Below are 227,381 nucleotides of genomic sequence, written 5' to 3'. Positions count from 1 at the left end.
GACTGGGCGGCGGCCGGCACCGGCGCCCACGCCCCGGCCGACCACCCTCTGCTCACCCCCGTGGTGACGGAGGAAGACCGGGCCTGATCCGAGGCCGGGCCGCCCCGACCGGGCGGCCCGGCTCCCCCGGCCGACTTCCACCCCCTCCAGGAGGACCCCGTGACCCACCCGCCCGCCCGCCACCTCATCTCCATCGACGACCTCTCCGACTCCGACCTGCGCCAAATCGTCCACGACGGCGTGACCTTCGCCCAGGCCGGCCCCGGCGCCCGGCGCCCGCTGGCCGGTCAGGTGGTGGGCGTCTACTTCAAGCGGACCTCCACCCGGACCCGTACCGCCTTCTCCAGCGGCGCACTGCGCCTGGGCGGTCACCTGATCACGTACGGAGCCGGGGACCTCCAGCTCAACACCGGTGAGACCAGCGAGGACACCGGCGCGGTGCTCTCCCGGATGCTCGACGTGCTGGTCGCCCGCACCGCCGACGACCCGGCCGAGATGCGGGCCTGGGCGAACCAGCGACGGATGTCCGTCATCAACGCCATGAGCGCCGACGAACACCCCACTCAGGCACTCACCGACCTCACCACCCTCCAGGCGCACTTCGGCCGCCTGGACGGCCTGCGCGTCCTGTACGTCGGTGAGGGCAACAACTCCGCCTCCGCGCTCGCCCTGGCCCTCACCCGTTTCGAGGGTGCCCACCTCGACCTGCGCACCCCGCCCGGCTACGGCCTCGACCCCGCCTTCCTCGACCGCGCCCGGCGCACCGCGGCCCGCTGCGGATCGACCGTCACCGAACGCCATGACATGGCCGGCCTGCCGGAGGACGTCGACGCCGTCTACACCACCCGCTGGCAGACCACCGGCACCACCAAGGCCGACCCCGACTGGCGGCGCGTCTTCGCCCCCTTCCAGGTCACCGCCGATCTCTGGCAGGCCAGCCCCAAGGCCGTCTTCCTGCACGACCTGCCGGCGCACCGCGGTGACGAGGTCACCGGCGAGGTCCTGGACGGGCCGCACAGCCTCGCCTTCCAGCAGGCCGAGAACAAGATGCACAGCGCCATGGCGGTCCTTGCCTGGGCCCGCGGCGGGCGGGCCGGCTCCGAGGCGGCGACCACCGCATGAGCGTCCTCGACGAAGCGCCGGCCGCCGCGCCCCCGCCGCTGCGCCGCAACCGCGACTTCCTGCTGCTGTGGAGCGGGGCCGGGTTCACCCTGCTCGGCTCCCGCGCCTCCATGGTCGCCTACCCGCTGCTGCTGATCTGGTCCACCGGATCGGCGGCGGCGGGGGCGGTGGCCGCGGCTGCGGCGCAACTGCCACATTTGCTGGTGCAGTTGCCCGCGGGTGTCCTGGTCGACCGCTGCGACCGGCGACGGCTGATGGTGCTGTGCAGCGTGGGCTGCGCGCTCAGCACCCTCAGCGTCGTGGCCGCCGTGGCGAGCGGCCGGGTGTGGCTCGCGCACCTGGCGGCGGCCGCGTTCGTCGAGGGCTCCCTGATGGTCTGCTACCGGCTCGCGGAGCGGGCGAGCGTGCGCCATGTCGTTCCGGCCGCGCAGCTCACCGCCGCGCTCTCCGGCAGCGAGGCGCGCGGCCGCGCCGCCGGACTGCTCGGCCAGCCCCTGGGCAGCATGGCGTTCGCGCTCGCCCGCTGGTCGCCGTTCCTGCTGGCCGGCGTCGCCCACCTGCTCTCGCTCGCCGCGGTGCTGCTCATCCGCTCCCCGTTCCAGGACCCCGCCGAGGACCGGCCGCCCCGCGGGCGGCTGGGCCCGCAGATCGCCCAGGGGCTGCGCTGGCTGTGGCGCAACACCTTCCTGCGCCTGGTCATGCTGCTGGTCTCCGGCAGCAACGTGCTCTTCCAGGCCCTCGCCCTGCTCCCCGCCTTCGTCCTGTACGAGGACGGGCTGTCACCCGGCACGGTCGGCGTCATCGCCGCCATCAGCGGGGCCGGCGGCGCGCTCGGCGCACTGGCCGGCGGCCGGGCGATGAAGCTCCTGGGCCTGCCGTCCCTGGTCCGCTGGGCGCTGCTCGCCTGGGCGGTCCTGGTCCCCGCGCTCGCGCTGACCCGCTCGCCCTGGCTGCTCGGCGCGCTGTTCGCCGTGATGAGCATGGTCGGCGGCGCCGTGAACGTCGCGGGCGGCGTCCACCAGGTGCTCACCACTCCCGACCGGCTCCAGGGCCGCGTCAACAGCGCCCTCCAACTGGTGGGTTCGGGCGCGAACGCGCTCGGCGCGCTTCTCGGCGGGCTGCTCCTGGACGCGACCGGCGCGGCCGGTACCGCCGCCGTCCTCGGTGCCGCGATGGCAGCGCTCGCGCTCACCGCACTTGTCATCGACCTTCCACGACACCACCGGAACACTCCCCAAGGAGATCAGGAATGAACACAACGCCCAGCTGGTCCCCGCTCGTCATCACCCCGCAGGACGCGGGTGTCGAGGCGTCGGCGGCCGGACTCCTCCGCGTGGTCGGCGACACCGCCGCCATCAGCGACCAGCTCGTCAAGGAGAAGGCACTCATCTTCCGCGGTTTCGGCGTCGCCGAGCAGACGCTCGACCCCGTCATGGACGAACTGCTGCCCAACCGCCTCGCCTACGTGCACGGCAACTCGCCCCGCACCAAGGTCGGCAAGAACGTCTACACCTCCACGGAGTACCCGCAGGAGTTCACCATCTCGATGCACAACGAGATGTCCTACGCCGCGGCCTGGCCGGCCCGGCTGCTGTTCTTCTGCCAGAAGGCCGCCGCGACCGGCGGCGCGACGCCCGTCACCGACTCCGCGCTGTGGCTGGCCTCGCTCGACGACGAGGTGCGCGAGGCGTTCGGCGGCGGGGTCCGCTACCAGCAGAACCTCCACGACGGGCTCGGCCTCGGCAAGAGCTGGCAGGACACCTTCGAGACGAGTGACCGCGGTGTGGTGGAGGAGTTCCTCACCCGGACCGAGGCCGAGTACGCGTGGCAGCGGGACGGCTCGCTGCGGGTGCGCCAGATCCGGCCCGCGACCGCCGTCCACCCGGTGACCGGTGACGAGGTCTGGTTCAACCAGTCCGACCAGTGGCACCCGGCCGGGCTCGGCGACGACACGGCCGCCGCGCTCGCGCAGATCCTGTCCGCCGACGAGCTGCCGCAGTCCGTGACGTTCGCCGACGGCTCCCCGATCCCCGACGCCTACATCCTGCAGATCCGTGACCGGGGCCTGGAGCACGCCCGCGACTGCGACTGGAACACCGGCGACCTCATGCTCATCGACAACATGCTCGTGTCGCACGGCCGCCGCCCCTTCACGGGCACCCGCCGGGTGCTCGTGGCGATGTCCGACTGAGGCGCCATGAGCGACAGCGACTCCCCGGCGGAGTACCGGGCGCTGGCGGCGGACGGCGGTGTGCACGTCTGGCAGGGCTCGACCCGTGACGCGCCGCCCGCCGCCGCCCTGCGGCTGCTCTCCGCCGCCGAACGCACCGTGATGCGGCGCAGACCGCACACCGAGGGACTGCGGTACGCGGGGGCGCACATCGCCGTGCGGCAGATCCTCTCCCGCTACCTGGGCGTCCCCGCGGCGGGCCTGCGCTTCGGCACCCGGCCCTGCCCGTGGTGCGCCGACCCCGGTCACGGCCGCCCGGTCGTCGCCGGCCCCCCGACCGACCTCGACTTCAACCTCTCGCACGCCGGTCCGCACTGGGCCCTGGCGGTCAGTACCGCGGGGCCGGTCGGCATCGACGTCGAGGACGGACGCTCCGGGAGCTCGGCGGCTGCCGCGGCCCTGGTGCTGTCCGCGTCCGAACTGACCTACGTGAACGGCCTGCCGGAGGGCGACGCGCGTGAAGCTGCCTTCCTCCGGTGCTGGACCAGGAAGGAGGCGGTGGTGAAAACGATCGGCACCGGCATCACGGCGGACCTCAAGGGCCTGGAGGTCCGTCCCGAACACGCGGGTCCGCTGACCGTGCGCAGCACCGGGCAGGGCGGCACCGGCGAATGGCTGGTGCAGGACCTGCCCGGCGCGGGCGGCCTGTTCGTCGCCCTCGCCCGGCCCGCGGGCAGCGCCGGCCCGGTGACTGTGCGGACCCTGACAAGCGCCACCGGCCCCGCCCCCGAGGCCGCCCCCGTCCCCGCACGGGACACCGCCGCCACCTCCCTGCTCGTACCCTTCCGTTCCTGAAGGAGCCCGTCACCATGACCACCACCACACCCCTGCTCGGCCCCACCGTCCGTGCGGGATATCTGCCGCAGGTGTACGAGGCACCGGCCCCTGGCATCGCGGTCGCGGAGTTCATCGAGAGCAACCGCCCCGGGATCCGTGCCGCGCTGCACTCCCGCGGGGCCGTGCTGCTGCGCGGCTTCGACGTGGCCGGCGTCGACGGCTTCAACGGTTCCGTGCACGCCCTGTCGGGCACGCCGCCGCTGACGTACGCCGAGCGCTCCTCGCCCCGTTCCACCATCAAGGGCCAGGTCTACACGTCGACCGACTACCCGGCGGACGAGGAGATCTTCCTGCACAACGAGAACTCCTACCAGGCCGTCTGGCCGAAGGCGCTGTACTTCTACTGCATCGAGCCGGCCCACACCCTGGGGGCGACCCCGCTCGCCGACATCCGCCAGGTGTTCCGCGCCATCGACCCGGACGTGCGGGAGGAGTTCACCCGACGCCGCTGGCGCGTGGTGCGTAACTTCCACGAGGACTTCGGCGTGCCGTGGCAGCAGGCGTTCAACACCGACGACCGGGCCGCCGTCACCGCGTACTGCGAGGGCAAGGGGCTGGGCGTCGAGTGGACCGCCGGCGGACTGCGGACCACCGCGATCCGCGACGCCGTGCACCGCCACCCGGTGACCGGCGAGGACGTGTGGTTCAACCACATCACGTTCTTCCACGTCAGCACGGTTGCTCCGGACGTCCGCGAGGGCCTCCAGGAGATCTTCGCCGACGAGGACCTGCCGACGAACTCCTACTACGGTGACGGCGCCCCCATCCCCGACGACGTGGTGGCCCACCTGCGCCAGTGCTACCGCGACGCCTCCACCCGCTTCGACTGGCAGCGCCACGACATCCTGGTGGTGGACAACATGCTCGCCGCCCACGCCCGTGAGCCGTTCACCGGCCCGCGCAGGATCGCGGTGGCGATGGCCGAGCCGTCGCAGCCGGCGGCCGGCTGAGCCACCGCCCGCCGGACCGCCCGAAGGGGCCGGCCACCCTGCCCGGGAGGTAGGGAGGCCGGCCCCTTCGGGCGTCCGTGTGTTCCGTCGGCCCTACGGGGAGGAGTTCAGCGGGGCCAGCGCGCGCGGGCGCCGGCAGTGCAGGACGAAGGCCGGCGGCAGGGAGTCCCACGACGTGCGGCCGGCCACCACCTCCTCGAAGGACACCCCGAGCATCCGCCGGAAGCGCCGCTCCTCCGCCCGGAACCGGGCGTGCAGCGGGCCGGGCGCGGTGAACGCTCCCGCGGGGCTCAGCACCTCGCGGACCGCGGCGAGGGAGGCCCGCCGCTTCGCGTGCGGCAGGCCCGCCCAGGACCGGCCGGCGATCACCACATCAGCCGCCGCGATCCCCCGCCCGGCGAGCACACCGGGGAGGGACGCGGCGTCGGCGGTGACCACCTCGATGTCCGGGAAGCGCAGGCTCAGGCGGGCCGCCCGCACCGGGTCGGACTCCACGGCCAGGTGCCGCCCCCGGCCGCCCAGCAGCTCCCGGACCAGGGCGGTCACCTCGCCTTCGTACGCGTCCAGTTCCACCACCACGGCGGGTCCCGACTCGGGCACCGGCGCGGTCAGGGCCATGGCGATCCGACGGGGGCCGGACGCCCCGGCGCGGGCCCAGGGCCCCCGGCGCGGGGGCCCACCGGGCAGGGTGGCTCGGTCGCTCGTCACAGCGCTGGCCTCTCGCGTTGTAAGGGAGTGGGCGCGGGGTGCCGGGGCGCGACGGAATGCGCCCGGGACCGGGCGGTCACTCGCGCATGCCCGCCAGTTCGACCGGCCGGACGCGCAGCGCGAACGACGCGGGCAGCACGGAAGCCACCGTCGCGAGCAGGGCGCTCGCGCCGATCACCGCGGCGACCGTGCCCCAGGGCACCACGACGTCGGACCACACGTCGAGCAGGCCGAGGGCGCTCCACACAGCGAGCAGGTTCACCCCGGCGATCACCGCCCCGAGCACCGCGCCGACCGCGACCACCACCAGGGCCTCGACCCCGACGAGCCGCAGCACCTGCCCCTTCGTGGCGCCCGTCAGACGCAGCGAGGCGAGGTCGCGGACCCGGTCCGAGGTCGCCATCATCAGGGTGTTGGCGAGCGCGATGCCCGTGTAGATCAGGGCGATGCCGAGGATCATCCACAGGCCGAGCCGGGTGTTCTCGCTGGAACGCGGGTAGTGGACCTCGACCCACCGGTCGCCCGTCAGGAGCTGGACGCCGGTCGCCTTCGCGGCGGCGCCGAGTGCGGCGGCCGCGGTGTCCGCGCCGTCCTGGGGCAGCGCGAGGTCGACCCGGTCGACGGGGGCACCGGCGGCGTTGCGCTCGGTGAGGTAGACGCCGTTGCTGCCGGTGCCGGTGGAGAGCACCGCCGCGATGCGCAGGTCCGCCTTGCGGCCGTCGCCCAGCCAGACGGAGACCCTGTCGCCCACCTTCGTGGTCAGCCACTCCTCGTTGACGACGATGCTGTCGTCGTCGAGGTCGGCGAGGCGGCCCGCGACGACCGGCAGGTGGGAGACGGCCGCGTGCGCCGCCGGATCGACCGCCTTGGCCTCGGACTTGACGAGGGCGACCCCCTCCTCCAGGACGGTCACCCCGGTGGACCGGATCGCGCTGACGGTCACGCCGGGGACGGCCCCGGCGCGCCGGACGAACTCCTCGGGCAGCGCGCGGCCCTCCCCGCCCGCCGTGGCGACCAGTTCCGCGGTGATCTGCTCCCGCGCCTCGTCGGCCTTGGCCTCGCTGATCGTGGCGGTGGTGCCCATCAGGGAGGCGGCGAGGGCCACCGTGATGATGACCGGGGCGGCGACGGCTGCGGTCCTGCGGACCCCGGCGGACGCGTTCTCCCGGGCCAGCATGCCGGTCGCGCCGGGCAGCCGGGCCGGCAACCAGGTCAGCAACCGGGTCAGCGGCTTGACCAGGACCGGCGCGAACAGGGCGAACCCGACGATCAGCAGCATCGGCTGGGTGATGTAGGTCTTGCGCTTCAGGACGTCGCCCGGGCTGTCCAGCAGGGCCAGGGAGAGCAGCCCGAGGCCGGTGGCGAGGACCGCGCCACCGATCAGCCAGCGGCTCACCGGCATCGCGCGGGAGTCGATCGCGGACTCGCGCAGAGCCTCCGTCGGACCGACCCGGCCGGCCCGCCACGAGGAGACGACCACCCCGCTCAGGGCGACGAACAGGCCCGTCCAGAACGCGGTGTGCAGCGGCCACGTCTGCTCGCCGATCCGGAACCAGGAGGGTGCGATCCCGGCGTCCGCCATCCAGGCGGCGAGCCGTGGCGCGCCCGCCGCGCCGAGCCAGCAGCCGGCCGCCGAGGCGAGCACGCCGATGACGAACGCCTCGGTGAACACCATCCGCCGCACCTGGGCGGGGGTGGCACCGGCGGTGCGCAGCAGTCCGAACTCCCGGCGTCGCTGGGCGACGGCGAAGGAGAACGTCGAGGCGACGACGAACACCGACACGAAGCCGGTGACGCCCGCGGCCGTGCCGAGGAGCGCGTTCACCGAGACCAGTGCCTCCTCGTCCCGGTCGGGGTCCGGGTCGGCGCGCCGGCGTTCGTCGCCGGTCAGTACGTCGAACCCGGCGCCCACGGCCGCCTCGACCCGGCCGGCCGGGGCGTGCACGGCGACGGCGTCCACGTCGGGAGAGATCCGCGCGGCCTCGGCGTCGGTGAAGAACAGCGCGTTCTCGAAACCGGCCGACGCGACCGTCCCGACGACGGTGACCTGCTCGGACCCGCGGGCGGTGGCGGCCTGCACCCGGGTGCCGGGCCGCAGCGCGTCCCCGGTGGCGACGACCTCGCCGGGCGCTGAGGGGGCGCGTCCGGCGGTCAGCGTGTAGGGGGTGAGCGCGGCGACCGACCACGGGTGGCCGACGGTGTCCTCGCCGAGTCCGGGGCCCGACACGGAGAAGGTGCGGTCCTCGACGGTCCTGCCGAGCGCCGCGAGCTTCGCGGTGACGGCGGCCGGGACGGGCGCGGGGTGGGGGATCGTCTGCGTACGTTCCCCGATGGGGGTGTCCGCCCGGACGAGGCCGGAGGTCTTCACGACGACCGGCGCCTTCACGAGCCGCTCGGGCCCGCGGTCCGGAGCGCTGAAGGTCGCCGCGAGGGCGAGCCCCGTGGTGGCGATGAGGCCGACGCCGAGGGCGAGGGCGATGAACGAGCCGATGAACGTGACCCAGCGGGTCCGCATTCCCTGCAGAGCGAGCTTCAGCACGGGAGGGCCGCCAGTCCGGTCATGTGCGCGGCGACCTGCTCGGCCGTCGGGGCGAACAGCTCGTCGTGGACCCGGCCGTCGGTGAGAAACAGCACCCGGTCCGCGAAGGAGGCGGCCACCGGGTCGTGCGTCACCATGATGACGGTCTGCCCCTGGTCGACCATCTGCCGCAGCAGCGTGAGCACTTCACGGCTGGTGGTGGTGTCCAGGGCGCCGGTCGGCTCGTCACCGAAGAGCACCTCCGGGCGGGTGACCAGGGCGCGGGCAAGCGCCACCCGCTGCTGCTGACCGCCGGACATCTCACTGGGCCGGTGCCCGGCCCGCTCGCGCAGGCCCACCTTCTCCAGCACGTCCAGGACATCGTTCCGCTTGGGGCGGCGGCCGGCGAGTCGCAGCGGCAGCGCCACGTTCTGCTCGGCGGTGAGCGCGGGCAGCAGGTTGAACGCCTGGAAGACGAAACCGATGCGGTCCCGCCGCAGCAGCGTGAGCTTCTTCTCGCTCAGCTTGCTCAGGTCGGTCTCCCCGAGAAGCACCTGGCCGCCGGTCGGCCGGTCCAGACCCGCGGTGCACTGAAGGAAGGTCGACTTGCCGGAGCCCGAGGGCCCCATGACGGCGGTGAACGTGCCGCGGGGAATGTCCAGGGAGACATTGTCCAGGGCAGTCACGGCGCTCGCGCCCTTGCCGTAGGAGCGAGTGACCGAACGGAGTCGGACGGCTGCTTGATTCATGGTGTCCACTCAATCGGGCCCGGAGCTGGCGCACATCGCAGCCGGGCGGAGTCTTCGGGGTGGAGATAGCTCCACCCTTCTGTGCACGGTGGCCGCCCCGGGCGGGAAAAGGCAGGGCCCGGAGGCGACAGGAACTTGCGTGGGCAGCCTCCTGCCGCCGCCCCGGTCAGGTCACCGCGGCAACGGCCCGCACCATGGAGGGACGGACACGGCCACCGCGGGGTGGCGGGAGGGCGGCTCGGGATGACGGTCATCAGCAGGGGAACAGCGGGGAATTGGTTCCGGAGGTACCCGGCGCGGAGCGGGGCACCCCGGCTGCGCCTGGTCTGCCTGCCGCACGCCGGCGGCACCTCGACGCTGTACCACCGCTGGGCGGGGCTGCTGCCCGACGCCGTGGAGGTGCTGGCCACCCAGTACCCCGGCCGCCAGGAACGGTTTGGCGAGCCGTGCGCCTCGTCCATGACGGAGCTGGCCGACGCGATCGCCGACGCCCTGGAGCCGGAACTCGACGCGCCGGTGGCCTTCTTCGGCCACAGCCTCGGTTCGGCCGTCGCCTACGAGGTGGCCCGCCGCCTCGACGACCGCCACGGCGTCGTCGCCGAACGGGTCGTCGTCTCGGGTCGGGGAGCCCCGCACACCGAACGGCCCGGCGGCACCCTGCACCTGCTGGACGACGAGCTCCTGGTGGCCGCGGCCCGCCGGCTCGGTGATGTGGGCTCCGCCGTCTACGACGACCCCGACCTGCGTCCGCTGCTGCTGCCCTCGCTGCGCGGCGACTTCCGGCTCATCGAGTCCTACCGGCCCCTCGACGTGACGCCGCTGCGCGCTCCGGTGACGGCCGTCGGCGGCACGGCCGACCCGGGCTGCACCCTCCCCGAGCTGCTGTCCTGGTCGGCGCTGACTACAGCGTCGTACGAGCACCGGCTGTTCCCCGGGGACCACTTCTACCTGGTCCCGCAGGAAGAGGCACTGGTGCGCTTCCTCGCCGAGCGGCTGTGACCCGGACGTCACCGGCCTCGGCGGGCCCGCCCGGGGGGCCCTGGGCGCCCGCCTCTTCGGCACGGGCGGCCCGGGCGTGCTCGCCACGGGCCGTGAGCAGCAGCGGCAGCGACGTGGTCAGCAGCAGCACGACCGACGCGCAGGCCAGCACACCCGAACCGCCCCACTTCTCCCAGGATCCCCCGGCGAGCAGCCCGAGCCCCACACAGCAGGGCGCCCACAACAGCGCGGCCAGCACCGACCACCCCAGGTACGGCCGCCAGGGCACCTGTACGGAGCCGCACAGCGCCGGGACCAGGGTGCGCAGGCCCCCGTTGAACCGGCCGAGCAGCACGGCCCGACCGTGCCGGGCGCCCACCGTGGCCAGCGCAAGCCGGTAGGACCGCGAGCCGGTGAGCCTCCCGGGGAGTGCGCCCTCCAGCCGGTCGCCCCAGCGCCGGCCCACCCCGTACCCGAGCACGTTGCCCGCCAGCGCCCCGGCCACCGCCAGCGCGAACACCCCCACCACCGGCAGCACCCCGTGGTGCGCGAGCACCCCGCTCGCCACCAGGGCGGTCTGCGAAGGGAACAGCATGCCCACCACCGGTACCGCGGGCTCCACCGCGGGCAGCAGGAACACGATCACCAGCGTCAGCCAGACGGGCACGACCGCGAACATGGCCTCCGGCGAGAACATCCCGGACCCCTCCCCCTCGTACAGGAGCGGGCGGCTGCCCACTGCCCCCATCCGACCCCGCGGCACCCCTGGCGCACATTGCACCTGGTGGCCGTCCTTACGGGGAGCCCGCTACCGGTCCGATGGTGGAGCTGGCTGGGTGGTCCGCGCGATACGGGCCTCATATCGTGCCCCCATGCACTCACCCAGCCTCTGGCAGGCCCTGCACCAGCGCCGGTACCTCCACAGCGGCTGGCCGTGGCGCTGCGCCCTGTACTTCCTGACCAGCGTGCCGCTGGGCGCCGCTCTGCTGGTCTGTCTGCTCGTCCTCGCGCTGGCCGGCAGCCTGCTGACCGTGGTCCTCGTCGGGGTGCCTCTCCTGCTGACACTGGTCCTCGTCGGGCTGCCGGTCGCGCATGTGGAGCGGCGCCGGCTGCGCCTGATCGATCCGGCCGTGCCGCTGGCCGACGCCCACCAGGACCCGCCGCGCACCGGGCCCGCCGCCTGGCTGCGCACCCGCCTCCAGGAGCGTGCCACCTGGCGGGAGTTGGGTTACGCCCTCCTGTTCGGCTGCCTCCTGTGGCCCGTGGAGGCAGCGGTCATCGGCACGGTCCTCGGCGTGAGCGGGGGGCTGATCTCCACCCCCCTGGTCATGGCCACAGCAGGCGGCGGCGAGGAGGCGCGCGTCATCAAGCTGTGGCTGGTCCACTCCTACCCGGCGGCGTTCGCCGTCGCCCTGGCCGGGCTGCTCCTGCTCCCCCTGCTGGCCTACCCGCTCGGCCTGCTCGCCGTGGGACGCGCACAGCTCACCCGCCTCCTGCTGGACGTGTCACACCATCAGGACGACGTGCGTGTCAAGGAGTTGAGCCGCTCACGGATGCGCCTGGTGACCGCCTTCGAGGCCGAGCGCCGCCGTATCGAACGCGACCTGCACGACGGCGCCCAGCAGCGGCTGGTCTCCCTGTCGATGCGGCTGGGCCTGGCACGCCTCGACGCCCGCGAGGAGCCCCTCGCCGGGCTCCTGGCCCAGGCCCACGACGAGGCCCAGGCCGCTCTGGTCGAGCTGCGGGAGCTGATCCAGGGCATCCACCCCCGCGTCCTCACCGACCGGGGCCTGGCCGCGGCCATCGAGGACATCGCCGACCGCTCCCCGGTCCCCGTCGACCTCGATCTCGACCTGCCCCACCGTTTCCTCGAAGCGGTCGAGTCCGCCGTCTACTTCGCGGTGTGCGAGGCGCTGGCGAACGTGGCCAAGCACAGCCGGGCCACCCGGGCCACCGTCGAGGCCCGCGTCGATCAGGGCCAACTCGTCGTCCGCGTACGGGACAACGGCGTGGGCGGCGCGGATGAGGCCGAAGGCACCGGGCTGGAGGGGGTCGCGGATCGCATCTCGGTCCTGGGCGGGCATTTGCTAGTGTCCTCACCGTCCGGCGGGCCCACGCTCTTCCGTCTCCTCGTGCCCTGCACCCCGGCTCCGGACCGCCGACTCGACGCCCCGCCGGCCCGATAGCCCCCAGAGGAACCAGATGTTGCGCATCGTGTTGGCCGAGGACAGCGTGCTGCTGCGGGAGGGCCTCGTCGGGCTCATGGAGCGCTTCGGCCACCAGGTTCTCGCCGGTGTCGGTACGGCCGACGAGCTCACGGCAGCCGTCGCGGAGCACGACCCCGACATCGTCGTCACCGATGTACGGATGCCGCCCGGCTTCTCCGACGAGGGGCTGCGGGCCGCGCTGCGGCTGCGCGAGAAGAACCCCCGGCTGCCCATCCTGGTCCTCAGCCAGTACGTCCAGCGCGCCTACGCCGAGGAGCTGCTCGACTCCTCCGACGGCACCCACGTCGGCTACCTCCTCAAGGAACGCGTAGGCAACGTCGAGGAGTTCGTGGAAGCCCTCCAGCGGGTGGCCGCCGGCGCGACCGTCGTCGACCCCGAAGTGGTCCGCCAGCTCCTGCGCCACCGCCGCGACCCGCTGGCCAAACTGACTGCCCGTGAGCAGGAGGTCCTCGCGCTGATGGCCGAGGGCCAGTCCAACGCGTCCGTCGCCGCGTCCCTGCACGTCAGCGAGGGCACCGTCAGCAAGCACTTCGGTTCCATCCTCACCAAGCTGGACCTGAGCCTGTCCGACGCCACCAACCGCCGGGTACTGGCCGTCCTGGCCTACCTGCGCGGCTGACCTTCCGGGACAGCGTGACGGTGGCCCCGCCGTCCGGGTCCGCTCAGCCGACGAGCCAGCCCCGCTCGGCCGCCAGCGCACCCAGCTGGAAGCGGCTACGGGCCCCCAGACGGTTCATCAGCGCCGCCGTCACCCGGCGGCTGGTACGCACCGACACCCCCAGCTTGCGGGCGATCACCTCGTCGGTGAGGCCGGCCGCGAGCAGTCCGAGCACCGCGCTCTCCTGGTCGGCGAGCGCCCCGTCCCGCTCCCGGTCCCGCTCCTCGCCGAACCGCGCTGCCCGCTGCCACACCTGCTCGAACAAGGACTGCAGCGCGGCCACCGGCCCCGGGCTGGACAGCAGGAAGGCTCCCGCGTCCGGTGCGGCCGGGTCGATCGGCACGAGCGCCGTGCGCCGATCCCAGATGATCACCCGGAGCGGCAGATGCGGAACCGTCCTGACCTCGGCCCCCTGCTCGACCAGCCACTGCGCGTACTCGCTGGTGGGCCGGTCGTTGCGGATGCTGTCCTGGTAGACGTAGCTGACCCGGGCCGACCGTTCCAGGAGCAGCAGATCGAGCGGCTGGGACGAGGCGAGGACGTCGCCGGGCTGCGCGCCACCGGGCACGAACACCTGGATCTCCTCCCGGCACTCATGACCCGCCTTTTCCACGCAGGTCTGCACGGCGTCGATCCCGCGCAGTTCCCGCACGGATGACACCGGCCCGCTCTCCGATGCACTGCGGTATTCGTCGACCAGGTTCTCCGCTGCGAGTTTCGTCTGCGTGAGAATCTGCTGCCGCCGGAGCAATTCTCTTTCCTGTACGTCGATCAGAGCTTGCAGTCCGACTTCAGGATCCACCAGCCGCCGGCTGTCCCGGTGCTCGTGCGAGGGCCGCACGAGAGAGAGGCCGAAGAGTTCATCGAGGGCGTTCGACGCCCGGTCGACCGACCAGCCGAGGCGTGCGGCGAGCGCGCCCGTCTCCGCTCGCGGCTCCTTCAGCAGAGCGCGGTACGCGCACGCGGCGTCCGCGCCGAGCCCGATCTCCGTGAGCACTCCGGCCTCCAGTCGTCGATGGTGCGCGCAGCGTATGCCGACCTCCTTTTCACCCATTTTCACGAGGATTTCCGCGCTGCGAAATCGAGGAAAAATAGGCTCGAAAGTCCAGCTCCGTAAGGTTCAGCCCAGAAAACGAAACAGCTCGAACGGCCGATGCGGCGTTCAACTAGGGGGAAAAATTCAGATGCGTAACAAGAGCGCGTTCCTTGCGGCGGCGACCGGTGCGATCCTGCTGAACGTCCTGCTGCTGGCGACTCCGGCCGCCGCCGCCGGCGGCGGGAGCGAGCGCGACCTTCCCTGGACTGCACCGCCGGCGCGCCCGGTGGAGCTGGTGCTCGACACCGTCTTGGACGTCGTCGCCCCCCTGAGCGGCGAGGTCGACGGCGACCTGCCCTGGACCCGCTGATCGGCGACGGCTCAGCCGGCGGCGCAGTCGCTGCGAGAGCAGACGGCACGCGCACCTGTGAGAACTAACGCACATTCAAGATCGCCGAGCCCAGGTCACGGACAACGCACCCGACGCCAAGACTTGGTCGCCCCGCGTGGATCCTCCCGCTTCGTCACGCACAGCTGTCCACCGGTGGCATCACGCACCCGGGGAGTCCCACAGCTCGGCCGACCGGAACAGCAGATCACGGCCTTGCGATCACGTTCGGACGACTACATGTGGACCTGCGACCTACGCATTGCAATGCGTAGGTCGCACATGCCCTATTCGCCCGGAACTCAAGACCATTCAACAGAAGAACCCCAGGTCAGAGGTCTGACCTGGGGTTCACCATGGAGCCGCCTTCGGGATTCGAACCCGAGACCTACGCATTACGAGACCATGAGCGTTCGTGTTGCCCAGTGCCTCGCCATGCCGTCCAGTGACGTTTTTCCTGATCAGAGGATGTGCAACAGGTCGGCCCATGCCATCCCGTGACGCACCGTCCAAAGGCGTCTGTCCACCGGATGTCCACCGGCAGGGCCGCCCAATCAGCTGCCCATCGCCCGCCCCATCACTTCTGGCGAGACCCCGACATGGGCAGAGTCTGCCATGAGGACGACTGCCTGCCTCCACAAGGAGCAACAGCGCGACACTTCGCAACCGGGCGGCAAAGTCCCCATCCACAACGCCAGTCTCAATCAAAACGATATCTATTGCCGTCGGTCGATGCTATCGTTTTCATGACAGAAGCATTCTCGAAGGGACCATCCTCATGGCCAGAACCGTCATCGACCTCGACGAAGACATGGTCACCGAGGCCATGCGCATTTTCGGCACCAAGACCAAGGCCAAAGCTGTCCGCCTCGCCATGGAAGACGCCGTCAAGCGACATCTGCGACAGGAGGGCTTCGACGCCATCGAAGCCGGCGAGCTCGACTTCAGCGAGATCGTGGAGAACACCGGCCCCCGCAACGCCGACGGCTCCCTCAAGCACACCGGCGACCGCGACGGAGGCCGGGCCGCCTGATGCAGGACCGCTACCTGATCGACAAGTCCGCCCTCGCCCGCTGGGCGAAACCGAACGTCAAGGAGGTACTCAAGCCCCTGCACGAGCGCTACCTCCTCGCCGTGTGCCAGCCCACCGAGTACGAGATGATCCACTCCGCACGGGACAGCTCAGAGGCGACCCGGATCAGCACCTGGCTCCATGCCTTCGACTACCTCCGCGCCGACGACCACACCTTCGCCCGCGCCCTGGAAGTCCAACGCCACGCTCTCAACGCAGGCTTCCACCGCGCACTGTCCCTCCCCGACCTACTGATCGCCGCTACGGCAGAACTGCACCGGCGGACAGTCCTCCACTACGACGGCGACTTCGACATGATCGCCTCCCTCACCGGCCAACCCACCGAATGGGTCGTACCGCCCGGCAGCGCCGACCGTTGAGCAGGCCGACCGTCTACCGGGAGAGGTCGGTGGGGGCGAGATCCATCGGGAACGGGACGGCGGTGCGCAACCGGTCGCGGTGGACCCGGTGGTCATGTGTAGCCGGGGTGGTGCCGTCGAACTCATGGGTGTGCACGACCGGCAGACCACGCCACTGATCGCAGCCTTCGGCGTCACGAAATTGCGCGGATCCACTCGTCCTCAGGCGGCGGCACGAAGAAGTAGCCGCCGCCGGTGGCGAGGAGGTACTTTGCCATGGCCTCTCCCTCCAGTCGCTTCTGCACGGCTTCGAAGCCTTTGGCCAGGTCACGCTGGAAGCAGGAGAAGATGAGTCCCTGGTCGTTGTCCTCTCCGCGGTAGTTGTAGCCGCGCCGGACCATGGGCGGTGGGTTGCGCCGGTCCGGAGCCGCTCTGCGGACGTGGGCGTCAAGCGGTGTGATCTTGCCTTGGGGATCGGTCGAGAAGGCGGGCCGCTCGGTGCTGGGGGTTCCGTCCAGCCACCGCCCGTCCCTTCGCCGGCCGATGATGCGCTCCTGCACGTGGACGGTGTCCCGGTCCCAGAAATCGGTCGCGAGCCGGATGATCCGTACAACCTGGTAGCTTCCTCCAACCGCCCAGGACGGCTCGCTCTGGGTGCTGGTGACGATCGCGCGGTCGGCGGTTCCGAGCGGAGTATCGGGGTTTCCGTGTCCTTCGGTGAAGTGAAACGGGTTGCGTGCCAGCCCTCTGCCGTCCTCCTCGCGGTTGTCGGGGCGATCGCCTTTCACGCGCCAGCGCACGTTCCAGTGCGGCAATGCGCCCAGTGTCTCCTCGGCCGCCTCCCGTGCGGCACGCTCCGAGGCTCCGGTGATCTGAAGCAGCAGGTCACCGTGCGACTGGGCGAGGTCCAGCACGTCACCCGCGAACGACGGCATCCGCTTGAGGTGCCGGGGACTCTCCGCGCCAGGTGGAAGCATGCCCTGCCCCAGCGCCAGCCAGGCGGCGACCCCGCCGCCGTCTATCGCCACGACGGCACGGTGTGCGGCCCGTAGCGCGTCGGCCCGCCGTTCGCTGCCTGTGGCCAGGTCGAGGGAGATGACTTGCGCATACGGCAAGGGGGCGGCTCCACGCAGATGAGCCGGCACCTCGTCCCGATGAGAAGGCGACCTGCGCAGAGCGGCCGCACCCACAGCAGTGAGGCCGCCTACTCCGACAGCGGCAGCCGCAGAGGCGCGTAGGATTTGCCGCCGGTTGGTCATACTGATCATTCCGGCCAGTTCAGCTCAACGAGCCGGCCAGGGGTTGCAGGTGAGTAAGACGCGTCGACGACCGTATGCTCAAACACCTTGTACGCCCACAGGTCTGTGCTATCAGGGTGAGCTCCCCTGCCCCTGATGACCCCGTACAGCATCCACCCCGGGCCATCACAGCCGAGCAGTCTCACATCCTTTTTCACCTTTTCGCCGTCCGGCCTTGCACGGACGGTCCAGCCACGCAGTTCCACGCCTGCAGGCCCCATGAATTCGGAGACGCGCCCGCTGCGCGTTCGGATGTCCGCCTGCCACTCGACCCTGTTGGCCTCCCAGGTGGTGTCATGAAAGGCCTGAAGCTGAAGTGATGTCTCCTGCCATGCGACGTCACGGCCTCGAGCCCGTCCCCCGCCCACCCAGGTGCCAGCTCATAGCCTGCCGAAACGGGGATGCGCAGCCCGCCGAAATCAATCTCACCGTCGCGCGCCTCCCTTTCTCCTGCATCCCACGGGCCAGTGAGCACGCCACGCTTCGCTGGATGCAGCGCCGGCACGTCCCCTGCGGAAGACAGTTCGTGACACGCCTTCTCGGACATTTCAAGCAGCTTGTTGAGTTCACCGCCCGAAATTCCATTGCGTTCGACCGCCGTCGCGAGTATTGCTGTCAGATCACTCACGTCCAGCAATTCCCTGCTGTGCAGTTCACGTTGAGCGTCGATATCGCCGAGGGACGAGCGGACGATCAGGTCGACCACCAGCGCGTGGGAGCCAGGCGACCGGAGTTCTGAAACGATGTCTTCGACGACCACGTCGTCCACCTCTCTTCGGAGGTTGACCACGAGTTCGACAGCCGTCACGAGCACCCATCCCGGACTGACACGTTCCGACCGGTCAAGTCTCGCAGCGGCACGGGAACTAGGTGAGATGTGGCCGGTGTCTCGAAATTCTTCCAGCACAGTCCTTGCCGCCCGAATTACCTGAGCCACGAGATCACCTGTTCTTCCACCACTGCTTCATCTTCTGCCAGAGTCTCACCCCGGTGATACCGGCCCCACCGATGCCGTCCGCGGCTCCGTCGGCCTGAGGCCAGGCATGGGCCATGTCCTTGGCCCGGTTCGGCGCACCGGCTACCGCGGATCGCCGGCGCTCAGTCTCCTCACCCATCGCCCGACGGTTCGCCAGGTGAGCCCCTCCGTCCTCAGCACCGACATCCGGGCCCCTCTTGCGAAGCTTGTACCGCGGCGTCGCCACACCGTGGGAGTCGACCTCGAAGACGCGGCAGACCTTGAAACTCTCATTGTGGACAAGTACTGATGTATCGCCCACCTGCACGTAATAGGTGTGCAGGTCATTGATGGTGAGGTTGTAGACGTCCTTGTGCTGCGACCAGCTGCGGACAGCGGTGATCTGTACGAAGGTGCCCGCACTTCACGGTGACCGGCACCGAGTCGCCGTCCACGTCGACATCGACGGCCAGATCGGCCGAGAGGGTCAGCTTGGCACTGCCCTGGGCACCGTCGCGCGGATCCATGATCACCGTATAGGTGCCGGTTTCCGGCAGGTCGGGCAGCCCCTGTGTCCGTGCCCTGGCGGCACTCACCGTCGCAGAGCCGACGACCTCGGCACCGGACGGCGCGACGACGGTGAGACTGAAGGAGCTGGTGAACGCGTTTTCCGTGATGCCGAGCGACAGGTCGTCCCCCGTCGTCGCATTGAACGTCACCTCGGCGTCCTGCCCGGGACGGCTGACCGTCGCGACGGCCGCGTCCCCGGTGCTGCTCAACCGTCCCACGTCCACGGGCCGGGACAGCGTGAGGGCCAGTGTTCCGGTACCGATCCGGGCGGGCTCTGCCGCCAGCCGGTAGGTGCCCGTCTGCGTGAGCGCGTCGCTGTCCCAGTCCGTGGTGTCCTCGGAGGAGACGATGAAGCTGTCCACCCTGCTGCCGTCCGGCGCGTACAGCCGCAAGGAGACGTACGAGGCGAAGCCCGTGGACGTGACGCCGAGCGACACCTTCTGCCCGGCCTCGGCGGTGAAGGAGGCGGTACCGTCCTGCCCGGGCCGGGTGATCGCCATCTGCACGGCCGCGCCCTGTGTGTCGAGTGCCCCCGCCTCCGCGTAGTGCGAGACCGCACAGACCACAAGTGCCCGACTTGCATCGATTTCAAGGTCAACGGACGCAAGAAACCCCAGGTCAAAGCCTTGACCTGGGGTTCGTTATGGAGCCGCCTTCGGGATTCGAACCCGAGACCTACGCATTACGAGTGCGTTGCTCTGGCCATCTGAGCTAAGGCGGCGCGCTGTGCACCCATGGTGCGATCAGCAACGTCGGTAAGTCTACACAGTTTCCGGGGGTGCTTCGCACCCGCCCCGGAGGACCGGCCTCCGGGGCGGGCGGGGCGGGCGTCCGGCGTGGCTACGAGCAGCGCTTGCCGTCCTTTGGCGCGGTGCCGCGCAGGAGGTAGGTGTTGATCGCGGAGTCGATGCAGGCGCTGCCGCGGCCGTAGGCGGTGTGGCCGTCGCCCTCGTAGGTGAGGAGGCGGCCGGAGGAGAGCTGGGAGGCCAGGGCCTCGGCCCAGCGGTAGGGGGTGGCCGGGTCGCGGGTGGTGCCGACCACGACGATCGGGGTGGCGCCGGCGGCCTCGATGCGGTGCGGCTCACCCGTGGGCTCGACCGGCCAGTAGGCGCAGTTCAGGGAGGACCAGGCGAGGCCCTCGCCGAAGACCGGGGAGGCCTTCTCGAAGTCGGGGAGCGCGTCGCGCACCTGGTCCGGGGAGGTGAAGGCGGCGGGGAGGTCGAGGCAGTTCACGGAGGCGTTGGCGAACATCAGGTTGCTGTAGCTGCCGTCGGCCTCGCGCTCGTAGTAGCTGTCGGAGAGGACCAGCAGGCCGGCACCGTCGTTCTCCCTCATCGCCGAGGACAGGGACTCGCGCAGCTGCTGCCAGGCGCCCTCGTCGTACATCGCGGCGATCACGCCGGTGGTGGCGAGTGATTCGGTGAGCTTGCGGCCGTCGGCGTCGCCCGTGGGGATCGGCTTGGCGTCGAGGTCGTCGAAGAAGGCCTTGAGGTTCTTGCCGACCTGGTCGGGGGTGGTGTTCTTGTCGCCGAGGGGGCAGTCGGGCTGGGTCACGCAGTCCTTCGCGAAGGACTGGAACGCCGTCTCGAAGCCGGCCGTCTGCTCCAGGTTCAGGCGGCGCGCGGGCAGGGACGGGTCCATCGCGCCGTCCAGGACCAGACGGCCCGCCCGGTGCGGGAACAGGCCGGCGTACGTCGCCCCGAGGAACGTGCCGTACGAGGCGCCGACGTAGGTCAGCTTCTCGTCGCCGAGCACCGCCCGCAGGATGTCCATGTCGCGGGCCGCCTCGACGGTCGACATGTGCCGCAGCAGCTTCGGCGCGTCCGCCCCGCAGCCCTCGGCGAACTCCTTGTACGCGTCGACAAGCTCGTCCGTCTCCCCCTCGTCGTCCGGGGTGACGTCCGTCTGCGTGTACGCGTCCATCTCACGGCCGTCGAGGCACTCGACGGGCTCGCTGCGGGCCACGCCCCGGGGGTCCACCGCCACCATGTCGTACTGGGCGCGGACCTCCTCCGGGTAGCCGATGCCCGCGTACTGCTGGAGGTAGCCGATCGCCGAGCCGCCCGGGCCGCCCGGGTTCACCAGCAGCGAGCCGAGGCGCTCGCCCGGGCCGGTGGCCTTCTTGCGGGCCACGGCGAGCCGGACGTCGCCCTCGGCCGGCTTCGCGTAGTCGAGCGGGGCCTTCATGGTGGCGCACTGGAAGCCGGGGACGCCGCAGTCGCGCCAGCCGAGCTTCTGCTCGTAGTACGGCGCCAGCTCGGAGGGGGTGGCCTGCGGCAGCGCGGCCAGCGAGGTCTCGGCCGCCTCCGTCGATCCCGCCGCCTCGGCCGCCGCCGGGCCGGCGGACGTCGACGCGCCCTGGGCGGAGCAGGCGCCGGCGAGCAGCGCGGTGGCGAGCAGCGTGGCGGCGGTACGGGTCCTGCCGATGCGGGTCCTGCGGTGGGTGCGCCATGTGTGCATTCAGCGAGATTAACTCTCCGCGACCGACCTGACGCTCAGCGTGCTCGACGTGCCTCGTACGAGTTACCCGGTCAACCGGGCCGGTCCGGTACCGGCCGGGGCGGCCCGGTCAGCCCGCTCTCAGGGCCATCGTCATCGCCTCCACCGCGAGCAGCGGCGGCACATTGCGGTCGAGGGCCTCCCCGCAGGCGGCGACGGCCTCGATGCGGCGGAGCGTGGCCTCCGGGGAGCTGCCGCGGGCGATGCGCTCCAGGGCGTCCTCGGCGTCGGCGTTGGCGATCGCCACGCGGGAGCCGAGCTGGAGGGCGAGCACGTCGCGGTAGAAGGCGGTGAGGTCGGTCAGGGCGAGGTCGAGACTGTCGCGCTGGGTGCGGGTGCGGCGGCGCTTCTGGTTGTCCTCCAGCTCCTTGACCACGCCCGCCGTGCCGCGCGGCAACCGGCCGCCCTGGGCCGCGCCGAGGGCCGCCTTCAGTTCCTCGGTCTCCTTGGTGTCCATCTCCTCGGCGAGCTGCTTGGCGTCCGCGGCCGCGGCGTCCACCAGCTCCTGGGCCGCCTTGAGCGCGCCGCCGACGTCCTCGACCCGCAGCGGCAGCTTCAGCACCGCGGCCCGGCGATCGCGGGCGGTGGGGTCGGTGGCCAGGCGCCGGGCGCGGTCGACGTGGCCCTGGGTGGCGCGGGCCGCGGCCGCGGCGACGTCCGGCTCGATGCCCTCGCGGCGGACGAGCATGTCGGCCACGGCCTCCACCGAGGGGGTGCGCAGATTCAGGTGGCGGCAGCGGGAGCGGATGGTGGGCAGGACGTCCTCGATGGACGGGGCGCACAGCAGCCACACCGTCCGTGGGGCGGGCTCCTCGACGGCCTTGAGGACGGCGTTGGCGGACTTCTCGTTCAGCCGCTCGGCGTCCTCGACGAGGATGATCTGCCACCGGCCGTTCGCCGGTGAGGTGAAGGACTTGCGGACGGTGTCCCGCATGTCGGCGACGCGGATCTCCGCGCCGACGGCGGTGACCGTGCTGACGTCCGCGTGGGTGCCGACGAGGGCGGTGTGGCAGCCGTCGCAGAAGCCGCAGCCGGGGACTCCGCCGAGCGCCCGGTCGGGGCTCACGCACTGGAGCGCGGCGGCGAAGGAGCGTGCCGTCTGCGTCACCCCAGAGCCGGGCGGCCCGGTGAACAGCCAGGCATGGGTCATGCTCGACGCCTCGGGCAGCGGGCCGTCGGCCGCGGCGGCGGTGACGAAGGCGTCGGCGTCCCGGGCGGCGGCGGCGAGCTGCTCGCTCACCCTCTCCTGCCCGACGAGGTCGTCCCACACGCTCATGGGTCACGCCGTCCTTCCGTCACACTCCGTCGTCGTACCGCGCCGCGCCCCGCACTCCGCGTCGCGCCCTCCATTGTGCGGGGCGGCACTGACAACGGGCGCCGGGGCCCGGAAGGGCGGGGCGCCGGGGGCTCAGCGCCGTCCCCGGCCGCCCTTGCCGCGACGGCCTCCGTCGCCACCCTGACCACCGTGACCGTCGCGGCCTCCGTCGCCGCTGCCGTCCGCCTCGGGGGCGCCCCCGTCGCGCGGGCCGAGCAGTTCGTCCGCCAGCGTCGGCAGGTCGTCCAGCGGGGTCTCCTCGGCCCAGTCGGAGCGCCGCCTGCGGGGCGGTGCCTGGCCGGGGTCGACGCGGGGCAGCTCGCGGGTGCGGTCCTGGGGTTCCGCGGAACGGCCGGAACCGGTGGCCGGGTCCTCCTTGCGGAAGTAGTCCGACGGCACCCGGTCGGCGGGGTCCTCCGCGCGCACGGGCGGCAGCACGGCCGTCTCGTCGGCGGCCGACGGCGTGACGGGCGGCAGGACCGCCGTCTCGTCCCCGGCCCGCGGCTCCACCGCCGGCAGGACCGCCGTCTCGTCCGCCGCGCCCGCCGGTGCGGGCGGCTTGGGCAGCTCGGTCGTCACCTCGGACTCGGACTCCCCGGACGCCCCACCGTCACCCGGGCCGGCGTCACCGGCCTCACCGGCGTCGCCGTGCGGATCCTCGGGGTCCCGCACCGGCCGCAGTACCGCCGTGTCCTCCACCGGACCGCCGGACGCGTTCGTCGGGGTCACGATCGGGGTCGGCACGGTCACCGCGTCCGAGTGGTGCGGTGCGGACGGTGCCGGGCGGGGCGCGTCGGCCGCGGGCGGAGCCGTCGGCTTCGGGCCGGTCGCGGCGGCCGCAGCCGCCTGCTCCGCCGCCCGGCGTGCCTCCTCGGCCCGCATCAGGGCCTCCTCGGCCTTGCGCTGCTTCTCCAGGCGCCGGGCCTCGGCCTCGGCCCGCAGCCGCTCCTCCTCCTCGGCCTGCTTGCGCCGCCGCTCCTCCTCTGCCCGGCGACGCGCCTCCTCCTCGGCCCGCGCTTTCTCCTCGGCGAGGAGCCGGGCCCGCTCCTCCTCGGCCTTGCGGCGCGCCTCCTCGGCCCGCTGCCGGGCCTCCTCCGCCTGGCGCTCGGCCTCGCGCCGCTGCGCCTCCTCCAGCTCGCGGCGCTTGCGCTCCTCCTCCTCGGCGCGCAGCCGCTCCAGCTGTTCGAGGCGCTCGCGCTCCAGGCGCTCCTCCTCGGCCTTGCGCGCGGCCTCTTCCTCGGCCTTGCGGCGCGCCTCCTCCTCGGCCTTGCGCCGTGCCTCCTCCCGGGCCTTGATCTCGGCCTCGGACAGCGGAAGCACCTGGTCGAGCCGGTGGCGTACGACGGTGGTGACGGCCTCGGGCTCCTGGCCGGCGTCCACGACGAGGTAGCGGCCGGGGTCGGCGGCGGCCAGGGCGAGGAAGCCGGAGCGCACCCGCGTGTGGAACTCGGCGGGCTCCGACTCCAGCCGGTCCGGCGCCTCGGTGAACCGCTCGCGCGCGGCTTCCGGCGAGACGTCCAGCAGGACGGTCAGGTGCGGTACGAGCCCGTTGGTCGCCCAGCGGTTGATGCGGGCGATCTCGGTCGGCGACAGGTCGCGCCCGGCGCCCTGGTAGGCCACCGAGGAGTCGATGTAGCGGTCGGAGATGACCACGGCGCCGCGCTCCAGAGCGGGCCGGACCACGGTGTCGACGTGCTCCGCGCGGTCGGCGGCGTACAGCAGCGCCTCCGCGCGGTGCGACAGACCGGCGCTCGACACGTCGAGCAGGATGGAGCGCAGGCGCTTGCCTACGGGGGTCGCCCCGGGCTCCCGGGTCAGCACGACCTCGTGGCCCTTGCCCCTGATCCACTCGGCGAGGGCCTCGGCCTGGGTGGACTTGCCGGCGCCGTCGCCGCCCTCCAGGGCGATGAAGAATCCGTTCGCCTCGGGCGTGGGCACCGGGTCGTCGCCGCCGAGCAGCGCGTCGCGCAGGTCGTGCCGCAGCGGCACCCCGGAGCGATCGTCGACCTTGGCCAGCACCAGCGCGGCCACCGGCAGCAGCAGCGCGCCGGCCAGCATCAGGACGAACGCGGCGCCGCCGTGCGCGAAGACGAACTTGCCGCTCTCCAGGCGGTGCGGCCCGATCGACGCCGCCACCACCGGGGCGGCGACCGCACCGAGCGTCACGGACACCCGGACCACCGCGTGCAGGTGCTCGGTGGTCCGCGCCCGCCGGTGGTCCTCGGTCTCCTGGTCGAGCAGGGTGTGCCCGGTGTTCGCGGCCACGCCCGCGGCGACGCCGGTCAGCGCCAGGAGCAGCAGGACGGTGGTGTCGTCCGGGACCAGCCCGGCGGCCAGCAGGGCGACGCCGGCGAAGGCGATCGCCAGCGCCAGCAGCCGCCGGCGCGACAGAGAGGGCAGCAGGGCGGGCGCCGTGCGGATGCCGACGACGACGCCGCCGGTCAGCGCGCCGATCATGAGCCCGTACAGCACCGGGCCGCCGCCGAGGTCCTTGGCGTGCAGCACCGCCACGGCGACCGCGGCGGCCACCACCGCGGCGACCGCGGCGCAGGCGAGGACCAGCAGGGGCAGGGCTCCCGTGCGGCCCTTGTCGACGCCCGAGCCGCTCTTCGGGCGGCGTGCGCCCTCCAGCGGCGACCGCGCGCGGGGGGTGCGCACCGAGGGCAGCTCCAGGAAGGTCACCACGGACAGGGACGCGGCGAACAGCCCGGCCGCCACGTACGAGGCGAGGGCCGCCTGGTGCTCGGCGAACCAGTCGACGCCGGCGCCCAGCAGGTTGTTCAGCAGGCCCGCGACGACCAGGGCGGCGCCGGCGAGCGGGACCGCGACGAAGCCCGTGCGCAGCGACAGGCGGCGCAGCGCGTCCATGTGGTCCGGCAGCGGGCGTACCGTCGCGCCCTCCGGGGGCGGCGCGGGCAGCAGCGCGGGCGCGGCGCTGTCCCGGCACACCGTCCAGAAGCGCTCGGCGACCCCGGTGACGAAGGCGGTCACCAGGAGGTAGGCCAGCGCGTCGTCCGGCGTCCAGTCGATCCACAGCGGCGCCACGATCAGCAGCGCGGCGCGCAGCCCGTCGGCGCCGACCATGGTCCAGCGGCGGTCGAGCGGACCCTCGGGAGAGGTGAGCGAGGTGAGCGGGCCGAGCAGTACGGCGCCGAAGAGGAGCGTCGCGAGGATGCGTACGCCGAAAACGGTCGCCACTGCGAACGCCACGCCCCGGTACCCACCCCCGAGGGAGCCCGCGCCGATCGCGGCCTGCACGGCGAGGAGGACCAGCACCAGGAGGGCGAGGATGTCGCCGACACCCCCCACCAGCTGTGCGCTCCACAACCGCCTCAGCTGCGGTCGGCGCAGCAGGGCGCGGACGGCACGCTCGCGGGAGTCCGCGACGAGGGCGTCGTCCGGGGCGGGGTGAGGGGCCGTTGGCTGCTCGGCTCGCGTCATGCGTTCAGCCTATAGGTCGGCGCGGACAGTCCGGCGTTCCCGGCCGAACGCGCGCACGCCCCGGCACCGCGAGGGTGCCGGGGCGTTCGCTCAGCGAACGACGGAGACCGCCGACGCGTACTGCTGAGGCGGGCTCAGTCCTGCGAACCCTTGTCGGCGGTCGCCTTCTCGGCGGCCGTCTTGGTGGCGGTCTTCTTCGCCGCCGTCTTGGCCGTGGTCTTCTTCGCGGCCGTCGTCTTGGCCGCCGCCGTCTTCTTGGCGGCGGTCTTCTTGGCGGGCGCCTTCTTGGCGGCCGTCTTCTTCGTGGTCTTATTCGCCGTCTTCTTGGCGGGGCCCTTGGCGCGCTTCTCGGCGAGCAGCTCGTAGCCGCGCTCCGGCGTGATGTCCTCGACGCTGTCACCGGAGCGCAGGGTCGCGTTGGTCTCGCCGTCGGTGACGTACGGGCCGAAGCGGCCGTCCTTGACCACGACCGGCTTCTCGCTGACCGGGTCGGTGCCCAGCTCCTTCAGCGGCGGCTTGGCCGCGGCCCGGCCACGCTGCTTGGGCTGGGCGTAGATCGCCAGCGCCTCCTCCAGCGTGATCGTGAAGAGCTGCTCCTCGGAGGTGAGGGAGCGGGAGTCCGTGCCCTTCTTCAGGTACGGGCCGTAGCGGCCGTTCTGCGCGGTGATCTCGACGCCCTCCGCGTCGGTGCCGACGACGCGCGGCAGCGACATGAGCTTCAGGGCGTCGTCGAGGGTCACCGTGTCCAGGGACATCGACTTGAACAGCGAGGCCGTACGCGGCTTCACGGCGTTCTTGCCGGTCTTCGGGGTGCCCTCGGGCAGCACCTCGGTGACGTACGGGCCGTAGCGGCCGTCCTTGGCGACGATGGCGTGGCCGGTGGCCGGGTCGGTGCCCAGCTCGAAGTCGCCACTCGGCTTGGCGAGCAGTTCCTCGGCCAGCTCCACGGAGAGCTCGTCGGGCGCCAGGTCCTCGGGGACGTCGGCGCGCTGGTGGTTCTCGGAGTCCTTCTCGCCGCGCTCGACGTACGGGCCGTAGCGGCCGACGCGCAGCTTGATGTCGTTGCCGACGGGGAAGGAGGACACCTCGCGCGCGTCGATCGCGCCGAGGTCGGTCACCAGCTCCTTGAGGCCGCCGAGGTGGTCCCCGTCGCCGTTGCCCGCGTCGGCGGCGCCGCCGTCGCCCGCGCCGTCGCCCTCGCCGAAGTAGAAGCGCCGCAGCCACGGCACCGCCTGGGCCTCGCCGCGGGCGATGGCGTCGAGGTCGTCCTCCATCTTGGCGGTGAAGTCGTAGTCGACGAGCCGCCCGAAGTGCTTCTCCAGGAGGTTGACCACGGCGAAGGAGAGGAAGGACGGGACGAGCGCCGTGCCCTTCTTGAAGACGTAGCCGCGGTCCAGGATGGTGCCGATGATCGACGCGTACGTCGAGGGGCGGCCGATCTCGCGCTCTTCCAGCTCCTTGACCAGCGACGCCTCGGTGTAGCGGGCCGGGGGCTTGGTGGCGTGGCCGTCGACCGTGATCTCCTCGGCCGTCAGCGCGTCGCCCTCGGCTACCTGCGGCAGCCGGCGCTCGCGGTCGTCCAGCTCGGCGTTCGGGTCGTCGGCGCCCTCGACGTAGGCCTTGAGGAAGCCGTGGAAGGTGATCGTCTTGCCGGACGCGCTGAACTCGACGTCCCGGCCGTCGGAGGCGGCGCCGCCGATCTTCACGGTGACGCTGTTGCCGGTCGCGTCCTTCATCTGGGAGGCGACGGTCCGCTTCCAGATCAGCTCGTACAGCTTGAACTGGTCGCCGGTCAGCCCGGTCTCGGCGGGCGTGCGGAAGCGGTCCCCGGAGGGGCGGATCGCCTCGTGCGCCTCCTGCGCGTTCTTGACCTTGCCGGCGTACGTCCGCGGCTGGGCGGGCAGGTAGTCGGCGCCGTACAGCTGCGTGACCTGGGCGCGGGCGGCGGCGACCGCCGTGTCGCTCAGCGTCGTCGAGTCCGTACGCATGTAGGTGATGTAGCCGTTCTCGTACAGCTTCTGCGCGATCTGCATCGTCGCCTTGGCGCCGAAGCCGAGCTTGCGCGAGGCCTCCTGCTGGAGCGTCGTCGTACGGAACGGGGCGTACGGCGAGCGGCGGTACGGCTTGGACTCGACGGAGCGGACCGCGAAGCGCGTGTCCTCCAGGGCGGCGGCGAGCGCGCGGGCGTTCGCCTCGTCGAGGTGGAGGGTGTTGGCGCTCTTGAGCTGCCCCAGGGAGTCGAAGTCGCGGCCCTGCGCGACACGCCGGCCGTCGACCGTCTGGAGGCGGGCGACCAGCGAGGACGGGTCGGAAGCGTCGCCCGCGCGGCCGGTGGCGAAGGTGCCGGTCAGGTCCCAGTACTCGGCGGAGCGGAACGCCATGCGCTCGCGCTCCCGCTCGACGACGAGCCGGGTCGCGACGGACTGGACGCGGCCTGCCGACAGGCGCGGCATGACCTTCTTCCACAGGACCGGCGAGACCTCGTAGCCGTAGAGGCGGTCGAGGATGCGGCGGGTCTCCTGGGCGTCGACGAGCTTCTGGTTGAGCTGGCGCGGGTTGGCGACGGCGGCCCGGATCGCGTCCTTGGTGATCTCGTGGAACACCATGCGCTTGACCGGGATCTTCGGCTTGAGGACTTCCTGGAGGTGCCAGGCGATGGCTTCGCCCTCGCGGTCCTCATCGGTGGCGAGGAAGAGCTCGTCGGACTCCTTCAGCAGGTCCTTGAGCTTCTTGACCTGGGCCTTCTTGTCGGCGTTGACCACATAGATGGGCTGGAAGTCGTGTTCTACGTCCACACCGAGGCGGCGGACCTCGCCGGTGTACTTCTCCGGCACCTCCGCCGCGCCGCTGGGAAGGTCGCGGATGTGCCCGACGCTCGCCTCGACGACGTAGCCAGGGCCGAGATAGCCCTTGATCGTCTTCGCCTTGGCAGGCGACTCGACGATGACGAGTCGGCGGCCGCCGTTCGCGGTCTCGCTGGTCGGGGACAACTTCGCTCTTCTCTCCGGTCGACGCTGGGGCCTCCCCAGGCAGTGCTCCCGGGGTCGGGTCGTGCTGCGTTTCGGTCGTGACGCTGCGGAGTGTGACGGTACCTCCCGCCCCCGTGTCAAACGGGAAAAGCCCGCAACGGCCACTCGAACGGTAACCCGACGAACCCTGTTCCTGCCGCCCGGAGTGCTGACCGGCCCGGACGCGCGCATCCGGAGCGCGACCCGCCGGTTACCCGGGCGGGGGTGCGGCCGGGGTCCGGAACCGGCCCCTCAGACGCGGGTCAGGCACCAGGCCCCGACGGCCAGCGCGACGACTCCGGCGAGGCTCGCGACGGCCGCCGATGCGACGGGGCTCACACCGAGCGCGACGGGGCGGCCGTGCCGCACGCGTGTCGCGGTCCACACCAGCAGACCGGCCCCGAACAGGGCGAACACCAAGCCCGCGAAGATCGCCGGTCCGCTCTCCATGGCCCCGTGCCCCTTTTCTCCAGCCCGCGCGTGTCCAGCCCCGGGGAGGCTGTCACGCGCGGGCGGCGGGGAAACGAACCCGAGGTGAACGGGGAGCCGACGGGCCCGACGGCTCGGGACCCGTGGCTCGTTTCCCCGCCCTCGTGGAACCGGGAGCCGGGGGCCGGCAGCCAGGAGCCGAGAGCCACCGGGGCCGGTCGGCCGTCCCGCTACGCCGGTTCGATGAAGCCCTGCTCCACCAGCAGCCGGATCTGGGCGGGCGTGCGGTCGCGCAGCGCCACCGGGTCCTCACCGACCAGCTGGGCGATGGCGTCCAGGATGCGGCCGGCACTCATGGTGCCGTCGCAGACGCCCGCGAAGCCGGCGCCGACCGTGTCGACGCGGGTGGCGCGGCGCATGCCGCGGTTCTGGCGCAGCACGACGTGCTCGGGGTCCTCGGCGCCGGGCAGGCCGACCTGTTCCTGGACGACCTCGCCGGCCAGCGTGAAACGGGCCTCCAGGAGGGCCGCGTCGTCGTGGGCGCGCAGGTAGTCGACGCGGTCGAAGTGCTCGCGCACCGTCTCGCCGAGGGGCTGCTCGACGGGGTGCGGCCACTCCTCGACGGTGACCGAGGGCTCGGCGGCCCCGGTGCGGCGCAGGGTGATCCAGCCGAAGCCGACGGCCTTGACCTTGCGCGCCTCGAACTCGTCCAGCCACGCGTCGTACCGCGCCTGGTACTCGGCCGGGTCGGCGCGGTGGTCGCCGGCGTCCCGGAGCCACAGCTCGGCGTACTGCGTGACGTCCTGCACCTCGCGCTGCACGATCCAGGCGTCGCAGCCGCGCGGCACCCAGGAGCGCAGCCGGTCCGTCCAGTCCTCCCCCTCCACGTGCTGCCAGTTGGCGAGGAAGTGCGCGAACCCGCCCTCGGTCAGCTTCTCCCCCGTCTCCTGAACGAGCGACCGGCACAGATCGTCCCCGCCCATCCCACCGTCCCGGTAGGTGAGGCGGGCGCCGGGTGAGATCACGAACGGCGGGTTGGAGACGATCAGGTCGTACGTCTCGTCGTCGCGGACGGGCGCGTACAGGGAGCCCTCGCGCAGGTCGGCGGCCGGAGCTCCGGAGAGGGCGAGGGTGAGCGCGGTGATGTGCAGCGCGCGCGGGTTCACGTCGGTCGCGGTCACGCGCGTGGCGTGGCGGGAGGCGTGCAGGGCCTGGATGCCGGAGCCGGTGCCGAGGTCGAGGGCGGCGGAGACGGGCGTACGGACGGTGAGGGCGGCCAGTGTCATGGAGGCCCCGCCGACGCCGAGGACGACGCCCTCCGCGCGGTGGCCGATCCCGCCCGCGCCGCCGACGGCGCAGCCCAGGTCGGAGACGATGAACCAGTCCTCACCGTCGGGCCCGCCGTACGGCCGTACGTCCACGGTGGCGGCCACCTCGTCGTCGCCCGCGCGGACGAGCCAGCCGCTCTCCAGGCAGGCGTCGACGGGCAGGACGTCCGCCACGCGCGCGTGGGGCACGGGTTGCTGGAGCAGGAACAGCCTGACGAGCCGTTCGAGCGGCGTGTCGCCGCGGGTGGCCCGCAGGGCGGGCACGGTCTCGCTGCGGGACAGCGCCGCGTAGGCGGGTGCGCCGAGCAGCTCCAGCAGCCCGTCGGCGGTGAAGGACGCCCCGAGCAGGGCGTCCCGCAGCCGGGCGGAGACGTCGGGCCGGTCGGCGGAGGGCAGGGGGGACAGGCTGGCGTTACTCACACCCCCATTGTGGCCCGCCTCGCGCCCCCTGCCTCCGGAGCGGACGTCAGCCGTTGGTGGCCGACGGCGTCACCGAGGCCGACTTGCAGCTGGCCTGCTTGGCCATCGCCTGGCCGACGTCGCCCTCCTCCAGCGTCTTCAGCGCGTCGCTGCCGCTCTTGCTGAGCTTGTTGAGCTCGGTGGCGATGTCCTTGAGGCCGTCGGCGAACTTCGCCTGGTCCTTGGTGTCGAGCTTCTCCACCTGCTTCTTCAGGGAGGCGTACGACGAGGAGAGGCTGTTGAGCTCGGTGACGGCGTCCTTCTGCTTCTTCTCACCGTCCTCGACGTCCGGGGCCCCGGCCTTCTGGACGGCGTTGCCCATCGCCTTGTAGGCGTCGGACATGTCCTGGAACGCCTGCGCGTCGGTCTTCTGGACATCGGCGGGCGTGCTGTTGTCCGAGGTCTCCTTCTGGATCGCGGCGTTGGCGGCCTCGATCTTCTTGGCCTGCGGCTGCACCGCGTCGCAGACCTCCTTCGCCCAGGCGTCCAGCTTCTCGTTGTCGTCGCTGCTGCCGCATCCCGTCAGCGCCAGTACCAGTACCGCACCGCCGGACAGTGCGGCCGCGAGCTTCTTGTTCACCGGATTGGTCCCTTCCATGGCTCTCGGCCCCGGAACATACACGCCGGATGGAGGACATCCGCAGGACGAACATCCGTTAAGACCGTATTGAAGCCATTTGCACCAAGAGAGAGAAGGCTCACGGTGAACGGTGCGCGCACGCACGGACCGGGTGGACGACGCGTCAACGCGCGCCGTCCACCCGGTCCTTGACCAGCGCCTGTGACGAGGCTCGGGGCGAGGGTCTACGAAACCACCGCCGGATCAGCCGACTTGGGGTCCCGTTCGCCGTCGTCCTCGTCGCCCATCGCGATGCCACGCCGTTTGGAGACGTAGACCGCCACGGCGATGACGAGGAACGCGACGACGGCGATCAGCACCCGTACGGCGATGCTCTCGTCGGCGCCGTAGGAGAACTTGATGACCGCCGGCGCGATGAGCAGCGCCACCAGGTTCATCACCTTCAGCAGCGGGTTGATCGCCGGGCCCGCGGTGTCCTTGAACGGGTCGCCGACCGTGTCGCCGATGACGGTGGCGGCGTGGGCCTCGCTGCCCTTGCCGCCGTGGTGGCCGTCCTCGACGAGCTTCTTGGCGTTGTCCCAGGCACCGCCGGAGTTGGCGAGGAACACCGCCATCAGGGTGCCCGCGCCGATCGCGCCCGCCAGGAACGCGCCGAGCGCGCCGACGCCGAGGGTGAAGCCGATGAAGATGGGCGCCATCACGGCGAGCAGTCCGGGCGTGGCGAGCTCCCGCAGGGCGTCCCTGGTGCAAATGTCGACGACCTTGCCGTACTCGGGTTTCTCGCTGTGGTCCATGATTCCGGGCCGTTCCCGGAACTGCCGCCGCACCTCGTGGACCACCGCGCCCGCCGACCGCGACACCGCGTTGATCGCCAGCCCCGAGAAGAGGAAGACGACCGCGGCGCCCGCGATGAGGCCGACGAGGTTGTTGGGCTGCGAGATGTCCATCATCAGGCTCATCGGCGCGCCCTCGCCGCTGAGTCTCTCGCCGACGTCCGCCGCGCCGGTGGTGATGGCGTCGCGGTACGACCCGAAGAGGGCCGCCGCCGCGAGGACGGCGGTGGCGATGGCGATGCCCTTGGTGATGGCCTTGGTGGTGTTGCCGACCGCGTCCAGGTCGGTGAGGACCTGGGCACCGGCGCCCTCGACGTCGCCGGACATCTCGGCGATGCCCTGCGCGTTGTCGGAGACCGGGCCGAAGGTGTCCATGGCGACGATGACGCCGACCGTGGTGAGCAGGCCGGTGCCGGCCAGCGCCACGGCGAACAGCGCCAGCATGATGGACGTGCCGCCGAGCAGGAACGCCCCGTAAACGCCGAGGCCGATCAACAGGGCGGTGTAGACGGCGGATTCGAGGCCGAGGGAGATCCCGGCCAGGACGACGGTGGCGGGCCCCGTGAGGGAGCTCTTGCCGACGTCCTTGACGGGGCGTCGGGCGGTCTCGGTGAAGTAGCCGGTGAGCTGCTGGATGAGGGCGGCGAGCACGATGCCGATCGCCACCGCGACGAGTGCGAGGACCCGCGGGTCGCCGTCCTTGGCGGCGATCGCCGCGTCGGTGACACCGTCCAGCTCGGAGTACTTCCCGGGCAGGTAGACGAAGACGGCCACCGCCACCAGCACCAGCGAGATCACGGCGGAGATGAAGAACCCCCGGTTGATCGCGCTCATGCCGCTGCGGTCGGACCGCCTCGGCGCCACGGCGAAGATGCCGATCATGGCGGTGAGCACGCCGATCGCCGGCACCAGCAGCGGGAAGGCCAGCCCCGAGTCGCCGAAGGCCACCTTGCCGAGGATCAGGGCGGCCACCAGGGTCACCGCGTACGACTCGAAGAGGTCGGCCGCCATGCCCGCGCAGTCGCCGACGTTGTCGCCCACGTTGTCGGCGATGGTCGCGGCGTTGCGCGGGTCGTCCTCCGGGATGCCCTGCTCGACCTTGCCGACCAGGTCGGCGCCGACGTCGGCGGCCTTGGTGAAGATACCGCCGCCGACGCGCATGAACATCGCGATCAGCGCGGCGCCGAGGCCGAAGCCCTCCAGGACCTTCGGCGCGTCGGCCGCGTAGACCAGCACCACGCAGCAGGCGCCCAGCAGGCCGAGCCCCACCGTGAACATGCCGACGACGCCGCCCGTACGGAAAGCGATCTTGGTCGCTCTGTGCGAGACGACGGTGAGATCCTTTTCCGGCTCGCCGGGGGCCGGTGTCGCTTCCCGCGCGGCCGCGGCGACGCGCACATTACTGCGTACGGCGAGCCACATGCCGATATAACCGGTGGCCGCCGAGAACGCCGCGCCGATCAGGAAGAAGATCGATCGCCCGGCACGTTGATTCCAGTCGTCCGCGGGCAGCAGCATGAGGAGGAAGAACACGACGACGGCGAATACGCCGAGCGTGCGCAACTGCCTGGCCAGATAGGCGTTCGCGCCTTCCTGGACGGCCGCCGCGATCTTCTTCATGCTGTCGGTTCCCTCGCCCGCCGCGAGCACCTGGCGCACCAGGACGCCCGCGAGCACCAGCGCGGCCAGTGCGACGACCGCGATGACCGCGACCAGGACGCGGTTCCCGTCGGTCAGCACGGCGGCCGCGAGGGTGGAGGGATCGCCCAACTGATGAGGGGTGGAAAGCTCCGCCATTCGTCCTCCTTGACGCTTGGGCTGAGCTCAAGATGTGGACGGGATTGTAGGTACCGGAACCTGATCAAAACAGTGCACGACAAATGGAATTGACCTGTCAACCGGAAGGACGAGGCAAGTAGCAATGCATAGTAATGCCCTTCCGGCATTAATTCCGTGATCCTTTTGGTGATCGATTTCACGCGATTGATCGTGAATGAATTCACTTAAGGGCCGCACGAACCCAATGTAAGTGCGCACACGGCGAAGGGCCCCACCAGGTGGGGCCCTTCGGGTGACGCGAGGGTGGGTCAGGCCGGCGGCAGTACCGCCGGCGCGGTCGGCCAGGTCATGCGGATCAGTCCGCCGTCCTCGCCCGCCGTGACCTCCACGTCGTCGACGAGTCCGCTGATGACCGCGAGGCCCATCTCGTCCTCCTCGGTCTCCGTCTCGTCGACGGCGGAGCCGGGGGCCGCCGCCCCGGTCACGGCGTGCGGCGCCTCGTCACCGACCTCGATGGAGAACTGCTTCTCCTCCTCGATCAGCGACACCTTGACCGGCGCCGTGATGCCGACGTGCTGATGCAGGCCCACAGCCCGGGTGCAGGCCTCGCCGACGGCGAGCCTGACCTCGTCGAGGACGGCCTCGTCCACTCCGGCCCGGCGTGCCACCGCGGCCGCCACCAGACGGGCGGTCCGGACATGCTCGGGCAGCGCGCTGAAGCGGAGTTCGACGGTGGCCATGCATCCCCCTCGGAACTACGGGCGTGCTGTCGGGGGTCCGGGCCGCCGACAGCCCGGACCTCCGTCGTTCTACTGCGGCCCCGGGCGGCCCGAGGGCCGGCCGGGGCCGGTCGTCAGTCGGTGGCCGCCACCGCTTCCTCGACCGAGGTGTGAATCGGAAACACCTTGGTCAGGCCGGTGATACGGAAGATCTTGAGAATACGCTCCTGGTTGCAGACCAGGCGCAGCGAGCCCTCATGGGCACGCACCCGCTTCAGTCCGCCGACCAGTACGCCGAGCCCGGTGGAGTCGAGGAAGTCCACGCCCTCCATGTCGACGACGAGGTGGAAACTCCCGTCGTTCACGAGCTCGACCAGCTGCTCACGCAGCTTGGGCGCGGTATATACGTCAATTTCGCCACCGACCTCGACGACCGTACGATCGCCGACGGTACGGGTCGACAGGGACAGGTCCACGGATCCTCCAGCACCTTGCTATCGAGCGGTCGTCCCTCGGGACACCTCGGCTTGAAGCCCCCAGGACGGTTCGCCAGCCGCGATGGCATTCAATCACTTACCGGCAGGCGTGCACGACGCCTTGGTCCCATTGTCCGTCACGCCAGTGACAGACTCGGTGCCGATGGCCAAGAATCACCGACCCGATCGACCCCTGGCGGAGCCCGGCTCCCGGCCGGAACCAGGCATGGTCCTGGACCGGCTCGCCGCGGGACCGAGCCGGGCTGCGCGCATCACTCATACGGAGCACTTGCCCCCGCGTGCGGGCCGTCATGCCGTCTGGCCGGACCGGATTCGCCCGGAGGTCGTCGCGGCCGTGCGCGCCGCCGGAATCGAACAGCCCTGGGCCCACCAGGCACGCGCCGCCGAGCACGCCCTCGACGGCGACTCGGTGGTCGTCGCCACGGGCACCGCGTCCGGCAAGTCCCTGGCGTACCTGGTGCCGGTGCTGTCCACGCTGCTGGACGGCTCCGAGGCGCCGAACGGGCGGGGCGCCACCGCCCTGTACCTGGCGCCGACGAAGGCGCTGGCCGCCGACCAGTGCCGGTCGGTGAAGGAACTCGTCCGACCGCTGGGCACGTCCGTTCGAGCCGCGGTGTACGACGGCGACACGCCGTTCGAGGAACGCGAGTGGATCCGGCAGTACGGCACCTACGTGCTGACCAACCCGGACATGCTGCACCGCGGCATCCTGCCGTCCCACCCGCGCTGGTCCTCCTTCCTCAAGGCGCTGAAGTACGTCGTCATCGACGAGTGCCACACCTACCGGGGCGTCTTCGGCTCCCATGTCGCCCAGGTGCTGCGGAGACTGCGCCGACTGTGTGCCCGCTACGGCGCGTCGCCGGTCTTCCTGCTCGCCTCCGCCACCGCCGCCGAACCCTCCGTGGCGGCCCGCCGGCTCACCGGACTGCCGGTCGTCGAGGTCGCCGACGATGCCTCACCGCGCGGTGAACTGGTGTTCGCCCTCTGGGAGCCGCCACTGACCGAGCTGGAGGGCGAGAAGGGCGCGCCGGTCCGCCGCACGGCCACCGCCGAGGCCGCCGACCTGCTCACCGATCTCACCGTGCAGGGCATGCGCTCGATCACCTTCGTGCGGTCCCGGCGCGGCGCCGAGCTGATCTCGGTGATCGCCCAGGAGCGCCTTGCCGAGGTCGACCGCTCGCTGGCCGGGCGCGTGGCCGCCTACCGCGGCGGCTACCTCCCCGAGGAGCGCCGCGCGCTGGAACGCGCCCTGCACTCCGGCGACCTCCTCGGCCTCGCCGCGACCAACGCCCTCGAACTCGGCCTCGACATCTCCGGCCTGGACGCCGTGGTGATCGCCGGCTATCCGGGGACCCGCGCGTCGCTGTGGCAGCAGGCGGGCCGGGCGGGGCGGGCCGGGCAGGGGGCGCTGGCGGTGCTGGTCGCCCGGGACGACCCGCTGGACACCTTCCTCGTCCACCATCCCGAAGCGCTGTTCGACCAGCCCGTGGAGTCCACGGTCCTCGACCCGGACAACCCGTACGTCCTCGCCCCGCACCTGTGCGCGGCGGCTGCCGAGCTGCCCCTGACCGACGAGGACCTGCCACTGTTCGGCCCCGCCTGCGAGGAGCTGCTTCCCCAGCTGGAGGCGGCGAAGCTGCTGCGCCGCCGGACCAGGGCCTGGCACTGGACGCGCCGGGAGCGGGCCGCCGACCTGACCGACATCCGCGGCGAGGGCGGACGGCCGGTCCAGGTCGTCGAGGCCGGCACGGGCCGGCTCCTTGGCACGGTGGACGCCGGGGCCGCCCACACGACCGTCCACGAGGGCGCCGTCCACCTCCACCAGGGGCGCACCTATCTCGTCCGGTCCCTGGACCTGGAGGACTCCGTCGCGCTGGTCGAGCAGGCCACGCCCGCGTACTCGACGGTCGCCCGTGACACGACGGCGATCTCGGTCCTGGAGACCGACACCGAGGTCCCGTGGGGCGACGGACGCCTGTGCTACGGCTCCGTCGAGGTCACCAACCAGGTGGTCTCCTTCCTGCGCCGGCGTCTCATCACCGGCGAGGTCCTGGGTGAGACGAAGCTCGACCTGCCTCCCCGGACGCTGCGTACGCGGGCGGTGTGGTGGACGGTCACCGAGGACCAGCTGGACGCCGCCCGGATCAACCCGGAGATCCTCGGCGGCGCCCTGCACGCCGCCGAGCACGCCTCGATCGGCATGCTGCCCCTCTTCGCGACCTGCGACCGCTGGGACATCGGCGGCGTGTCCGTCCCCCTGCACCCGGACACGCTGCTGCCGACGGTCTTCGTGTACGACGGCCACCCGGGCGGGGCGGGCTTCGCCGAGCGGGCCTTCCACACGGCCCGCGACTGGCTCGCCGCCACCCGGGAGGCCATCGCCTCCTGCGAGTGCGACGCCGGCTGCCCGTCCTGCATCCAGTCCCCCAAGTGCGGCAACGGCAACGAGCCACTGCACAAGCGGGGGGCCGTACGGCTCCTGACGGTGCTCCTGCGGGGAGCGGCGGACGGGGCGGCGGACGGGGTGGGGGATGAGGCCGGGGACCGTGCGGCGGGAGGGAGACCCGGCGCGTGATGCCGACCAGGGGCCTCACGTGGGCGACTTCCGTGGGGGCGGCTCTTGCGACGGGACCTCCAGCGCCGTAACCCCCGCCGACCGGTCCGCCGGCACCCCGTGCCCCGCCGGGCGAGCCTCCACCGCCGGGCCCGCCCTTGCCCGGGTCTCCGCCGAGAACGGACGCCGGCCCGCTGCCACCGTCACGTCCGAGACCTGCCCCGTGAGCACGCAGCTGACCAACCGGGTCCCCTGGGCCGCCGCGATCCGTTCCGCCCGGGCACACGCCGCCGTACCGCCCCGGTCCCAGTGGGCCGCCGCCGCCAGCGCCGCCAGGTCGGCGCCGCCGGCCGCACGGTGCCGGGCCACCACCGCCTGGCCCAGGGCCAGCACGACACCGAACACCAGGCACAGCACGGTGACGGCACCGACGCTCCAGACAGTGGCGGAACCCCGGTCGGCGTTCCCGGCCCGGATCCTCACGGCACACCCCCCGCCGTCCGCTCCACCGACGCCACGGCCTCCTCCCGTACCTCGAAGGGCAGCCCGCGCAGCGCCGGTGGCTCGGCCACCACGACCACGCGGACCCGGTCCCCCTCCCGGCTGACCGTGACCCGCGCCCCGCGGGGTGCCGCCTCCCGGGTGACCTCGGCGACCGCGTCGGCCGGGTCCTGGCGGGCCGCCGCGCGGGCACCCGTCCGGGCCGCGTCCACACACTGGATCTGCGCGGCCACCACGAGCAGCCCCCACACCAGCGCCATCGCGAACACGACCAGCACGGGCAGCACCACGGCGGTCTCCGCCGTCACGAAGCCCCGGTCCGAGTCGCGGGACCCCGCCCTCGCACGCCGCTCACATCCGCGCATCGAGTGCCTGCTTCACGATGCCCTGCAGCTCCGCGCTGACCGCCCCGCTCGTCACCACCTTGTAGAGGACCACGGCGAAGGCCACCGCCGCGACGATCCCCATCGCGTACTCGGACGTGACCATTCCCTCGTCCCGCGACGCAGCGGCCCGCCCGCGCCGTGCCGACCGCATCGCACAGATCAGGGCACTCGTCCGCGCCCGTACCACCTGATACATCACAACCCCCTGAGGTTCTTTCACGTTGATCGCTACTGGTTGTTCGCCCACCGGTCCATCGGTCCACCCCTCCCGTCAGCCACCACCTCCCCCGTCCCCCAGCACCCCGCCCGCGAGCCCGATCACCACCGGCAGCACACCCACCGCGATGAACGCGGGCAGGAAGCACAGCCCCACCGGCGCGGTGACCATGACGGCCGCCCGGCGGGCCCGTGCCGTCGTGGTGCGGGCCCAGTCGGTACGGGCCTGGGTGGCCAGCCGGGCGACGGGGCCGGCCGCGGGGAGCCCGGACACATCGGCCCGTTCCAACAGCCGCGCCAGGGGAGCGGCACCCGGGAGAGCGGCGAGTGCCCGCCAGGCACCGCCCGGCTCACCGCCGAGCCGCACCTCCGCCGCGCCACGGCCCAGCGCGTCCCCCACGGGCCCGCCGAGGGCCTCGCCCACCGCGTGGGCCGCGGTCACCGGCCCGGCACCGGCCGCGACGCACGCTGCCAGCAGGTCGGCCGCCAGGGGCAGTTGGCGGGCGGCCTCGGCGGCACGGCTCTGCTCCGCGGCGGTACCGGCGGCCGCCCGCCGAGCGCGCAGGCGCCACAGCACCACCGCGCCCGCCAAACCCGCCACCACACCGGTGACGCCCCCGACCAGGGCCCAGCCCACCCCCACCGCGGCCACCAACGGCAGCCGGTCACGCACCGCGCCCAGCACCTCGGCGCGTCCTGGGCCGGAACGCACCGCCGGCGGGGCCAGCAGCACGGCGAGCCGTCTGCGCGCGGTCCGCGCCCTCCGCGAGGCCGCGCATCCGTGGGCCAGCCAGCCGGCGATCAGCACCGCTCCCGTCACCGCCCCCAGCCTGTGGACAACGTCCGCGGTCACGACGCCGCCTCCGCCATGCGCACGATCCGCGTCACCCACCACACGCCCAGGCCCTCCAGGGCCCCGCCCGCCAGCAGACAGCCCAGCCCGGCTCCGGTGTGCAGCAGCACGTGCAGCGGGTCGGACCCGAGGGCGGCGCCGAGCAGGAGGCCGAAGACCGGCAGACCGGCGAGCATCACGGCCGTGGCTCGCGCGCCCGCCAACTGGGCCCGCAGGTCGGCGCGCTGGTCCCGTTCGGCACGCAGGGCGCCCTCTAGCCGGTCGAGACCGGCCGCCAGTCCGGCGCCCTGGTCGGCGGCGACCCGCCAGCACGCCGCGAGGCCCCGTAACCCCTCCGCCCCCGGTCGCCGCGCCGCCACCGTGAGGGCCCCCGGCACGTCCCCGCCGAAGCGCGCCGCCGCCAGCACGGCGGCCTGCCCGTCGCCGAGCCCTCCGGAATCGTGCGCGGCGCACAGCAGCGCCTCACCCGGCTGCCGTCCCGCCCGCACCTCACCGGCGAGGGACCCGCACAGGGCGATCACCGCGTCCCGCCGGCGCTCCCGGGCCCGGCTCTCCCGGCCGGCGAGGCGTGTGCGCCGCAGCAACGGCACCCCGGCCGCCCCCGCGACGACCGGCAGCACCGAGTCGCCCAGCACGGCCAGCACCAGCCCGGCCACCGGCGCCCACCACTCGGGCCTCAGCCGGCCACGGACGCGCAGCACCACGTCCGCCGGCCGACGCCCCGGTGACGGCGGCCCGGTGCCGGCCGCCACGCCACCGGCGAACACCAGCCGCGCGCGCCGCACTCCGGCGTGCCACCCGCTCCCCGCCAGCCATGCCGCCGCCCCGAGGCACCCGAGGGCGACGCCCGTCGACAGCTCACCCGTCACCGTCACCCGCACTCCTCCGATCCACGTGCTCGCGCCCGAGCCCGTCTCCGCGCAGCAACTCCCGCAACCGCTCCCACCCGCGCTCGGCCGCAAAGGCCTCCGGCTCCCACCGCAACGCCGGCACCGTCCGCACCAGCCCCGACGGGTCGCGCTCCAGGACGTGCACCTCGGCGATCCGGCGCCGTCCCGCCCGGTCCCGGACCAGGTGCAGGACCACCGAGAGAGCCGCCGACAACTGGCTGTGCAGGGCCGCGCGGTCCAGCCCTGCGGCCGTACCCAGGGCTTCGAGCCGGGCCGGTACGTCGGCGGCGGCGTTGGCGTGCACCGTCCCGCAGCCGCTGTGGCCGGTGTTCAGCGCCGCCAGGAGATGGGCCACCTCGGGCCCGCGCACCTCGCCGACGACCAGCCGGTCCGGCCGCATGCGCAGCGCCTGCCGCACCAGGTCCTCCAGGGTGACCCGGCCCGCGGCCTCCTGGTTGGCGGGTCTGGTCTCCAGGTGGACGACGTGCGGATGGTCGGGCCGCAGCTCCGCCGAGTCCTCGGCCAGCACAATGCGCTCGTCCGGCCGGACCAGGCCCAGCAGCGCGCTCAGCAGCGTCGTCTTGCCGCTGCCGGTGCCGCCGCTGACGAGGAAGGACAGCCGTGCCCGCAGCAGCGCGCGCAGTACGCGGTCACCGCCGGGCGGCACGGTGCCGGCGGCCGCCAGTTCGTCGAGCGTGAACGCACGCGGCCGTACCACCCGGAGCGACAGGCAGGTGCAGCCGACGGCGACCGGGGGCAGCACCGCGTGCAGCCGGGTGCCGTCGGGCAGCCGTGCGTCCACCCAGGGCCGGGCGTCGTCCAGCCTGCGCCCGGCGACCGTGGCGAGGCGCTGCGCGAGCCGCCGTACCGCACCGGCGTCCGGGAAGGAGACCGATGTCAGCTCCAGGCCGCCGCCCCGGTCCACCCAGACCCGGTCCGGGGCGGACACCAGTACGTCGGTCACCGACGGGTCGGCGAGCAGCGGTTCCAGTGGCCCACTGCCGACGAGCTCCGAACGCAGTTGTCCGGCGGCCGCGAGGATCTCGGCGTCACCGAGCACCCGCCCCTGCTCCCGCAGGGCCTGCGCCACACGCGCGGGCGTCGGCTCCGCCCCGCTCTCGGCGAGCCACCGCCGCACCCCGTCGAGCATCCCGGAAGCCAGGCCGGGAACGGGGGCCACGGCTGCCGGGGCGCCGGCTGCCGGCGTTCCGTCGGCAGCCCTCGAGGACCGCCCTGCGCCCAAGCCGAAAGCAAGTCCCGAAGCCAGCCCCGGCACCACTTCCGCTCCAGCGTCCGCACCCGCACCCGCACCCGGAGCGAGTCCTGAGACCGTCCCCCGAAACCGCTCCCTGACGAACCCCGGAGTCACCCCTTGAGACCGTCCTCCGACGAACCCCGGAGTCACCCCTTGAGACCGTCCTCCGACGAACCCCGGGGCCGCTCCCTGAGACCGTCCCCCGACGAACCCTGGGGCCGCCCCCTGAGACCGCCTCCCGACAACCCCCGGAGCCACTCCCCGGTGCCGCCCCGGAGCCACTCCCCGGTGCCGCCCCGGGCCGAGCCCGTCGGTCCGACCCGCGGCCGTCTCCGGCCCAGCCCCTCCCCCGGCCGTCGTCCCCGCAGCCGCCCGGGAAACCGGCTCCGCCCCAGGGGCCGCCCGGACGGCCCAGCCCGGTACACAACCCCGCCCGTTCGGCCGCCGCACGGCCTCCTCACGCCCCACTGACGCCTTCACGCCGCTCCACCCCCCGTCTCCACCAACGCCCGCTCCCAGAACGCCCGGCAGAAGCGCGCCAGCGGGCCACGGGCGGACGCGCCGGGAGGGCGCTTGCCGTCGGTGGCGCGCGCGAGGCCGGACTCGACGGGCACCTCGCCGGCCAGCGGCAGTCCGAGCAGCCGGGCCACCTCGCGGTCGTCGAGGCCCGAGTCGTACGGCCCCCGTGTCACGACGCGCAGATCGCGCAGCACCATGCCGACCGCGGCGGCCACCCGGCCTGCCGCCGCGACGGCCCGCAGCTCGGCCGGGACGACGAGGAGCCCGATGTCCAGCTGGGCGAGGACCTCGGCGACTCCGTCGTCGATCCGGCGCGGCAGGTCCACGACGACCGTGCCGCCCCTGCGCCGGGCAGCGGCGAGCACGGCGCGTACGGCCTGGGGCGGCACCGCGACGCAGTCGCCGCGGTCCCAGCTGAGCACCCGAAGTGAATGCAGTTCGGGCAGCGACTCCTCCAGGGCGCCGCCGCCGACCCGTCCGCGCGAGGCCGCGAACGCGGGCCACCTCAGCCCCTCGGCCGTCTCGCCGCCGAGGAGGACGTCGAGGCCGCCGCCCAGCGGATCCGCGTCCACCAGGAGGCTGCGCAGTCCCTCTCGCGCGGAGGTGACGGCGAGCGCGCAGGCCAGCGTGGACGCCCCGGCACCTCCCCGGCCCCCGATGACGCCTACGGTGAGGGCGGGCCGGCCGACCCCCTCGGCGACGTCGGCGATGCGGTCGACGAGCCACTGTTCGCCGTCGGGGAGCACCAGGACGTGGTCGGCGCCGATCTCGACGGCCCGCTGCCACACTCCGGGATCGTCCTGATCGCGGCTCACCAGGACCACACCCCGTCGCCTCACGGCCCCCCGCACGCGCCGCGCGGCGTCGTCGCCGACGAGGACGAGCGGCGCGGCCTCCCAGCCGCCCGGCCACCTGGCAGCCCCCGAAAGCCTCGAAGTCCCCGAAGTCCCCGTGGCCCCCGTGACTCCCGTGGACGACACGGCGGGTGTCGCGGGCGGCGCGGGCACCGAGTGGTGCACCTCCGGTGTCGCGCCGGCCGCCGCGCACAGGCGCAGCAGATCGTCGAGGAGATCGGTGTCCTCGGTGACGATCAGCGGTCCGCCCTGCCTACCTCCGGCGGGGTGCGGCGGGTCATGGGTGATGGTCCCGGTCATGGTCTGCGTCCCCCTTCGCCGCGGCTTCGGGCCGCGGCCGGTGTCCCGTAACTCGCGCGGCCCCTGCGACCCCGCGTTTCCGGCCGACCGGAGATCCGGTGGAGAACCGGTGGAGAACCGGCCGGCCATACGCGTCCGGCAAAGGGAACCGGCCATGGAACTCGGCGCGGCCCGGACGCGTGGGAATCACGGTGCGGTGATCCGGGAAATCGTGTGGATCTTGGTCAAAAACTGTGGACAACTCGATGGATGTGAATATCGCCGTCACTCAAACCGGTGAGCCCCGCCGCTCGTCGATCCACCCCGTGTACGACACCCGCAGAGCAGTCCGACGACTACGCACCGTAGCCAATCATGCCCATGACAACACCTCTCGCCGACCGCACCGCACCACGGGCTCCGGGTCGGCCGGAGGGAGAAAAACCCATCCGGACATGCGACGACCCCCGCCGGGGGGGAGAGCGGGGGTCGTCTCCACGGCCGACTCGGGGGGGGGGAGGAGTCGGACCGGGTTAGCACGGTCGCGAACGATCCGTGACTTCCATGGTGTACCCGAGAGGCCTCTCAGGCAAACCCACGCGCCCCACCTTACGCCGAATGGGCTGCGCCTATGCTCGGAGTCGTGGAAAACCACTCCTCGCCCCACTCCATGGCGCACTCCTCGCCCCGCACGGCGGCCTTCTTCGACCTGGACAAGACGGTCATTGCGAAGTCCAGCACACTCACGTTCAGCAAGTCGTTCTACCAAGGCGGGCTGATCAACCGCAGGGCCGTACTGCGTACCGCGTATGCCCAGTTCGTCTTCCTCGCGGGCGGAGCCGACCACGACCAGATGGAGCGGATGCGCAAGTACCTCTCCGCCCTCTGCCGGGGCTGGGACGTCCGGCTGGTCAAGGAGCTCGTCGCCGAGACCCTGCACGACCTGATCGACCCGATCATCTACGACGAGGCCGCCTCACTGATCGAGGAGCACCACACCGCCGGCCGCGACGTCGTGATCGTCTCCACGTCGGGCGCCGAGGTCGTCGAACCCATCGGTGAGCTCCTCGGCGCGGACCGGGTGGTGGCGACCCGCATGGTCGTCGGCGACGACGGCCGCTTCACCGGGGAGGTGGAGTACTACGCGTACGGCCCCACCAAGGCGGAGGCGGTCCGCGAGCTGGCCGAGTCCGAGGGATACGACCTGAGCCGCTGTTACGCCTACAGCGACTCGGCGACCGATCTGCCGATGCTCGAGTCCGTCGGCCGCCCCCACGCGGTGAACCCGGACCGGGCGCTGCGCCGGGAGGCTCTCGCGCGCGAGTGGCCGATCCTCGATTTCCACCGCCCGGTACGGCTGAAGCAGCGCATCCGGGGGCTCTCCGTACCGCCGCGCCCCGCTCTGGTCGCCGCCGCCGCGATAGGCGCCGCGGCGGCCACCGCGGGCCTCGTCTGGTACGCGAGCCGGCGCCGGTCCGCGACGGCGGCCTGAGCCCTCCCCCGGCCCGCCCTTTCACCCGCGTATGAGTGCAAATGTAAAGAAGTGCGGTCGGCACTTCCGCTTGCTCCGGCGCAGGAGTACAAAGGACTCAACGGCCCGCGAGACCAAGGACATCCGAAAGGATCACCTTAAGAAACGCAATTGGCCCCACGGACCGAGCATGGACATCGAGCACCCACGCGACGTCGACCCGTCGATTACGGGCCAGCCGCACCAGGTGACGGGCAAAGCTCCCGACCTGATGGGCAACATTTCGAGGACGCTTGGTAACCCGGTGGTCATGCCAGCGGCGGTACGAATTCTCGTACCGCCGCATCTTCACGCCGCCCCGCGCTGCAGCGCCTCGCACACCGCCGTCGACTCGCGTGCGCCCAGCTCGACCGCCCGGCCGCAGTGCGCGATCCAGGCGGCCATGCCCTCCGGCGTCCCGGAGACGTAACCGTCGAGCGCCGCCAGGTAGGCGGCGCGGCCCAGCTCGGCGTGGCCGACCTCGGCAGCGCAGACCGACTTCGGGTCGAGACCGCTGCCGACCAGGACGATGCGCTCGGCCGTACGTGCGACCAGGCCGTTGCGCGAGGTGAAGGGCCGCAGCGCCAGCAACTCGCCGTGCACGACGGCCGCCGTCACCAGCGCCGGCGCGGCACCGCCCGCCATGACCAGCCCGGCCAGGCCCTCCAGCCTGCCGTGCGCCTCCCGGGCGCCCGGCAGGGGCAGCTCGACGAGGGGTTCGTCCACCGGCTCGCCCTCCTGGCGGGGCCGCCCCGCCCGGTCGGCCTCGTCCGCCGCCGCCACGAGGTGCAGCCGGGCCAGCACCCGCAGCGGCGACTGGCGCCAGATGGACAGCAGCTGCCCCGCCTCGGCGGTCAGCCGCAGCGCCGCGCCCACCGTGCGTGCCTCGTCGTCGACGCTGAAGTCGCTGCGTCGCCGCACCTCCTCCAGGGCCCAGTCCGCTCCGGACAGCGCCGCCGAGCCCCGGGCGCCGCGCAGTGCCGCCTCCGAGGTGATCGCGTTGCTGCGGCGTCGCATGATCCGGTGGCCGTAGACCCGGTCCACGGCCTTGCGGACTGACTCCACGGACTCGGCCACGCCGGGCAGTTCGCCCAGGGCCGCGAGCGGGTCGGCGGTCGCGCCTGTCGTACTCATGAGTACGACATTACGCACCCCTCGGCCCCGCCCCACGAATGAGTGGTCTTCTTCACGTGTGCCCGAACCGCGGCGTCACGCACAGCCAGAGCGGCACTACTCTTGGTGAACATGAAAATTGCTTTCGTCGGGAAGGGCGGCAGCGGCAAGACCACCCTGTCCTCCCTGTTCATCCGCCATCTCGCCGCCACCGGTGCGCCCGTCGTCGCCGTCGACGCCGACATCAACCAGCACCTGGGGGCCGCGCTGGGCCTCGACGAGACGGAGGCCGCGGGACTGCCCGCGATGGGCGAGCACCTGCCGCTGATCAAGGAGTACCTGCGCGGCACCAACCCGCGGATCACCTCCACGGGGACGATGATCAAGACCACCCCGCCCGGCGAGGGCTCGCGCCTGCTGCGGGTGTGCGAGGACAACCCGGTCTACGACGTCTGCGCCCGGCCGGTGGAACTCGACGCCGGGGCCCTCCGTTTGATGGTCACCGGACCTTTCACGGAGTCCGACCTCGGAGTCGCCTGCTACCACTCCAAGACGGGCGCGGTGGAGCTGTGCCTGAACCACCTGGTCGACGGCCGTGACGAGTACGTCGTGGTCGACATGACCGCGGGCTCGGACTCGTTCGCCTCCGGCATGTTCACCCGCTTCGACATCACGTTCCTCGTCGCCGAGCCGACCCGGAAGGGAGTCTCCGTCTACCGCCAGTACAAGGAGTACGCCCGCGACTTCGGCGTCACCCTGAAGGTCGTCGGAAACAAGGTGCAGGGGCCGGACGACCTCGACTTCCTGCGCGAAGAGGCCGGGGACGACCTGTTGACGACCGTCGGCCACTCGGACTGGGTGCGCGCCATGGAGAAGGCCCGGCCGCCCCGGTTCGGACTCCTGGAGGACGCCAACCACCGCGCGCTGCGCACGCTGCGCACGGCCGCCGACGCGACGTACGAGTCTCGGGACTGGGAGCGCTACACGCGCCAGATGGTCCACTTCCACCTGAAGAACGCCCGCAGCTGGGGCAACGAGCGCACCGGGGCCGACCTGGCCGCGCAGGTCGACCCCGGCTTCGTACTCCGCGAGACGGTCGCCGCCCCGGCGTGACGCCGGCACCCGGCGGTGCCGGCGCCTGAGCCGCGCGTACGTCCGCGCCCGCCCGACGGCTACCGCTTGGCGGCCGGGGCTCCGGGCACGCCCTTCGGAGCCGGCGCGGGCTGGGCCGACAGGAAGGACGCCCAGCCCTTCTCCGGCGCCTCGCCGACGCCGAGGGTGCGCAGCTTCTTCAGCACCTTCGGGTCCTGGGCGTCCAGCCAGTCCACGAGCTGCCGGAAGGAGACGCAGCGCACCTCGTCCTTGGTGCACACCGTCTCGATGACCTCCTCGACGGCGCGCATGTAGGTGCCGCCGTTCCAGGACTCGAAGTGGTTGCCGATGATCAGGGGCGCGCGGTTGCCGTCGTAGGCCCGCCGGAAGCCCTGGAGCAGGCCGTCACGCATCTGGTCGCCCCAGAGCTCGTGCTTGGCCGGATCGCCCTGGGTGGTGGTGCCCGACTGGTTGACCATGAAGTTGTAGTCCATGGTGAGCTGCTCGAAGGTGTGCCCGGGGAAGGGGACGAGCTGCATCGACAGGTCCCACAGGCCGCCCTCCTTCTTCTCCGGCCAGACCTGGTTGTTCACGCCGCTGCTGTCGTAGCGGAAGCCCATGTCACCGGCGGCCTTCACGAAGTTCTCCTGGCCCTCCAGGCAGGGAGTGCGGGCGCCGATCAGCTCCTTGTCGTAGTCGAAGGGCAGCGGCGCCGCGTTCTTCATCCCGGTGTTGGTCTTCCAGGTCTTCACGAACTGCTTGGCCTGCCTGATCTCCTCCTTCCACTCCTCGACGGACCACTCGCCGACCCCGCCGCCGGGGCCGCAGAAGTGCCCGTTGAAGTGGGTGCCGATCTCGTTGCCCTCCAGCCACGCCAGCCGCAGTTGCTTGACGGTGTCGGCGATGCCCTGCTCGTCGTTGAAGCCGATGTCCGAGCGGCCCGGGGAATGCTGCGGCGGCCGGTAGAGGTCCCGCTTCTCCTTGGGCAGCATGTAGACGCCGCTCAGGAAGTACGTCATCGTGGCGTCGTTCTCCTTGGCCACTTCACGGAAGTAGGAGAACAGCTTCTGGCTGTCCTCGCCCGCGCCGTCCCAGGAGAACACCACGAACTGCGGCGGCTTCTGGCCGGGCTTGAGCCGTTCGGGCCGGGGCAGGTGCGGCTGGGCCCCGGTGTACGCGGTGGAACCGTCGCCGATCAGCCGGACCGCGTTTTTGGGCGCAGGCGCCGCTTTCCCCTTCTCCTTCTCCGGACCCTGCGTCCCTTCACCGGAACCGGTACCGCTGCCGATCGCGCAACCGGCGAGCGACGCGGCGCAGACCGCGGCGGCGACCACGGTGCGCGCGGCGATCCTGTGGGTGGCGGCCATGTTCCGCCCACCTTCTTCCTTCTCTCGGGCCAACGCCGACGACGGCGATGTCGGGTGAATCGCGTGCTGCGCCGGGGACGTGGCGTCAGCGCCGTCAAGGTGGCACGAATGCGAGAGGGAATTAGTACGACAAGCCGATGAAATGTATAGATTCACTCACTTGAGCGGCACATTACTCCATTTGCGCGAAAAGTCTATGCCTCGTCTTTACTCTGAATTACGATCTATTTACTGAGCGCAATCGCCAGCGCGTTCCCCAGCGCTCATCACGTACGCACCGAGCGTCCGCCGGGCGCTCGGTATCCCGCCGCTGTAGGAGACGGGAAACATGTCGTCCTGCGTCCCCGCCCGCGCCGATTCGGCCCGGACCGAGCACATCCACCCACCCCACAGTCCGCCGCCCGGCGGCCCCCGGCGCTTCCGCGTCGCGGGCGCCGACGTGTCGGCGTCGATCGCGGTCTTCCTGATCGCCCTGCCCCTCTCCCTGGGCATCGCCCTCGCCACCGGCGCCCCCCTCCAGGCCGGCCTCGTCGCCGCCGCGGTGGGCGGGATCGTCGTCGGACGGCTCGGCGGCTGCCCCCTCCAGGTCAGCGGACCCGCAGCCGGGCTCACCGTGGTCACCGCCGACCTCATCCAGCAGTACGGATGGCGCACGACCTGCGCCATCACCGTGCTCGCCGGCATCGCCCAACTCGGCCTCGGCTGCCTGCGCGTGGCACGCTCCGCGCTCGCGGTGAGCCCCGCCATCGTGCACGGCATGCTCGCCGGCATCGGCGTCACCATCGCCGTCGCCCAGTTGCACATCGTCCTCGGCGGCACCCCGCAGAGCTCCGTGCCGGACAACCTGCTCGCGCTGCCCGCCCAGTTGGCCGACCTGCGCCCCGCCGACGTGGCGGCGAGCGTCCTGACGCTGACCCTGCTGCTGCTCTGGCCGCGCATCCCCGGCCGGGCCGGCCGACTGCTGGGCAAGCTCCCCGCCGCCCTCGTCGCCGTCGCCGGCGCCACCGCGGTCGCCGTGCTGGCCGGGCTCCGCCTGCCCAAGGTGGACCTGCCCTCCTGGAGCAGCCATGCCCTGGCGGCGCTGCCCGACGGACCGGTGCTCGGCCTTCTCGCCGCCGTGCTCACGACCACGCTGGTGTGCAGTGTGCAGTCACTGCTCGGCGCGGTCGCCGTGGACAAGCTGGTCGCCGCCCGGCCGAGTCTGACCGGCCGGGTCAAGCGCTCCAACCTCGACCGCGAGCTGCTCGGCCAGGGCGCCGGCAACATCGTCTCCGGCTCGCTCGGCGGACTGCCCATCGCCGGTGTGGCCGTACGCAGCACCGCCAACGTGTCGGCCGGCGCCGTCAGCCGGAACTCCACGATGCTGCACGGCCTTCTCGTACTGATCGCCACGCTGCTGCTGGTCCCGGCCCTGGAGCTGATCCCGCTCGCCTCGCTCGCCGCCCTGGTCATGGCCGTCGGCCTGAAGATGGTGTCGCTGAACCACATCCGGACGGTGACCCGCCACCGCGAGGTGCTGGTCTACGCCGTCACCACCGGCGGCGTGGTGTTCTTCGGCGTCCTGGAGGGCGTCGCGCTGGGCATCGCCGTGGCCGTCGGCGTCGCCCTGCACCGTCTGACCCGCACCCGGATCAGGCACGTCGAGACGGCAGGGGTCCACCACGTGCACGTGCGGGGCCAGTTGACGTTCCTCGCGGTGCCGCGGCTCAGCCGGGTCCTGCACCAAGTGCCCCAGGGGTCGGACACCGTCGTGGAGCTGGACGGGTCGTTCATGGACCACGCGGCGTACGAGACCTTGCAGGACTGGCAGAAGACGCACACCGCGCAGGGCGGCCGCGTCGACGTGACCGGCCGCCGCCCGGGCACCCGCATCTCCGAGCCGGCCGACACCGACGGCTGCCGCTGCCGCCCCTGGACCCCCTGGCGCAACCACCAGTGCGAGCCCCCGCAGCCGACGCCCCAGCCCGGCACCGACCGGCGGGACGGGACCGGCACGGACGCCGACACCGCGCCCGCTCCCGGCGGATCGCGCGGACAGGGCGGGAACGGCCCGCAGAGCAGGGGGAGCGCGCGGAGCGGGGAAGGCGCACGGAGCACGGCGGACGGGCACGGAACTGACGGGACCGTCGCACCGGACGGACACACCGGCCCCACCGGCCCGGTCGTCGCGGGCACCTCCGGCGGGCTCAGCGGACGGGAGCTGGCGCGTGGCATCAGCGCGTTCCAGCGCAACACCGCACCCCTGGTGCGCGGCGAGCTGGCCCGGCTGGCCCGCGAGGGACAGCAGCCCTCCCAGCTCTTCCTGACCTGCGCCGACTCGCGGGTGGTCACCTCCATGATCACCTCCAGCGGTCCCGGTGATCTCTTCGTCGTGCGCAATGTGGGCAATCTCGTCCCGCTGCCCGGCGAGGAGAGCGGTGACGACTCGGTGGCCGCCGCGATCGAGTACGCGGTGGACGTACTGAAGGTGCGGTCCATCACGGTGTGCGGGCACTCCGGGTGCGGGGCCATGCAGGCGCTGCTCAGCACCGATACGGGCGGTGCGCAGACGCCGCTCAAGCGGTGGCTGCGGCACGGGCTGCCGAGTCTGGACCGGCTCCCCGGAGCGCCGGGAGGCCCGCCCGAGGACGCCGGGGGCCGGCCCCTGCTGGCCGGACGCCCGCCCGCCGACGCGGCCGAGCGGCTCTGCCTGGCCAACGTGGTCCAGCAGCTGGAACACCTGCGGGCCCACGACGCGGTGGCCCGGGCCCTGAGAACCGGGGACCTGGAGCTGCACGGCATGTACTTCCACGTGGGCGAGGCGCAGGCGTACCTGCTCTCCCCGGACGCGGGCGACGCCGGGGACGGCGTGTTCGAACTGGTCCTGGAGACCGATCTGACCGCCTGAACGGCACGGGGGCCGAGGCGCGGGGAGTGTGAGCGTCGTTACAGACGCTGAACCCCGCGCCTTCGGCGTCCGTGGGTACTGATGACCACTGGCCACGAGGACGGCGGCCCGCCGCACAGGTCTAAACCAGTTGCCCGTCGACCCTTGTCATCGGCCCCCCGGGTCTGATGAGCTGTGGCCTGGGACACAACGGACAACCCTGAGAACGGGAGATGTCGTGAGCAACGAATCCTTGGCCAACCTGCTCAAGGAAGAGCGCAGGTTCGCGCCCCCCGCCGACCTGGCCGCGAACGCCAACGTCACGGCGGAGGCGTACGAACAGGCCAAGGCCGACCGACTCGGGTTCTGGGCCGAGCAGGCTCGCCGGCTGACCTGGGCCGAGGAGCCGACCGAGACCCTCGACTGGTCGAACCCGCCGTTCGCCAAGTGGTTCAAGGACGGCAAGCTCAACGTCGCGTACAACTGCGTCGACCGCCATGTCGAGGCCGGCAACGGCGACCGCGTCGCCATCCACTTCGAGGGCGAGCCCGGCGACAGCCGCGCCATCACCTACGCCCAGCTCAAGGACGAGGTCTCCAAGGCCGCCAACGCCCTGCTGGAACTCGGCGTGCAGAAGGGCGACCGGGTCGCCGTCTACATGCCGATGATCCCGGAGACGGCGATCGCGATGCTGGCCTGCGCCCGAATCGGCGCCGCCCACTCGGTGGTCTTCGGCGGCTTCTCCTCGGACGCGCTCGCGACCCGTATCCAGGACGCCGACGCCAAGGTCGTCATCACCTCCGACGGCGGCTACCGGCGCGGCAAGCCGTCCGCCCTCAAGCCCGCCGTCGACGAGGCGGTCGAGCGCGCCGGCACCGTGGAACACGTCCTCGTCGTGCGCCGCACCGGCCAGGACGTGGCGTGGGACGACTCCCGCGACAAGTGGTGGCACGAGACGGTCGACCGGCAGTCCGCCGAGCACACGCCGGAGGCGTTCGACGCCGAGCACCCGCTGTTCATCCTGTACACGTCCGGTACGACGGGCAAGCCGAAGGGCATCCTGCACACCTCCGGCGGCTACCTCACGCAGACCGCGTACACCCACTGGGCCGTCTTCGACCTGAAGCCGGAGACCGACGTCTACTGGTGCACCGCCGACGTCGGCTGGGTCACCGGCCACTCGTACATCGTCTACGGCCCGCTCGCCAACGGCGCGACGCAGGTCATGTACGAGGGCACCCCGGACACCCCGCACCAGGGCCGGTTCTGGGAGATCGTGCAGAAGTACAAGGTCTCCGTCCTCTACACCGCGCCCACCGCGATCCGGACGTTCATGAAGTGGGGCGACGACATCCCCGCGAAGTTCGACCTGTCCTCGCTGCGGGTCCTCGGCTCGGTCGGTGAACCGATCAACCCCGAGGCCTGGATCTGGTACCGCAAGAACATCGGTGCGGACGCCACCCCGGTCGTCGACACCTGGTGGCAGACCGAGACCGGCGCCATGATGATCACGCCGCTGCCGGGCGTCACCCACGCCAAGCCGGGCTCCGCCCAGCGCCCGCTGCCCGGCATCGCGGCCACCGTCGTGGACGACGAGGCGGGCGAGGTGCCGAACGGCGGGGGCGGGTACCTGGTCCTCACCGAGCCCTGGCCGTCGATGCTGCGCACCATCTGGGGCGACGACCAGCGCTTCATCGACACGTACTGGTCGCGCTTCGAGGGCAAGTACTTCGCCGGCGACGGTGCCAAGAAGGACGAGGACGGCGACATCTGGCTGCTGGGCCGCGTCGACGACGTGATGCTGGTCTCCGGCCACAACATCTCCACCACCGAGGTCGAGTCGGCCCTCGTCTCCCACCCGTCCGTCGCCGAGGCGGCCGTGGTCGGCGCGGCCGACGAGACCACCGGGCAGGCCATCGTGGCCTTCGTGATCCTGCGCGGTGCGGCGGCGGAGTCCGAGGACCTCGTCACCGAGCTGCGCAACCACGTCGGTGCCACGCTCGGCCCGATCGCCAAGCCCAAGCGGATCCTGCCGGTGGGCGAGCTGCCCAAGACCCGCTCCGGCAAGATCATGCGCCGCCTGCTGCGCGACGTCGCGGAGAACCGTCAGGTCGGCGACGTCACGACGCTGGCGGACTCCACCGTGATGGACCTCATCCAGTCGAAGCTCCCCGCGGCACCCAGCGAGGACTGAGCCGCCCACACGAAGGGCACCCGGCGCACGACCGCCCGGGTGCCCTTTTCGCACGCTTCGTCCGGTTGCGTACCGTCACGAAGGTCACCCGGCAGCGCCACGGCAGTTTAGGTAGGCTAAGGAACGCGTAAGAAGCTCAACAAGATCCTCATGGTGTGCCGGGAAGTCTGGTCGGCAAGCGAGTCCGTGCTGCCCAACGACCGGAGGTCTTCCCCGTGACCGCCCCCCGCACCCCCCGCAAAGTCTTCGGACGGCTGTCCCTCCCCGAGCGGAACTACGTCGCCGAAGCACTGCGCACCGAGACCGTCGGCGGCGTACTGCTGCTCGTCGCCGCGATCACCGCACTGGTGTGGGCGAACATACCGGCGCTCAGTGACAGCTACGAGAGCGTCAGCGACTTCCACTTCGGGATCGGGGCCGTCGGCCTCGACCTGTCGGTCGCGCACTGGGCCGCCGACGGACTGCTCGCGATCTTCTTCTTCGTCGCCGGCATCGAGCTCAAGCGCGAGCTGGTCGCGGGAGACCTGAAGGACCCGAAGGCCGCCGCGCTCCCGGTGGTCGCGGCGCTGTGCGGCATGGCCGTACCGGCGCTCGTGTACACCGTCACCGCCACCGCCGGCGGCGGCTCGCTGGCCGGCTGGGCCGTGCCCACCGCCACCGACATCGCCTTCGCGCTCGCCGTGCTCGCCGTCATCGGCACCTCCCTGCCGAGCTCCCTGCGCGCCTTCCTGCTGACCCTCGCCGTCGTCGACGACCTCTTCGCGATCCTGATCATCGCGGTCTTCTTCACCGACAGCCTGAACTTCGCCGCGCTCGGCGGCGCCGTCGCCGGCCTCGTCGTCTTCTGGCTGCTGCTGCGCAAGGGAGTGCGCGGCTGGTACGTGTACGTGCCGCTCGGCCTCGTCATCTGGGGGCTGATGTACAACAGCGGCATCCACGCCACCATCGCCGGCGTCGCGATGGGCCTGATGCTGCGCTGCCACACCCGGGAGGGCGAGCACCACTCCCCCGGCGAGCACATCGAACACCTGGTCCGCCCCCTGTCGGCGGGTCTGGCCGTGCCGCTGTTCGCACTGTTCAGCGCGGGTGTGTCGGTCTCGGGCGGGGCGCTGGCCGACGTGTTCACCAAGCCGGAGACCCTGGGCGTGGTCCTCGGGCTCGTCGTCGGCAAGACGTTCGGCATCTTCGGCGGCACCTGGCTGACGGCGCGCTTCACCCGGGCCTCGCTCAGCGACGACCTCCAGTGGGCCGACGTGTTCGCGGTGGCCACGCTGGCCGGCATCGGCTTCACCGTGTCGCTGCTGATCGGCGAGCTGGCCTTCGAGGGCGACGCGGCGATGACCGACGAGGTCAAGGCCGCCGTCCTGACCGGCTCGGTCGTCGCGGCGCTGCTGGCCACCGTGCTGCTGAAGGTACGGAACGCCAAGTACCGCAGGCTGACCGAGGCCGAGGAGCGCGACGAGGACCTCAGCGGCGTGCCGGACATCTACGAGGAGGACGACCCGGCGTACCACCTGCGGGTGGCCGCGATCTACGAGAAGAAGGCCGCCGAGCACCGCCGGATCGCCGAGGAGATGGAGGCGGCGCGGCTTGCCGAAGTGCCGGGCGGGGCAGGCGATCAGGGCGACGGTCCGGCATGATCTGACGAGACGGTACAAAAGACGGACCGTACGCGGTCGGGCCGCGGCAGTCAGGCGGCGTCCGACAGCCACGGAACCGTACGCAGATCAGCCAGCGGAAGAGGGAGAGACGCGATGAGCGCACCCGACGGCAGCCCGGTCGGCACCGAACGCAGCATCGGCCAGCTGTTCGCCTCGGCGACCACCGAATTGTCGGCGCTCGTGCACGACGAGATCGCACTGGCCAAGGCGCAGCTGCGGCAGGACGTCAAGCGCGGGGCGACGAGCGGCGGCGCCTTCTCGCTGGCGGGCCTCCTCCTGGTCTTCTCGCTGCCGATGCTGAGCTTCGCGCTGGCCTACGGCATCCGGACCTGGAGCGGCTGGAACATGGCGGTCTGCTTCCTGCTGTCCTTCGCGGCGAACGTCCTCGTCGCGGGCGTACTCGCGCTGATCGGCGTCGTCTTCGCCAAGAAGGCGAAGAAGGGCAAGGGCCCGCAGAAGGTCGCCGCGTCGGTGAAGCAGTCGGCGGGCGTGCTGCAGAACGCCAAGCCGCACCCGCGTCCCGAGCTGCCCGCGGACCGGTCCCCCGAAGCCATCGAGGCTGTGGCACGCTCGTCCTCATGACGGACCCCGCCACCCCGATGGAGCCATCCCCGTCGGCGCAGAACCCCGCCTCGGTCGTACGCCTCGACATCCCCGGCGGACGCGAGGTCACCCACCGGGACGTCGCCGCCAACGGCGCCCGCTTCCACATCGCGGAGGTGGGCGACGGACCGCTGGTACTGCTGCTGCACGGCTTCCCGCAGTTCTGGTGGGCCTGGCGGCACCAGCTGACGGCGCTCGCGGACGCCGGTTTCCGCGCCGTCGCCATGGACCTGCGCGGCGTCGGCGGCAGCGACCGCACCCCGCGCGGCTACGACCCGGCCGGCCTCGCCCTCGACATCACCGGCGTGGTCCGCTCGCTCGGCGAGCCGGACGCCGCGCTGGTCGGCCACGACCTGGGCGGCTACCTCGCCTGGACGGCCGCCGCGATGCGGCCCAAGCTCGTACGGCGGCTCGCGGTCTCCTCGATGCCGCACCCGCGGCGCTGGCGCTCGGCCATGCTCGGGGACGTCCGGCAGACCCGCGCGGGCTCCTACATCTGGGGGTTCCAGCGCCCCTGGATCCCCGAGCGCCAACTGACGGCGGAGGACGGCGCGCTGGTCGGGCGGCTGATCGACGACTGGTCGGGCCCCCGGCCGCTGGACGGGGAGGCGGTGGCGGCCTACCGCCGCGCGATGTGCATCCCCTCCACGGCGCACTGCTCCGTCGAGCCGTACCGCTGGCTGGTGCGCTCGCTCGCCCGTCCGGACGGCATCCAGTTCTACCGCCGTATGAAGCGGCCGGTGCGGGTGCCGACGCTGCACCTGCACGGCTCGCTGGACCCGGTGATGCGGACCCGGAGCGCGGCCGGTTCCGGGCAGTACGTCGAAGCGCCCTACCGGTGGCGGCTGTTCGACGGGCTCGGGCACTTCCCGCACGAAGAGGATCCGGTCGCCTTTTCCACCGAACTGATCAATTGGCTGAAGGATCCCGAACCCGATCGGTGACCGTACGGACGCGTCCGGTACCCGAACGGGAACTCTTGTCCTATGAACGGCCACTTGCCCGGCGCATAGGCCAATTGGGCGCCCCCGGAACGGTTATCGACCTTCGGGTGGGGGCACACGTCGGGGTATGGGCTGGACGCACGACTACAGTGACGTAGCACGCGACGGCCGCTCCACGAGCGGCGTGAGCAGCACCCACCGACGAGGCGGCACCCCGCAACTGGCGGCGGAGGACCCCCGGGTGGGCATTCCGCGCATCCTGCGCCGCCGGGCCCGCTGGGTCTCCGTACGCCTGCGCCATCCACGCGGCGTCGGCTGACACCCGCACGCCGGTCGCGGCCTGTCCGCGCTCCCGGGTTCCGAACCGGATGCCGGTCTGGCCGGTCCGGCACCTGACGCCGGGCAGGCCCTACAGCGCGCAGCTGTCGCTGTCCACCTGCTGGTTGGCGGTGCGGCCCTCGGCGATGTCCTCGCGGATCTCGTCCACGGTGAGCGCGTAGCCGGTGTCGGGGTCGTCCAGGGACTTGGCGAAGACCACGCCGTAGACCTCGCCCTCGGGCGTCAGCAGCGGGCCGCCGGAGTTGCCCTGACGGACGGTCGCGTACAGCGAGTAGACGTCGCGGCCGACGGTGTCGCGGTGGTAGATGTCCGGGCCGTTGGCCGTGATGCGCCCGCGCACGCGCGCGGCGCGGACGTCGTACGCCCCGTTCTCCGGGAAGCCGGCCACGATCGCGCCGTCGTCGCGGACCGCGTCCTGCTCGCTGAACCGCAGCACGGGCGCGTCCAGTTCCGGCACGTCCAGTACGGCGATGTCGCGCCGCCAGTCGTAGAGGACGACCGTCGCGTCGTACTTCCGGCCCTCGCCGCCTATCTGCACCGTGGGCTCGTCGACGCCGCCGACCACGTGGGCGTTGGTCATGACGCGGCGCTCGTCGAAGACGAAGCCGGTGCCCTCCAGGACCTTGCCGCAGTCGGGGGCGGTGCCCATGACCTTGACGATGGAGCGCTTGGCCCGGACGGCGACCGGGCTGTTCGCCAGCGCGGGGTCGGGCGGCTGGACCTCGGTGATCGGCTCGTTGGCGAACGGGCTGAAGACCTGTGGGAAGCCGTTGCGGGCGAGGACGGAGCTGAAGCTGTTGAACCAGGTGTCGGCCTGGTCCGGCAGCACCTCCTGCACGCCCGACAGCACGTGGGACTGACGGACCTCCTTGCCTATCGTCGGCATGGTCGTCTGGGCGAGGGCGGCACCGATCAGCCAGGCGACCAGCAGCATCGCCACCACGTTGACCAGCGCGCCACCGGTGGCGTCCAGGGCGCGGGCCGGTGACCAGGTGATGTAGCGCCGCAGCTTGTTGCCCAGGTGCGTGGTCAGGGCCTGGCCGACGGAGGCGCAGACGATGACGACGACCACCGCGACGACGGCGGCGGTCGTGCTCACCTCCGCGTTGTCCGTCAGCGCGTCCCAGACCACCGGCAGCAGATAGACGGCGACGAGACCGCCGCCGAGGAAGCCGACCACGGACAGGATGCCGACGACGAAGCCCTGGCGGAAGCCGACGACCGCGAACCAGACGGCGGCCAGCAGCAAGAGGATGTCCAGCACGTTCACCGATTCAGGCCCCGCCTCGTCGTCCTACGCTCACACCGGTCACCCTGTCATGACCGCCAGTCCAGCGGGACCTGCTTCCCCCTGTCCCAGGGCCGCTCCCAGCCCGCGAAGTGCAGCAACCGGTCGATGATGCCGGCCGTGAAGCCCCAGACGAGCGCCGATTCGACCAGGAACGCGGGGCCCTTGTGACCACTGGGGTGGAAAGTGGTGACCCGGTTGGCGGGGTCCGTGAGATCGGCCACGGGGACGGTGAAGACCCGTGCCGTCTCGTTCGGATCGACCACGCCGACGGGGGTGGGCTCGCGCCACCAGGCGAGGACCGGGGTGACGACGAACTCGCTGACCGGGATGTAGAGCTTGGGCAGGACGCCGAAGAGCTGCACGCCGGACGGATCGAGGCCGGTCTCCTCCTCCGCCTCGCGCAGCGCGGCCCGCAGCGGCCCCTCGCCCTGCGGGTCGCCGTCCTCGGGGTCGAGGGCCCCGCCCGGGAAGGCGGGCTGCCCGGCGTGCGAGCGCAGGGTGCCTGCCCGCTCCATCAGCAGCAGCTCCGGGCCCCGGCCTCCTTCCGACTCACCGAACAGGATCAGCACGGCGGACTGCCGTCCGGCGCCGTCCTCGGGGGGCAGGAAGCGGCTCAGCTGGGTGGGCCGCACCGTCGCGACGGCCCGCACCACCGGGTCCAGCCAGCCCGGCAGGTCCTCCGTGCTGAGCATGGCGCCGCGTGTGTCGCCCTGCGTGTCACTCGCCCGTGTCATCTCCACCCCCGTCCTGCCGATTCCAACGCCCGACGCCCCCGAGATCGTTCCGTCACCCGGCCCCCAGCGGCGGCGCCGGCTTCCCGCCCGCGTCCAGGTACGCCTGCGGCGGGTTCAGCCGCTGGCCGGGCAGGCCGCCCTTCTCGTACTTCAGGAGCTTCTTCGCCTTCTCGGGGTCCGTCTCGCCCTCGCCGTACGCCGGGCAGAGCGGGGCGATGGGGCAGGCGCCGCAGGCGGGCTTGCGGGCGTGGCAGATCCGGCGGCCGTGCCAGATGACGTGGTGGGAGAGGTCGGTCCAGTCGCTCTTCGGGAAGAGCGCGCCGACGGCGGCCTCGATCTTGTCCGGGTCGGTCTCGGCGGTCCACTGCCAGCGGCGCACCAGGCGCTGGAAGTGGGTGTCCACGGTGATGCCGGGGCGGCCGAAGGCGTTGCCCAGCACGACGAAGGCGGTCTTGCGGCCCACTCCGGGCAGCTTGACGAGGTCTTCGAGGCGGCCGGGGACCTCGCCGCCGAAGTCCTCCGCCAACGCCTTGGACAGCCCTATGACCGACTTGGTCTTGGCCCGGAAGAAGCCGGTGGGGCGGAGGATCTCCTCGACCTCCTCGGGGTTGGCGGCGGCCAGGTCCTCGGGGGCCGGGTACTTCGCGAAGAGCGCGGGCGTCGTCTGGTTGACGCGCAGGTCGGTGGTCTGGGCGGACAGCACGGTGGCCACGACCAGCTGGAAGGGGTTCTCGAAGTCCAGCTCCGGGTGGGCGTACGGATAGACCTCGGCCAGCTCGCGGTTGATGCGGCGGGCGCGGCGGACCAGCGCGGTCCGGGACTCCTCGCGCGCCGGCTGCGCGGCGACGGTCTTCGCCGGTGCGACGCCCTTGACGGCGGCGGCGGCCTTCTTGGGGGCGACGGGGGGCTTCTTGGCGGGCGCCTGCTTGCTGACGGCCGCCCGCTTCTCGACGCTCTTCCCGGCGGACTTCTTCACGGCACCCTTCTCCGCGGTCACCCTCTTGGCAGGTGCCGCCTTTTTTGTCGCTTTCGCCGTTTCCCTACCGCCATCGGGGCCCTGTTCGCCCACGGCGGAATCGCGACGTACACCCACCCGTGCAGCCCCCTCTGCCTGTGCTCTCACCGGCGATTTGGACACCCGGCCAGCCTACGGCCCGCCACCGACATCCGCCCCGGACCTCGAAGATCGGCGCCCAATTGGACCCCTGCCGCGTACCCCGGGACACCAGTGCGGCATCCTTGTGACAGATCACACTGTTTGGACTGTCCGGCAAAATGGGCACCACGGACCCCTGGTACACCGGGGGAACAAGATCCTCTGAGCCGGTCGACAAGGAGAGAACTCGTGGACGACGTTCTGCGGCGCAACCCGCTCTTCGCGGCGCTCGACGACGAGCAATCCGCGGAGCTCCGCGCCTCCATGAGTGAGGTGACCCTCGCCCGGGGCGACTCGCTGTTCCACGAGGGCGACCCCGGAGACCGCCTCTACGTGGTCACGGAAGGCAAGGTGAAGCTCCACCGCACCTCCCCCGACGGCCGCGAGAACATGCTGGCCGTGGTCGGACCCAGCGAGCTGATCGGTGAGCTGTCGCTCTTCGACCCGGGCCCACGCACGGCGACCGCCACCGCGCTGACCGAGGTGAAGCTGCTCGCCCTCGGCCACCCCGACCTCCAGCCCTGGCTGAGCGTGCGTCCGGAGGTGGCCACCGCCCTGCTGCGCGCCGTCGCGCGCCGCCTGCGCAAGACCAACGACGCCATGTCGGACCTGGTCTTCTCGGACGTCCCCGGTCGTGTCGCCCGCGCCCTGCTGGACCTGTCCCGCCGCTTCGGCGTGCAGTCCGAGGAGGGCATCCACGTCGTGCACGACCTGACGCAGGAGGAGCTGGCCCAGCTGGTCGGCGCGTCCCGCGAGACGGTCAACAAGGCGCTGGCGGACTTCGCGCAGCGCGGCTGGCTCCGCCTGGAGGCCCGCGCGGTGATCCTGCTGGACGTGGAGCGGCTGGCCAAGCGCTCCCGCTGACGCGCCCCCGGGGGCCCGCTGGGCAGCTGCCCGGGGTCCTACTCGGGCAGCTGGACGATCCCGTGCTCGCCCAGGTACTCCAGCTGCGCCCGCACCGACAGTTCCGCCGCCGGCCACAGTGAACGGTCGACGTCCGCGTAGACGCGGGCGACGACCTCCTCCGGCGTCCGGCAACCGTCCTCCACCGCCGTCTCGACCTGCGCCAGTCGGTGGGCTCGATGGGCGAGGTAGTACTCGACGGCGCCCTGGGCGTCGTCCAGGACCGGCCCGTGCCCCGGGAGCACCGTGTGCACCCCGTCGTCGGCCGTGAGCGACCTGAGGCGGCGCAGGGAGTCCAGGTAGTCGCCGAGCCGCCCGTCGGGGTGGGCCACCACGGTCGTACCGCGCCCCAGGACGGTGTCGCCCGTCAGGACCGCCTGGTCGGCCGGGAGATGGAAGCACAGGGAGTCCGCCGTGTGCCCGGGGGTCGGTACGACCCTCAGCTCCAGGCCGCCGACCCCGATCACGTCCCCGGCGGCCAGCCCCTCGTCGCCCAGCCGCAGCGCCGGGTCCAGCGCCCGTACGTTCGTCCCGGTCAGCTCGGCGAAGCGCGCGGCGCCCTCCGCGTGGTCGGGGTGACCGTGCGTCAGCAGGGTGAGGGCGACGCGCCTGCCCGCCCGCTCGGCCGTGTCGACGACGTGCCGCAGGTGGGTGTCGTCCAGCGGCCCCGGGTCGACGACTACGGCCAGGTCGGAGCCGGGCTCGGCGAGGATCCAGGTGTTCGTGCCGTCCAGGGTCATCGCGGAGGCGTTGGGCGCGAGGACGTTCACCGCGCGCGCGGTGGCGGGCCCCGAGAGGACGCCGCCCCTCGGCTGGCCGGGCAGTGCTGCCGCGTTCGTCATGCGGGGGCTCCCGGGGTCGGGTCGGAAGATGTCGCCGGTGCCTGGTCCGGTGCGGTGCCCGGCACGTGCTTGGTGAACTCGTCGTGCCCCGGCCAGGAGAGCACGATCTCCCCGCCCTCCAGCCGGGCCCGCGCCAGTACCGGCGTCATGTCACGACCCGGGGCCGACGCGAGCGCACCGGCCGCCGTAGCGCACTCCGCCAGACCGCGCAGGGTCGCGACGGTCGGCGGCATCATCAGCAGTTCGCCCTTGTCGTACCCGGCCGCGGCGTCGGCCGGGGTGATCCACACCGTGCGGTCGGCCTCCGTGGAGGCGTTGCGGGTGCGCTGGCCCTCGGGCAGCGCGGCGACGAAGAACCACGTGTCGTAGCGGCGCGACTCGAACTCCGGGGTGATCCAGCGCGCCCACGCGCCCAGCAGGTCGGAGCGCAGGACGAGGCCCCGGCGGTCCAGGAACTCCGCGAAGGACAGCTCACGGCCGACCAGGGCGGTCCGGTCGGCCTCCCAGTCGGCGCCCGTCGTGTCGCCGACCACCGTGTCGCCGGTCGGGCCGGCCAGCAGCACACCGGCCTCCTCGAAGGTCTCCCGCACGGCCGCGCAGACGATCGCCTGGGCGCCCGCCTCGTCGACGCCGAGCCGGTCCGCCCACCACGCGCGCGTGGGGCCCGCCCAGCCGATGTCACGGTCGTCGTCGCGCGGGTCGACGCCGCCACCCGGATAGGCGTACGCGCCTCCCGCGAACGCCATGGAGGTGCGGCGGCGCAGCATGTGGACGGCCGGGCCGGTGGCGGTGTCCTTCAGGAGCATGACGGTGGCCGCGCGCTTGGGGGTGACCGGCGTGAGGGTGCCGGCCGCCAGCGCGCGGATGCGGTCCGGCCACTCCGGGGGGTACCACTGGCCGTTCGCCTGCTCGTTCGCGTGACCGTTCGCCATGGCCGGAGGCTATCCGGTGACGGGCGGATGTTCGAGGGGCCCCCGGGACGGAGTGTGCGCCGGCCGGGGGCGGGCGCGGGTCAGCCGGGGAGGGCGGCCAGCCACTCGGTGAGCAGCCGGTTCGTCTCCTCGGGGCGCTCCTGCTGGAGCCAGTGCCCGCAGCCGTCGATCAGGTGCGAGGCGGTCAGGCCGGGCAGCGTGTCGGGGTACGCCGCGATCGCGTCGGACAGCCAGGTGGTGGAGGCGTCGAGGCCGCCGCCCAGGAAGAGGGACGGCTGGGTGATCGGGGCGCCCCGGTGAGCGGCCAGGTCGGCCCAGTCGCGGTCCATGTTGCGGTAGCGGTTGAGGGCCCCGGTCAGGCCGGTGCGCTCGAACTCCCCCGCGTAGACGTCCAGCTCCTCCTCGCTCAGCCAGGAGGGCAGCCGCCCGTGGGCCGGGAAACGGTCGCGGAGCCGGCCGCCGGGGGCGACGAAGTGCGGGTCGGGGGCGTCGGGCGCCGGCATGGTGTCGGCGGACAGGGCGGCGTAGAAGCCGGCCAGCCAGCCGCGTACGTCGGGCTCGATCTCGGCCTCGGCGCGGCCGGGCTCCTGGAAGTACGAGACGTAGAACTCCTGCCCGGCGAACGGCCCGGCGGGATCGCTCATGGCGGCGAAGGCCTCGCTCGGCCGTGGGCCGCCCGGCGGGGTGTACGGCACGCTCAGCAGGCCCACCGCGCGGAACACGTCCGGCCGCAGCAGCGCGCAGTGCGCGGCGACGGTCGCGCCCCAGTCGTGGCCGACGATCACCGCGGACCGCTCCCCCAGGGCCTCCACCACGGCGACCTGGTCCGCCACCAGGTCGAGCATCCGGTACGCCTCGACCGCCTCCGGCCGCGAGGAGCGCCCGTACCCGCGTACGTCGACGGCGACCGCGCGGTGGCCGGCGGTGGCGAGCGCGGGCAGCTGGCGGCGCCAGGAGTACCAGGACTCCGGGAAGCCGTGCACGAGCAGGACCAGCGGCCCGCTGCCCTGCTCCACCAGGTGGGTCCGCCCGGCCGGGGAGGGCACCAGACGGTGGACGGGACGGTGACGGTCGGTCGCGGGCGGCTGCGGCATGGCTCCTCCTGGCACGTACGGTCGGTCCGGTGCCGGCACCGCTCCGGGCGGGGGCACCGGAAGCGATCCTGCGGCGGCGCGACCGGGGAGGCGAGCTTTGTTGCCGGGCCGGCAACGCCCACCCGCGCTTCCGGTACCGCCCGACGCGGAGGGGGCCGCCGCAGGAACCGCCCGGCACGGGGCGCACCGCAGGAACCGCAGACCCCACCCGACAGGCCCGAAACCGCACACCGCGCAGAGGCCGTAATGACCGCCATACCCGCGCGGTGGCCGTTACGACCACGCCTCACGCGGACGACGCGTCACGTCCGCGGCGGCGCTCCGGGAGGCGAGCCCTGTCGCCGGACCGGCAACGCCCACCCGCGCTTCCGGTACCGCACATACCGAAAGGCGCACCCCCACGCCCGCAGGTACCGCACGCCCGCGCGGCGGCCGTAACGGCCGCCGTACCCGCGCGGTGGCCGTTACGGCCGCGCCACGCGCGGGCGACGCGTCACGGTCACGCCTGTGCCAGCTCCACCTGCACCTCGACCTCGACCGGCGCGTCCAGCGGCAGGACCGCCACGCCGACCGCGCTGCGGGCGTGGACGCCCTTGTCGCCCAGCACCTCGCCGAGGAGTTCGCTGGCGCCGTTGATCACGCCCGGCTGGCCGGTGAAGTCGGACGCGGACGCGACGAAGCCGACGACCTTCACGACGCGCGCGACGCGGTCGAGGTCACCGGCGACGGACTTCACCGCGGCCAGGGCGTTCAGCGCGCAGGTGCGCGCCAGTTCCTTGGCCTCGTCCGGCGTGACCTCGGCGCCCACCTTGCCGGTGACCGGAAGCTTGCCGTCCAGCATGGGCAGCTGGCCGGAGGTGTACACGTAGGGGCCGGACTGCACGGCCGGCTGGTAGGCGGCCAGCGGCGGGACGACCTCGGGCAGCGTCAGACCGAGCTCGGCCAGCTTGGCCTCGACGGCGCTCACGCCTGCTTCTCCCGCTTCAGGTAGGCCACGAGCTGCTCGGGGTTGTTCGGTCCGGGCACCACCTGGACGAGCTCCCAGCCGTCCTCGCCCCAGGTGTCCAGAATCTGCTTCGTGGCATGGACGAGCAGCGGCACGGTTGCGTATTCCCACTTGGTCATGTGGCCGACTCTAGCCGTTGCCCGCCGCCCCTTAAGCGGTCGGCCGGGACGACGTTGTCCACAGCCTCCGGCGTACTCGGCGGGCGGACTGGTTACGCTCGAATACGTGAGCAGGCTCCAGGTCGTCAGCGGCAAGGGCGGAACCGGCAAGACCACGGTGGCCGCGGCCCTCGCGCTGGCCCTGGCCACCGAGGGGAAGCGCGCGCTTCTCGTCGAGGTCGAGGGTCGCCAGGGCATCGCGCAGCTCTTCGAAACGGAGGCGCTGCCTTATGAGGAGCGGAAGATCGCCGTCGCTCCCGGGGGCGGGGAGGTGTACGCCCTGGCCATCGACCCCGAACTGGCGCTTCTGGACTACCTCCAGATGTTCTACAAGCTGGGCAGCGCCGGACGGGCGCTGAAGAAGCTCGGGGCGATCGACTTCGCGACCACCATCGCGCCCGGGGTCAGAGACGTCCTGCTGACCGGCAAGGCCTGCGAGGCGGTGCGGCGCAAGGACAAGCACGGGCGGTTCGCGTACGACTACGTCGTCATGGACGCCCCGCCGACCGGCCGCATCACCCGCTTCCTCAACGTCAACGACGAGGTGGCCGGGCTCGCGAAGGTCGGCCCGATACACAATCAGGCGCAGGCGGTGATGCGGGTGCTCAAGTCGCGGGAGACCGCCGTGCACCTGGTGACGCTGCTGGAGGAGATGCCGGTCCAGGAGACCGCGGACGGCATCGCCGAGCTGCGGGCGGCACGGCTCCCGGTGGGGCGGGTCGTCGTCAACATGGTCCGGCCCTCGGTGCTGGACGCCGCCGGGCTGGACCTCGTACGGAGCACACCTCGTACGGCGCTCGCCCGCTCCCTGTCCGCCGCCGGGCTCGGCGGGGCGCGGCGCGGCGGGCACGCCGAGCGGCTGGTGGACCCGCTGCTGGCGCAGGCCGAGGAGTACGCCGAGCGGTACGCCCTGGAGGAGGAGCAGCGGGCCGTCCTGACCGGACTGGGCCTCCCGCTGCACGAACTGCCGCTGCTCGCCGAGGGCATGGACCTGGCGGGCCTGTACGAACTGGCCACCGAGCTGCGGAAGCAGGGGATCGCATGAGTCCGGACCCGGCCGGCCGCCACCAGGAGAGCGCCCGCCACCAGGAGAGCGCCCGCCACCAGGAGAGCGCCCGGCACCTGTCCCCCGCGCGGGTGCTCGACATCGACCCGCTGCTGGAGGACCCGCAGACCCGCATCGTGGTGTGCTGCGGCTCGGGCGGAGTCGGCAAGACGACCACCGCGGCGGCCCTGGGCCTGCGCGCGGCCGAACGCGGCCGCAAGGTGGTCGTCCTCACCATCGACCCGGCCCGGCGGCTCGCCCAGTCGATGGGCATCGACTCGCTGGACAACACCCCGCGCCGGGTGAAGGGCGTCGACGACGCGGCGGGCGGCGAGCTGCACGCCATGATGCTCGACATGAAGCGGACCTTCGACGAGATCGTCGAGGCGCACGCGGACCCCGGCCGGGCGGCGGCGATCCTCGGCAATCCCTTCTACCAGTCGCTCTCGGCGGGCTTCGCGGGCACGCAGGAGTACATGGCGATGGAGAAGCTGGGGCAGCTGCGGGCCCGGGACGACTGGGACCTCATCGTGGTGGACACCCCGCCGTCCCGCTCGGCACTGGACTTCCTCGACGCCCCCAAGCGCCTCGGTTCCTTCCTGGACGGCAAGCTGATCCGCGTCCTGCTGGCCCCGGCGAAGGTCGGCGGCCGGGCCGGCATGAAGTTCCTGAACGTCGGGATGTCGATGATGACCGGCGTCCTGGGGAAGGTGCTGGGCGGCCAGTTCCTGAAGGACGTGCAGACCTTCGTGGCCGCGATGGACTCGATGTTCGGCGGCTTCCGCACCCGCGCGGACGCGACGTACAAGCTGCTCCAGGCGCCCGGGACGGCGTTCCTCGTGGTCGCCGCCCCGGAGCGGGACGCACTGCGCGAGGCCGCGTACTTCGTGGAGCGGCTGGCCGCGGAGGACATGCCGCTCGCGGGTCTGGTGCTCAACCGCGTCCACGGCAGCGGCGCCGAACGGCTGTCGGCCGAGCGGGCGCTCGCCGCCGCGGAAAATCTTGAGGATCCCCGCATTGTGGATCAGGAGGACGGGAAAGCTGGAGTTCGTAACTCCCCCGATCCGCAAGACAGTTCAGACACTCCCGAGCCCGCCGCGAAGGCGCCCGAGGCTCCCCGAGCCGCCGACCCTGTGGAGGACACACCGGAGCGGTCCGTCGACCGGCTCACCGCGGACCTGCTGCGGCTGCACGCGGAGCGCATGCACCTGCTCGCCCGCGAGCAGCGCACACGCGACCGCTTCACCGCGCGTCACCCCGAGGTGGCGGTCACCGAAGTGGCCGCACTCCCCGGCGACGTGCACGACCTCGCCGGGCTGCGGGACATCGGGGCCCGTCTCGCGACGGGCCGGCCGGAGCTGCCCGAGCCGGGCGCCTGATCCGGCCTGGACGGACGCCTGGGGACGGACACCTGGACCGTGGGTTCGTGGCCCTGGCGGACGCTCCGGGCCCGCTCAGCCCACGGCCGCGTAGTTCTCGTAGACCTCTTCGTCGTCGAGGGGCACGATGCCTGCCCCTCGTTCGTACTCCGTCCGCGCCGTCTCCAGGAGTCGGCGCCAGGAGGTCACGGTGGGCCGCCGGCGCAGCAGTGCGCGGCGTTCCCGTTCCGTCATGCCTCCCCACACGCCGAACTCGACGCGGTTGTCCAGCGCGTCGGCCAGGCACTCGGTCCGCACCGGACATCCGGTGCACACCGCCTTGGCCCTGTTCTGCGCTGCTCCTTGAACGAACAGTTCGTCCGGATCGGTAGTGCGGCAGGCGGCCTGCGCACTCCAGTCGGTTACCCAGCCCATACCGGCGCCGTCCTCTCCCGAATCGAGGCTCCCCCACGGCGGCAGCGGCATATTCACCGCCGCCAGTTGAGGACGTTACGGAAGGTGGGCACAGCGCAACACCCCCTTCGGGCCCAATCTTGAATGGCCCGAACGGACTATGGGTAAGCGGCAGATCACCCGGGGGAGTGAGCTGGCGACATGCGTGATTATCCCGGCATAAGGGTCATTCTTGTTGCGCCACAACGGACACCGATTGACACACAAGGCGGATTCGGACACGCATCCCCCACGCCGTGACGCACGCCGGTACACACCAATGCGCCCCCAGCGGTGCCCCTCGGAAAAAAGTCGAGCGGATCCGGAACGATTCGGGATCGCCGGACGTATTGATACGTGGCCTCACTGCTGTGACAGTTGAGTGCAGCTTAGGCCAAGGCATATACGCGTGTCCGGCGAATGAGAACGTAGGCTGCCTCCATGCCAAAGAAGCGCTCGGGCGGCGGTCTGTCACCAACGCAGCAGGCCGCCAAGTTCCTCGGTGTCAGTGTGCTCGCGGGAGCAGTGCTGGCCGGCATCGCGTTGCCCGCCGTGGGCGCGCTGGGGCTGGCCGCCAAGGGGTCGGTGGAGAGCTTCGACGCTCTCCCGGGCAACCTGAAGACTCCCCCGCTCAGCCAACGCACCTCGATCCTCGACGCCGAGGGCGGCACCATCGCCACGGTCTACTCGCGCGACCGCACGGTGGTCCCCCTCAAGGAGATCTCGCCGTACATGCAGAAGGCGATCGTCGCGATCGAGGACTCGCGCTTCTACGAGCACGGCGCGGTCGACCTGAAGGGCGTCCTGCGCGCCCTCAACAAGAACGCGCGCAGCGGCGAGGTCTCCGAGGGCGCGTCCACGCTCACCCAGCAGTACGTCAAGAACGTCTTCGTGGAGGAGGCCGGCGACGACCCGACGAAGGTCGCCCAGGCCACCCAGCAGACCATCGGCCGCAAGATTCGCGAGCTGAAGCTCGCCATCCAGGTCGAGGAGGAGCTGGGCAAGAAGAAGATCCTCGAGAACTACCTGAACATCACGTTCTTCGGCCAGCAGGCCTACGGCGTCGAGGCCGCCTCCCAGCGCTACTTCTCCAAATCCGCCAAGGACCTCAACCTGCAAGAGGCCGCCCTCCTCGCCGGCATCGTCCAGTCGCCCAGCCGGTACGACCCGGTCAACGACGAGGCGGAGGCCACCAAGCGCCGCAATGTCGTCCTGGAGCGCATGGCCCAGGTCGGCGACATCTCCCAGGCGGAGGCCGACAAGGCACAGGAGACGCCCCTCGGACTGAAGGTCAGCCGGCCGAAGAACGGCTGCATCACGGCCGTCAAGGGCGCGAGCTTCTTCTGTGACTACGTGCACGAGGTGTTCTTGAACGACCCGGTCTTCGGCAAGACCCGCAAGGACCGCGCCAAGATCTGGAACCAGGGCGGCCTGACCATTCGCACGACGCTCGACCCGCAGGCCCAGAAGTCGGTGCAGCAGTCCCTCAAGGACCACCTCGACCAGTCGGACAGCGTCGCGGCGGCGAGCACCCTGGTCGAGCCAGGTACCGGCAAGATCATCGCGATGGGCCAGTCGAAGCCGTACGGCTACGGCAAGAACGAGACCGAGATCAACTACTCGGTCGACCACGACTGGGGCGGCTCCAACTACGGCTTCCCGACCGGCTCGACCTTCAAGCCCTTCGTCGCGGCGGCCGCGCTCGAGCAGGGGGTGCCGGCCACTCAGGTGTACTCCTCGCCGTACGAGATGCCCTACCCCGAGCCCGTGCAGACGTGCAGCGGCAAGCCCTGGCTGAACCAGGCCGACGAGACCGTCCCCAACGAGAACAAATCCGAGGTCGGCCCGTACCCGTTGGAGGAGGCGATGGCCCTCTCGGTCAACACCTACTTCGTGCAGATGGTCGCCGACATCGGTCTGTGCCCGGTGATGAAGATGACGGACTCCCTGCACGTCGTGCAGGGCAACGGTGAGAAGCTCCCCGAGGTGCCCGCCGTCGCCCTCGGCTCCAAGGGCATCTCCCCGCTGAGGATGGCGAGCGCGTACGCCGCCTTCGCCTCCCGGGGCATGTACTGCACGCCGGTCGCGATCGAGTCGATCACGCAGAAGATCGGCAACAAGGAGAAGTCGCTCGAGGTTCCGAAGTCGACGTGCTCCCGCGCGATGAGCGAGAAGACCGCGGACACGATGAACACCCTGCTGCAGGGCGTGATCGACTCCGGTACGGGCAAGGAGGCCGGTCTCAGCGACCGCGCCAACGCGGGCAAGACGGGTACGACGGACGAGCGGAAGAACGCGTGGTTCGTCGGCTACACGCCAAACCTGTCGGGCGCCGTCTGGGTCGGCAGTGCCACGCAGAAGGTCCAGATGAGGGACATCACCATCGGCGGCCGACACCACGATCTCGTGTTCGGCGGCGGCGTGCCGGGTCCCATCTGGAGGGACGCCATGACCGGCGCCTTGGAGGGCAAGGACTCCCCGTCCTTCAACCTGGTCGACGTGCCCGACGTGCCCGACGTGGACACGGGCGAGGACAAGGAGAAGGACGAAGACGAGGACAGGGGCCGGGGTGACGACGGCGACCTCATCGGCGGCCTGCTCGGCGGCGGGGACAACGGAGGCGGCAACGGCGGCACCGAGCCGAACCCCGGCTTCACCTTCCCGGAGGGCTTCGTCCAGGGACGGGGCAACGGCCCCGGCGGCCGCTGACGCGCGGCCCGCGCCCTGGAGCGCTCCTCGGCACCGCGGAGCGCTCCAGGGCTCGGATCACGTCCAGGTCGTGACCCACTCCATCATCTTGTCGTAGCTGTCCCAGATGATTCCGCCGGTGGGCGTGCCCTGCCAGTCGCCCACCAGGCAGCGGAGCGTCACGTGGTGGTCCTCGGCGAAGTCGAGGTCGACGTCGCGCGTGGTACCGCTGCCGCTGCTGTTCCAGTAGTAGTAGGTCCCGTATCCGTCGACGCGGAGCTCCGCGATGATGGAGTGCCCGTCGGCGTCACGGTCCTTGATGATGAGGTGTTCGCCGTAGGGCCGGAACTCGCAGTATCCGACCTGGTTCCACCCCGTGTAGATGCCCGCGTTCGCGTCGTCGGCCTGGGCCGAGGAGGAGCCGAACCCGATCATCGTGCAGGCGGCCGCCACGGTGGCGGCCCATTTCGCTGTACGGCGCACAGCCGATTTCCTTCCGTTGTTTCGTGCAGGTGTCAGGCTTCCGTCTCGCGCGGGCGTCAGGCTTCACCAAAGTCCCAGGGGCCGCAGGAGCTCCAGATCACCGTCTTGCTCCCGTACTCGCCGGTGCAGGCCTGGATGGCGACCGGCGTGCCTTCGGGCAGCTCGAAGTCGTAGAGCATGCCGGTGCCCTTGCCCTTGTAATTCCACAGGGTGTAGGTCTTCGGCGTTCCGGTGTTGACGTCGAAGATCGCGACCGCCGAGTGGCCGTCCGCCTCCTCGTCGATGATGTTCACCTTTTCCCCGTAGTGGGTGAACGTCACTATGGACGCGTAGTAATTCTTCGCCTGGATGTAACAGTCCGTTCCCGCCGTCGCACTGCCACTCAGCCCGATCGTGAGAGCCGCCGCGGCGCCCACCGTGAACGTGATTTGCTGATACCGACGCATTACTGTCCTCCGTTCGACTTTCAGAATGGCGCAGCAATCATCCGGGGCGAGATTGCGACTCGCGACCCAATAACTGCGGCACGGTACACACCTTCACAGGCGAAATCAGTCAGACCGTTCAGAACTCCCGGTCTTCGCGACCCATGTCCGGCCCGGTCACGGCCGATTCGTGGAAGCCGGCGCCCGACGGCAGCAGGCCCAGCTCGTGCGCACGCGCGCCCAGCGCCACACGGCCCTTGACGCGCCATCGGAGCATGAGGCCCCGCATCTTCCGCTGGACCGTCCGGTGCCCCAGCCCCAGGCGCCGGCCTATGGCCGCCTCGCCCAGCCCTTCGAACAGCAGGCGAAGAATGCGCAGCTCGACCTCATTGATGACCACTGGATGATCCATACGCGATTCCCCCATGAGCACGTAACACTTGTTCACCCACAGGTGATCCTAAGTGACTCACAGGTTCCGTCGACAGCCACACAAAGTCGACCATGCATACCAACCGACGCATTTAGGATGACGTAATTACGCCACATCCCGGGAATACACGAAGCCGATTTGACAGCTTTGTGACAGAACGGCCGCCTTGACAATGGAATGACGCGATACGGCTGAATGAACAACAGATAACGGGAGATCAGGGAATCAGGAAGGCGATAAACAGGCCAAGCGGCAGAAAGATACCGGCTGCGGCCATTGCCCAGCCCGTCCTCCGCGAGATCTTTTCGCCAACCTTGACGCACAGCCATGTCATGAGGAGCGCATAGAGGAACAGTGGAACCGAGACGAAGAAGCTGCGCGGGGCGTGGACGACCACGGCGCGCTTGCCGGAACCGGTGACGCACACCTTGCCGATCCACTGGTCCGCGTCGAAGCCGGGCTCGGCCGGCGAGGCCGGCGTCTGCCACGCGTATCCGCTCTTCTCCGTGGCGGTCAGCAAGTGGAAGCCCTGGGCGCCCCCGGAGCTGGTCCAGGCGATATCGGCCGACTTCCGGTAGTCGTCGCCGAGCACCTCGCACGGTCACCACTGGGCACCGGGTCCGGTGCGGGCGCCGCGGCCGGTGCGGGCGCCGCGGCCGGTGCGGATTCGCCGGGCGCGGGCTCCTCGGCCCACGCGACGCTCTACAGCAGACCCGCGAGCAGTACGCCGGCCGTCAGCAGCGCCAGCGGTGCCCGCACGCCTCTGCGTCCGCCGGATCCTGGAGCAGGCCCGTACGGAAGCTGCCATGATCGCGTACAGTCAACTATTCATCCTTTCCGCGCTGGGCGTGACTCAAAGGAAATGGATATACGTCGACGCGAAAAGCGGCTGTCACACCGCCTTCCGCGTCGTCGAATTCAGAAGGACGTATTCAGGGCACTCTCTCCGGGAATTTCAGCCACAGTGGACGTTCTGCCACTGGTCGCCGACGATTGTGTTGTATGCCGGGTCGGCGACCCAGCCGGAGAGGGTGACGCACTTGCCGTTCGAATTGGTGACCGTGGCGGGACCGGCGTACTGGGTGAAGTAGCCCTCGTCCTTGTCGCTGTCGCCGCTGTGCCGCAGCTTGACGTCCATGTAGTGCCGCTGACCGGCGTACTTCTTGGTCATGTTGATGACACAGTTGGTCCCGCCGTTGGCGCTGGAGTAGTAGAGGTAGATCGACCCCCACGTACTCCCGTTGGCGTCCTTGATGTGGTACGTGTCGATCTGCGAGCCCGGGCATCCGTAGGCCTCGGCGGCGGCCGACGCCGACGGGGCGGCCATGAGATTGAGGCCGGCCGCTACGAGCAGACCGGACAGGAGCGCGGCGGTTCTCCGCATGGTGGTATCCCCATTTGAGTAGATCGGGCTCAACTGGTCACACACGTTCCTGCACGATTCGACCAGGCTCGACAATGCGACTCAACCGTCGACGGGAAATCGGCGTCATTACGCCAGGGGAAACGGCGGGAGCAATCGGCAATCACGGGAAACAGCTGGGAATGCGACACGGAGGGGGCAGAGCACGCAAAGCACTGCGCCTGCCCCGGGCTCCGGAAGACCGGAGCCGGAACAGGCGCAGGGAGCGCACGCGCGGCTTTCTCAGCCGGCCAGCAGCTTCTTGACCGCGGCGGCGACCCGGCCGCCCTCGGCCTGCCCGGCCACCTTCGGGTTCACGATCTTCATGACGGCACCCATGGCCCGCGGCCCCTCGGCGCCCGCCGCCTTCGCCTCCTCGACGGCCTGCGCGACGATCGCGTCCAACTCGTCGTCGGACAGCTGCTTGGGCAGGTAGGCGGCGAGCACCTCGCCCTCCGCCTTCTCCCGCTCGGCGCTCTCGGCGCGACCGCCCTGGGCGAAGGCCTCGGCGGCCTCGCGGCGCTTCTTCGCCTCGCGGGTGATCACCTTCTGTACCTCGTCGTCGGAGAGCTCCCGCTTCTCCTTCCCCGCGACCTCTTCCTTGGTGATCGCGGCGAGCGTCAGCCGGAGCGTCGAGGAGCGGAGCTCGTCGCGCTCCTTGATCGCGGCGTTGAGGTCGTCCTGCAGCTTCGACTTGAGCGTGGTCATGATGATGATTGTCGCAGGTACCGGGGAAAGGACGCCTGCCGTTTAAAGGGTGCCCCGGCGGACGGGCGCGCGGTCGGCTCCCGCACCCGACTCCCGCACCCGCTTCTGACACGATGGACACATGCGCGCGCGATACGGAGTACCCCTGGGAATCACGGCGGTTGGCGCCGCCGGTCTGGTCTACGCGGCGGGCTTCGAGGCCCGGTCCTTCCGCCTGCGACGGGTGACGGTCCCCGTCCTGCCCTCCGGGATGCGTCCGCTGCGCGTGCTCCAGGTCTCCGACATCCACATGGTCGGCGGCCAGCGCAAGAAGCAGCGCTGGCTGCGCTCCCTGGCCGGCCTGCGCCCCGACTTCGTGATCAACACCGGCGACAACCTGTCCGACCCGGACGGCGTCCCGGAGGTCCTGGACGCGCTGGGCCCCCTGATGGAGTTCCCGGGCGCCTACGTCTTCGGCTCCAACGACTACTACGGCCCCAAGCTGCGCAATCCCGCCCGATACCTGATCGAGAAGGTCCAGGGCCGCCACGGGCTGAACGGCAACGCGCCCGCCGTGGGCGCCGTCCACAATCCGTGGGAGGACCTGCGCGACGGTTTCGACGCCGCCGGCTGGCAGAACCTCACGAACACGCGCGGCACGCTCAAGGTCGAGGGCGTCTCCGTCGAGCTGACGGGACTGGACGACCCGCACATCAAGCGCGACCGGTACGCGGAGGTGGCCGGCGGCCCGTCCGGCACCGCCGACTTCTCGATGGGCGTCGTCCACGCCCCGTACCTGCGCGTCCTGGACTCCTACACGGCGGACGGCTACCCCCTGGTCCTGGCCGGCCACACCCACGGCGGCCAGCTCTGCATCCCCTTCTACGGCGCCCTGGTCACCAACTGCGACCTGGACACGGACCGCGTCAAGGGCCTGTCCACCCACACGGCCGAGGGCCGTACCTCCTACCTCCACGTCTCGGCGGGCTGCGGCACCAACCGCTACACCCCGGTCCGCTTCGCCTGCCCCCCGGAGGCGACGCTGCTGACGCTGGTGGGACGGGACTGACGCCGGGCGGGCCGGTGGGGACGGGTGGGTAACCCACACGGCCCACCCACGTAGCCGCATATATCCGGTCTGTCTAGCTTGAGCCCATGACAGCCCCGATACCCAGGGACATCCCGGACCTCCCCGCGGTCCCGGGCCGCCCGCCCACCTTGCTCCCCTCCCCCGTCCCGGCGACCGCCGTGATCACCCCGGTACGCCGCCCCCTGGTCGCCGCCTACCGGCTCCTGACGGCGCTGCTGGCCCTGACGGGCGTGACGCTCGCACTGGTGACGGGCGGCCCGGCCACGCGGACGGTCAGCCACTTCACGCTCCAGAGCGGCGTCCTGCTGACCCTGGTCATGCTCGCCTCCGCCCGCCGCGCCTGGTCCGCCCGCCGCCCTCTGCCGGGCGCCCTGACCGGCGCGGCCCTGCTCTACGTCGTCGCCGCCGGCCTGGTGCACCACCTGCTCCTGACCGACGCGGCGGCCGCCGGGGCCGGCTGGCAAGCGACCGCGACCCACATCCTCAACACGGCCGTCCCCGCCGCCGCGGCCCTGGACTGGCTCCTCCTCACCGCCCCCGGCCGCCTCCACCTGCGCCAGGCCGCCGCGTGGCTCCTCTACCCCCTGGCCTACCTGGCCTTCTCCCTGGCCCGCGGCGAGCTCCTCCTCCCCGGCACCGAGGACCGCTACCTCTACCCCTTCCTCGACGTCGACCAGCACGGCTACCGGGGCGTCCTCGGCAACGCCCTCCTCCTGGGCCTCTCCCTCTACGCCCTGGGCGTCCTCCTCGTGGCCCTGGACCACATCCGCCCGAACCCACTGCGCCGCCGCTGGTAAACCGGATTTCGTCTCCGGCTCCGGGTGGGCTAAAGTAAACGACGTCGCCGCGAGAGCGGCGACGATCGGGGTGTGGCGCAGCTTGGTAGCGCGCTTCGTTCGGGACGAAGAGGTCGTGGGTTCAAATCCCGCCACCCCGACAGAGAAACACCAGGTCTCTAGCCTATTCACATGAGTAGGCTAGAGACCTGTTTCGCGTGCGGGTCTATTTGCGTGACCACCGCTCGACGGTGACCAACGACGATCATCAGACGCACGGGTCCCTGCCCAGCGAACATCCAGCTGACCAAGCTCCCCGACGAGGCCCAGGCAAGCAGTTTGCCGTGGACCCCCGAACTCTCACCGCGTTTCGGCCTCCCACCGCAACTGTCGACGCGTTCGGAGTGTCTTACCGCCGTGACTGAAGCACGCGCACAGCACACCGTGAGGTTGCCACCCGCAGTCGCCTCGGCAGTGGGTATCGGGAGTCTGGCACTCGCCGCCGCGGCAAGCTGGTGCAGCCTCCTGCTGGTCGTACAAGGGAGGGTGGTCCCTGGCTGGGGCGTGAGTGCGGCTCTGCTCGTCATGTCGCTCGTTCTCCGGCGGGCCCTCACTCGGGCGGGCCGCCCCGCGGGCGCTTCCGGGCTTCCGCGGACGCCGGCCAGGTGGGCACGGCTGGGGGACAGTCTGCTGATCGGCTCGGCGGTCCTTGGCATCGCATGGGGAGCGGTGGACGACCTGCTCTCGGACGCGGAGTACCACATACTGCGCCCTGCGGGGCCGGAAGGCTGCACGGTCGTGGTGCGGGAGACGTCCTTTCTCGCGATCGCCAATGGCGAGGCGTACGCGGTGGGGCACACGGGCCTGGCCCTGGGCCAGTCGGGATCCTGGACGGTCGACGATGGTTACCGGCCCTTCGACGCTGGCACGTACGCGTTGCGCTGGGGGGAGGACGGCGGTTCTCTGCGGATCAGCGGCACAAGCACCGATCCGGTCGTCAACGGAGGATCGGCCGACATCGACTGCGGGTGGTGAGGCCCCGCCACGTCCACCGACCCGCCCGGCACGATGTCCTCGTTAGCGCTGCGTGACAACGGCGGCTAGAGCAGAGTCGGCACCTCAAGGGTCAACTCGACCCATACCGCGCGGCAGCGCGGTCACGGTCGGCGTGGCCGTGTACATCCTGTCGTTGCCCACCGGCGCCCCCGTCACCATCGCCGCCCTGTGCGAGCACTTCAGCGAGGGCGAGATCCTGATCTCGCGCGCCCTGCGGGAGCTGGAGGCCGCCGGGTACCTGGAACGGCGACGCGAGCGAACGCCCTCCGGGCGGATCCGCACCCGGACGTACTTCTACGACGTGCCCGGGGGCGACGGCCCGGGCCGGCCGCCCGCGCCACCGACGCGGCCCCTGCCCCGGGAACGGGAACGGGAACGGGAACGGGACAGTGAGGTGGCGCCCGGCCCCGATCCCGAGGTGACCGGGAGGCCGACGCCCGCGCTCGCCGACGCCGATCCGAAGGCGGTCGCCGTGCTGACCGCCCTGCGTCGGGTCGACCCCCGTCTCGTCCTGTCCGCGCGGGAGGCCGCCCGCCTGGCACCGGCCGTGGCCGCATGGCTGGCGGCCGGAGTGGGAGCGCACGAGATCACCGAGCTGCTGACCGTACGGCTTCCCGACCGCTTCCGGGCACGCCCGGCAAGCATCCTCGCGTTCCGCCTGCGGGAGACGCCTCTGCCCGTGCCGCCCCCGGCCCCCGCGCCTCTCCCACCGGCCGTCGAGCGTCCTGCCGTGCTGCCGTTCCAGACCTGCGACGGCTGCGAGCGTGCCTTTCGCGCCCAGGAGCCGGGGCGCTGTCGGAGCTGCCGGGGCCACCACGTCGGGGAGCGCCTGCCTACGGCCTGCTGAGCCGGTGGGCGGCCCGGGGCCCCGGTGGGGAACAGGCCCTTGCCGCGTCTCAGCCCAGGCTCGCGAGCAGTTCGTTGCACGCCTGCTCGCAGCGTCGGCAGGCTTCCGCGCACACCCGGCAGTGTTCGTGCGTGTCGGCGTGGGTGGCGCACTCGTCGGCGCAGGCCTTGCAGACGGTGGCGCAGGCCTGCAGGACGGCTCGGGTGATGTTGGCGTCGTAGCCCGTGTGGCGGGACAGGACCGACGCGGTGGCGTCACAGACGTCGGCGCAGTCCATGTTCGTGCGGATGCACTTGGTGAGGTCGCCGACCATGTCCTCCGAGAGGCAGGCGTCCGCGCACGCGGTGCACGCCTGTGCGCAGGCGACGCATTCCTCGATGCACCTGGCCATGGCTTCCCGGTCCACCCCGCCCAGGTCGGCGGGGTAGGTGCGGAGCATGTCGTTGACGGTGGTGGTCATGGCGGCTCTCCTCGTGTTCGGGTCGGTCGTTGTCGCTGTCGTCGTCGCTGTCGCTGTCGCTGTCGCTGTCGCTGTCCGCCGGGTATCACCGCACCGCGCGGCACAAACGGCTGAGCCGGATCGGTCGGCATATAGGTGTCCCCAGCACCCATCTCGCGTCCCGGATAACGGTCCGATCTCACCAACTGGGACATCCGCTGGTCACGGGCCGTTATGTGAGATGCGTCACTAAACATGCGGCAAAGACGTGGTAGAACTGCGCAACCCCGCAGGTAAATCGACTCGACTTCGATCTGCGGAAGGTCGGCCCGCACGCGCACCACGGCCCGGGACGATCACGGTCCGAAGCCGGGCCGTGCGCACCGGTTCGCTCAACGGACAACGAAGTTCGCTCAGAGACCGCTCATCCGGCGAGACACCCCAGCCCGCCACCCCCGCGTCATCGAGGTAGCCAAGTGTCACTCGACTCCGTCACCCAGTCCGTGGACGAAGCAGTCAGCGGATTCTTCGAGCCCATAGCCGAGTGGCTGGGGGAGGTGGTCTTCTACACCGTCCCCGTCGGCGATGCCGACCTGCCCCTCATCGTCGCCTGGCTCGTCGTGGCCGGCCTGGTCTTCACCAGCTGGTTCGGATTCATCCAGCTCCGCAAGTTCAAACTCGCCGTCGACGTGGTGAGGGGCAAGTACGACGAGAAGGGGTCGGCCGGTGAGGTCAACCACTTCCAGGCGCTGACCGCCGCCGTCTCCGGCACCGTCGGCCTCGGCAACATCGCCGGTGTGGCCGTCGCCGTCTCCATCGGCGGTGCCGGCGCCACGTTCTGGATGGTCCTGTGCGGCCTGCTCGGCATGGCCACCAAGTTCGTCGAGGTCACCCTCGGCGTGAAGTACCGCGAGGTGCACGCCGACGGCACCGTCTCCGGCGGCCCGATGCACTACCTGCCCAAGGGGCTGGCCGAGCGCTTCGGCAAGAACGGCAAGACCCTCGGCAAGGTCCTCGCGGTTCTCGCCTCCTTCCTGATCCTGTTCTTCGGCCTCTTCGGCGGCAACCTCTTCCAGGTCAACCAGTCCTACGCGCAGCTGGTCTCGGTCGCCGGCGGCGAGGACGGCGCGCTGGGTTCCTCCGCCGGCGCCCTGTTCTTCGGCATCCTGGTCGCCGCGGTCGTCGGCATCGTGCTCCTCGGCGGCATCCGTTCCATCGCCAGCGTCACCAGCAGGCTCGTGCCCGCCATGGCCGGCATCTACATCCTCGCCTGCCTGACCGTGATCCTGGTCAACATCACCGCCGTGCCGGACGCCGTCGTCCGCATCGTCGAGGGCGCGTTCAACCCCCAGGGCGTCGTCGGTGGTGTGCTGGGCGCGCTGATCATCGGCTTCAAGCGGGCCGCCTTCTCCAACGAGGCCGGTCTCGGCTCCGCCCCCATCGCGCACGCCGCGGTCAAGACCAAGCACCCCGCCAGTGAGGGCCTGGTCGCGCTGCTGGAGCCGTTCATCGACACCGTCGTCGTCTGTACCATGACCGCGCTGACCATCGTCATCGCCAACCCCGACAGCTGGGGCGAGGCCCGCGCGGGCCAGGACATCGGCGGCGTCACGATCACCTCCGACGCCTTCGAGACGGTCCTGCCCTGGTTCCCGTACGTCCTCACCCTCGCGGTGCTGCTGTTCGCGATCTCCACGGTGCTGACCTGGGGCTACTACGGCCTCAAGTCGTGGACGTACCTCTTCGGCCGCAGCCGGGCCAGCGAGATCACGTACAAGGTCGTCTACACCCTCTTCGCCATCGCGGGTTCGCTGCTGACGCTGCAGACCCTGATCGACCTGGCGGACGCCTTCCTCTTCTCGCTCGCCGTCATCAACATCATCGGTCTCTACCTGCTCGCCCCCGTCGTCAGGCGGGAGCTCAACAGCTTCCTGGAGCACGTCCGCGCCCGGAAGTCCGGTGGGAGCACCGGGGACGGCGACGGAGACCAGGAGTCGGCGAAGACCACCGTCTGACCGCCTCACGCGGCCCGGCTCCTTGAACGGCCCAGTGCTCACCTCGCGCCTTGGTGAGCACTGGGCCGTTCGCCGTCCGTCCTCGGTAGGGCTCCCGGTCAGTCCCCTCCGGGCTCCCGGACCGGCCGGGCCGCGTGGCGGGCGGACGGGTTCGCGACGAGGTGGCGCGGGTCGGTGGCCCGGCTGATCGCCGACTCGACGGCCGCCACCCGGTCGGCGAGCAGGCCGAGGGCGGCCACGGCCCGGGTGAGGGGGTCGTCCTCGGGGCCGCCGAGGGACTGGGTGCGGACGTACGCCGCCTTCAGCTCCGCCCAGCGGGCGGCGCGGTCGGCGGTCAGCGTGCCCCGCAGCTCGGCGAGCTTCAGCAGGTTGGCCTCGGCGCCGGTGGTCAGGGTCTGGGCCTCGGCCGCGTAGTGGTCGTCGAGCAGGGCGGACAGTTCGGTGTCGTTCATGACCGGCTGGATGCGCTGGGCGATCTTGTTCATGTTGCGGTACGAGCCCTGGAGCCGGAAGGGCGGCTCGGTGCGGGTGGCGTCCGACTGGGCGGCCGAGGCGATGTACGCGGCGTTGACCGCGAGGACGGTCTCGCGGGCCGCGACCAGGTGCCGCAGTACGGCCGTGATCCGGTCCAGCTCGGCGGGCTCGTACGGGTGGGTCAGCCGGTCGGCGCGCGCGTCCGGGTCGCCCCCGGCCAGCCGGAGCAGCAGCTCCAGGTCCGCGCGGTCGCGGCCGGCGAGCGGGGCGAGGACCGGGTTGGCGGTCAGGGCGTTCTCGACGAAGCTGGCGGCGAACGCGTCCCGCTTGCCGGTCAGGACGTCGCCGAGGTTCCACACGTCGGCGCGGTTGGCGAGCATGTCGGGCACCTGGAAGCGGCTGCCGGACTCGGTGTACGGGTTGCCCGCCATGCACACCGCGAACCGCTTGCCGCGCAGGTCGTAGGTGTGCGGCTCGCCGTCGCGCACGCCCTCGACGCGGCGGGTGGCGTCGCACAACGGGATGAACTTCTGGAGGAGTTCGGGGGACGTGTGCTGGATGTCGTCCAGGTAGAGCAGGGTGTTGTTGCCCGCCTGGAGAGCGAAGTTGATCTTCTCCACCTCCTGCCGGGCCGTGGCGTTCGGGGCCTCGGCCGGGTCGAGGGAGGTCACCGTGTGGCCCAGGGCGGGGCCGTTGACCTTGACCAGCAGCAGGCCGAGGCGGTCGGCGACGTACTCCATGAGGGTCGTCTTGCCGTAGCCCGGCGGGGAGATGAGCAGCAGCAGGCCGCCGGTGTCGGTGCGCTTGCTGTCGCCGGTGGTACCCAGCTGCTTGGCGAGGCTGTCGCCGATCAGCGGGAGGTAGACCTCGTCGATGAGCCGGCTGCGCACGAAGGCCGACATCACGCGCGGCCGGTGCTCGTCCAGGCGGAGGCGGCCGCGTTCGGCGGCGACCAGTTCCGCGCGGCGGCGCTGGTAGGCGCGGTGGGCCGGGACCTCGCGGGCGCGGAAGTCGCGGGTACGGGCGAGGAGCTCGTCGATCCGGACGGTCAGAGCCCGGTCGTCGTCGTGGATGCGGGGGTGGGTGCCCAGGAGGCCGGCGACGGTCTCGGTCAGGGGTGCGTCCGACTCGTAGCGGGGCAGTTCGGGGCACAGCTCGGCGGCCACCGCCTCGGCCAGGTCGCCCGGCGCGAGGTCGGTGCCGGTCGCGGCCGTGTACGACGTCAGCCACGCCTCGACGAGTTGCCGACGGGCGGCCGGGTCGGTGAGGGCGGTCAGGTCGTCGTCGTAGGCCGAGTCCCCCGTGGTGCGGCGGAACTTGTCGAGCAGGGTCCGGGTGCCGGCGCTGATCACGAAGCCTTCGGGGGCGGACGTCAGTTCCTCGAAGAGGTACGCGGCCGCCGCGCGGGTGCCGGTCGCGGTGGCCAGTTCCGCCTCCAGGTCGGCGATGGCGGGGGCGAGTCCGAAGGTGTCGCGGGCGCGGGCCAGGGAGGCGGCGCGGCGGGTCCACGCCTCGCGCTCCCCGGCCGTCGTGCCGTGCGCCCAGTAGAGCTGGGCGGCGGCGCGGGCGGACGGCTCGTGGCGCAGGAGCCCGGCGCCCTCGTGCAGGCGCAGGAGTGCGGCGAGGATCAGGGCCGCGTCGTGGTCGTGCACGCCGCGCTCGTAGCCCTCGTCGTAGGCCTCCTGGGCCGCCTGCCCGACCAGGGCCGGCAGGTCGTCGGCCGCGGCGAGGGCGGCCGGGCCGTGCTCGTCGAGCAGGCGGGCCGCGAGGTGCTCGGCGCGGTAGACGTCCGGCGACTCCGAGGGCAGCGGGCGGTCCCAGTAGGGCCGGGTCGCGGCGAAGTCGGGGTCGGTGACCGGGGAGCGGTAGTCCGTGCCGGTCAGGGCGAAGGCGAGGCCGTCGCCCTGGGGGACGAGGGTGAGGTCGAGGGCCTGGGTGCCGACCGCGAAGCGGTGGCCGCCCAGCCGGACGGTGCGGCCGCCGTCGGCGTACAGGTCGGTGCGGTCGCGCAGTGCGCGCAGGGCCTGCTGCCGGGCGGACTTCAGGCGGCCGTCCAGCTCCTCCGCCCTGACCTCGTCGCCGAGTGCCCGCAGTTCGTCCGCCGTGCGGCGGACCTTGGCGGGCATCGGGTCGGAGGTGAAGTACGTGGTGACGGCGTCCGCGTCGGCGAGTCCGGACGCCCGGCGCACGATCGTGGCCAGCACCCGGTCGGCCGACTCCGCCAGGCGCTCGGCGCGGCGGGCGCGGGCGTCGGCGAGGGTCTGCTTGCGGGCCGAGAGCGCCTCGTGGACCTCGTCGCGCTTGTCCGCGAGTTCGGCGAGGAAGTCGTCGGACTCGGCGAACCGGGACTCCAGGTTCTCCACGCGCACCAGCAGGCGGGCCAGCTGCTCGTCGCACTCCTCGGGGGTGCCGGCCGCCGCGAGGGCGGCGGTGACCGCCTGGCCGAGCAGGGCGAACTCGGCGGCGAACTCGGCCCGGCCCTCGCGGTCCCGCAGCGCGCGGCGGCGGCCGTCCAGCGTGGCACGGGCACGGTTGACGCCTGACAGGACCTCGGCGATCCGCTCCAGGACGGACGTGCGGACGGTGGCGTCGCCGATGTCGAGTCCGGAGACGACGTCGGTGACCGTGCGCAGGCTCTCGGCGTGCTCGTCGAGGCGGGCGGCGACGGGCTCCGCCTCGGCCGCGGTGGTGATCGCCTCGGCGTCGGCGACGAGCCGCTCGACGTCGGCCCGGTGGTCGGCGAAGGCGTCCTCGTGCGCCAGGTGGGTCACGGCGCGCTGGGCGAAGGAGGCGAGGTCGCGTTCGACCTCCGCGGCCAGATCGTCGATGCGGCCGGTGTCCGCGTACCGCAGGTCCTTGAGGGTGAGCAGTTGCCCCTGGGCCTGACGGAGTTCGGTGAGTCCGGCCACCCAGGCGGCGGCGGAGCGCGGGGTCTCGCCGCGCAGACGCCGTACGACGGTGGTGACGCGGGCCGACGCCCCGGTGAGGGCGTCGGCCGCCTGCCGGGTGAGTGCCTGGACCGTCTCGAACTCGGCCAGCACCTGTTCGGCGGTGGCCCGCACCTGGGTGAGCGGCTCGTGCAGGGCGCCGAGGTCCGGTTCGGTCAGCCAGTGGTGGGTGTCGGCGGTCCGCACGCAGGCCGCGACCAGCGCCTCGTACACCTCGCCGGTCGGGGTGGTCCCGGTGACGGCGCGGGTGACGGACAGGCAGTCGGAGATGCCGCGCACCAGGTCGGGGTTGCCGACCCGGGCGAGCGGGCCGGTGCCGGACGGGCGGGCGGCCGCGTGGGTGTCGGAGACGTAGGGCGAGGTCCACCGCTGGACGGGGTGCACGCGCTGCGGTTCGGCGCCGGCCGCGCGCAGGGCGAGGAGGGTGCCGTCGTCGGACAGGGCCCAGCCGTGGCAGGTCAGCGGGGTGGCGACCTCCTTGCGGATGACGTTGTAGGGCAGCAGCAGGTGGCGGCCCGCCGCGCGGGCGTGGAAGGCGTACAGGACGTCCTCGCCGTTCGGTGAGCGGACCGTCCGCTCGAACTCCATGCCCTCGGTGTCGACGCCGTCGAACGTCCGGTGGGTGCCGGTGGCCAGGCAGTAGCCGCCGGCGAAGACGACGCCCTGGTCGTCGGGCAGCCGGCGGCAGGCCCGTCCGATGCCGTCGAGGCGGACGGCGGTCCTGGTGAGGGTGTTGAACACCAGGTAGCGGTGGGTGTCCTCCTTGTAGGGGCGGACGTCCAGGAGGACCAGGGCGCCCACGCGCGCGTACGCGATGTGTGCGTCGGCGAGCGACTGGAGCGGCTCGTCGACCGGCTCGGCGTACACGCCCTGGTCCGTCTCCGTGTCGTCCTCGGCCTTGACGGTCAGGGTGCCGTTCAGCGTCTCGACGAACACCTCGCCCTCGATGGAGACGTGCGGGTGGCGGCCCAGGACGTGGTCCTCGCGGGTCGTCGCCGTCCAGGTGAAGTCGTGGGCGGGCGCGAGGACGTGGTCGCGGTCGCCGCGCGCGTCCAGGAAGGACGCCCGGCCGTCGTCGGTCAGCGCCCAGCGCAGGACCCGGATGTCGTCCGCCTTCTCGCCGGTCCGGAAGACGGCGAGCAGCCGGTCCTCGACGCGGCTCAGACGCAGGAGCCGGGCTTGGTGGAAGTAGCGGTGCAGGGCGGCGAACTCGCGGACGAAGGCCGGGTCGTCCAGCAGTCCGGGCACGGCGTCCTCGGGCAGCCGGTCCAGGTCCCGGCCGTGCAGGGCGAGGACGTCGCCGACGGCGGTGTCCGGGCCCCGGCCGGGGACGGTGTTGTAGCCGAAGAGCAGGACCCCGCCGACGGACACGAGGTCGCGCGGTACGCACACCGGATCGGTGCGCAGCTGCTCGGTGCCGGCCAGTTCCAGGCGCAGGGAGCCGAACTCCTCGACGCGGCGGGCGTTCAGCGCCTCGGCGCGGCGGGCGAGTTCGGCCGCCTGCGCGGTGAGGCGGTCGCGCAGCACCTCGTACGTACCCGTGTCCAGGGCGGTGGTCATGAAGTCCCTCTCAGGAAGTCCCTCTCAGGGAATCGGGAAGAGCGGTCAGCCCTTGGCACTGCCGTTCACGGCGGCCGTCAGCCGGGTGTCGGCCAGGCCCAGCTCACCGGCCTTGCCGAGCAGCTGCTCCAGGGCCGCGGCGTCGGCGCCGCCCGACTTCATGAGCTTCATCAGCAGGGTGGACACGGTCAGGTTCTGCACGTCGGCCGTGGAGACCGAGCCGAGGACGCGGGCGAGGTCGTCGGTGAAGCTCGACGTCCCGTCCAGCCAGGGCTGCGCCAGCGTCTGGGCGGTCTCGGAGTGCTGCATGAAGCCGTCGACGCCCTTGCCGAGGCCGATCGCCCCGACCAGCCGGTCGAAGAAGACCGACTCGCCGCCGACGATGTCGATGTCGGCGTTCTCCAGCCCGGTCGCCAGGACCGTCGCCTGCGCCTCGGCCACCTGCCGCTGGACGTCCAGCCCGGCCAGCCGGATGTCCTTCTCGGCCTCCAGCCGCAGCCGGTACTCCTCGTGGCCGCGGGATGCCTCGTCCAGCGCGGCCATCGCCGCCGCCTTCTCGGTGAGACCGGCCGCCTCGGCCTTCAGCTTCTCGCCGACGGCGGCGGCCTCCGCCAGGGCCTTCGCCTTGGCGCCCTCGGCCTCGGCCCGCAGCCGGGCCTCGGTGGCCTCGGCCTCGGCACGGCCGGCCTTCTCGATGACCTCGGCCTCCTTGTCGCGGACCTGGATCTCGGCCAGCCCCGGGGCCGCGCTCTCCGCCTGGATGCCCTCGGCGAGCCGCAGCTTGGCCCGCGCGTCGAGGTCGGCGCTCTTGAGGCGGGCCTCGGCGAGGGTGAGTTCCTCGGCGGCACGGTGCGTGGCGGCCTGTTCGGCGGCCTCGGCGGCCTTGATGTCCTTGACCAGCCGCTCCTGCGCCTCGGCCTCGGCGGCGATGACGACGGCCTGCCGCTGCCGCTCCGCCTCCTCCACGGCACGCAGCTTCTTGATGGCCTCCTCCTGCTCGGCGACCGTGCGGTCCACCGCCACCCGCTCCCGGATGACGTCGGCGATCTCCCGCTTCTCCGCCTCGACCTCCTTCTCGGCGGCGATCCGGGTGAGCTGTGTCTCCCGCTCGCGGGCGATGACCTCCAGGAGGCGGTCCTTCTCGATGCGCTCGCTCTCGACGGCGATGACCCGCTCGCGGTTCTTCTGCGCGACCGCGACCTCGCGGCCCTGGTTCTCGCGCTGGATGCCGAGCTGCTCCTCGGTCTTGAGGAAGGCCGACTGCGCCCGCAGCCGCTCCTCCTCCACCACCCGCGCCGTCTCGGCCTCTTCCCGCGCCCGGACGGTCTCGATCTCCCGCTTCTGCTTGCTCTCGGCGTCGACCTGCCGGCGCTCCAGCTCCAGGATGGCCTCCCGGGCGTCGACGTTCTGCCGGGTGATCTCCTTCTCCTCGGTGCGCTGGGCCTCGTTGGTGCGCACGTGCTCCACGGCCGTCAGCTCGGTGATCTTCCGGATGCCCTGCGCGTCCAGGACGTTGGCCGGGTCGAGCTGGGTGAGCGGCGTCTGCTCCAGGTAGTCGATCGCCGCGTCCTCCAGGTGGTACCCGCTGAGGTCGACGCCGATGACCTCGATGATCCGGAACCGCAGCTCCTCGCGCTTGGTGTAGAGGTCGGTGAAGTCCATCTGCTTGCCGACGGTCTTCAGCGCCTCGGAGAACTTCGCGTGGAACAGCTCCTGGAGCGTGTCGCGGTCACTGGCCCGTGTGGTGCCGACGGCCTGGGCGACCTTGATGACGTCCTCGACGGTCTTGTTCACCTTGACGAAGAACGAGATGCGGATGTCCGCACGGATGTTGTCCCGGCAGATCAGCCCTTCCTTGCCGGCCCGGGTGATCTCGATCGTCTTCACCGAGATGTCCATCACCTCGGCCTTGTGCAGCACCGGCAGCACGACCTGCCCGGTGAAGGTCACGTCGACCTTGCGCATCTTGGAGACGATCAGCGCCTTGCCCTGCTCCACCTTGCGGAAGAGCCGGGCCACGACGAACAGCACGGCGGCGGCGAGCACGAGGCAAACGAGCACGCCGATGCCCAGGGTGTAATCCATAGGGAGTCCTCTGAGTCTGCGAAGTCAGCGGATGGTGCGAAGTAAGCGGCGTAAGCGCGGAGTCGGCGCCCACGGCAAGAGGCGAAGAGACAGGGCGTGAAACGCGCGTCGGCTACGACTCAGCCGCGGCCGCGGCTACTGCCGGGGTCGTACGGGGCTGCTGCCGGGCTCCTACGGGGAACCGGCCGCCGGGGCATGTCACCGAGGGCGCTGAGGGGGCTCAGGGGATCGAGGAGGCTGAGGGCTCGCGCGGAGACGGCGTCGATCCGTGCCACGTCTCACCCCCGATGCGGTCCCGGGCCCCGGCGCCGGCGCCCGTTGCCGGGCTCTGGCACCAGGGCCGTCCCCCTGTTGCTGCCGCCCTCATGATGACCGAGACACGCCACGCTCCGCATTGCCGTGTTACGGCAATCTTGATGCCCTCTTGATGCCTGCTTCGACCCGGGGCAAGCGCGATGATGCGCCCATGTTCGTACAGCTCCTCACCGCCACCGGTGTGCTCGCCGTCGTGACTGTGGTTCCCGGGCCGGACACGGCCGTGGTGACGAAGCGGGCCGTCGCGTACGGGTGGCGGGACGGGCTGCGTACGGTCGGCGGCACCACCACGGGGCTGCTCGCGCGGGGGCTGCTCACCGTGGCCGGCCCGGCGGCCGTGCCGGCCGCGTCCGGCACGGCGTACACGGGGCCGGGCCGGGCGCGGTCGGTCGGTCGGTCGGGCCATCTGCTCTCTTGCGGGTGGGTACGCCACGATCACACCAGGGCGAGGGGGCGCCGCCGCGCATACGTGGCCGGTTCGCCCCGGTCCGGCGGGCCGGCGCCGGCCGGGGGGAGTGGCTCGGCTCCAGGATCGCCGTCCGCGACGGCGGGCACCATCCGGTACGGAGCCCACAAGCGGGCGTACGAGACCTGTAGGGCGGCAGCGCCGCGCGTGGCGGGCGGCGCGTCAGTCGACGTAGGACTCCAGCGTGCCGCGGCGCCGTACGTCGAGGGTCGCGCAGTGGAAGGAGCCGCCGAAGGGCGCGTAGTGCAGGAGGTCGCAGGGGACGGGCTCGAAGCCCCAGCGTTCCAGGGCGCGCAGCATGCCGGTGTGGTGCCGGTCGGCGACGACCCGCTCGCCGTCGATCACGAGGACGTTCATGCTGAGCCACTTCCCGCACATCGAGGTGACCTTGAGCATGCGGTCGGGGATCGGGTCGGGCTCGGGCGCGGTCAGGACGTCCCAGGAGGCGAGGGCGTCGGGCAGGCGGTCGGGGTCGACGTACTCCGGGTTGATCAGCACCTTGCCGGGCGCCAGCGGCATGAACGTCGTGTCGATGTGCATGGGCGTGCGGCAGCGGCTCTCGATCTCGTGGATGCGGTAGCCGGGGCCGAGGTGGCGGCGCAGCCACTCGACGCCCATGCGGTTGGTGACGTTGCTGCGGGTGACGAAGAGGTCGCGTCCGGCGCGGACGAAGTCCGCCGCGTCGAAGACCGGCTCGAACTCGGTGAGGACGTACCGCATCGGCTCGCCCGGCTTCGGGATGCGGAAGTCCGGGTCGAAGAGCTCGTCGGTGAGCTGGGGCTTGGGGGCGGCGGTCCAGCGTGCGCCGCGGCGGAAGTAGTCCTTGAGCAGCGGACGGTAGGAGTGGGTCTCGAAGTAGCGGCACGGCCAGGCCATCGGGGTCTCGATGATCTCGTCGCCGATCACCAGGAGGCAGTCGCGCGGGCAGGTGTTGCAGAAGCCGCGGGACGACCAGTCCGGGGTGCTGAAGCGCTGCCGGTGGTCGACCGCCTCGGGGCGGGTGACCGTGACGCCGAGGGACTCCAGGAGGGTGACGAACCCGTCGAGTTCCTGCTGCGCCCGCTCGATCAGGACGCGCGGGTAGCGGAATCCGGCGGCCAGTCCCTGCAGCCGGGCCGCCCACGGGGGGACGTTGCAGGTCACGACCGGGTGGTCGGAGGGGATCGTCGCGCCCTCCAGCCGTCCGACGACGACTTCCTCCAGGGGGTCCCACTCGTTGTGTGACCCGACGGGCGAGACGGCGGGTTCCGCCGCCTCCGTGACACCGACACCGGGTTCCTGCGCCACCGCCATGACTGACCGCTCCCGCTCGACACGGCTCCGTGACGTACTCGGTGCCCCGAATCGGGCCGACGACACCGTCGCTTCCCGCAGGACTTGCCCCGCCTATCGTTTATCGATAGATTTCCATCGTAGTTCGATTGAAGGAGGGGTGATGGGGCAACTGATGACGCTCGCGCTGCGCGGTGTGCTGGTGGTGCTGCTCGCCGGGGCGGCGTTCGTCCAGGGAGTACTGATCTGGCTGCTGACGGCCGGCACCGGTGATCCCGACGCCGCCCTGGCGGCCGTGCGCACGCCGGTCTTCCTGATCGTCGTCCTGGGGGCCGCGGCGGCCGAGGTGGTGCTGGTCTGCGTGTGGCGGCTGGTGACGATGGTGCGGCGGGGCACCGTGTTCTCGCTCGGGGCCTTCCGGTACGTGCACATCGTGATCGGCGCCTTCGTCGCGGCCGCACTCCTGGTGTTCACCCTCGCGGTCCTGCTCGCGCCGGGCGAGGCCGTCGCGCCGGGCATCGTCCTCATGCTGGGCGGCGTCGTCGTGGCGATCCTGGGCGTCGCGCTGGTCGTGCTGGTCCTGCGGATGCTGCTCGCCCAGGCCGTCGCCCGCGACATCGAGGCGGCGCGGATGCGGGCCGAGCTGGCAGAGGTGATCTGATGCCGATCGTCGTGGACATCGACGTGATGCTGGCCAAGCGCAAGATGTCCGTGGGCGAGCTCGCGGAGCGCGTCGGCATCACCCCCGCCAACCTGGCGGTGCTCAAGAACGGCCGCGCCAAGGCGGTCCGCTTCACGACGCTCGCCGCGCTCTGCGTCGTACTCGAGTGCCAGCCCGGTGACCTGCTGCGCCACGAGGCCGGGGACGAGTACGGAAACGGCGAGGGCGAGTACGCCGGGACGTGACGCCGGGCCGGTGCCGGCCGCGGGTGGCTCCGCGGCCCCCTCCGGGCGCAGTCTGGGAGAAGATCCGTGTGCACGCGCGCCCGCGGGCGCCGACCCGGAAGGACCCGCTCGTGATCATCTTCGGCACCAAGGGATACCTCTACCAGCTCGCGGTACTGACGCTGGTGTGCGGCCGGTGCGGCAATCCCTCCGCGCACACGCTCAGGAAGCGCGTCAACAAGTTCACGCTGTTCTTCGTGCCGCTGTTCCCGTTCTCCACGAAGTACCTGACCCAGTGCACCTTCTGCGGCGCGGAGCAGCAGGTCGGCAAGGAACAGGCGGACCGGTTGCAGAGGCAGGCCGTGAGCGGCGGTCCGGGAAGCTCCGGCGGGCAGCCGTACGGGCAGTCGCCGCAGCACCCCTACCAGCGGCCCTGAGCCCGGGCCCGCGCCGCCGAACCGGCGTACCGCTCTACCGCGTTGCCGGGTCCCGGCAGTCCTGACTACCCTCGCTTTGCCGAGACCGCGCACCGGGCGTGACCGGCAGGGGAGGCGCGGGGTGACGGACCAGCAGACGGACCAGCGGACGGAGCAGCGGACGGACCGGCAGGAGGCGTACCTGGACGGGTACGCCGCGATACTCGCCGGGGCCGCCGGCACCGGGCGCCGGCTGACCCGCGACGAACTGGAGGAACGGCGCCTCCTCGGGGAACAGGCCGCGGAGGCCGGCCACAGCCTGCGCAGCCTCGTACGGCTGCACCTGGACGCCACCCGCACCTCCTGGCCCGGCACCGTGACCGCCTCCGGCACCGGCACCGCCGACAGCGTCCTCGCCGCCGTCACCCAGGCCGTCGACGCGTTCGCGGAGGGCTACGAGCGCGCACAGCGCCTCGCCGTGCGGCAGGAGGAGGCCGCGCGACGGGAGTTCATCGACGACCTGCTCTACGGGCGCAGCGACCTCGGCCGGCTCGCCGAACGGGCCGAGCGCTTCGGGCTCGTCCTCTCCCGCGCCCACGCCGTCGCGGTGGCCGAGGGACCCGAGGCGTACGACGACACCGCCCCGGTCACCCGGTTCGTGGAGACCGCGCTCATCTCCCGCTTCGGCGACCGCCGCATCCTGATCACCACCAAGAACGGTCAGCTCATCTGCATCGCCCCCGGCGACCAGGACGACGTCCTCACCTTCTTCGCCAAGCAGGCGTACGCCGCCACCGACGGCAGCCGGGTCGCCATCGGGCGCCCGCAGACCGGCGCGGGTGGTGTCGTGCACAGCTACGAGGAGGCCCTGAGCACCCTCGAACTCGCCGAGCGGCTGGAGCTGGACGAGCCCGTGCTGCACGCCGCCGACCTGCTCGTCTACCCGGTACTCACCCGCGACCGGCAGGCGATGGCCGACCTCGTGGTGAGCGTGCTGGGTCCGCTGCGCGGCGCCCGCGGCGGGGCCGAGCCGCTGCTGCGGACCCTGGAGGCGTACTTCGACGCCGGCTGCACCGCGGCCGAGGCCGCCCGGCGCCTGACGCTCAGCGTGCGCGCGCTCACCTACCGACTGGACCGCATCCACCAGCTGACCGGGGCCAATCCCGCCGATCCGGTGCACCGCTACACCCTGCAGACCGCGGTCATCGGCGCCCGGCTGCTGGGCTGGCCCGCCCAGGAGATCTGAGCGGCCGGCCGACAGCGGTACGCGTGCCGGGGCCGGTCCAGCCGGTACCGAGGACGTCGGCGCCTGCGAAGCCGGTCACCGCCGTGAACCCGGCGGTGACCGGCAGCGACAGCCACCCCTCCAGGAAGCCGTCCAGCGCTCCCCCGAACGCGCCTTCCAGCACTCCGCCGAAGACCAGCGACAGGGCGAGCGGCACGACCCCCGTGATACCCGGTCCGAGAGACCAGGCCATCGTGCCGTCCCCCTCCCGCCCGTCGCTGAGCTTCGGTGAGTCATATGTTCCCCCTCGGGCCGCCATCCCGTCATTGCCGTTTTCCGGCAGTCCTAACGCGTCTTTGATGCCGTCCTCCGGCGCTCCTCCGTCTCCCCTCCAACTCCTCGGCCGCTCCCGGAACCGCGGCTCGCGCCGGTACTGTCCTTCCTCAAATGGGGACTTCAACGGGGAGCGTTCCGCACCAGGCCGGGCAGGGCGACACGTACGCGCACATGGTCGTGTGCGGCGACGACGGGCTGGCACACCGTCTCGCCGCCGAACTGCGCGGCGTCTACCGCGAGCAGGTCACACTCGTCGTACCGCCCTCCGGGAGCCGGGTACGCCAACCCGTGGTCGGGCGGGCCCGCGCGGCCTCCGCGGCGCTGCTGGACAGGGTCAGCGCGGCCGTCGGCCGCTCGGGCAACGGCGACCCCGGGGCCGGCGACCCGAACGGCGCCGGCCGTGAACTGGAGGCCGCCGAGCCGACCGACGAGGTCCTCGCGCAGGCCGGCGTCGACCGGGCGGCGGCCCTGGCCCTCGTGTACGACGACGATGAGACCAACATCCGCGCCGCCCTGGCCGCCCGCCGGCTCAACCCCCGGCTGCGCCTGGTCCTGCGCCTGTACAACCGGCGGCTCGGCCGGCACATCGAGGAACTGCTCGACCAGAGCGCCGCGCTGGCCACCGGCGACTCGCGGGACGCCGGGCTGGACGGCGCCGGTACGTCCACGACCGTGCTGTCCGACGCGGACACGGCGGCGCCCGCGCTGGCGGCGACGGCGCTGGTCGGCACCAGCAAGGTCGTCGAGACGGACGGGCTGCTGCTGCGTGCGGTGGAACGGCAGCCGCCGCGGCCCGGCGAGGTCGCCGACCCCGGTCTGTGCACGCTGGCGCTGCTCTCCGCGACGAGCAACGACCCGGCCGGGGCGGACGGTTCGGAGGAGAGCGGCGAGCAGGGACCGCAACTGCTGCCCGACGCGACCGCGGTGGAGGCGGCCACCGGACGCGGCACGGTCGCCCTGGAGCAGGTGTCGTACTCCGGTCCGCCGCTGCCCGCCGCGCGGGCCGGTGTCCCGCCGTTCGGCGAGCTGTTCTCGCAGCGGCTGCGGTGGTCGCTGGCGGGCCTGGGGGCGTGTGTGGTCGCGCTCGCCGTGGCGCTGATGGTGGTCACCGGGGACCACCCGCTGCACGCGACGTACGTGACCCTTCTCGACCTGTTCGCCATCAACGAGCCCGCGCACAACGCCGACTCCGGACGGCAGGTGCTGCAACTCCTCGCCGGTTTCGTCGGGTTGCTGCTGCTGCCGGTGCTGCTCGCCGCCGTACTGGAGGCCCTGGGGACCTTCCGGAGCGCGACGGCGCTGCGCAAGCCGCCGCGCGGGCTCGGCGGGCACGTCGTCCTGCTCGGTCTCGGCAAGATCGGCACCCGCGTGCTGACCCGGCTGCGGGAGATGGACATCCCCGTGGTGTGCGTCGAGGCCGACCCCGAGGCGCGCGGCATGGCGACGGCGCGGCGGCTGCGGGTGCCGGTGGTGCTCGGGGACGTCACGCAGGAGGGCGTCCTGGAGGCCGCCAAGATCCACCGGGCGCACTCGCTGCTCGCGCTGACCAGTGTCGACACCACGAACCTGGAGGCGGTGCTGTACGCCCGCTCCGTGCGATCCCGGCTGCGGGTCGTGCTGCGGCTGTACGACGACGACTTCGCGACCGCCGTGTACCGCACGCTGCGCGCGGCGCACCCGGGGGCGCTGACCCGCAGCCGCAGCGTGACACACCTGTCCGCGCCGGCGTTCGCGGGGGCGATGATGGGCCGCCAGATCCTGGGTGCGATCCCCGTCGAGCGGCGGGTGCTGCTGTTCGCGGCGGTACGGGTGGCGGGGCACCCGCAGCTGGAGGGGCGGACGGTCGGCGAGGCGTTCCGGGCGGGAGCGTGGCGGGTGCTGGCGCTGGAGGTCTCCGACCACACCTCCGACGGTGAGGCGGAGCAGGGGTCCAGGCTGGTGTGGGAGCTGCCCGACACCTATGTCCTGCGCAGCGGGGACCGGGTGGTGCTGGCGGCGACCCGGCGGGGGCTGGCGGAGTTGCTGGGGCGGCGGGGGGCGCGGCGGGGGACGGGGATGTAGGGGCACGGTCGTAGGCGGCACGGTCGTAGGCGGCACGGTCGAAGGGGCGCCGCCGCCCCTACGACCGTGCGGCGGGCGGCTAGCCTCGCGGCAGGTGCCTTGCCGCAAAGTCCAGTTCCAGCCGGATCTGCTTGATGCGTTCGTCCACCACCAGCGAGCCGTGCCCCGCGTCGTAGCGGTACACCTCGTGGACGGCGCCCCTCTCCTCCAGGCGCTCGACGTAGTTCTCCACCTGGCGGATCGGGCAGCGCGGGTCGTTGACGCCGGCCGAGATGTAGACCGGGGCCTTCACCTGGTCGACGTAGGTCAGCGGGGAGGAGGCCTCGAAGCGGTCGGGGACCTCTTCGGGGGTGCCGCCCAACAGGGTGCGGTCGAGGGCCTTCAGACCCTCCATCTCGTCGTGGTACGCGGTGACGTAGTCGGCGACCGGGACGGCGGCGATGCCCAGCGTCCAGGCCTCGGGCTGGGTGCCGACACCGAGGAGCGTGAGGTAGCCGCCCCAGGAACCGCCGGTGAGGATCAGGCGCTCCGGGTCGGCGAGGCCCGAGGCGACCGCCCACTCGCGTACCGCCGCGATGTCCTCCAGCTCGATGAGGCCGACCCGGTGCTTGAGGGCGTCGGTCCAGGCGCGGCCGTAGCCGGTGGAGCCCCGGTAGTTGACCCGGACCACCGCGTAGCCGTGGTCGACCCAGGCCGCCGGGCCCGCGGCGAAGGCGTCGCTGTCGTGCCAGGTGGGGCCGCCGTGGATGTCGAAGACCGTCGGGAGCGGGCCGCTGGTGCCGGCCGGCTTCTGGACCAGGGCGTGGATGCGGCCGCCGGGGCCCTCCACCCACACGTCCTCCACCGGGACCGAGCGCGGCGACTTCATACCGGGCGGGTCCAGGACGACCCGGCCGTCCGTCGAGCGGACCGTCGACGGCTGAGCGGCCGAGGACCACAGGTACTCGACGGTGCCGTCGGGGCGGGCCGTCGCCCCGGAGACCGTGCCGGCCGGGGTGTCGATCTCCACCAGCTCGCGCTCGGCGAAGTCGTAGCGGAACAGCTCGCTGCGGGCCTCGAAACCGTGCACGATCAGCAGACCGCTGCCGTCCGGGTACCACTCGGCGCTGACGTCGCCCGGCAGCTCCAGGGCGAGGTCGGTCTGCTCACCGCTCGCCACGTCCCACACCAGGGGCTCCCAGCGGCCCCGGCGCTGGTGTCCGATGAGCAGGCGGGTGTCGCCGTCGACCGGCGCGAACCCGAGGACCTCCAGGCCCAGCTCCTCCTCGCCGCCCCGGGTGTCGTCCAGCTCGGCGACCGTCGTGCCGTCGGGGCGGACCACGCGCAGCGCCGAGTGCATGGCGTCACCGTGCTCGGTGTGCTCGATCGCGATCAGCGTGCCGTCGTGGGAGAGGTCGCCGACGCCCGCGGACTCGCGGTGGCGGTAGATCTCCACCGGGGCGGCGTCCGCGCGCGCGAGATGGATCGTCGTACCGTCCTCGTCGGTGGAGCGGCCGATCACCGCCGTGCGCCCGTCCCGGGCGAGGGCGAGGCCCGCCGGGTAGGACGCGTCCAGGCCGGGCACCGCGAGCTCGTCCTCGCCGCCCGCGAAGGGCTGGCGCCGCCAGACGCCGAACTCGTCGCCGTCCTTGTCGTCGAACCACCAGATCCAGTCGCCGTCGGGCGAGAGCACACCGTCCGTCGTGCCGTTGGGCCGGTCGGTGACCTGGCGCTGCTCGCCGGTGGACCGGTCCCAGGCGTACAGCTCGTAGGTCCCCGTCGCGTTCGACACGAACAGGGAGCGGTCCGGCGCGTCCTCGGCCCAGTCGGGCAGGGACACCCTCGGCGCCCGGAACCGCTTCTCCCAGTCCGGCATCTGCTCGCCCTGCGTCTGCCGCTCGTCCACGCCCATGTCCGACGGAACGGACCCGTTGCTCTCAGTCATGGCCCCATACTGCCCCGACCGGGCGACAACGCGCAGACCAGATCCCCAGCCTGTGGACAACCTCGCCCGTCCCGCCGCACTCCCCCTGGTTTTCCACAGCCCCGCGGCCGGGCGGCCGGGGCGCGCCCCGTACCGTGGAGGGCGTGTACCGGTTTCTGCTGACGCCCCGCTGGTGGGGGATCAACGTCTTCGTCGTCCTGGCCATCCCCTTCTGCGTCTTCATGGGTTCGTGGCAGCTGGGCCGGTTCGAGGACCGGGTCCAGGACCACGAGGCCGCCACCGCCCCGCAGGACCCGGCGCGCCGGGAGGCGGCCCGGCCGCTGACGGAGCTGCTGCCCGTGGACAAGGCCACGGTCGGCGACCAGACGACGGTGAGCGGCCGCTACGCCGACCAGTTGCTGGTCCCGGAGCGGAAGCTGGACGACCGCGAGGGCTTCTACGTCCTCACACTGCTGCGCACCGACGACGGCAAGGCGCTGCCGGTCGCGCGCGGCTGGCTGCCCGGCGACCCCGACACGGCGGAGGTCCCGGCCCCGCCCACCGGCCGGGTGACCGTCACCGGAGCCCTCCAGGCCGCCGAGTCGGTCGGCAGCAACGGTGTCAGCGGCCGCTCCGGCTGGCCGGAGGGACAGACCGGCGCGATCAGTGCCGCGACGCTGCTGAACCTGGTGCCGTACGACGTCTACGACGCGTGGGTGACGCTCAACGAGGGCGACTCCGGGATGCGGGCCGTGCCCGTGAGCGCGCCGCAGGGCACGGGGCTGGATTTGAAGGCGTTCCAGAACCTCGGTTACACGGCCGAGTGGTTCGCCTTCGTGGGCTTCGTGATCTTCATGTGGTTCCGGCTGCTGCGCCGCGAGGTCGAGCTCGCCAGGGACGCGGAGCTGGGGCTGGTCCCGGAGGACGAGGACGAGGACGAGGACAAGGACGCGGAGGGCGGGCGGAAGCCGCAGCCCAGCCCGTCCGGCGTCTGACGCCGGACGGTCCGCGGACGGAGTCGGACGGTCCGCGGACAGGGGGACGTTCCGCGGACAAGTCCCGGACGGATTCCCCAGACGGAGCGCCGAACGGTCCGCGGAACGACACCGGACGTCCGCAGACAGACCCCGAACCCGTCACGCGGACAGGGGCCGGACGATCCACGGACAGAGAAGAACGTCCGGCGGACAAGGACCAGACGGATTCCCCAGACGGAGCGCCGAACGGTCCGCGGAAGACACCGGACGTCCGCAGACAGGCCACGGACCGGTTGCGCGGGCCCGCGCCAGACCCGTTACGCGGACGGGCACCAGCCCCGCCCCGCGGGCCGGCACCGGACGCCGCGCCCGGGCCGCGTCGGCTACGACGCGGCCAGCACGCCCGTCCAGTACACGGTCCCCGCGCACGCGTCGGTCACCGTCGCCGTCGCCGAACCCGAGCCGCCCTCCGGGGTGTACGTCACCGACACGCTCCCGTCGGCCTTGCCGTCCGCGGTGAGCAGCTGGGTCGTGGTGCCGGAGGCGGCCGCCTCGTCGCCGCCCGTGGAGGTGCCGCCCGCCGCGGTCGTCTCGCCGGTGGGCGAGGGGTCGGGCGAGGGTTTGCCGGTGCTGCCGCCCGTGGTGGCGTCGGTGGTGGGGCAGGTCTCCGAGGGCACCCAGGCGAACTGCACCTCGTAGGCGGAGGCGGGCGCCAGGGTCAGCGAGGTGGTCTCCAGGGACGGGTCGGACAGTCCGACCGCCGGGTCTCCGGCCACGTGCCGCGCGGTGCCGATCTTGGTGGCGTCCGCCGCGCCCTGCGGGGTGGTGAGCAGAGTGCCGGGGCCGACGACGGTGCAGCCCTCGGAGGAGACGTTGGTGACCCGGAACGAGCCGTAGACCACACCCGTCGAGTCGGGTCCCGCACTGCTCGCGACGGCCGGGCCGAGCTGCTTGGCCGAGCACACGGGCACGTCGGCGGGGGCGCTCGCGGAGGGGTCGGTGCCGGGGGTCGTGCCCGTCGCGGCACCGCTCTCCTTGTCCTCGGGCTGCTTCTCGGGGTCGCCCTTCTCCTTGCTCTCGCCCGTCCCCCCGGAACCGGCGACGCCGCTCTGGCCGCCGGCCGGGTCCTTGCCCTGGGAGGCACCGCCCTGCGCCTGCGAGGCGTGACCTGCGACGGAGGGGTCGGCCCCCGGGCCGGTCGTCTTGGAGACGTGCACGAGGGCCGGGACCGCCGTGCCGAGGAAGAGGGCTGCGGCCGCCACGCCGACGGCGACCTGACGCTTGCGGGCCCTGCGGGCGGGCACCGCGCGACGCAGGTGCTCCAGGGTGCCGTCGCTCGGCTCCACGTCCTGGACCGCCCGGTGCATCATCCTGCGCAGGACCAGCTCGTCGGGGTCGAGTCCGCCGGGCTCCCGGGGAGCCCCCTGATCCCGGGGCTCGGGGCCGTGCCCGTCGGGGCCGTGATTCACAGTTCCGTTCCCAGCGTGCGTGTGCTTGTGCTCGTCGTGGTCCCCGCGCCGTGCGTCGTGACCGTCGCTCATGCCGGTGCCTCCATGGCCACCCTGAGCGCCGCGATGCCGCGCGAGCCGTAGGCCTTGACCGAACCGAGGGATATGCCGAGCGCCTCGGCGGTCTGCGCCTCGGTCATGTCGGCGAAGTAGCGCAGCACCAGCACCTCGCGCTGGCGGCGCTGCAGTCCCTTCATCGCCTTGATCAGGGAGTCCCGCTCCAGCTGGTCGTAGGCACCCTCCTCCGCGCTCGCCATGTCCGGCATGGGCTTGGAGAGCAGCTTGAGGCCGAGGATGCGGCGACGCAGCGCCGAGCGCGAGAGATTGACGACCGTCTGGCGCAGGTAGGCCAGGGTCTTCTCCGGGTCGCGGACACGTTTGCGCGCCGAGTGGACGCGGATGAAGGCCTCCTGGACGACGTCCTCGCAGGAGGCGGTGTCGTCGAGGAGGAGGGCGGCGAGGCCGAGCAGCGACCGGTAGTGCGTCCGGTACGTCTCGGTGAGGTGGTCGACGGTGGTACCCGCCGCCGCGTCCTCCGCGCCGTCGCGCTGGTTCGATATGCGGGCCGGCCGCGCTGCGGGCATGGGCGCGATCACCGGCATGCCACCGGGCGGACCGGCCACTCGGGGACGGACGGGCCGGACGGGTGGCCGCACGGCGGGGCCACGCGCTGTCGCGGGGAAATCGAGTACCTCTGCCACGCCAGTTGGACACGCCCACCCCCGCGAGGGTTGTACGTGCCGGGCGTCACGTTCCCGCGTCCGCCGGGCGGCAGCCCGGCTGACGGTGCGTCATAGGCCCTCATTGTCCCGCTCTTCCCCTATGTCCCATGTGCACGAGCGTCCCCACGCCCGCCCTCGACGTCCCCACGCCGATCACACGCCTTCGCGCCCTGATGGGTGACCGCAATGACGCTTGCCGCCCACCGCACGGTTGCGGAGGGCGGAGAGGAAATCCTCCGATGCCACAGGTGTCCGGTACAAGTAGTCCGGACCAACTTCCGGATCACATCTTGATCCGCTTGATGGGCCCGACCCGCCCGGTCCGCCCGACCTGTCCGATCCGCCTGATCCGCCCGGCCCGCGCTCAGTCGAACTCGGCCGCGACCAGCTCCGCGATCTGCGCCGTGTTCAGCGCGGCGCCCTTGCGCAGGTTGTCCCCGCAGACGAAGAGCTCCAGCGCCGTCGGGTCGTCCAGGGCCCGCCGCACCCGCCCGACCCACGTCGGGTCGGTGCCGACGACGTCGGCGGGGGTCGGGAACTCCCCCGCGGCCGGGTTGTCGAACAGGACGACACCGGGCGCGGTGGCCAGGATCTCCCGGGCCTTGTCGACCGTCACCTCGCCCTCGAAGCGGGCGTGGACGGTCAGCGAGTGCGTGGTGACGACCGGCACCCGTACGCACGTCACCGCCACCGGAAGATTCGGCAGCCCGAGAATCTTGCGGGACTCGTCCCGCACCTTCATCTCCTCCGACGACCAGCCGTCCTCACGCGCCGACCCGGCCCACGGTACGACGTTCAGCGCGACCGGTTCCGGGAACGGCCCGGTGTCGTCACCGACGGCCCGCCGCACGTCACCGGGGTGGGTCCCCAGCTCGGTCCCGGCCACCAGGGACAGCTGCCGGCGCAGCGTCTGGACACCGTCCCGCCCGGCCCCGCTCACCGCCTGGTACGACGAGACCACCAGCTCGCGCAGCCCGAACTCGGCGTGCAGCGCGCCCAGCGCCACGATCATGGACAGCGTCGTGCAGTTCGGGTTGGCCACGATCCCGCGCGGCCGCATCCGCACGGCGTGCGGATTGACCTCGGGCACGACGAGCGGCACGTCCGGGTCCATCCGGAACGCGCCCGAGTTGTCGACCACCACCACACCCTTGGCGGCGGCGACCGGCGCCCACTGCGCGGAGACCTCGTCGGGCACGTCGAACATGGCGACGTCGACCCCGTCGAAGGCCTCTTCGCTCAGCGCGACGACCTCGACCTCCTCCCCGCGCACGGCCAGCTTGCGGCCGGCCGAACGCGGGGAGGCGATCAGACGGATGTCGCCCCAGACGTCCGCGTGCTGGGACAGGATCTGGAGCATGACCGCACCGACGGCGCCGGTCGCTCCCACGACGGCCAGGGTCGGCCGCCCGGTGCGCCCGGCACCCGCGATGTCGACCATCAGCGCCCGGTGCCTCCGTAGACCACGGCCTCGTCGCTGTCGGAGTCCAGCCCGAAGGCCGTGTGCACGGCACGGACGGCCTCGTTCACGTCGTCCTTGCGGGTGACGACCGAGATGCGGATCTCGGAGGTCGAGATCAGCTCGATGTTCACCCCGGACTCGGACAGCGCGGTGAAGAAGTCGGCGGTGACGCCCGGGTTGCTCTTCATCCCGGCGCCGACCAGCGAGATCTTCCCGATCTGGTCGTCGTAGCGCAGCGAGTCGAAGCCGATGCCCGCGCGGTTCTTCTCCAGCGCGTCGATGGCCTTGCGGCCCTCGGTCTTCGGCAGGGTGAAGGAGATGTCCGTGAGGCCCGTGGAGGCGGCGGACACGTTCTGCACGACCATGTCGATGTTGACCTGGGCGTCGGCGATCGCCCGGAAGATCGCGGCGGCCTCGCCCGGCTTGTCCGGGACACCGACGACGGTGACCTTGGCCTCGGAGGTGTCGTGCGCGACACCGGAGATCATGGCCTGCTCCACGTGCTTTTCCCCTTGCTTGATCGGCTCGCTGCTCACCCACGTGCCCTGCAGTCCGCTGAAGCTGGACCGGACGTGGATCGGGATGTTGTACCGGCGGGCGTACTCCACACAGCGGTGGAGCAGCACCTTGGAACCGGAGGCCGCGAGCTCCAGCATGTCCTCGAAGGAGATCCAGTCGATCTTCTTCGCCTTCTTCACCACGCGCGGGTCGGCGGTGAACACGCCGTCCACGTCGGTGTAGATCTCACAGACGTCCGCGTCGAGCGCGGCGGCGAGAGCGACGGCCGTCGTGTCGGACCCGCCGCGCCCCAGCGTGGTGATGTCCTTGCTGTCCTGGCTGACGCCCTGGAAGCCGGCCACGATGGCGACGTTGCCCTCGTCCACCGAGGTCTTGATGCGGCCCGGCGTCACGTCGATGATGCGCGCCTTGTTGTGGACCGAGTCGGTGATGACTCCGGCCTGGCTGCCGGTGAACGACTGGGCCTCGTGACCCAGGTTTTTGATCGCCATGGCCAGCAGCGCCATGGAGATACGCTCCCCGGCGGTCAGCAGCATGTCGAGTTCGCGCCCGGCAGGGATCGGGGAAACCTGCTCGGCGAGATCGATCAGCTCGTCCGTCGTGTCGCCCATCGCGGAAACGACGGCGACCACCTGGTTGCCGTTCTTCTTCGCTTCCACGATCCGCTTGGCGACGCGCTTGATGCCTTCGGCATCGGCTACGGAGGAGCCTCCGTACTTCTGCACGACAAGGCCCACGTGCGCTCCTCGCTCAATCCGTCTCTTTCCGCACGTACGTATATGTACTGCGGTCGGCTCATTTTACCGAGCGTCCGGGTTTCGCCTCTGCGGTATCGCATGGTGAGACCCGGGTACTCGCTCAGGCTGGCTCATGCCCATCGCGACGCGGGTCACTCGGGAAAGTGCCGTGTGTCACACGTTCACAAGTGAGAGACGTCAGTCCGCCAGGTCTTTGAGGGGCTCGGTGTCGAGGGTGATGTCGACGGGGGCGGGGAGGTGCACGGGGGCGCCGAAGGCGCTGTTCACCTGCGTGCGGTAGCGGCCGTCCTTCGGCTCGGTGAACACCGTGACCGTGCAGTCGTCCCGGTCGACGAGGAGATAGACGGGGATGCCTGCGGCGGCGTATGCGTCGGGCTTCTCTACTCGGTCGCGCCGGTTGGTGTCGGAGTCGTACGACGTGATCTCCACGGCCATGAGAGCTCCCTCAGCCTCGGACCATTCACCGTGGCCCTTCAAGCCACCCACGCGCACCAGCACACCGTCCGCGCGGGCTCGCCCCTTTCGGTACTTCTCCGTCTGCAGCCCACTCTCTGCGTGCAACCACAGGTCCGGCCGGTGCTGCACGCACACCCGTTGCAGCCACGCGATCATCTCGCGGTGGTTGCCGTCCGCCATGGGCTTGACCACGACCTTTCCATGAATGAACTCCAGCCACACGGACTCCGGGGCATGGCGTTCGAACTCCTCGAACTCCTCGACTGACATCTGGGGCCGGTGCTCGGTCCTAGGGCTCATGGTGTCGCCTCCTCGACACCATGGTGCCCCGGCCGGCGCCTCCTGCACGCTCACAGCGTCCGCTCCGTCCTCGGCGGCAGGCCGGCCGCCGCGCGCACCTCCGCCGCGCGGCGGGGGACGTCCACGACCTCGTACACCGCGTCGGGGACGGCCAGGAACGTGTCCGGCACGTAGCCGACGTCCAGCAGACCGGCTTCCTCGGCGGCCACGGCCGCCTCGAACTCGGCGCGGCAGTCGGGGCACATCCCGCCCTTGATCTCCGTCGTCCGCTCGTCCGCGTCGCAGTCCATGCAGGCCATGACCGCGCGGGTCACGCGGGCCCGGCGTGGGGCGGCCTTCTGGCGGATCTTCGCCTTCTTCGGGGGCATCTTGTTCTCCAGTCGGTTGCGGGCGAGTCCGCCCGGGTTGTTCACGGTCGCGGGAAGGCCCTCGGTCACCGCGCGGGTGATGTCCCCTGGCGTCGCCCCGCGCGACAGCCACTCCCCCGCCAGCGAGGCGAGGGACCGGCAGTCGGACGCGGACAGGGACATACGGGGGTCCGCCTCGCGGATTCCGGCGAGGGTGAGGTACGAGGTGGAGGCCTCGGGGTCGGGCTCGGGCCCGGACTTGGGCTCTGACTGCGGGTCGGTCTCCGGGGCGGCCTCCGGTTCGGGCAGTTCGGGCTCGTCGGTGCGGGCCAGGCCGGGGCGGAGGTCGCCGGGCACGATCCGGCCCTTCCGCTCCCGCGCGAACTCCTCCCACCACGCATTCGACCTGCGCGTACGCGACCAGTACGTCCGCGTGACCCACCGCATGGTGTTGTCCTCGACGGTGATGTGTTCCCTGATCCAGCGCAGGTGGCCGGCGTCCGCGAGGCGGTTGAGCGACGTGCGCACCGCCTGCTGGCCGTAGCGGGGGTGCTGTGCCGCGAGGACCTTGTGGCCCATCGCCTGACCGTTGTCGAGGTGGTCGACGAAGACGGCGATCTCCGCCTCGCGCGGGCTCAGGTGTGCGAAGTCCGGGTCCGCGTGCGGGTATTCGTCGCCCGCGAGGCGTTTCCCGTAGCCCGGATTGGCCATGGGGTGGGACGGGGAGGGCAGGGCGGGACTAAGGTTGGCGCAAGCCACCATCGAACCTCTGTCTTCGATGCGTCGGTCAGGTCCCGGATTGGTGTTGGCGCACCGCCGGGGCCGACTCATTTGCCGGTCATATGCCGCGAACGTAGAGCCGCTTGACACAGCGACGCAAGCCGATCACGGAACGTCACTCTTACGAGGTATGGCGCGTCAACTCGCGTACAAACTTGGTTGGTTGGGTATTCCAACCAGACCAGAAAACCAAGGGAAGAGCTCGGGTCCCGGGGCTCAAGCTCCGGGCTGAACTGCAGCGATGAAGGCCGACCAGGCGGGGGCGGAGACGTGGAGTTCGGGGCCGGCCGGTGCGGTCTTGGAGTCGCGGACGTGAATGGTGGGGGCGAGGGCGACCTCGACGCAGGCGCCGCCTTCGGAGTTGCTGTAGCTCGACTTGACCCACTCCATCTCGTCGCTCATTCCTGATCCACCATCCGCTCGATGAAATGGGCTGACTCGTCGGGGCTGAGAGCCTGTGCGCGGATCATGCTAAGTATCCCTGTCGCCCGGCTGACAACCTCCAAGTCGACCGAGAGCGCACTCGACAACGCGCCCTCCGTGAAGGCGAATCGCTCGTGGTCACGAGTCTCCAGAAGCACCATGGGCCCCATGAGCGCTGGAGCGATGGCCCGCTCGCACGGAAGTACTTGCAGGGCGACATTCGAGAGGCGAGTCACCTCCAGAAGTCGCCGCAGTTGCCCCTCATCCACCTGCGGGCTGCGCAAGGCGGCCTCGTAGAGCGTGAAGCTCAGCGCCACGGGAGGCTTCCGGCATGACAGGGTCGCCTGCCGCTCCATGCGTGCCGCGATCCGCTCCTGAACCGTCTCCTCGCCCAGCAACGGCACATGGTTGCCGATGAGAGCCGTCGCGTACGCCTTGGTCTGCAACAGCCCCGGAATGTAGGTGGCCTCGTACCACCAGCGGCTGACCGCCTCCCTCTCGCGCTCCATGAAATCGACAGCCCCAGGGGGAAAGCGCTCCCGACTCAAGTACTCCTTCGCCGCGCTGAGCAACCCCTCCGCCCCGCACATCTCGTCTGCCACGTCCAGGACTCGCGACGTCGGCATGCGTACGCCCTGCTCCATGGACTTGATGGTGTCCGGGGAGTAGCTGGCAGCCTCGGCTAGCTGCTCCCTGCTCACGTTGGCCCTGGTGCGCCAGCGTTCATCTGGTTGCCGCTGTAGCGCCAGGCAACAGGCGATTGAGACACAGCGCGCACCTCCGACCGATGCGCCCCGGCGTGTATCACCTCAGTCGCTACCGAGCGTAGCTACGTTGCCGCCAGCGTGTGACCATGACGGAGACAATTCGCCGCCCCTCTTGGGTCCCGCTCGCCGGACATCAACTGCACCTCGCGGGCGTCCACTTCGACGCCGTACGGGTCGACGGCATCCGTGGGGAGCTGGTCGCCGACTGGCTCGTCGAGGCCACCGACGACGACGCGGGGCCGATCATGTGCGAGGCGGGTGGTGGGAGGTGGGCGTACTTCCCGCTGGCGCCCGGCGCGGCTGCGGGCCGCGCTGCCCCCTCCACCCCAAAAAGCGTGAACAAAACCGCCCCCACTGTCATCGCCCCGCTCATCCGAGCGCCTAAATGACACTTCCCCACCATCTGCTCACGCTTTTCAGCACAGCACCCGTCCTCACGTGACCGGGCGCAGTCCCAGCGGTCCCGCGATCTCCTCCACCATGACCCGGCCGGCCTCCGTCTCCAGGGTGTCGTCGCCGAGGCCCTGGTCGGTGTCGAGGCCGTCCAGCTCCTCCAGGGGCTGGTTGAGGCGGACGTGGGCGACGACGGACTGGAGGGCGCGCAGGGTGGCGGAGGCGGTGGAGCCCCAGTTGGAGAAGTAGGAGAACTGCCACCACCACAGGGCTTCCGTGGTGCGGCCCGCCTTGTAGTGGGCCATGCCGTGGCGGAGGTCGGTGATGACGTCGGTGAGGTCGTCGGAGATACGGGCCGGGACGGGCGCCTTGCGCGGCTCGTAGGGGTCGAAGACCTCGGAGTAGACGTCGATGGGGTCGAGGAGGCGGGCGAGGTTCTCGCGGAGTTCGTCCACGTCGAGTTCCGGGCCCGGGTCGGGCTCGTAGCGCTCGTCGGGGACGATGTCCTCGTGGGCGCCCAGGCGGCCGCCGGCCAGCATGAGCTGGGAGACCTCCAGGAGGAGGAAGGGGACGGCGGAGTCCGGCTCGTCGCCCTTCGCCACCTCGGTGACGGCGACCAGGAAGCTCTCGATCTGGTCGGCGATCTGGACGGCGAAGTCGTCCGGGTTCTGGTTGGTCGCGTGCAGCGTGGCGTCAGACATCTAGGAGTCGTCTCCCCTCGAAGGCGCGGCCGAGGGTCACCTCGTCCGCGTATTCCAGGTCGCCGCCCACCGGGAGGCCGCTGGCCAGGCGGGTGACCTTGAGGCCCATGGGCTTGATCATGCGGGCGAGGTACGTGGCCGTGGCCTCGCCCTCCAGATTCGGGTCCGTGGCCAGGATGAGTTCCGTGACCGTGCCGTCCGCGAGGCGGGCGAGCAGTTCACGGATGCGGAGGTCGTCGGGACCGACTCCGTCGATCGGGCTGATCGCGCCACCGAGCACGTGGTAGCGCCCGCGGAACTCACGGGTGCGCTCGATGGCGACGACGTCCTTCGGTTCCTCCACGACGCAGATGACCGCGGGGTCGCGCCGGGTGTCCCGGCAGATGTTGCACTGCTCCTCCTGCGCGACGTTTCCGCAGGTCGCGCAGAAGCGGACCTTGGCCTTCACTTCCATGAGGGCTTGGGCGAGCCGCCGTACGTCGGTCGGTTCCGCCTGGAGGACGTGGAAGGCGATCCGCTGCGCGCTCTTGGGACCGACGCCGGGCAGCCGCCCGAGTTCGTCGATGAGGTCCTGAACCACGCCTTCGTACAACGGACTGCCGTCCTTCCTGAGGTTCCTGCACTACGTACGGTAGATGGCTTCGGCCGGTCCGAGAAAGGCGAACCGGAAAGGCGGGCTCAGAACGGCAGGCCGGGAATGCCGCCGCCGCCCAGCCCCTGGGCGAGCGGGCCGAGCTTCTGCTGCTGGAGGTTCTGCGCGTTCTCGTTGGCCGCCTGGACGGCCGCCACGACCAGGTCGGCGAGGGTCTCGGTGTCCTCCGGGTCCACCGCCTTCGGGTCGATCACGAGGCCGCGCAGCTCGCCGGAACCGGTGACGGTGGCCTTCACCAGGCCACCGCCGGACTGGCCGTCGACCTCCGTCTGCGCCAGTTCCTCCTGGGCCTTCGCCAGGTCCTGCTGCATCTTCTGGGCCTGCTGGAGCAGCTGCTGCATGTTGGGCTGGCCACCACCGGGGATCACGTTCAGCTCCTGTCGCCGCTGTCGCCGCGGGGTCACCGCGGGTTTTTGCCGTTCGGCACGAGCCTACGTGGTCCGTGCGGCCCTCGCCCCAGCACTCTTTCGGGTGACACCGCGGGAGGCCTATACCTGATCAAGGCCCTCTTCCGGGCGGAAAAGCGGCGGAACCCGGGGCCGGGCCACCCATTGGGCGGTAGGAAGGTTCCGGCGTACGAGGTCCGCGGGTCTCTTCAGTCTTCAGGTCGTCACGGACGGTGAGCAGTAGGGAGTGCCGGGTGGGTCAGCCGGAGATGCAGCCCGAGAGGCCGCCGCACGACGGACGGGGTGGTGAGGGGGCGGCCGGGCTCCGGTCGGGCGACCTGACCGGGCGGGCGTTTCCGCACGGGGACTGGTCGCTGCCCGCGGAGCGGCTGGACGAGCTGTACCGGTGGGTGGAGCGGGGCGCGCTGGAGACGGCGGCCTGGTATCTCGCGGACCGCGTGCGCAAGCGGCGGGTCGCGGTGACGCTGCGGTGCGGGGCCGCGGCGGGGGCGCTGGCCGGGGCGGTGCTGCCGCTGCTGGACATGTCCGGGGCGGTGGGCGGGGCCGCGCCCTGGGGGTATCTGGCGCTGCTGTGCGCGGTGGCGTGCGTGGCCGGGGACCGGTACTTCGGGGTGACGTCCGGGTGGATGCGGGACGTGGCCACGGCGCAGGCGGTGCAGCGGCGGCTCCAGGTGCTCCAGTTCGACTGGGCGTCGGAGAGCGTACGGGAGGTACTGGGCCCGGCGGACGGGACGGCGAGCGAGGCGGCCGAGCGGTGCCTGGGGGTGCTGCGGCGGTTCTCCGAGGACGTCACGGAGCTGGTGCGGGCGGAGACGGCGGACTGGATGGTGGATTTCCGCAGCGGGGTCGCTCCGCTGGGGTTGCAGTGGGGGGCGGCCGGTGGCGGCGCGGGGCGGTCCGAGACGGGGAGCGCCGGGCCGGGGCGGTTCTCCGTCGCGCCGAACGGGGCTCGGCCGAACATGCCCCGGCAACGGCCGCCGGAGCCTCGGTGAGCACGTGGCGGCGGTGACCGTCCGCGCCGCGCCAAGGTCCTAGCGGCCGTGGAAGGTGGTGGTCGCTTCGAGGGGGGCCCGCTCGGTTGTGGCCCGGTTCACCGGCGCCGTCTCGTCGGCGTAGCCGAAGGAGACGCCCACGAGCAGCTTCCCTTCCGTGACCCCGAGTTCGTCGCGGACGGTGTCGGCATAGAAGCTGAGCAGGCCTTGCGGGCAGCTGTCCACGCCGTACGCGGCCATGGCCAGGAGCAGTGTCTGCAGGTAGGCGCCGACGTCGGCGGCGAGTCGCGCCCCGGCGTCGCCGGTGACGAACAGGAACGCCGCGTGTGGCGCCCCGTAGAAGCGCAGGCTCTCCGCGTCGTAGGCCCCGCGGGCCGCGTGGTCGTCAGGGGCGATGCCCAGCGCTCCGTACAGAGCGGCACCGAACGCCGCCCTGCGCTCCTGGTGGACCTGGGCGTACATGCCCTCGGAGTACGGAAAATCGGCCGAGGTGCGCTGTTCGGCGTGGGCCGTCCGCAGGGCGTCCGCCAGTCGGACGCGCCTCGCGCCGCTGACCACCTCGATCCGCCAGGGTTGCGCGTTGGAGTTGGACGGCGCGGCGCCGGCGAGCGAGAAGATCGCGCGCAGCGTGTCCTCGGGGACGGCTTCGGGACGGAACGCGCGGGTCGCGTGGCGACCGCGTATCAGCTTCTCCGCGTAGTCGCTCAGCTCGGCGAAAACCAGCCCGCTCATCGGACTCTCCTCACGGTGTTCAAGGCGCTCAGGGATCAAAGTAAACGGGGACGTTTACTTACGAGAGAACTGTAGCCGATCGCCTCTTCCGAAGTAAACGAGGTCGTATACTTTCCCCATGAGCACGGTGACGACGACGTCTCGGCGGCCCGGCCGCGGGGGGCGCGAACGCATCCTGGCCGCCGCCGCCCGGTTGTTCGCGGCCCAGGGGATCAACGCGACCGGCATGGAACAGGTCGCGGAGCAGGCACCGGTGTCCAAGCGCACTCTCTACGCGCACTTCCGGACCAAGAGCGACCTGGTCGTCGCCCACCTCCAGGACCTCGCCTCGACGGGGCAGACCCTGGAGAGCGCGCTGGTGCGCGAGGACATCCCGGCGAGAGAGCGGATCCTCGCACTGTTCGACGCGCCTTCGGCGGACGCGACTCCCGTCCGCGGATGCCCGTTCATCGACGCCGCCGCAGAGTTCCCGGACCCGCGAAGCGCGGTCCACTCCTACGCCCGCGAACAGAAACTGCTGATGGTGCGGCTGGTGACCGCACTGGTGACGGAACTGGGCTGCCGCGAGCCCGCCGTACTGGCCGAACAACTCGTCACTCTCGCGGACGGGGCCGCCAGCCGTGCCATGGTGCTGGACGACGCGGGCTACGGACGGCACGCACGGGCGGCAGCGGAGATCCTCCTGGACAGCGCCCTGACGCCCATGACGCCCGTGAGCTGACGCCGAGCCGTCACCGCCGGGTGTACGTCAGGCTCTCCCCGTTGGCGTTGTTCACCCGCCGCAGGCTGCCGTCCGGGAGCAGGGTGACCGTGGTCGGCTCGCCCGGGGCGCAGGAGGTGGCGGGGCCCACCGTGACCGTCGAGGGGCCGATGCGCAGGGGGCCGTCCGAGTCCGGGGCGGTGGACAGGTCGGCCTCGAAGACGCAGTGGTAGGTGGTGCCGCCCGCCGGGCCGTCGGCGACGAGGGAGAGGACCGTGTCGCCGACCTCGCCCTGCTGGATGGTCAGCCGCCGGGTGTGGACGCCGGAGGCGTTGTCGATGGTCGTGGTCCACGTGCCCAGATAGGCCGCCGGGATCGTGCCGTCCCGGGGCGCCGGGGTGGTGGGCCGGTCGGCCTCCGCCGTCGGGGACGAGCCGTCCGGGGTGGGGTCCTGGTCCTCTCCCCGGCCCTGGGACGCGGTGGCCGTCGCGGTGGCCTTGGGGTCGCCGCCGGCCCGGTCGCCGCCGTCGTCCTTGCCGCTCATCAGCGCGTAGACCGAGCCTCCGGCGCCCAGCGCCACCACCAGGGCGACCACGATCAGGAGCGCGGTGGAACGGCCTCTCCCGGGCCGCTCGTGGGGCGGGCCGTACGGCGGCGGACCGTAGGGCGGGGTGCCGTGCGGCGGCGGACCGTAGGGCGGAGTCGAGCCGAGGCCGCCGTACGGATGGTGCCCCGGCGGCGGCGCACCGTGGACCGGAGCGTACGCGTGGGGGGCGGCGGGCGGGGGTGCCGGGGGATTCTGGCCCGCGACGAGGGTGGGGAGGTGGTTCAGCGGGGCCCCGGCGCCGGCTCCGCCGCCCGGTTCGCGGGGCGGCGGCGGGCCCGACGGTTCCGGGGCCGCCGCCGGTGACTCCGGGTCCTCCGTGTCCAGCAGCCGTACGGCGTGCCGACCGAGCTGGGCGACCAGCGCGCCGGGCAGCCACGGGTCCCGGGAGCGGCCGTCGGCGACCGTGTCCTGGGCGCCGGTGCGGGCCAGTACGTCGGCGAGGCTGGGACGGGCGGCGGGGTCCTTCTTCAGACAGTCACGCACGAGGTCGGCGATGCCCTCGGGCACCCGGTCGAGGTCGGGCTCCTCCTGCGCGATGCGGAACATCAGCGCGTGCACGCCGCTGTTGGCGGTGCCGAAGGGGAGTGCGCCGGTGGCCGCGTAGGCGATGACGGAGCCGAGGCAGAAGACGTCGCAGGCGGGCGTGATGCGGTCGCCGCGCACCTGCTCGGGCGCCATGAAGCCGGGCGAGCCGACCAGCGCGCCGGTCCGGGTGAGTCCGCCGTCGGTCACCGTCTGCAGGGCCCGCGCGATGCCGAAGTCGATGACCCGGGGGCCGTCGATGGTGACGAGCACGTTGGACGGCTTGAGGTCGCGGTGGATGATCCCGGCCGCGTGGATGTCCTGGAGGGCGTGGGCGAGCCCGGCGGCCAGGGTGCGCACCGAGCGTTCCGGCAGGGCGCCGTGGTCGTGGCCCACGACCTGCTGGAGGCTGGGCCCCGCGACGTACCCGGTGGCGACCCAGGGCACGGCCGCCTCGGTGTCGGCGTCCAGCACGGGCGCGGTCCAGTGGCCGCCGACCCGCCGCGCGGACTCGACCTCCTTGCGGAACCGCTCCCGGAACTCCTCCTGCGCGGCCAGTTCCCCGCGCACCAGCTTCACGGCGACCGTGCGCCCACGGTCCGAGCGGGCCAGATAGACGTGGCCCATGCCTCCCGCGCCGAGCCTCCCCAGCAGCCGGTAGTCCCCGATGTGACGCGGGTCCCCGTCCCCGAGCTTCTGCATGTCCGTGCCGCCTTCCCCCGCACGTGAACCTCCACGTGAGCAACAGACCGAGGATAGTGCGGGGCGGCCGCACGGGGAGCGGGTCCATCTCTACGGTTCCGTAACGGGCCGCCGCGCGGACCGGCACCGCGTCGACAACCTGTCGCGGAAAGCCGCCGTCCACAGACAGGACGCCGATTCCGTTTCCGCATCGCGGACATCTACCCTCGGCCGCATGACCCCTCAGCCCGATCCCCAGGCCGGCGCCGCCGTGAAGGCGGCGGACCGCTCGCACGTCTTCCACTCCTGGTCCGCGCAGGAGCTCATCGACCCGCTCGCCGTCGCCGGCGCCGAGGGGTCGTACTTCTGGGACTACGAAGGGAAGCGCTACCTCGACCTCGCCAGCGGTCTCGTCTACACCAACATCGGCTACCAGCACCCCAAGGTCGTCGCCGCGATCCAGGAGCAGGCGGCGCGGATGACGACCTTCGCGCCGGCGTTCGCCGTCGAGGCGCGTTCCGAGGCGGCACGGCTGATCGCCGAGCGGACGCCCGGCGACCTGGACAAGATCTTCTTCACCAACGGCGGCGCGGACGCAGTCGAGCACGCCGTGCGCATGGCGCGGCTGCACACCGGCCGGCCGAAGGTGCTGTCGGCGTACCGCTCGTACCACGGCGGCACCCAGCAGGCGATCAACATCACCGGCGACCCGCGCCGCTGGGCCTCGGACAGCGGCACCGCCGGTGCCGTGCACTTCTGGGCGCCCTTCCTGTACCGCTCGCGCTTCTACGCCGAGACCGAGGAGCAGGAGTGCGCGCGGGCGCTGGAGCACCTGGAGACGACGATCGCCTTCGAGGGCCCCGGGACCGTCGCCGCGATCGTCCTGGAGACGATCCCGGGCACGGCGGGGATCATGACGCCGCCGCCCGGCTACCTGGCCGGGGTGCGGGAGATCTGCGACAAGTACGGGATCGTGTTCGTGCTGGACGAGGTCATGGCCGGGTTCGGGCGGACCGGCACGTGGTTCGCGGCCGACCTGTACGACGTCGTGCCCGACCTGATGACCTTCGCCAAGGGCGTGAACTCGGGCTACGTCCCGCTGGGCGGCGTCGCGATCTCCGGCGAGATCGCCGCGACGTTCGCCGAGCGGCCCTACCCGGGCGGCCTGACGTACTCCGGTCACCCGCTGGCCTGCGCCGCCGCCGTCGCCACCATCGAGGTGATGGAGGAGGAGGGCATCGTGGAGCACGCGGCGCGGCTCGGTGCCGAGGTCGTCGAGCCCGCGCTGCGGGAGCTGGCCGAGCGGCACCCGAGCGTCGGCGACGTACGCGGCACCGGCATGTTCTGGGCGCTGGAGCTGGTGCGGAACCGGGAGACCCGGGAGCCGCTGGTGCCGTACAACGCGACCGGGCAGGCGGCCACCCCGATGTCCGCCTTCGCCGCCTCGGCCAAGGCGCACGGCGTGTGGCCGTTCGTGAACATGAACCGGACCCATGTCGTCCCGCCGTGCAACGTCTCCGAGGCCGAGCTGAAGGAGGGCCTGGCGGCCCTGGACACGGCACTGTCCGTCGCGGACGAGTACACCGAGTAAGGGCCTGCCCGCTTGCGGGCAGGAGGGCGATCCGAGCGCGTAAGGTGGCGTGCCCGTACACCGTAGACACGTGTACGAGCACGCCACAGGTGTGCGTACGCGCACGCGACGAGGAGACCGCCCGACCATGCCCGGCCCCAGCCGCACCGGTGCCGTCACGCGCAGCACCCTGCGGCAGCAGATCGCCGACGCGCTCCGCGACGAGGTGCTGTCCGGGCGGCTCCAGCCGGGGCAGGAGTTCACGGTCAAGGAGATCGCCGAGCAGTACGGGGTGTCCGCGACGCCCGTGCGCGAGGCGCTGGTGGACCTGTCCGCGCAGGGGCTGCTCGACGCCGACCACCACCGCGGGTTCCGGGTGCACGAGTACTCGGCCGACGACTTCCGGGCGATGGTCGAGGCCCGCAGTCTCGTCATCGGCGGGATGTTCCTCGCCCTGGAGGGTGCCCGGCGGGGCGGTCCGGACACGGACGACCCCCGGGTCGCCGCCGCCCTCGCGGGGGTCCGCCGCCGTGGCGAGGAGGCCCAGCGCGCCGCCTCGGCCGGGGACCTGACCGTCCTCATCGGCTACGACCTGCGCTACTGGCGCGAGCTGGCCGTGCTCTTCGGCAACCCCTACCTCTCCGACTTCCTGCACCGGCTGCGCGTGCGGAGCTGGGTGTGCACGGTGCAGCACCTGCGCCGGCTCAGCGACCTGCGCGGCACCCTGTGGTCGGGGCACACCGAACTGGTCGACGCCCTCGCCCGCCGCGACGCGCCGGCCGCCCGTGCGCTGATCGACGCGTACAACGCCCACTCGCTCGCCCTGATCGAGCGCCTCGCCCGGCGATGACCGCGATGACCGCGATGACCAACGCCCGAGGTGTCGTGGGCGGGCCCCAGATGGGTATGTGACCTGCACGCACCACACGACCGTGCACCACGTACCGACTACGCTGCCCTGACCACCGTGCTGTGTGAGGAGCCCTCTTTTGGCCTGTGACCTGTGGCTGGTACCGCTCGTCGACATCTTGTGCCACACGCCGGACAACCCGTTCGCCGAGGAACTCGCGCAGTACGACAAGGTGCTGGCCGAGGCCGGGCTGCCGCCGGTGCCGGTGTACCAGTACATGCCGGGGCTGTCCGGCGAGGTCGCGCCGGTGGCCGGATTCGACTACGACGCCCTGCACTTCCTGCGCCGGGCGTACCTGCTCCAGGTGTGCGGGCTGGCGGTGACGCCGGTGGACGAACTCGGCGGTGACTACGAACAGTTGCTGGAGATGTTCGAGGCGACGGCCCAGCAGTCGCACCTGGTCTGGCACTACGACCACGCGGGCGCCTACGTCCCCGTCGACTTCCCGCACCCGCTCTCCAGCGACGAACTCCTGGCGGGCGGCGGCCCCTTGGGCTCCTCGCACGCCCTGCTGCGGGAGCTGGAGGCCGTCGCCCCGGCCCTCGGCATCGACCCGGTCAACCCTCCGGCACCGCCCGCGCCGCCGCTCGGCCCGACGGAGCTGGAGGAGCCGGCCGTTCCCGCACCGTACGACGCCGGCCCCTTCGCCCGTGAGCGGCACGTGTGGCTGGGACTGCACGCGGCAGCCACCCGGAGCCTGGCGCAGGGGTCGATGATCGTGTTCAGCTGAACCGCCGGCGGGCGGTCGGCGGAGGCGGTCAGCGGAGTTGGGACAGTCCCTTCGCCAGATCGTCGCCGTTCATGATCGGGCAGACGTCGACCTCGGCGTTCAGCTCCATGAAGAACGGTTCCCCGATCGGCGGCAGCTGCGAGCTGTCCTGCAGGTCGAAGACCATCAGGGCGGTCCGCCGCCCGTCGACGGTGCCGAAGTAGGCGGCCTCCGGCTTGATGTGGTCGACGGTCTCCTTGATCAGGTCCGCCATCCTGCCGCTGCGGATCACCTCGTTCGACTTCTCGGTGTCCAGCGTCGCCTTGAGCAGCACGCGCATCGCACTCACCTTCTTCTGCCGACGCGACGTGTACAGCTTCAGCCTATGCACCCATGCCCGAGATGTGCAGTTCGCGCAGCCGGTCCGGTTCCGCGATCACGTCGATCCCGGTGATGCGGTCGTCGCGGTCGTCGTCCGCGAAGGTGAAGCGGAGCACCACGCGCAGCCTGCCGTGCTCGGCCATCGCCAGGCCGACCCGGCCGTCCACCAGGACCACGCCGGTGAACCGCGCCCGTGCCATCGAGGCCATCGCACCCCGCGCGACCGGCTCGACGCCGGTGACGGCGAAGGGCTCGGGCGTCGGGACGACCGCCGCGTCGGCGCGCAGGACGACGTCCGGGTGGAGCAGGGAGACCAGCGCGTCGAAGTCGCCGCCCCGGGTGGCCGCCAGGTACGCGTCGACCGCGCGGCGCCGGCGGGGCGGGTCGGCGTCGGGCACGGGGACGCCCCGGACCCGGCGGCGGGCGCGGCTGGCCAGCTGGCGGGTGGCGGCGGGGGTCTTGCCGAGCATCGCGGCGATGTCGTCGAAGGGGACGTCGAACATGTCGTGCAGGACGAAGGCGAGCCGTTCCGCGGGGCCCAGGGTGTCCAGCACGATCAGCAGCGCGATGCCGACCTCGTCGGCGAGCTGGGCCTCCTCGGCGGGGTCGGTGGCGCTCGTTCCCGTCCGCGGGCCCTCCTCCAGCGGCTCCTCACGGCGGGTGTCGCGGGCGCGCAGCATGTTGAGGCAGACCCGGGCGACGACGGTGGTGAGCCAGCCGGAGAGGTTCTCCACCTGAGAGGTGTCCGCGCGGTCGGCGCGCAGCCACGCGTCCTGGAGGGCGTCGTCGGCCTCGCCGAGGGAGCCGAGGATGCGGTACGCGACGGCGCGCAGCCGGGGGCGGTCCCGCTCGAAGTGGAGCGCCGTCACATCGGGTCGTCCGGGCACCGTACGGCTTCCCTCCGCGTCCTCGGGGTCTGCCCCAAGTGAATCACCCGGACCCCGGCGCCCTCAGCGGATCAGACGGATCTCCGGCGGCCACAGCACCCTGTCCGCCAGCAGCAGCGACGGCCCCAGGTGCACGGGGCACACCCGCAGCGGCGTCCTGAGGTGCCGGGCGACCTCGAAGCGGGCCGGGTCGCCGCAGCCGTCCGGGACGCCCGGGTCGCCCTCGCCACCGTACGGGCCCTGGCAGGAAGCGGCGCGGTCGCGGCGGTCACGGTCGGTCATGCCGACGATCCGACACCACGCACCGGGCCGGCGCCCGGGGAAGTGGGCCGAACGGTCGCGGTGCGGCCGGTTACGGAGCGATCTCGGCGTCCTGGAGGCCGACGCACTCGCGCTCCTGCGGGATCCACTTCACGGCGGGGCCCAGCGCGGCGAGGACGCCGCCCACCTCCTCGCGCGGCCCGGTGTAGGTGAGCTCGACGGCCGGGGAGCGGCCGTAGGTCCGCAGCACGCTCACGCCGTCGCTCCCCAGCCGCTTCTCGTCCAGCACCCAGTCGACGTCGTCGGCCGTGACGCAGAGGTTGATGTTGGGCGGCAGTTCCTCGGCGCCGCAGCGGAACACCGCCTTCTGGCCGCCCCAGGAGGCGACGCCGTCGCCGAGGGCCCAGTCGCGCGAGGCGCCGGGTATGTCGTCGGGGAGGCGGTCGACCACCTTGCCGCACTTGGCGTCGTCCGCGTGCGGGGCGGCGGAGACACGGTGGCCGTCGACGTAGAGGAGCCCTCCGGTGACGGCGACGACCGCGACGGCCAGCCAGATCCACGTCCGGGTGCCGGGCTTCCACATCCGGGTGGTGGGCTTGCGCATGTTCCGATCCGCTCCGCGCTGTTTGTCCGCCGCTGACACCGGCCAGCGTATCCGGCGCCCGTACGCCGGTGGCCGGGGCCCCGAGCGGGTCCCCGGCCACCGGCCTGTCTCCTCGGTCCCCTACAGGAACGAGTTGATCTCGATCGTCTCGTCGCGGCCGGGGCCGACGCCGATCGCGGAGATCGGGGCGCCGGACATCTCCTCCAGCGCCTTGACGTACGCCTGGGCGTTCTTCGGCAGCTCGGAGAAGGACTTCGCCTTGCTGATGTCCTCGCTCCAGCCCGGCAGCATCTCGTAGACCGGCTTCGCGTGGTGGAAGTCGGACTGCGAGTACGGCAGCTCCTCGACGCGCTTGCCGTCGATCTCGTAGGCCACGCAGACCGGGATCTGCTCCCAGCCGGTGAGGACGTCGAGCTTGGTGAGGAAGAAGTCGGTGAGGCCGTTGACGCGGGTGGCGTAGCGGGCGATCACCGCGTCGAACCAGCCGCAGCGCCGGTCGCGGCCGGTGGTGACGCCGCGCTCGCCGCCGATGCGGCGCAGGGCCTCGCCGTCCTCGTCGAACAGCTCGGTCGGGAACGGGCCGGCGCCGACGCGGGTCGTGTACGCCTTGAGGATGCCGATGACCCGGCTGATCTTCGTCGGGCCCACGCCGGCGCCGGTGCAGGCGCCGCCCGCGGTCGGGTTCGACGAGGTGACGAAGGGGTACGTGCCGTGATCGATGTCGAGGAGGGTGCCCTGACCGCCCTCGAAGAGGACGACCTTGTCGTCCTCCAGCGCCTGGTTGAGGACCAGGACGGTGTCGGCGACGTACGGCGCGAGCTTGTCGGCGTAGCCCAGCAGCTCCTCGACGACCTGGCCGGTGGCGATGGCGCGGCGGTTGTAGAGCTTGGTGAGCATCTGGTTCTTGACGTCCAGCGCCGCTTCGACCTTCTGGGTGAGGATCGACTCGTCGTAGAGGTCCTGGACGCGGATGCCGACGCGGTTGATCTTGTCGGCGTAGGTCGGGCCGATGCCGCGGCCGGTGGTGCCGATCTTGCGCTTGCCGAGGAAGCGTTCCGTCACCTTGTCGACGGTCACGTTGTACGGCGTGATGATGTGCGCGTTTCCGCTGATCAGGAGCTTGGACGTGTCGACGCCTCGCTCGTTCAGCCCGCTCAGCTCGGAGAACAGGACCGACGGGTCGACGACGACGCCGTTACCGATGACCGGCGTGCAGCCGGGGGAGAGAATCCCGGAAGGGAGCAGGTGGAGGGCGTACTTCTGGTCGCCCACGACTACCGTGTGGCCGGCGTTGTTGCCGCCCTGGTAGCGCACCACATAGTCGACGGAGCCACCGAGCAGGTCCGTCGCCTTTCCCTTGCCTTCGTCACCCCACTGAGCACCGAGCAGCACAAGTGCGGGCACGCGCGTACACCCCTTCCGGGCGGGGCATGTCCATGGTCGAGGGCGTACGCGGTGGATTTCCGCCACGTACACCGCGACCGTCGTTGGCCGCCAACCGTCGGACCGGATGCCCCGGAATAGACGAAGCCCCTGGCGCAATAGCGCAAGGGGCTCTTGCACAAAGATGCTACCCGAGGAAGCGAGGCATGGCCGAGGTGGCGACTTCCGCGAGCTCTTCCGCGAACTCTTCCGCGAGGTCCGTTTCGCTTCTGGTGGTCGTCGATCCGGTCGCCCGGCGGGCGGACGGGGAGTCCGTCCGGATCGCGAAAGACGTGCTCAGCGCCGGTGCGTCGAGCACGAAAGTGTGTCTGCCGGACGGCCCGGAGGAGTTCGCGCGGGCCCTGCGGCGGCGGGGCTCGCGGCGGCCGGTGGTGGTCGGCGACGACCGGGCGCTGCTGCGTGCCGTCGCCCTGCTGCACCGGCACCGGGAGCTGGCGGCGTGCGGACTGTCCGTGGTGCCGGTGGGGCCGGTGCTGGGCCTCACCCGGTCGCTGGGGCTGCCGTCGGGCGCGGTGGCGGCGGCGCGGGCGGTGCTGGACGGGGCGGAACGGCGCCTGGACCTGCTCGTCGACGACAGTGACGGGGTGGTGCTGGGGGCGGTCGGGATCGGGCCGGTCGCCGGGGACCAGGACGAGGGGGCGTTCGTGGGCCCGGACGACGACGCCGCGCCGGGCTGGTCGCGCCCGGCGTCCGCGCCGGCATGGCCCTGGCTGCGGACCTGCCGGTCCCTCGTCCGGACGCTGGCGCCCTCGCGGCCGGCACGGACGGGGGCTCCGGGGGCGACCGGTTCCTCCCGGCTGCGGGTGGAGGTCGACGGCGTGACGCTGGTGGACCTGGACCAGCCGGTCGAGGGGGTCTCGGTGGTGCCGGGTGCCGACGGGGAGGCCGAGGTGGAGGTGCGGCCGCCGGCGTGGGGCGCGCAGGTGTCGCCGCTGACGGCGCGGGGGCGGACGGTGACCGTGTCGGGGGCGCACTTCCGGTACCGGGCCGACGCGGTGGTGTCGGGGCCGGTGCGGACGCGGACGTGGGAGGTGCGGGAGGGGGCCTGGGGGCTGACGCTGCCTGCGAGGTAGGGCCGCGGAGTGGGGCAGCGCGGTGGGGCCGCGTCAGGGGGCCTGGAAGCCGGCGGTGTCCAGCAGGCAGTCGAACGGAGCGGGGATGGGGAGCTTCTCGCCGAACGGGCGGGTGATGCGCGACCCGTACCCCTTGGCGGACGGCGTCCACAGGACCGTGGCCTGCTCCTCCTGCATGTCGAGGAGCAGGTAGACGGGGACGCCTGCCCGTCCGTACATCTCGACCTTGTCGGTCAGGTCGTCGTCGCGGGTGGAAGAGGAGGTCAATTCGGCGACGAAGGCGAGGGCTTCCCCGTCCATATGGGTGCTGGTGCTTCGGCTGACGCTTCGCCGCGCCACGTGGATGTCAGGACCGTAAGCGCGCTCCACCCCCGGAAAGACGTACAGGAACGGACCGAAGCTGATCCGGTGCTCCTCGGGGAGATACGGCCGAAGCTGCTCACAGACCAGTTCCATGACATCGAGGTAGTACGCCTTGGACCACGGCGACACGATGATGTTCCCCCTGATGATCTCGGCCTTGTAGCCGTCGGGCACGTCCAACTCGTCGAGGGTGTCCAGCAGATCCTCGAAGCTGTTGACCTCGGTCCGGTTTGTCGTCGGTCGCTCTGCCATGACTGTCATGATGCGCCCTCCCCGTGAGACGAACCAGCGGCAACTCAGCGTAGCGGAACGGTCACGCCCGCCCGAACCGTTCCTCCCGGTACACCCGCCAGCGCTCCATCATGGCTGCGATCTCCCCGTCGACGAACTCGAAGAAGGCCAGCGTCTCGGCCATGCGGCGGCCCGCCGGGGTGTCCGCGCCGAGGCTGGCCACGCCCTCGCGCAGGGCGCCCTCCCAGCGCTTGAGGATCGCCTCGCGGTTGGTGAGCGCCTCGTACCACTGGTCGCTGTGCACCCGGTACCGCTCCCGGCGGGAGCCCGGCTCCCGCTCGCGCGAGACCATGTGCTGCTGGGCGAGGTAGCGCACGGCGCCGGAGACGGCGGCGGGGCTGACCTGGAGCCGGGCGCCGAGCTCGGCCGAGGTCAGCGCCCCGGAGTCGGAGGAGAGCAGCGCGGCGAAGACCCGGGCGGGCATGCGCTGCATCCCGGCCTCGACGAGCTGGGCGGCGAAGCCCTCCACGAACTGCGACACCGCCTCCGGATCGCGCTCCCGTTCCGACGGCTCCGTGGCTTCCCTCATGCTTCGATCATCCCTCACATCCTGACGCTTTCTTAACTTCACAAATTTGTGAATTTAGCGTACGTTCCAAAGCATGACGAAGGCAATCAGCGTCTCCGGACTCCACAAGTCGTTCGGCCGGACACGCGCGCTGGACGGTCTCGACCTGGTCGTCGAGGCCGGTGAGGTCCACGGCTTCCTCGGCCCCAACGGCGCCGGCAAGTCCACCACCATCCGCGTCCTGCTCGGCCTGCTGCGGGCCGACTCCGGCGCCGCCCAGGTCCTGGGCATGGACCCGTGGGCGCAGGCGGTCGAACTGCACCGCCGCCTCGCCTACGTCCCCGGCGACGTCGAACTGTGGCCCAACCTGACCGGCGGCGAGGCCATCGACCTGCTGGCGCGGCTGCGGGGCGGGCTGGACCGGGGCCGCCGGGACGAGCTGGTCGAACGGTTCGGCCTGGACCCGACCAAAAAGGGCCGGGCCTACTCCAAGGGCAACCGGCAGAAGGTCGCCATCGTCGCCGCGCTCGCCTCCGACGCCGAACTGCTGCTCCTCGACGAGCCGACCGCCGGCCTCGACCCGCTCATGGAGGTCGTCTTCCAGGACGTCATCACCGAGGCCAAGGCCGCGGGCAAGACCGTCCTGCTCTCCAGCCACATCCTGGCCCAGGTGGAGAAGCTCGCCGACCGGGTCAGCATCATCCGGCTCGGGCGGATCGTGCAGTCCGGCACCCTCGGCGAACTGCGGCACCTGACCCGCACCACCATCGAGGCGGAGACCGAACGCCCCGCGTCCGGCCTGGACGCGCTGCCCGGCGTCCACGACCTGCGGACCGAGGACGGCCGCGTCCGCTTCGCCGTCGACGGCGGCGAGGTCGACGGCGCGGTCCGCAAGCTCACCGAGTTCGGCATCCGCAGCCTGATCAGCCACCCACCGACCCTGGAGGAGCTGATGCTCCGCCACTACGACGACGCCCTGCCCGCCAACGACGTCCGTGGAGCCGTGCGATGAGCTCCACGACCGCCACCACCACGGCCAAGTCCCCGGCGCGTTCCGGACCCGCCGCGGGCGGCCCGGGGGCACTGGCCGGCACCGGCACGCTCGTCCGCTTCGCCCTGCGCCGCGACCGCGTCCGCCTCCCCGTGTGGATCCTGGCGCTGCTGCTGGGCACCCTGTCGACCGCGAACAGCTACGCCGAGCTGTACGGCACGCCCGAGGACCGGGCCAATGCCGTCGAGACCATGGGCAGCCCGGCCGGCCTCGCCATGTCGGGCCCGCGCCACTACCTCGACGCCTACGACTCCGGCGCCATGCTCGGCCACCAGATGCTCGGCTTCATGGCCGTCCTCGTCGGCCTGATGAGCGTCCTGACCGTCACCCGGCACACCCGCGCCGAGGAGGAGACCGGCCGGGCCGAACTGCTGCGCTCCACGGTCGTCGGCCGGCACGCCCACCTCGCCGCCGCTCTCTGGGTCGCGGCCCTCGCCAACCTCGTCCTCGCCGCGCTGCTGGCACTCGGCCTGGCCGGTCTCGGCATCGACGGCATCGACGCGGGCGGGTCGCTGCTGTACGGCGCCTGCCACGCCGCCGCCGGTCTCGTCTTCGCCGCCGTCGCCGCGGTCACCGTCCAGCTCACCGCGCACGCGCGCGGCGCCACCGGCATGGCCCTCGCGGTCATCGGCGCCGCCTACGTGCTGCGCGCCGCCGGTGACAGCGGCGAGAGCGGCGTCCTGTCCTGGCTCTCCCCGATCGGCTGGGTGCAGCGCACCTACGTCTACGTCGACGACGACTGGTGGCCGCTGCTGCTCTGCCTGGTCCTGGCGGCGGCGTGCGCGGCGACGGGGTTCGTGCTCTCCACCCGGCGGGACGTGGGCGCGGGCATCCGGCCGGAGAAGCTGGGCCGACCGGTCGCCTCCGGCGCGCTCGGCACCCCGCTCGGCTTCGCGCTGCGCCTGCACCGCGGCATGCTCGCCGGCTTCGGCGCGGGCCTGTTCCTGATGGGCGCGATGTACGGGTCGATCCTCGGTCAGGCCGAGGACATGCTGAAGGACATCGACCAGCTCCAGGAGGCCCTGGAGCGCATCGGCGGCTCCGGCATGGCGGAGGCCTTCGCGTCGATGGTGATGGTGGTCGTCGCCGTGGTCGCCGCGGTGTACGCCGTGATGGCCGCGCTGCGGACCCGCGCCGAGGAGAGCGCGGGACGCGCCGAGCCGCTGCTCGCCACCGGACTGTCACGCGGCCGCTGGGCCGGCAGCCATCTGGCCGTGGCGGCCATCGGCGGCACGCTCGTGCTGCTCCTGGCCGGGCTCGGCTTCGGCATCGCGGGCGCCGCCTCCACCGGTGACGGCGTCCTGGTGCCGAGGCTGGTCGGTGCCGCCCTCGCCTACGCCCCCGCCCTGTGGGTCACGGTCGGGGTGGCGGCGGTGCTGTTCGGCTGGTTCCCGAAGGCGAGCGCGGCGGCCTGGGTCGTGCCGGTGTACGCCTTCGTCGTCGGCTACCTCGGCCAGATCCTCCAGTTCCCCGCATGGATGAACAACCTCTCCCCCTTCGGCCACGTCCCCCGGCTCCCCGCCGCGGACATGAACTGGACGCCGCTGCTGGTGCTGACCCTCGTCGCGGCCGGACTGGCGTGGCTGGGCCTGGCGGGCTTCCGGCGCCGGGACCTGGAAACGAAGTAGGCGGGGCGAGGGCGGCCTCCGGGTTCACACCTCGACGTTCACACCTCGACGGCCAGCCCCTTCAGACCCCGGATGACGAAGTTGGGTTTGCGCTCCGGCTCGGCGGCGAGCCGGAGCGTCGGCGCGTGCTCCAGCAGGGCGGTCATGGAAGCGGCCAGCTCGATACGGGCCAGCGGCGCGCCGATGCAGTAGTGGATGCCGGCGCTGAAGGAGATGTGCGGGTTGTCGCGGCGGGCGAGGTCGAGGCGGTCCGGGGCGGTGAAGACCGCCGGGTCGTGGTTGGCGGAGCCGAAGAGCATCGCCACCTCCGCGCCCCTCGGGATCGTCGTCCCGTCGATCTCGATCTCGTCCAGCACCCAGCGCTCGAAGAGCTGGAGCGGGGTGTCGTAGCGCATCAGCTCCTCCACGGCGGTCGGGACCAGGGAGTGGTCCGCGCGCAGGGCGGCGAGCTGGGCCGGGTTGCGGAACAGCGCCCACCAGCCGTTGACCGTGGCGTTCACCGTCGCCTCGTGGCCGGCGTTCAGGAGCAGGGCGCAGGTGGAGACCATCTCCTGCTCGGTGAGACGGTCGTCGTCCTCGTCGTGGGCGGCGATCAGACCGGAGACCAGGTCATCGCCGGGCTTCGCGCGGCGGGCCGCGATCAGTGTGCGCAGGTACTCGGAGAACTCGAGCGACGCGCGCACCGCCCTCGCCGCCGTCTCCTCGGACGGGTTCAGCTCGTACATTCCGCAGATCTCCGCCGACCAGGGGCGCAACGGGGCGCGGTCCGGCTCCGGGATGCCCAGCATCTCGGCGATCACGGCGACCGGGAGCGGTTCGGCGACGTCGGTCAGCAGGTCGCCGCCGCCGGCCTCGGCGAGACGGCCGACCAGTTCGTCGGCGAGGGAGCGGACGTACGGCTTCAGCCGCTCCACCGTCCGGGGCGTGAACGCCTTCGACACCAGACGCCGGATGCGGGTGTGGTCCGGCGGCTCCAGGTCGAGCATTCCGTGGTCGTTCAGGGTGTGGAAGGGCTCGTGCTCCGGGGGCGGCGGGGTGCGGCCGAAGTCCTCGTGCGTGTACCGGTGCGTGTAGGTCCGGCCGAGGCGGCGGTCGCGCAGGAGCGCCGAGACGTCCGCGTGGTGCGGGACCAGCCACTGGTCGGTCGGCTCGTAGTAGTGCACGCGGCCCCGATCCCGCAGCTCGGCGTAGCCGGGGTACGGGTCGGCGACGAAATCCGGGTCCCACGGGTCGAAGCTGTCGAAGCTGTCGCGGTCGAAGGCGGCCATGGACGGACGCTAGCCGGTGGCACCCAGGCTGAACAGGGGGCTGGGTGACGGCCCGACCACCCGGCCCCTCCCCCCTCAGCCCGGCGTCACCAGCCGCGCCTCGTACGCGAACACCGCCGCCTGCGTACGGTCGCGCAGGCCCAGCTTCACCAGGATCCGGCTGACGTGCGTCTTGATCGTCGACTCGGCGACCACCAGGCGCTCGGCGATCTCCCCGTTCGACAGGCCCTGCGCGATCAGCACCAGCACCTCCGTCTCCCGCTCGGTCAAGTCGCCGTAGGCCGCCTGCGCCTGGGGCATCAGGCGCGGGCCGTCGGACAGCTTCGAGAACTCGGTGATCAGGCGCTTGGTGATCGAGGGGGCGAGCAGGGCCTCACCGGCGGCCACCACCCGGACCCCGTCGGCCAGCTGACGGGCCGAGGCGTCCTTGAGGAGGAAGCCGGAGGCGCCCGCGCGCAGCGCCTGGTACACGTACTCGTCGAGGTCGAAGGTGGTCAGGACGAGCACCTTCGCCGCCCCGTCGGCGGCGACGATCTCGCGCGTCGCCTCGATGCCGTTCAGCTCCGGCATGCGGATGTCCATCAGGACGACGTCGGGGGCGAGCTCGCGCACCTTGGCGACCGCCTCCCGCCCGTTGACCGCCTCGCCGACGACCTCGATGTCCGGCATCGCGTTGAGCAGGACCGAGAAACCCTCGCGGACCATCATCTGGTCGTCGGCGATCAGTACGCGGATCGTGCTGCCGGTCATGCGTCACCTTCGTTCGGCGCGGTGACCGGCAGGAACACCGCCACCTCGTAGCCCCCGTCGTCGGTGAGGCCGGCCGTCATCTCGCCGTTCAGCATGGTCACCCGCTCCCGCATACCGGTGATGCCGTGCCCGGCACCCGGTGAGGGCTTCACCAGGGACGGTTCGGGCATCGGCCCGTTGACGATTCTCAGGCCGAGACCGCCCAGCACATAGGAGACCTCCACGCGGGCGGCGGCACCGGGCGCGTGCCGCAGGCTGTTGCTCAGCGCCTCCTGCACGATCCGGTACGCCGACAGCTCCACGCCCGGCGGCAGCTCGCGCACCGCGCCGGTCACCGCCTTGTCCACGCTCAGGCCCGCGTCGCGGACGTTGGCGAGCAGGGCGTCGAGGTCGGCGAGCGTGGGCTGCGGGGCGTCCGGGGCCTCGTAGTCCTCGGCGCGGACGACGCCCAGGACGCGGCGCAGCTCGGTGAGGGCGGCGACCGCGTTCTCCCGGATGGTGGCGAAGGCCCGCTCCAGCTCCGGCGGCGGATTCTCCACCCGGTACGGCGCGGCCTCGGCCTGGATGGCGACCACCGACATGTGGTGGGCGACCACGTCGTGCAGCTCGCGCGCGATGTTGGTGCGCTCCTCCAGCAGGGTGCGCCGGGAGCGCTCGTGCGCGGTGACCGTCTGCTGGGCGGTCACCTGCTGCCGGGCGGTCTGCCGGACGTGCCAGAGACAGACCACGAGCAGGGCGAACGCGGACGTCACCATCATGGGCCCGCTGTTGGTGTAGGAGTACGACCCGCCGAAGGCGATGTCCGAGAGGAAGCCGTACACGCAGGTCAGGGCCCACATCCAGACAGCGGTGCGGGGGCGGGTGCGCAGCGCCACGACGATCAGCACCGCGAGATGGCAGACGAACGCGCCGGGCATCCACGGCCAGTCCAGACCGTCGCCGTTGATGAGCGCGACCAGCGGGGTCACCGCCAGGGACAGCCAGAAGGCGCCGATGGGCCGGACCAGCGTGGCGAGCACCGGCAGGGCGCACAGGATGCCGGACAGCAGGGCCGGTGCGTCACCGCCGGGCAGACCGCCCGATACCGAGCCGACGGCCAGGGCGAACAGCGCGGTCGCACCCACCACCGCGTGCGGAAGGTGCTGCGCGGGCTGCCGCAGCCGGCCGGGCAGCCGGCGGACGAACGGGCCGTCCGTGCGCCGGGGCGGCAGCGGCCGGTAGGCGAAGGGGTCGTGGAACAGGTCTTGGCGCAGTCCCCGCAGGGCGCTCCGGGACAGCCGGTACTCCGGGCTGCGGGGCGTCCCGTCGCCGTGCTGCGGGTGAGTCGTCTCGGTCACGCTCACACCGTAGGCCGACCGGGTGAGGGCGGTCGTCACCAGTGAGAGGGGTCCTTCGGTGTCCGCCTCAGGTACTACGAGGACCACGACACCTCGCTCCTCAGTACCCCGAGGGCCGTACCAGGCCCGTCTCGTACGCGAAGACCGCCGCCTGGGTGCGGTCCCTGAGGCCGAGCTTCACCAGGATCCTGCCCACGTGGGTCTTCACCGTCTGCTCGGCGACCACCAGCCGCTGGGCGATCTCCGCGTTCGACAGCCCCTGGGCGATCAGGGCGAGCACCTCCGTCTCCCGCTCGGTGAGGTCGCCGACGCGTTCCTTCAGCGGGGCGCGCGGTCTGTCACGCATCCGGGAGAACTCGGTGATCAGCCGGCGCGTGACCCCCGGCGCGAGCAGCGCGTCCCCGGCCGCCACCACCCGGACCGCCTCGGCGAGCTGGTCGGCGGAGGCGTCCTTGAGCAGGAACCCGGAGGCGCCCGCGACCAGCGCCTCGTACACGTACTCGTCGAGGTCGAAGGTGGTCAGCACCAGCACCCTGATGTCCGGGTTCGCCCCGACGATGCGACGGGTGGCCTCGATGCCGCCCAGCTCCGGCATGCGGATGTCCATCAGGACCACGTCCGGGACGAGTTCGGCGACCTTGGACACGGCGTCCAGCCCGTCCACCGCCTGCCCGATCACCTCGATGTCGGCCTGGGTGTTGAGCAGCACGGTGAATCCCTGCCGGACCATCTGCTGGTCGTCGGCGATCACCACGCGGATCACGCCGGGGGTGCCGCTCCCACTCGTCATGCGCTGCCGTCCTCGGGGTAGTAGCTGATGTTCGGGTCGTCGGGGGGTGGCTGATCGGTGCCGTCGGCGGGCAGGAAGGCGGACACCTGGTAGCCGCCGTCCGGCAGTGAGTGCGCGGTCAGGGTGCCGCCGAGCATCGCGACCCGTTCCCGCATGCCGAGCAGTCCGTGGCCCGCGCCCTGCGAGGGCGGCGGCCTGCGCACCGGCGGCGAGTTGACGACCTCCACGCGCACGCCGGTCGGCAGGTGGGTGAGGTGGACCCAGGCGCGGGCGCCCGGCGCGTGCCGCAGCACGTTGCTCAGGGCCTCCTGCACGATCCGGTACGCCGACAGCTCCACTCCCGGCGGCAGCGGCCGCCGGGTGCCGCTGATCTCGACGGCCACGGTCAGTCCCGCCGCCCGGGTGTTCTCCACCAGGGCGTCGATCCGGTCGAGGGTGGGCTGCGGGGCATGCGGGGCGGCGGCCGTGCCGGGCTTGCCGGGTGCGTCGAGTGGTTCGCCCGTCTCCGGGTGCTCGGACCGCAGGACGCCCAGCACCCGGCGCAGCTCGGTGAGGGCCTCCAGCGCGTTCTCCCGGATGCCCGCGAGGTTCTCCTTCAGCTCGTCCGGAGGGTTCTCGACGAGGTGGGGGGCGACCTGGGCCTGGATGGAGATCACGGACATGTGGTGGGCGACCACGTCGTGCAGCTCGCGCGCGATGCGGCTGCGCTCCTCCAGCAGGGTCCGGCGGGCTCTCTCCTCGGCGGTGAGGGAGGTCTGCTGCACCAGCTCCGCACGGGCCTCGCGGCGGCCTCGCAGGGCGATGCCGAGCACGACGACGACGGCGAACAGGACGACCGCGAGCTGGCCGGTGGGCTGGTAGTTCCGCGCGCCGATCAGTCCTTGCAGCACGTAGGTGGCCAGCGTGCTCAGGACCAGGACTTCCACCGCGACGCGCGTGCGCACCCGCAGGGCGAGCAGCAGCAGGACGAACATGTGCGCGATCAGCCCCGCGGAGGTCCACGGCCACATGAATTTGAAGGCCTCGCGCTGCATGAGCACGGCGGAGGCCGCGACCACCGTGGCCGCCAGCGACAGCCACCAGGCCGGGACCGGCCGCCACAGCGCGAGAACCATCGCGGTGGCCTGCCCGAGCGCGATCAGGAAGGCGAACTCCGGGCTCAGTTTGCTGTGGTCGTTGAGCTGGGCGGCATCACCGAGCAGCACACCGAGCGCCGCCAGGCACACGATCCCGTGGGGCAGCCACCGCAGCCACACCGACGGCGGCAGCGGGTCCGCCCGCCAGGTCCACAGGTCGTCGTGCAGCACCTTCAGCAGGTGCTCGATGCGGCCCTTGCCCCGCGGCCGGCTCCCCCCTTGTTTCACCTGGTCCACCCTAGACATGACGGACACCCTCCGTCGCCGCCGATCCCGGTGTGCGGTGCGTGCGGACGACCCGGCCGCGGCGCCGTCCGCCGCGGCGTGCGGGTCCGCGCTCGCAGGATCGGAAGGCGGCCCAGCAGCCCGCCAGGGCCAGCGTGAACACCGGGAGCCACATGAGCCGCGCGGCGACCCAGTCCAGCCCGTCGGGGAGCGTGTGGAGGCCGGGCAGGCGGCCCGCGAGGAGGCCGGTGGCCGTGGTCGCCATCAGCGCCGTCTGGTGCCAGAGGAAGATCGTCATCGCGGAGAGGTTGACCAGCGCTGTCGCCGCCCACGCCACGGGCCGCCGCATCGTGCGCCGCAGTCTCTCGCGCAGCAGCAGCGCCAGGCCGCACTGGGCCAGACCGAAGCTGACGGCGGCCAGCGTCGGCGGGTTCAGGTTCGACACCTCCGCGCCGGGGACGCCGACCATCGAGGCCGGGTAGCCCGCCCAGGCGAGGAGCGCCGCGGTCGCAGCCGTGCCGCCGGTGAGCAGGATCCAGCCCGCGCGGCGACGGTCCAGTTCGCCGCGGGTCCAGGCGGCGCCCAGGGTGTAGGGGACCAGCCAGCCGGCGGCGAGGTTGATCCAGCCGAGCCAGGCAGGGGCGCCGAGCCCGAAGCGGAGCAGGTCGACGTGGAGGACGACGACCAGCGGCCACAGCGGGTGCAGCCGGGTGAGGAGTGGGGTCGCCGCGGTCAGCGCGGCGAAGACCAGGAGGAACCACAGGGGGGACAGGGCCAGTTTCACCAGGGTGTGGACGGTCATGAACTCCGCGCCGGTCACGAGCAGCAGCCCCGCGATCAGCGTCCACAGGGCGAGGACGGCCGCGACCGGGCGGAACAGCCGGGTCAGCCGGGCGGAAAGCCAGCGGCGGTAGGAAACGCCCCGGGCGCGGGCCGACTCGTATCCCCGGGTGGCGACGTGGCCGCCGACCAGGAAGAACACGGCGAGGGTCTGGAAGACCCAGGAGACCGGGGCGAGCCAGGGCATCTCCGCCAGCGGGCTGGCCGCGCGCAGGCTCGCGCCGTCGGCGACCAGGGCCGTGACCAGCCAGTGCCCGAGGACCACACCGAGGATGGCGAAGGCGCGCAGGGCGTCCACGGCCCGGTCCCGGTCCACTGGCGTGGCGGCGTCGACGCGCTCGGCGGTGCGGCGCAGGGTCCGCAGGACGCGCGGGTCAGGGTCAGTCATGGGTCACCTCCGCGGTCTCGCCCAGGGCGATCCGGGCCAGGTTCGTCAAGGAGAGGGAGCCGGGGTCGAAGTAGTCGCTGTGGCCGCCGTCGCCGGCCGCGAAGACCCGGGCTCCGAAGTCCGGGGAGACCGGGTCGGTGCCGAAGCCGACGGTGGTGCCGAAGAGGTCGGCGCTGAGGTGCGGGACGTGCTCCACCCAGTCGTCGGCACCCCGCGCCGCCCAGACCCGGGCCCTGGTGTGCAGCCCGGCGGCCGAGTCGGCGCCGGTGCCGGGGCTGCCGAGCAGGACGACGTCGCTGACGTCCAGGCCGTCCGCCGCCCGGGCGCAGACGACCGAGCCGTAGGAGTGGCAGAGGAGGGCGAGGGAGGTGCCCGGGCCGGTGATGTCACGCAGGTCGTCGACAAGGGCGCGCAGGTCCGGGGCGGCCCGGTCGGCGCGATCGGTGGTGGCGACCGTGGTGCTGACGGTGCCCGGCGTCTCGTAGCCCAGCCAGGCCACGACCGCCGTACCGGTGCCTTCGGGAGCTGTCGCGGCGAGCTGCCGGTGCAGGGCGAGGGCGGCGGCGCGGAACCGGCCGTAGGTGTCGAGGCCGGTGTCGGAGCCCGGTACGAGGACGGCGACGCGGTCGGCGTGGGCGAGGTCGCCGAAGACCTCCGTGGCCAGGCCGGCGCCCCGGCCGTCGAAGGCGAGAAGCTGCCGGGCCGGGTCGGCCATCGCGCGGTCCGCCGCCGCGCGGTGACGGTCGCCGTGGTCGGCGGCCATCCGGGACGCCTCGGCGGCGTTGGCCCGGTTGGCGGCGTACGCCTCCTCCAGCTTGCCGGCCGTGGGGGCCGCGAACGCGGCGGGCGGCGGGGCGGGGACCTCGGGCTGTGCGGCGCCGGAGAGCGGGAGGACCACGGCAGTACAGATGAGCGCGGCGATGACGGTACGGCGCCATCTGTTCGCGCGCCGCCGCCAACGTGCCGTCGTCCCGGGCCCCATGGCCTCTCCCCTCCAGCTAGCCCGCCCATCGGGCTTGCCTGAAAGGGAAGTTATGGATCGAGCCGGGTAACCTGCGTCCCGCTCCGGAGCTCACCTGCCGAGTAGCTCTCAGGTACTACGGGTATGCCCCAAAGCCCTGAGCCCTGAGCCCTGAGCACTGAGCCCTGAGCCACGAGCCGCGACCCACGAGCCACGAGCCACGAGCCCAGAACCCTGAGCCCAGAGTTCCAGAGCACCGGGGCCCGAGTTCACCAAGCCAGCTGCGCGATCTCCTCCGCCACCACCGCGCAGGCGTCCGCCGCCGGGTCGATCAGCGGGAAGTGGCCGACGTCCTCCAGCAGCGTCAAGCCCACCACTTCCCCCGCCTTCGCCGCCGCGTCGGCGTACGCTTCCGCGACCGCCTGTGGCACGTCCACGTCGGCACGCCCCTGCACGAGGGCCGTCGCGATACCGGTGGGCAGCAGCAGGGACGGGTCGGCACAAGGCCGCCGCTCCTCGAAGAACCGCTCCCCGCCGAGGAATTGAAGGGCAGCACCACCGCACACGTCCATCTTCCCGGCGACCCCGAAGTCGGCGATCGGCGCGAGGGCGACCACACCGCGCAGGGGCGCCGGACGGTCCAGGCGCCAGGGCGCGTCGGCGGGCAGCAGGTGCCGGGCCGCCGCCCACAGCGCGAGGTGGCCGCCGGCGGAGTGGCCGGTGAGCACCGTGCGGCCCGGATCGGCCCCGGGGAGGTGCTGCCGTACCAGCGCGGGCAGCGCGTCGAGCGCGGCGGCCACGTCGTCGAAGGTGTCGGGCCAACGCCCGGCGACCGGACCGCCGCCCACGCCCCGGCCACCGCCACCAGCACCGCCACCAGCACCGCCACCGCCACCGCCACCGGCACCGGCACCGGCACCGGCACCGGCACCGGCACCAACTTCCCCCTCAGCACCGCGCCGGTACTCCACACTGGCCACGGCGAATCCCCTGTGGGCCAGGAAGTCCGCGAACGGGCTGACATGGCGGCGGTCGTACGGCGCCCGCCACGAGCCTCCGTGCAGCACCACGACGACGGGGGACGGGCGGCCGCCCGCTCCTCCGGCTCCCCGGGGCGCGTAGAAGTCGATCACCTGGTCGGGATGCTCGCCGTACGCCGCGGTGCTGTCCGGGTCGACCGCCGGACGGGACAGGGCCGATTTCTCCTCCGCGGCGGCCCGCCCGGCCGAGGTGCCCGGTTCTGCGGCGGCGTCCGGCATGCTGCAACCTCTCAGCGACGACACGGTGTTGGCGGACCGGAAGTGGGGATTCGGCCGTTGGCGGGACGGTATCAGGCCGGTGACGTGCGCGAACACGGGGATGTCACGCAGGGTGAGGGAAATGGGCAGGAGCGAACGGTTCAGCGGGCGCCCTACCCCATGAACTCGGGCCGCTCGTACGGCGTCCACCAGGCCGTCAGCCCCCACACCCCCAGCCCGAGCGCGGCCACCGCCACCAGCGCCGCGGCCCACGCCCGGCCGCCCAGCAGACGCAGACCCAGCAGCCACGCGACGGCCGGCACGAGCGCGCCGCCGAACGCGACGAGCGGCAGGTCGACGTACAGCACACTCAGATCGCGGTGCTGCTGCTCGAAACCGCCGGTCACACTGACGCGTGCGTTCGGCGCCCAGGCGAACAGCGCCGTCAGCACGCCGACGACGCTCGCGGCCAGGCATCCGGCGCAGCCACGGGTCCGGTGATCCACATCGTCCATACCCGCGTTCACGCGCCGGAGCCCGCCACCGGTTCCTCAGCCCACTCAGCCCGCAGCGTCCAGCGTCCGGGCCAGCACCCGCGCCGCCCGCTCCACGTCCGCGAACCCGACGTACAACGGAGTGAAGCCGAACCGCAGGACGTCCGGGGCCCGGAAGTCCCCGACCACCCCGCGCTCGATCAGCCGCTTCATCACGTCACCGGCGTCCTCGCAGCGCAGCGAGACCTGGCTCCCCCGCTCGGCGTGCGCCGCGGGCGTCACGGACTCCACCCGGCCGTCCGGCACGTACTCCCCGACGCAGCGCAGGAAGAAGTCCGTCAGCGCCAGCGACTTGGCCCGCACCGCCGCCACCGACACCGCGTCCTCGTCCCACACGTCCAGCGCCGCCTCCAGGGCGAGCAGGGAGAGGATGTCCGGCGTGCCGACCCGGCCGCGCAGGGCACCGGAGGCCGGTTCGTACCCCGGCCGCATGCCGAACGGCTCGGCGTGCGAGTTCCAGCCCGGCAGGGGGGAGTCGAAGCGGGCCTGGAGGTCCCGGCGCACGTAGAGGTAGGCGGGCGAGCCGGGGCCGCCGTTGAGGTACTTGTAGGTGCAGCCGACCGCCAGGTCCACGCCGTGCTCGTCGAGCCCGACCGGCAGCGCGCCCGCGCTGTGGCACAGGTCCCAGACGGCGTACGCGCCCGCCGCGTGCACGGCGGCCGTGAGGGCGGGCAGGTCGTGCAGCCGGCCGGTGCGGTAGTCGACGTGGTTGAGGAGTACGGCGGCCGTACGGTCCCCCAGCGCCGACGGCACCTCGGCCGGGGCGACCGGGCGCAGGGTGCACCCCGTCATCCGGGCGGCGGACTCGGCGATGTACCCGTCCGTGGGGAAGGTGGTGGCGTCCACGAGGATCTCGTCCCGCGCGGGACCGTCCGCTCCGTCCCCTCCGTCCTGCGCCGCCATCCGCACCGCCGCCACCAGCGCCTTGAAGACGTTCACGCTCGTGGAGTCGCCCACCACGACCTGCCCGGCCGCCGCCCCCACCAGCGGGGCGATGCGGTCGCCGATCCGCTCGGGCGCGGTCCACCAGCCGCTCTCCTCCCAGGACCGGATGCGCAGCTCGCCCCACTGGCGGCGCACGACGTCCGCCACGCGGTCGGGAACGTGCGCGGGCAGGGCGCCCAGCGAGTTGCCGTCCAGGTACGTCACGTCGTCGAGGACGAACCGCTCGCGCACCGCGGCCAGCCCGTCGGCGGCGTCCAGCTTCCCGGCCTCGCCGGCGAGATCGAGCGCCTCGGACACAAGACCTCGCTCAGACGTAAGACCTCGCTCAGACATAGGACCTCGCCGTCCACAGCTCGGGGAACACGTTGCCGCGGGCCCGCTTCTCCAGCCAGGCCACCCCGGCGGAGCCGCCCGTGCCCGTCTTCGAGCCCATCGCGCGGCGGGTGGCGACCAGGTGGTCGTTGCGCCAGCGCCACACCAGCTCGGCGACGTCGGTGAGGGCCTCGCCGAGGCGGGCCAGCTCGCCGTTCTGGTCACCGGAGTAAACGGCCGTCCAGGCGGCCTCCACCTCGGGCGCCGCCTCGTACTTCTTGGTGACGTCGCGCTGGAGCACCGCGTCGGGGATGTCGTACCCGCGCCGGGCGAGCAGCCGGACCACCTCGTCGTACAGGCTCGGCTCGTGCAGCGCCTTCTCCAGCTCGGCGTGGACGCGCGGGGCGCCGCGGTGCGGGACGAGCATGGACGCGGACTTGTCGCCGAGCAGGAACTCCAGGCGGCGGTACATGGCCGACTGGAAGCCGGAACCCTCGCCGAGGGCGCTGCGGTAGGAGTTGAACTGGGCGGGCGTGAGGCCCGCGAGCGGCGTCCAGGAGGCGTTCAGCGCCTCCAGCTCCCGCACCGAACGCTTCAGCGCGTCCCTCGCCACGTCGGTCCGGTCCTCGCGCAGGGCGCGGGCCGCGGTCTCCCACTCGTGGACGACGACGGTGAACCACAGCTCCATGACCTGGGTCGTGACCAGGAAGACCATCTCTCCGGGATCGTCGGAGAGGGTGTGCTGGAGATGGGTGAGCACGTCCGCCTTGACGTAGTCCTCGTACGGCGTGCTGCCCTCGAAGTCGAGATTCGGGGCGTCGTGGGACATTTCTGTCTCCTGATGGCACTACGGGTAGCGGTCCGCCCTGCCGTTACCGGCACGGGGCCCCGGTCCCCACACGGCATCCTCCGCAATCGTCGCAGGAAACCGCAAGGCCCGCCCGCGCACGGCGGACGGGCCTTGCGGCACGGGCGCGGTTCAGCCCAGGACCTCGGCCGCCTCCGGCGAGGAGTCCTTCAGGAACTGGCTGCAGCGCTCGTACTCCTCCTTCTCGCCGATCGCCTGGGCGGCGCGGGCGAGGGCGTGCAGGGCGCGCAGGAAGCCGCGGTTCGGCTCGTGGCTCCAGGGGACCGGTCCGTGGCCCTTCCAGCCGTTGCGGCGCAGGGAGTCCAGGCCGCGGTGGTAGCCCGTACGGGCGTACGCGTACGACTCCACGACGCCGCCCCGCTCGTACGCCTCGTCGGCCAGCCGGGCCCAGGCCAGCGAGGACGTCGGGTACTTCGCGGCGACGTCGGCGGCCGAGGTCCCGCCGGCCAGCAGCTCGCGCGGACCGGGGTCGTCGGGGAGGTGGGTCGGGGGCGGTCCCCCGAGGAGGTTCTCGTGAATGGCCATGGCACAAGTCTGCGGCATGGGCGCGCGAACGCCGGAGCGGGTCGCGCACGTTCCGGTCAGGGACGGCCGTCCCGCTCCCCCTCCAGTGGCGGCACCGCCACCGAGCCGTGCGTGCGGCACTCCGGCCTGCGGTAGTCCGGGGCCGGGCGGCGCACGGTGGTGACGGCGACGAGGGAGCCCGCCACCAGCACGCCCGCGCAGATCAGCATGGCCGGGCCGAACGCGTCGTCGAAGGCGTCCGGCCTCCGGTACGCCTCCTCCCCCATCCCGGTGAGCAGCGGCAGCGCGGCCACCGCGACGAGCCCGGCGGCACGGGCCGCGGCGTTGTTGACGCCGCTGGCGAGCCCCGCGCGGGCGGTGTCCACGGAGGCCAGCACGGTCGCCGTCAGCGGTGCCACCAGGGTGACCATGCCCAGGCCGAGCACCAGCAGCGCGGGCAGCACGTCGGCGAGGTACGAGGCGCCCGGACCGACCCGCAGCATCAGCAGCATCCCGGCCGCGCACAGCAGCGGGCCGACGGTGAGCTGGAGGCGCGGGCCGACGCGCTCGCCGAGTTCGCCGGAGCGCGCGGAGAGCAGCAGCATCAGCAGGGTGGTGGGCAGCAGCGCCGTACCGGCGGCCAGCGCCGACCAGCCGACGACGACCTGGAGCTGGAGCGCGGCCAGGAAGAAGAAGCCCCCGAAGGCCGCGTAGACGCACAGGGTGACCAGGTTGACCGCGGTGAACTGGCGGGAGGCGAAGATGTCCGGCGGCATCATCGGATCGGGGCGGCGCCGCTCGACGACGACGAAGGCCACCGCCGCGGCCACCCCCGCCAGGGCACTGACCGCCACCGCCCAGGACGCCGTGCGCGCCTCGATCAGGGCGTACGTGAGCAGCCCGAGGGCCGCGGCGCCGAGGACGGCGCCGAGCACGTCGAAGCGGCCGTGGGCGCGCTCGTCCGACGACTCGGGCACGTGGCGCACGGCGACCGGCGCGCAGAGCAGGGCCAGGGGGACGTTGAGGAGGAACACCCAGCGCCAGCCCGGACCGTCCACCAGCCAGCCCCCGACGAACGGGCCCACCGCCGCGCCGACGCCCCCGAACCCCGACCACAGGCCCACCGCCCGGCCCCGGTCGTCCGGGTGGAAGGACGCCTGGATGAGGGCCAGCGACCCGGGGGTGAGCAGGGCGCCGCCGATACCCTGGAGGGCGCGGGCGGCGATCAGGACGCCGGCGTTCGGAGCGAGACCGCACAGCAGGGACGCGGCGGCGAACCAGAGCACGCCGAGCACGAAGATCCGGCGCCGCCCGAAGCGGTCGCCGAGCGCCCCGCCGAGGAGGATCAGCCCGGCCAGCGTGACCATGTAGGCGTTGACGGTCCACTGGAGCGCGGCGAGGTCCGTGTCGAGGTCGCGGCCGATGCGGGGCAGCGCGACGTTGACGACGGTCGAGTCCAGCATCGCCATGCCGGAGCCGAGGACGGTGGTCAGCAGAATCCATCTGCCTTGCGGTGCGGCCAGCCGGACGTCGGGCATGGTCCCAGGTATACAGCGAGCCCGGCGCTCGGGCGCCGGGCTCGCCGTACACGGCCGTGCAGGCCGGGTGTTACTTGATCTTCTGGCCCGCCGAGCGCAGGTGCCCGCAGGCCTCGACGACGCGCGCGGCCATGCCGGCCTCGGCCAGCTTGCCCCAGGTGCGCGGGTCGTAGGTCTTCTTGTTGCCGACCTCGCCGTCGACCTTCAGGACGCCGTCGTAGTTGCGGAACATGTGGTCGGCGACCGGACGCGTGAAGGCGTACTGGGTGTCCGTGTCGATGTTCATCTTGACCACGCCGTTCTCCAGCGCGGTCGCGATCTCCTCGGCGGAGGAGCCGGAACCGCCGTGGAAGACGAAGTCGAACGGCTTGCTGCCGGCCGGCTGACCGTACTTCGCGGCGATGCCCTCGTTCAGCTCCTTGAGCAGCTCGGGGCGGAGCACGACGTTGCCCGGCTTGTACACGCCGTGCACGTTGCCGAAGGAGGCGGCGAGCAGGTAGCGGCCCTTCTCGCCCAGGCCCAGGGCCTCGACGGTGCGGACCGCGTCGTCGACCGTCGTGTAGAGGGAGTCGTTGATCTCGTGGGAGACGCCGTCCTCCTCGCCGCCGGTCGGGGTGATCTCGACCTCGAGGACGATCCTGGCGGCGCGGGCGCGCTCCAGGAGCTCCTGGGCGATGGAGAGGTTGTCGGACAGGGTCTCGGCGGAGCCGTCCCACATGTGCGACTGGAAGAGCGGGTTGCGGCCGGCCTTGACGCGCTCCTCGGAGACCGCGAGCAGCGGACGCACGTACCCGTCGAGCTTGTCCTTCGGGCAGTGGTCCGTGTGCAGCGCGACGGTGACGTCGTACTTCTCGGCGACGATGTGCGCGAACTCGGCGAGGGCGACGGCGCCGGTCACCATGTCCTTGCTGTGCTGGCCGCCCAGGAACTCGGCGCCGCCGGTGGAGATCTGGACGATGCCGTCGCTCTCCGCCTCCGCGAAACCGCGCAGGGCCGCGTGCAGCGTCTGGGAGGAGGTCACGTTGATGGCCGGGTAGGCGAACTTTCCTGCCTTCGCCCGGTCCAGCATCTCGTTGTAGACCTCGGGAGTTGCGATGGGCATCTGTCCGCTCCTTGTATGTGCGGGTGGGCTTGATACGTGCTTCGGCCCTGACCTAGACCATGGGGGGCGACGTCATCGTCGGCCCCATCCTTCCAGACGAACCGGGATACTCCGAGTGGACGTCCTGGAAGGGGCTCAGTCGAGGCCCAGCTCGTCCTTGTCGTACGCGTACCGGTACGGCACCGAGGCGCCCTGCTCGATCTTCTCGGCGGCACCCGTCGCCCGGTCGACGATCGTGGCGACGGCGACGACCTCGGCACCGGCCTCGCGCACCGCCTCGACGGCGGTGAGCGGGGAGCCGCCGGTGGTGGAGGTGTCCTCGACGACCAGGACGCGGCGGCCCTCGATGTCCGGGCCCTCGACGCGGCGCTGCAGCCCGTGCGCCTTGGCGGCCTTGCGGACGACGAACGCGTCCAGCTTCCGGCCCCGCGCGGCGGCGGCGTGCAGCATGCTCGCGGCGACCGGGTCGGCGCCCATGGTCAGCCCGCCGACCGCGTCGAACTCCAGGTCGGCCGTCAGGTCCAGCAGCACCTGCCCGACCAGCGGCGCGGCCTCGCCGTCCAGGGTGATGCGGCGCAGGTCCACGTAGTAGTCGGCCTCGAGACCCGAGGAGAGGGTCACCTTGCCGTGCACCACGGCCTTGTCCTTGATCTGCTGCAGCAGCGCCGCGCGTACGTCCGTCATGCCCCCAAGCTTAGAGCCGGGTCCAGCGCCAGGTCGTGGTGGCCTCCAACGGCTCCAGGGGCGTGACCAGGCGCGGGAGGGTGTTCAGGCCGTCGGGCGGGCCGGTCTGCGGCTCCACGCAGACGGCGGTCTCCTGCTCGTCGTAGACCACGGCCCACTGCTCGGGGCTGGTCACCCTCAGCTCCAGCCGACCCGGCCAGGTCAGGGTGACGTCGACTCCGTCGGGCATGCCGAAGCAGTCGTCCCAGGGTCCCGGCTTCGGGTCGGTCCGGTTGCCGGTGGGCAGGTGGTCGTCGCCGCGCTCCTCCTGCCAGGCGGGGTCGAAGGCGATCGCCACGTCCGCGCCGTCGAGGGTGCGGTTGAACCAGGGGTGCCAGCCGAGCTGCGCCGGGAAGGACGACTCGTACGTCTCGACCGACATCGTCAGCGTCAGCGCGTCCCCGGTGAGGGCGATCACCTGGGTGACGCGGCCGGGGTAGGGCCAGGGGTCGGTGAGGTCGTACGTGAGGACCGTCTCGCCGTCGGTGACGCGGGCGGTGCGCCAGGCGGCGTCGCGGGCGGTGCCGTGGATGGCGTGCGGCGGGGAGTTCAGCGGCATCTGGTGGACGACCGCGCCGTCCCGGAAGCGGCCCTCGCGGATGCGGCCGCACCAGGGGACCATCGGGAAGCAGCCGTAGCGCTCGCCCTGGCGGAGCAGTTCCGTGCCGCCGACGCGCAGCCCGCCGATCCGGCCGCCGTTGCCCGGCAGCACGGTCGCCTCCGCGTCACCCGCGGTCAGCGTGATGGGTTCGTTGCTCACGCCACGACCCTACTGGGGCGATCAAGGGCGCCCCAGTCGGTCGGCGCCGTTCAGTGGCGCCGTTCAATGGCGCCGTTCAATGGCGTCGCTCAGCCGCGTCCGTTCAGCGCCGCCGTTCAGCCGCGTCCGTTCAGCGCCGCCTGCGCAGCGCGCGGCCCACGACGATCGCCGACGCCACCACCAGCGCCGCCGCCGGTGCGGCCCAGCGCAGGGAGGTGCCGGCCACGCCCGCCTGCGGCGCGGGGACGGGGGCGTACCGGCCGCGCGGCGGGGCGTGGTCCACCTCCTCGGCGCTGCGGCCGATCATCGTACGGCGCGCGTGCGCGGCCTCGGCGGGGGGCGGCTCGGGGACTTCCGGGGTGCCGGGCGCCCGCGGCCCGGCCTGAGTCTCCGCCTCTGCCTCCGCCTCTCCCTCTGCCTCTGCCTCCGCTTCGTCCGCAAGGGAGGACGGAGGGACCTCGGTGTCGAAGACGGAGACGTGCTCGGGGTCGGGCCCCTGTCGGGGCCGGGCTTCGGCCTCGGGCTCGGGCTCGGGCTGCTGGCCCGGCCCGGCCTCGGGTTCCTGCTCGGGCTTCGCCTCCTGCTCCGCCGCCCGGCCCAGGTTCTCCGCGAAGCGGGTGAGCAGCCTCGTCGTCGCCGACGTCACCGCGTCCGCCGGGAGCTCCGTGACCCGTCCGTCCGCCGTGGCCGTCCCGGCGATCACCAGGGTGCAGCCGCCGTCCGCGTCCGCCACCCGGAGCGTCAGCGCGAGCGCGACCGTGCCGGTGCCGCGCGACTCGGTGGCATCGCCCTCGACGGCGTACGTGCCGTCGTCCCGGGCGGTCAGGCGCAGTGCGCCCCGGTAGGTGATGGAGTGGCTGCCGACGCGCACCTTCAGCCGCCCCGTGACGGGCTCGGCACCGGCGTCCTGCTGGAGCCCCGGAAGGGCCCGCGCCACCCGGGCGGGGTCGGCCAGCGCGTCCCCGAGCCGCGCGGCCGGAACCGGAACGAACACCTCATGCTCCATGTCACGGCACCCTACCCAGCGGGCGCCCGGCCCACCCCCCGTCGGCACGAAGTCGTCCGCCGCCTCACGTACCTCCCGTACCCCCGGGCGTCACCAGTCCCGTCTCGTACGCCACCACCACCGCCTGGGCCCTGCTGGTCAGGCCCAGCTTGGTCATCGTCCGGTTGAGGTGGGTCTTCACCGTGGCCTCGCTGATGAAGAGCCGGTCGGCGGCCTCGGCGTTGCTCAGGCCGCGGGCGACCAGCTTCAGCACCTCGGCCTCGCGTCCGGTCAGCGCCGTCAGCCCGGGCGGGGACGCGGCGTCCGGCGCGCTCCGCGGTCCGGTGTCCGGCATCCGCGTGAACGCCTCCACCAGGCGCCGGGTGACCGCCGGGGCGAACAGCGCGTCGCCGCCGTGCACCGCGGTGACGGCCGCGAGCAGCCGTTCGGGGCCGGCGTCCTTGAGCAGGAAGCCGGAGGCGCCGGCGCGCAGGGCGCCGTACACGTACTCGTCGAGGTCGAAGGTGGTCAGGACCAGGACCCGGGGGGCGGGGTCCACCGCCTCGGCGAGGATCTGCTCGGTCGCCCGGATGCCGGTCATGCCGGGCATGCGGATGTCCATGAGGACGACGTCCGGCCGGGTCCGCGCGGCCAGCGCCACCGCCTCGGCCCCGTCGGCGGCCTCGCCGACGACCTCCATGCCGGGGGCCGCGCGCAGCAGCGCGGCGAGTCCGCTGCGGACGAGGAACTGGTCGTCCACGACGAGCAGCCTGATCGGGTCCGGTTCGGTCATTCGTGGACGACGTCTCCCCGGCGTGCGGTCTGTACCGGCGTCGGCAGGGTCAGGCGCACGCCGAATCCCCCCTCGCTGCGCGGGCCGACGGCGATCGTCCCGCCGTAGAGCTTGGCCCGCTCCCGCATTCCGATCAAGCCATGGCCCCCGCGCTCGGGGATTGTGTCCGGATCCACCCCCTCCCGGGCCGTCCCGCCGCGCCCGTCGTCGGTCACCGACACCGCCACCTCGCCCGCGCGGTAGGAGAGTTCGACGTCGGCGTGCGCGCCGGGCGCGTGCTTGAGCACGTTGGTGAGGGCCTCCTGCACCACCCGGTAGACGCACAGCTGCACGCCGGGCGGCAGGGGGCGCGGGGTGCCCGTGACGTGCAGGTCGACGCCTACGCCGCCGGTGCGCACCCGGGCGACCATCTCGTCGAGCTGGTCGAGGCCGGGAGCGGGGGCGCCGTCCGCGCCCTGGACGCCGTCGGCCCGCAGCAGGCCCAGCATGCGGCGCAGTTCGGCGAGGGCCTCGCCGCTGGCCCCCTCGATGGTGTCGAGGGCGTCGCGGGCGGTGCGGGCGTCGGTGTGGAAGACGAAGCGGGCGAGACCGGTCTGGACGTTGATGACGGCGATGTGGTGGGCGACCACGTCGTGCAGTTCCCGCGCGATGCGCACGCGTTCCCCGGCCACCTCACGGCGGGCCCGGTCGGCCTGTTCGGCCCGCAGCCGACGGGTGAGTTCGGCGGTGCGGCGGGCGACGTACCCGAACCGCCACAGCACCAGCGGGAAGCCCACGGCCTGCCCCACGACCGACGCCATCGCCTCGGCGTCGCTGACCACCCCGGCGTAGATCCAGACACCCGCGAGCAGTGCGGCGCAGCCGGCGGCGGTGCGGGTGGGGCGGAGGGAGGCGACGGTGTAGACGGCGAGCATGGGGCCGAAGGAGCCGACCACGGGCCAGTAGCCGAGGGTGACGTAGACCGCCCAGCAGGCGTGCGCGGCGAGGCAGACGGTGACGGGGGCGCGGGTGCGCAGGGCGAGCGGGAGGGTCACCAGGGCGACGAGGGTCCAGGCGAGCGGGTCGAGCGCGGGCCACCCCTGGGCGACGGCCTCGGTGCCGAGCAGTACGGCCACGGTCGTGAGCGCCGCGGCGATCAGGCCGTCGGCCGCCAGGGGGTGCAGGCGCATTGCCGCAGCGTAGAACCGCCCGCCCGGTGGCGGCGTCATCCTTCCGCCGTACCGCGGAAGTTGCAGGAACCGGCGGCCTACCGCGCTGGGTCGACCCCCATGTCCACCCGCTGCGGGATTCGGGTACGGGCGGGGCGGCCGTAGGTTCTCGGTGCGAACGATCCGCAGGGGGGTGTGGCGGTCCGTCCCGGTCCCGGGGGAGGGGCGGACCGTCGCACGGGCGGATGTCCGCGCTGGAACGGGGGTCCGGCGTCAGTAGCGGGGATGCACCAGTGTCGACGGCGGCAGGTCCGCGGTCCGGGTGCGCAAGGCGGCGCGGGCGGCCCGGGCCAGGGACTCGTTCGTGAGGGTGCGCGGGCGGGGAGCCGCCGGGTCGAGGCGCAGTCCGGGGGGTCTGCGGGCGGCCAGGAGGAAACCCCAGTCGCGGGGGGCGTGCCCGCCGACGGCGGTCGTGCGGTCCGGGCCTGCCGCGTCGCCGGAACCTGCCGCATCGCCGGAGCCTGCCGCGCCGCCGGTACCCGAGGCGCCGACGCGGTAGGGGGCGGTCCGCAGGCCGGCCGCCCGCAGTGTCGCGTCCACCGTCCAGAAGGTCCGGGGGCGGGCGGACACGGGTCCGGCGTGCACCACGAGCCGCCCGCCGGGGGCGAGCACCCGGCGCAGCAGCCCGTAGAACTCCAGCGAGTACAGCTTGGTGCCCGCCGTGACGCCCGGGTCGGGCAGGTCCGAGATCACCACGTCGTACGTCCCGGTGGGCGTCGTGCGCAGCCGGCGGAAGGCGTCAGCCCCGACGACGCGAACCCGGGAGTCGCCGTAGGCGTGCTCGTTCAGCGCGGACAGGCCGGGATCGTGCCGGGCCAGCCGGGTCAGCTCGGGGTCGAACTCGACGACGTCGACGCGGCGCACGTCGCGGTGGCGCAGCACCTCCCGCACGGCGAGGCCGTCGCCGCCGCCCAGGACCAGCACGCGGGCGCGCTCACCGCTCATGGCGGGGTGCACCAGCGCCTCGTGATAGCGCCGCCCGTCGTCGGCGCCGACCCGCAGCCGGCCGTCCAGGAACAGCGCGAGGGGCCGGCCGTCGGTGTCGCCGGTGAGGACCACCTCCTGTACGCCGGTCCGGACGGCCACACGGACGTCCTGGCCGTAGACGGCGTGCCGGGCGGCGCGTTCGAAGTCGTCGGCGAGGAGGGTCGCGGTGGCGAGGAGGGCGAGGACCACGGCATTGGCGGTCAGCAGCAGCCAGCGGGCCCTGCGGGACAAGTCCCGGTGGAACAGGCCGAGCACCAGGGCGGCGCCGACCACCGCGTTGACGGTGCCGGTGACCAGCGCGCCGGTCAGCTGGCCGAGGAAGGGCAGCAGCACGAAGGGGAAGGCGAGGCCGCCGACGAGCGCGCCGACGTAGTCCGCGGCGAACAGGTCGGCGACGGCGCCGCCCGCGTCCTGGCGGCGTACCCGCTGGATCAGCTCCATCAGCAGCGGCACCTCGGCGCCGATCAGCACGCCGATGACAAGCGAGAAGGCGACCAGGAGGAAGCGCGGGCCGTCGGCCCACATCCCGCCCCAGCCGCCGGTCCAGGCGAAGACGGCGTAGAGCACCATCGCGCTGGAGCCGCCGACGAGGGCGAGGACGGCCTCGACCGCGCCGAAGCCCGCCGCCGCGAACCGGCGCAGCCGCTTGGCGGCGAGCGAACCGAGGCCCATGGCGAAGACCATGACGGACAGCACGACGGACGCCTGGGTGACCGAGTCGCCGATCAGGTACGAGGCGAGGGCGACGAGTTCGAGTTCGTACACGAGCCCGCAGGCCGCGCAGACGAACACACCCGACAGCACCAGGAACCGCCCGGTGGCCGGCCGGACGGGCAGCCGCGCGGGCGCGCCCCGGGTGGGCGGCGAGGGCGGCGTGCCGGGGCCGCCCTCGCCGCCCCAGGACGGCGGAGAGCCGGGTGGGGCGGGCGCGTGCGGTTCGATCACGCAGTGACGTTACGTCACTCCCGCACTGCGCTTCGTCACCCACACGTGTGAAACCGGCGCCCCGTTGGACACCACAGGTTTATCCCGTTCGTCCCGTCGTCCGCCCGGACCGCGGCGGCTCACCCCGCGGACGGGGCGAGCCGTGACGCCGGCACCCGCACACCCACCCGGGTCCGGGTCGCCACCAGTTGGCCGTCCTGCGGATAGGCGTGCCAGGTCCGCCAGTGCACCTGCCCCTCGCACCGCTGGGCCAGCAGCGCCGTGAAGGCGTGCGGACTGCCGGGGAAGACACCGGCCAGACCGTGCGGGTGGTCGGAGACCAGGGCCAGCAGCTCCTGTGCCCGCCCCGCGAAGGAACCCGGCGTCAGCCGTTCCACGCGGGCGGCGAACTCGTACTCCCAGTCGCCCACCCGCTTGGCGACGCCGAGGGGCAGGGGGGTGCTGCTGCCCGGGATGCACGCCACCGTCTCCGAGCAGGTGCCCCGCTCCTCCTCGAGCAGCACTTGGTGGGAGGCCCCCAGGAGTCTCAACTGCATCTTCGCTCCGGTCAGTTCGACATCGAGACTGGCGAGCGCGGGCAGCGGCTCGCGCCCCAGGGCCCAGGCCAGGTCGGCGGCGCGCGTGTCGGTGTAGGCGGTTGTCAGGGTCGTGAGCATGGATCGGCTCCGCAAGCACACAAGGAACGGAAGGTGTGGGGCCTGCGCATCCCGGTCACTGCCGGAGATGCGGCCCGCTCAGCCCAGTCGGCCGGTCAGGAGGGGGGTCAACAGGTCGTCCGAGGAGCTGCGTTGGTGAGGGAGAGCGAATCATGAACCGTGGCGCCGCCACAGCGTTTTTACCCAACTTCGTGGGGTTTCCATCCCTCAGGGGGCTCCTCAGCTCAACTGTTCAACCAGGGCGTACACCCCCGCCCGCGCGGCGCGCGCCGGTGCGTGGGAGCGCCCGCCGGACTCGTTCCCCGGCGGGCGCTGATGAGGGGGCGGGGCCCGGTCCCAGGCGCGGGCCCCGTGGCGGGACCCGGGTGCGGGTCCCGTGGCGCGGATGCGGTTCCCCCTGCTGGAGCTCGGCTGCCCCGTGTCAGCCGCCGCCTCCACCGCATCCGCCGCCGCCCCCTCCCCCGCCCCCGCAGGACGACCCGCCTCCGCAGGACGAGCCGCCACCGCAGGAGTGGCTGGAGTCGTGTCCGCCCGGGGACGATCCGCCGTCCCCGGCCCACCAGCTGCCGCCGCCCCCGCCGGACGACCGCGTGCCCCGGCGCCGGACGTGCCCGGCGGACGAGCCGCTGCGCGCTCCGGCCGTGAGCCCGGCGATCAACAGGGCGGCGAACACGATCAGGATGAGGCCGATGACCATGGCGTCACCCTCCTTCCGCTGTCCGGGCTCGCGCCCGGAAGGTCCCCCGAAGCAACCCCCCGTGGGTGCCTCGCTGTCTGCGCCCAGGACGTACGCGGCGTGCGCGCCGCATGCGGCACACTCGGCGTCTCAGCGTCCTCGGCGTCTCGGCGTCTCGGCGTCTCGGCGTCTCGGCGTCTCGGCGTCTCGGCGTCTCGGCATCCTCGACGTCCTCGGCGTGAAGCTCTCGTTGCGTGCTCGGGAGATGCCCCTCGCCGCCACGCCCCAAAGCAGAGTTGAGGAAGCTCAGAGCTTCGGCGCAGGATGGCCGCCATGACCTCCACGCCGCCCGTGGGCTCCAGCGCCCGCCCCTTCCTCAATCGCCGGCTCGCCGAGTTCGGGACGACGATCTTCGCCGAGATGTCCGCCCTGGCCGTGCGGACCGGCGCGATCAACCTGGGCCAGGGCTTCCCCGACACCGACGGTCCCGAGGAGGTCCGGGAGGCCGCCGTACGGGCGCTGCGCGACGGACGCGGCAACCAGTACCCGCCCGGCCCGGGCGTCCCCGAGCTGCGCGGCGCCGTCACCGCCCACCAGCACCGCCGCTACGGCCTGTCCTACGACCCCGACACCGAGGTCCTGGTCACCGCGGGCGCCACGGAGGCCATCGCCGCATCCCTGCTGGCCCTGCTGGAGCCCGGCGACGAGGTCGTCGCGCTGGAGCCGTACTACGACTCGTACGCGGCCTGCGTCGCCATGGCCGGCGGCACCCGCGTACCCGTGACCCTGCGCCCGCACGAGGGCGCCTTCCGCCTGGACCTAGACGAGCTGCGCGACGCGGTCACCGACCGCACCCGCCTGCTGCTGCTGAACACCCCGCACAACCCGACGGGCACGGTCCTCACCCGCGCCGAACTGGCGGCGATCGCCGAGCTGGCCGTCGAACGGGACCTGCTGGTGGTGACCGACGAGGTCTACGAGCACCTGGTCTTCGACGATGCCGAGCACATTCCGCTCGCCTCCTTCCCGGGCATGCGCGAGCGCACGGTGACCATCGGGTCGGCCGGCAAGACCTTCTCCTTCACGGGCTGGAAGGTCGGCTGGATCACCGCCGCGCCCGCCCTGCTCACGGCGGTCCGCTCGGCCAAGCAGTACCTGACGTACGTGTCGGCCGGCCCCTTCCAGTACGCGGTCGCCGAGGCCCTGGCCCTGCCCGAGTCGTACTTCACGGCCTACCGGGAGGACATGCGCGCCAAGCGGGACCTGCTGGCGACGGGGCTGGAAGAGGCGGGCTTCGGCGTCTACCGCCCCTCCGGCACGTACTTCGTCACCACCGACATCCGCCCCCTCGGCGAGGAGGACGGCTTCGCCTTCTGCCGCGCCCTGCCCGAGCGCGCGGGCGTCGTCGCCGTACCCAACGCGGTCTTCTACGACCACCGGGAGGCGGGCGCCCCCTTCGTCCGGTTCGCGTTCTGCAAGCGGACCCAGGTGCTGGAGGAGGCGGTCAGCCGGCTGAAGGCGCTGGGGACGGCGGGCCGGACGGCCTGAGCGTCCCGGAACGGGGAAGAGCCCGGCACGGACGTCACCGTCCGGGCCGGGCTCCCCGCTGACCGGGGGCGGACTACTCCTCGCCCTCGTCCTTGGGCTTCTCCGCCTCGTTGACCTCCTGCTCCAGGCCGAGCTGCTCCACGAGCCACCGGTCGAACTCGATGGCGGCGCGCACCCAGCTGACCGTCGAGGAGACGAAGTGCTCCAGGCTGACGCCCATGCCGATCAGCATCTGCGCCTCGCCGATCAGGCGGACGGTGCCGTCGTCATGGGTGTGGGAGTACACCTTCGGCCACAGGGTGCGCCGGTTCCAGTCGTCGACCGACTCGAGCAGCTGCGGCTTCTCGTCGATCTGGTGGGGCCGGTCGTAGAACGTCCGCACCGAGAAGACCTGCTGGTCGCCCTCGCCGCGGAACATGAAGTACGTACGGAACTGCTCCCACGGCGCCGCGAGGTCACCCTCATCGTCGACGACGTACTTGAGCTCCATCTGTTCGAGGAGCTGCTTCACAAGATCCTGATCCGGGACGACGGGGCCCGCCGGTCCTTGGGGCTGCGGCTCGGGCTGCTTGCCCCCGAAGTTCGGAATCGAGGACGGGTCGATGCTCACCGTGATTTTCCCTTCGTACGGATCTCGCCATCCTCTCCCATCCGGGGAGGGGGGTGGCAAGCCCGCCGGAGGCCTGTCAGCCCTCGGCTGACATGATCCGGCCGGTCGGGTGGACGGGTGGGACATGTGGCGGACGGAGGCGGGGCCATGAGACGGGCACGGGACGCGGTGGCGGGGAACGCGGGCGGGGGCGAGGAGCTGCCGCGCGGGCGGACCAGATGGTGGCCGACCGCGGTCCTCGTGGCCCTGGCCGCGCTGGTGCTGCTCCCCGTCCTCGTCGTCCTCGTGGCCGTCGTGGGCCTCGTGGCGTCCGATTCCGAGTACCCGCTCGGCGGCGGCCCCGAACAGCGTCCCTGCCCGGAGGCGCTGGGCTTCGGCGGGGCGGCGCTGCCGGACGACGCCGAGCCGGTGGGGGCCTGCACGGTGCAGGGATGGCAGGACGTCCACTACAGCGCGGTCTTCCGGATGCCCCGCGCCGGGGTCGCCGAGTGGCTCGCGCACACCTACCCGGACGCGCCCGCGCCCGAGACCGAGTTCTGCGGGGACGCCGCCGTGGACCTGTGTCTGGATCTGGGCTACGCGCAGGGCCTGCCGGACGGTGTGGACGCCCACGCCGTCCAGGTGAGCGTCGAGCACGAGGACGCCGGCACCGCCTTGGTGCGGTTCGCCGCGTTCACCCTGTGACACGCGCGCGGCCCCCAGAGGGCGAACTCCAGGGGCCGCGCGCAGGTGGGGCTACAACGTCTTGCCGCCCGCCGCCGGGCCCACGACGAGCTCGTCGCCGAAGCGGTCCACGCGGACCGTGTCGCCGTCCTTGATCTCTCCGGAGAGGATCTCCCGGGCGAGCCGGTCGCCGATGGCGGTCTGGACGAGGCGGCGCAGCGGCCGGGCACCGTAGGCCGAGTCGTTGCCCTCGTCCGCCAGCCAGGTCAGGGCGTCGTCGGTGACGTCCAGGGTGAGGCGGCGCTCGGCGAGGCGCCGGGCGAGCGCGTCGATCTGGAGCCGCGCGATCCGGCTCAGCTCCTCCTTGCTCAGCGCCGAGAAGACCACGAGGTCGTCGAGCCGGTTGAGGAACTCCGGCTTGAACGACGCCCGGACCACCTCCAGGACCTGCTCCTTCTTCTCGGCCTCGGTGGTCACCGGGTCGACCAGGTACTGGCTGCCGAGGTTGGAGGTGAGGACCAGGATGGTGTTGCGGAAGTCGACCGTGCGGCCCTGCCCGTCGGTGAGGCGCCCGTCGTCCAGCACCTGGAGCAGGATGTCGAAGACCTCCGGGTGCGCCTTCTCCACCTCGTCCAGCAGCACGACGGTGTACGGCCGCCGCCGCACCGCCTCGGTGAGCTGGCCGCCCTCCTCGTACCCGACGTATCCGGGCGGGGCGCCGACCAGCCGCGCGACGCTGTGCTTCTCGCTGTACTCGCTCATGTCGATGCGGACCATCGCCCGCTCGTCGTCGAAGAGGAAGTCGGCGAGCGCCTTGGCCAGCTCGGTCTTTCCGACACCGGTCGGCCCGAGGAAGAGGAACGACCCGGTCGGCCGGTCGGGGTCGGCGATGCCGGCCCTGCTCCGCCGTACGGCGTCGGAGACGGCCCGCACGGCCTCGGTCTGCCCGATCAGCCGCTTGCCGAGCTCGTCCTCCATGCGCAGCAGCTTCTGCGTCTCGCCCTCCATCAGCCGCCCGGCGGGGATGCCGGTCCAGGAGGCGACGACGTCGGCGATGTCGTCGGCGCCGACCTCCTCCTTGACCATGGTGTCCCTGGCCACCTCCTCCTCGGCCTCGGAGGCGGCCTCCAGGTCCCGCTCCAGGGTCGGGATCTCCCCGTACAGCAGCTTGCTGGCGGTGTCGAAGTCGCCGTCGCGCTGGGCGCGCTCGGCCTGGCCGCGCAGTTCGTCGAGCTTCTCCTTCAGCTCACCGACCCGGTTGAGGGACTGCTTCTCCTTCTCCCAGCGGGCGGTGAGGCCGCGCAGCTCCTCCTCCTTGTCGGCGAGGTCGCGCCGCAGCCGCTCCAGACGTTCCAGGGAGGCGACGTCGGTCTCCTTGCCGATCGCCAGCTCCTCCATCTTCAGCCGGTCGACGGCGCGCTGGAGCTCGTCGATCTCGACGGGCGAGGAGTCGATCTCCATGCGCAGCCGGGAGGCGGCCTCGTCGACGAGGTCGATGGCCTTGTCTGGCAGGAAGCGGGAGGTGATGTACCGGTCGGACAGACTGGCGGCGGCCACCAGCGCGCTGTCCGCGATCTGCACCTTGTGGTGCGCCTCGTACCGCCCCTTGAGGCCGCGCAGGATGGCGATGGAGTCCTCGACGGTCGGCTCGGCGACCAGCACCTGCTGGAAGCGCCGCTCCAGGGCGGGGTCCTTCTCGATCCGCTCCCGGTACTCGTCGAGGGTGGTGGCACCCACCATGCGCAGCTCACCGCGCGCGAGCATGGGCTTGAGCATGTTCCCGGCGTCCATGGCGGAGTCGCCGCCGGCGCCGGCCCCGACGACGGTGTGCAGCTCGTCGATGAAGGTGATGACCTGCCCGTCGGAGTCCTTGATCTCGGCGAGGACGGTCTTCAGCCGCTCCTCGAACTCACCGCGGTACTTGGCCCCGGCGACCATCGCCCCCAGGTCCAGCGCCACCAGCCGCTTGTCCTTCAGCGACTCGGGCACGTCCCCCTTGACGATCCGCTGGGCGAGCCCTTCCACGACGGCGGTCTTGCCGACGCCCGGCTCGCCGATGAGCACGGGGTTGTTCTTCGTCCGCCGGCTCAGCACCTGCACGACCCGCCGGATCTCCTGGTCCCGCCCGATGACCGGGTCGAGCCTGCCCTCCCGGGCGGAGGCGGTGAGGTCGGTGCCGAACTTCTCCAGCGCCTTGTACTGGCCCTCGGGGTCGGCCGTGGTCACGCGGCGTCCTCCCCTGGCCTTGCGGAAGGCCTCCTGCAGCTTCTTCGCACTGGCTCCCTGCCCCTCCAGTACCTCACCGGCCGCGCCGCCCTTCGCGGCGATGCCGAGGAGCAGGTGCTCGGTGGAGAGGTACTCGTCCCCGAGTTCCTTGGCGCGGGCCTGGGCGTCGGCGACCACGGCGAGCATCTCACGGTTGGGCTGCGGCGGTGCGACCGTGGCCCCGGTGACGCTGGGCAGCCCGGCGAGGATGCGCTCGGCGCCGGACCGTACCGCCGCGAGGTCGGCCTCGACGGCGGCGAGCAGGTCGGTGATGTTCTCGTTGTCCTGCCCCTGGAGCAGGGCGAGGAGCAGGTGGGCGGGGGTGAGGTCGGCGTGCCCCTCGGTCACGGCCCGGTTGCTGGCCGCGTTGATCGCGTCCCGGCTCCGGTTGGTCAGCTCGGCGTCCACGTTCTGGCTCTCCTCCTAGCGTCGGCCGTGGCGGGCGGCCGTGTCTCCCAGTGCTGACTCATCCAACGTACACAAAGTTGAGTCTATTCCACTCAAGGATGGAGCGACGACGCCTGTCCCGGATGACACCAGGTTCCTGGCCTGCCGGCCTCCTCGCGCGGTGAACACCGTCACGCGAGGGGCTTTTCGGCCACGCCGAGTAGAGAGCGATACGGGTCGGTACCCCGAAATGTCGCCACACGCACGACAGCGGCGTCACCGTGTTCAGGTCACGGTGACGCCGCTGCCGGGGGGAAGCACCTGAGCGATCTGTTACGACGGGGGAATCGCGTCAGGCACTGCGGGGGGTGGCCGAGATGGTCCTCACTTCGGGGTCCGCCGGCTGCGCGAGCCGGTGGTCCCTCTGGTCCAGGTTCACAAAGATCATTCCGTAACGGATGGCGCACCGCACGGGCTGCGGCGCCCCCCGAGGCCGCCGCAGGCACCGGTACGCCCGCACGTCGCCGTCCTCGTCCAACGTGACGACGACCGGCTCGCCGAAGACGGTCACCATCAGGGAGTCACCGGGGTGGGGGATCGCGGTGACCAGGTCGATGAAGTGCCAGCCGGAGCGGTAGGCGGTGGCCATTTCGCGACGGAAGGAGCGGTCGTCGGGTGGAGTCGTCATGTCGATCAGTCCCACACGGTATCGGCCGGAAGAGCCACAGGGGTCTCACCCATGACCGCAACCGCCACAGAGTGAGTGCCACCCGCCTTGTGCTCGCTGCTCGTCCCACCCGAGAGGCCGGCCAGCGCGCCGAAGGCCACAACGGTGGAGAAGGCAGCAACAAGCACCGAGCGAAGCATTCTCATACGCATAGTCGGCTTCGTCCTCACTTGATGGTCCCTCGTTCCCCCGTCCGATAAGACGATGGCTCATTCAGGCACGTCATGGCCACACAATCGGTGCATCATGTTCCTGCATGTTCAGGACCCTGGGGGGTGGATATTCAGTGATAAATGGGACCAATCCGGAGCATCCCCATTCGACGTACGAGCTGTGCTCCGAAGGACGCCGTCTCTACTCGGACGCTCTCAGGGCCGGTCGCGTACTCAGGGTCGATGTCGAATCCGCTCCGTGCCTGATGGACTTGGCGCTGCTCCACCTCGACCCCGACGACGGCGACTGGATGCGGCCGGTGCCGCCGTCGGTGGCACTGGCCCAGCGGCTCAATCCGATCGAACGTGAGATCACGGAGCGGCGTCGGCGGTCCATGGTCCTGGCCGAACTCTTCGAACCGTTCATGGACATCAGCGCCCAGGAGACCGGTCCTGCTCACTCCATCACGGTCCTGGAAGGCCTCGACCGCATCAACGCGGCACTCGACTCGGCGACAGCCCAGTGCCACACCGAGGTACTCACGATTCAGCCGAGCAGCCACAGACGCCCCGAGAAGCGGCTGCTGGAAGGACTGGAGCGAGACAGGCCTCTGATCGAACGGGGCGTACGCATCCGTACTCTTTACCAGCACACTGCTCGGTTCAGTCCGGACAGACTCGCGTACGCGGATCAGTTCACGGACGGCAAGGTGGAGTACCGCACCATCGACGAACTGGTGGAACGGCTCATCATCTGCGACGAGAGCGTGGCGTTTATTCCAGTTCGTGAAGATCGACAGGTCGCCCTGGAGCTCCGTCACCCCGGCCTTGTCCAGTACCTGGTGAGGGTCTTCGAGTTCATATGGAACCGGGCGGTGCCGCTGAGTGCCGGAGCCCCCTACGAAGCCGATTCGGGTGGCATCACGGAGATCCAGCACTCGATCGCGAAGCTTCTGGTCGAAGGTCACGTCGACGAGGCCATCGCCCGTCGCTTGGGGATGAACGTGCGCACGTGTCGTGCCCACATCGCCAAACTCGCTCAGGTCCTGGGCAGTGGCAGCCGTGCCCAGCTCGGCTACCTCATCGCCCAGTCCGGGATCCTTAGGAAGGATCATTGACCCTGAGGAGGAGGGCCACGCGTGACCGCTGAGGCACACCACCATGGAGCGGAGGAGTTGTGTGATGCGGGCCTGGAGCTCTACGCCCGTGCGCTACGAGAAGGGCACCTCACCAGCGCCGAGGCGACGACGGCACCCTGCCTGATCGACAACGGCATCCTCCACCCCTCGATCGACGGCCTGGACCGGCTGGAGCCCGTCGCTCCGACTGTCGCACTGCAGCGCCTGCTCCGTTCCACAGAGGAACGCATCTCGGTCGAACGACGTCGCGGGCAGAGACTGGCAGACGCCTTCGAGCCGCTCATGCGCCTCGAGCGTCGAGCCGTCGGCGGTGAGGAGAGTCCACACCTGAGACTCCTCGGCAGCAAGGAGCAAGTAGGCCAGGCCATCTCCGAAGCCATGGCCGCGGGCAAGCACCAACTCCTCGCCATCCAGCCGCACGAGGGTTTGGTCGTTCCGCCCTTCCGCTACCACGAAGCGGCCATGGAGCGGGACCAGGCGTTTCTCGACAATGGTGGTCGAGTCCGAGCCCTATACCAACACACCGTCCGCCATGCGCCTTTGATCATCGGACGATACGAACGCCTTCGGGGGGATGTGGAGGCGCGCACGCTCGACCAAGTCACCAAACGACTGATCATCGTGGACGACACGGTCGCTAGCATCCCGGCCAGCGCCGACCGTTCACTCGCCCTTGAGGTCCGCCACCCCGCCCTGGTCGCCTACTTCGTCAACACCTTCGACCGCCTCTGGCACCTCGCCACCCCCATGCACCCCCACGCCGCCCAACTACCCACCCTCAACGGCATCACCCCTCGCCAACGAGCCATAGCCACCCTCCTCATCGAAGGCCACACCGACAACGTCATAGCCGAACGCCTCGGCATGAACGTCCGCACCGCCCGCGTCCACATCGCCAAACTCGCCGCCACCCTCGGCAGCGACAGCCGCGCACAACTCGGCTACCTCATCGGGCAGTCGGGGATATTGACGGTGGAGGACCGTCCATGACGGCAGAGGCGCACGAGCACAGGGCGGAAGCTGTATGCCAAGCGGGCCTGCAGCTCTACGCCCGAGCACTGCGCGAGGGAACGGTGCCCGAGTACGAGGCCGCTGCGATGCCGTGCGTAACCCAATCGGGAATCCTCCAGCCGGACGTCGAGGACGTGCGCAGGCTGCGTCCACTCTTGCCGGCCCTCGCCCTCCCACGCCTGCTGCACCGTATGGAAGAGGACATCGCCCGTCGGCGGCGCGCCGAATCGTGGCTCACCGAAGCCTTCGAGCCGCTCCTGACCCTCGGCACAAGGGACGGCCACGGCCTTCCGGCCACAGACGGCATCACCGTCCTGCACGGCATCGACCGGATCAACGACGCGATCGGCCGCGTCACCGATGAGGCGTCCCAAGAGATACTCACCATCCAGCCGGGCGGCAGGCGCTCGCCGGCTGCCCTCGCCGTCGCGCTCCCCAGGGAACAGCGTTTGCTGTCGTGCGGCGCCCGCATGCGGACTCTCTATCAGCACACCACGCGCCACGACCCAGCAGTCCTAGCGCACTTCGAGCAGCTTCATGGGGACATCGAGGTCCGCACCCTGGACGAACTGCCCCAGCGAATGCTCATGCTGGACCGCATGGTGGCCTTCATCCCCGCCAACAAGCAGCGGACCCTGGCCGTGGAAATCCGTCACCGTCCTTTAGTCACCTACCTGGGCAGCGTCTTCGACCGCCTCTGGCACCTGGCAACCCCTATGCACCCCTCAGCCGTCCACCACCGCACCCTCAACGGCATAACCCCCCGCCAACGAGCCATAGCCGCCCTCCTCATCGAAGGCCACACCGACAACGTCATCGCCGAACGCCTCGGCATGAACGTCCGCACCGCCCGCGTCCACATCGCCAAACTCGCCGCCACCCTCGGCAGCGAAAGCCGCGCGCAACTCGGCTACCTCATCGGGCAGTCGGGGATTCTTGACCCGGAAAGATGACGGGGGAGGGCACCGCGCGCGGTGAGCCGTCCAGGCCTGCCTGGGCGATGCGTACACCCAGCTGCGTCCGGCTGGCCGCGCCCAAGGTCTCCGAGAGGCGGGCGATGTGGGCGCGGGCCGTGCGGACGCTTATGCCGAGGCGTTCCGCGATGACCGCGTCCTGGTGGCCCTCCGCCAGCAGCGCCGCGATGGACTGCTCGCGGTGGGAGATGCCCTCGATGCCGGTGTCGGGGAGCTGGGCGGTCAGCGGGATCGCCAGGCGCCAGAGGCGTTCGAAGACCGTCACCAGGTAGGCGATCAGTGCGGGGTGGCGCAGTTCCAGGGCCATCGTGCGGTCGGTGTTGGCGGGGATGAAGGCGACCGTGCGGTCGAAGAGGATGAGGCGGTCGATCACCTCGTCCAGCGTGCGGGCCTCCACCGCGTCGCCCATCAGCTCCAGGTAGTTGAGCAGGCCCTGGCCGTGCCGGGCGACGTGCGTGTACAGGTCCCGCATCCGCACCCCGCGCCCGCGCAGCGCCAGCGCCCGGTGCAGGCCCTCGGAGAGTTCCGCCTCACGCCGGATGCCGCCGGGCTGCACGGTCAGGACCTCCGTCGTGCAGGCCTGCGTCGCCTCGTCCATCGCCGCCTGGATGCGGGCCAGGCCGTCGAGGACGCGGATCGCCGTGCCCTCCGTGCCGGCGGCGGGCCGGGACCGGCCGTCCAGGCCCGCGTACCACTCGAAGGCCTCCACCGCCGAGCCCACCCGTCGCTGGCTCGTGCTGACCTCGTCGTAGAGCCCACGCAGCAGCCGGGTCATGACCTCCTGCGGAGAGGTCGGCACCAGCCAGTCCATGTCGTCGGGGTCCGGGTGCAGCAGGGCCAGTTCGAGGAGGCAGGGGGCCGGCTCGGCGTCCCGGCGCGGCACCCGGCCGCGTCGTACGGCTCTGGAGTACACCCGGTCCCCGTCCGCGCACAGCCGGTCGGCACCGTGTGGATGCTCCTGAGCCCCGTGCCCGGCCATCGCCCATCCCACCCCCGGTTTCGGCCCTTCCGCAGCGCAACTATGCGCGGCCGGGACCGGGTCCGCAACACGGCTCCTCCCCTACTCGCAGATGATATGCACCTCAATCACCCCTTATGCCAACCCCTCCGCTTCCCCTTGATGCAGCAAGCTGGAGGTGTCGCCCGGGTGTACGGAGTGTGCATGCTGGGTGACAGCGGAGCCTGACCGACTCCGCATGCCACACCGGAGACGTCGGCCTTCGTCGCGCCCGCAGGGCCGCGGACGCCAGGGGCGGCACGGCGTTGGGACATGAGGGGGACAGAGAACGTGATACGCGTAGGCATTCTCGGCCGGGAGCCGCTGGAACGGGTCGGCGTCAGACGCGTACTGGAGGAGGACGGCGGAATCCGGATCGTCCGCGAGACCTCGGACGCGACGTCCGCCCTGGTGCGGACGTCCCGTCTGCACGTCGTGGTCAGCAGCCACCGCAGCCCGGACGACGCACTCGAGGCACTCCGGTCGTCGAACCCGACCGCACCGAGAGCGACGAACGCTCCGGTGCCCACTCCGGCCCACGTCGTGCTGGTCGACCGTCTGACGGAACACACCACCCGCACGCTGCTACGCCACGGGGCCCGCGGCATCCTGCTGCGCGCCAACTCCGTGCGGCACCTGCCGTGGGCGGTGAGGGCAGCCGCGGAAGGCACGGTCGCCCTCGGGCCGGTCGCCGCCCAGTTCCTCGTCGACCAGTACGTTCGGCCTGCCCGCACGGCCGACGCGGCGACCACCGCGCGCAGAATGCTGGGGAAACTCAGCCATCGCGAGCGGGAGATCGCCCAACTGCTGGCGGCCGGCGCCTCGAACCCCGACATGGCCGAGACGCTGGGTATCAGTGCACACACGGTGAAGGACCACATCCGCGGGCTCTACACCAAGCTCGGCGTCGACAACCGCGTCCAGGCCTCCCGGATCGTCTGGCAGGCGCAGGTGTCCGAGCAGCCGACGACGGGCCCACAGCAGCGGGACACCCTCGCGTGCGGCGGTCCGCAGGTGCCGTGACGCTCCGCGCCGCGCCGTGCGCGACTCTCAGCGATGTTGAGCACGTCCGTCAGGCTTTCGACGAGACGACGGGTGATCCAGCGGAGTTCGTCCACTGTGAGGCCGGACGCGGCTTCGACCATGGGGCGTGCAAGCTCCACCACGACGGCTGCCGACTCGACCTGTTGATTCTCGACTTCGTCAGCCAGCAGAGAGAGCGGGCCGGCCGTGCCGTCGGTGATCAGGTACGCGCGTTGCCCTCGGGCCCTCTCCAGGGCAGTAGTCGGACGTGGCTAGTGTGGCTCATGTCGTCAGCTCCTCAGTAGCTGGTGGCCATACCCCCGGGCCGGTCGCACGGTCGCGGGGGACTCACAGAACGGAGCATACGCGTATTCGCGTATACGCGGTCGCGGGATCACGCAAATACGCGGACGCTGAGCATCATGGACCTTGATCGCTCGGTGCCCGTGTGGCCGCAGGTCGCCGATGAGCTGCGGCGACGCCTGGAGGCGGGCCAGTACGCGCCCGGTGCGCGCTTTCCCGCTGTGAACGAATTGGCCGCCGAGATGGACGTGGCGCCGAGCACCGTGCAGAAGGCCGTGGCCGCGCTTCGGGCGGAGGGGCGGCTCTACACCGTCCTCGGGCAAGGGTCCTTCGTCCCGGAGAAGTAGCCCCGAGGTGCGGGACGTACCCACGCACCTCGGGTTCGTCACGGGCGCTCCGCGTCAATCGTTGCGCGGACGCCACACGAGCCCCGCCGCTGACGCCGTCCGGGCGCCCCACCAGGTCATGACCGCCGCGCACGCCAGCCCGGCCGCGCCCACCGCCGACAGCGCGGACAGACGGGCGGCGGAGTCCGCCATCAGCGGTGTGGTCACGTACCAGGTCACGGCGACGGCCGCGCACACCGCGAACGCGGTCGGCGCCAGCAGGGACCAGACGGAGACCGCGTAGTACACGCGGCCGTTGCCGCTCAGCACCGAGACCGGGCCCAGTTCGCGGCCGGTCCGAACGAACTGGGCCACCGCGCCGATCCCGGCCACGACCACGATCACCAACACGCCCGCCACGGAAAGCAACTCCAGCCACCGCCCGGCCGCGATGCCCTCGCCACTGCCGCCGAAGGCGCCGGCCATCGCGAACACCTGAACGTCGGTCGCCATCGCCAGGTGCGCGTTGGCGGCCCGGTGCACCCGTGACAGCGACAGCTCCCGTCCGTCCTGCGCCAGGACCATCAGGGCCGGTTCCTCGGCCGTACGCACGGTCTCGGTCACGTCTCCGGTACGAGCGTGGAGACGTATTCCGACCGACCGCTCCAACTCCGCCGCCCGATCCAGACCGGCATGCCGAGTACGCAATTCGGCAGGGGCCGCAGCCGGACACTCGACGCCCAGGCCTCGCCATACCGGACAGCTTGCGACGAGATCGACCCGCCCCGATCGCGGATCTCTCGCCATGGCCAGGGCGTGCACTCCTGGCCCCAGGTTCTGTTCGAAGGACGCCACGTCGGCAGCCGTCGTGGACAGCGTCGTGGACACCTGCACCACACTGGTGCCGAGGTGTTCCTCCACCGCGTCGACCCGGTCACTCATGTCCGTGAACAGGCTGATCGCGATCTGCCCCTGAGCGGCGAGACCGACCGCGACGACCACCGCGGCCACCAGTCGCGCGACGGGGCGCGCGCCCACCGCCAGGCGCCTGCCCGCGACCAGCATGCCCACCCGGCCGCGTGCGGCACCGAACCTGGCCAGCGCGGGTCCGGCCGCCGACACCACCGCACCGGCCACCCCGGGCAACAGTGCGATGGTGATGACGCTGCCGGCCGCCAGAACGGGCAGCCGCAGGTCGTACGGAGCCAGGTCGGTGCCCCGCACCGTGCCGAAGAGGGCCACGGGGAACAGCCACAGCATCCACTCGCGGCGCCGTTTGCCGGCCACGGGCCGGGTCGAGACGCCCGGCCGGTAGCGCGGCTGGAGCAGCACCACGGCGGCCAGCACCGCGAGCGGTACGCCCAGTACGGCGAGCGCCAGTCCGGGCAGCGCTGCCCGGGCGTCGGGCAGGTACAGCACGAAGTCGACGACGGGCAGCGGTACGTCGGTGAGAAGCACGGGAGCCACGGCCGCGGCCGCTGCCGACGCCCCCAGGACCACGGGCAGCAGCGCCTCACCCACCGTGAACCATGCCCGGGCACTCCCGGAGGCGCCCAGCGCGGTGAGGACCGCGGTCCGGCGGTCCCGGGCCGCGGCGCCCACCCGGGCGGCGATCACGACGAACAATCCGGCCGGGAGACCGACCAGCGCCAGGTAGGCCCAGTAGAACTCCTTCGGACCGAAGTTGTACATGTGCTCCCCGAGCGACGGTGTCCAGGAGACTCCGAAACCCGAAGCTCTCGTCATCCCCTCCCGGTCCAGTCGCTCGGCCGTCGGCCGTACGTACGCGAAGTACTCGCTCGGCGACTCCAGGCCGTCCGCCGCTATGGCGCCCACGGCCCGTCCGTACTCGCCACGCACCTGAGGTCCGACCGCTTTGAGCGCAGGGGAGAGCACGGCCTCACCGGGCCTCGGCCATTCGCTCAGACCGGGCGGCAGGGGGGCGTCGGGGGTGAGCGGCTCGATGTAGACCACGTCGTACTGCCGGTCGTCGACGCTGGCCAGCGTCGCCCTCCACAGCAGAGCGGCGGAGCCGTCCTCGGCGATCTGCGGCCAACGCGCCTGGCTGCGCTCGGTACGGCCGTCGAACGAGGACGCGGCGAGCAGGAATCCGCAGACGGCGAGGACCGCCACGGCAGTGGCGGCGAGCAGCGAGAAGTACCGGATGCGGCCCGCTTCCGCCGACCGGGACGCGGCGCGTCCCATGCGCAGGAGCCGTCGTCGCAGGCCGCCGCCGCTCACCGCGCCTCCTGGGCCTGGACCAGGCGTCCTTCGTGCAGGTGCAGCCGCACATCGGCGCGGCCGGCGACCATCGGGTCGTGCGTGACCACGACCAGGGCACACCCGTGTTCCCGCGGGGTGCTGAACAGCAGGTCGGCCACTGCTTCCCGCTGCTCGCCGTCCAACGCTCCCGTGGGCTCGTCCGCCAGCAGCAGCTCAGGCGTGTTGACCAGGGCTCGAGCCACGGCGACGCGCTGCCGCTCCCCGCCGGACAGGTCGCTCGTGGCGGTGGCCCCGGGCACCCCGAGGCGGCCGAGCAGCGCCTCGGCACGGGCGCGAGCGTCGGCGACCGCGTCACCGGCCAGCAGGCTCGCGATCATCACGTTCTCCACCGGGGTGAGTTCGGGGAGAAGTTCGCCGAACTGGAAGACCATGCCGACGTGCCGCCGCCGGTGCGCGGCGAGTGCCCGCGCGGACAGCCGGGTCACGTCCTGTCCCACGACCTCGACACGTCCCGCTTGCGGGCGGATCAGCCCCATGACACACATCAGCAGGGTGGATTTCCCGCTCCCGGAAGGTCCCATCACGGAAACGGAACTGCCCGCCGGGACGGTGAGGTCGGCACCGGCGAGCAGGCTTCGGCCGGACACGCCGTAGACCACCTCGCTCAGTCGCAGAACGGGTGGGGCAGGGGGTGAGGTCACGCGGAGCTCCCTTGGTCGGGGGGATCACTCGATGTGGACGGCGCCGACGACACATGCCTGACCGAGAGGCCGGTCGGCCTCTCGGTCAGGCTGTGGTCAGGCTGCGCGGACGGGGGATCCGTCAGCCCGAGTACCAACTGGTGTGCCAGTCGGGCAGGTTGTTGCGCGAGACTGTGCCGCGGGCCTTGTAGATCTCGGAATGCCTACCGCTCTCGACGGTGCCCCTGTTGCCGTCGTTGTCGGAAGGACCGTTCGGGCCGTTCTTGTTCCACAGCGTCAGCTTGGTGCCCGAGTGAGCCACGCGGTAGTACTCGGCCTTCACCCAGTGGCTGGATCCCGTGTCCTTGATGTTCATGATCGAGCGGTTGCCCTCGGTCCAGAACCGGAGCTCGCCGCCGTAGGAGTGCGGGCCGATCTCGTACGCGAAGGCAGGTGTCGCCGTGCTCAGAGCCAGGGCGGCGATGGCCCCGACCCCCAGCCGCCGTGCGATTCTGACGTTCACTGAACTGCGTCCCCTTGTCCGATGGAGTTCCCGGACCGCGGCAGGCGGCCGGGCGGCAACCGCGCGGGAGTGAACTGCACGGTTCCTGTGACTCCAAGACTGCTGCGGGGCGGTCATGCGGAGAATCCACCCGTTGGGGGGTGTGCTCATGTCCCCCGCCCTGCCGGGGGGGTACGCCCTGCCGGGGGGCCGGCCTACTTCAGCCCGATCTCCGCGCACTCCGCCTCGAACTTGGCCGTGCAGATGTCGGAGACCTTGTAGAAGCCGTCCGCGATGACCGTGTCCTTGATGTTGTCCTGGGTCAGGGCGACGACGGGGACCAGCTGGGCGGGGATGCCCTTGTGGGTGGGGCTGTCGACCCGCTCGCGGGCGAGGGCGTCGAACTGGATGTCCCGGCCCTGGACACGGGCCACGGCCATCTCCGCGGCGTGCTCCGCCTCCTGCGGGTAGGACTTGTACACGCTCATGTACTGCTCGCCGGTGACGATCCGCTGCACCGCCGACAGTTCGGCGTCCTGGCCGGTGACGGGCGGCAGGTCGGTGACGCCCGCGTCCTCCAGGGCGTTGATGATTCCGCCGGCCATGCCGTCGTTGGCGGAGTAGACGCCCGCGATGTTGTTCTTGCCGATCTTCTCGATCGCCTCGGCCATGTTCGCCTCGGCGTTCTCCGGCTTCCAGTCCTCGGTGTCGAAGGACTGGGCGATCGTCACCTTGCCGTTCAGCTCGGACATCGCGCCGGCCTTGAACTGCTTGGCGTTGGGGTCGGTGGGCGAGCCGTTCATCATGACGATCTTGTCGGAGCTGTCGGCGTCCCCGCCGAGCGCCTCGAGGAGGGAGCGGCCCTGGACCTCGCCGACCAGCTCGTTGTCGAAGGAGATGTAGGCGTCGATCGGGCCCTCGGCCAGCCGGTCGTAGGCGATGACCGGGATGCCGGCGTCCTTGGCCTTCTGCACGCTGTCCCCGATGGACTTGGCGTCGACCGCGTCCAGGACGATGACGTCGACCTTGTCGTCGATCATCTGCCGCATCTGGTCGGCCTGCTTGGACGAGCTGGCCTCGGCGTTGGCGTACTTGACGTTGCCCTGGTCGCGGGTGAGATCGGCGACCTTCGCCTTGAAGAAGGGGTAGTCGAACTGCTCGTAGCGGGTGTTCGCCTTCTCCGGGAGGAGGAGGCCCACCGTGATGTCGTTGCCCTTGGTCGGGCTCGCCTCGTCACTGCTCTCCGAGGCACCGAGCGTGCCGCAGCCGGCGAGCATGAGGGACATGGAGGTGGCGGCCACGGTTATGGCAGTACGACGACGCATGCGAGGGCTCACTTCATGTGCGAATCGGGACGTGGGCACAGCAGTGCGGCCCATGTGACTGAAAAGCCAACGCTTTGGCCACCATCGGCGTCAAGGGGAACCACTTAACGAGATGGGCACAGTACGTTCCGCTCAACTGGCGGGGGCGATGCGGACGTACCGCGGAGGTCCGGCGGAGCTGCGCACACCGGCTGGTCACGTCCCGCACACACGTGTGCGCACAGCCACCGGAGTGACCACGGCGGCACGGAAACGGAGCGCCGGGCGAACGCGTCTGACGTACTGACAACCGCCGGAACCGCACAGCTGAGGAACGCGCGCATGGGGCACGACACGGACCACACCGACGTCACGGACGGCACGGACGGCACCGACGGCACGGACGTCATGGAGAGCGTCGTCGAGGACCAGCGCTTCGGCGCCGTGCGCGTCCGTCTGGACACCGGCCGGGGCGAGGTCGTCGTCGAGGGCGGTGCGGTGCCCCGCGTCGAGCTCCGCCGCGAGGGGCCGCAGGACGACGGACACGTTCCCGTCGGCACCCGGGACGGGGACCGGCTCGCTCTGACCGTCGACGGCGAGGAGGCCGTGGTGGACCCGTCGAAGGGGCGGCTGACCCGGCGCTCGTTCGCCGTCGACGTCCGGTACGCGGGCCAGGGCTGGCGCCTGGTGCCCGACTCCGTGGCGGGCAGCCGGCTGCTGCGCGGCCGGGAGCACGTCGGGGACTTCGTCTCGCAGGGCGACGGGCGGGTGCTGGCCGAGTGGCGCGAGGGCGCGGAGCCCGAGGCGCTGGACGCGGCCCTCGGATACGCGCTGGCCGCCGCCTTCGGCACGGGCGCCCACCCCATGTGGCTGCTGGCCGCCGACGCGATCGGCGACATCGTTCCCGGCTGACGGCTGCGGCTCGCCCGCCCGCCGCGGACGGAAAGGGGCCCGGGTCCGTGCGTGCACGGCCCCGGGCCCCTTCCTCCGGCCTCCGGCCGTCAGTCCGACTGCTGCCGCTTGGGGCGCCACACCACCAGGGCGCTGGTCTGCTGGACCTCCTGGTACGGGACCAGGTCACGACGGTACGAGGCGTGCACCGCCGCCTCGCGCTGGCGCATCGCCGTGGCGGCGCCGTCGAGGGCGTCCTGCATCTCGGCCAGGCGCGCCTGGAGGGCGGCGACCTGGTTCTCCAGTTCGATGATGCGCTTGATACCGGCCAGGTTGATGCCCTCGTCCTGCGACAACTGCTGCACCTGGCGCAGCAGTTCGATGTCGCGGGCCGAGTAGCGCCGGCCGCGCCCGGCCGTGCGGTCCGGGGAGACCAGGCCGAGGCGGTCGTACTGGCGCAGGGTCTGCGGGTGCAGACCGGAGAGCTGGGCAGCCACCGAGATGACGTAGACCGGGGTGTCCTCGGTCAGTTCGTACGGTGAGAAACCCCCGCGCCGGCGGGGACTACGGCCGTCCATCTCGATCAAGCTCCCTTCGCGGCCTGGAACAGCTCCGCCCGCGGATCCTCGTCCGCGGTCGCCTCGCGATACGCCTCGAGCGCGTCACGAGCCTTCCCCGTCAGGTCCTTCGGAACACTCACCTCGACGGTGACCAGGAGGTCGCCGCGGGTGCCGTCCTTGCGGACCGCGCCCTTGCCCCGGGCGCGCATGGTGCGGCCGTTGGGCGTGCCCGCCGGCAGCTTCAGCGTGACCGGGGGGCCGCCGAGGGTCGGGACCCTGACCTCGCCGCCGAGGGCCGCCTCCGCGTACGTCACCGGGACGGTGACCGTGAGGTTGTCGCCCCGGCGGCCGAAGACGGGGTGCTCCTTGACGTGCACCACCACGTACAGGTCGCCCGCCGGTCCGCCCCGCTCGCCCGGCGTGCCCTTGCCCCGCAGCCGGATGCGCTGCCCGTCCGACACCCCGGCCGGGATGCGGACCTGCATGGTCCGGGAGGACTTGGCGCGTCCGGAGCCCTTGCAGACGTCGCAGGGGTCCTCGGCGATCAGGCCGCGGCCCTTGCAGTCGGGGCACGGGTCGGTGAGCGAGAAGCCGCCGCCCGAGCCCCGGGCGACCTGCCCGGTGCCGACGCAGGTCGGGCACACGCGCGGCGTGCCGTTCTTGTCGCCGGTGCCCGAACATGCCTTGCAGGGTGCCTGCGAGGACATCCTGAGCGGGACCGTGGCGCCCTCGATGGCCTCGGTGAAGCTGAGGGTGACCTCGGACTCGATGTCCTGGCCGCGGCGCGGCTGGGTGCGCGTGCCGGTGCCGGGTCCGCCGCCGGTGCGGTTGAACAGGCCCCCGAAGACGTCACCGAGGCCGCCGCCGAAGCCCCCGGCGCCGCCCTGGCCGCCCCCGCCCTGGGCGCCGCCTCCGAAGAGGTCGCCCAGGTCGAAGTTGAAGGTGCCGCCGCCCGCGCCCGGCCCCGGGCGGAAACCGCCGTTGCCGAAGAGGGCGCGGGCCTCGTCGTACTCCTTGCGCTTCTTGGGGTCGCCGAGGATGTCGTTGGCCTCGGAGATCTCCTTGAAGCGCTCCTCCGCCTTGACGTTCCCCTTGTTGGCGTCCGGGTGGTTCTCGCGGGCGAGCTTCCGGTACGCCTTCTTGATCTCGGCCTCGGTGGCGTCCTTGGGGACGCCGAGAACCTTGTAGTAGTCCTTCTCGATGAAGTCCTTGGTACTCATCCCCGACGTCCCTCCTCTCGCGCCTTATGCGTCACTTCGAGCTCAGCCCTCGTCCGGGCCACCGCTCTCCTTGGCCCCGGTGTTCCCGGAGTTCTCGGCGGAGTCGGTGCCCTCCTCGCCCTCGGTGCCCTCCTCGGCCGGCTTGACCGTCTGGGCGCCGGGCTGCGGCTCGGCCACCGCCACCCGCGCGGGGCGGATGGTGCGCTCGCCGATCCGGTACCCGGGCTGCAGGATCGCCACGCAGGTCGTCTCCGTGACGTCCGGCGCGTAGGAGTGCATCAGGGCCTCGTGGATCGTCGGGTCGAAGGGCTCGCCCTCCTTGCCGAACTGCTGGAGGCCCATCTTGGCGATGACCGACTCCAGCGACTCCGCGACGGACTTGAAGCCGCCGACGACCTCGCCGTGCTCCCGGGCGCGGCCGATGTCGTCGAGCACGGGAAGCAGCTCGGACAGGAGGTTCGCCACGGCGACCTCCTTGACCGCGACGCGGTCCCGCTCCACCCGGCGGCGGTAGTTCTGGTACTCGGCCTGGAGGCGCTGGAGGTCGGCCGTGCGCTCGTTGAGCGCCGTACGCGTCTGGTCCAGCTGGGCCACCAGGCCCGCGTTCTCGCTCGCGTCCCCGGCCGGGGCCGCCCCCTCTTCGGAGGCGGCCTGCGGCTCGGCGTCTTCAGGGGCGGCGCCGGAGGGGACGTCGGGCTTCTCGTCGAAACCCGGGGTCTCCTCCGTCACGCGGCACCGTCCTTGCGCTCGTCGTCCACGATCTCGGCGTCGACGACGTCGTCGTCGGCACCCTTGCCGTCGGCACCGGCACCCGCGTCGGCACCCGGGGCCTCGCCGCCGGCGGCCTGCGCGCCCTGGGCGTCGGCGTACATGGCCTGGCCCAGCTTCTGCGAGACGGCGGCGACCTTCTCGGTGGCGGTGCGGATCTCGGCGGTGTCCTCGCCCTTGAGCTTCTCCTTCAGCTCGGCGACGGCGGACTCGACCTCGGTCTTCACCTCACCGGGGACCTTGTCCTCGTTGTCCTTGAGGAACTTCTCCGTCTGGTAGACGAGCTGCTCGCCCTGGTTGCGGGACTCGGCGGCCTCGCGGCGGGCGTGGTCCTCCTCCGCGTACTTCTCGGCCTCCTGGCGCATCCGGTCGACCTCGTCCTTCGGCAGCGAGGAGCCGCCGGTGACGGTCATCTTCTGCTCCTTGCCGGTGCCGAGGTCCTTCGCCGTGACGTGCATGATGCCGTTGGCGTCGATGTCGAAGGCGACCTCGATCTGCGGGACGCCGCGGGGCGCCGGGGGCAGACCGGTCAGCTCGAACATGCCGAGCTTCTTGTTGTACGCCGCGATCTCGCGCTCGCCCTGGTAGACCTGGATCTGCACGGAGGGCTGGTTGTCCTCGGCGGTGGTGAAGATCTCCGAACGCTTCGTCGGGATCGTCGTGTTCCGCTCGATCAGCTTGGTCATGATGCCGCCCTTGGTCTCGATGCCGAGGGACAGCGGGGTGACGTCGAGGAGCAGGACGTCCTTGACCTCGCCCTTGAGGACACCGGCCTGCAGGGCGGCGCCGATGGCGACGACCTCGTCCGGGTTGACGCCCTTGTTGGCGTCCTTGCCGCCGGTCAGCTCCTTGACCAGCTCGGCGACGGCGGGCATACGGGTGGAGCCGCCGACGAGGACGACGTGGTCGATCTCGGACAGCTGGATGCCGGCGTCCTTGATGACGTTGTGGAACGGCGTCTTGCAGCGCTCCAGCAGGTCGGACGTCAGCTGCTGGAACTGGGCGCGGGTGAGCTTCTCGTCCAGGTGCAGCGGGCCCTCGGCGGAGGCCGTGATGTAGGGCAGGTTGATGTTGGTCTCGGTGGACGAGGACAGCTCGATCTTGGCCTTCTCGGCGGCCTCGCGCAGGCGCTGAAGCGCCATCTTGTCCTTGGACAGGTCCACGCCGTGGCCGGACTGGAACTGCTTGACCAGGTAGTCGACGACGCGCTGGTCCCAGTCGTCACCACCGAGGTGGTTGTCACCGTTGGTGGCCTTCACCTCGACGACGCCGTCGCCGATCTCCAGCAGCGAGACGTCGAAGGTGCCGCCACCGAGGTCGAAGACGAGGATGATCTGCTCGTCCTTGTCGAGGCCGTACGCCAGCGCGGCGGCCGTCGGCTCGTTGACGATGCGCAGGACGTTCAGGCCCGCGATCTCGCCGGCCTCCTTGGTGGCCTGGCGCTCGGCGTCGTTGAAGTACGCCGGGACGGTGATGACCGCGTCGGTCACCTTCTCGCCCAGGTAGGACTCGGCGTCCCGCTTCAGCTTCTGCAGCACGAAGGCGCTGATCTGCTGCGGGTTGAAGTCCTTGCCGTCCAGGTTGATCTTCCAGTCGGTGCCCATGTGGCGCTTGACCGACCGGATGGTCCTGTCGACGTTCGTGACCGCCTGGCGCTTGGCCACCTCGCCGACCAGCACCTCGCCGTTCTTGGCGAAGGCGACGACGGACGGCGTGGTCCTGGCGCCCTCGGCGTTGGTGATGACGGTGGGCTCGCCGCCCTCCAGAACGCTGACGACGGAGTTAGTCGTGCCCAGGTCGATGCCGACCGCACGTGCCATGGTGAATAACCTCCAGCTGACTTGAGTGGAACAGGCTCAAGTGTGCACGACCCCGTCGGCTGGGTCAACAGAGGTGAGTCAGCACGACTCAACTCTTATCCGTTCCTTACACGCAACGGCGCACTGACCTGCGGTTTCTCGGCGCCCCGGGTCTGACGAACCGGGAAAATCGACCGCTGCGGGGCCCCCTGGGTGGACGCGACGCACGGCACCGCGGCTGCCCCCGACGCCGCCCGGGAAACGGCTCGCGCCCGGCGCGCCGGCCCGTACACCCGTACGCGCGACAGCGCCGCCACCGCGACGACCGCGCCGCCCGCCACCCACAGCACCGCCACCCGGCCGGCCCATCCGGTGTGCACGAGCACGCCCACGAGCACCCCCGCGAACGAGGCCGTGCCGAGTACGGCCACCGCGCCCTGCGGGGTCAGCCCGAGCCGGCGCAGCCGGTGGGCGAGATGGTCGGGACCGCCCCGCAGCAGGGGCCGCCCGGCCAGCCGGCGGGAGACGAGGACGAGGGCGGCGTCGGCGCCCGCCACCGCGGTCAGGGCGAACAGGACCCCCGCCCCGGCCCCGGGATCGTGCCCCGCGCGGGTGAACACCGCCGCTCCCGCCAGCAGGAAACCCGCGAAGAGCGAACCGCACGCCCCGAGCGCGACCCGCGCGGGGTGCCAGTTGTGCAGCAGGAACCCGGTCAGCGCGGCGGCCAGCACGCTCAGCAGCACCGCGAGCGCGTCCATCACCTCGGCGGCGGCACAGGCGGCGACCCCGAAGGCCGTCACGACCCCCACCGTGCCGGCCACCCCATCGGCATGGTCGAGCCCCTGGAAGGCGGCGGCGACCAGCACGATCCAGACCACGGCGAGCCCTCCGGCCACCGGCCCGGTCACGCCGTACGGCACCACGCACGCCGCCGCCACGGCGCTGCCGGCGACCACCCACCGCCGCCGCAGCCGCCACACGTCGGCGGCGAGGCCGAGCGCGCCGACCGCGACGGCCGCCGTCAGCAGCCGCCCGGTCGCCGGGCCGAGCGGCACGACGCCGGTCCACTCCCCCGCCCACGCGACCAGCCCGGTCACGAGGACCACGGCCGCCCCGCCGAGCAGGGGGACGGGCCGTCGGCGGCGCCGGTCGACGAGGGCGAGGCGCAGGGCGGGCGCCCTCAGCAGCCCCGCGAGCAGGGCGGCGAGGAGGAAGGAGGCGGTGGCGGCGGCGATCCCGTAGAGCACGGGGCATAAACTATGCCGAATATCACGAATTGCTATGAATGGCACCCGGGCCCGGCGTGGCGCCCGGACACCCGCCCTGGACACCCGGCCCGGACGACCGGCCCGGACACCCGAACCCGGACACCCGGCCCGGACGACCGGCCCGGACACCCGAACCCGGACGACCGGCCCGGACGACCGGCCCCTGCCGACCGCTCCGCCCGCCGCCCCGACGCCACCGGGCCGGTCAGGGTTGCCTCAGCGACGCAGATCACCGCACGTCCGACTACAGTGCGGCGGAGGATGGGGGTAGTCTCAGACAGACTAATTAAGTTACCGCTTAGTAATACCGACACCGCTCGGTACTGAGCGCCAACCGCCCCTTCGCAACCTCGCAGGCCCGAGGAGCCCCCAAATGCAACTCGCCGCGATCATTGTGTCGCTGGTCCTGATCGTGGTCGGCGTGGCACTGTTCGGCCGCGCCGTCCTGCAGATCTACAACTCCATGCGGCTGGGCCAGCCCGTACCGGCCGGCACACGGACCGACGAACCCGTGCAGCGCACGGTCACCGTGGTCCGGGAGTTCCTCGGCCACACCCGGATGAACCGCTGGGGCATCGTCGGGGTGGCGCACTGGTTCGTGGCGGTGGGCTTCTTCTCCCTGCTGCTGACGATCGTCAACGCCATCGGCCAGCTCTTCCAGGCCGACTGGATCCTGCCGGTCATCGGCGACTGGGCGCCGTACAACGTCTTCGTCGAGTTCATCGGCACCATGACGGTCCTCGGCATCCTCGCGCTGATCGTCATCCGGCAGCTCAGCCACCCGCGCAAGCCGGGCCGCAAGTCCCGCTTCGGCGGCTCCAACTTCGGCCAGGCCTACTTCGTCGAGGCCGTCATCCTCATCGTCGGCGTCTGCATCTTCATGCTGCACGCCCTCGAGGGCGCCCTGCACCACGTGGACGGCTACGAGGCGTCGTTCTTCATCTCGTACCCGGTCGTCTCCGCCCTCCAGGACCTGGACCTGTCGACCCTCCAGAACCTGGTCTACTTCTTCGCCGGCCTGAAGATCGCGACCTCCTTCATCTGGATGATCACGGTCGCCCTGAAGACCGACATGGGCGTGGCCTGGCACCGCTTCCTGGCCTTCCCGAACATCTGGTTCAAGCGCAACGCCGACGGCGACGTCTCCCTCGGCGCGCTGCTGCCGATGACGTCGGGCGGCAAGCCGATCGACTTCACCGACCCCGGCGAGGACGACGTCTTCGGCGTCTCCCAGGTCGAGCACTTCTCCTGGAAGGGCCTGCTGGACTTCTCCACCTGCACCGAGTGCGGCCGCTGCCAGTCGCAGTGCCCCGCCTGGAACACCGGCAAGCCGCTCTCCCCCAAGCTCCTGATCATGTCCCTGCGCGACCACGCGCACGCCAAGGCCCCCTACCTGCTGGCCGGCGGCGGCAAGACGATGGAGGGCGAGGAGAAGGCGTCCGAGGAGCAGCTGGCGGGCGTCCCCGCGGCGGCCCTCGCGGAGGCCGAGCGCCCGCTGATCGGCACCGCCGAGGAGAACGGCGTCATCGACCCGGACGTCCTGTGGTCCTGCACCACCTGCGGCGCCTGCGTCGAGCAGTGCCCCGTCGACATCGAGCACGTCGACCACATCGTCGACATGCGCCGCTACCAGGTCATGATCGAGTCGGCGTTCCCGTCCGAGGCGGGCACGATGCTCAAGAACCTGGAGAAGAAGGGCAACCCCTGGGGCCTGGCGAAGAAGCAGCGCCTGGAATGGCTCAAGGAGGTCGACTTCGAGGTCCCGGTCGTCGGCAAGGACATCGAGGACCTCACCGAGGTCGAGTACCTGTACTGGGTCGGCTGCGCCGGCGCCCTCGAGGACCGCGCCAAGAAGACGACCAAGGCCTTCGCCGAGCTGCTGCACATGGCGGGCGTCAAGTTCGCCATCATGGGCGGCGACGAGAAGTGCACCGGTGACTCCGCCCGCCGCCTCGGCAACGAGCCCCTGTTCCAGGAGCTCGGCATGGAGAACGTCATGTCCCTCAACGCCGCCTTCGGCGAGGAGATGGACGACGACGGCAAGGTCGTACCCGAGTCGGCGAAGCCCAAGTCGGCGAAGAAGATCGTCGCCACCTGCCCGCACTGCCTCAACACCCTCGGCAACGAGTACCCGCAGCTCGGCGGCGACTACGAGGTCATCCACCACACCCAGCTGCTCCAGCACCTGGTCGACGAGGGCAAGCTCACCCCGGTCACCCCGGTCGAGGGCATCATCACCTACCACGACCCGTGCTACCTGGGCCGCCACAACAAGATCTACACGCCCCCGCGCGAGATCATCGCCTCCGTCCCCGGCGTCCGCAACGAGGAGATGCACCGCCACAAGGAGCGCGGCTTCTGCTGCGGCGCCGGCGGCGCGCGGATGTGGATGGAGGAGCGGATCGGCAAGCGCATCAACAACGAGCGCGTGGACGAGGCCCTGTCGGTCAACCCCGACATCGTCTCGACGGCCTGCCCCTTCTGCCTCGTCATGCTCACCGACTCGGTCAACGGCAAGAAGAACGACGGCAAGGCCAAGGAGTCCATCCAGGTCGTCGACGTCGCCCAGCTCCTGCTGGAGTCGGTGAAGACCCCGGCCGACCCGGCCGGCGAGGAGGAGACGGAGAACGAGCCGACCCCGGAGCCGGTGAAGTAACCGCGCCCCCCGGTCCGCCACCTACACCCGGCACCCCCAGGTCCCGCCCGGACCCGGGGGTGCCGCCGTACGAGGGACGAGGGACCCCTCAGGGCCCTCGGGGACCTCCCGTAGGGGATGTCACAGGTCGGCCGCAAAGGACCCCCCGAACGGCCGGGCCCCGCACGTCACTCCGCGGGACCAGGTACGTTCGAAGGCGTGGCTGGATTCAGGATCGGACGCGGCCGGGACAACGGCGCTCCGCACGCGCGACCGCAAAACCCACCGTACGGACAGCAGGCGCCCCAGGGACCGTCGTACGGCGGTCCCGCGGCGCCTCAGCCGCCGTACCCGCAGCAGCCGTACGGAGGCGGCGCCCCCGGCCCCGGCTCCGGCGGCTCACCGTGGCCACAGCCGCACCACGGCGGTCACGGGGGCGGGCCCGGAGGCGGCCACGGCGAGCCGGAGTACTTCGGCGACGGCGGCTACGGCCAGGGCGGCCCGCACGGCGGCCACGCCCCGCACGACCCCTACGCGGCCAACAACCCGGGCCACACCCAGGCGTTCACGGTCGGGGACGACCCGTACAACCAGGGCGACACCTACCGCGCCGGCTCCGCCCCGCCGCCCGGCCCGGTCGGCCCGCGCCTGCACTGGAAGGCCCTGCTGAAGGGCGTCGTCCTCGCCCCCAACCAGACCTATCTCCAGATGCGGGACTACGCGATGTGGGCGCCGGCGCTCATCGTGACGTTCCTCTACGGGCTGCTGGCCGTCTTCGGCTTCGACACCGCCCGCGAGGAGGCGATCAACGCCACCCTCTCGAACGCGATCCCGATCGTGCTGACGACGGCCGTCGCGATGGTGCTGAGCGCCTTCGTACTGGGCGTGGTCACCCACACCCTGGCCCGCCAGCTCGGCGGCGACGGCGCGTGGCAGCCGACCGTCGGCCTCTCCATGCTGATCATGTCGCTCACCGACGCCCCGCGCCTGGTCGTCGCGATGTTCGCCGGCGGTGACGCGCCCTTCGTCCAGATCCTCGGCTGGGCCACCTGGATCGCGGGCGGCGCCCTGCTGACCCTCATGGTCAGCCGCTCCCACGACCTCCCCTGGCCGAAGGCGCTCGGCGCCTCCGCGATCCAGCTGATCGCCCTGCTGTCGATCGTGAAGCTGGGCACCTTCTGACGGAACGATGTGGTGCGTGTGAAGGGCCCCTCGAATTCGCCCGATGCCGGGGGCCCTTCACACGCACCATGCCGTCCCTCTCGACGCTCAGGCGTCGAGCACCTGCCCGGCCCGCCGCACGACGGGCTCCTGCACGGACCACGGGAAGTTGATCCACTGATCGGTCCGCTTCCACACGTACTCGCACTGGACGAGCGAGTGGGACTTCTCATAGATCACGGCGCTGCGGACCTCGGCGACCGTGTCGAGGCAGAAGTCCCGCACCAGCTTGAGCGTCTTGCCGGTGTCGGCGACGTCGTCGGTGATGAGGACCTTCTTCTCGGAGAAGTCGATGACGTTCGGCACGGGCGCGAGCATGACCGGCATCTCGAGCGTGGTGCCGACGCCGGTGTAGAACTCCACGTTCACGAGGTGGATGTTCTTGCAGTCCAGCGCGTACGCCAGCCCGCCCGCGACGAAGACGCCGCCCCTCGCGATGGACAGCACTATGTCCGGCTCGTACCCGTCGTCGGCGACGGCCTGCGCGAGCTCGCGCACGGCGACCCCGAACTGCTCGTAGGTCAGATTCTCCCGAACATCACTCATGCGCGCGTCCTGCTCATACCTGGGTCCGATGGAAGTTGAGGAAGGACCGGGAGGCGGTCGGCCCCCGCTGTCCCTGGTAGCGGGACCCGTACCGCTCGCTCCCGTAGGGGTGCTCGGCGGGCGAGGCGAGCCGGAACATGCACAGCTGTCCGATCTTCATCCCCGGCCACAGCTTGATGGGCAGCGTCGCGAGGTTGCTGAGTTCGAGCGTCACGTGTCCGGAGAAGCCCGGGTCGATGAACCCGGCCGTGGAGTGCGTGACGAGCCCGAGCCGCCCGAGCGAGCTCTTCCCCTCCAGCCGCGAGGCGAGGTCGTCGGGCAACGTGACGACCTCGTACGTACTGGCCAGCACGAACTCGCCGGGGTGCAGGATGAAGGGCTCGTCCCCCTCCGGCTCCACGAGCCGGGTCAGATCCACCTGCTCGACGGAGGGGTCGATGTGCGGGTACCGGTGATTCTCGAACACCCGGAAGTAGCGGTCGAGGCGCACGTCGATGCTCGACGGCTGCACCATGGAGTCGTCGAAGGGTTCGATGCGGACCCGCCCGGCGTCGATCTCGGCCCGGATGTCCTTGTCTGAGAGAAGCACGCACCGAGGATACGCAAGGCGCGCGGAGCAGCGACAACCGCCGCCACGCCGCGCGCCCAACCCGCTCTGCGTCTGTGCTACCGCTACTACTGCTGCTACTGCTCCCGCTGCTACCGCTTCTGCGAACCCACGGGCACGGCACTCCGCAGCCGCGCACAGCGCGGACATCGGACGAGCCGGCCGGGGCCGAGCCGCTCGGCCTGCTGCATCGGGAACGAGGCGGCGGTGAACACGTGCCCATCGGCACAGCGGAGGACGGTGCGATCCATCAAGTCCTTCAAGTCCCTTCCCCAAGAGCCGCGTCTGGCTTGCTACTACCCTGACGACAAAAGCCACAGTACGGGATCAAAGAGACGACTCTCCAGGCGGCACTCCGGCCCCCACGCACACCCTCTGCGGGGCCCCCACGGTACGCCCCGACTCCGCGCCCCCGCAGCCGCATCACGCCACCGGAACGACCACTGGCCCCACGGCGGGAACACCGGGGGCCAGCGATGGGGTAGAGTGACGGAGCGTCCAGGCACCGACCTCGGTCGGCGTCTTTCGCGGGTGTAGTTTAATGGTAGAACATCAGCTTCCCAAGCTGAGAGCGCGAGTTCGATTCTCGTCACCCGCTCCATGCGAAACCCCGGGTCATCGGCCCGGGGTTTTCGTACAGACCGGTGAGCAAGTACCGACCGCACCGGTAAGCCGTGGCGGCGCCTCCGGCTGAAGCTTCAGTGGACGTCGAACTCGTAGCCGTGCTCCGTGTCCGTGGGGCAGGTGAACACCCTGAGGTCTCCCCATCTGCCGACGTTGATGTTCGTGGCGTCGTCGCTGGCGACGGTCAAGAGGAGGTCCATCGGGCTGTCGCACGTGCGGCAGCCGATCTGCCCCGGCCCGGTGAGATGCCAGGTGGGCCAGCCGCCGAACTTGCAGCCCGCCACACGCGTGATGAGGTCGCCGTGGCCGTCGTCGGCCGTGGCCGCCACCAGTTGTTCGACGTCCTGCGCGACGTCGTCCGGCAGTGATTCCGGGTAGGGGAAGTCCGTCAGTGGCACAGGAGTCAGCAGACAGGGGCTGGGTGAGAAGCCGTAGTCCTCCTCTTCCTGGCGGACGGGGGCGGGCGCGGGGAACGGTGTCTGCGGCAGGTCGGCCGTCCGGCGCCAGCGGATCTCGACGACCGGGCTGACGTCCGCGTGCGGGGCCGGGGGGTCCCAGTGCTCGTTGGGGCACCAGAGGAGTTGGAACACATCGGCGTCCTCGGGCCACCAGTCGCCGGGGGCGTCCCGGCGGAAGACCTGCATCACCGGGACCATCGCGGTCGGCGGCAGGCCGGACGTCCCCGGGGCCTCCGGCACCGAGCAGTACGGCCACGGCTCGTCCGCCGGCCAGAGCAGCGGGCCGGCGACGGAACTGTCGCGGGGGCCTGGGGTTCCGGGCGTCGGGTGCAGGAGCACCGCCGGGCGGGCGTACCGGGCCAGGGCGGGGACGGCGGACAGGATGGCCTCGGTGGTGGGTCTGGTGGAGTACGGGAGCATGGGCGGAACGGTAGCGTCCGGCTCGGCGCACAGGAGAAGCGGAGGAACGGGGGGCCATGGGCACCGTGAGCATCGGCGACCGGCGCGGGACGCCGGACTGACCGCGCCGCGCCGCGTCGCGTCGCACGAGGCGGGGCGAGGCCGCGGTCGGGACCTGGCCGCCGGTGGACCGCGACGAGTACGCCCACTGGTCGGGGCCCGACGCCTTCGGCGAGTTCCTGACGGAACAGCGCCACCGGGCCGGCGGTCCACCTCGCCCGGAAGCATGCCGCGGCGCGCCGGGAGGCCCGGTCGTTGCCGACGCCGGGCGGGTGGCTGCCCCGGGACTTCGCAGTGGATCTCCGCGCGTGCGTCGTGCCGGGCCTCTCAGCAGGTGCCCTACGGCCTACCTCCTTGCGGTCCCGGTGTCAGACGTCGGCCTGCCGGCTGGGCGGGAGACCGCCAAGACGGAGCCGAGTGCTCGCGGGGTCGGGAACAGCCCGGCCGGGTGGCGCTGTTGCATCGATCGAGGCGCCGGCGTCGCGCGTGCGGGGGACACGGAGACCCCAGTGCCGTCCAGCCCTCCGGGATCCGGGCCGTGAATCGCGGTGCGCCCGTCGCTCCACTTGGACCAAGACGTATCTCTGCAGGAGGACTGCTCCATGACCGACCGGCCCTTGACGCTCATGGCGGTACACGCCCACCCCGACGACGAGGCCACCGGAACCGGGGGTGTCCTCGCCCGGTACGCGGCGGAGGGCATCCGCACGGTTCTCGTGACGTGCACCGACGGCGGTTGCGGTGACGGACCGGGGGGCGTCAAACCGGGCGAGCCCGGGCACGATCCGGCGGCGGTCGCCCTGATGCGGCGTCAGGAACTCGAAGCGAGCTGTGGCGTCCTGAAGATCAGCGATCTGGAGATGCTGGACTACGCCGACTCCGGGATGGCTGGCTGGCCGAGCAACGACGCGCCCGGGTCGTTCTGGCAGACCCCGGTGGAGGAAGGCGCGGCCCGGCTCGCGGAACTCATGCGGCACTACCGGCCCGACGTGGTCGTCACCTACGACGAGAACGGCTTCTACGGCCACCCCGATCACATCCAGGCCCACCGCATCACGATGGCGGCGCTGGAGATGACCGCGCTGACACCGAAGGTGTACTGGACCACGATGCCCCGCTCGGGGATGCAGCGGTTCGGCGAGATCATGCGCGAGTTCCATCCGGACATGCCGGAGCCGGACCCCGCCGAGGCCGCCGCGATGGCCGAGATCGGCCTGCCCGACGACGAGATCACCACGTGGGTGGACACCACCGCGTTCAGCGGCCAGAAGTTCGACGCGCTGGCCGCGCACGCCAGTCAGGGCGAGAACATCTTCTTCCTGAAGATGGGGAAGGAGAGGTTCGGCGAGTTGATGGGCATGGAGACCTTCCTACGGGTCAAGGACGCCACCGGCGCGGCCCTGCCCGAGAACGACCTCTTCGCCGGGGTGCGCTGATCCGCCCGTAGCACCGGCGACTCCCGACACCGGCTCCATGCGGAACCCCCAGGCGGAGGCCCGGGGGTTCTTCGCCGTCCGGGCCGGCGGGCCGGGTCCGCGACGGCCTCCTCGCCGTGGGGCACGTCGCCTCCCGGCACGTACCCACAGGCCCACACCGAGTCGCCGACGGCGGCCGCACGCCCCATCGTCGTACCGACTGGATGGTATGCAGGGCGCGCTCTTTCCTCTAGCCTTCTGTCGTCCACCGGCGCGTGGCGCTCCCCAAGCGGTCCGCAGCCCGTGCCGGCCCTCGAAGACCGGGAGCCCTCCATGGCCGTCGACCCCTCGGGAGCCGCGCTCGCGGCACTGCGCTCGCACGCCCCGGACGAGCCCGTCGTCATGCTGAACCTGTTGCGTTTCGCACCCGACGGCCGTGACTCGTACCGGGAGTACTCCCGCCGAGCCGCGCCCTTCCTGCGACAGTACGGCGGCGAGCTGCTCTACGCCGGTGACGGCGGCACGCCGCTGGTCGCCGAGGACGGGCAGGCGTGGGACGCCGTGCTGCTCGTCCGCTATCCAAGCCGGGACGCGTTCAGCCGCATGGTGGCCGACCCCGAGTACCAGAGGATCACGGCGCTGCGGAGCCAGGCCCTGACCGAGGCCGTACTCCAGCCGACCGTGCCCTGGACGGGAGGCGGCAGAGACTGATCGCGTCCTTCGCTCCCCGGGTGACGTCCGGGTGACGTCCGGGTGGGCGTCTGCGCTGGGTAAGTGCCGCCTGTTGATCACGACGGTGGCAGTGACGGGCACAGCGCCTGACGGTTGTGCCCGTCGCGCCCCCGGCGGAACTCACCGCCGGACGACGTCCTTGACGAAGGAAGCGAACGATCACGTGCACATAAGACAGTTCGTACGCGGCGCGGCGCTCACCGCTGCCCTGAGCCTCTCCCTCCTCGGCCTCGGAACGAACCCGGCCGCCGCGGACACCAGTGCCCCACTGCCGATCGGCTCGTACCGGGACATCGCCGTCGACGCCGCTCACCAGCGGGTCTTCCTCAGCGACCCGTTCGGTGACAGCGTCGTGGTGACGGACTACGCGGGCCGGGTCGTGAAGCAGATCAGCGGTGCCGACGGAGCCTGGGGATTCGCGCTGTCCGGCGACTCCAGCACGCTGTACGTGGCGCTCCGCGACGCCGGCGCCATCGCCGCGATCGACACCGCCACCCTTCAGGAGACCGCCCGCTACGACACCGGCACCGGTGCGGGCGCCGACGCCGGTCCGACCTCCCTCGCGCTGGCCGGAGGCCGGATCTGGTTCGGCTACAGCCTCGACACCTGGAGCAGCGCCCTCGGCTCCCTGGACCTGAGCGGTGCGCAGCCGGTCGTCACCCGGGACCAGGGCCTCGACACGTTCCGCAACCCGCCCCACCTGACCACCACCCCGCAGGCACCGGACACCCTCGTGGCGGCCGAGTCGGACGGCAACACGGCCGCCGTCGCGGTGTACGACGTGAGCGCCGGCCGGGCCGACGCCCGGGCGAGGCGCGTCGATCCGGGACCGGACGGGTGCTCGAGCCTGCAGGACCTCGCCCTGACCCCGGACGCCCAGAAGGTCGTCATCGCCTGCGCCGGAGCCCACCACCACCAGGTGCTGCGCACGGCCGACCTGGCGGACGACTCCGTCCTCGCCACCAGTTGGTCCCCCAACTCGGTGGCCGTCGACCCCGCCGGCACGGTGGCCGCGGGCCTCTACCAGCCGAGCGGGGCCGACGTGCAGCTGTTCGCGCCGGACGCCCCGGCGTCCTACGCGGCCTGGGACTTCCCGGCGCCCTCCGACTACGCCGACACCACCCTGGTACCCGGCGGCCTGGCCTGGGCCCCGGACGGCAGCCGGATCTTCGCGGTCACCGAGACCAGCGGCACCTCGTCCCTCACGCTGCACGTCCTGGACCACCCGCGGGTCCCCACCACCGTCACGGTGCAGGCACCGGCCTCGTCGCCGCGCAACCAGGACCTCACCCTGACCGGGAAGCTCGAGGCTCCCGTGGGCTTCGGCGCCGGCAACACCGTCGACATCTGGCGGATCGACGACCCCATGGCGGGTGAGGGCACGCTCATCGGCTCCGCGAACGTCGCCGCGGACGGCACGTTCAGCTACACCGACCGGCCGATGGCCAAGGGGCAGGTCCAGTACACCGTCCAGTACTACGGCGACACGCGGCACGCCTACGCCTACGGCTCGGTCGTGGTCGACGTCGTCTCGGACTGAGTCACGGGCTGAGTCACGGGCTGAGTCACGGGCTGAGTCACCGGGCTGAGTCACGGGCTGAGTCACCGGGCTGAGTCACGGGCTGACTGCCCCGCGAGCGGTCCGAGAAGGCGCCCGGCCGGGGACTCGGTTTCCCGGCCGGGCGTCGCCCGCAGGCCGGCGGCGGCCGCACGGCCGCCTTCGCGTCCTGCGAGGAGACGATGCGCCCTCTTCCAGGCAGGAGGTTCCGGGCACGCCCGCCGCCGGCGCTCCGGAGTTCACCGGCACGGACCCGGTCCGGCTCCTCGGCTACACGGAATGGCCAGCGGGGGCACGGTGGAGCGCGCCGGGGCCGAGCATCTGGGTCGAGGCCAGGGCCCGGTAGAGGTCGTCGGTGCGGGCCAGGTCCTCGTGAGTGCCCGATGCCCGGACCCTGCCCTGTTCGAGGACCAGGATCCGGCGCGCCCCGACGACGGTGGACAGCCGGTGGGCCACCACCAGCACCGTGGTCGTACGGGATATGTCGGCGACGGCGTCACGGAGTTCGAGTTCGCTGAGGGCGTCGAGCTGGCTGGTCGCCTCGTCGAGCAGGAGCAGGCGGGGGCGGCGCAGCAGCGCGCGGGCGATGGCGACGCGCTGGCGCTGTCCGCCGGACAGGGTGGTGCCCCGGTGCCCGACGGGGGTGTCGAGGCCGTTCGGCAGCCGGTCCACCAAGGTGGTCAGGCGGGCGAGGCGGACGGCGTCCCCGATCTCCTCCTCGGTGGCGTCGGACGCGGCGAGGAGCAGGTTGTCCCGGAGCGTGCCGGCGAGCACCGGGGCGTCCTGTTCCACCAGCCCGATGGTGCGCCGCAGTTCGGGCAGCGGCCAGTCGCGGACGTCCCGGCCGTCGACCTCGATGCTGCCCGCGTCCGCCTCGTAGAACCGTTCCAGCAGGGCGAACAGGGTGCTCTTGCCGACGCCCGAGGGGCCGACCACGGCCGTCAGGCCGTTGGGCGGCACGTCGAAGGAGAGGCCGTCCAGGACGGCGGGGCCCGTCTCGTCGTACCGGAAGGCGACGTCGCGGAAACGTACGGCGGCTCCGCCGCCTCGCGTGCCGTCGTCGGTTCCGGCCCGGCCACGGGTCGACGGGGCACGGGTGGGTTCCTGGGGCATGTCCTCCAGTTCGCCCGTGCGGCGTACGGCGGCCATGCCGATCTGCAGGCCGGTGATGCCGGAGACCAGCTGGTGGATCGGCGCCGCCAGGTAGAAGAGGTAGAGCAGGAAGGCGATCAGTGAGGAGACCGGCAGGGTGCCGTCGGCGACGCGGCTGCCGCCCACGCCGAGCACCGACAGGAACGACAGCTGGATCGCGAGGCCCCCGGCGACACCGGCGACGGCGCCCCAGCGGGCCGCGAGCACTCCGCGTCGCCAGGCCCGTTCGGCGGCGGCGTTCAGCGCCGCCGCCTCGTGGTCCTCGGCGCCGGCGGCCTTGACCGTGCGGAAGGCGCCCAGGACCCGTTCGAGGCCGGCACCGAGTTCACCGAGGGCCTCCTGGGTCTGACGGCCGGCCCGGCCGATCCTCGGCATCACCAGCAGGGAGCAGCAGCCGATCAGTACGACCACGCCGAGGACCACCAGGAAGAGCACCGGGTCGAGCCGTGCCATCAGGACGAGCATGCCGACCAGGGAGACGGCGCCGACCCCGACCTCCACCAGATGGCTGGTGGCGGCCGAGCGCAGCAGGGTGGTGTCGGCGGTGACCCGGGAGACGAGGTCACCCGGCTGCTGCCGGTCCAGGCTGTCCACACGCAGCCGCAGCAGCCGGTCGACGAGGCCGCGGCGCGCGGTGAGTACGACGCCCTCCGCCGCGCGTTCCATGAGGAAGCGGCCGAAGGCTCCGACGATCGCCCCGCCGAGCACCAGCAGGGCCAGCAGCAGGACCGGCCTCAGCATGCTGTCACCGACCGCGAGGGCGTCCACGACCGACTTGGCCACCAGGGGCTGGGCCAGTTCGGTCAGGGCGCCCGCGGTGATGAGCGCCGCCCCGGCGGCCAGCGTGCCCCGGTGCGGGCGGGCGTGGCCGAGGAGCCGTCTAAAGGACGAGTCGTGGGCGGCGGTCGTCACGGCGGGTGGGGTCCTTGTCGTCGGGTGGTGACGGATGGGGTCGGCAGGTGGCGGTGGACGTGTGTCAGCCCAGGCGGAGGGCGTTGAGGACGTCCGGGTAGGTGCGGAACAGGCGGGCGCCCGTGCGGCGCAGGACGACCGAGGTCACCAGCAGGCCGTAGGCGAGCCCCGCGGGCAGCAGCAGCCAGGCGTGGCCCGTGCCGTGCAGCAGGACCGCGCCCGCCACCAGGGGCGTGGTGGCCAGGGGGCCGGCGATCGAGGCGGCGAAGTTCATCAGGTGGTAGGTCCCGCCCTGTCCGGGTACACCGGTGAGGATCGAGTCGTGCTCGAAGGCGTAGGGCCAGCGGACGCTGATGACCGCGCCCATCGAGAAGGTCACGCCGAGCAGCGCACAGATCAAGCCCAGCACTTCGGGGATCTGCCCGGTCGTCCCGGTGGTCAGTGCGATCACCACGGTGATCGCGGCGAGCCAGGGCACCGCAACCACGATCTGGGCCAGGAAGCGGCCGGTGACCTCGGCGCGGGCATGGGCGACGCTGCGGGTGGTGGCGACGTTCGTCCAGACGGCGGAGCCGTCCATGGTGAACAGCATCGACGGCGAGCTCAGCGCGAACACCCAGGCGCCGCCCAGGGCGGCGTACGGGGTCTTGACGGCCACCGCCACCAGGACGAGCGGGAAGATCGAGGAGTACGCCAGCGAGGTGGCCATCAGCATGCGGTGGCGGGGTGCCCGCGCGAACGACCGCAGCTGGTGGTGGGTGATGAGGAGGGTCCGGCTGCGGGAGCCCAGCCGGGCCCAGGGGCCCGCGTCGGCGGAGCGGGCGCGGGCCGGCCGGGCGGTGGACCGGTCGCTGGTGGTCATGAGCCGCACCAGGGAGTGGTGCCACCACACCGCCAGGAGCAGGATCAGCAAGGCGGTCGCGCCGAGTTCGGCGAGGGCGACGCCCCACCTGCCCTCGGTGGCGGCGTGCGGTGCGTCGGCGACCCAGCCGGGCGGTGTCCGGCGGAGCACGTCGGACACCGCCGGCGGGACGCTCGGCTCGGGCGCCCCCGCCGAGGAGAGCAGCAGGTACGCGGTGAAGGAGACGACCGCGACGAGCAGTCCGCCCATGGCCGCGGCGTCCTTGCCCCGTCGGCTGGTCAGGGCGCGCGCGTAGGCGGCGGTGACGGCCCGGGACGTGACCACGCAGAGCAGCAGGGCGAGCAGGGCGGCCGGGACGGCGACCGCGACGGCGGCGCCCGTGCCGGTCACGGCGGCCGTGGCGCCGGCGAGCACCACCAGGGTGGCCAGCGGGCCGGGGCCGACCAGGGCGGCGGCGGTGGAACCGACGACGAGCGGCCGGGGGCGGAGCGGGAGCACGGCGAGCCGGGTGGGGTCCGCGCTCTCGTCCCCGGTGCCGGAGCCCGCGGTGAGCGGCAGCACGACCCAGCCGACCAGCAGGCCGGCTGCGGCCAGGACGGCGAGGTCGGCGGCGGGTTCGCCGTGCCGCTGGGCGAGCCGGGCGGCGGTGAGGCCGGCGGCGGCCAGGGCCGCCAGGGCCCCGACGACGAAGCCGGCGGCCCGGGCGCGGCTGCGGCGCAGGCTGCCCCTGAGCAGGGCCAGTTTCAGGCGGACGAAGAGCCCAACCACCGCAGTGCCCCCTTTCCCTTGGTCCCGCCCGGGGGCAGGGGCGAGCCGACGAGGTCCATGAAGGCGTCGCCCAGGCTGCGCCCGCCGCGGACCTCGTCGAGGGTGCCCGCGGTGACGATCCGGCCCTCCGCCATGACCGCCACGTGGCTGCACAGGGCCTGGACCAGTTCCATCACGTGGCTGGAGAAGACGACCGTGGAGCCGGACTCGGTGTAGGCGCGCAGCACTTCGCGGATGGTCTGCGCGGACACGGGGTCGACGCTCTCGAAGGGCTCGTCGAGGAACAGCACCGGCGGGTTGTGCAGCAGGGCGGCCGCGAGGCCGATCTTCTTGCGCATGCCGGTGGAGTAGTCGACCACCAGCTTGCCGGCCGCCTCGGTCAGGCCCAGCACGTCGAGGAGCTGGTCGGCCCGCTCGTCCGTCTCGGCGCCGCTGAGGCCGCGCAACCGGCCGGTGTAGGCGAGCAGTTCGCGTCCGCCGAGGCGCTCGAAGAGCCGCAGGCCCTCGGGAAGGATGCCGATGCGTTCCTTGGCCTCGTAGGGGTCGCGCCAGACGTCGTGCCCGGCGACGGTAACGGTGCCGGCGTCCGGGCGCAGCAGACCGGTGATCATGGAGAGGCTGGTGGTCTTGCCTGCTCCGTTGGGGCCCACGAGGCCGTAGAAGCTGCCGCCGGGCACGGTCAGTTCGACTCCGTCGACGGCGGTCTTGCCGTCGAACACCTTCCGTAGGCCGTGTACCTCGACGGCGGCTGACGTCGTCACGGTGCCTCTCCTTCGTGCGGGTGGGGGGTGCGGGCGGTCACGGGCTGGGGGCCGCCGGGGACCGCCGGGGACCGCAGGTTCCTGAACGGGGCCGAGGGGTCGATGCCGGCCGTGCGGCAGACCTCGGCCAGCACGGCGGCCAGCGCCGTGCGGGCCCCCGGCGCGACCGGGTCGAGGCCCGCGTGCGCGGCCCGTACGGCGGCCTCGGCGAGGGCGTTCGCGCGGTGCTGGCCGAAGCTCATGGCGGCCGTGCCGGGCCGGGTGTCGTCGGGTTCCCAGGCGATGGCGGTGCCGGGCCCGAGGCGGTGGGTGAACGCGGAGGTACCGGGAGCGACGCCGGGCAGATCGCACACGGCGTCGGCCACGGCGTGGCAGGCGCCCCAGGAGCGGCGGCCGAGGTAGACGACGAGGGCGTCCCGGCGCGGGTAGGACGACGGGGCGGACAGCACCTTGGCGTGGTAGGAGGCTCCGTCGTCCTCCAGGCGCCGCAGTACGGCCGCCCACACGCCCGCCGCCCGGTGCGGGTCGGTCAGGTGGACGTACACCCGCAGCAGTTCCTCGTCGTTCTCCGGTTCGCGGCTGCCGCACACGTAGAGAAAGCCCGGGGAGAGCGCGGGGCGCGCGGCCGCCAGGGCGACGGTGGGGCCGGGATCGCGGAGGGTTTCGGACGGGACCATGACGCGGACGCCGTTCAGGCCGACCAGGACGCCTGGGCCGAGGCCGAGTTCCGCCGGGTCCCGGCGCGGTGCGAGGGCGGTCGCGGGCCGGTCGACCGTCCGGTGCGGGACCGCGGCCCGCAGCTCGCGCTCCAGGGCCGCCTCGCGCAGGCTCAGCGGGGTCCGCTCGCCGTGCGGGCGGCCGCTGTGCACGACGTCGTAGAGCAGCGCGGCGAGCACCGGCCGGAGTTCGCCGGGCCGTACCGGCCGCGTGGTGTGTCCGCCCGCGGAGGCGGTCCGCAGGTCGGCGGAGACGCGGATGCCGAGGAGCGCGTCGAGCAGTCGCGGCGCGGGACGCGGCCGGGAGGGGCCCGGGGCGGCGTACGGCTCGGTGCGCGGCTCGGCGGGGACGTGGGTAGGTGCGGTCACGGGGTCTCTCCGAGGCCGAGGGCGGTGGTGAAACGCGCCGGTGCGATCAGCGCGGTGCGTCCGATGCCGGCGGCGGCGCGCTCGATGGCGCGCAGTCGGTTGGCGCGGGCCGCGCCCGCCAGCAGGCGGTCGAGGAGGTGCCAGCCGGCGAAGCCGGCGGCTCGGTGTGCCAGGCCGGGGTCGGTGCGGTCGGTGCGGGGGCGCGCCCGGCGGTATCCGGACCAGAACGCCTCGATGACGGGACGTACGCGCAGCAGGTTCTCGCGTCCCCGGGCCAGGACGGCCTCGCGGCTCAGGCCCGCGTCCGCGAAGACCTCCGCGCCGGAGAGCGGGTCCGTCTCCGCCCGGCCCGTGCCGTCGCGGTCCGTCACGATGTCCAGGACGGACCTGTGCAGCCATTCTCCGACGAACCCGCCGATGTCGCGGGCGGCGTCGGCGGCACGGAACTCCTCCCAGTCGGCGACCAGCACCCGGGGGCGGTCGCCGGCCGTCACCAGGAACTGGTCCATCCGCAGGTCGCAGTGGGCCGGCACGCTGGGCGCCGCGCGCTCGGCCGCCAGCAGGGCGGTGACGGCGGCGACCAGTTCGTCGTCGCTCTGCAGCAGTTGCCAGGTCTGGAGTTCGGCGCTGCTGGCCTCCTCGTACATCGCCAGGGGCAGCGCCTCCAGGAGGGCGGGCGAGGGCAGCGGCGGGGTGGACGCGTCGAGTGCGCGGACGCCGTCCCCGCAGGGGGGCACGGTGGCGTGCAGCAGCCCCAGTGACTCGCCGGCCCGGCGGGCCAGGCCGGGGCCGAAGGACTCGTCCAGCATCAGCTCCGTACCGCTGCGGGCGTCTTCGAGGTACTCGAAGGCCAGCAGGCCGTGCTCCTCGTCGCTGCCGAGCAGCCGGGGGCCGCGCAGGACACCCGCGGGGCCGGCGGCCGTGACGGCCTCGAAGGCGAGGGCACGGTCCATGCGCCGTCGTACGTCATCGGCGGGGCCGGTGAGCCGCTTGACGAACACGGCGGTCCCGGACGCGGTGGTGCCCGCCCAGGTGTCGTTGCGCCCGGGCAGCGCGGTGAGGCCGGCCGGGTCGAAGGCGCCCAGCCCCAGACGGTCCAGCAGGGCCCCCACCTCCGGAGCGTCCACCAGAGGGACGGGAAGGAAGCGCAGCAACGTGGTCACGGTGTCACCTCGGGTTCGCCGGTCCGGCCGGTGAGCACACCGACGAGACCGGAGTCGGGCAGGATCGCGTGGCGGGCACGGGCCACCTCGGCGGTCGTCAGGTTCCGTACGGCGTCGGTGAAGGCGTCGGTGCGGCCGGTGTCGAGCCCCAGGAGCTCCCACGCGGCGACCTGGTCGGCGAGGTGCGCCTGCGTCTCGAACACCGCGTGCAGCTGGCCGTCGGTGAAGTGCCGGGCGGCCTCGACCTCCCGGTCCGTGGGCGGTACGTCGGCCAGCCGCGTGATCTCGCCGTGGACGGCGTGCGCCGCGCGGGCGGCGCCGGTCGCGGGCGGCCACGCGGTGACGTGGAGCCGCGGTGCCCCGTACGCGGTGTCCCGTCCGGCGAAGACCGGGAAGCCGAGCGGCGCCTCGGGCGTGGTGAGCCGGGTCAGCCGGGCGGACGGATGACCGCTGCCGAGCACGACGGCGGCCAGGTAGCGGGCCGCGAGGTCGGCGGGGTCGGGGCGCGGGGTGGGATACGGCCGCTCCCGGACCGTCCAGACCAGCCGGGGCGGGCCCGGGGCGCGGAGGTGGACGAGCCCGGACCGGGCGGGGCCGGCCGGCGCGGGACCGTCCTCGGCGGGCGGATCCGCGACGGGTGACGCGTCGAGGACGGTCTTCAGTGTCCCCTCCGCCGCCGTCGCGGACGCGATGTCCCCCACCAGCACGACGAGCCCGTCCGTCCAGGGTGCCGGGCGGCCCGCCTCCGCCGTGAGGACGTCGGCGGGCAGCGCGGGTTCCAGGGGCGGGACCGGGCGGCCGGTCAGAAGGTGCGGGAGTACGTGGTCCAGCAGGCCCTCGTGCGAGCGGTGGGCGGCGCGCAGCGCCCTCGCGGCGGCGGGGGCCGCGGCCGTCAGTTCGTCCACGCCCGGGGGGACGCCGACGAGTTCGCCGAGGAGCGTGGGCCAGTGCGGGGCCGCGTCCGCGGTGAACCAGCCGTCCAGGTGGACCCGGCCGCCCAGGACGCGGACGGTGTGCCCGCCGCCGGCCAGCAGCGGCTGCGCGTCCCAGCGCGCGCCGAGGACGCGGGCGTGGGCGTGCAGCCGGGCCGCGCCGAGGCCGGGCGGTGGCGTCAGACGCACGCGCACCTCGCACAGGGGCACACGGTCGTCCCGCACGGCCACGACGCGCCAACGGTCCGTTCCCGGCCGACCGAGCGCGTGGTGCCGGCGCAGCCCCAGCGGCTGCCGCGCCCCGACCGCGGGCACGACACGACGGACGTCCGTGACGGCCCCGGGCTCGACGTGACGCGCCGCCGTCACGACGCCGGGTACGGCAGGGCGGGCGGCCGACCCGGCACCGGCCACGGTGGACTCGGCGACCGGCACCACCCCGGGTACGGCGGGGCGGGCGGCCGGCACGCCCCCGGGCGCAGCGGGCTCGGCGACCGACACCCGACCGGACACCGCAGGCTCCGCCACCGACACCCGCCCGGACACCGCAGGCTCCGCCACCGACACCCGACCGGACACCGCAGGCTCCGCCACCGACACCCGACCGGACACCGCAGGCTCCGCGACCGGCGTCGCGCCGGACACCGCAGGGCGGGCGGATGGGGTGCCGGGCCGTGGGGCTGGGTGGGGGCGCGTGGAGGTGGGTTCGGCCACGAGCGTGGCGCGTCGCGTGGTGAGCAGGCCGCGCGCGGCTGCCGCGACCCGGGCCGCGCCGACCTCCCCGATCCGTGCGGGCAGTTCGTCGTGGAGTTCCGCCCGGCCGAAGAGCAGTTCCAGTCTGCCCAGGCCACGGGCGCGGGCCGTCGGACCATGCCCGGTGCGGTGCAGCCCGGCGGCCAGCCGTCGCGCGGTCCCGGCCACCCGGGCCGCGGGCAGCCCGTCGGCAGCCGCCTCGAGGGCACGGTCGAGATGGCGGAGCGTCTCCCGCGGGTCGGCGCCGTCGGGGTGGCGCAGGGTGACGGTGAAGGTGTCGGGTGTCAGGGCGTCGAGCGGGCCGAAGAAACCGCACTCGGCGGAGGCGATGCGGCCGGCGGCCCCGGAACGTCGCTGTCCGCGCAGCAGTCCGGCGAGCACCATGTGGGCGAGGTAGCCGTCGAGTCCGGCTGACGGGTCGGTGAGGCGGTACCCGGCGGCCACGGCTCCGGCGCCGGGAGGCAGCCCGGGGAACCGCCGTACGCTCACGCGGTCCTCGGTGAGATCCGGTTCCGCGAGGTCGGGCGGGGTGGGCGCCGGGCGGTGCGCGATGTCCGCGAAGTGCCGGGTGACCAGCCGTCGGACACGCGCGACGTCACTTGCGCCGGAGACCGTCAGGACGGCGTTGCCGGGGCCGTAGTGCAGCCTGAAGAACTCCTCGCAGTCGGCGACCGTCACCTGGGCCAGCGCGCCGGTGTCGCCGTAACCGTCGTGGGCGTTGGGGTGGGTGTCGAAGAGCAGCGCGGGCAGCAGGGGCCAGGGGAAGCCGCCGAGGGGCGCCTCATACAGGGCCTGCCTGATCTCCCCCTCGACACCGCTCAGTTGCTCGGCGAGACCGCCGGCGGTGAAGCGCGGGGCGCGCATCCGGTCCGCCTCGGCGAACAGCGCCCGCTCCAGCGCCGGGCCGGGGACGGTGTGGAAGTAGTCGGTGTAGTCCTGGTGGGTGGTGCCGCTCGCGTCACCGCCGGCCGCCAGCACCTCGGCGAGGTAGCCGCGCGCCGGGAAGTGCTCGCTGCCGTCGAACATGAGGTGCTCGAAGAGGTGGGCGAACCCGGAACGGCCGGGCGGCTCGGACCGGAACCCGACGCCGTAGTGCACGGCGACCCCGGCGAGCGGCCCCGCGTCGGTCGGATCCACCACGACCCGCAGGCCGTTGGGCAGCGTGAACCTGTGGATCACCGCGTCGCACCGCCCCGGACGAGGCGGGCCGCCAGCAGGACGTACACGGCGGCGGCGCGCCCCTCGTCGCTGTAGGCGAGCGTGTCGTGGGCGTGCAGGGCGATGCGCAGGGCCGCCCAGCGACGCGCCCTCTCGCCCAGGCCTCGCCCGTACCCCTCGACCAGAGCGCCGAGAAGGCGCTGCCACTCGGCGGCGTCGCCGCCGTGCGCCCAGCGCAGTTCGGCGAGTTCGCCGGTGATCCAGCCGAGGTCGTACGGCCAGGGGGCGAGGCAGAGATCCTCGCCGGTGAGCAGTACGGCGGTGCCGGTGCGCGGGTCCGGCACCAGGGAGCCGAGGCCCGGCGCGCCGTGGCTGAGCACGGGCCGGGCCGGCCGGCCATCGGCGGAATCGGCGTCGGCGGTCAGGGCCTGCGCGCACCAGCGGCGCAGCGTGTCCAGGACGCCGTCGTGAGCGGCGAAGGCCTCCGCGGCGCGGCTGTCCCCGGCCAGCCAGGTCCACAGCCGCCGCAGCCCGCGGGCGGGGCCCGGGGCCGGGGCGGGTGTGGGTGTGGGTGTGGGTGTGGGTGTGGGTATCGGGGCCCGGTGCAGGGCGGCGAGCAGGGCCCCGGTGCCGCGCAGGGCGCGTTCGAGTGCGGCAGCGCCACCGGGTACCTCGGCGGGCCCGCCGACGAGCAGGTAATGGATGACGGACCGGTCGTGACCGGCCCGGTAGCGGCGGCCTGCTCCGGTCGGCCCCTCGGTCTCCTCGCCCACGGCGAACCGGACCCCGTGGTGCTCACCGATTCCCTCGCACACCCGCCGCAGCGTGCCGGGGACCGGCGCGAAGGGGGCGGGGGCCACCGGGCCGGGGGCACGCAGCCACTCGTACTCCTGGCCGCCCGGAACGCGACGCACCTCGGTGATCAGCAGTCCGGTGCCGAACGAGGTCACGGGGGCGGACGGGTCGACCGGCGGGCCAAAGGCGCCGGTACCGGGGCGGCCGGTACCCGGACGACCGGCGGCGGGGTGGCCGGGGGCGGGGTGGTTCATCGCCCGCTCCCGTGGTCCCGTGCGGCCAGCGCCGTACGGCGTCGTTCCAGCCGGGTCAGCAGGTCGGGCAGCAGCCCGGGGGCCCAGCTGTCCATGCGGCCGGTCGTCTGGCTGAGCCCGGGCACCGGCGGCAGGACGACCACGTTGGGCCGGGCCCGCAACGCCTCGATGTGCATGCGGTAGGCGTGGCTGTCGGCCCCGCCGGGCGGCAGCGCGGCGGCCAGGCCGACGGGAGCGCCGGTGCACTGCGCGGCGAGCAGTCCGGGGCTGTCGGCGTGGCCCTGGGCGAAGCGGGCGGTGAAGGCGAGGGTGGCCGGGTAGACGACCAAGGCCTCGGCCCACTCGGCCAGTTCGACGTGGCGCACGGACACCGTCGGGTCGTCGGGCCAGCTGTCCCGCAGGGCCACGCGTCCGGCGGCGGCGGTGGCGGCCTGGAGGGTGACGAACCGCTCGGCGCTGCGGGTGAGGACGACCTGCGTCTCCAGGCCGGGGTGGGTGGCGCGCAGCCAGCCCAGCCAGCTCGGCAGGTCGACGGCCGAGGCCGACCCGGTGCCGATCAGCAGCAGGCGGCGCACGTCCAGCAGGGGCGCCCCCGGTGCCGGCGCCTCCGGGGCCGCTTCACGGGCGGTGTCTTCGCGCATGGCCGGCTCCGTCACCAGGCGTTGCCGCGGAACAGCAGGTCCAGGTCGGTCAGGACCGCCCGGGGCCCCCACCGCAGGGCGACACCGGCGCAGTTGAGGACGACCTCGTCGACGCCTGCCTCGTGGTAGGCGGCCACGCCCGCGCCGATCTCGTCGGCGTCCCCGGCGAGCATGCCGCCGGTGCGCAGCAGGCCCCGGGCGATGCCGTCGTGGTCGGCGTCGCGCACCCGCACGCCCGCGCGCTGGAGCATGTCCCGGTAGTGCGGTCCCTGGAAGTGACCGGAACTCCCCTGGGCGAGGGCGGCCACCAGGTCGCGGCCGTCGGCCGCCGCGGCGGTGGGCACGAAGGCGACGACGCGGGGCACGGGACGGCCCGCGGCCTCGGCGCCGTCGCGCAGAGCGGGTATCAGCACGTCCCGCACGTATCCGGGCGGTGTCAGCCAGGTGATGGCCACGTCGGCGGTCTCACCGGCGAGCCGGGCCATGCCCGGCCGCAGCACGCCGAGGCCGATCTCCACGTCCGGCGCGGGCAACCGCGGCAGGGTTCCGGCGTACGAGAAGTAGGTGCCCCGCTGGTCGACTTCACCGCCCCGGAGCAGGGCGCGGACCAGGGTGAGGTACTCGCGGGAGGCGGTGAGCGGACTGGCGTAGGGCTCGCCCAGGGCCGCGGCCTGGAAGGAGCGGGCGCCGGGGCCGAACCCCGCGACGACCGGGTGCCCGGAGGAGGCGGCGACGGTACGGGCCTCCAGCGCGGCGAGCAGCGGATGGCGGAGCGGCATCAGTGAGACGCCGATGCCGAAGGGCACACGCATGCCCATGCCGCTGAGCTGGCTGAAGATCTGGTGCTGCTCGACGGATGAGCCCTGCCCCTGCCAGAGGGCGCGCGCGCCGCGCCACTGGACGAACGCCCCGAAGGGCGCCGCCTGTTCCGCCCGGACGGGGACGAACGGCAGAAGGACGGAAACGTGACGGCTCATCGCTGAGGCTCCGGTGGTTCGTGGGTGAGACCGGTGCGGGGCGGCCCGAAGGTCACTCGGACGGCTGCCTGGCGCACAATGGGAGAAGGGTCCGGCACGAGAGGTCCCCGGATCTCCGAGGGCCCGCGCAGACGGTCCTGGACGCACTGGCCGCGTCCAGGACCGTCATGGTGCGACCGCTGGGTCAGCAGCCCTTCTTCGCGGTGAGCGTGACGCTCGCGACGGAGAACTTCGTGTAGACGATGGTGGCGGTCGGGGTGGCGGCCGGGGCCTGAACGGAAGCCTCCATGTTCAGCTCCGCCGCCTCGGTGTAGGCCTCGAAACCACCGACGAGCTCCATGATTTCGATGTCGTTCTGCATTCCGCACTCTCCTAGAGTGTTCACATGGAAGTCGCCGCCGAGAAAACGGCAGCGATCGGCGATCGGCGAACCGGGAGCTCGTGGCCCCTTCATTCGCCGTGTCGCCGAGGACATCTCATTGTGGAACTCGGGCGAGTGTTCCGGCCATTGCCCTTTGGGGAGGTGACCCAAAGGGCAGTCGGGCCGGCGCTATTCCGGGCAGATCAGCTCGTGGTGCAGATGCACCAGAAGCGCGGCCTCCAGCCGGGACGCCACTTGGAGCTTTTCGACGATGCTGGAAACGTGTGCCTTCACCGTGCGTTCGGCGATGCCGAGCCGGCGGGCGATCGTGCCGTTGGGCAACGCGGCGGCCACCAGCAGCAGCACCTCGCGCTCTCTGCCGGTCAGTCTCGACACACCCGAGGTGTCGAAACTGAGGGTGGGCGGCCCCTCGCACCCGCACATCGCGGTCTCACTGCCTGCGTCGGTGACGAGCTGGTCAGGCCCGGCCGGCGCGGCTGCGGTCTCAGTCAGCAGGATCCCCACTACTGAACAACCTCCCCGTTTGCATACTTTGCGGTGACCCTAAGTCAGTTCTTCACCAGACGTCCACCTGCGATAACGGCCCAATACGGGAACGGCCGAGTGAACCCTGCCACGCGTGCCGCCCGGAACTCCGCCCGGGATCCGCCGGGCGCCGCTCACGCGGGGGCGTCGGCCCGTTCGTACACGGAGACGTGACGCGGACTCCGGGCCGTGTAGGGGTTGCGCTCCCAGTCCTCCCAACGGTCCACCAGGCGCAGTCCCGCCAGCTCGGCGAGGAGGTCGATCTCGAACGGGAAGGCGTAGCGCAGGACATGGTGCTTCGTCTCCGGCCTGCCGCCGTCGACGATCGTGTGCGTGCCGTACATCAACTGGTGCGCGCGGTCGACGGCGAGGGTGTCGAGCATGACCGCGCCGTCGGCGAGGTGGCGCATCGAGAAGTCCTGCTTCTCCATGGCGTGGTAGGGAGCGGGATCGAATGCTTCAAGGATGAACTTTCCGTTCGCAACGAGCTGTTCGCGCGCCAGCCGCAGGCAGCCGAGCTGCTGCTCCTTGGTCACCGCGACGAAGAAGGTGTTCAGAACGACCGTCACGACGTCGAAGGTCAGACCTGTTCCCGTCTCGGTGAAGTCACCGGTCTCCGTGACCACCTCGTTCCTCGCGTCGCGCTTGCGCAGGACCGCCAGCATGGCTTCCGAGGCGTCGATTCCGTGGACCTGGAAGCCGCGTGCCGCCAGTGGCAGAGCGATCCGTCCGTTGCCCACGCCGAGTTCGAGGACCCGGCCGCCCGCCGGGGCCAGGGCGGCGATGAAATCGACCGCGAGGGAGGTGTCGAATTCTATCGGGTACATCTGGTCGTAGACGCCGGCGAGTTTCTCGTCGTAATGCACGTTGTTGGCAGCCATCGAGGACCTCCGGGTGATTGAAGTGCGCTCCCGGTGAAATCGCGAGCGTCGCCCGGGAATCCGGCCACGGGAACAGGGCTCAGCGACGGGAGCCGGTCGATCTTAACCAGAATTCGTCGTCACCCGGTCGCCGGTGAATTGGTCCTCCGACCGGGACACCGCCCCCCGGTCAGCAGTCGTCCTCCGCCGCGGCGGCGAGGCGTGCGCCGAGTGCCGCGACCGCGGACCGCAGTTCCTCCCCGCCCCGGACGCGGAAGGCGAACGGCATCCTCGCCAGCCATTCCTGGGCGTACATGGCCGGGTTGCGGGTGCTGCCGGTCAGCACGCACCCTTCCCCCAGGGGTTCGAGCCGGCCCATGGGCGGGCGGACCCAGGGGGCCACTTCGTCCGGCGGGGCGTCGAACACCACGCGGGTGGGGAACGCCCAGCCGAGGCCCAGGTTCCGCTCCAGCACCGCCACCGGGTCCAGGTCCTCCGGCGGCTCGAAGGCGTGCCCGGTCGGCCGGACCGTACGGACCCGGTCGGCCCGGTAGGTGCGGATCGCGTTCGCGCGGTGGGAGTGGCACAGCACGTACCAGTGCCCGTGCCGGACGACGAGGGCCCAGGGGTCCAGCTCCGCCTCCCACTCGTCGCCGGACTCGCTGCGGTAGGTGACCGACACCCGGCGCCGGGTCGCGACGGCGTCGACGATCTCGCCGGCCACGGCCGGGTCGGGACGGGTGGCATACGGGTCCGGCGCGGCGGACGCGTACTCGCGCAGCTTCGCCGCCTGCCGGCCGACGGTCTCCGGCAGCGCCTTGACGACCTTGCCCAGGGCGGTGCCGACCAGGTCGTCGGCGTCGTCCGCGGCCGGCTGGGCGCCGAGTACGGCCATCACGAGGCCGAGGGCCTCGGACTGCGTGAAGTGCACGGGGGGCAGCCGCGTTCCGCGGCCGAGGCGGTAGCCGCCGTGCGGTCCCCGGGCCGACTCCACGGGGATGCCGGCCTCCCGCAGGATCTCGACGTACCGGCGCGCGGCGCGCTCCGTGACGTCCAGCCGCTCGGCGAGTTCCGCCGCCGTCGTGACGGGGCGGGCCCGGAGGATGTCCAGGGTGCGCAACGCCCGTGCGGTGGGGCTGAGTTCGTTGGTCACGGGAGCCAGGTTAATACCGGCAGTGGATCGTCCGGATCTCTTCCTACGGTGGCTCCTGGACGCCGTGGACGACGAAGGAAGACGGAGTACTGATCATGGACATTCTGCTCATCGGCGGCCTCTGGCTGGACGGCTCCGCCTGGGACCGCGTCGTGCCCGCGCTGGAGGCGCTCGGCCACCGGCCGGTGCCGCTCACCCTGCCGGGCCAGGGGGTGGGTGACGCGTCCGCCACGCTGGACGACCAGCTGGCGACGGTGCTCGACGCGGTGGACTCGGCGCCGGGCAGGCCCTTGGTGGTGGGGCACTCGGCCGCCTGCACGCTGGCCTGGCTGGCCGCCGACCGGCGGCCCGGGAAGGTGGCCGGGGTCGCCCTGATCGGCGGTGTCCCTGCCGTGGACGGTCAGCCCTACGCCGACTTCTTCGAGGTGCGCGACGGCGTCGTGCCCTTCCCCGGCTGGGCCCCCTTCCAGGGGGCGGACGCCGCGGACCTGGACGACACGGCCCGGCAGCGGCTGGCGGCGGCCGCGATTCCGGTGCCCGCCGGGGTGACCAGAGGGGTGGTGCGGCTGACGGACGAGCGCAGGTTCGGTGTCCCCGTCGTGCTCGTGTGCCCGGAGTTCACAGCTGCCCAGGCGAAGGCGTGGATCGACGCCGGTGACGTCCCGGAACTGGCCCGCGCCGAGCACGTCGGCTTCGCCGACATCGACTCGGGCCACTGGCCGATGGTCTCCCGGCCGGTCGGGCTGGCCCGGGTACTGGCGTCGGCGGCCGACGCCGCCTGACGTCACTACGTCGTTACGTCACTACCTCTCCACGTCGCTGCTACGTCGCTCGGTCGCCGGACGTCCGTCCCCGGCGGGGCACCTGCGTGGACTGTGCGGCCTCCGCTTCCGCCCTGGCGTCGTCGACCGCGGCGGCGGCCTGCTTCCCGGCCTCGTCGGCGGCCGTGGCGGCGTCGAGGGAGACCGACCGGCCCGCCGGGCCGAGCTCGGGGGTTCCCGTTCCGGCCGCCGCGCCGGTGGCGTCGGCCGAGTCCGTGGCGTCGGCGGTGGCCTCCTCCTCCGCCGGCACCGGCTTCGCGGGGCCGCCCGACGCCGACTGGTCGCCGAAGGCGTGGGTGACGGTGCGGACCGCCTCGGTCAGCTCGCCCGGGATCACCCAGAACGTGTTGTTGTCGCTGCTCGCCAGGTGCGGGAGCGTCTCCAGGTACTTGTAGGCCAGCACCTTCGGGTCGGCGTTGTTGCGGTGGACGGCCTGGAAGACCAGCTCCACCGCCTTGGCCTCGCCGTCCGCCCGCAGGATCATGGCCTGCTGCGTGCCCTGTGCCTCCAGGATGTCCTTCTGCCGTGTGCCCTCGGCGGTGAGGATCTTGGCCTGCCGCTCGCCTTCGGCGTGCAGGATCGCCGCGCGCTTGTCGCGTTCGGCCCGCATCTGCTTCTCCATCGCCTCCTTGATGGTGTGCGGCGGGTCGATGGCCTTGATCTCGACGCGGTTGACGCGGATGCCCCACTTGCCGGTGGCGTCGTCGAGGACGGCGCGCAGCCGGGAGTTGATCTCCTCGCGGGAGGTCAGGGTCTCCTCCAGATCCATGCTGCCGATGACGTTGCGCAGCGTCGTCACGGTGAGCTGGTCGATCGCCTGGAGGTAGTCGGCGACCTCGTAGGCCGCCGCGCGCGGGTCGGTGATCTGGTAGTAGAGCACCGTGTCGATGTTCACCACGAGGTTGTCCTCGGTGATCACCGGCCGGGGGTCGGACGAATAGACCTGCTCGCGCACGTCGAGCTTGGTGTTGATGCGGTCCGCCACCGGCACGACCAGGTTCAGTCCGGGCTGCAGCGTCCGCCGGTAGCGGCCGAAGCGCTCGACGTTGTAGCGGCGTGCCTGCGGGACGATCCGCACGGTGGAGGCCACGAGGAAGACGACGACGAGGGCCGCCAAGAGGATGGGGATGACAACTGGGTCCACAGTGCCTCCATTGCTTGCGGTGGGTTCGGCGTTCAGCCGTTCGTTCAGCCGTTCACGGTCATGGCCTCACGGCAGGAGTTCGCGGGGGTAGACCACTGCCGTGGCGCCTTCGATCTCCATCACGTCCACCAGCGCGCCCACCGGGATCACCAGGCTCTCGTCGAGGGCTCGGGCGGACCATTCCTCGCCGGAGAGCTTGATCAGGCCGTGGGTCGCGGTGACCTCCCGTACGACCTCGGCCCGCTTGCCTATCAGCGCGTCGCTGCCCTCGCGGGTGAGGGGTTGCCGCGCCATCTGCCGCAGCGCGACGGGACGCACCAGGACGAGGCCCGCCACCGCCGCCACGGCGAGCGCCACCAGTTGCCCGAGCAGACCGACGCCCACACCGGCGACCACGGCGGCGACCAGCGCGGCACCGGCCAGCAGACCGAGGACCAGCGTCAGGGTGAAGAACTCCGCGGCACCCAGCGCCGCGGCGGCGAGCAGCCATACGAACCACGGCATCGAATCGCCCTCCTTATGGGGCCTTCCCCACCAAAGTACCTTCCGGAACGCCGGGCAGACAGGGTCTTCGCTCCGCCGGCGTACCCCGGGTGGTCCGGCGCGGGCCGTCGGGTCAGAGTGGCAGCGGCCGGGTGCGAGCACGGCCCGCGCTCGCCGCCTGCCAGAAGGACGCCGATGACCCACCCCGGCACCCTGATCCTGATCATGGCGGCCGCCGTCCTGGCTCCCCTGCTCGTGCACCTCGCGGGGCGCCGGGTCCGCGTTCCCCTGGTCATCTTCGAGATCGCCCTCGGTATCGTCATCGGTCCGCAGGTGCTGGGCTGGGCGCGTCCCGGCGAGGTCGTCGACACGCTCGCCGACCTCGGGCTGTCGATGCTGATCTTCCTGGCCGGCTACGAGATCGAGTTCGCCGCGGTCCGGGGCGACACCCTGCGCCGGGCGCTGTGGGCGTGGCCGGTCTCGCTCCTGCTCGGCATCGGTGCGGGCTTCCTGTTCAGCGGCGGCGAGGTGTTCGAGGCGTTCGTCGTCGGGACCGCCCTGACCAGTACGGCGCTGGGGACCGTACTGCCGATGCTGCGGGACCGCGGGGAGCTGCGGGGCCGCTTCGGGACGGTGGTTTCGGCGTTCGGCGCGGTCGGTGAGTTCGGCCCCGTCGTGGCGATGGCGCTGCTGCTCAGCGGGCGCCGGCCGGCCGAGTCGGCGGCCCTGCTCGTCGCGTTCGGGGTGGTCACCGCCGGCGCCGTGTTCTGGGCGCTGCGTCCGCGGCCCCGGTGGTTCGGTGAGCTGACCGAGCGGACCCTGCACAGCAGCGGGCAGTTCGCGGTCCGGTTCGTCATGCTGCTGCTGGCCTGCATGCTGGGTCTCGCCGAGGTGTTCGGCCTGGACGTGCTGCTGGGCGCCTTCGCCGCCGGGGTGCTGACCCGGCTCGTGCTGCGGCGGGCCGTGCCGGAGGCCGGCGACGAGGTCCTCGGCAAGGTGGAGGCGATGGGGTTCGGGTTCCTGGTGCCGCTGTTCTACGTGGTCACCGGTATCGAGTTCGACCTCGACGCCCTGCTGCACGACCCGGTCGCCCTGCTGCTGGTGCCGGCCTTCCTGGTGCTGTTCGTCCTGGTGCGCGGCGGGCCCGTGTACCTCCTCGCCCCGAAGGACCTGCACGGCGCCGACCGGACGGCGCTGGCCCTGTTCGCCTCGACGTGCCTGCCCCTCGTCGTGGCGATCACGACCATCGGTGTGGACCAGGAGCTGCTGGGCAGCGACCGGGCGGCGGCCCTGGTCGGCGCCGCGATGATCTCCGTGCTGGTCCTCCCGCTGCTGGCGGCGCGGGCGCGGGCCCGGACGGCGCGCGGCGGGGCGGGACCGGGCGAGCGCCGCCCGTCCCGGCCCGCGTGGGGGACGGCGGACGACTCGGAGGCGTGGTGAGCGGGGCGGGGGCCCGGCCCCCGCCCGTCGTGCCGTCCCGCGTCGGCCGAGTCGCCGTGGCCGGCCGGTGCGCGACGGCGGGGACCGGGCCTCGTGAAGGGACCTCGCGGTGACGGGCGGTCCTGTCGGCAACGCCGCGGTGCCGTGTGCGCTGTTCGCCGTTTCGTCCCGGGGGCGGTCCGGCTTCGGCACGGCGAACAGAAGGCCACGCGCTGCGCCCCGGCCCGACGGGCCGTGCGGGGCCCGTCCGCCGAGGACGTCGTCGGGCACGGCGTCGAGTCGTCCACCCCGGTTTCGAAGGCGGCAAGCTCAGAGCGCCGACCGACGAGGTCCTGGCGACCGGTGATCCGGTGCGCGGCCGGCTGGTCCGGGGCCGGACGTCAGGGGCCTGTCCGACCGGAGGGCGTCGCGAACGGCTGACCGTCAGCCGACCGTGTGCAGCACCCGGAAGCGGCCGGGCACCGCCGGGCGCCGGTCGACGACCTGGACCGGGGGCCGGACCCACTGCCACACCCCGCTGCCGGGCGTGCGAGTGAACCTGATCCGCCCGCGCGTGCCATCGACAACCGTCCACCGCCACGGCACGACGCCACGCACCCGACCCGGGCCCCCACGGGCGCGTACGACCCAGAGGCCTCGCGAACGGCTGACCGTCAGCCGACCGTGTGCAGCACCCGGAAGCGGCCGGGCACCGCAGAGTCCCGGTCGACGACCTGGACGGGGGGCCCGGCCCACTGCCACACACCGCTGCCGGGCGTGCGGGTGAACCTGAGCCGGCCGCGGGTGCCGTCGACCGCGGTGTGCGGCCAGGAGGCGGTGAGGCGCGCCCGGTCGGGGCCGTGGGCGCGCAGCATGGCGGCGAGGACCGTGACGGTGTCGTAGCCCTCGAAGGCGACGAAGGAGGGCGCCTCGGCCAGCCGCTCCCGCAGGGCCGCCCCGACGCGCGCCCCGAGCGGCCCGAGCCGCTCGGGCAGGTACCGCAGGAAGGGGACGCCGGCGCCGTCGTCGCCCAGCAGCTCCGCCCACTCGGTGAACTCCGGCTGTCCGGCCGGGGCGCCGATCAGGAGCCCGGCGAGGCGCCGGTCGCGGCGGACCGACCTGACGAGCGGCACGGCCGGGTCCGGGAAGCCGGTGAGCAGGAGCAGGGCGGTGGCGCCGTCGGCGGCGAGTTCGTCGCACACGGCGGCGGGCGGGAGCGCGCGGGCGTCGAGTGCGGTCACGGTGGCGCCGTGCGGGGCGAGGTGCTCGCGGAGGATGCGGGTCCCCGACTCCCAGTACACGCTCGGTTCGGCCGCCACGGCGATACGGGTGTGGCCCGCGCCGAGCAGGAAGTCCGCGTAGATCCGCCAGCCGTACGACTGCGGCGGGGGGAGCCGCGCGACCGATTCGGCCGGCCGGTCGGTGAGCGCGTCGAGCACGGCCGACGAACAGAGGAACGGCAGGCCTGCGGCCTCGGCCCCGGCGGCGGCGGCGCGGGCGACGACGCTGTGGTACTCCCCGGCGAGGGCGGCCACGCCGAGACCGGCCAGCTCGTCCACGGCCGCGGTCGCCCGCCGCGGATCGGCGGCGGTGTCCCGGACCACCAGCTCCAGTGGCCGCCCGCCGATCCCCCCGGTGCCGTTGGCCTCGGCGACGGCCAGTTCGAGTCCGGCCAGCAGGTGCCGGCCCGCCTCGGTCCAGCCGGGCCGGGTCAGCGGTACGAGGACGCCGATCCGGACGGTGGAACCGGGGGAGCGCCGCGGCCCGGGGCGGGGTGCTGGTGATGCTGGAGTGTTCATGGGCCGCAGTCTCCCCGTGCCGCCGTCCCGGCACCGCCACCACCCATACTTCTACATATTTGTAGAAGCTAAGCTGTCCGGACAGCAGTGGAAGGAGCGCGGAAGTATGGGTGTCATCGCCTGGCTGGTGCTGGGACTGCTCGCCGGAGCGATCGCCAAGGCGATCCTGCCCGGACGGGATCCCGGTGGTTGCGTCGGCACGACGGTCATCGGCATCGCCGGTGCCTTCCTCGGCGGCTGGCTGTCGGCCGAGTTCCTCGACCGGCCGGTGCGGCGGGAGTTCTTCGACGCCGCGACGTGGGGATCGGCCGTGGTCGGCGCCCTCGTGCTGCTGATCGGCTACCGCCTGCTGTTCGGCAACTCCCGGCGCTGACCGGGCCGTCCGCCGAGCCCTCTGCCACGTCGCGTCACAGACATCGAGAAGGAGTACGCAATGGGAGTGTCCCTGGCCAAGGGCGGCAACGTCTCGCTGAGCAAGGAGGCCCCCGGCCTGACCGCCGTACTGGTCGGCCTGGGCTGGGACGTGCGCACCACGACCGGCACCGACTACGACCTGGACGCCTCGGCGCTGCTCCTCGACGCCTCCGGCAAGGTCCCGACGGACGGTCACTTCGTCTTCTACAACAACCTCACCAGCCCGGACGGTTCGGTCGAGCACACCGGCGACAACCTCACCGGCGAGGGCGAGGGTGACGACGAGGCCGTCAAGGTGGACCTCGCCGCCGTCCCCGCCGGGGTCGACCGGATCGTCTTCCCGGTCTCCATCCACGACGCGCACAACCGCGGCCAGAGCTTCGGACAGGTCCGCAACGCCTTCATCCGCGTCGTCAACCAGGCCGACGGCCGGGAGATCGCCCGCTACGACCTCTCCGAGGACGCCTCGACCGAGACCGCGATGGTCTTCGGCGAGCTCTACCGGCACGGCGCGGAGTGGAAGTTCCGGGCGGTCGGGCAGGGCTACGCCTCGGGACTGGCCGGCATCGCCGCCGACTTCGGCGTCAACGTCTGACACGACATCCAAGGAAGAACGCCACATGATCACGCTGACGAAGGAAGACGGCCCCGCGGACCTGGACGGGGTGACCCACCTGTCCATCGGCGTCTCCTGGGACCCGACCGCCGGCAGCAGCGGCGGGGTGCTCGGCAAGCTCCGCCGCAAGACCGGCACCGACCTCGACCTGATCGCCGTCGCCATGCAGGGCGGCGACCCGGTACGCCTGGCCGGCCTCGACTCCCTCGACCCCATGGGCAACGGCTCGCTCCTGCACAGCGGCGACAACCAGACCGGGCACGGGGACGGCGACGACGAGACGGTGACCGTCGAGTTCGCCCGGCTCCCCGCCCCCATCACGTCCGTCGTGTTCGTCGCCGCCGCGTACAAGAAGGGCAGCGCCTTCCAGAAGGCCCGCAACATCAGCTTCAAGGTCTACGACGCGACCGGCGGCAGCACCCAGCAGGTCGCCGACATCTGGCCCAGCCTGCTCAGCCAGGACAACGCCTGCGCCGTGGCCAAGGCCGTGCGGGTGGACGGCGCCTGGAAGCTGGAGGTCGTCAACGAGACGGGGAAGGTCAAGCAGGGCGACGAGCACGCGCTGATGCGGTTCGCCGTCAGCAAGTAGCCGGTGCGTCCGGCGCTGCGGGGCAGGCGCTCTTCCCGGCGGCCGGGTCCGCCGGGGACCATACGGCATGCGAACGGACGACTGGCGGCTCACCGAGGACGTCGACGCCTTCATGGCCCGCGCCGGGGACTTCCTGCGCTCGCGCCCCGGCCTGCACATCGCGGCGCTGACGGCGATCGCGAGGCTGCGGGCGCGCGGGGCGGCCGCGTACGGGCCCGGGGCACCCCTCTTCGGTCGGCTGGTGGAAGGCGGTGAGGTCCGCGCCGTCTTCCACCGCCTCCCGTCCCTCGGGCTGGCCCCGACCCCCCTGGCCCCGGGCCAGGCCGACGCCCTCGCCGCGCACCTGGCGGACCTCGGCCACCGGCTCCCCTACGTCAGCGCCGAGGACCGCACCGCCACCGCCTTCGCCGAGGCGTGGCAGCGCCGCACGGGGGCGACGCCCACGCCGCGCGTACGGCTCCGCCTGCACCGCCTCGGCACGCTCACCCCGCCGGACCCGCTCCCGGCGGGCCGGGGCCGGGCCGTGGGCGAGGAGGACCAAGAGCACCTCATCCGCTGGTGCGCCGAGTTCGCGGCGGACGTGCGGGAGGCCGTCACGGTCGACGCCGGCTCCTGGGCCGGCACCCGGTTCGCCGACAAGCGCTACACCTACTGGGAGCGTCCGGACGGCACGCCCGTCTCCATGGCCGGCGCCAACCCGATGGTCGCCGGGGTGATCCAGGTGGACCCCGTCTACACCCCGGCCCGCCTGCGCGGCCACGGCTACGCGGGTGCCGTGACCGCCGAGGTGAGCCGGGCCGCGCGGGCCGCCGGCGCCCGGGAGGTCGTGCTGTACACGAACGCGGCCAACCCGACCAGCAACGCCCTGTACCAGCGCCTCGGTTACCGCCCGGTCGCCGAGTGGTCCGTGTACGACTTCGCGTGCGGCGCCGGCTGAGCGAGCGGGCTCAGGGCCGGTTCGAGCCGTGGTGCCTCCGGTGGTGCCTCCGCCTGCCGGGGCACGGCCGCCGCCTTCGGCTCCCACTTCCTGGCGGTCCGCACGTAGCCGTGGACCACCGAGGCCATGGCGAGCAGGAGGAGCGGTCCGAACACCCACGGGTGGTGGGCCATCTCCAGGGACAGGTAGCGGGACGACGCCAGGACCGCAGCGAAGACGACCGTGCCGTGAGCGACCAGCCGGACCCCCGACCGGTCCCAGCCCCGGTCGTACGAGCGCAGTGCCGCCTCGATGGTGACCGCGAACACCACGCCGGCGACGAGGTCGATACCGTAGTGGTAGCCGAAGCCGAGGGTCGCGGTGAGCGTGGCGACCAGCCAAAACGTTCCTGCGTAGCGCAGGAGGCGCGGGCTCCGGCGGGTGTGGATGAAGATCGTGACCGCCCAGGCCGTGTGCAGGCTGGGCATGCAGTTGCGGGGTGTGACCCCGTCGTACGTCACCGGGTGGGGCGGGGCGAGCGGGGGCAGGGCGTTGGGCCAGATGTCGGCGACGGCCCATTCCTCGCCGCCGGTGCCGAAGGCGCCCGTGCCGTAGAGGAAGACGGGCCCGACCACGGGGAAGACCATGTAGACGGCCGGTCCCAGCAGGCCGATCAGCAGGAAGGTGCGCACCAGGTGGTGCCGGGGGAAGCGGCGCTCGGCGGCCACGTTGCGCAGCTGGTAGAGCGCGGCCACGGCCGCGGCCACCGCGAGCTGGGCGTAGACCCAGTCCAGGATGTGCGGCCCGACCGGTTCGGTGGCCTCGACCAGGCGGCCCATCACCCACGACGGGTTGCCGAGCGCGCGGTCGGCGGTCGCCACGTACTCGTCGAGGACGTCCGGGCGGGTCTTGGAGGTGATCAGCAGCCAGGCGTCGCCCGTCTTGCGTCCGGCCACCAGCAGCAGGCCCAGGCCGACGCCCTTCAGCAGCAGGGCCCGGTCCGGGCCGGTGCGGCGCGTGACGGCGACGGCCGCGCAGCCGAGGATCGCCCACAGCGCGCCGTTGCCGAACGAGTGCCCCTCGGTCACCGTCGCCCCGGCCGCCCACCGCACCAGCGCGAAGACGAGGTCGACACCGACCGCGGCGCCGGCCGCGAGGAACCGCTGCCGCCAGGTGAGCACCACCATCGTCAACGCCAGGCCGGCGTACAGCAGCGGCCCCGACGCGGGGGCGAACACGGCCTCTCTCGCCTGGTTGGTGAGCGGGCCCCGCTCGCCGTAGCGACGCGCGGCGATCTCCAGCACGACGAGGAACGCGAGGGCCGCCACACCCGCCACGGCCCAGAGTCTCGCCCGTGGTTGGCGGCATATTCGTGAAAACACCCGCGGTGGCATGTGTCTCAATCTTTATTCTGTTTGCTATGAAACAGCCCGAAATGGCCTCCATAGCAAGGAATCCGGCGAAGACGACGGGCGGTGAGCCGGGGCCGGTCGTCTTCCTGTCGAAGGGCAATGTACGGGCCCGTCGACAGGAGAAGACGGGGGGATGACGGAACGGGTTCCGGCGCGGGTTCCGGACGGAGTTCCGGTGCGGATTCCGGTGCGGGTCAGGCCCTGGAGGGCTCGGCCGCCTCCCAGACGAACCCGTCGGGGTCGCTGAACGGGCGGGAGGCGCCATGGAGCACGAGCCGGTGCGACCCGGTGCCGTCGGGAGCGACACCGGCGACCTTGGCGAGGCCGCCGCGCTTGTACAGGGACAGCTTGACGGCGCCGGAGCCGGTGTCGAACTCGACGTACTTGCCGCCGAAGCTCTTGGCGACGGTGAGGCCCTGCTCGGCGTAGAACCGCTTGCTGGCCTTCACGTCCTCGACGCCCAGCAGAAGCACCAGCTCGTCGAAGTCCCTGGTGACCGGGCCGGTGTCCTTCTTCTTGGACGTCGCGAGCTGCCACACCGTCCCGTCGGGCGCCCGCACCACGCCGCCGTAGCCCCACAGCGACTTGGCGGCGGGCTTGAGGACGGTGGCGCCGGCGTCGACCGCGGCGGTGAGGAGCGCGTCGACATTGCCCGGCTGGGAGACCACCAGGGAGAGGGTGAAACCGCGGAAGCCGGTCGTGGGGGCCTCGGAGGCGCGCAGGCCCAGCCGCGACGAGTCCAGTCCGAAGGCGGCGGAGTAGAAACGGGCGGCGGCCTCGGGGTCGGCCACCTCCAGGGTGATGGAGTCGATGGCGTTCATGTCGTCGACGGTATGGGCGGCCGGGCCGCCGGCGCTTCTCGAAAACTGACGGGTCCGCCGGCCCCGCCGGAGGGCGTCCCCCGGCACGAGGGCCACGTCGACCGGCCGGACCTTGCCCCGAAGGCGTGAAGGACGTCACCGTCCAGGTCCAAGGGCAGCGTGCCGTCCCCGCAGGCCGGCCCCGGGGCGGGTACGAATATTCCCCGGCAGGCCCGGTCGGAGCGGGTTTTTTCCGGCCCTCCGGCGAACGTGGCGTGCTACTGTCGTAGGAAGTTGCAGTTGTGGTTGCCTGAAGGTTTTTTCCGACGGGGTGATCATCACGGCGACCGGAGTTCGCACAGGGTGAACTCCGAGCACCGTCCCGAAGGAGAAAAACATGGCTTCCGGTACCGTTAAGTGGTTCAACTCGGAAAAGGGCTTCGGCTTCATCGAGCAGGACGGCGGCGGCCCCGACGTCTTCGCCCACTACTCGAACATCGCCGCCCAGGGCTTCCGTGAGCTGCTCGAGGGCCAGAAGGTGACCTTCGACATCGCGCAGGGCCAGAAGGGGCCGACCGCCGAGAACATCGTCGTCGCCTGACGCGCTCGCATCACTTCGCAGCCAGGGCCCGCACCGTGGGGTGCGGGCCCTCGCTCGCGTTCCGTCTCACTTCTCTTCGCTTCGCTTCGTTTCACTCCGCTTCGCTTCACGGCATTCCGACTCGTTGCGTTTCGATTCTCTTTTTTTCGTTTCCCGGTCCGCGTCCGCGCGATGCAATGCGCCGACAGCGGCCGAGCCGGCTCGTTCTTGCGATTCGCCGCGCGGTTCCCCCGCTGCGGGACTCCCTTGATACGTGCCGTATCAAGGAAGGTTCCCCATGAACCGCGTACGCACCAATGACCGCCGACGCTCCGGTGGCGGCCCCCGCCGCTCGCAGGCCCCCGGCCGCAGGCCCGCCGCCCCGCAGGGGGAGTTCGCGCTGCCCAAGACGGTCACGCCCGCGCTGCCCGCCGTCGACACCTTCGCCGAACTCGACATGCCGGCCCGGATGCTGGCCGCGCTCGGCGACGAGGGGGTGACCGCGCCTTTCCCGATCCAGGCGGCGACCCTGCCGAACTCCCTGGCCGGGCGTGACGTGCTGGGCCGCGGCCGCACGGGTTCGGGCAAGACGCTCGCCTTCGGTCTGGCCATGCTGGCCCGCACGGCGGGCCGGCGCGCCGAGTCCAAGCGCCCGCTCGCGCTCGTCCTCGTCCCCACCCGGGAGCTCGCCCAGCAGGTCACCGACGCGCTGGCGCCGTACGCCCGTGCGGTGGGCCTGCGCTCGGCGACTGTCGTCGGCGGCATGTCGATCGGCCGGCAGGCCGGCGCCCTGCGAGCCGGCGCGGAGGTCGTCGTCGCGACGCCCGGACGGCTCAAGGACCTCATCGACCGGGGCGACTGCCGGCTGGACGACGTCACGATCACCGTCCTCGACGAGGCCGACCAGATGACCGACATGGGCTTCATGCCGCAGGTCACCGCCCTGCTCGACCAGGTGCGGCCGGACGGGCAGCGGATGCTGTTCTCGGCCACCCTGGACCGCAACGTCGACCGGCTGGTCCGCCGCTACCTGACCGACCCGGTGGTCCACTCCGTCGACCCGTCGGCCGGTGCCGTGACCACGATGGAGCACCACGTGCTGCACGTGCACGAGGAGGACAAGCAGCGCGCGACCGTCGAGATCGCGGCCCGCGACGGCCGGGTGATCATGTTCCTGGACACCAAGCACCGGGTGGACCGGCTGGTGAAGCAGCTGCTGAAGAGCGGCGTCCGCGCGGCGGGGCTGCACGGCGGCAAGTCCCAGCCGCAGCGCACCCGGACGCTCGCCCAGTTCAAGGACGGGCACGTGACCGCGCTGGTGGCGACCAACGTCGCGGCCCGCGGCATCCACGTCGACAACCTCGACCTGGTCGTCAACGTCGATCCGCCCAGCGACCACAAGGACTACCTGCACCGCGGCGGCCGTACGGCCCGGGCCGGCGAGTCCGGCAGCGTCGTCACCCTGGTGACGCCGGACCAGCGGCGCGAGATGACCCGGCTCATGTCCCTGGCCGGTATCACCCCCCTGGTCACGCCGGTACGTTCGGGCGAGGCGGAGCTGTCCCGCATCACCGGCGCGCAGGCACCGTCCGGAGTCCCGGTCGTGATCACCGCGCCCGTCGTGGAGCGCCCGCGTCGCGCGGCGGCCGGCGGGGGCTCCTCCTCCCGCCGGCGCCGAGGCGGCGGCGGGCAGGGCCGCACCGGCCAGGAGCGCTCCGGCCAGTCGGGCGCCGGGCAGCCGGGCACGGGGCAGAGCCGTACCCGCCAGGAGAACACCGGTCAGGGCCGCACCCGTCAGGAAGGCCCCGGCCGGCGGCGTGGCGCCCCGGGCGCCCAGGGCCGGCCCGCCGGTGACGCCCCGCGTCGCGGTCCGCGGCGCCGGTCCTCCGGTGGCGCGTCGGCATAGGACCCGTCCGAGACAACGACCGGCAAATTCCATCCGCCCCGTCCCCCTACGTGGAGGCATCATGCGCTGTGTCATCGCCCGGTACCCGTTCGACCTCACCAAGGACGGGGTGGTGGAGTCGATGAAGGGCGTGACGCCGGAACCCGTCACGGGTGAGTCGGTGACCGTCGGCCGCCGCCGGTACCCCGTCAAGCAGGTCGGCGAGGTCATCACCCGGCAGGACCGCCGCGACTTCTCCGCCGGCGAGGTCACCCGGGCCATGACCCGCCTGGGCTTCACCTGCCACGCCGCGCCCGGCGCCACGCCCGCGCCGGCGCCCACCGCCACACCGGTCGAGACGGCGTCGGCGCTGCTCGGCGGCACCACGCCACTGGACGGGTGAGGACGAGCGGGCACGACGCGCCGGGCGTCCCTGCACGCGCGGCGCCGCCCTCCGGCGGTGGGCGTACGGCCGGCTGACGGTCGGTGTCCCGCCGCGGGCGCTTGCGGACGGTCCTGTGTCCGGCCGGTGCGGGCCGCCGATGCCCCCTGGCGGTCGGTGTCCGGCCGGTGCGGGGCCGCCGATGGCCGGTGTCCGGTCATTGCCGGTCGGTGTCCCGCCACAGGCGCTTCCGGACGGCCCTGTGTCCGGCCGGTGCGGGCCGCCGATGCCCCCTGGCGGTCGGTCTCCGGCCGGTGCGGGGCCGCCGATGGCCGGTGTCCGGTCATTGCCGGTCGGTGTCCCGCCACAGGCGCTTCCGGACGGCCCTGTGTCCGGCCGGTGCGGCCCGCCGATGCCCCCTGACGGTCGGTCTCCGGCCGGTGCGGGGCCGCCGATGGCCGGTGTCCGGTCAGGGCCACCGCCCGGTCGGGCGCCCGGGTGTCGCTCGGTGCCGGTCACTCACCGTTCGAGGGACCGGCGCGGTCGGCCGGCCGACGGCTCAGTGTCCTGACGCGGCACTCGGCCCGCCGTTCTCCGACGGGACCGCCGCCGTGCTCGGACCGGCCGACGGCTCCGCACCGGGTGGGTCCGATGGCGCCGGGGCCCCGGTGGGCGGCGCGCTCGGTACGGCCGTCGGGGGCGTCCGGGTCGCGGGCGGTGAGGACGCCTCGGGGCTGGGGGTCGCCGACCAAGGGGGCGAGGGCTCCCGGGACGGTGCGGGAGCGGGAGCCAGCGGAGCCGTCGGGCGGGCGGGCGGCGACGGGGCCGACCAGTTCAGCGGCAGCGCGATCAGCGCGGCGGCGGCAGCGGTCGCGGCGGCGCCGGCCGCGGCGCGCAGCAGCCGCCGGCGGGACGCGGCCCGGCGGATCGCCTCGTAGCGGCCCGGCGGCGGGCCGAGGTAGTCGGCCCCGGGGCGCAGCACCACCAGCAGTGGATCGTCGCCGTCCCGCTCGGACCCCGGGTCGTCTGGCCCGTCCTCAAGGCGTGTGGTCAACGCTTCTCCTCAGGTGGCCGCGGAGCAGTTCACGGGCCGCGTGCAGGTCGGCCTTGACGGTCCCCTCCTTGCGCCCGGTCAGCACGGACACCTCCCGGATCGGCATGTCGGCGTAGTAGTGCAGCAGGATCGGCACGCGCAGCCGCTCCGGCAAGGACTGTACGAGCAGCCGCACCGAGGGGTCGGCCTGCTCGGGGTGCGGGCGTACGGCGACCTCGGCCGTGACCCGGCGCACCGCCCGGCGCTCGCGCTCCAGCTTGCGCCAGTGGTCGCGGACGAGGTTGGCGGCGGTGACGTAGAGGAAGCCCCGGGGTTCGTCCACGGACGTCCAGCGGGCCCAGAGCCGGGTGAACGCCTCCGAGGCGATCTCGTGGGCCGTGCCGTCGTCGTCGACGAGCCGGCGGCACCAGCCGGCGAGGCGCGGATACAGGGCGGCGAACAGCTCGGACGCCGCCCTGTCACGGGACCGTTTCAACGCTCTCCACTCGTGGTCGCGCTCAGCTCGGCGAAGACGATGACGTTGTCCCGGTACTCGTCGCCGCTGCGCGGCCCACCGCAGGTGATGAGCCGCAGCTCCGGGCGGTCGACGTCTCCGTAGACGTCGTCGGTCGGGAAGTCCGCCTTCGCCACCGTCCGTACCTCGGTGACCGTGAACCGAGCCGCCGTGCCGTCCTCCCGGCGCGCCTCGATCAGGTCGCCCCGGCGCAGTTGCCCGAGCCGGCTGAAGACGCCGTCGCCGTGGGTGCCGACGGTGACATGGCCGAGGACGACGGACGGTCCGACCTGGCCCGGGGTCGGCGAGTGCCGGTACCAGCCCGCGACGTCGTCGTCCGTGACCGGCGGAACCTCCACCGTGCGGTCGGCCGCCAGCCCCAGCCGCATGACCGGGGTGTCCACGCCGATGTCCGGGATGCGCAGGCCGACCGGCTCCGAGCGCGCCAGCGGCCGCACCTGTTTCCCGGCCGGAGCGGGGGTCGTGATCGCGGACCGGGCGGTCGCGTCGTTCCCGTCGCCGGGTCCCGGACCGCCCGCGTCACTCCCCTGACCGCCGCAGCCCGCGAGGACCGCGGCCAGTACGGCGGCGACGAGGGCGCGCCCGGAGCGGCGCCGGGTCATGCCCCGGTCGCCGCCCGCCGGCGGCGTACGACGAAGAGGACCGCGCCGCCCGCGAGGAGCCCGGCACCGGCGCCCGCGCCGATCAGCCCGGCGTCGCTCCCGGAGGACGACGGGACCGCCGTCCCGGTGTCGGCCCCGCCCTCGGGCACGACGGACACCTGGCCGTCGGCCGGCGCCTCGGACGGCTCGGCCGCGGGGGCCGGGACGCTGACGGAGGGCGTCGGCGCCGCGGACGGTGCGGTGGTGGGGCTCGGGGTCGCGGTGACCGGGGCGGAGGGGGCCGGGGTGGGGTCGTCGGCGAACGCGGGCGCGGTGCCCGCCAGTACGGCGGTGCAGGCCAGGGCCACGGCGCTGAGGATGGTGCGGCGCATCGGGTCGCTCTCTCTCGTCGGTCGGCGCGTGTGTCGCGTGGGTGCGGGTCGGACGGAGAGACGAGGCGGGGGCGGGGCGGGTTGTAAAGAGAAGGCAAAGCCGAGAAGGCAAAGCCGTCGGCGGGCGGGAGGGCCTGACGTCCTTCCTCACCGTCGAGCTGCCGACCCGGCACGCTCCGCGCACACCGCCCGCGGACGCGCTGCGGGCGGCGTGCACGGGCGGCCGGGTCTCAGGCGGCGGCTCGCGGGACCACCTGGATGTTGAAGGTGTGGGAGCCCAGGCCACCCGCGATGCCCATGAAGAGCAGGGCGAAGTGCTCCTGCCCGCGCGCGGTGGTGATGCCGCCGATGTCGAGCTGCGCGGACGAGGGCCAGCCGAGGTCCGTGAGCAGGCGACCGGTGGTCCGTTTGGCCTCGGCGTCGTCGCCGGAGAGGAAGACCGTGGAGGGGCCCGCAAGGCCCCCCGGGTCGGTCATCGCGGTGGAATCCATCGTGCACAGGGTCTTGACGACGGGCGTCGCGGGGAAGGCCGCCTGGATCTGCTCCGCCAGGCTGTTGTTGGGGTGGGAGAGCTCGGTGTAGTCGTCGGTGAGGCCCACTCCGACGTCGATCACGACGCGGCCGGACAGTGCCGGTGCCCCGATGGAACGCAGCAGTTCCACGGAGACGTTCCCGGGCGTCGCATTGACCAGTACGTCCGCGTGCTCGGCCGTCTCGTGCAGGCCGGCCACGGGGAGACCGAGATCCGTTCGCTCTTCGGGGCGGCGGGAACCGAGGAGTACGTCGTGACCCGCCGCGCTCCAGCCGCGGGCCAGTGCCCGGCCGACGTTACCGGTACCAAGGAGTCCTATACGCATGGCAAGGACGCTATCCGCGGGGCCGGGCGCGGTGGATCGGTCCCGGGCCGGTACCCGACCGGCACCAAAGACCTAGGGCCCGATCCCGGTCCCGGCCCCGTGGCCGCTGCCCGCCCCGCGGGCGGGGCGGGCAGCCCTTGGCTCCGCTACACCGGCGCCGGTCCCACCAGTTCCGTCAGGACGTCCTCCATCGTCACGAAGCCCAGGACCGCGCCCGTCTCGCCGGTGACGGCGGCCAGGTGGCTGTTGTCGGTGCGCAGGGCGGTGAGCGTGTCGTCCAGCGGGGTGTCGATGCGGACCCGGGTGACCCGGTGCAGGGCCGAGCGCGGGAAGGGGGCGTCGCGCTCGGTCAGGCCCAGGGTGTCCTTGATGTGCAGGTAGCCGAGGACCGTGCCGCCGGGGCCGGTGACCGGGAAGCGGGAGTAGCCCGCCTCGGCGGCCAGGCGCTCCAGCTCCGCCGGGGTGACCGTGTGGCCGACCGTGCGCATCTTCTGGGCCGGGACCAGGATCTCGCCGACCGGGCGGGTACCCAGCTCCAGCGCGTCGCGCAGGCGCTCGCCGTCGGCCGGGGTGAGCAGTCCGGCCTCGCTGGCGTCCACCACCATGCGGGCCAGCTGGTCGTCGGTGAAGACGGCCTCGACCTCGTCCTTCGGCTCCACCCGCAGCAGCTTGAGGAGCGTGTTGGCGAAGGCGTTGATGCCGAAGACGACCGGTTTCAGGGCCCGGGTGAGGGCGACCAGCGGCGGGCCGAGGACCAGCGCGGTGGTCGCCGGGGCGGCCAGCGCGATGTTCTTCGGGATCATCTCGCCGATCAGCATGTGCAGATACGTGGCGAGGGCCAGGGCGATCGCGAAGGCGACCGGGTGGACCAGCGCGTGCGGCATGTGGACCGCCTCGAACACCGGCTCCATCAGGTGGGCGATGGCCGGCTCCGCGACGGCGCCGAGCACCAGGGAGGAGACCGTGATGCCGAGCTGGGCCGTGGCCATCATCTGGGAGATGTGTTCCAGGCCCCACAGGGTCATCCGGGCACGCTTGTCGCCCGTCTTCGCGCGCGGCTCGATCTGGCTGCGGCGCACCGAGATCAGGGCGAACTCGGCACCGACGAAGAAGGCGTTGGTCAGCAGCGTCAGGGCGCCGATGAAGAGCTGTACGACGGTCATCGGGCGGCCTCCGGCTCCCGGTCGGCCGACGGGACCGGCGCGGGCGCGGTGATCCGCAGGCGGTCGGCGCGGTGGTGGTCGACGTCGAGGACGTCCAGGCGCCAGCCGTCCAGGTCGATGACGTCCCCCTTGGCGGGGATGCGGGTCAGCCGGGTGGCGACCAGGCCGGCCAGGGTCTCGTAGGGACCCTCCGGCGCGGTCAGGCCGATGCGCTCCAGGTGGTCCAGGCGCAGTGAGCCGTCGGCCTCCCAGGCCGCGCGGCCGTCGGCCTCGGCGGGGGCGGGGAGCAGGTCCGGTATCTCGACCGGGTCGTGCTCGTCGCGGACCTCGCCGACGACCTCCTCCACGATGTCCTCGACCGTGGCCACGCCCGCCGTGCCGCCGTACTCGTCGATGACGACGGCCATGGTGCGGGTCTCGCGCATGCGCTCCAGGAGCCGGTCGGCGGGCAGGCTGTCCGGCACCAGCAGCGGCGCGGTGGCCAGCTCGGTGACGGGGGTGGCCCGGCGCTTGTCCGGCTCCAGGGCCAGTACGTCGCGGATGTGCACGGTGCCGATGACCTCGTCGAGGCTGTCCCGGTAGACCGGGAAGCGGGACAGGCCGGTGGCGTGCGAGAGGTTCGCGGCGTCGGCGGCGGTGGCGTGGGCCTCCAGGGCCTTGACGTCCACGCGCGGGGTCATGACGTTCTCCGCGGTCAGCTCGCTCAGGTGCAGGGTGCGCACGAACAGCTCGGCCGAGTCGGCCTCCAGGGCGCCCTCGGCGGCCGAGTGCTGGGCCAGGGCGACCAGTTCCTCGGCGCTGCGGGCGGACGCCAGCTCCTCGGCCGGTTCCAGGCCGAAGCGGCGCACGAAACGGTTGGCCGTGTTGTTCAGGTGCCGGATGAAGGGGCCGAAGGCGGTGGTGAAGCCGCGCTGCGGGGCGGCGACGACCTTGGCGACGGCCAGCGGGCGGGAGATCGCCCAGTTCTTGGGGACCAGCTCGCCGACGACCATCAGGACGACGGTGGAGACGACCACGCCGAGCACGGTCGCCACCGTGGAGGCGGCACCGCCCAGGCCGATCGCCGTCAGCGGGCCGCGCAGCAGCACGGCGACCGACGGCTCGGCCAGCATGCCGATGACCAGGGAGGTCACGGTGATGCCGAGCTGGGCCCCGGAGAGCTGGAGGGTCAGGGACCGTACGGCCTTCAGGGCGCCGTCGGCGCCGCGCTCACCGGACTCGGCGGCACGCTCCAGGTCGGAGCGCTCGACGGTGGTGAGGGAGAACTCGGCCGCGACGAAGACGGCGCAGGCCAGGGTGAGGAGGAGGGCCAGCAGGAGCAGCAGGACCTCGGTCACCGCGCCACCCCGCTTCCCTCACGCGCAGACGGGGGAACTGGCGGGACGGCCGTGGCACGGCCGGTACTGGGAGGCTCCATTACGGAACGGGACTCCTTAACGGGGTCGGTGGGCGCCGGTGCCGGCCGGCCGCCCGAGGGGTCAGCCCTCATGGTAAAGGACGAGCAAAAACAAGGGGAGTCCTTCGGCCCCTATGCTTCTACCCGCCTGTAGAGAACGGCCGGACAGTCCCGGTTGTTCCCGCACGGCCCTGTTCCCCGCACGGACATGTACCCCGCACGGACATGTTTCTCGCACGGACATGTTTCCCGCACGAACGTTAGGAGTGAACGCCTCGATGGTGTTCAAGCGGCTGCTCGGTTCCCTCGGCGTGGGCGGACCCACGGTGGACACGGTCCTCGATCCGGGCGCCGCCCGGCCGGGGGGCACGCTGTCCGGCCGGGTCGAGCTCGTCGGCGGCACCGCCGACCACGACGTCGAGCACGTCGCGCTGGAGCTGGTGGCCCGCGTCGAGACCGAGCACGGCGAGCACGGGGAGGGCGAGGGCGTGGTCGCCTTCGACCGGCACACCGTCGGCGGTTCCTTCCGGCTGGCCGCGGGCGCGCGGCACGAGGTGCCGTTCTCGGTGCCGCTGCCCTGGGAGACGCCGGTGACCGAGCTGCACGGGCAGCCGCTGGGGATCGTGCTCGGGGTGCGCACCGAGCTGGCGGTGGCCGGCGCCCGGGACAAGGGCGACCTGGACCCGCTGACCGTGGCGCCGCTGCCCGCCCAGGAGGCGGTACTGGAGGCCTTCGGGCAGCTCGGCTTCGGCTTCCGCTCCGCCGACCTGGAGTACGGCCGCATCGGCGGCACCGGGCAGCAGCTGCCCTTCTACCAGGAGATCGAGCTCACCCCGCCCGAGCGGTACGCCCACCAGGTCAACGAGATCGAGCTGACCTTCCTGGCCGTGCCCGGCGCGCTCGAGGTGGTGCTGGAGGCGGACAAGCGCGGCGGCCCGTTCGCCGACGGCCACGACGCCCTCAGCCGGTTCACGGTCCCGCACGAGGGGCCGTCCGGGCCGCAGGACTGGAGCGCCCTCGTCGAGGGCTGGGTACAGGAGCTGGTGGAGCACCGGGCGTCGTACGGCTCCCACGCCGTGTACGGGCACGAGTCCGGGCTCGCGGGCGGCGCGGCGGTGGCGGCGGGCGCGGCCGGGCTCGCGGTGGGGGTCGCGGGCGGGATGGTGGCCGCCGAGGTCGTCGACGAGGTGGGTGACTTCTTCGAGGGCGACGACGAGGGCGAGGGCGGGGGTGAAGACGAGGGTGAGGAAGACTGACGACTTCTACACTGTTGTAGAAACTTTTGCCGGGTCCGCCTGCGCCGCACCCCGCCATGCCGTAGATTCCGTGCGGGCCCTGCCGCGGGTCCGCACCGCCGTACGCCACCAGGGAGCGCCGTGTTCGGACTGAGCGAAGTCGCGATCATCCTCATCGTCGTCATAGCCGTCCTCGCCGCCAAGAAGCTCCCCGAGCTGACCCGCTCGGCGGGCAAGTCGGCGCGCATCCTCAAGGCCGAGGCCCGCGCGATGAAGGACGAGGAGCGGACACCGGCCGAGGACCGCGGGGAGCCGCGCGTGATCCGCGGCGAGACGGTCGAGCGCGGGGAGACCGACGGCGCCACCGGCGGCCGGGGCGGCGGCGCCCAGGGCTGACCGCGCGCCCCGCCGCACCACCGCACACCGCTGGCGCCGCCGCACACCGGCGGGAGGCTCAGGACGACGGGTCCTCGGGCACGGCCGACAGCAGGCTGTGCCCGATCGGCCCCGCCGAGCCGCCGCCGGTGACGCCCTCCTCGGCGGCCACGGCGACGGCCACGTTGCCGCGGTGGGCGACCGTTCAGCCGTTGTCGTCCTGGTGGTCGGAGACCTCGGCGGTGCCGGTCTTGGCTCCGATCTCGCCGGGCAGGTCGGCCAGGACGCGCGCGGTGCCGTCGGTGACGATGGCCCGCATCAGCTCGCGCAGCTCTCTGACGACCTCGTCGGGCAGCGGCTCGGTACGGGTCCCGTCCTCGTTCCCGGCGGTGAGCGACGGCCGGTGGAACTCGCCGGAGACCGCCGTGGCCGTCACCGACGCCATGATCAGCGGGTTGGCCTGGACGCGGCCCTGCCCGGTCATCGACGCCGCGTTTCCCTCGGCGGGTCAACCGTGCGGTCGTGCCGTTCCTCTTCAGTGTGCGGGAGTGGGTCTTGGAGCCTCGTCTCGGCTGGCAGGGCGGCGTAGTCTCGGCGGGCGATCCACAGGACGGGGGGACGGCATGAGGAAGCGGGCGGCGGTCGCCGTGGCGGGGCTGGTGGCGGTGGCCGGGGTGGTCACGGCCGCGGTGTACGGCGGGTACGGCGGCGAGGGCGACGGGGGCGACACCCAGAGCGTGGAGTCCCGGACGGTCGGCGGCGGGGAGCGGCACGTGATCCCGTCGCCCGAGGCCGGTCAGCGGGAGCTGCTGCTGAGCGACCTGGCGGCCCTCGACCCGACCGTCACCGCCGACGAGGACGCGGCCGTCGAGAACGCCCGGTGGCTGTGCGTCGACATCCGGCAGGGACGGCCCGAGGACGAGGTGCGGGACGCGGCGGCCCAGCGGTTCCGGGTGACCTGGGAGCAGAGCGCACAGGTCCTGGACGCGATCAGGGGCACGTTCTGCTGATCCGGACAGCCGCGCCTCCCGGCCACCCCACCGCGCCCGTCAGCCGTCGTTGTCCCGCCAGCGTCCGCCGCTCGGGGCGGAGTCGAAGCGGGTGGCCGCCGAGGCGTTGCCGCTGAAGTCGTTGCCAAAGACCCGGCCGGCTGTCCAGGTGGCCTCGTGGGCGATCCACAGGGCGTGGGTCTGGGTGCGCGGGTGACCGTCGTCCCGGAACCGGTTGCCGTGCACGTACGGGTGGGTGACGGCCGCGGCGGCGGTGAGGCCGGTGCGCGGGGACGGGGTGTCCGGGAGGCGGTAGGCGGTGCCCGGCGCGGGGGCGGCGTCGGACGGCCAGGCGATCCGGGCTCCGGGGCGCCGCGGGGCGAGGGTGAGACCGGTCGCGGTGTTGCCGGTGACCACGGCGGTGACCTCCGCGTCCCCGGCACCCACCGTCAGCGTCTTGCCGCGGTGGCCGTCGGGGAGCCAGTGCGCGTGCGGGTCGGTCAGGGACAGCGGGCCGCAGGTCACGCCTTCGCCGCCGCCCCGCGTCGCCGGTGCGGCGCGGCGGCCGTTGCCGCGGACGCGGTTGCCCAGGAGCGCCGGTTCGTGCAGCGGGGCGTCGAGACGGATGCCGTCCAGGCCGTTGTCGTGGATGTCGTTGGACTCCAGGACGATGTCGTGGGCGGGCTCCTGGTCGCCGCCGGCCAGGTTGTGCTGCCAGTAGCCGTACCGCCCGTTGGCGCCGATCCGGTTGCCGTGGAAGGCGTACGGCCCCGGCGTGTTGCCGAGCGCGATCCCGTCCCGCACGTTCCCGTCGATCAGGCACCCGGTGACGATGCCGCCGCGCCCGCCGACGCTGGTGGTGCCCTGCGCCGACACGTCGAACCCGGCGACGTGGTTGCCGAGCATCGTGCACCCGGTGACCAGCAGGCCCTCGGCGCCCCAGTCGGAGATGCCGTAGCGGTTGCCCTCGGTGTGGCAGGCGGTGACGCGGATGCCGCGCGGCGGGGCCCAGTGGTCCTGCTGGAGTTCGAGGAAGATGCCGTTGGTGCCGTTGCCGTTCGCCGTGCAGTCGGTCACCGCCAGCCGTTCGACGGGCCCCCAGCCGCCGACGCCGATGCCGATGCCCGCGCCGCCCATCTTCTCGCCGGGGTCCTGCCGCCCGCACCGTTCGGCGAGCACGCCCTCGACGACGGTGTCCTGGAGGAAGTCGCAGCCGAAGCCGGTGGCGGCCGTGTCGTGGATGTACAGGTCGCTGAAGCGGCCGCGCAGCACGTACTGGAGACCGAGCCCCTTGGCCAGCACGTCGTACTCCTCGGTGTGCACCCCGGAGCCGTCGATCTCGAAGTGGGCGAAGGTGACGTCGGCGATGTGGTGGTCCGGCCCGGCACCGTGCTGGGCGGTGGTGAACCAGGCCAGCGGCACCGGCTGCGTGGGGGCGCCCGGGTTGGCGAGGGCGAAGCAGGTGGCGCCGCGCCCGGCGCCGGTCAGCGAGACGCCGCTGCGCCAGAGCACCGGGCGGTCCCGGATCACGTACCGCCCGGCGGGCACGCGGACGGTACGCGGCAGGCCGTCCGCGGCGGTGGCGTCGCCGAGCGCGTCCACCAGTTTCTGCAATGCCGGCCGGTCGTCGGCGGTGCCGTCCCCGACCAGGCCGTACTCGTGGGCGTCGGCCGTCAATGGCGCGGTCATACGGGCGCTCCTTCCGCCGGCGGCGCGGCACGGCGCTCCGGCTCCGACGCCGCCGCACCGTCGGCCGGGTACCAGTCGGCGGCGGTCCTCAATCACGGCGGACACCCCCGGAGTACCTCCACGGCACCAGTCGGACATTCCTGGCGCTTTATCTCATTTGGGGGTACATAATCAGAACATGAGTACGGCAACGTATGAACTGCTGGCCGCGTCCTCGCACGCGCTCAACGTGACCATCGCCTTCATCGGCGGGCTGGTGATCGCCGGCGCGCTGATCTGGGCCGTACGCATGGGCCTGAGGGTCATGGAACGGGAATCCGATCGCCCCCACGCCGACGAGCACGGCAAGCTCCCCGCCACCGGCCCCGTCCACGAGGAACGGGAGATGCGGGAGCCCGACGAGATCCCGCTGGCGCCGGACGGCAGCCCACGGCTCATGCCGTACGAGCTCCACCACTCCGGCAGCCGCCGGGGCACCGACCAGAACCGCCGCCGCTGGCTGCCGGGGTCGAGCGGGTCCTTCGGCGGCGGCGGACCGGGCCACGTCTGACACCCGCCGCTCACCGGGGAACGCACCGGGCGTCCCCCGTCCGGACCAGCGCCGGTGTGCGCGGCGGTGTCCGCAGACCTTCACTGAAGGAGACCCGCGTGCTCGCGCGGGCGGGTACCCACCAGTACCCACCAGGTCACTGGAGGCGACACATGGCCGGTTGGCACCGGGCGCTCGGCGCCGTCGGCGCGGTGGTCCTGACGGGCACCGTGCTGGCCGGCTGCTCCGGCGGCTCCGACGGCGACGCGCCCTCGGACGCGGGCAGCGCGGCGGCCAGCCGGGCCGCGTCGGCCGCCTCCTCGCTGGCCTCCGAGGGCGCGGACGCGGTGGCGTCGGCGACCGCGGAGGCCGGGCGGTGGCTGGCGGAGATCCAGGAGGGCGCCGACGTCGAGGCGGACGTGCGGCTGGGCGAACCGGAGACGGCCGCCGACGGGCGCACCACCGTGGAGGTCACCGTCCGCAACACCGCCGACTCGGCGAAGTCCTTCGCGGTGCAGGTGAACCTCACCGACGCCGACGGCACCCTGCGCGACACGGTCGTCGTCACCGTCCCGGACGTCGGCGCCGGCGAGTCCGCCCGCGCCACCGCCCGCAGCAGCCACGACCTGCCGGGCGAGGTGCGCGCGGTGGTGGCCCGGGCCGTGCGCTACTGACGCCATGAGCGCCCCGGGCGATCCGAGCGAGGCCGGGCAGGGCACGGCACCGGCCGCCGCCTTCACCGAACAGGAGTACGCGGCCCGCATGGAGCGGGCGGCGTACGAGGCCGCCACCCTCGGGCTCGCCGGCGTGCTGGTCACCCCGGGCCCCGACCTGGTGTGGCTGTGCGGCTACCGGCCCACCGAACCCACCGAGCGCCTCACCCTCCTCGTCCTCACCGCCGACTCCCAGCCCCGGCTGCTCGTCCCCGGGCTGGAACGCCCCCAGGCCGAGGCGGCACCCGGCGCCGGCGCGCTGCGGGTCTTCGAGTGGTGGGACGGCCAGAACCCGCACGCCGCGGCGGCCGGGCTGCTGCGCCCGCACGGCCGCTACGCCGTGTCCGACGGGACCTGGGCGCTGCACCTGCTCTGCCTCCAGGAGCAGCTGCCGCTGGCCACCTACCGGCCGCTGTCCGCCGTACTGCCGATGCTGCGCGCGGTGAAGGACGAGCAGGAGGTGGCCCGGCTGGCGGACGCGGCCGCGGCGGCGGACGCGGCGTACGAGGAGGTCCTCGGGCTGCGCTTCGGCGGGCGGCGCGAACGCGACCTGGCCGCCGACCTGGCCCGGCTGCTGCGCGAGCACGGCCACCACCGGGTCGACTTCACGGTCGTCGGCTCCGGACCGCGCGGCGCCGACCCGCACCACCGGGCCGGCGACCGGGTCATCGAGGACGGCGACATGGTCGTCCTGGACTTCGGCGGCCTGCGCAACGGCTACGGCTCCGACACCACCCGCACCGTCCACGTCGGCGCCCCGACCGAGGAGGAGCGCCGGGTGCACGAGGTCGTCCGCGGCGCCCAGCGGGCGGCCTTCGACGCGGTCCGGCCCGGGGTGTCCTGCCAGGACGTCGACCGGGCGGCCCGCGCGGTGATCGAGGAGGCCGGCCACGCCGAGCACTTCGCCCACCGCACCGGCCACGGCGTCGGCGTCACCACCCACGAACCGCCCTACCTGGTGCAGGGCGAGGAGCAGCGGCTCGTGGCGGGCATGTGCTTCTCCATCGAGCCCGGCATCTACCTGCCGGGCCGCTTCGGCGTCCGCATCGAGGACGTCGTGACCTGCACCGAGGACGGCGGCCGGCGGCTGAACGCCGCCCCGCACGATCTGGCGATCGTGGTCTGACCGGGCGGTGGGGCCGGCGGGCCTCCCTCACCGGGCCCGACGGGGCGACCGGGCCCTGGGCCCGCGTAGGGTCACCGCACCGGCGCCCCCACCCACACCTAGGAGCCCCCGCCGTGACGACCCCCTCCGCCCCGCCGCAGCCCATCCCGGTGATCATCGACTGCGACACCGGCGTCGACGACGCCCTGGCCCTGCTGCTGGCGGTCCGCCACCCGGGGCTCGACCTGCGCGCGGTCACCTGCGTGGCCGGCAACACCGACGTGGCGGGGGTCGTGCGCAACACCCTGACCGTGCTGGAGCGGGCCGGCGCCCCGGACGTGCCCGTCGCCCGGGGCGCCGAGCGGCCGCTGATCGAGGCGGTGCGCACCGCCCGGCACGTGCACGGCCACGACGGCATGGGCGACCTGGGCCTGCCCGCGCCCTCCCGCGCCCCCGTCGACGTGGACGCCGTGACCCTGCTGCGCCGCGAGATCCTCACCGCGCCGCGCCCGGTCACCCTGATCCCCACCGCCCCGGCGACCAACATCGCGCTGCTGCTGCGCACCCACCCCGAGGTCACGCGCAACATCGAGCGGATCGTCTTCATGGGCGGCGCGGTGGCCACCGGCAACGCGACGCCGGTCGCCGAGTTCAACGTCTGGCACGACCCGGAGGCCGCCGCGATCCTGCTCGGGGCCGGGGTGCCGGTCACGATGTACGGGCTGGACGTGTTCCAGCGGGTGATCGTGCCGGGCCCGGACGTGCGCCGGCTGCGCGCGAGCACCGAGCCCGGCACCCGGCTCGCCGGTGAGCTGCTCGCCCACCGCGGCCCGGCCACCGACGAGACGGACCCCGGCGGCGGACTCGGCGACGCGGGCGCGGTCTGCGCGGTGATCGACCCCGGGGGCCTGACCACGCACCGGCTGCCCGTCGAGGTGTGCCTGGCCCCCGGACCGGCCCGCGGCCAGACCCTCGTCGACCGCCGGGCCCGCGTCGGCGAGGCCGAACTCCACGGGGACACGCGCGAACAGCCGCTGGTGGACGTCGGCTTGGAGGTGGACGTGGCGCGGTACGTGGAGCTGTACCTGAGCACGGTCGAGCGCACGGGTTCGTAGCCTCGGCGCGTCGCGGGCGCACGGGTTCCCTTTTCGGGTGATGTGGACAGATCTATTCGTGTCGCCCGCACGCACCGCGAAGGAGACCGCGTGTCCGTACGCAGCACCGCCAGCACGCCCGACCTGTCGTCCAAGGACCCCGACTGGTGGCGGCAGGCCGTCATCTACCAGGTCTACCCCCGCAGCTTCGCCGACGCCGACGGCGACGGGCTCGGTGACCTGCGCGGCGTCACCCAGCGCCTGACCCACCTGGCCGCCCTGGGCGTCGACGCCCTGTGGCTCAGCCCGTTCTACCCCTCCGAACTCGCCGACGGCGGCTACGACGTCGAGGACTACCGCGACGTCGACCCCCGCCTCGGCACCCTGGACGACTTCGACGCCATGGCCGCCGAGGCCCACCGCCTGGGCCTGAAGGTGATCGTCGACCTGGTCCCCAACCACACCTCGCACCGCCACGCGTGGTTCCGCGAGGCCCTGGCGGCCGCCCCCGGTTCGGCCGCCCGCGACCGCTACGTCTTCCGCGACGGACGCGGCGAGCAGGGTGAACTGCCGCCCACCGACTGGCAGTCCGTCTTCGGCGGCAGCGCCTGGAAGCGGGTGCCGGACGGACAGTGGTACCTCCACCTCTTCGCGCCCCAGCAGCCCGACCTCAACTGGGAGAACGAGCAGGTCCGCGCCGACTTCCGCACCACGCTGAAGTTCTGGTGCGACCGGGGCGTCGACGGCTTCCGCGTCGACGTGGCGCACGCCCTGGTCAAGGACCTGACCGAGCCGCTGCGCGACCTCGGCGCCCCCGAGCTGAGCAGCGAGGCGGCCCTCACGGAGTTCGCTCCCGGCACCCACCCGTTCTACGACCGCGACGACGTCCACGAGGTCTACCGCGACTGGCGGAAGATCTTCGACACCTACACCCCGCCCCGGACGGCGGTCGCCGAGGCGTGGGTGCCGGGCGCCCGGCGCGCGCTGTACGCCCGGCCGGACGAACTGGGCCAGGCGTTCAACTTCGAGTACCTCCAGGGCGGCTGGGACGCCGCCGAGCTGCGCGAGATCATCACCGGCTCGCTGGCCGACGCCCGCGCCGCCGGGGCCTCGGCGACCTGGGTGCTCTCCAACCACGACGTGATCCGCCACGCCTCCCGCCTGGTCCTGCCGCCGGACACCGACACCGACGCCTGGCTGCTGTCCGGCGGCAAGGCACCGGCCGTCGACGAGGCGGCCGGGCTGCGCCGGGCCCGCGCGGCGACGCTGCTGATGCTGGCGCTGCCCGGCTCGGCGTACGTCTACCAGGGCGAGGAACTGGGGCTGCCCGAGGTGGCCGACCTGCCCACCGAGGTGCTCCAGGACCCGATCTGGGAGCAGACCGGGCACGTCCGCAAGGGCCGCGACGGGTGCCGGGTGCCGCTGCCGTGGACGACGGACGGCCCGTCGTACGGCTTCGGCGCGGGCGGAGCGTGGCTGCCGCAGCCGCCCGGCTTCGCGGCGTACGCCGTCGAGGCGCAGGACGGGGTGGCGGGCTCGACCCTGGAGCTGTACCGCACGGCCCTGCGCCTGCGCCGCAAGCTGCTCGACGGAGAGTCGCTGACCTGGGCGGACGACGTCCCGGACGGGGTGCTCCAGTTCGACCGCTCGCCCGGCTGGCGCTGCGTCACCAACCTCTCCGGCCGAACGGTGGACCGGCCGGCCGGGGAGGTGCTGCTGAGCAGCGCGCCGCTGGAGGACGGCCGCCTGGGCCCCGACACGACGGTGTGGCTGGCGCTGTAGGGCCACGGGCCCCGCGTCCCGGCACCACCTCCCCCTCACCCGGACGGCCCCGCACGCTGGTGGCGGGGCGGGGGCGGTGGTGCCGTGGAGGGTGCGACCGGACCGGAACGGCGCCGATCGCCCCGGCCCTCCAGGAGGCACCCCGATGCAGCACCCCGCGCCCGCCGCCCGCCTCCGGCACGCCGCCGCGCTCTCGGCGCTGCTGGTGTGGACGGTGGCCGCCTGCTCCACCGGCGGACCGGAGGCGGACCGCCCGGCCGCGACCGCTCCGGCGACCACCCAGTCCCCGGCCGCGCTCCCGCCGGCCACCGTGCCGCCCGTGCTCACCCGGGGGCAGGCGCGGGCGGCCCTGATCACTGAGGCCGACCTGGCGGGGACGTGGGAGCCGACGCGGGGCGCGGCGACCTGGCGGGACCAGATGCTCAAGGCGAGCGCGGAGCGGCCCGACTGCGGGCGGCTGCTGGACGTCCTCTACACCGAGGACCTCTTCGGCGCCGCCACCGCCCCGCGCGCCGCCACCGCCCTGGACGAGGTGACGGGCGGGGCCCAGCTGCACTACCGGATCACCTCCCACCGCGCCGCCGACATCGACACCGCGCTGACCTGGCTCGGCACGCTGCCGGACACGTGCGGGAGCTTCACGGCCCGCGCCGCGGGCGGCGCCGCCCGGGAGGTCCGGGTCACCGACGTCGCCCTGCCCGAGGCGGGGGACGCCCGGCAGGGCCTGCGGGTGACGGTGCGCGCCGGGGACACCGTCCTCACGGTGGCCCTGGTCGCCGTACGCCTCGGCGACGACGCGATCACCCTCACCAACGGCACCCTCGCCGATCCGGCCGCCGACGCGACGTGGACGGCCGTGGAGAGGGGGTCGGAACGCCTGGCGGAGGTACGGCGGCAGGGGCGGGCGCAGGTGTAGGACCGGCCCGGCGGACCATGCCGCGGACACGGAGGCCGGGCGCGCCCCCACACTCGACCGCGCCGACGGAGCCGGAACACCTGGCGGAGGTACGGCGGCAGGGGCGGGCGCAGGTGTAGGACCGGCCCGGCGGACCATGCCGCGGACACGGAGGCCGGGCGCGCCCCCACACTCGACCGCGCCGACGCGGGGCCCCATCGCGCCGACTCGCTCCTCCGCCGTGCAGCCGGACGCCCCCGGGCTCCGCTCCCGCGACCTGGTCCGCCGGACGGACGGCTCTAGCCGTCGCGGTCGAAGCGCCGGTGGTGGGCGAGTACGTCGCGGGCCACTGCGTAGGCGCTGCGGCCGCGGGCGAAGGCGTCGGCGCGCAGGCGGGCCAGGGCCTCGTCGGCGCCGACGCCCAGCTGGGCCATGATCATGCCGACGGCCCGATAGACCTCGTCGTGGTCGCCGGCCAGCTCGTCCAGCCAGGCGTCCTCCCCGCGCTCCAACGCCATCAGCGCCACCGTCATCACACCGGCCACGAGCCGTGCCGTGCGCAGGTCGGGGCCGGTCAGCGGGCCGGGAGTGTCCCGGTAGAGGTCGAGGGTGCCCAGGCACACCGCGTCGCTGCCCAGCGGCAGCGCGTACACCGCCCGTACGCCGACCGCCGTCGCCTGCTGGGCGTAGACGGGCCACCGCCCGGCGTCCGCGCCGGACGCCAGATCGCGGGCGAGCACCGGGGCGCCCGCCTCGGCGGCGCTCACACAGGGGCCGTCACCCAGGGTGGCCTGGATCTCCGCCAGGTACGAGGCCCGGTCACCGCTGGCGCACAGCCGTACCGGCACGCCCTCGCCCCGCAGCGACGCGCTCGCGCCGGTCACCGGCAGCAGCCGCACCGCCGTCCGGCACAGGCGGCCCGGCACCTCGCCGGGCGGGGCGCCGCGCACCTGGGCGGCGATCACCTCGGCGGCGCGTGTCCCGTCCGGGGGCCACGCGGGTTCCTCGCTGGGACGCACGCGCACCGCCTCCTTCTCCGACGCGGCCGCAGGCTCGACTACCCGTGCCCGACCGGCGGAAACACGGTGCCGGGACCGCCTACAGCGGCGGCTGCGCGGGGGCCGGCCCCAGGGTCGTCGTGCCCGGCGCCGTACGGTGCCCGAGGCCGGTGCGGTAGGCGTCCAGGGCCGCCTCCACCCGGCCGGTGCGGCGCAGCAGGTCGCCGAGGAGCCGGCACAGGTCGGCCAGGTCACCGGCGGCGCCCGCCCGCTCCAGCAGGCTGAGCGCGCGGACGTAGTGCTCCTCGGCCGCCTCGGTGTCCCGGGCGTCCTCGGCGATGACGCCGAGCAGCCGGTGCGCGCCCGCGGAGTGCACGGCACCGCGCTCGGAGGACAGGTCGTCCAGCACGCCGTGCAGCAGTCCGGCCGCCTCGGCGGACTTGCCGCGCCGGTGCAGTACGTCGGCCAGCTCGACGGCGACCTGGCTGCTGTAGAGGGCCGCGCGCCCGGCCGAGAGCATCCCGAGCGCCTCCCGCATCTCCGCCTCCGCGCGCGGCAGCTCGCCGTTCTGGGCGCAGACGTAGCCGCGCATCCAGTGGCAGTTGGCCAGCTCGGTGCGGAGTTGGAGCGTGCGGTACAGCTCGGCCGCCTTGGCCAGCGACGCGTCGGCCTCGGCGAGGCGGCCCTCGGCGAGCAGGGTCCGGGCCACGGAGCGGTGCATGCGGGCGACCAGGGCCGGGTCCCCGGCGCTGGGGGCGAGGGAGAGGGCGAGTTCGGCGGCCTGGGCGGCGCGGGCGTGGGCCCCCATGTCCATGTAGGGGCCGATGACGCTGGCGTAGAGCAGCAGCAGCGCGTCGGGGTCGTGCAGGCCGCCCCGGTTCAGCTCGTCGAGGGTGGTTTCGAGGAGGTAGACGGCGTAGCGCAGCTCACCGGCGAGGTAGTGGGCGAGGGCGCGTCCGCGCAGGGCGGGGACGCGGGCGGGCAGGGGGGCGCCGGCGTCGGCGAGGCACTGGTCGGCCTGCTCGAAGTACTGGCGCCCGGCGGTCAGTTCCCCGGTCTCGACGGCGCACTCCCCGAGCCCGAGCAGCGCGGCGGCCCGTTCCTCGGGCAGCTCGTGGGTCTCGGCCTCGGCCAGCAGCGCGGCGTACTGCCCGGCCGCCTCCTCGGCCCCCTCGGTGGCCAGCGCGCGCTGCGCCTCGGTGAGCCGCAGCCGCAGGTCGGTGGCGAGGCGGGCCGGGCGGCCGGTGGCCAGCTCCTCGTAACCGACGCCGAGCCGTTCGGCGAGGTGGCGCAGCGCCTCCTCGGAGGGGCGGACCCGGCCCGCCTCCAGGGTGGATATGTACGCGGGGGTGTACGCCGGTTCGGCGAGCTGGCGCTGGGTCATCCCGCGCTCCGCGCGCAGCCGCTGCACCCTGCGCCCGATGGTCCCCCGGTCGTCGCGGTCGCCCACTGCCAACTCCCCCTGCGGCCCTTGCCGTTCTGCCCCGACGGCTCTAGGTTAAACCGCGGATTAAGCGCGCTTAACAGCACTTGACACGATCCGCAGAGGACACCGTGCTCCTACGCACCCGCACCGCCGAAAGGTACGCCAGGGCCGTCGCCGCCGCCGTGACCGCCGTGGCCTGCCTGCTGCTGGCCGCCAACGCGGGACCGGCCGGCA

General features: G+C 72.4%; 214 protein-coding genes, 3 tRNA genes and 3 pseudogenes (2 of these 220 running past the window's edge). 82 read left to right on the top strand and 138 right to left on the bottom strand.

The window, feature by feature from the left end:
- From M6G08_RS09865 to M6G08_RS09840, 6 genes are all read left to right on the top strand, one after another.
- On the top strand, positions 1–87 hold the 3' end of the coding sequence (locus tag M6G08_RS09865) for a non-ribosomal peptide synthetase (protein ID WP_272586795.1). The gene continues 10,833 nt to the left of window position 1, outside the view; the window shows 87 of its 10,920 coding nt (coding positions 10,834–10,920); its start codon lies off the left edge, out of view; the stop codon is at positions 85–87.
- Positions 88–159: 72 nt separating this feature from the next.
- Entirely contained in the window at positions 160–1,122 is a 963-nt protein-coding gene (locus M6G08_RS09860; protein ID WP_272586794.1) for an ornithine carbamoyltransferase, read from the top strand.
- Positions 1,119–2,375 carry an MFS transporter gene (locus M6G08_RS09855; protein WP_272586793.1) on the top strand — a complete coding sequence of 419 codons (1,257 nt, stop codon included), beginning with the start codon at positions 1,119–1,121 and terminating at the stop codon, positions 2,373–2,375. Before M6G08_RS09860 ends, M6G08_RS09855 begins: the two co-directional genes overlap by 4 nt.
- Positions 2,372–3,313 carry a TauD/TfdA family dioxygenase gene (locus M6G08_RS09850; RefSeq protein ID WP_272586792.1) on the top strand — a complete coding sequence of 314 codons (942 nt, stop codon included), beginning with the start codon at positions 2,372–2,374 and terminating at the stop codon, positions 3,311–3,313. Before M6G08_RS09855 ends, M6G08_RS09850 begins: the two co-directional genes overlap by 4 nt.
- 6 nt (positions 3,314–3,319) lie before the next feature.
- On the top strand, positions 3,320–4,147 hold the full coding sequence (locus M6G08_RS09845) for a 4'-phosphopantetheinyl transferase family protein (RefSeq protein WP_272586791.1): 828 nt from the start codon (positions 3,320–3,322) through the stop codon (positions 4,145–4,147).
- 14 nt (positions 4,148–4,161) lie between these two features.
- The gene (locus M6G08_RS09840; protein ID WP_272586790.1) at positions 4,162–5,139 is read left to right on the top strand and encodes a TauD/TfdA family dioxygenase; all 978 of its coding nucleotides are present in this window, start codon (positions 4,162–4,164) and stop codon (positions 5,137–5,139) included.
- Positions 5,140–5,232: 93 nt separating this feature from the next.
- Here the strand turns inward: M6G08_RS09840 and M6G08_RS09835 are convergent, their stop codons facing one another.
- The 3 genes from M6G08_RS09835 to M6G08_RS09825 all read right to left on the bottom strand — a co-directional run bounded on the left by M6G08_RS09835 (position 5,233) and on the right by M6G08_RS09825 (position 9,114).
- Positions 5,233–5,847, bottom strand: coding sequence for a class I SAM-dependent methyltransferase (locus M6G08_RS09835; RefSeq protein ID WP_272586789.1), 615 nt, complete (start codon positions 5,845–5,847; stop codon positions 5,233–5,235).
- 76 nt (positions 5,848–5,923) lie between these two features.
- Positions 5,924–8,386, bottom strand: coding sequence for an ABC transporter permease (locus M6G08_RS09830; protein WP_272586788.1), 2,463 nt, complete (start codon positions 8,384–8,386; stop codon positions 5,924–5,926).
- The gene (locus M6G08_RS09825; RefSeq protein ID WP_272586787.1) at positions 8,380–9,114 is read right to left on the bottom strand and encodes an ABC transporter ATP-binding protein; all 735 of its coding nucleotides are present in this window, start codon (positions 9,112–9,114) and stop codon (positions 8,380–8,382) included. The genes M6G08_RS09830 and M6G08_RS09825 overlap by 7 nt, the downstream gene beginning before the upstream one ends.
- Before the next feature lie 243 nt (positions 9,115–9,357).
- Here M6G08_RS09825 and M6G08_RS09820 point away from each other — a divergent pair, with 243 nt between their 5' ends.
- Entirely contained in the window at positions 9,358–10,113 is a 756-nt protein-coding gene (locus M6G08_RS09820) for a thioesterase II family protein (RefSeq protein WP_272586786.1), read from the top strand.
- On the opposite strand, the gene M6G08_RS09815 is transcribed toward M6G08_RS09820, so the two are convergent.
- The gene (locus tag M6G08_RS09815; RefSeq protein ID WP_272586785.1) at positions 10,016–10,789 is read right to left on the bottom strand and encodes a DedA family protein; all 774 of its coding nucleotides are present in this window, start codon (positions 10,787–10,789) and stop codon (positions 10,016–10,018) included. The two genes, M6G08_RS09820 and M6G08_RS09815, sit on opposite strands and share 98 nt — an antisense overlap.
- 175 nt (positions 10,790–10,964) lie before the next feature.
- Between M6G08_RS09815 and M6G08_RS09810 the strand changes: the two genes are divergently transcribed.
- The gene (locus M6G08_RS09810) at positions 10,965–12,278 is read left to right on the top strand and encodes a sensor histidine kinase (RefSeq protein WP_272586784.1); all 1,314 of its coding nucleotides are present in this window, start codon (positions 10,965–10,967) and stop codon (positions 12,276–12,278) included.
- Positions 12,279–12,294: 16 nt separating this feature from the next.
- A complete protein-coding gene (locus tag M6G08_RS09805) occupies positions 12,295–12,939 on the top strand; it encodes a response regulator transcription factor (RefSeq protein WP_272586783.1) in 645 nt (214 codons plus the stop codon).
- A 43-nt stretch (positions 12,940–12,982) separates the two neighbouring features.
- Here M6G08_RS09805 and M6G08_RS09800 read toward each other — a convergent pair whose 3' ends face one another.
- Positions 12,983–14,032 carry a helix-turn-helix domain-containing protein gene (locus M6G08_RS09800; protein ID WP_272586782.1) on the bottom strand — a complete coding sequence of 350 codons (1,050 nt, stop codon included), beginning with the start codon at positions 14,030–14,032 and terminating at the stop codon, positions 12,983–12,985.
- Positions 14,033–14,162: 130 nt separating this feature from the next.
- Here M6G08_RS09800 and M6G08_RS09795 point away from each other — a divergent pair, with 130 nt between their 5' ends.
- The 3 genes from M6G08_RS09795 to M6G08_RS09785 all read left to right on the top strand — a co-directional run bounded on the left by M6G08_RS09795 (position 14,163) and on the right by M6G08_RS09785 (position 15,854).
- The gene (locus tag M6G08_RS09795) at positions 14,163–14,384 is read left to right on the top strand and encodes a hypothetical protein (protein ID WP_272586781.1); all 222 of its coding nucleotides are present in this window, start codon (positions 14,163–14,165) and stop codon (positions 14,382–14,384) included.
- A gap of 796 nt (positions 14,385–15,180) precedes the next feature.
- Positions 15,181–15,435, top strand: a complete 255-nt coding sequence (locus M6G08_RS09790) for a type II toxin-antitoxin system VapB family antitoxin (protein ID WP_224299842.1) — start codon at positions 15,181–15,183, stop codon at positions 15,433–15,435.
- Positions 15,435–15,854, top strand: a complete 420-nt coding sequence (locus M6G08_RS09785) for a PIN domain nuclease (RefSeq protein ID WP_272586780.1) — start codon at positions 15,435–15,437, stop codon at positions 15,852–15,854. Before M6G08_RS09790 ends, M6G08_RS09785 begins: the two co-directional genes overlap by 1 nt.
- Positions 15,855–15,867: 13 nt before the next feature.
- On the opposite strand, the gene M6G08_RS09780 is transcribed toward M6G08_RS09785, so the two are convergent.
- Genes M6G08_RS09780 through M6G08_RS35985 form a run of 3 tightly spaced genes read right to left on the bottom strand, consistent with a single transcriptional unit; the run spans position 15,868 to position 17,499 of the window.
- Positions 15,868–15,990 (bottom strand): hypothetical protein, encoded by a 123-nt coding sequence (locus tag M6G08_RS09780; RefSeq protein WP_272586779.1) that lies wholly within the window; start codon positions 15,988–15,990, stop codon positions 15,868–15,870.
- Between the two features lie 37 nt (positions 15,991–16,027).
- The gene (locus M6G08_RS09775; RefSeq protein ID WP_272591297.1) at positions 16,028–17,092 is read right to left on the bottom strand and encodes a Dyp-type peroxidase; all 1,065 of its coding nucleotides are present in this window, start codon (positions 17,090–17,092) and stop codon (positions 16,028–16,030) included.
- Between the two features lie 5 nt (positions 17,093–17,097).
- Entirely contained in the window at positions 17,098–17,499 is a 402-nt protein-coding gene (locus M6G08_RS35985) for a DUF3710 domain-containing protein (protein ID WP_443048773.1), read from the bottom strand.
- A gap of 158 nt (positions 17,500–17,657) precedes the next feature.
- On the opposite strand from M6G08_RS35985, the gene M6G08_RS35980 reads away from it, so the two are divergent.
- The gene (locus M6G08_RS35980) at positions 17,658–17,870 is read left to right on the top strand and encodes a hypothetical protein (RefSeq protein WP_443048772.1); all 213 of its coding nucleotides are present in this window, start codon (positions 17,658–17,660) and stop codon (positions 17,868–17,870) included.
- 560 nt (positions 17,871–18,430) lie between these two features.
- Here the strand turns inward: M6G08_RS35980 and M6G08_RS09765 are convergent.
- The gene (locus M6G08_RS09765; RefSeq protein ID WP_272586777.1) at positions 18,431–19,018 is read right to left on the bottom strand and encodes a hypothetical protein; all 588 of its coding nucleotides are present in this window, start codon (positions 19,016–19,018) and stop codon (positions 18,431–18,433) included.
- On the opposite strand from M6G08_RS09765, the gene M6G08_RS09760 reads away from it, so the two are divergent.
- Complete coding sequence (locus M6G08_RS09760; RefSeq protein WP_272586776.1) at positions 19,005–19,202, top strand: hypothetical protein; 198 nt, start codon at positions 19,005–19,007, stop codon at positions 19,200–19,202. The genes M6G08_RS09765 and M6G08_RS09760 overlap by 14 nt on opposite strands.
- A 98-nt stretch (positions 19,203–19,300) precedes the next feature.
- Here the strand turns inward: M6G08_RS09760 and M6G08_RS09755 are convergent.
- From M6G08_RS09755 to bldG, 11 genes are all read right to left on the bottom strand, one after another.
- Positions 19,301–19,377, bottom strand: a tRNA-Thr gene (locus M6G08_RS09755).
- A 119-nt stretch (positions 19,378–19,496) separates the two neighbouring features.
- Entirely contained in the window at positions 19,497–21,116 is a 1,620-nt protein-coding gene (locus M6G08_RS09750) for an alpha/beta hydrolase (protein ID WP_272586775.1), read from the bottom strand.
- Positions 21,117–21,225: 109 nt separating this feature from the next.
- The gene (locus M6G08_RS09745; protein ID WP_272586774.1) at positions 21,226–22,431 is read right to left on the bottom strand and encodes a DNA polymerase III subunit delta'; all 1,206 of its coding nucleotides are present in this window, start codon (positions 22,429–22,431) and stop codon (positions 21,226–21,228) included.
- A gap of 132 nt (positions 22,432–22,563) precedes the next feature.
- Positions 22,564–25,911, bottom strand: coding sequence for a dTMP kinase (gene tmk, locus M6G08_RS09740; RefSeq protein ID WP_272586773.1), 3,348 nt, complete (start codon positions 25,909–25,911; stop codon positions 22,564–22,566).
- 134 nt (positions 25,912–26,045) lie between these two features.
- Positions 26,046–28,901: a type I DNA topoisomerase gene (topA, locus tag M6G08_RS09735; RefSeq protein ID WP_272586772.1), complete on the bottom strand. Its 2,856-nt coding sequence runs from the start codon at positions 28,899–28,901 to the stop codon at positions 26,046–26,048.
- 270 nt (positions 28,902–29,171) lie between these two features.
- Positions 29,172–29,369, bottom strand: a complete 198-nt coding sequence (locus M6G08_RS09730) for a hypothetical protein (protein WP_217247657.1) — start codon at positions 29,367–29,369, stop codon at positions 29,172–29,174.
- Between the two features lie 209 nt (positions 29,370–29,578).
- On the bottom strand, positions 29,579–31,096 hold the full coding sequence (locus M6G08_RS09725) for a DUF7059 domain-containing protein (protein WP_272586771.1): 1,518 nt from the start codon (positions 31,094–31,096) through the stop codon (positions 29,579–29,581).
- 46 nt (positions 31,097–31,142) lie between these two features.
- On the bottom strand, positions 31,143–31,733 hold the full coding sequence (locus M6G08_RS09720) for a nucleoside/nucleotide kinase family protein (RefSeq protein ID WP_272586770.1): 591 nt from the start codon (positions 31,731–31,733) through the stop codon (positions 31,143–31,145).
- Between the two features lie 206 nt (positions 31,734–31,939).
- Positions 31,940–34,345: a sodium-translocating pyrophosphatase gene (locus M6G08_RS09715; RefSeq protein WP_272586769.1), complete on the bottom strand. Its 2,406-nt coding sequence runs from the start codon at positions 34,343–34,345 to the stop codon at positions 31,940–31,942.
- A gap of 290 nt (positions 34,346–34,635) precedes the next feature.
- On the bottom strand, positions 34,636–35,067 hold the full coding sequence (locus M6G08_RS09710) for an ATP-binding protein (protein WP_272586768.1): 432 nt from the start codon (positions 35,065–35,067) through the stop codon (positions 34,636–34,638).
- A 113-nt stretch (positions 35,068–35,180) separates the two neighbouring features.
- Positions 35,181–35,522, bottom strand: a complete 342-nt coding sequence (gene bldG / locus M6G08_RS09705) for an anti-sigma factor antagonist BldG (RefSeq protein ID WP_003975386.1) — start codon at positions 35,520–35,522, stop codon at positions 35,181–35,183.
- Between the two features lie 82 nt (positions 35,523–35,604).
- Here bldG and sftH point away from each other — a divergent pair, with 82 nt between their 5' ends.
- Complete coding sequence (gene sftH, locus M6G08_RS09700) at positions 35,605–38,118, top strand: DNA 3'-5' helicase SftH (RefSeq protein ID WP_272586767.1); 2,514 nt, start codon at positions 35,605–35,607, stop codon at positions 38,116–38,118.
- Positions 38,119–38,133: 15 nt separating this feature from the next.
- Here the strand turns inward: sftH and M6G08_RS09695 are convergent, their stop codons facing one another.
- The 7 genes from M6G08_RS09695 to ssd form a co-directional block, all read right to left on the bottom strand.
- Positions 38,134–38,580, bottom strand: a complete 447-nt coding sequence (locus M6G08_RS09695; protein ID WP_443048771.1) for an Rv3654c family TadE-like protein — start codon at positions 38,578–38,580, stop codon at positions 38,134–38,136.
- Positions 38,577–38,963, bottom strand: coding sequence for a TadE family type IV pilus minor pilin (locus M6G08_RS09690; protein ID WP_272586766.1), 387 nt, complete (start codon positions 38,961–38,963; stop codon positions 38,577–38,579). The genes M6G08_RS09695 and M6G08_RS09690 overlap by 4 nt, the downstream gene beginning before the upstream one ends.
- Entirely contained in the window at positions 38,950–39,180 is a 231-nt protein-coding gene (locus M6G08_RS09685) for a DUF4244 domain-containing protein (protein ID WP_272586765.1), read from the bottom strand. The genes M6G08_RS09690 and M6G08_RS09685 overlap by 14 nt, the downstream gene beginning before the upstream one ends.
- A 75-nt stretch (positions 39,181–39,255) precedes the next feature.
- Complete coding sequence (locus M6G08_RS09680; protein WP_272586764.1) at positions 39,256–40,053, bottom strand: type II secretion system F family protein; 798 nt, start codon at positions 40,051–40,053, stop codon at positions 39,256–39,258.
- The gene (locus M6G08_RS09675) at positions 40,050–40,928 is read right to left on the bottom strand and encodes a type II secretion system F family protein (protein WP_272586763.1); all 879 of its coding nucleotides are present in this window, start codon (positions 40,926–40,928) and stop codon (positions 40,050–40,052) included. The genes M6G08_RS09680 and M6G08_RS09675 overlap by 4 nt, the downstream gene beginning before the upstream one ends.
- Positions 40,912–42,093, bottom strand: coding sequence for a TadA family conjugal transfer-associated ATPase (locus M6G08_RS09670; RefSeq protein ID WP_272586762.1), 1,182 nt, complete (start codon positions 42,091–42,093; stop codon positions 40,912–40,914). Before M6G08_RS09670 ends, M6G08_RS09675 begins: the two co-directional genes overlap by 17 nt.
- A 581-nt stretch (positions 42,094–42,674) precedes the next feature.
- The gene (gene ssd / locus M6G08_RS09665; protein WP_272586761.1) at positions 42,675–43,871 is read right to left on the bottom strand and encodes a septum site-determining protein Ssd; all 1,197 of its coding nucleotides are present in this window, start codon (positions 43,869–43,871) and stop codon (positions 42,675–42,677) included.
- A gap of 610 nt (positions 43,872–44,481) precedes the next feature.
- Here ssd and M6G08_RS09660 point away from each other — a divergent pair.
- Positions 44,482–45,342 carry an HAD family hydrolase gene (locus tag M6G08_RS09660; RefSeq protein WP_272586760.1) on the top strand — a complete coding sequence of 287 codons (861 nt, stop codon included), beginning with the start codon at positions 44,482–44,484 and terminating at the stop codon, positions 45,340–45,342.
- 327 nt (positions 45,343–45,669) lie between these two features.
- Here the strand turns inward: M6G08_RS09660 and M6G08_RS09655 are convergent, their stop codons facing one another.
- Entirely contained in the window at positions 45,670–46,494 is an 825-nt protein-coding gene (locus M6G08_RS09655; RefSeq protein WP_272586759.1) for a Fic family protein, read from the bottom strand.
- A 111-nt stretch (positions 46,495–46,605) separates the two neighbouring features.
- Between M6G08_RS09655 and M6G08_RS09650 the strand changes: the two genes are divergently transcribed.
- Positions 46,606–47,586 carry an ATP-binding protein gene (locus M6G08_RS09650; RefSeq protein WP_272586758.1) on the top strand — a complete coding sequence of 327 codons (981 nt, stop codon included), beginning with the start codon at positions 46,606–46,608 and terminating at the stop codon, positions 47,584–47,586.
- Positions 47,587–47,645: 59 nt separating this feature from the next.
- Here the strand turns inward: M6G08_RS09650 and M6G08_RS09645 are convergent, their stop codons facing one another.
- Positions 47,646–48,932, bottom strand: coding sequence for a polysaccharide deacetylase family protein (locus tag M6G08_RS09645; RefSeq protein ID WP_272586757.1), 1,287 nt, complete (start codon positions 48,930–48,932; stop codon positions 47,646–47,648).
- A 328-nt stretch (positions 48,933–49,260) separates the two neighbouring features.
- Between M6G08_RS09645 and M6G08_RS09640 the strand changes: the two genes are divergently transcribed.
- The 6 genes from M6G08_RS09640 (at position 49,261) to M6G08_RS09615 (ending at position 57,519) form a co-directional block, all read left to right on the top strand.
- Positions 49,261–51,819 (top strand): SulP family inorganic anion transporter, encoded by a 2,559-nt coding sequence (locus M6G08_RS09640; protein ID WP_272586756.1) that lies wholly within the window; start codon positions 49,261–49,263, stop codon positions 51,817–51,819.
- A 217-nt stretch (positions 51,820–52,036) separates the two neighbouring features.
- Positions 52,037–53,992 carry an acetate--CoA ligase gene (gene acs / locus M6G08_RS09635; protein ID WP_272586755.1) on the top strand — a complete coding sequence of 652 codons (1,956 nt, stop codon included), beginning with the start codon at positions 52,037–52,039 and terminating at the stop codon, positions 53,990–53,992.
- Positions 53,993–54,207: 215 nt separating this feature from the next.
- Positions 54,208–55,632, top strand: a complete 1,425-nt coding sequence (gene nhaA, locus M6G08_RS09630; RefSeq protein ID WP_272586754.1) for a Na+/H+ antiporter NhaA — start codon at positions 54,208–54,210, stop codon at positions 55,630–55,632.
- A 114-nt stretch (positions 55,633–55,746) separates the two neighbouring features.
- Positions 55,747–56,235: a phage holin family protein gene (locus M6G08_RS09625; RefSeq protein ID WP_019329818.1), complete on the top strand. Its 489-nt coding sequence runs from the start codon at positions 55,747–55,749 to the stop codon at positions 56,233–56,235.
- Complete coding sequence (locus M6G08_RS09620) at positions 56,232–57,200, top strand: alpha/beta fold hydrolase (RefSeq protein ID WP_272586753.1); 969 nt, start codon at positions 56,232–56,234, stop codon at positions 57,198–57,200. The genes M6G08_RS09625 and M6G08_RS09620 overlap by 4 nt, the downstream gene beginning before the upstream one ends.
- Before the next feature lie 127 nt (positions 57,201–57,327).
- Positions 57,328–57,519, top strand: coding sequence for a hypothetical protein (locus tag M6G08_RS09615; protein WP_272586752.1), 192 nt, complete (start codon positions 57,328–57,330; stop codon positions 57,517–57,519).
- Between the two features lie 90 nt (positions 57,520–57,609).
- Here the strand turns inward: M6G08_RS09615 and M6G08_RS09610 are convergent, their stop codons facing one another.
- The 3 genes from M6G08_RS09610 to nth are packed head-to-tail and all read right to left on the bottom strand — an operon-like array spanning position 57,610 to position 60,633.
- Positions 57,610–58,809 carry a MarP family serine protease gene (locus M6G08_RS09610; protein WP_272586751.1) on the bottom strand — a complete coding sequence of 400 codons (1,200 nt, stop codon included), beginning with the start codon at positions 58,807–58,809 and terminating at the stop codon, positions 57,610–57,612.
- Between the two features lie 47 nt (positions 58,810–58,856).
- A complete protein-coding gene (locus M6G08_RS09605; protein ID WP_272586750.1) occupies positions 58,857–59,564 on the bottom strand; it encodes an NUDIX hydrolase in 708 nt (235 codons plus the stop codon).
- A gap of 52 nt (positions 59,565–59,616) precedes the next feature.
- A complete protein-coding gene (gene nth, locus M6G08_RS09600) occupies positions 59,617–60,633 on the bottom strand; it encodes an endonuclease III (RefSeq protein ID WP_272586749.1) in 1,017 nt (338 codons plus the stop codon).
- Between the two features lie 276 nt (positions 60,634–60,909).
- Between nth and M6G08_RS09595 the strand changes: the two genes are divergently transcribed.
- On the top strand, positions 60,910–61,584 hold the full coding sequence (locus M6G08_RS09595; protein WP_217247519.1) for a Crp/Fnr family transcriptional regulator: 675 nt from the start codon (positions 60,910–60,912) through the stop codon (positions 61,582–61,584).
- 38 nt (positions 61,585–61,622) lie between these two features.
- Here the strand turns inward: M6G08_RS09595 and M6G08_RS09590 are convergent, their stop codons facing one another.
- The 5 genes from M6G08_RS09590 to sp36 all read right to left on the bottom strand — a co-directional run bounded on the left by M6G08_RS09590 (position 61,623) and on the right by sp36 (position 65,616).
- Positions 61,623–62,465: an MBL fold metallo-hydrolase gene (locus tag M6G08_RS09590; protein ID WP_272586748.1), complete on the bottom strand. Its 843-nt coding sequence runs from the start codon at positions 62,463–62,465 to the stop codon at positions 61,623–61,625.
- Positions 62,462–63,397 (bottom strand): NUDIX hydrolase, encoded by a 936-nt coding sequence (locus M6G08_RS09585; protein WP_272586747.1) that lies wholly within the window; start codon positions 63,395–63,397, stop codon positions 62,462–62,464. The genes M6G08_RS09590 and M6G08_RS09585 overlap by 4 nt, the downstream gene beginning before the upstream one ends.
- Before the next feature lie 80 nt (positions 63,398–63,477).
- Positions 63,478–64,491 (bottom strand): alpha/beta fold hydrolase, encoded by a 1,014-nt coding sequence (locus M6G08_RS09580; protein WP_272586746.1) that lies wholly within the window; start codon positions 64,489–64,491, stop codon positions 63,478–63,480.
- Positions 64,492–64,990: 499 nt separating this feature from the next.
- On the bottom strand, positions 64,991–65,458 hold the full coding sequence (locus M6G08_RS09575; protein WP_272586745.1) for a RidA family protein: 468 nt from the start codon (positions 65,456–65,458) through the stop codon (positions 64,991–64,993).
- Positions 65,455–65,616, bottom strand: coding sequence for a Sp36 family protein (gene sp36 / locus M6G08_RS09570; RefSeq protein WP_003975360.1), 162 nt, complete (start codon positions 65,614–65,616; stop codon positions 65,455–65,457). The genes M6G08_RS09575 and sp36 overlap by 4 nt, the downstream gene beginning before the upstream one ends.
- Before the next feature lie 106 nt (positions 65,617–65,722).
- Here sp36 and bagA point away from each other — a divergent pair, with 106 nt between their 5' ends.
- The gene (gene bagA, locus M6G08_RS09565) at positions 65,723–66,700 is read left to right on the top strand and encodes an ATPase BagA (RefSeq protein ID WP_272586744.1); all 978 of its coding nucleotides are present in this window, start codon (positions 65,723–65,725) and stop codon (positions 66,698–66,700) included.
- Positions 66,697–68,079 carry an ATPase BagB gene (bagB, locus tag M6G08_RS09560; protein WP_272586743.1) on the top strand — a complete coding sequence of 461 codons (1,383 nt, stop codon included), beginning with the start codon at positions 66,697–66,699 and terminating at the stop codon, positions 68,077–68,079. Before bagA ends, bagB begins: the two co-directional genes overlap by 4 nt.
- A gap of 75 nt (positions 68,080–68,154) precedes the next feature.
- Here bagB and wblA read toward each other — a convergent pair whose 3' ends face one another.
- Entirely contained in the window at positions 68,155–68,493 is a 339-nt protein-coding gene (gene wblA, locus M6G08_RS09555) for a transcriptional regulator WblA (protein WP_019329806.1), read from the bottom strand.
- Positions 68,494–68,952: 459 nt separating this feature from the next.
- Between wblA and M6G08_RS09550 the strand changes: the two genes are divergently transcribed.
- On the top strand, positions 68,953–71,220 hold the full coding sequence (locus tag M6G08_RS09550; protein ID WP_272586742.1) for a transglycosylase domain-containing protein: 2,268 nt from the start codon (positions 68,953–68,955) through the stop codon (positions 71,218–71,220).
- A gap of 57 nt (positions 71,221–71,277) precedes the next feature.
- Here M6G08_RS09550 and M6G08_RS09545 read toward each other — a convergent pair whose 3' ends face one another.
- The 6 genes from M6G08_RS09545 to M6G08_RS09520 form a co-directional block, all read right to left on the bottom strand.
- Positions 71,278–71,682, bottom strand: a complete 405-nt coding sequence (locus M6G08_RS09545) for a hypothetical protein (protein ID WP_272586741.1) — start codon at positions 71,680–71,682, stop codon at positions 71,278–71,280.
- A 56-nt stretch (positions 71,683–71,738) separates the two neighbouring features.
- Positions 71,739–72,002: a hypothetical protein gene (locus M6G08_RS09540; protein ID WP_272586740.1), complete on the bottom strand. Its 264-nt coding sequence runs from the start codon at positions 72,000–72,002 to the stop codon at positions 71,739–71,741.
- A 244-nt stretch (positions 72,003–72,246) separates the two neighbouring features.
- Positions 72,247–72,519: a helix-turn-helix domain-containing protein gene (locus M6G08_RS09535; RefSeq protein ID WP_272586739.1), complete on the bottom strand. Its 273-nt coding sequence runs from the start codon at positions 72,517–72,519 to the stop codon at positions 72,247–72,249.
- Positions 72,520–72,757: 238 nt separating this feature from the next.
- Entirely contained in the window at positions 72,758–73,132 is a 375-nt protein-coding gene (locus M6G08_RS09530) for a hypothetical protein (protein WP_272586738.1), read from the bottom strand.
- Between the two features lie 363 nt (positions 73,133–73,495).
- A complete protein-coding gene (locus tag M6G08_RS09525) occupies positions 73,496–73,924 on the bottom strand; it encodes a hypothetical protein (protein ID WP_272586737.1) in 429 nt (142 codons plus the stop codon).
- Between the two features lie 261 nt (positions 73,925–74,185).
- Positions 74,186–74,650 carry a GatB/YqeY domain-containing protein gene (locus M6G08_RS09520; protein ID WP_272586736.1) on the bottom strand — a complete coding sequence of 155 codons (465 nt, stop codon included), beginning with the start codon at positions 74,648–74,650 and terminating at the stop codon, positions 74,186–74,188.
- Positions 74,651–74,771: 121 nt separating this feature from the next.
- Here M6G08_RS09520 and M6G08_RS09515 point away from each other — a divergent pair, with 121 nt between their 5' ends.
- The 5 genes and pseudogenes from M6G08_RS09515 to M6G08_RS09495 all read left to right on the top strand — a co-directional run.
- Complete coding sequence (locus tag M6G08_RS09515; protein WP_272586735.1) at positions 74,772–75,698, top strand: metallophosphoesterase; 927 nt, start codon at positions 74,772–74,774, stop codon at positions 75,696–75,698.
- 86 nt (positions 75,699–75,784) lie between these two features.
- Positions 75,785–76,516, top strand: coding sequence for a Pr6Pr family membrane protein (locus M6G08_RS09510; RefSeq protein WP_272586734.1), 732 nt, complete (start codon positions 75,785–75,787; stop codon positions 76,514–76,516).
- 66 nt (positions 76,517–76,582) lie between these two features.
- A tRNA-Pro gene (locus M6G08_RS09505) sits at positions 76,583–76,656 on the top strand.
- Positions 76,657–77,224: 568 nt separating this feature from the next.
- Positions 77,225–77,530, top strand: a complete 306-nt coding sequence (locus M6G08_RS09500; RefSeq protein ID WP_272586733.1) for a hypothetical protein — start codon at positions 77,225–77,227, stop codon at positions 77,528–77,530.
- A 109-nt stretch (positions 77,531–77,639) separates the two neighbouring features.
- A pseudogene (locus M6G08_RS09495) lies at positions 77,640–78,398 on the top strand (hypothetical protein); the annotation flags it as partial.
- A 49-nt stretch (positions 78,399–78,447) separates the two neighbouring features.
- Here the strand turns inward: M6G08_RS09495 and M6G08_RS09490 are convergent.
- Complete coding sequence (locus tag M6G08_RS09490; protein WP_272586732.1) at positions 78,448–78,858, bottom strand: four-helix bundle copper-binding protein; 411 nt, start codon at positions 78,856–78,858, stop codon at positions 78,448–78,450.
- A 455-nt stretch (positions 78,859–79,313) separates the two neighbouring features.
- Here M6G08_RS09490 and M6G08_RS09485 point away from each other — a divergent pair, with 455 nt between their 5' ends.
- The gene (locus M6G08_RS09485) at positions 79,314–80,852 is read left to right on the top strand and encodes an alanine/glycine:cation symporter family protein (protein ID WP_272586731.1); all 1,539 of its coding nucleotides are present in this window, start codon (positions 79,314–79,316) and stop codon (positions 80,850–80,852) included.
- Positions 80,853–80,950: 98 nt separating this feature from the next.
- Here the strand turns inward: M6G08_RS09485 and M6G08_RS09480 are convergent, their stop codons facing one another.
- The 3 genes from M6G08_RS09480 to M6G08_RS09465 form a co-directional block, all read right to left on the bottom strand.
- Positions 80,951–85,834 (bottom strand): DNA repair ATPase, encoded by a 4,884-nt coding sequence (locus tag M6G08_RS09480; protein ID WP_272586730.1) that lies wholly within the window; start codon positions 85,832–85,834, stop codon positions 80,951–80,953.
- A 45-nt stretch (positions 85,835–85,879) separates the two neighbouring features.
- Complete coding sequence (locus tag M6G08_RS09475; protein WP_272586729.1) at positions 85,880–87,919, bottom strand: SPFH domain-containing protein; 2,040 nt, start codon at positions 87,917–87,919, stop codon at positions 85,880–85,882.
- Positions 87,920–88,862: 943 nt separating this feature from the next.
- Positions 88,863–89,993, bottom strand: coding sequence for an amidinotransferase (locus M6G08_RS09465; RefSeq protein WP_272586728.1), 1,131 nt, complete (start codon positions 89,991–89,993; stop codon positions 88,863–88,865).
- Positions 89,994–90,135: 142 nt separating this feature from the next.
- Between M6G08_RS09465 and M6G08_RS09460 the strand changes: the two genes are divergently transcribed.
- From M6G08_RS09460 to M6G08_RS09445, 4 genes are all read left to right on the top strand, one after another.
- Positions 90,136–90,633: a DUF2975 domain-containing protein gene (locus tag M6G08_RS09460; RefSeq protein ID WP_272586727.1), complete on the top strand. Its 498-nt coding sequence runs from the start codon at positions 90,136–90,138 to the stop codon at positions 90,631–90,633.
- Complete coding sequence (locus M6G08_RS09455; RefSeq protein ID WP_272586726.1) at positions 90,633–90,878, top strand: helix-turn-helix domain-containing protein; 246 nt, start codon at positions 90,633–90,635, stop codon at positions 90,876–90,878. The genes M6G08_RS09460 and M6G08_RS09455 overlap by 1 nt, the downstream gene beginning before the upstream one ends.
- Positions 90,879–90,988: 110 nt before the next feature.
- Entirely contained in the window at positions 90,989–91,294 is a 306-nt protein-coding gene (locus M6G08_RS09450) for a zinc-ribbon domain-containing protein (protein ID WP_272586725.1), read from the top strand.
- A 121-nt stretch (positions 91,295–91,415) separates the two neighbouring features.
- Positions 91,416–92,519 (top strand): PucR family transcriptional regulator, encoded by a 1,104-nt coding sequence (locus tag M6G08_RS09445; protein WP_272586724.1) that lies wholly within the window; start codon positions 91,416–91,418, stop codon positions 92,517–92,519.
- Here the strand turns inward: M6G08_RS09445 and M6G08_RS09440 are convergent.
- Positions 92,476–92,751, bottom strand: coding sequence for a hypothetical protein (locus M6G08_RS09440; RefSeq protein ID WP_443048770.1), 276 nt, complete (start codon positions 92,749–92,751; stop codon positions 92,476–92,478). The two genes, M6G08_RS09445 and M6G08_RS09440, sit on opposite strands and share 44 nt — an antisense overlap.
- 254 nt (positions 92,752–93,005) lie before the next feature.
- On the opposite strand from M6G08_RS09440, the gene M6G08_RS09435 reads away from it, so the two are divergent.
- Positions 93,006–94,895, top strand: a complete 1,890-nt coding sequence (locus M6G08_RS09435) for an NAD-binding protein (protein ID WP_272591295.1) — start codon at positions 93,006–93,008, stop codon at positions 94,893–94,895.
- A gap of 79 nt (positions 94,896–94,974) precedes the next feature.
- Here the strand turns inward: M6G08_RS09435 and M6G08_RS09430 are convergent, their stop codons facing one another.
- Positions 94,975–96,819: a S9 family peptidase gene (locus tag M6G08_RS09430; RefSeq protein ID WP_272586723.1), complete on the bottom strand. Its 1,845-nt coding sequence runs from the start codon at positions 96,817–96,819 to the stop codon at positions 94,975–94,977.
- A 143-nt stretch (positions 96,820–96,962) separates the two neighbouring features.
- Between M6G08_RS09430 and M6G08_RS09425 the strand changes: the two genes are divergently transcribed.
- Positions 96,963–97,793, top strand: coding sequence for an SURF1 family protein (locus M6G08_RS09425; protein ID WP_336298986.1), 831 nt, complete (start codon positions 96,963–96,965; stop codon positions 97,791–97,793).
- 365 nt (positions 97,794–98,158) lie between these two features.
- On the opposite strand, the gene M6G08_RS09420 is transcribed toward M6G08_RS09425, so the two are convergent.
- The 8 genes from M6G08_RS09420 to M6G08_RS09385 form a co-directional block, all read right to left on the bottom strand.
- Positions 98,159–99,316 carry a hypothetical protein gene (locus M6G08_RS09420; RefSeq protein WP_272586721.1) on the bottom strand — a complete coding sequence of 386 codons (1,158 nt, stop codon included), beginning with the start codon at positions 99,314–99,316 and terminating at the stop codon, positions 98,159–98,161.
- Positions 99,313–99,885: a SigE family RNA polymerase sigma factor gene (locus M6G08_RS09415; RefSeq protein WP_073726487.1), complete on the bottom strand. Its 573-nt coding sequence runs from the start codon at positions 99,883–99,885 to the stop codon at positions 99,313–99,315. Before M6G08_RS09415 ends, M6G08_RS09420 begins: the two co-directional genes overlap by 4 nt.
- A gap of 484 nt (positions 99,886–100,369) precedes the next feature.
- The gene (locus M6G08_RS09410) at positions 100,370–101,446 is read right to left on the bottom strand and encodes an aspartate-semialdehyde dehydrogenase (protein WP_272586720.1); all 1,077 of its coding nucleotides are present in this window, start codon (positions 101,444–101,446) and stop codon (positions 100,370–100,372) included.
- Entirely contained in the window at positions 101,446–102,723 is a 1,278-nt protein-coding gene (locus M6G08_RS09405; RefSeq protein ID WP_073726483.1) for an aspartate kinase, read from the bottom strand. Before M6G08_RS09405 ends, M6G08_RS09410 begins: the two co-directional genes overlap by 1 nt.
- 198 nt (positions 102,724–102,921) lie before the next feature.
- Positions 102,922–103,500 (bottom strand): Uma2 family endonuclease, encoded by a 579-nt coding sequence (locus tag M6G08_RS09400; protein ID WP_272586719.1) that lies wholly within the window; start codon positions 103,498–103,500, stop codon positions 102,922–102,924.
- A 50-nt stretch (positions 103,501–103,550) separates the two neighbouring features.
- Positions 103,551–104,558, bottom strand: coding sequence for a hypothetical protein (locus M6G08_RS09395; protein ID WP_272586718.1), 1,008 nt, complete (start codon positions 104,556–104,558; stop codon positions 103,551–103,553).
- Between the two features lie 285 nt (positions 104,559–104,843).
- On the bottom strand, positions 104,844–105,029 hold the full coding sequence (locus M6G08_RS09390; protein ID WP_272586717.1) for a DUF397 domain-containing protein: 186 nt from the start codon (positions 105,027–105,029) through the stop codon (positions 104,844–104,846).
- Positions 105,026–105,751 (bottom strand): helix-turn-helix domain-containing protein, encoded by a 726-nt coding sequence (locus M6G08_RS09385; protein WP_272586716.1) that lies wholly within the window; start codon positions 105,749–105,751, stop codon positions 105,026–105,028. Before M6G08_RS09385 ends, M6G08_RS09390 begins: the two co-directional genes overlap by 4 nt.
- A 152-nt stretch (positions 105,752–105,903) precedes the next feature.
- Here M6G08_RS09385 and M6G08_RS09380 point away from each other — a divergent pair, with 152 nt between their 5' ends.
- On the top strand, positions 105,904–106,206 hold the full coding sequence (locus M6G08_RS09380; protein WP_272586715.1) for a hypothetical protein: 303 nt from the start codon (positions 105,904–105,906) through the stop codon (positions 106,204–106,206).
- A 45-nt stretch (positions 106,207–106,251) separates the two neighbouring features.
- Here M6G08_RS09380 and M6G08_RS09375 read toward each other — a convergent pair whose 3' ends face one another.
- From M6G08_RS09375 to M6G08_RS09365, 3 genes are all read right to left on the bottom strand, one after another.
- On the bottom strand, positions 106,252–106,911 hold the full coding sequence (locus M6G08_RS09375; RefSeq protein ID WP_272586714.1) for a DUF5063 domain-containing protein: 660 nt from the start codon (positions 106,909–106,911) through the stop codon (positions 106,252–106,254).
- Complete coding sequence (gene recR, locus M6G08_RS09370; RefSeq protein WP_073726473.1) at positions 106,904–107,503, bottom strand: recombination mediator RecR; 600 nt, start codon at positions 107,501–107,503, stop codon at positions 106,904–106,906. The genes M6G08_RS09375 and recR overlap by 8 nt, the downstream gene beginning before the upstream one ends.
- 86 nt (positions 107,504–107,589) lie before the next feature.
- Positions 107,590–107,931: a YbaB/EbfC family nucleoid-associated protein gene (locus tag M6G08_RS09365; RefSeq protein WP_073726471.1), complete on the bottom strand. Its 342-nt coding sequence runs from the start codon at positions 107,929–107,931 to the stop codon at positions 107,590–107,592.
- A 272-nt stretch (positions 107,932–108,203) separates the two neighbouring features.
- On the opposite strand from M6G08_RS09365, the gene M6G08_RS09360 reads away from it, so the two are divergent.
- Positions 108,204–108,962: an SLATT domain-containing protein gene (locus M6G08_RS09360; protein WP_272586713.1), complete on the top strand. Its 759-nt coding sequence runs from the start codon at positions 108,204–108,206 to the stop codon at positions 108,960–108,962.
- A gap of 39 nt (positions 108,963–109,001) precedes the next feature.
- Here the strand turns inward: M6G08_RS09360 and M6G08_RS09355 are convergent, their stop codons facing one another.
- Positions 109,002–109,694, bottom strand: coding sequence for a nitroreductase (locus M6G08_RS09355; RefSeq protein ID WP_272586712.1), 693 nt, complete (start codon positions 109,692–109,694; stop codon positions 109,002–109,004).
- Between the two features lie 118 nt (positions 109,695–109,812).
- Between M6G08_RS09355 and M6G08_RS09350 the strand changes: the two genes are divergently transcribed.
- A complete protein-coding gene (locus tag M6G08_RS09350; protein WP_272586711.1) occupies positions 109,813–110,415 on the top strand; it encodes a TetR/AcrR family transcriptional regulator in 603 nt (200 codons plus the stop codon).
- A 10-nt stretch (positions 110,416–110,425) separates the two neighbouring features.
- Here the strand turns inward: M6G08_RS09350 and M6G08_RS09345 are convergent, their stop codons facing one another.
- Complete coding sequence (locus M6G08_RS09345; protein ID WP_272586710.1) at positions 110,426–112,225, bottom strand: serine/threonine-protein kinase; 1,800 nt, start codon at positions 112,223–112,225, stop codon at positions 110,426–110,428.
- 214 nt (positions 112,226–112,439) lie between these two features.
- Between M6G08_RS09345 and M6G08_RS09340 the strand changes: the two genes are divergently transcribed.
- The 3 genes from M6G08_RS09340 (at position 112,440) to M6G08_RS09330 (ending at position 115,414) form a co-directional block, all read left to right on the top strand.
- Complete coding sequence (locus tag M6G08_RS09340) at positions 112,440–113,795, top strand: aspartate aminotransferase family protein (protein WP_272586709.1); 1,356 nt, start codon at positions 112,440–112,442, stop codon at positions 113,793–113,795.
- Between the two features lie 127 nt (positions 113,796–113,922).
- Positions 113,923–114,624, top strand: a complete 702-nt coding sequence (locus M6G08_RS09335; protein WP_272586708.1) for a GntR family transcriptional regulator — start codon at positions 113,923–113,925, stop codon at positions 114,622–114,624.
- A gap of 139 nt (positions 114,625–114,763) precedes the next feature.
- Positions 114,764–115,414, top strand: coding sequence for a putative DNA-mimic protein (locus tag M6G08_RS09330; protein ID WP_272586707.1), 651 nt, complete (start codon positions 114,764–114,766; stop codon positions 115,412–115,414).
- A gap of 28 nt (positions 115,415–115,442) precedes the next feature.
- On the opposite strand, the gene M6G08_RS09325 is transcribed toward M6G08_RS09330, so the two are convergent.
- From M6G08_RS09325 to M6G08_RS09305, 5 genes are all read right to left on the bottom strand, one after another.
- Positions 115,443–115,733, bottom strand: coding sequence for a hypothetical protein (locus M6G08_RS09325; RefSeq protein ID WP_272586706.1), 291 nt, complete (start codon positions 115,731–115,733; stop codon positions 115,443–115,445).
- A 43-nt stretch (positions 115,734–115,776) separates the two neighbouring features.
- Positions 115,777–116,661: a sigma-70 family RNA polymerase sigma factor gene (locus tag M6G08_RS09320; protein ID WP_272586705.1), complete on the bottom strand. Its 885-nt coding sequence runs from the start codon at positions 116,659–116,661 to the stop codon at positions 115,777–115,779.
- A gap of 63 nt (positions 116,662–116,724) precedes the next feature.
- Positions 116,725–116,943 (bottom strand): hypothetical protein, encoded by a 219-nt coding sequence (locus M6G08_RS09315; RefSeq protein WP_272586704.1) that lies wholly within the window; start codon positions 116,941–116,943, stop codon positions 116,725–116,727.
- A 70-nt stretch (positions 116,944–117,013) separates the two neighbouring features.
- Positions 117,014–117,505, bottom strand: coding sequence for a DUF3515 family protein (locus M6G08_RS09310; protein WP_336299029.1), 492 nt, complete (start codon positions 117,503–117,505; stop codon positions 117,014–117,016).
- Positions 117,506–117,646: 141 nt separating this feature from the next.
- Entirely contained in the window at positions 117,647–118,930 is a 1,284-nt protein-coding gene (locus M6G08_RS09305) for an adenylosuccinate synthase (protein ID WP_073726453.1), read from the bottom strand.
- 185 nt (positions 118,931–119,115) lie between these two features.
- Here M6G08_RS09305 and M6G08_RS09300 point away from each other — a divergent pair, with 185 nt between their 5' ends.
- Positions 119,116–120,042, top strand: coding sequence for a diacylglycerol kinase (locus M6G08_RS09300; protein WP_272586702.1), 927 nt, complete (start codon positions 119,116–119,118; stop codon positions 120,040–120,042).
- Between the two features lie 33 nt (positions 120,043–120,075).
- Here the strand turns inward: M6G08_RS09300 and M6G08_RS09295 are convergent, their stop codons facing one another.
- Together M6G08_RS09295 and M6G08_RS09290 are read right to left on the bottom strand one after the other, a co-directional pair.
- On the bottom strand, positions 120,076–120,666 hold the full coding sequence (locus M6G08_RS09295; RefSeq protein WP_272586701.1) for a Uma2 family endonuclease: 591 nt from the start codon (positions 120,664–120,666) through the stop codon (positions 120,076–120,078).
- Positions 120,667–120,718: 52 nt separating this feature from the next.
- Positions 120,719–121,225: a GbsR/MarR family transcriptional regulator gene (locus M6G08_RS09290; RefSeq protein WP_272586700.1), complete on the bottom strand. Its 507-nt coding sequence runs from the start codon at positions 121,223–121,225 to the stop codon at positions 120,719–120,721.
- 73 nt (positions 121,226–121,298) lie between these two features.
- Between M6G08_RS09290 and M6G08_RS09285 the strand changes: the two genes are divergently transcribed.
- Entirely contained in the window at positions 121,299–122,216 is a 918-nt protein-coding gene (locus tag M6G08_RS09285; RefSeq protein ID WP_272586699.1) for an ABC transporter ATP-binding protein, read from the top strand.
- Positions 122,213–123,883, top strand: a complete 1,671-nt coding sequence (locus tag M6G08_RS09280; protein ID WP_272586698.1) for an ABC transporter permease — start codon at positions 122,213–122,215, stop codon at positions 123,881–123,883. The genes M6G08_RS09285 and M6G08_RS09280 overlap by 4 nt, the downstream gene beginning before the upstream one ends.
- 38 nt (positions 123,884–123,921) lie before the next feature.
- On the opposite strand, the gene M6G08_RS09275 is transcribed toward M6G08_RS09280, so the two are convergent.
- From M6G08_RS09275 to M6G08_RS09170, 22 genes are all read right to left on the bottom strand, one after another.
- Positions 123,922–125,151, bottom strand: coding sequence for a cytochrome P450 (locus tag M6G08_RS09275; RefSeq protein WP_272586697.1), 1,230 nt, complete (start codon positions 125,149–125,151; stop codon positions 123,922–123,924).
- A 75-nt stretch (positions 125,152–125,226) separates the two neighbouring features.
- Entirely contained in the window at positions 125,227–125,901 is a 675-nt protein-coding gene (locus M6G08_RS09270; protein ID WP_073726441.1) for a response regulator, read from the bottom strand.
- Positions 125,898–127,325: a sensor histidine kinase gene (locus M6G08_RS09265; protein WP_443048767.1), complete on the bottom strand. Its 1,428-nt coding sequence runs from the start codon at positions 127,323–127,325 to the stop codon at positions 125,898–125,900. Before M6G08_RS09265 ends, M6G08_RS09270 begins: the two co-directional genes overlap by 4 nt.
- A 13-nt stretch (positions 127,326–127,338) precedes the next feature.
- Positions 127,339–128,028, bottom strand: coding sequence for a response regulator (locus M6G08_RS09260; protein WP_217250785.1), 690 nt, complete (start codon positions 128,026–128,028; stop codon positions 127,339–127,341).
- Entirely contained in the window at positions 128,025–129,410 is a 1,386-nt protein-coding gene (locus tag M6G08_RS09255; protein WP_272586695.1) for a sensor histidine kinase, read from the bottom strand. The genes M6G08_RS09260 and M6G08_RS09255 overlap by 4 nt, the downstream gene beginning before the upstream one ends.
- Positions 129,403–130,617: an acyltransferase family protein gene (locus M6G08_RS09250; RefSeq protein ID WP_272586694.1), complete on the bottom strand. Its 1,215-nt coding sequence runs from the start codon at positions 130,615–130,617 to the stop codon at positions 129,403–129,405. Before M6G08_RS09250 ends, M6G08_RS09255 begins: the two co-directional genes overlap by 8 nt.
- Complete coding sequence (locus tag M6G08_RS09245) at positions 130,610–131,599, bottom strand: alpha/beta hydrolase (protein ID WP_272586693.1); 990 nt, start codon at positions 131,597–131,599, stop codon at positions 130,610–130,612. The genes M6G08_RS09250 and M6G08_RS09245 overlap by 8 nt, the downstream gene beginning before the upstream one ends.
- Before the next feature lie 248 nt (positions 131,600–131,847).
- Positions 131,848–132,837 (bottom strand): alpha/beta hydrolase fold domain-containing protein, encoded by a 990-nt coding sequence (locus tag M6G08_RS09240; RefSeq protein ID WP_272586692.1) that lies wholly within the window; start codon positions 132,835–132,837, stop codon positions 131,848–131,850.
- A 152-nt stretch (positions 132,838–132,989) separates the two neighbouring features.
- Positions 132,990–133,331: a hypothetical protein gene (locus M6G08_RS09235; RefSeq protein WP_073726428.1), complete on the bottom strand. Its 342-nt coding sequence runs from the start codon at positions 133,329–133,331 to the stop codon at positions 132,990–132,992.
- Between the two features lie 45 nt (positions 133,332–133,376).
- Positions 133,377–134,612: a kynureninase gene (kynU, locus tag M6G08_RS09230; RefSeq protein WP_272586691.1), complete on the bottom strand. Its 1,236-nt coding sequence runs from the start codon at positions 134,610–134,612 to the stop codon at positions 133,377–133,379.
- A 28-nt stretch (positions 134,613–134,640) separates the two neighbouring features.
- Positions 134,641–135,456 (bottom strand): tryptophan 2,3-dioxygenase family protein, encoded by an 816-nt coding sequence (locus M6G08_RS09225; protein ID WP_272586690.1) that lies wholly within the window; start codon positions 135,454–135,456, stop codon positions 134,641–134,643.
- A 150-nt stretch (positions 135,457–135,606) separates the two neighbouring features.
- Positions 135,607–136,020: a DUF3151 domain-containing protein gene (locus tag M6G08_RS09220; protein WP_073726422.1), complete on the bottom strand. Its 414-nt coding sequence runs from the start codon at positions 136,018–136,020 to the stop codon at positions 135,607–135,609.
- A 56-nt stretch (positions 136,021–136,076) separates the two neighbouring features.
- On the bottom strand, positions 136,077–137,537 hold the full coding sequence (locus M6G08_RS09215) for an MFS transporter (RefSeq protein WP_272586689.1): 1,461 nt from the start codon (positions 137,535–137,537) through the stop codon (positions 136,077–136,079).
- A 70-nt stretch (positions 137,538–137,607) separates the two neighbouring features.
- Positions 137,608–138,639 (bottom strand): class II fructose-bisphosphate aldolase, encoded by a 1,032-nt coding sequence (gene fbaA, locus M6G08_RS09210; protein ID WP_272586688.1) that lies wholly within the window; start codon positions 138,637–138,639, stop codon positions 137,608–137,610.
- A 135-nt stretch (positions 138,640–138,774) separates the two neighbouring features.
- Positions 138,775–139,323 carry an orotate phosphoribosyltransferase gene (gene pyrE / locus M6G08_RS09205; RefSeq protein ID WP_272586687.1) on the bottom strand — a complete coding sequence of 183 codons (549 nt, stop codon included), beginning with the start codon at positions 139,321–139,323 and terminating at the stop codon, positions 138,775–138,777.
- 10 nt (positions 139,324–139,333) lie between these two features.
- Positions 139,334–140,122, bottom strand: a complete 789-nt coding sequence (locus M6G08_RS09200) for an aldose epimerase family protein (protein WP_272586686.1) — start codon at positions 140,120–140,122, stop codon at positions 139,334–139,336.
- Positions 140,123–140,252: 130 nt separating this feature from the next.
- Positions 140,253–141,128, bottom strand: coding sequence for an SRPBCC family protein (locus M6G08_RS09195; protein WP_272586685.1), 876 nt, complete (start codon positions 141,126–141,128; stop codon positions 140,253–140,255).
- A 64-nt stretch (positions 141,129–141,192) separates the two neighbouring features.
- Complete coding sequence (locus M6G08_RS09190; protein WP_272586684.1) at positions 141,193–141,900, bottom strand: response regulator; 708 nt, start codon at positions 141,898–141,900, stop codon at positions 141,193–141,195.
- Positions 141,897–143,069, bottom strand: coding sequence for a sensor histidine kinase (locus M6G08_RS09185; protein WP_272586683.1), 1,173 nt, complete (start codon positions 143,067–143,069; stop codon positions 141,897–141,899). Before M6G08_RS09185 ends, M6G08_RS09190 begins: the two co-directional genes overlap by 4 nt.
- A 252-nt stretch (positions 143,070–143,321) precedes the next feature.
- Positions 143,322–145,040, bottom strand: a complete 1,719-nt coding sequence (locus M6G08_RS09180; protein ID WP_272586682.1) for a polyamine aminopropyltransferase — start codon at positions 145,038–145,040, stop codon at positions 143,322–143,324.
- A 119-nt stretch (positions 145,041–145,159) separates the two neighbouring features.
- A complete protein-coding gene (locus M6G08_RS09175; protein ID WP_272586681.1) occupies positions 145,160–145,696 on the bottom strand; it encodes a DUF2617 family protein in 537 nt (178 codons plus the stop codon).
- A gap of 421 nt (positions 145,697–146,117) precedes the next feature.
- Entirely contained in the window at positions 146,118–146,393 is a 276-nt protein-coding gene (locus M6G08_RS09170; RefSeq protein WP_272586680.1) for a hypothetical protein, read from the bottom strand.
- A 303-nt stretch (positions 146,394–146,696) separates the two neighbouring features.
- On the opposite strand from M6G08_RS09170, the gene M6G08_RS09165 reads away from it, so the two are divergent.
- A complete protein-coding gene (locus M6G08_RS09165) occupies positions 146,697–147,920 on the top strand; it encodes a pyridoxal phosphate-dependent aminotransferase (RefSeq protein ID WP_443048766.1) in 1,224 nt (407 codons plus the stop codon).
- A gap of 73 nt (positions 147,921–147,993) precedes the next feature.
- On the opposite strand, the gene M6G08_RS09160 is transcribed toward M6G08_RS09165, so the two are convergent.
- Positions 147,994–148,530 carry a YbjN domain-containing protein gene (locus M6G08_RS09160; RefSeq protein WP_272586678.1) on the bottom strand — a complete coding sequence of 179 codons (537 nt, stop codon included), beginning with the start codon at positions 148,528–148,530 and terminating at the stop codon, positions 147,994–147,996.
- Between the two features lie 147 nt (positions 148,531–148,677).
- Between M6G08_RS09160 and M6G08_RS09155 the strand changes: the two genes are divergently transcribed.
- The gene (locus tag M6G08_RS09155) at positions 148,678–149,214 is read left to right on the top strand and encodes a hypothetical protein (protein WP_272586677.1); all 537 of its coding nucleotides are present in this window, start codon (positions 148,678–148,680) and stop codon (positions 149,212–149,214) included.
- Between the two features lie 51 nt (positions 149,215–149,265).
- Here M6G08_RS09155 and clpB read toward each other — a convergent pair whose 3' ends face one another.
- A complete protein-coding gene (clpB, locus tag M6G08_RS09150; protein ID WP_272586676.1) occupies positions 149,266–151,866 on the bottom strand; it encodes an ATP-dependent chaperone ClpB in 2,601 nt (866 codons plus the stop codon).
- 331 nt (positions 151,867–152,197) lie between these two features.
- Entirely contained in the window at positions 152,198–152,533 is a 336-nt protein-coding gene (locus M6G08_RS09145; RefSeq protein WP_073726397.1) for a Rieske (2Fe-2S) protein, read from the bottom strand.
- A gap of 295 nt (positions 152,534–152,828) precedes the next feature.
- Between M6G08_RS09145 and M6G08_RS09140 the strand changes: the two genes are divergently transcribed.
- The 3 genes from M6G08_RS09140 to M6G08_RS09130 are packed head-to-tail and all read left to right on the top strand — an operon-like array spanning position 152,829 to position 155,827.
- The gene (locus M6G08_RS09140; RefSeq protein WP_272586675.1) at positions 152,829–153,842 is read left to right on the top strand and encodes a helix-turn-helix transcriptional regulator; all 1,014 of its coding nucleotides are present in this window, start codon (positions 152,829–152,831) and stop codon (positions 153,840–153,842) included.
- Between the two features lie 21 nt (positions 153,843–153,863).
- On the top strand, positions 153,864–154,853 hold the full coding sequence (locus M6G08_RS09135; RefSeq protein ID WP_272586674.1) for a helix-turn-helix transcriptional regulator: 990 nt from the start codon (positions 153,864–153,866) through the stop codon (positions 154,851–154,853).
- Positions 154,850–155,827 carry a helix-turn-helix transcriptional regulator gene (locus tag M6G08_RS09130; RefSeq protein ID WP_272586673.1) on the top strand — a complete coding sequence of 326 codons (978 nt, stop codon included), beginning with the start codon at positions 154,850–154,852 and terminating at the stop codon, positions 155,825–155,827. Before M6G08_RS09135 ends, M6G08_RS09130 begins: the two co-directional genes overlap by 4 nt.
- Here the strand turns inward: M6G08_RS09130 and M6G08_RS09125 are convergent.
- Positions 155,790–156,827 carry a helix-turn-helix transcriptional regulator gene (locus M6G08_RS09125; RefSeq protein ID WP_272586672.1) on the bottom strand — a complete coding sequence of 346 codons (1,038 nt, stop codon included), beginning with the start codon at positions 156,825–156,827 and terminating at the stop codon, positions 155,790–155,792. The two genes, M6G08_RS09130 and M6G08_RS09125, sit on opposite strands and share 38 nt — an antisense overlap.
- 309 nt (positions 156,828–157,136) lie before the next feature.
- On the opposite strand from M6G08_RS09125, the gene M6G08_RS09120 reads away from it, so the two are divergent.
- Together M6G08_RS09120 and M6G08_RS09115 are read left to right on the top strand one after the other, a co-directional pair.
- Entirely contained in the window at positions 157,137–157,868 is a 732-nt protein-coding gene (locus M6G08_RS09120; RefSeq protein WP_272586671.1) for a response regulator transcription factor, read from the top strand.
- 422 nt (positions 157,869–158,290) lie between these two features.
- Positions 158,291–158,518: a GntR family transcriptional regulator gene (locus tag M6G08_RS09115; protein ID WP_272586670.1), complete on the top strand. Its 228-nt coding sequence runs from the start codon at positions 158,291–158,293 to the stop codon at positions 158,516–158,518.
- A gap of 54 nt (positions 158,519–158,572) precedes the next feature.
- On the opposite strand, the gene M6G08_RS09110 is transcribed toward M6G08_RS09115, so the two are convergent.
- The 4 genes from M6G08_RS09110 to M6G08_RS09095 form a co-directional block, all read right to left on the bottom strand.
- On the bottom strand, positions 158,573–160,738 hold the full coding sequence (locus M6G08_RS09110; RefSeq protein WP_272586669.1) for a hypothetical protein: 2,166 nt from the start codon (positions 160,736–160,738) through the stop codon (positions 158,573–158,575).
- The gene (locus M6G08_RS09105; RefSeq protein WP_272586668.1) at positions 160,735–161,421 is read right to left on the bottom strand and encodes an ABC transporter ATP-binding protein; all 687 of its coding nucleotides are present in this window, start codon (positions 161,419–161,421) and stop codon (positions 160,735–160,737) included. Before M6G08_RS09105 ends, M6G08_RS09110 begins: the two co-directional genes overlap by 4 nt.
- A 121-nt stretch (positions 161,422–161,542) precedes the next feature.
- Positions 161,543–161,923 carry a hypothetical protein gene (locus M6G08_RS09100; RefSeq protein ID WP_217250814.1) on the bottom strand — a complete coding sequence of 127 codons (381 nt, stop codon included), beginning with the start codon at positions 161,921–161,923 and terminating at the stop codon, positions 161,543–161,545.
- A 194-nt stretch (positions 161,924–162,117) separates the two neighbouring features.
- Positions 162,118–163,227 (bottom strand): sugar ABC transporter substrate-binding protein, encoded by a 1,110-nt coding sequence (locus M6G08_RS09095; protein WP_383144095.1) that lies wholly within the window; start codon positions 163,225–163,227, stop codon positions 162,118–162,120.
- Between the two features lie 321 nt (positions 163,228–163,548).
- On the opposite strand from M6G08_RS09095, the gene M6G08_RS09090 reads away from it, so the two are divergent.
- The gene (locus M6G08_RS09090) at positions 163,549–164,118 is read left to right on the top strand and encodes a hypothetical protein (protein ID WP_272586666.1); all 570 of its coding nucleotides are present in this window, start codon (positions 163,549–163,551) and stop codon (positions 164,116–164,118) included.
- A gap of 89 nt (positions 164,119–164,207) precedes the next feature.
- Here the strand turns inward: M6G08_RS09090 and M6G08_RS09085 are convergent, their stop codons facing one another.
- The 5 genes from M6G08_RS09085 to M6G08_RS09065 all read right to left on the bottom strand — a co-directional run bounded on the left by M6G08_RS09085 (position 164,208) and on the right by M6G08_RS09065 (position 169,691).
- A complete protein-coding gene (locus M6G08_RS09085) occupies positions 164,208–164,675 on the bottom strand; it encodes a heat shock protein transcriptional repressor HspR (RefSeq protein WP_217250830.1) in 468 nt (155 codons plus the stop codon).
- A 5-nt stretch (positions 164,676–164,680) separates the two neighbouring features.
- On the bottom strand, positions 164,681–165,877 hold the full coding sequence (gene dnaJ, locus M6G08_RS09080; protein ID WP_272586665.1) for a molecular chaperone DnaJ: 1,197 nt from the start codon (positions 165,875–165,877) through the stop codon (positions 164,681–164,683).
- 42 nt (positions 165,878–165,919) lie between these two features.
- Positions 165,920–166,606 carry a nucleotide exchange factor GrpE gene (gene grpE, locus M6G08_RS09075; RefSeq protein ID WP_272586664.1) on the bottom strand — a complete coding sequence of 229 codons (687 nt, stop codon included), beginning with the start codon at positions 166,604–166,606 and terminating at the stop codon, positions 165,920–165,922.
- Positions 166,603–168,465 (bottom strand): molecular chaperone DnaK, encoded by a 1,863-nt coding sequence (dnaK, locus tag M6G08_RS09070; RefSeq protein WP_272586663.1) that lies wholly within the window; start codon positions 168,463–168,465, stop codon positions 166,603–166,605. The genes grpE and dnaK overlap by 4 nt, the downstream gene beginning before the upstream one ends.
- A gap of 95 nt (positions 168,466–168,560) precedes the next feature.
- Positions 168,561–169,691 (bottom strand): MraY family glycosyltransferase, encoded by a 1,131-nt coding sequence (locus M6G08_RS09065; protein ID WP_272586662.1) that lies wholly within the window; start codon positions 169,689–169,691, stop codon positions 168,561–168,563.
- A gap of 394 nt (positions 169,692–170,085) precedes the next feature.
- Here M6G08_RS09065 and M6G08_RS09060 point away from each other — a divergent pair, with 394 nt between their 5' ends.
- Both M6G08_RS09060 and M6G08_RS09055 read left to right on the top strand, forming a co-directional pair.
- Positions 170,086–172,368 (top strand): (Fe-S)-binding protein, encoded by a 2,283-nt coding sequence (locus M6G08_RS09060; protein WP_272586661.1) that lies wholly within the window; start codon positions 170,086–170,088, stop codon positions 172,366–172,368.
- A 117-nt stretch (positions 172,369–172,485) separates the two neighbouring features.
- Complete coding sequence (locus M6G08_RS09055; protein WP_272586660.1) at positions 172,486–173,529, top strand: Yip1 family protein; 1,044 nt, start codon at positions 172,486–172,488, stop codon at positions 173,527–173,529.
- 87 nt (positions 173,530–173,616) lie between these two features.
- On the opposite strand, the gene M6G08_RS09050 is transcribed toward M6G08_RS09055, so the two are convergent.
- Positions 173,617–174,114 (bottom strand): phosphoribosyltransferase, encoded by a 498-nt coding sequence (locus M6G08_RS09050; RefSeq protein ID WP_043371585.1) that lies wholly within the window; start codon positions 174,112–174,114, stop codon positions 173,617–173,619.
- Between the two features lie 13 nt (positions 174,115–174,127).
- Positions 174,128–174,703: a dCTP deaminase gene (dcd, locus tag M6G08_RS09045; protein WP_073726367.1), complete on the bottom strand. Its 576-nt coding sequence runs from the start codon at positions 174,701–174,703 to the stop codon at positions 174,128–174,130.
- A gap of 545 nt (positions 174,704–175,248) precedes the next feature.
- On the opposite strand from dcd, the gene M6G08_RS09040 reads away from it, so the two are divergent.
- Positions 175,249–175,322: transfer RNA gene (locus tag M6G08_RS09040), tRNA-Gly, on the top strand.
- Positions 175,323–175,419: 97 nt separating this feature from the next.
- Here the strand turns inward: M6G08_RS09040 and M6G08_RS09035 are convergent.
- Positions 175,420–176,223, bottom strand: a complete 804-nt coding sequence (locus M6G08_RS09035) for a YwqG family protein (RefSeq protein WP_272586659.1) — start codon at positions 176,221–176,223, stop codon at positions 175,420–175,422.
- A gap of 641 nt (positions 176,224–176,864) precedes the next feature.
- Between M6G08_RS09035 and M6G08_RS09030 the strand changes: the two genes are divergently transcribed.
- The 3 genes from M6G08_RS09030 to M6G08_RS09020 all read left to right on the top strand — a co-directional run bounded on the left by M6G08_RS09030 (position 176,865) and on the right by M6G08_RS09020 (position 179,949).
- Complete coding sequence (locus M6G08_RS09030) at positions 176,865–177,698, top strand: PIG-L family deacetylase (RefSeq protein WP_272586658.1); 834 nt, start codon at positions 176,865–176,867, stop codon at positions 177,696–177,698.
- A gap of 312 nt (positions 177,699–178,010) precedes the next feature.
- Positions 178,011–178,388 (top strand): DUF1330 domain-containing protein, encoded by a 378-nt coding sequence (locus tag M6G08_RS09025; RefSeq protein ID WP_272586657.1) that lies wholly within the window; start codon positions 178,011–178,013, stop codon positions 178,386–178,388.
- Between the two features lie 184 nt (positions 178,389–178,572).
- Positions 178,573–179,949, top strand: coding sequence for a YncE family protein (locus M6G08_RS09020; protein WP_272586656.1), 1,377 nt, complete (start codon positions 178,573–178,575; stop codon positions 179,947–179,949).
- 288 nt (positions 179,950–180,237) lie between these two features.
- Here the strand turns inward: M6G08_RS09020 and M6G08_RS09015 are convergent, their stop codons facing one another.
- The 13 genes from M6G08_RS09015 to M6G08_RS08955 form a co-directional block, all read right to left on the bottom strand.
- Positions 180,238–182,031 (bottom strand): ABC transporter ATP-binding protein, encoded by a 1,794-nt coding sequence (locus M6G08_RS09015; RefSeq protein WP_272586655.1) that lies wholly within the window; start codon positions 182,029–182,031, stop codon positions 180,238–180,240.
- A 64-nt stretch (positions 182,032–182,095) separates the two neighbouring features.
- Complete coding sequence (locus tag M6G08_RS09010) at positions 182,096–183,661, bottom strand: transporter (protein WP_272586654.1); 1,566 nt, start codon at positions 183,659–183,661, stop codon at positions 182,096–182,098.
- Positions 183,637–184,422 carry an ABC transporter ATP-binding protein gene (locus M6G08_RS09005; protein ID WP_272586653.1) on the bottom strand — a complete coding sequence of 262 codons (786 nt, stop codon included), beginning with the start codon at positions 184,420–184,422 and terminating at the stop codon, positions 183,637–183,639. The genes M6G08_RS09010 and M6G08_RS09005 overlap by 25 nt, the downstream gene beginning before the upstream one ends.
- The gene (locus M6G08_RS09000) at positions 184,419–185,507 is read right to left on the bottom strand and encodes a T3SS effector HopA1 family protein (RefSeq protein ID WP_272586652.1); all 1,089 of its coding nucleotides are present in this window, start codon (positions 185,505–185,507) and stop codon (positions 184,419–184,421) included. The genes M6G08_RS09005 and M6G08_RS09000 overlap by 4 nt, the downstream gene beginning before the upstream one ends.
- On the bottom strand, positions 185,504–186,670 hold the full coding sequence (lxmK, locus tag M6G08_RS08995; RefSeq protein ID WP_272586651.1) for a class V lanthionine synthetase subunit LxmK: 1,167 nt from the start codon (positions 186,668–186,670) through the stop codon (positions 185,504–185,506). The genes M6G08_RS09000 and lxmK overlap by 4 nt, the downstream gene beginning before the upstream one ends.
- Positions 186,667–189,534, bottom strand: a complete 2,868-nt coding sequence (locus M6G08_RS08990; RefSeq protein ID WP_272586650.1) for an insulinase family protein — start codon at positions 189,532–189,534, stop codon at positions 186,667–186,669. The genes lxmK and M6G08_RS08990 overlap by 4 nt, the downstream gene beginning before the upstream one ends.
- Positions 189,531–190,562: a hypothetical protein gene (locus M6G08_RS08985; RefSeq protein ID WP_272586649.1), complete on the bottom strand. Its 1,032-nt coding sequence runs from the start codon at positions 190,560–190,562 to the stop codon at positions 189,531–189,533. The genes M6G08_RS08990 and M6G08_RS08985 overlap by 4 nt, the downstream gene beginning before the upstream one ends.
- A complete protein-coding gene (locus M6G08_RS08980; RefSeq protein WP_272586648.1) occupies positions 190,559–191,203 on the bottom strand; it encodes a flavoprotein in 645 nt (214 codons plus the stop codon). Before M6G08_RS08980 ends, M6G08_RS08985 begins: the two co-directional genes overlap by 4 nt.
- 11 nt (positions 191,204–191,214) lie before the next feature.
- Positions 191,215–192,180 carry an LLM class flavin-dependent oxidoreductase gene (locus M6G08_RS08975; RefSeq protein ID WP_272586647.1) on the bottom strand — a complete coding sequence of 322 codons (966 nt, stop codon included), beginning with the start codon at positions 192,178–192,180 and terminating at the stop codon, positions 191,215–191,217.
- A 184-nt stretch (positions 192,181–192,364) separates the two neighbouring features.
- A complete protein-coding gene (locus tag M6G08_RS08970) occupies positions 192,365–192,541 on the bottom strand; it encodes an LxmA leader domain family RiPP (RefSeq protein ID WP_272586646.1) in 177 nt (58 codons plus the stop codon).
- 189 nt (positions 192,542–192,730) lie between these two features.
- Positions 192,731–193,066, bottom strand: a complete 336-nt coding sequence (locus M6G08_RS08965; protein ID WP_272586645.1) for a helix-turn-helix domain-containing protein — start codon at positions 193,064–193,066, stop codon at positions 192,731–192,733.
- Positions 193,067–193,221: 155 nt separating this feature from the next.
- Positions 193,222–193,968: a class I SAM-dependent methyltransferase gene (locus M6G08_RS08960; RefSeq protein WP_272586644.1), complete on the bottom strand. Its 747-nt coding sequence runs from the start codon at positions 193,966–193,968 to the stop codon at positions 193,222–193,224.
- 169 nt (positions 193,969–194,137) lie between these two features.
- Complete coding sequence (locus M6G08_RS08955) at positions 194,138–195,100, bottom strand: helix-turn-helix transcriptional regulator (RefSeq protein WP_272586643.1); 963 nt, start codon at positions 195,098–195,100, stop codon at positions 194,138–194,140.
- A gap of 95 nt (positions 195,101–195,195) precedes the next feature.
- On the opposite strand from M6G08_RS08955, the gene M6G08_RS08950 reads away from it, so the two are divergent.
- Positions 195,196–195,882 carry an alpha/beta fold hydrolase gene (locus M6G08_RS08950; protein WP_272586642.1) on the top strand — a complete coding sequence of 229 codons (687 nt, stop codon included), beginning with the start codon at positions 195,196–195,198 and terminating at the stop codon, positions 195,880–195,882.
- A gap of 40 nt (positions 195,883–195,922) precedes the next feature.
- Here M6G08_RS08950 and M6G08_RS08945 read toward each other — a convergent pair whose 3' ends face one another.
- Entirely contained in the window at positions 195,923–197,065 is a 1,143-nt protein-coding gene (locus tag M6G08_RS08945; protein WP_272586641.1) for an SPFH domain-containing protein, read from the bottom strand.
- Between the two features lie 66 nt (positions 197,066–197,131).
- Complete coding sequence (locus M6G08_RS08940; RefSeq protein WP_272586640.1) at positions 197,132–197,569, bottom strand: NfeD family protein; 438 nt, start codon at positions 197,567–197,569, stop codon at positions 197,132–197,134.
- A gap of 174 nt (positions 197,570–197,743) precedes the next feature.
- Between M6G08_RS08940 and M6G08_RS08935 the strand changes: the two genes are divergently transcribed.
- Entirely contained in the window at positions 197,744–198,988 is a 1,245-nt protein-coding gene (locus tag M6G08_RS08935; RefSeq protein ID WP_272586639.1) for a cation:proton antiporter, read from the top strand.
- Positions 198,989–199,411: 423 nt separating this feature from the next.
- On the opposite strand, the pseudogene M6G08_RS08930 reads toward M6G08_RS08935, so the two are convergent.
- Positions 199,412–199,552: pseudogene (locus M6G08_RS08930) on the bottom strand (ABC transporter substrate-binding protein); the annotation flags it as partial.
- An 89-nt stretch (positions 199,553–199,641) separates the two neighbouring features.
- The gene (locus tag M6G08_RS08925; RefSeq protein ID WP_272586638.1) at positions 199,642–200,766 is read right to left on the bottom strand and encodes an ABC transporter substrate-binding protein; all 1,125 of its coding nucleotides are present in this window, start codon (positions 200,764–200,766) and stop codon (positions 199,642–199,644) included.
- 106 nt (positions 200,767–200,872) lie between these two features.
- On the opposite strand from M6G08_RS08925, the gene M6G08_RS08920 reads away from it, so the two are divergent.
- From M6G08_RS08920 to M6G08_RS08905, 4 genes are all read left to right on the top strand, one after another.
- On the top strand, positions 200,873–201,139 hold the full coding sequence (locus M6G08_RS08920; RefSeq protein ID WP_272586637.1) for a GlsB/YeaQ/YmgE family stress response membrane protein: 267 nt from the start codon (positions 200,873–200,875) through the stop codon (positions 201,137–201,139).
- A gap of 60 nt (positions 201,140–201,199) precedes the next feature.
- On the top strand, positions 201,200–201,775 hold the full coding sequence (locus tag M6G08_RS08915; protein ID WP_272586636.1) for a TerD family protein: 576 nt from the start codon (positions 201,200–201,202) through the stop codon (positions 201,773–201,775).
- Positions 201,776–201,800: 25 nt separating this feature from the next.
- Positions 201,801–202,385: a TerD family protein gene (locus M6G08_RS08910; protein WP_272586635.1), complete on the top strand. Its 585-nt coding sequence runs from the start codon at positions 201,801–201,803 to the stop codon at positions 202,383–202,385.
- 67 nt (positions 202,386–202,452) lie between these two features.
- Entirely contained in the window at positions 202,453–203,322 is an 870-nt protein-coding gene (locus M6G08_RS08905; RefSeq protein ID WP_272586634.1) for a GNAT family N-acetyltransferase, read from the top strand.
- Here M6G08_RS08905 and M6G08_RS08900 read toward each other — a convergent pair.
- The gene (locus M6G08_RS08900) at positions 203,268–204,638 is read right to left on the bottom strand and encodes a phosphatase PAP2 family protein (protein ID WP_272586633.1); all 1,371 of its coding nucleotides are present in this window, start codon (positions 204,636–204,638) and stop codon (positions 203,268–203,270) included. The genes M6G08_RS08905 and M6G08_RS08900 overlap by 55 nt on opposite strands.
- An 83-nt stretch (positions 204,639–204,721) precedes the next feature.
- On the opposite strand from M6G08_RS08900, the gene M6G08_RS08895 reads away from it, so the two are divergent.
- On the top strand, positions 204,722–204,850 hold the full coding sequence (locus M6G08_RS08895) for a hypothetical protein (RefSeq protein ID WP_272586632.1): 129 nt from the start codon (positions 204,722–204,724) through the stop codon (positions 204,848–204,850).
- A 57-nt stretch (positions 204,851–204,907) separates the two neighbouring features.
- On the opposite strand, the gene M6G08_RS08890 is transcribed toward M6G08_RS08895, so the two are convergent.
- The gene (locus M6G08_RS08890; RefSeq protein ID WP_272586631.1) at positions 204,908–205,534 is read right to left on the bottom strand and encodes a VOC family protein; all 627 of its coding nucleotides are present in this window, start codon (positions 205,532–205,534) and stop codon (positions 204,908–204,910) included.
- A 376-nt stretch (positions 205,535–205,910) separates the two neighbouring features.
- Between M6G08_RS08890 and M6G08_RS08885 the strand changes: the two genes are divergently transcribed.
- The 3 genes from M6G08_RS08885 (at position 205,911) to M6G08_RS08875 (ending at position 208,381) form a co-directional block, all read left to right on the top strand.
- The gene (locus tag M6G08_RS08885; RefSeq protein ID WP_019324834.1) at positions 205,911–206,114 is read left to right on the top strand and encodes a cold-shock protein; all 204 of its coding nucleotides are present in this window, start codon (positions 205,911–205,913) and stop codon (positions 206,112–206,114) included.
- A 277-nt stretch (positions 206,115–206,391) separates the two neighbouring features.
- Positions 206,392–207,999, top strand: coding sequence for a DEAD/DEAH box helicase (locus M6G08_RS08880; protein ID WP_272586630.1), 1,608 nt, complete (start codon positions 206,392–206,394; stop codon positions 207,997–207,999).
- A gap of 61 nt (positions 208,000–208,060) precedes the next feature.
- The gene (locus tag M6G08_RS08875) at positions 208,061–208,381 is read left to right on the top strand and encodes an SCO5918 family protein (protein WP_272586629.1); all 321 of its coding nucleotides are present in this window, start codon (positions 208,061–208,063) and stop codon (positions 208,379–208,381) included.
- A gap of 538 nt (positions 208,382–208,919) precedes the next feature.
- Here M6G08_RS08875 and M6G08_RS08870 read toward each other — a convergent pair.
- The 7 genes from M6G08_RS08870 to M6G08_RS08840 form a co-directional block, all read right to left on the bottom strand.
- On the bottom strand, positions 208,920–209,414 hold the full coding sequence (locus tag M6G08_RS08870) for a hypothetical protein (protein ID WP_272586628.1): 495 nt from the start codon (positions 209,412–209,414) through the stop codon (positions 208,920–208,922).
- A complete protein-coding gene (locus tag M6G08_RS08865; RefSeq protein ID WP_272586627.1) occupies positions 209,398–209,889 on the bottom strand; it encodes an RNA polymerase sigma factor in 492 nt (163 codons plus the stop codon). Before M6G08_RS08865 ends, M6G08_RS08870 begins: the two co-directional genes overlap by 17 nt.
- Complete coding sequence (locus M6G08_RS08860; protein ID WP_272586626.1) at positions 209,886–210,530, bottom strand: class F sortase; 645 nt, start codon at positions 210,528–210,530, stop codon at positions 209,886–209,888. The genes M6G08_RS08865 and M6G08_RS08860 overlap by 4 nt, the downstream gene beginning before the upstream one ends.
- Complete coding sequence (locus tag M6G08_RS08855) at positions 210,527–210,901, bottom strand: Tat pathway signal sequence domain protein (RefSeq protein WP_272586625.1); 375 nt, start codon at positions 210,899–210,901, stop codon at positions 210,527–210,529. Before M6G08_RS08855 ends, M6G08_RS08860 begins: the two co-directional genes overlap by 4 nt.
- Positions 210,902–211,131: 230 nt before the next feature.
- A complete protein-coding gene (locus M6G08_RS08850; RefSeq protein ID WP_272586624.1) occupies positions 211,132–211,758 on the bottom strand; it encodes an NADPH-dependent F420 reductase in 627 nt (208 codons plus the stop codon).
- A gap of 146 nt (positions 211,759–211,904) precedes the next feature.
- Complete coding sequence (locus tag M6G08_RS08845) at positions 211,905–212,921, bottom strand: hemolysin family protein (RefSeq protein ID WP_272586623.1); 1,017 nt, start codon at positions 212,919–212,921, stop codon at positions 211,905–211,907.
- Positions 212,918–214,258 carry a hemolysin family protein gene (locus M6G08_RS08840; protein WP_272586622.1) on the bottom strand — a complete coding sequence of 447 codons (1,341 nt, stop codon included), beginning with the start codon at positions 214,256–214,258 and terminating at the stop codon, positions 212,918–212,920. Before M6G08_RS08840 ends, M6G08_RS08845 begins: the two co-directional genes overlap by 4 nt.
- A 337-nt stretch (positions 214,259–214,595) precedes the next feature.
- On the opposite strand from M6G08_RS08840, the gene M6G08_RS08835 reads away from it, so the two are divergent.
- Positions 214,596–215,573, top strand: coding sequence for a sporulation protein (locus M6G08_RS08835; protein WP_272586621.1), 978 nt, complete (start codon positions 214,596–214,598; stop codon positions 215,571–215,573).
- 120 nt (positions 215,574–215,693) lie between these two features.
- Positions 215,694–215,948, top strand: coding sequence for a twin-arginine translocase TatA/TatE family subunit (locus M6G08_RS08830; RefSeq protein WP_272586620.1), 255 nt, complete (start codon positions 215,694–215,696; stop codon positions 215,946–215,948).
- 58 nt (positions 215,949–216,006) lie between these two features.
- Here M6G08_RS08830 and M6G08_RS08825 read toward each other — a convergent pair.
- A pseudogene (locus M6G08_RS08825) lies at positions 216,007–216,420 on the bottom strand (penicillin-binding transpeptidase domain-containing protein); the annotation flags it as partial.
- 130 nt (positions 216,421–216,550) lie between these two features.
- Here M6G08_RS08825 and M6G08_RS08820 point away from each other — a divergent pair.
- Positions 216,551–216,937, top strand: coding sequence for a DUF732 domain-containing protein (locus M6G08_RS08820; RefSeq protein ID WP_272586619.1), 387 nt, complete (start codon positions 216,551–216,553; stop codon positions 216,935–216,937).
- A gap of 39 nt (positions 216,938–216,976) precedes the next feature.
- Here the strand turns inward: M6G08_RS08820 and M6G08_RS08815 are convergent, their stop codons facing one another.
- On the bottom strand, positions 216,977–218,605 hold the full coding sequence (locus tag M6G08_RS08815) for a right-handed parallel beta-helix repeat-containing protein (RefSeq protein ID WP_272586618.1): 1,629 nt from the start codon (positions 218,603–218,605) through the stop codon (positions 216,977–216,979).
- Positions 218,606–218,783: 178 nt separating this feature from the next.
- Between M6G08_RS08815 and M6G08_RS08810 the strand changes: the two genes are divergently transcribed.
- The 6 genes from M6G08_RS08810 (at position 218,784) to M6G08_RS08785 (ending at position 224,744) form a co-directional block, all read left to right on the top strand.
- Positions 218,784–219,155: a DUF6479 family protein gene (locus M6G08_RS08810; protein ID WP_272586617.1), complete on the top strand. Its 372-nt coding sequence runs from the start codon at positions 218,784–218,786 to the stop codon at positions 219,153–219,155.
- A 152-nt stretch (positions 219,156–219,307) separates the two neighbouring features.
- Positions 219,308–219,808: an FxLYD domain-containing protein gene (locus tag M6G08_RS08805; protein WP_272586616.1), complete on the top strand. Its 501-nt coding sequence runs from the start codon at positions 219,308–219,310 to the stop codon at positions 219,806–219,808.
- A 4-nt stretch (positions 219,809–219,812) separates the two neighbouring features.
- Entirely contained in the window at positions 219,813–220,973 is a 1,161-nt protein-coding gene (locus M6G08_RS08800) for an aminopeptidase P family protein (protein ID WP_272586615.1), read from the top strand.
- 113 nt (positions 220,974–221,086) lie between these two features.
- Positions 221,087–222,067 (top strand): nucleoside hydrolase, encoded by a 981-nt coding sequence (locus M6G08_RS08795; protein WP_272586614.1) that lies wholly within the window; start codon positions 221,087–221,089, stop codon positions 222,065–222,067.
- A gap of 90 nt (positions 222,068–222,157) precedes the next feature.
- Positions 222,158–223,828, top strand: coding sequence for a glycoside hydrolase family 13 protein (locus M6G08_RS08790; protein WP_272586613.1), 1,671 nt, complete (start codon positions 222,158–222,160; stop codon positions 223,826–223,828).
- Between the two features lie 145 nt (positions 223,829–223,973).
- The gene (locus M6G08_RS08785) at positions 223,974–224,744 is read left to right on the top strand and encodes a hypothetical protein (RefSeq protein ID WP_272586612.1); all 771 of its coding nucleotides are present in this window, start codon (positions 223,974–223,976) and stop codon (positions 224,742–224,744) included.
- A gap of 278 nt (positions 224,745–225,022) precedes the next feature.
- Here M6G08_RS08785 and M6G08_RS08780 read toward each other — a convergent pair whose 3' ends face one another.
- Positions 225,023–225,748, bottom strand: a complete 726-nt coding sequence (locus M6G08_RS08780) for a GAF and ANTAR domain-containing protein (RefSeq protein ID WP_443048763.1) — start codon at positions 225,746–225,748, stop codon at positions 225,023–225,025.
- Between the two features lie 73 nt (positions 225,749–225,821).
- Positions 225,822–227,171 (bottom strand): helix-turn-helix domain-containing protein, encoded by a 1,350-nt coding sequence (locus tag M6G08_RS08775; protein ID WP_272586610.1) that lies wholly within the window; start codon positions 227,169–227,171, stop codon positions 225,822–225,824.
- A gap of 104 nt (positions 227,172–227,275) precedes the next feature.
- Here M6G08_RS08775 and M6G08_RS08770 point away from each other — a divergent pair, with 104 nt between their 5' ends.
- Positions 227,276–227,381 carry the 5' portion of a hypothetical protein gene (locus tag M6G08_RS08770; protein ID WP_272586609.1) on the top strand. 101 nt of this gene lie beyond the right edge of the window, so 106 of the gene's 207 nt are visible here — the first part of the coding sequence; it begins with the start codon at positions 227,276–227,278; its stop codon lies off the right edge, out of view.

It is taken from the genome of Streptomyces sp. M92, from assembly GCF_028473745.1.
Lineage (GTDB): Bacteria > Actinomycetota > Actinomycetes > Streptomycetales > Streptomycetaceae > Streptomyces.
The sequence above is the reverse complement of the archived record's forward strand: the minus strand, read 5'-3'. Positions and strand labels throughout refer to the sequence as shown.

Coding starts and splice junctions, on each gene's coding strand:
- M6G08_RS09220 (WP_073726422.1), bottom strand. CDS start 136,020: ATGGCCATTCACGAGAACCTCCTCGGGGGACCGCCCCCGACCCACCTC.
- M6G08_RS09825 (WP_272586787.1), bottom strand. CDS start 9,114: ATGAATCAAGCAGCCGTCCGACTCCGTTCGGTCACTCGCTCCTACGGC.
- M6G08_RS08815 (WP_272586618.1), bottom strand. CDS start 218,605: ATGACCGCGCCATTGACGGCCGACGCCCACGAGTACGGCCTGGTCGGG.
- M6G08_RS09025 (WP_272586657.1), top strand. CDS start 178,011: ATGGCCGTCGACCCCTCGGGAGCCGCGCTCGCGGCACTGCGCTCGCAC.
- dnaK (WP_272586663.1), bottom strand. CDS start 168,465: ATGGCACGTGCGGTCGGCATCGACCTGGGCACGACTAACTCCGTCGTC.
- M6G08_RS09655 (WP_272586759.1), bottom strand. CDS start 46,494: ATGAGTACGACAGGCGCGACCGCCGACCCGCTCGCGGCCCTGGGCGAA.
- M6G08_RS09140 (WP_272586675.1), top strand. CDS start 152,829: ATGTTCAGGACCCTGGGGGGTGGATATTCAGTGATAAATGGGACCAAT.
- M6G08_RS09260 (WP_217250785.1), bottom strand. CDS start 128,028: ATGACGAGTGGGAGCGGCACCCCCGGCGTGATCCGCGTGGTGATCGCC.
- M6G08_RS09625 (WP_019329818.1), top strand. CDS start 55,747: ATGAGCGCACCCGACGGCAGCCCGGTCGGCACCGAACGCAGCATCGGC.
- M6G08_RS09380 (WP_272586715.1), top strand. CDS start 105,904: ATGACGGAGACAATTCGCCGCCCCTCTTGGGTCCCGCTCGCCGGACAT.
- M6G08_RS08960 (WP_272586644.1), bottom strand. CDS start 193,968: ATGGCTGCCAACAACGTGCATTACGACGAGAAACTCGCCGGCGTCTAC.
- M6G08_RS09840 (WP_272586790.1), top strand. CDS start 4,162: ATGACCACCACCACACCCCTGCTCGGCCCCACCGTCCGTGCGGGATAT.
- M6G08_RS08800 (WP_272586615.1), top strand. CDS start 219,813: ATGAGCGCCCCGGGCGATCCGAGCGAGGCCGGGCAGGGCACGGCACCG.
- M6G08_RS09810 (WP_272586784.1), top strand. CDS start 10,965: ATGCACTCACCCAGCCTCTGGCAGGCCCTGCACCAGCGCCGGTACCTC.
- M6G08_RS09345 (WP_272586710.1), bottom strand. CDS start 112,225: ATGCAGAAGCTCGGGGACGGGGACCCGCGTCACATCGGGGACTACCGG.
- fbaA (WP_272586688.1), bottom strand. CDS start 138,639: ATGCCCATCGCAACTCCCGAGGTCTACAACGAGATGCTGGACCGGGCG.
- M6G08_RS09850 (WP_272586792.1), top strand. CDS start 2,372: ATGAACACAACGCCCAGCTGGTCCCCGCTCGTCATCACCCCGCAGGAC.
- M6G08_RS09690 (WP_272586766.1), bottom strand. CDS start 38,963: ATGCGCGGATGTGAGCGGCGTGCGAGGGCGGGGTCCCGCGACTCGGAC.
- M6G08_RS09490 (WP_272586732.1), bottom strand. CDS start 78,858: ATGACCACCACCGTCAACGACATGCTCCGCACCTACCCCGCCGACCTG.
- M6G08_RS09410 (WP_272586720.1), bottom strand. CDS start 101,446: ATGGTCGACATCGCGGGTGCCGGGCGCACCGGGCGGCCGACCCTGGCC.
- M6G08_RS09775 (WP_272591297.1), bottom strand. CDS start 17,092: ATGACCAACCGGCGGCAAATCCTACGCGCCTCTGCGGCTGCCGCTGTC.
- M6G08_RS09420 (WP_272586721.1), bottom strand. CDS start 99,316: ATGAGCGACGGTCACGACGCACGGCGCGGGGACCACGACGAGCACAAG.
- M6G08_RS09760 (WP_272586776.1), top strand. CDS start 19,005: ATGAAGCTGTCCACCCTGCTGCCGTCCGGCGCGTACAGCCGCAAGGAG.
- M6G08_RS08855 (WP_272586625.1), bottom strand. CDS start 210,901: ATGCGCCGCACCATCCTCAGCGCCGTGGCCCTGGCCTGCACCGCCGTA.
- M6G08_RS09060 (WP_272586661.1), top strand. CDS start 170,086: ATGCAACTCGCCGCGATCATTGTGTCGCTGGTCCTGATCGTGGTCGGC.
- M6G08_RS09310 (WP_336299029.1), bottom strand. CDS start 117,505: ATGTGGAAGCCCGGCACCCGGACGTGGATCTGGCTGGCCGTCGCGGTC.
- M6G08_RS09225 (WP_272586690.1), bottom strand. CDS start 135,456: ATGTCCCACGACGCCCCGAATCTCGACTTCGAGGGCAGCACGCCGTAC.
- M6G08_RS08875 (WP_272586629.1), top strand. CDS start 208,061: ATGCGCTGTGTCATCGCCCGGTACCCGTTCGACCTCACCAAGGACGGG.
- M6G08_RS09535 (WP_272586739.1), bottom strand. CDS start 72,519: ATGGATCATCCAGTGGTCATCAATGAGGTCGAGCTGCGCATTCTTCGC.
- M6G08_RS08925 (WP_272586638.1), bottom strand. CDS start 200,766: ATGAACACTCCAGCATCACCAGCACCCCGCCCCGGGCCGCGGCGCTCC.
- M6G08_RS09115 (WP_272586670.1), top strand. CDS start 158,291: ATGGACCTTGATCGCTCGGTGCCCGTGTGGCCGCAGGTCGCCGATGAG.
- M6G08_RS09520 (WP_272586736.1), bottom strand. CDS start 74,650: ATGACCACGCTCAAGTCGAAGCTGCAGGACGACCTCAACGCCGCGATC.
- M6G08_RS09240 (WP_272586692.1), bottom strand. CDS start 132,837: ATGCCGGACGCCGCCGCAGAACCGGGCACCTCGGCCGGGCGGGCCGCC.
- M6G08_RS09275 (WP_272586697.1), bottom strand. CDS start 125,151: ATGGCCGCCTTCGACCGCGACAGCTTCGACAGCTTCGACCCGTGGGAC.
- M6G08_RS09340 (WP_272586709.1), top strand. CDS start 112,440: ATGACCCCTCAGCCCGATCCCCAGGCCGGCGCCGCCGTGAAGGCGGCG.
- pyrE (WP_272586687.1), bottom strand. CDS start 139,323: ATGACGGACGTACGCGCGGCGCTGCTGCAGCAGATCAAGGACAAGGCC.
- M6G08_RS08940 (WP_272586640.1), bottom strand. CDS start 197,569: ATGCCGTGGTTCGTATGGCTGCTCGCCGCCGCGGCGCTGGGTGCCGCG.
- M6G08_RS09795 (WP_272586781.1), top strand. CDS start 14,163: ATGCGTAACAAGAGCGCGTTCCTTGCGGCGGCGACCGGTGCGATCCTG.
- M6G08_RS09285 (WP_272586699.1), top strand. CDS start 121,299: ATGACGAAGGCAATCAGCGTCTCCGGACTCCACAAGTCGTTCGGCCGG.
- M6G08_RS08970 (WP_272586646.1), bottom strand. CDS start 192,541: ATGCAGAACGACATCGAAATCATGGAGCTCGTCGGTGGTTTCGAGGCC.
- M6G08_RS08880 (WP_272586630.1), top strand. CDS start 206,392: ATGAACCGCGTACGCACCAATGACCGCCGACGCTCCGGTGGCGGCCCC.
- M6G08_RS08985 (WP_272586649.1), bottom strand. CDS start 190,562: ATGAACCACCCCGCCCCCGGCCACCCCGCCGCCGGTCGTCCGGGTACC.
- M6G08_RS09615 (WP_272586752.1), top strand. CDS start 57,328: ATGGGCTGGACGCACGACTACAGTGACGTAGCACGCGACGGCCGCTCC.
- M6G08_RS09820 (WP_272586786.1), top strand. CDS start 9,358: ATGACGGTCATCAGCAGGGGAACAGCGGGGAATTGGTTCCGGAGGTAC.
- M6G08_RS09245 (WP_272586693.1), bottom strand. CDS start 131,599: ATGGGGCCCGGGACGACGGCACGTTGGCGGCGGCGCGCGAACAGATGG.
- M6G08_RS09480 (WP_272586730.1), bottom strand. CDS start 85,834: ATGACCACCGCCCTGGACACGGGTACGTACGAGGTGCTGCGCGACCGC.
- M6G08_RS09030 (WP_272586658.1), top strand. CDS start 176,865: ATGACCGACCGGCCCTTGACGCTCATGGCGGTACACGCCCACCCCGAC.
- M6G08_RS08980 (WP_272586648.1), bottom strand. CDS start 191,203: ATGCGCGAAGACACCGCCCGTGAAGCGGCCCCGGAGGCGCCGGCACCG.
- M6G08_RS09125 (WP_272586672.1), bottom strand. CDS start 156,827: ATGGCCGGGCACGGGGCTCAGGAGCATCCACACGGTGCCGACCGGCTG.
- wblA (WP_019329806.1), bottom strand. CDS start 68,493: ATGGGCTGGGTAACCGACTGGAGTGCGCAGGCCGCCTGCCGCACTACC.
- M6G08_RS09580 (WP_272586746.1), bottom strand. CDS start 64,491: ATGCCGCAGCCGCCCGCGACCGACCGTCACCGTCCCGTCCACCGTCTG.
- M6G08_RS09585 (WP_272586747.1), bottom strand. CDS start 63,397: ATGGCGAACGGTCACGCGAACGAGCAGGCGAACGGCCAGTGGTACCCC.
- M6G08_RS08835 (WP_272586621.1), top strand. CDS start 214,596: ATGGTGTTCAAGCGGCTGCTCGGTTCCCTCGGCGTGGGCGGACCCACG.
- M6G08_RS09250 (WP_272586694.1), bottom strand. CDS start 130,617: ATGACTGACCCTGACCCGCGCGTCCTGCGGACCCTGCGCCGCACCGCC.
- M6G08_RS09430 (WP_272586723.1), bottom strand. CDS start 96,819: ATGACTGAGAGCAACGGGTCCGTTCCGTCGGACATGGGCGTGGACGAG.
- M6G08_RS09235 (WP_073726428.1), bottom strand. CDS start 133,331: ATGGACGATGTGGATCACCGGACCCGTGGCTGCGCCGGATGCCTGGCC.
- M6G08_RS09550 (WP_272586742.1), top strand. CDS start 68,953: ATGCCAAAGAAGCGCTCGGGCGGCGGTCTGTCACCAACGCAGCAGGCC.
- M6G08_RS09715 (WP_272586769.1), bottom strand. CDS start 34,345: ATGGCGGAGCTTTCCACCCCTCATCAGTTGGGCGATCCCTCCACCCTC.
- M6G08_RS09815 (WP_272586785.1), bottom strand. CDS start 10,789: ATGTTCTCGCCGGAGGCCATGTTCGCGGTCGTGCCCGTCTGGCTGACG.
- M6G08_RS09800 (WP_272586782.1), bottom strand. CDS start 14,032: ATGGGTGAAAAGGAGGTCGGCATACGCTGCGCGCACCATCGACGACTG.
- M6G08_RS09050 (WP_043371585.1), bottom strand. CDS start 174,114: ATGAGTGATGTTCGGGAGAATCTGACCTACGAGCAGTTCGGGGTCGCC.
- M6G08_RS09055 (WP_272586660.1), top strand. CDS start 172,486: ATGTCACAGGTCGGCCGCAAAGGACCCCCCGAACGGCCGGGCCCCGCA.
- M6G08_RS09215 (WP_272586689.1), bottom strand. CDS start 137,537: ATGCCCGACGTCCGGCTGGCCGCACCGCAAGGCAGATGGATTCTGCTG.
- M6G08_RS09300 (WP_272586702.1), top strand. CDS start 119,116: ATGGCCGAGGTGGCGACTTCCGCGAGCTCTTCCGCGAACTCTTCCGCG.
- M6G08_RS09195 (WP_272586685.1), bottom strand. CDS start 141,128: ATGGAGCATGAGGTGTTCGTTCCGGTTCCGGCCGCGCGGCTCGGGGAC.
- M6G08_RS09440 (WP_443048770.1), bottom strand. CDS start 92,751: ATGGCCTGGTCTCTCGGACCGGGTATCACGGGGGTCGTGCCGCTCGCC.
- M6G08_RS08850 (WP_272586624.1), bottom strand. CDS start 211,758: ATGCGTATAGGACTCCTTGGTACCGGTAACGTCGGCCGGGCACTGGCC.
- M6G08_RS09280 (WP_272586698.1), top strand. CDS start 122,213: ATGAGCTCCACGACCGCCACCACCACGGCCAAGTCCCCGGCGCGTTCC.
- M6G08_RS09645 (WP_272586757.1), bottom strand. CDS start 48,932: ATGGCCGCCACCCACAGGATCGCCGCGCGCACCGTGGTCGCCGCCGCG.
- M6G08_RS09185 (WP_272586683.1), bottom strand. CDS start 143,069: ATGCGCCTGCACCCCCTGGCGGCCGACGGCCTGATCGCCGCGGCGCTC.
- M6G08_RS09270 (WP_073726441.1), bottom strand. CDS start 125,901: ATGACCGGCAGCACGATCCGCGTACTGATCGCCGACGACCAGATGATG.
- bagB (WP_272586743.1), top strand. CDS start 66,697: ATGAGTCCGGACCCGGCCGGCCGCCACCAGGAGAGCGCCCGCCACCAG.
- M6G08_RS09170 (WP_272586680.1), bottom strand. CDS start 146,393: ATGGTCATCGGCCTCATCCTGATCGTGTTCGCCGCCCTGTTGATCGCC.
- M6G08_RS09475 (WP_272586729.1), bottom strand. CDS start 87,919: ATGGATTACACCCTGGGCATCGGCGTGCTCGTTTGCCTCGTGCTCGCC.
- M6G08_RS09190 (WP_272586684.1), bottom strand. CDS start 141,900: ATGACCGAACCGGACCCGATCAGGCTGCTCGTCGTGGACGACCAGTTC.
- M6G08_RS09640 (WP_272586756.1), top strand. CDS start 49,261: ATGTCGTCCTGCGTCCCCGCCCGCGCCGATTCGGCCCGGACCGAGCAC.
- M6G08_RS09730 (WP_217247657.1), bottom strand. CDS start 29,369: ATGGAGAGCGGACCGGCGATCTTCGCGGGCTTGGTGTTCGCCCTGTTC.
- M6G08_RS09325 (WP_272586706.1), bottom strand. CDS start 115,733: ATGCGCGTGCTGCTCAAGGCGACGCTGGACACCGAGAAGTCGAACGAG.
- M6G08_RS09165 (WP_443048766.1), top strand. CDS start 146,697: ATGGCCGCCATGACCTCCACGCCGCCCGTGGGCTCCAGCGCCCGCCCC.
- M6G08_RS09155 (WP_272586677.1), top strand. CDS start 148,678: ATGAGACGGGCACGGGACGCGGTGGCGGGGAACGCGGGCGGGGGCGAG.
- M6G08_RS09335 (WP_272586708.1), top strand. CDS start 113,923: ATGCCCGGCCCCAGCCGCACCGGTGCCGTCACGCGCAGCACCCTGCGG.
- M6G08_RS08805 (WP_272586616.1), top strand. CDS start 219,308: ATGGCCGGTTGGCACCGGGCGCTCGGCGCCGTCGGCGCGGTGGTCCTG.
- M6G08_RS08950 (WP_272586642.1), top strand. CDS start 195,196: ATGGACATTCTGCTCATCGGCGGCCTCTGGCTGGACGGCTCCGCCTGG.
- M6G08_RS08915 (WP_272586636.1), top strand. CDS start 201,200: ATGGGAGTGTCCCTGGCCAAGGGCGGCAACGTCTCGCTGAGCAAGGAG.
- M6G08_RS09750 (WP_272586775.1), bottom strand. CDS start 21,116: ATGCACACATGGCGCACCCACCGCAGGACCCGCATCGGCAGGACCCGT.
- M6G08_RS09660 (WP_272586760.1), top strand. CDS start 44,482: ATGCTCGGAGTCGTGGAAAACCACTCCTCGCCCCACTCCATGGCGCAC.
- tmk (WP_272586773.1), bottom strand. CDS start 25,911: ATGACGCGAGCCGAGCAGCCAACGGCCCCTCACCCCGCCCCGGACGAC.
- M6G08_RS09145 (WP_073726397.1), bottom strand. CDS start 152,533: ATGACGACTCCACCCGACGACCGCTCCTTCCGTCGCGAAATGGCCACC.
- M6G08_RS08885 (WP_019324834.1), top strand. CDS start 205,911: ATGGCTTCCGGTACCGTTAAGTGGTTCAACTCGGAAAAGGGCTTCGGC.
- ssd (WP_272586761.1), bottom strand. CDS start 43,871: ATGACCGGGACCATCACCCATGACCCGCCGCACCCCGCCGGAGGTAGG.
- M6G08_RS08920 (WP_272586637.1), top strand. CDS start 200,873: ATGGGTGTCATCGCCTGGCTGGTGCTGGGACTGCTCGCCGGAGCGATC.
- M6G08_RS09130 (WP_272586673.1), top strand. CDS start 154,850: ATGACGGCAGAGGCGCACGAGCACAGGGCGGAAGCTGTATGCCAAGCG.
- M6G08_RS09175 (WP_272586681.1), bottom strand. CDS start 145,696: ATGCTCACGACCCTGACAACCGCCTACACCGACACGCGCGCCGCCGAC.
- M6G08_RS09855 (WP_272586793.1), top strand. CDS start 1,119: ATGAGCGTCCTCGACGAAGCGCCGGCCGCCGCGCCCCCGCCGCTGCGC.
- M6G08_RS09605 (WP_272586750.1), bottom strand. CDS start 59,564: ATGACACGGGCGAGTGACACGCAGGGCGACACACGCGGCGCCATGCTC.
- sftH (WP_272586767.1), top strand. CDS start 35,605: ATGGCATTCAATCACTTACCGGCAGGCGTGCACGACGCCTTGGTCCCA.
- M6G08_RS09095 (WP_383144095.1), bottom strand. CDS start 163,227: ATGCGTCGTCGTACTGCCATAACCGTGGCCGCCACCTCCATGTCCCTC.
- M6G08_RS09400 (WP_272586719.1), bottom strand. CDS start 103,500: ATGAGCCCTAGGACCGAGCACCGGCCCCAGATGTCAGTCGAGGAGTTC.
- M6G08_RS09295 (WP_272586701.1), bottom strand. CDS start 120,666: ATGACAGTCATGGCAGAGCGACCGACGACAAACCGGACCGAGGTCAAC.
- M6G08_RS09455 (WP_272586726.1), top strand. CDS start 90,633: ATGCCGATCGTCGTGGACATCGACGTGATGCTGGCCAAGCGCAAGATG.
- M6G08_RS08895 (WP_272586632.1), top strand. CDS start 204,722: ATGAAACAGCCCGAAATGGCCTCCATAGCAAGGAATCCGGCGAAGACG.
- M6G08_RS09085 (WP_217250830.1), bottom strand. CDS start 164,675: ATGGACGGCCGTAGTCCCCGCCGGCGCGGGGGTTTCTCACCGTACGAA.
- M6G08_RS09355 (WP_272586712.1), bottom strand. CDS start 109,694: ATGAGCGGGCTGGTTTTCGCCGAGCTGAGCGACTACGCGGAGAAGCTG.
- M6G08_RS09620 (WP_272586753.1), top strand. CDS start 56,232: ATGACGGACCCCGCCACCCCGATGGAGCCATCCCCGTCGGCGCAGAAC.
- M6G08_RS09510 (WP_272586734.1), top strand. CDS start 75,785: ATGACAGCCCCGATACCCAGGGACATCCCGGACCTCCCCGCGGTCCCG.
- M6G08_RS09315 (WP_272586704.1), bottom strand. CDS start 116,943: ATGACCGACCGTGACCGCCGCGACCGCGCCGCTTCCTGCCAGGGCCCG.
- M6G08_RS08935 (WP_272586639.1), top strand. CDS start 197,744: ATGACCCACCCCGGCACCCTGATCCTGATCATGGCGGCCGCCGTCCTG.
- M6G08_RS09710 (WP_272586768.1), bottom strand. CDS start 35,067: ATGGCCACCGTCGAACTCCGCTTCAGCGCGCTGCCCGAGCATGTCCGG.
- M6G08_RS08890 (WP_272586631.1), bottom strand. CDS start 205,534: ATGAACGCCATCGACTCCATCACCCTGGAGGTGGCCGACCCCGAGGCC.
- M6G08_RS09035 (WP_272586659.1), bottom strand. CDS start 176,223: ATGCTCCCGTACTCCACCAGACCCACCACCGAGGCCATCCTGTCCGCC.
- M6G08_RS09650 (WP_272586758.1), top strand. CDS start 46,606: ATGAAAATTGCTTTCGTCGGGAAGGGCGGCAGCGGCAAGACCACCCTG.
- M6G08_RS09845 (WP_272586791.1), top strand. CDS start 3,320: ATGAGCGACAGCGACTCCCCGGCGGAGTACCGGGCGCTGGCGGCGGAC.
- M6G08_RS09720 (WP_272586770.1), bottom strand. CDS start 31,733: ATGGAAGGGACCAATCCGGTGAACAAGAAGCTCGCGGCCGCACTGTCC.
- M6G08_RS08975 (WP_272586647.1), bottom strand. CDS start 192,180: ATGAGCCGTCACGTTTCCGTCCTTCTGCCGTTCGTCCCCGTCCGGGCG.
- M6G08_RS08820 (WP_272586619.1), top strand. CDS start 216,551: ATGAGGAAGCGGGCGGCGGTCGCCGTGGCGGGGCTGGTGGCGGTGGCC.
- M6G08_RS09415 (WP_073726487.1), bottom strand. CDS start 99,885: ATGCCGGTGATCGCGCCCATGCCCGCAGCGCGGCCGGCCCGCATATCG.
- M6G08_RS09255 (WP_272586695.1), bottom strand. CDS start 129,410: ATGTCTAGGGTGGACCAGGTGAAACAAGGGGGGAGCCGGCCGCGGGGC.
- M6G08_RS09465 (WP_272586728.1), bottom strand. CDS start 89,993: ATGGCGGTGGCGCAGGAACCCGGTGTCGGTGTCACGGAGGCGGCGGAA.
- M6G08_RS09460 (WP_272586727.1), top strand. CDS start 90,136: ATGGGGCAACTGATGACGCTCGCGCTGCGCGGTGTGCTGGTGGTGCTG.
- M6G08_RS09745 (WP_272586774.1), bottom strand. CDS start 22,431: ATGAGCGTGTGGGACGACCTCGTCGGGCAGGAGAGGGTGAGCGAGCAG.
- M6G08_RS09525 (WP_272586737.1), bottom strand. CDS start 73,924: ATGCGGAGAACCGCCGCGCTCCTGTCCGGTCTGCTCGTAGCGGCCGGC.
- M6G08_RS08910 (WP_272586635.1), top strand. CDS start 201,801: ATGATCACGCTGACGAAGGAAGACGGCCCCGCGGACCTGGACGGGGTG.
- M6G08_RS08785 (WP_272586612.1), top strand. CDS start 223,974: ATGCAGCACCCCGCGCCCGCCGCCCGCCTCCGGCACGCCGCCGCGCTC.
- M6G08_RS09515 (WP_272586735.1), top strand. CDS start 74,772: ATGCGCGCGCGATACGGAGTACCCCTGGGAATCACGGCGGTTGGCGCC.
- M6G08_RS09670 (WP_272586762.1), bottom strand. CDS start 42,093: ATGCTCGACGGGGTGCGGCGGTGGCTCGCCGAGAGCGGGGCGGAGCCG.
- M6G08_RS09805 (WP_272586783.1), top strand. CDS start 12,295: ATGTTGCGCATCGTGTTGGCCGAGGACAGCGTGCTGCTGCGGGAGGGC.
- M6G08_RS09395 (WP_272586718.1), bottom strand. CDS start 104,558: ATGGCCAATCCGGGCTACGGGAAACGCCTCGCGGGCGACGAATACCCG.
- M6G08_RS09790 (WP_224299842.1), top strand. CDS start 15,181: ATGGCCAGAACCGTCATCGACCTCGACGAAGACATGGTCACCGAGGCC.
- dnaJ (WP_272586665.1), bottom strand. CDS start 165,877: ATGAGTACCAAGGACTTCATCGAGAAGGACTACTACAAGGTTCTCGGC.
- M6G08_RS09590 (WP_272586748.1), bottom strand. CDS start 62,465: ATGACGAACGCGGCAGCACTGCCCGGCCAGCCGAGGGGCGGCGTCCTC.
- M6G08_RS09090 (WP_272586666.1), top strand. CDS start 163,549: ATGGGGCACGACACGGACCACACCGACGTCACGGACGGCACGGACGGC.
- sp36 (WP_003975360.1), bottom strand. CDS start 65,616: ATGACCAAGTGGGAATACGCAACCGTGCCGCTGCTCGTCCATGCCACG.
- M6G08_RS09390 (WP_272586717.1), bottom strand. CDS start 105,029: ATGAGCGACGAGATGGAGTGGGTCAAGTCGAGCTACAGCAACTCCGAA.
- M6G08_RS09435 (WP_272591295.1), top strand. CDS start 93,006: ATGGTCGTGTGCGGCGACGACGGGCTGGCACACCGTCTCGCCGCCGAA.
- M6G08_RS09375 (WP_272586714.1), bottom strand. CDS start 106,911: ATGTCTGACGCCACGCTGCACGCGACCAACCAGAACCCGGACGACTTC.
- M6G08_RS09290 (WP_272586700.1), bottom strand. CDS start 121,225: ATGAGGGAAGCCACGGAGCCGTCGGAACGGGAGCGCGATCCGGAGGCG.
- M6G08_RS08845 (WP_272586623.1), bottom strand. CDS start 212,921: ATGACCGTCGTACAGCTCTTCATCGGCGCCCTGACGCTGCTGACCAAC.
- M6G08_RS08860 (WP_272586626.1), bottom strand. CDS start 210,530: ATGACCCGGCGCCGCTCCGGGCGCGCCCTCGTCGCCGCCGTACTGGCC.
- M6G08_RS09785 (WP_272586780.1), top strand. CDS start 15,435: ATGCAGGACCGCTACCTGATCGACAAGTCCGCCCTCGCCCGCTGGGCG.
- M6G08_RS09685 (WP_272586765.1), bottom strand. CDS start 39,180: ATGTATCAGGTGGTACGGGCGCGGACGAGTGCCCTGATCTGTGCGATG.
- M6G08_RS08810 (WP_272586617.1), top strand. CDS start 218,784: ATGAGTACGGCAACGTATGAACTGCTGGCCGCGTCCTCGCACGCGCTC.
- M6G08_RS09350 (WP_272586711.1), top strand. CDS start 109,813: ATGAGCACGGTGACGACGACGTCTCGGCGGCCCGGCCGCGGGGGGCGC.
- M6G08_RS08905 (WP_272586634.1), top strand. CDS start 202,453: ATGCGAACGGACGACTGGCGGCTCACCGAGGACGTCGACGCCTTCATG.